This window comes from Bradyrhizobium arachidis (assembly GCF_015291705.1).
Taxonomy (GTDB): domain Bacteria; phylum Pseudomonadota; class Alphaproteobacteria; order Rhizobiales; family Xanthobacteraceae; genus Bradyrhizobium; species Bradyrhizobium arachidis.
In genome coordinates this window covers 563942-791182 of the sequence record NZ_CP030050.1, presented here as the reverse complement: position 1 = coordinate 791182, position 227241 = coordinate 563942, and the positions used below count along the sequence as shown (strand labels likewise).

Genomic DNA, 227241 nt, shown 5'->3' with positions numbered 1-227241 from the left:
GACCGCCGCCAGAAATGCCCTCGACCTCCACATTGCCGAGTTGTTCCTGCATCTCCTGCATCTTGGATTGCAGCTGGGCCGCCTGCTTCATCATGCCGAGAAAATCAGCCATGGGTGCTCGTCCTTCAAACTGGCCAAAGCGCGATGAAGCGCGCTTTTGCTTTATTGTTCGAGCATGATCTCTCGGAAAACCGCTGCACACTTTTCCGGATCATGCTCAAAGATCGTCGTCGGCGTCGGAACCGTCGGGCGGATCGTCACTGCCGTAGTCGGCGTTAATATTGGATTCCGGCGCCTCGGGGGCAAGCCTGCGGACCTCGACGACCTTCGCGCCGGGGAAACGCGATAGCACCTCCTGCACGCGCGGATCGGCTTCCGCGGTGCGGGCATGCTCCTGTTTGGCGGCCTGGTTCACCGAGCGCAGCGTCGGCTGGCCCTGCTCGTTGGAGACGATCACGGTCCAGCGGCGGCCGGTCCACATCTCGAACTTGCGTGCGAGCTCGGAGATCATGGTCTTTGACGCGTTCGGCTCGAGCGCGACTTCGAGCCGGCCCTCCTCGAAACGGACGAGGCGCATGTCGCCCTCGAGCGCGCTCTTGGTCATGATGTCGCGCTTCTGCCCGGCGAGCGCGACGAGCTGGGTGAAGCTGGTGATGCGCAGCTGGGGCGCCGCACCCTGGGTATCAGGCGCGGGCGTTGCCATCTGCGGCCGGGCAGCGCCTCCGCCGAAGGCGGTCGGCGATGAGGTCGGCATGCGGACCGGCGCCGCCGAGGCAACGGGCGCCGCGGAGGCAACGGGCGCCGCGGAGGCCATCGGTGCGGCCGGCGCGCTGCTGCGCGCGCTACTTCCGCCGTTCACGACCGGCGAGCCGCCGCCATTCTGCTCCAGCATCCGGATCGCTTCGTCCGGCGTCGGCAGGTCGGCGACATAGGCGATGCGCACCAGCACCATCTCGGCGGCCGCGGCGGGACGCGTCGCGGCCTGCACCTCGGTGATGCCCTTGAGCAGCATCTGCCACATCCGCGACAGCACCCGCATTGAGATCTTCGAGGCGAAATCCCTCGCACGGACGCGCTCGGTCTCGCCATAGGCGACGTTGTCGGCGGTCGCCGGCACGATCTTCACGCGGGTGACGAAGTTCACGAACTCGGCGAGATCGGACAGCACGACGATCGGATCGGCACCGACATCGTACTGGTCGCGGAACTCCTTAAAGGCGGCGGCGATGTCGCCGCGGACCAGCGAATCAAAGAGGTCGATGACGCGGGTGCGGTCGGCGAGGCCCAGCATCTGCCTGACCGCGTCGGCCTTCACCTGCCCCGCCGCATGCGCAATCGCCTGGTCGAGCAGCGACAGCGAGTCGCGTACCGAGCCTTCCGCCGCGCGCGCGATGATGCCGAGCGCTTCCGGCTCGATCTCGACGCTTTCCTTCGCGGCGATGTTGGCGAGGTGCTTCATCAGCACGTCGGCCTCGACGCGGCGCAGGTCAAAACGCTGGCAGCGCGACAGCACGGTGACCGGAACCTTGCGGATCTCGGTCGTCGCGAACACGAACTTGGCGTGCTCCGGCGGCTCCTCGAGCGTCTTCAGGAAGGCGTTGAACGCCGCCGTCGACAGCATGTGGACTTCGTCGATGATGTAGACCTTGTAGCGGGCGCTGGCCGGCGCGTAGCGCACGCTGTCATTGATCTGGCGCACGTCGTCGACACCGGTGTGCGAGGCCGCGTCCATCTCCAGCACGTCCATGTGCCGGCTTTCCATGATCGCCTGGCAATGCACGCCCAAGGTCGGCATGTGGATGGTCGGGCCCTTCACCGAGCCATCCGGCATCTCGTAGTTGAGTGCACGGGCCAGGATACGCGCAGTGGTGGTCTTGCCGACGCCGCGGACGCCGGTGAGGATCCAGGCCTGCGGAATGCGACCGGTCTCGAACGCGTTCGAGACCGTGCGGACCACGGCTTCCTGGCCGATCAAATCGTCGAATGAAGAGGGGCGGTATTTGCGCGCCAGCACCCGGTAGGGGGCGTTGGCCTGGCCGGCGCTATCGGGGTTCGGAGGGGCGCCAGCGTCGGTCATCGGTCGATCCGCAATGAAATGTCTCTCGGCCGGCTTTTGCGGAAAGGAGCGCGCTGGCGGGAGGCCCGCCGGCGCAATTCGCTCGGAAAAACAGGTAGGAGACTGACGAGCGACCCGATCCGGACCTCGTTAGGGCTGCTTCCTTCCGGACCTGACCCGGTTGGCGAGTGGCTCGTCCACCGCCAATCTCCCGGTCCCTATTTGGGGCCAAAGGAAGCGGAAAGCAAGCGGGTATCGGCTCGAACCGGCGGGGTTTGCCCAGCATCCGGGCAAATCCGGATCTGCTCAGCCGATAGGCTGTGCTTTCACTGATTGGACCACCTTGCTAAGAACGCTGCCGGAACTCCACCCAACCAGAAAAGCGATTGATCCCAATGGTTACACGTCGTGATGTTGCATCGATTGTCGGACTTGGCGCGGTGACCGCGGCCGCGCTGGCTGCCCCGGCCGTGGCCCAGACCGCGGCCGACCCGAACGAATCGACCTTCGCCCGCATCCGTCGCACCAAGAAGATGCGGATCGGCGCGGTCGGCGGCGGCGCGCCCTATTACATGAAGGACCTCGCCACCGGCCAGTGGAAGGGTTTCTACATCGACATCGCCAAGGGGCTCGCCGACGACATGGAGGCCGAGCTCGAGATCACCGAGACCACCTGGGGCAATTCGGTGCTCGATCTGCAGTCCAACAAGATCGACATCTTCTTCGGCCTCAACCCGACCCCGAAGCGCGCGCTGGTGGTCGATTTCTCGGTGCCGGTCTTCAACAACGCCTTCGGCATCCTCTGCAAGAAGGATTTCAAGCCGAAGACCTGGGCCGAGCTGAACTCGCCGGACGTCAAGATCGCCGTCGACCAGGGCTCCTCGCACGACCAGGTCGTCAGCCGCCTGACGCCGAAGGCGCAGATCTCGCGGCTGAAGACCGCCGACGATGCCACCGCCGCGCTGCAGACCGGACGCGTCGACGCGCAGTGCCTGATCACCATGCTCTCGCTGACCGTCCTGAAGAAGAACCCCTCGCTCGGCCAGTTCGTGCTGCCGACGCCGATCTTCGCGACCACGTCCAACGCCGGCTTCCGCCGCGAGAACGACAAGACCTTCCGCGACTACGTCAACACCTGGATCGACTTCAACAAGGGCCTCGGCTTCATCCGCAACGCGATCATCACGAATATGGAGCTGGTGGGCGTGACGGAAGCGGACATTCCGCCGGGCGTGTCGTTGTAAATTTTCACACTGTCATTCCGGGGCGATGCGCTGCATCGAACCCGGAATCTCGAGATTCCGGGTTCGCCCTTTCGGGCGCCCCGGAATGACGGCACCGACGACGAGTAATCGCACGCATGTATCAGTGGGACTTCGGCATCCTCTGGAGCTATCGCTGGCTCTTTCTCAACGGGCTCGGCGTCACCGTCGGCTTCACCATCGTCATCGTCGTGTGCGGGCTGCTGTTCGGCCTGCTCGGCGCGTTCGGCAGCCTGTCGCGGTTCAAGGCCGTGCGTCTCACAGCCCTCGCCTTCATCGAGGCGTTCCGCTGCACGCCGATCCTGGTGCAGCTGATCTGGTTCTATTACGCGCTGCCGATCCTCGCCGGCGTCGAGATGACACCGATCACCGCATCGGCGCTGGCGCTCTCGCTCTATGGCGGCTCGTTCTATTCGGAGATCATCCGCGGCGGCATCATCTCGATCGACAAGGGCCAGTCGGAAGCCGGCGCCGCGCTCGGCATGACGCCGGGCCAGAGCATGCGGCGCATCGTGCTGCCGCAGGCGATCAAGCGCATGATCCCGGCCCTGATGAACCAGTCGATCATCCAGTTCAAGAACACCTCGCTGGTCTCGGTGCTGGCGGTGCCTGATCTGGTCTATCAAAGCCAAGTCGCGGCCCATGACAGCTACCGGCCGCTGGAGACCTACACGGCGGTCGCGGTCGCCTATGCGGCGATCCTGATCCCGCTCACCATCATCGTCCGCCGCGGCGAGAAGCGACTGGCGGTGAGCGAATGAGCGAGCCATCCAAGAACACTTCGAAAATCGAGATCCGCAGCCTGCGCAAGAGCTTTGGCAGCAACGAGGTTTTGAAGAACATCAACCTCGACGTCGCCAAGGGCGGCGTCGTCGCGCTGATCGGCCCGTCCGGCTCCGGCAAATCGACACTGCTCCGCTGCATCAATCTCTTGGTCGCGCCCGACGGCGGCAGCGTCCGCGTCGGCGACACGCGCTTTGCGTTCGGTCAAGGCACCAAGCTGCCCGATGTGAAGACTCTCGCAAAGTTCCGCGCCACCACCGGCATGGTGTTCCAGCACTTCAACCTGTTTCCGCACATGACGACGCTGCAGAATGTGATGGAAGGGCCGGTCACCGTGCGCCGCATGGCCAAGGCGGACGCCGAGAAGCTCGCGCGGGCCCAGCTTGCAAAAGTCGGCCTTGCGGAGAAGGCGGATCAATATCCGGCGACACTCTCCGGCGGACAGAAGCAGCGCGTCGCGATCGCGCGGGCGCTGGCGATGGAGCCTGATGTCATGCTGTTCGACGAGGCCACCTCGGCGCTCGACCCTGAGCTCGTCGGCGAGGTGCTCAATGTGATGCAGCGCCTGGCGTCCGAAGGCATGACCATGGTGATCGTGACCCACGAGATTGCCTTCGCCCGCGAGGTCGCCGACCGCCTGATCTTCATGCGCGACGGCGTCGTCGTGGAGGAAGGCCCGGCGCGGCAGGTGATCGACAATCCGCAGCAGGCCGCGACGCGCGCCTTCCTCAGCCATTTCCACCGCACCGGCGCGTTGCCGCCGGCCAACGCGACATCGTGATGCCTGATATCGATCGCGCCTATCTCGTCACCGGTGCCGCCAGCGGCATCGGCCGCGCCACCGCAAAATTGCTCGCAAGCCCCGGCACCGCGCTGCTGCTGCACACGCGCTCGAACGCGGAAGGTCTCGACGCGACCGCAGCCGAAGCTGAAACGAAAGGCGCCGTGGTCGCGAAGTGCCTCGGCGATCTCGCCGAAGAGGCTGCTGCCGCCAACGCCATCGCCGCCGCGCAAACCGCCTTCGGCCGGCTCGACGGACTTGTTCTTGTCGGCGGCCACGCCCGCCGCGGCAGCGCCATCGGCACGCCGGCGGATCAATTCCGCCAGGCGATGGATGAATCCGCACTGGCCTTCACGCGCATGGTCGAGGCCGCGCTGCCGCTGCTGCGGGCCGGGCAGGACGCGCGGATCGTCGCGGTATCGTCCTTCGTGGCGCACGCGATCCGGCCCGAATTCGCGCCGTTTGCGGCCACCGCCGCGAGCCGCTCCGCGCTGGAGGCGCTGGTGCGGCTGACCGCGGTCGAGCTTGCGAAAAATGGCATCACCGTCAACGCGGTTTCGCCGGGCCTCATCATCAAGGACAAGCCGAGCGAAAGCCGGCTGTCGCCCGAGCAGATCGCCGCGACCGAAGCGCTGATTCCGATGCGCCGCCGCGGGCGGCCTGAGGAAGTCGCCGAGATCATCGCCTTCCTGGCGTCGCCGAAGGCGTCCTACGTCACCGGCCAGGTCTGGCACGTCAATGGAGGCCTGACATGACCGAAGCAACCATCGAACGCATCAGGCTGTTCCTGATCGAAAGCCCGATCAAGATGGCGCGCCTGCAGGGCGTCGGCAACGTCAAGGGCACGGTGAAGCGCGTGCTGCTCGAGCTGACGTCGAGCGAGGGCGTGGTCGGCTGGGGCGAGGCCGCGCCGTGGGAGGTGTTTACCGGTACGCCCGAGGCTGCGTTCTCCGCGCTCGACATTTACTTAAGGCCGATCCTGCTCGGCAAACCCGTGCGCCGCATCCGCGCGCTGATGACGGAGCTCGACCGCGCGCTGGTCGGACATGCCGAGGCGAAGGTCGCCATCGAGATGGCGCTACTCGACATCGTCGGCAAGTCGTCGGGCCTGTCGGTTGCCGACCTGCTCGGGGGCCGCGTGCGCGACACCATTCCCCTGTCATTCTCCATCGCTGATCCCGATTTCGCCGCTGACCTCGAGCGCATGCGAAAGATGGTTCCTGAAGGCAACGTCATCTACAAGGTCAAGACCGGTGTGAAGCCGCATCGCGAGGACCTCGATCATCTCGAAGCGATCCGCAAAGAGTTCGGCGACAAGGTCGATCTGCGCGTCGACTACAACCAGGCGCTGGCGCCATTCGGCGCGATCAAGATCCTGCGCGATGTCGAAGAGTTCGCGCCGACCTTCATCGAGCAGCCGGTGCCACGCAAATTTCTCGACGTGATGGCGCAGCTCACCGCGGCGCTGGAAACGCCTGTGCTCGCGGATGAGAGCTGTTTCGACCGCCGCGACATGATGGAGGTGGTGCGCCGCGAGGCGGCCGATGCCGTCTCGATCAAGCTGATGAAGGCCGGCGGCCTGTTCGAGGCGCAGGCGATCATGGCGATCGCCGACATCGCCGGCCTGCCCGGCTATGGCGGCACGCTGTGGGAGGGCGGCATTGGCCTTGCCGCCGGCACGCAGCTGATCGCGGCCACACCCGGCATCTCGCTCGGCTGTGAATTCTACATGCCGCATCACGTGCTGACCGAGGATGTGCTGGAAGAGCGCGTGGCGAACCGCGCCGGTCACGTCGTGGTGCCCGATGGTCCCGGCCTCGGCATCCGTGTCAGCGAAGCCTCGGTCCGCGCCAATGCGCGGGTGCTGGCGGAGGCGTAAGCCACCGGCGCGGCCACAAACTCGGTCGTCGTCCCGGGCAAGCGTCAGCGCAGACCCGGGACCCATAACCACAGGGAAAAGTTGCGGCGCGAGCTGGCAACCACGAGTCTTCGCCAAATTTCTTCCTGTGGTTATGGGTCCCTGTGTCTTGGAAGTCTGTCAGGATGGGTTGGGCGGGAAGCCGTTGGGTCCTTGGCGCTTGACGCCGTGAGCCGGCTCGGTCTCCCGCCCGTTCCATTACCAACCTGAACAGTTGCACGAGGCTGCGCCAACAGACCTCGCATCACAGGGACAGGCACCGTGATCATACCCCTTCGTTGCGTCGGAATCGACGTCTCCAAACAATATCTCGATATCTTCGATGAAGGCCTGGGCGTGCCGGAGCGCATCGCCAACGCGACGCAGGCCATCACCCAGATCGCGGCGCGTTGGCGATGCGATGTGCTGGTCGTCTTCGAGGCCACGGGTGTTTATGACCTCGAGCTTCGCGAAGCGCTGAGCGAGGCCGGCATCCGTTTCGCCCGGATCAACCCGGCCCGGGCTCGTGACTTCGCGCGCGCCAGCGGGCAGCTCGCCAAGACCGACCCGATCGACGCGCGAATGCTGGCAGCCTTTGCGCGGGCCATGCAGCCAGCAACCGAGCCGACTGCCAATCCCGCCCGCAACGCCTTGGCGGGACTTGCAAAACGGCGAGATCAGCTGGTTCGCATGCGCGCGCAGGAGAAGAACCGGCGCAGCGAGACCGACGACCGTGCCATGGCCGAGCGCATCGGTCGCCTCATTGAAGTCCTCGACGGCGAGATCGCCGAGATCGAGGCCGACATCAGGGGACTAATCAAAGCCGAGCGAGAGATTGCGGACGATGCGCGATTGATGCGCTCACTGCCTGGCGTGGGTCCCGTGGCTTGCATGCAACTCATCGCGAAGATGCCGAAACTCGGACATGTGGGAGCCAAGCAGATCGCGGCGCTCGCCGGCCTGGCTCCCTTCAACGTCGACAGCGGAGCCTTCCGCGGCAAACGCAAGATTGCCGGCGGCCGAAAGCGCGTCCGTGACGCCCTCTACATGGCTGCGCTCAACGCGGTTCGCAGGGCCGATCCGTTCAAGGCCTTCTACGCACGGCTGCGACGGGCCGGCAAACCAGCCAAGCTCGCCCTCATTGCCGTCGCCAGGAAGCTGCTAACGGTCCTCAATGCCATGATGCGTGACAGAAAGCCGTACCTGAAAGCCAACCCAACATAACAGTTGCCGGATCGGCGCTCCGCTTGTCCGGGACGACGACCGTCTATGCAATGGCAGCGGAGCCTTAACCTTCCCCTCGCTAACCCCGTATCGTATGGTCCGACCCAACCAGCCCGCCCCACGGGCCATCCGGAAACACATATGTCTGATCCCGCCTGGTCGCTGCACTCCCGCCTGAAAGAGGACACCATCGACATCGGCGATCTGCCGCTGTCCAAGGTGCTGGTCATCAAGGACGCGCATTATCCCTGGCTGCTGCTGGTGCCCCGGCGGCCTGACGCGGTCGAGATCATCGATCTCGACGAGGTGCAGCAGGCGCAACTGATGACCGAGATCTCTCGCGTCTCGCGCGCGCTGAAGGAGATCACCAAATGCGACAAGCTCAATGTCGCAGCGCTCGGCAACCTCGTGCCGCAGCTTCACGTTCACATCATCGCACGCCGCACCAGTGACGCCGCCTGGCCGCGGCCGGTCTGGGGCGTGATGCCGCCGCTGGCACACGATGCCGCAGAGGTTCAGAATTTCATCAGCGCGCTTCGCCGAAAAATCTGGTTGGGTTGAAAGAATAACAATGTCAGCATTCGACGCATTTCCGCTGGGGCAGCCGGCCTTCGTCACCAATGTCCTCGATCGCGCCGCGCATCTGCGCCGCGACGACGAAAAACTGTTCGCGCTGGAGCAGAAGTCCTCATCGCGCGCCTATGTGGTCTACCGCGACTCGCTGCTGGTGAAGCGCGACGGCGACAAGGCGCGCGCGCTGCTCGGAATCGACGAGGCGCTGAAATGCGGCGCCAATCCCGGCACGATCTTTCTGGGCCTGCGCGACGGTGCCGCGATGTTCGGCATGGGCCTGTCGCAGGCCGCCGCCGAAAAGCTGATCGGCCGCGAGGACTACACCGTCACCGAGCTGCGCGGCATGGCAATGCAGGGCGTGGTTCCGCCCGACGAGCTCTCGGCGATCGCGATGGCGAAGTCGATGGTCAGCTGGCACCAGCGCCATGGCTATTGCGCCAATTGCGGCGCGCGCAGCGCGATGAAGGAAGGCGGCTGGAAACGCGAATGTCCCGCTTGCAAGGCCGAGCACTTTCCGCGCACCGATCCGGTCGTGATCATGCACGTGGCATCAGGCGAGAAATGCCTGCTCGGCCGCCAGAAGCAATTTCCGCCGGGCATGTTTTCGTGCCTCGCCGGCTTCGTCGAGGCCGCCGAGACGATCGAGGACGCGGTGCGCCGCGAGATATTCGAAGAATCCGGCATCCGCTGCACCGACGTGCAATATTACATGACGCAGCCGTGGCCCTATCCGTCGTCGCTGATGATCGGCTGCAGCGCGCGGGCGCTGAACGAGGACATCGTCGTCGATCACTCGGAGCTCGAGGACGCGCGCTGGTTCACGCGTGAGGAGGCGGCGAAGATGCTGATGCGGACGCATCCCGACGGGCTCGCCGGTCCGCATCCCTTCGCCATCGCCCATCACCTGCTCGGCCGCTGGGTGCACGACAAGAGCTGACCGCCGATGGCGCTACCTGCGACCGCGCCGCGCATCCTCTGCATCGGCATTCCCGTGCGCGACCTGACGTTTCGCGTCGATTCCGTGCCTGCGCGCGGCAGCAAGGCCAATGCCAGCCATCTCGCGGAGATCTGCGGCGGCAATGCGCTCAATGCCGCGATCGCGATTGCGCGACTTGGCGGCCGCGTCTCTTTCGCCGGACCGATGGGCGACGCCGACGAAACATCGAGCGGCTTCATCCTCGCGCGGATGGCCGCCGAGGGCATCGAGACCACGCACATCGTGCGCATGCCGGGTCTCATGACGCCCGTCTCCGCGATCATGATCGATGCGAGCGGCGAACGGACGCTGACCATCTATCGCGATCCCGGCCTGTGGCACGTGACATTGCCCGACGCCGGCGAACTGCTCGCCGATTGCCAGGCGCTGCTGGTCGAGAGCCGCTGCGGCGCCTTTTGCATCGATCTCTGCACTGAAGCACGCCGACGCGGCATTCCCGTCATCGTCGGCGTCGATCGCGCCATGTCGTTGCAGGACGGCCTGCTCACCGCCGCCTCGCACCTGCTGTTTTCGAGCGAGCAAATGCAGGAGACCGCCGGCATCGCTGAGGACGGCGACGCCTTGAAACGCCTCGCCGCCCTGACACCGGCCTTCCTCGCCGCCACCCGCGGCCCCCGCGGCACGATCTGGCTGAACGAGGCGGGCGCGCTGGAGGAGACGGCGGCCTTCCCGGTCGAGGCGGTCGATACGCTGGGCGCCGGCGACGTGTTCCACGGCGCCTTCACCCTTCGCCTCGCCGAGCGGGGCGACGTGCGGGAGGCGCTGCGATTCGCCGCGGCCGCCGCAGCGCTGAAATGCAGCCGCCATGGCGGCGGCCTGGCCGCCCCGCAACGTATTGAAGTTGAAGAGTTTTTGCGCAGCCTGCCCTAGAGCAATTCCATGGATGCGCCGAGATTATGGGCTTGCTGTGGAAGGATTTTCTCTATATCAGGGAAATTAGCCCCTGAAATGGAACAAAGTTCTTCAAATGACTGACCTCGCTGTCCAGATCCCCGAGACCAGCCGCCGCCTCGACGCCATCGACCGCAAGATCCTGATGGTACTCCAGGAGGATGCCTCCCTCTCCGTAGCCGAGATCGGCGACCGTGTCGGCCTGTCCTCGACCCCCTGTTGGAAGCGCATCCAGCGCCTCGAGGCCGACGGCGTGATCCTGAAGCGGGTCGCTCTCGTCGACCAGAACAAGATCGGGCTCGGCATCTCCGTGTTCGTCTCGGTCGAGAGCGCCGATCATTCCGACGCCTGGCTGAAGAAGTTCGCCGAAGCCGTCAGCGCGATGCCCGAGGTGATGGAATTCTACCGCATGGCCGGCGACGTCGATTACATGCTGCGCGTCGTGGTCGCGGACATGCAGGCCTATGACGTGTTCTACAAGAAGCTGATCAGCGCCGTGCCGCTGAAGAACGTCACCTCGCGCTTCGCGATGGAGAAGATCAAGTCGGTGACCGCGCTGCCGATCCCGGCGGTGGTGGCGGCTTAGGCCTCAGAGTTCACCACGCGGAAGCTGTCATCGCCCGCGAAAGCGGGCGATCCAGTATTCCAGAGACAGTGCGTGGATACGGAGAAGCCGCGGCGTACTGGATGCCCCGGTCAAGCCGGGGCATGACGGCGGAGGATGAAGGTGGCCGTCCAGCTGACGTCGCACCTCAAATCGTCTGATTGTACGCGCCGACCTCGGGATGGGTGCGCAGCACGCTGTTCACCATCTCGAACATGTCGTGCATGCGCTGCTCGGAGACCGGGCTTTCGACCACGACGACGAGCTCGGGCTTGTTGGAGGAGGCGCGCACCAAACCCCAGCTGCCGTCCTCGACGGTGACGCGCACGCCGTTGACGGTGACGAGATCGCGGATCGACTGACCGCCGATCTTCGCGCCCTTGGCCTGCAGGTCCTCGAAGTGCTTCACCACCTTGTCGATCACACCGTATTTGACCTCGTCGGCGCAATGCGGCGACATCGTCGGCGACGACCAGGTTTTCGGCAGCGCATCCTTCAGGTCCGCCATCGACTTGCCGGGGGCGCGGTCGAGCATGTCGCAGATCGCGATCGCCGAGACCAGGCCGTCGTCGTAGCCGCGGCCATAGGGCTTGTTGAAGAAGAAATGGCCAGACTTCTCGAAGCCGGCGAGCGCGCCGGTCTCGTTGGTGCGGCGCTTCATGTAGGAATGGCCGGTCTTCCAATAGGCGGTCTTCGCGCCCTGCTTCTGCAGCACCGGATCGGTGACGAACAGGCCGGTCGACTTCACGTCGACGATGAACTGCGCGTCCTTGTGGATTGCCGACATGTCGCGCGCCAGCATCACCCCGACCTTGTCGGCGAAAATCTCCTCGCCGGTGTTGTCGACGACGCCGCAGCGGTCGCCGTCGCCGTCGAAGCCGAGGCCGACATCGGCCTTGTGATGCAGCACGGCGTCGCGGATCGCGTGCAGCATCTCCATGTCTTCGGGGTTCGGATTGTATTTCGGGAAGGTGTGGTCGAGCTCGGTGTCGAGCGGGATCACCTCGCAACCGATCGCTTCCAGCACCTGCGGCGCGAACGCGCCGGCGGTGCCATTGCCGCAAGCCGCGACGACCTTGAGCTTGCGCGTCAGCTTCGGGCGGCCAGTGAGATCGGCGATGTAGCGCGCCGGATAGTTTTCGTGGAACTGGTAGGAGCCGCCGGCCGTGTTCTTGAATTCGGCGTTGAGGACGATCTCCTTCAGCCGCGTCATCTCGTCGGGACCGAAGGTCAGCGGACGGTTGGCACCCATCTTCACGCCGGTCCAGCCATTGTCGTTGTGCGAGGCCGTGACCATGGCAACGCAGGGCACGTCGAGATCGAACTGCGCGAAATAGGCCATCGGGGTCACGGCGAGGCCGATGTCGTGCACCTTGCAGCCCGCCGCCATCAGGCCGGAGATCAGCGCATATTTGATCGAGGCCGAATAGCCGCGGAAATCATGGCCGGTGACGATCTCCTGCTTGACGCCGAGCTCGGCGATCAACGCGCCCAGCCCCATGCCAAGCGCCTGGATTCCCATCAGGTTGATTTCCTTCTGGAACAGCCAGCGCGCGTCGTATTCGCGAAAGCCGGTCGGCTTCACCATCGGCTCGGATTCGAAGCCGTAGGTATTGGGCAAAAGTACGGATTTCGGCTTGGGAAACATTGAGACAATCTCGCGAATGGCTGGGATTGCCGCAGCCTTAGCGAATGCCGGGCTGCAGCGGAAGGAGGGAATGGCAGCTTATGGCTGATAATTGCGGCAGTTTGGTAACGGGAAAACCTTACTGTTGCTTCGCGATGCGCGCATCGTGCGGACGAAGCGCGGCAGAAATCTCGGCCAGGATTTGATCCGTTTCAGGCGGATGCGCATATTGTGCTTCACAATCTCTGATCGAGAATTCGTGTTGCAACCAATCCGCCTCGGCGCCTTTATCCAATCAGGATTACTCCGTCTCGCCCGGTAAGCGATCCACAATCGCCATGGTGGGGGGACGCGGCCAGCTGATCATTAGAGAATTAAGTCAAGCCTCGTCTCGAGCTCTCTCCTCGACGTAACGCGTAGGAGACAAAGCATGCGCATGGCACCGATCCTGGCTGCGATGGCAGCCGGCGTGACCTTGTCGATCTGCCAAACGATGACCGCTCATTCGGCCAACGAGAGGTTGTCTGGGCCGCCGACCAGTGCCTCGCCGGCGCCCCTCCACCTCAGGTTCGGCGATCTGACGCTTCCGCCGATGGCATATACGAAGTTCTGCCTGAACTACCGGGACGAGTGTCGCCCTCGCCTGCTGTTTCGTGGCGGTCCGGTTCACTTGACCGAGGCACGATGGAAGGATCTGAAAGAGGTCAACGAGACCGTAAACAGCAGCATCGTCCCGGAGCCGAACGAACTGGGTCTCGCCGCAGAAACCTGGCTGATCGATCCCGCGCGCGGCGACTGCAACGACTACGCCGTCAGCAAGCGCCACCGGCTCCTGAGTCGAGGCTGGCCCCAGCGGGCGCTTCTGCTCGGCGAGGTCGTGACCGTCTGGGGCAAGCGTCACCTGGTGTTGGTCGTTCGAACCCAGAGCGGCGATCTGGTGCTGGATAATCTGACGGCGCAGATCAGACCTTGGCCGCGCGCACCCTACCGCTGGATTCGCATTCAATCGCCGAGCGACCCGCGATATTGGAACTTCGTCGCACCCCGCAGCGTGTAGGGCTTCGCTTCGCCGTCAGGCCGGTGGATGGAGGCGCGTGCCTACTGCTCCAGCACCATCTGGCCGTTGGCGTATTCGAAGCGCTTGAGGCGGGACAGGAAGGAGAGGCCGAGCAGGTTCTCCGACAGCGCCTCGTCGGGAAGCACCATGGCATCGACGTCGCGCACGACGAGGCCGCCGACATCAAGCATGGCGATGCGGGTGCGCGCGGCCTTGATGGTCCCGTTGGCGGTGGAGACGGTGGCGTTGTACTCGCTGCGCGACGGGCGCAGGCCGAAGCGGGCCGCAGAGGTCTCGTTCAGCGCGACGACGGAAGCGCCGGTGTCGACCATGAAGCCGATGCGCTGGCCCTCGATCCGGCCCTCGGTCTGGAAATGACCGCGGCCATCGCGCGGGATGTTGAGCGTGCGGCCGCCGGCCGGCGCCGTGGCCGCAAGAGCGACCGTCGTGCGCGGCGCGGAGGTCGCGGACGCCGAGCTCATCTTGTCCGCCATCTGCGCCATGAAGGTGCCAAGGCCGATCATGACGGCCGCGATGATCATAATGTTACGCATCACACCACTTCCGAGCCGGAAAGCCCGATTTCACCACGCCACACGCCCGCCCGCGAGCGACGCCGCGGGCAGAGCGGTGCCATTTTGACGAAAAGGATGAGCGAACGGTTAATGCGGAAGCTTGAACCTCTTCCCGCAGGCTACGCATCGTGCGCTCGGGGCGCCGACAGTCTCCACAACGTCATGGCCGGGCTTGTCCCGGCCATCCACGTCTTGCCATGCAGCACAAAGAACGTGGATGCCCGGGACAAGCCCGGGCATGACGAGAATGTTCAAACGCGATCGCCCTGCCGCCTGCGGGCGAGGGAGACCGCATCTCACGTCCCGCGCGGCTTCGCGCGTCTTGTCGGCACGGCGCTGGCGGGATCGTCCGGCCAGGGATGGCGCGGGTAGCGGCCGCGCAAGTCGGAGCGGACCGCGGCATAGCTGCCGCGCCAGAAGCCGGGCAGATCGCGCGTCACCTGGACCGGGCGCTGCGCCGGCGACAGCAGCTCCAGCACTAGCGGCACCTTGCCGGCGGCAATCGAGGGATGGGTGTTGAGGCCGAACAATTCCTGTAGCCGCACCGCGATGGTCGGCCCCTGCTCCGCCTCATAGTCGATCGCGAGCACGCTGCCGGTCGGCGCCTCAAAATGCGTCGGCGCTTCGCGGTCGAGCCGCGCGCGCATCTCCCATGGCAATAGCGCCATCAATGCGTCGGAGAGATCGCCCGGCGAGATGTCCTTGAGCGCGATCTTGTCGTAGAGCGCCGGCACCAGCCAATCGTCGCGCCGCGCGATCAGCCCGTCGCCCGACAGATCGGGCCAGCTTTCGCCTTCGGCCTTGCGCAGGAACATCACGCGGTCGCGCCATTGTTTGGCGGCCTTCGACCAGGGCAGCCGGTCGAGGCCCACCGCGATCAGCCCGTCGGCAAAAATGCGCGCGGTGTCCTCCGAGGGCGACACGGCGAGTGTCGCCTCGGAGAGCGTGATCGCATGCAGCGCGCGCTTGCGCCGCGCACGCAGCGCCATCGCGCCGCGGTCGAACGTGATCTCGTCGACGCTCTCGATATGCTCGGCGAAATGGCGCTCGATCTCGTCCTGCGTGATCTGCGCGGCGAGCAGGATGCGTCCGCTGGCGGCCGTGCCCGTCATCTCGCCGATCGCGATATAGGGCGCGCGGGCGAGCGAAGACGTCTGCTCCACGGCAGCGCCGCGGCCATTGGCGAGCACGAAACTGCCATTGCCGCGGTTGCGTGCGACACGGTCCGGGAAGGCATAGGCGAGCATCAGGCCGGTGGAGAGATCGTCCGGCTCACCCGCTTTCTCTGTGGCCGCCACCTGCGAGGCCCAGCGCCGCGCCAGATCACGCGCGCTGGCGGCACGCGGCGAGCGGTCGCGGCGAAACTGGTCGCGCCGGTGCTCGAGATCGACGCTGTCGCCGCCGAGGCCACGTTCGGTGATGATGGCCGCGATCTCGGCGGCGGCTTCGCCTTCGCCAGCGCGATGCGAATCCACGATCATGCGCGCCAGTCGCGGCGGCAGCGCCAGCGCGCGCAGGCTCTTGCCCTCCGCGGTGATGCGGCCATCGCCATCGAGCGCGTTGAGCTCGCTGAGCAGGCTTTTTGCTTCCTTCCAGGCCGGCTGCGGCGGCGGGTCGAGGAATGACAGCGCGGCAGGATCCGCGACGCCCCATTGCGCGAGGTCGAGCACCAGCGAGGACAGGTCGGCGCTGAGGATCTCCGGCTGGGTGTAGGGCGCAAGCGAAGCCGTCTGCGGCTCGTCCCAGAGCCGGTAGCAGACGCCGGGCTCGGTACGGCCGGCGCGGCCGCGGCGCTGGTCCACCGCCGCACGCGCGGCGCGCACGGTCTCGAGCCGGGTCAGGCCGATGTCGGGCTCGTAGCGCGGCACGCGGGCAAGACCGGAATCGACCACGATGCGGACGCCTTCGATGGTGAGCGAAGTCTCAGCGATCGAGGTCGCTAGCACGACCTTGCGCGTGCCCTTCGGCGCCGGTGCAATGGCGCGATCCTGCACGGCGGCGTCGAGCGCGCCGAACAGCGGCACGATCTCGATGCTGGCGTCCTGCACGCGCTCGCCGAGGAAATTCTGGGTGCGGCGGATTTCGGCGGCGCCCGGCAAGAACGCCAGCACCGAGCCGCTGTCGGCGCGGAGCGCGGAGGCAATCGCATCCGCCATCTGCCGCTCGATCGGCGCGTCCGCCTTGCGGCCGAGATAGCGCGTCTCGACCGGAAACGCCCGGCCCTCGCTCTCGACGACGGGCCCCTCGCCGAGCAGCTTTGCGACGCGGGCGCCGTCGAGCGTTGCCGACATCACGAGGATGCGCAAGTCTTCGCGCAAGCCGAGTTGCGCATCGCGGGCCAGCGCGAGGCCCATGTCGGCATCGAGCGAACGCTCGTGGAATTCGTCGAACAGGATCGCGGCAACGCCTGAGAGCTCGGGATCGTCGAGGATCTGGCGGGTGAAAATGCCTTCGGTCACGACCTCGATGCGCGTGGCGCGAGATATCTTCGAGCCGAAGCGGACGCGGTAGCCGACGGTCTCCCCAGTGCGCTCGCCGAGCGATTTGGCCATGCGGTCGGCGCTGGCGCGCGCGGCGATGCGGCGCGGCTCTAGCACGATGATCTTCTTATTCTGCGCCCAGGGTGCGTCGAGCAGCGCCAGCGGCACGCGCGTGGTCTTGCCGGCGCCGGGCGGCGCCACCAACACGGCGGCGTTATGCGCCTCCAGCGTGCGCGAGAGGTCGTCGAGCACGGCATCGATCGGGAGGGGGGTGTCGAAGGTGCGAGGCAAATAGCTTTATCCGTTCGTCATGCCCGGGCAAAAGCGCGAAGCGCGTCTTCGCACAAAAGTCCCGGGCGTCCACGTCTTGGATTAGAAAACAGACGTGAATGGCCGGGACAAGCCCGGCCATGACGGAATTATGCACTGTCGTGGGAGCGTCAGCCCTGCACCGGCGGACGCCCGACGCTCTCGTAGGTGAAGCCCGCGGCCTCCATCTCTTCCGGGCGATAGATATTGCGGAGGTCGACGACGATGGGCTGGGCCATGGCGCTCTTCAGCCGGTCGAGATCGAGCGCGCGGAACTGCACCCATTCGGTGACGATGACGACCGCGTCGGCGCCTTGCGCGCACGAATACGCGTCCTCGCAATAGGTGATGCTGGGCAGCTCGCCCTTGGCCTGCTCCATGCCGACCGGGTCGAACGCCTTGACCGTCGCGCCCATGTCGATCAGGCCGGTCACCAGCGGGATCGACGGCGCATCGCGCATGTCGTCGGTGTCGGGCTTGAAGGTGAGGCCGAGCACCGCGATGGTCTTGCCGCGTAAGCTACCGCCGAGCGCCTGGCTCACTTTGCGCGCCATCGCGCGCTTGCGGTTCTCGTTGACCGCCAGCACGGACTCGACGATGCGCAGCTGCACGTCATGGTCCTGCGCGATCTTGATCAGCGCCTTGGTGTCCTTCGGGAAGCACGAGCCGCCGAAGCCGGGACCGGCATGCAGGAATTTGGTGCCGATGCGGTTGTCCAGGCCAATGCCGCGCGCGACCTCCTGGACGTTGGCGCCGGCCTTTTCGGACAGGTCCGCGATCTCGTTGATGAAGGTGATCTTGGTCGCCAGGAACGCGTTCGCGGCGTATTTGATCATCTCCGCGGTGCGGCGCGCGGTGAACATCAGCGGCGCCTGGTTCAGCGACAGCGGGCGATAGATGTCGCCCATCACCTTGCGGCCGCGCTCGTCGTTGGTGCCGACCACGATGCGGTCGGGGAACTTGAAGTCGCGGATCGCCGCGCCCTCGCGCAGGAATTCGGGGTTGGAGGCGACGACGACGTCAGCGTTCGGATTGGCCGCGCGGATGATGCGCTCGACCTCGTCGCCGGTGCCGACCGGCACGGTCGACTTGGTCACCACCACGGTGAAGCCGGACAGCGCCTGCGCGATCTCCTTCGCGGCGGCATAGACATAGGACAGGTCGGCGTGGCCGTCGCCGCGGCGCGAGGGCGTGCCGACCGCGATGAACACGGCGTCGGCCTCGGCGACCGGCTTCGACAGATCGGTGGTGAAGTCCAGCCGCTTGGCCTTGACGTTGTTCGCAACGAGCTCGTCCAGCCCGGGCTCGTAGATCGGGATCTCGCCGCGATGAAGGCTAGCGATCTTCTTCTCATCCTTGTCGACGCAAGTGACGTCGTGACCGAAATCCGCAAAGCAGGCCCCGGATACCAGTCCCACATAACCCGTGCCGATCATCGCGATTCGCATGAAAAACCCTGTTCTGGCTGGTTAACGAAACCCCAACTCGGGGCGGTTTAGCACTTTCCGATGGGGAGGGAACAGTCCGCATGCAAAAACCGGCACGCGACTTGAACCGGTAAAGAAGTCGGAAACCACTGGGATCCAAACTGCCCCACGCCCACACAGAGCCGGGCGGAACACGCCTCGAAACGGGACATCATGGCATCATCAGGCACAATCGCCGCAACCGGGAGCCCGAAGGCCCCGACGGCCGGGCGTGTCGACTGGGTCGACTACGCCAAGGGCATCTGCATCATCATGGTCGTGATGATGCACTCGGTGCTGGGAGTGGAGCTCGCCGCCGGCGAGACCGGTTTCATGCATGTCCTGGTGGCCTTCGCAAAGCCGTTCCGGATGCCCGATTTCTTCCTGATCTCGGGCCTGTTCCTGCCACTGGTGATCGATCGGGACTGGCGAACCTATCTCGATCGCAAGGTGGTGCATTTCGCCTATTTCTATGTCGTCTGGGTGACAATCCAGTTCGGCTTCAAGGCGCCCGCCTTCGCCGCGGAATCGAGCTGGCGTGACGCCGGCCTGCTGTATCTGGAATCCTTCATCGAGCCGTTCGGCACGCTGTGGTTCATCTATCTGCTGCCGGTGTTCTTCGTCGTCACAAAACTGACACGGCGAATCCCGCCGCTCGCGGTCTGGATCATGGCCGCCGCGCTGGAGACGGCGCGCATCGCAACCGGCTGGACCGCGATCGACGAATTCTGCGCGCGCTTCGTCTACTTCTATTCGGGTTACCTGTTCGCGCCTTACGTGTTCGCGCTGTCGGATCGCGCGCGGAAACATCCCGCGCTGGCGCTCGCTGGACTTGCGACCTGGGTACTGGTCAATGCCGGCCTCGTCGCCGCTGGCGCCAGCGAGTGGAAGATCGTCTCGCTCGTGCTCGGGTTCGCCGGCGCCTGTGCCATCATCACGATGGGCACATTGCTGGCGCGCGCGCATTGGCTGAACTTCTTCCGCTTCTGCGGCGAGCATTCGATCGTGATCTATCTCGCCTTCTTCCTGCCGATGGCGGCGACCCGCACGCTGCTCCTGCGTACCGGCGTCATTCCCGACATCGGCACGGTGTCGCTGATTGTGACCATAGTCGGCGTGATCGGTTCGCTCGCGATCTGGCAGGTCGCGCTGCGGCTCAATGCGCACTTCCTGTTCGAGCGTCCGGATGCGTTCTGGATCGCGCCGAGGAAGGCGGGGCCGGTGTTGCAGGCGGCGGAGTAGCCACGCTGTCGTCCCTGCGCACGCAGGGACCCATACCGCGCGATTTATCGATGGATCGCGGTCTCCGTACGACGGCCTAGTCACAGTCAGCCTTCGCCAAACTCCTCCCTGTGGTTATCGCGACGAGCGCAAGCGCTCGCGCGGGGGTCCCCGCGTTCGCGGGGACGACGAGAGGTGTGGGAATCCGCCCAAAAATCCCAATTCCAAGGCTGTCAAAACCCGCAAAAATTCATACATTGCGGCCATGCCCAAAACATCCCCGAAGACCACCGCCAAAGCTGACACCAAGGCTGCGCCCAAGGCTAAGGAAGCCACGGCCACCGCCAACACCAAAGCCGCTGCGCCAGCTGCTGCCAAACCGGTTGCGGCGAAGGGGGTTGGCAAGGGCGACCACGTGTTCCTGGTCGACGGTTCCGGCTACATCTTCCGCGCCTATCACGCGCTGCCGCCGCTGAACCGCAAGTCGGACGGCTTGCAGGTCAATGCCGTGCTCGGCTTCTGCAACATGCTGTGGAAGCTCTTGCGCGACATGCCCGAGGACAACCGGCCGACGCATCTGGCGATCGTGTTCGACAAGTCGGAAGTCACATTCCGCAACAAGATCTACGCTGATTACAAGGCGCACCGGCCGCCGGCGCCTGACGACCTGATCCCGCAATTTGCGCTGATCCGCGAAGCCGTGCGCGCCTTCGACCTGCCCTGCCTGGAGCAGGCCGGCTTCGAGGCCGACGATCTGATCGCGACCTATGTGCGGCAGGCCTGCGAGCGCGGCGCGAGCGCGACCATCGTCTCCTCCGACAAGGACCTGATGCAGCTCGTCACCGACTGCGTCACCATGTACGACACCATGAAGGACCGCCGCATCGGCATCCCCGAGGTGATCGAGAAGTTCGGCGTGCCGCCCGAGAAGGTGGTCGAGGTGCAGGCGCTGGCCGGCGATTCCACCGACAACGTGCCGGGAGTCCCCGGCATCGGCATCAAGACCGCCGCGCAGCTGATCGTCGAATATGGCGACCTCGACCAGCTGCTGTTCCGTGCCGGCGAGATCAAGCAGCCGAAGCGGCGCGAGGCGCTGCTCGAGAATGCCGAGAAGGCGCGGATCTCGCGCAAGCTGGTGCTGCTCGACGACAAGGTCGATCTGGACGTGCCGCTGGACGATCTCGCGGTGCACGAGCCCGACGCGCGCAAGCTGATCGCCTTCCTGAAGGCGATGGAATTTTCCACGTTGACGCGCCGCGTCGCCGACTATTCCCAGATCGATCCCGCCAATGTCGACGCCGATGCCAGCAACAGCAGCGGCGCGCGGGCCGGCGAGAGCGCGAAAGCGAAATCGCCCGAGAGCTCCGGCGACCTGTTCGGCGGCCCTGCAAAGACGGCAACGGGCGGCGACAAGGGCGACAAGACGGCGAGCCTCAAGGGCGCGCCGATCTCGCTCGCGGCCGCGCGCGAGGAGGCCTTGCGCAAGCTTCCGGTCGACCGCAGCAAATACCAGGCGGTCAAGAGCCTCAAAGAGCTCAACGCCTTCATCGCGCGCATCCACGATGCCGGCCAGGTCTCGATCGAGATCAAGGCCAACTCCATCGACCCGATGCAGGCCGATCTCTGCGGCGTCGCGCTGGCGTTGGCGCCGAACGAGGCCTGTTACGTGCCGCTGGCGCACAAGCAGGCCGGCGGCGGTGCCGGCCTGTTCGACGCGGGACTAGCGCCCGACCAGGTCAAGCATGACGAGGCGATCGACGCGCTCCGCCCCGTGCTGGAATCACCGGGAATCCTCAAGATCGGCTTCGACGCGAAGTTCAGCGCCGTGATGCTGGCGCAGCACGGCATCACCTTGCGCAGCATCGACGATGCGCAGCTGATCTCCTATGTGCTCGACGCCGGCCGCGGCTCGCATGGGCTGGAATCGCTGTCCGAGCGCTGGTTCGGCCACGCCATGCTGAAGGAGAGCGAGCTGCTCGGCAGCGGCAAGGGCAAGATCACCTTCGACCAGGTGCCAATCGACAAGGCGGCGCCTCTGTCGGCGGAAGGCGCCGACATGGCGCTGCGCGTGTGGCGCGTGCTGAAGCCGCGCCTCGTTGCGGAGCGCATGACCGCCGTCTACGAGACGCTGGAACGGCCGCTGGTCTCGGTGCTCGCGCGCATGGAGCGGCGCGGCATCTCGATCGACCGCCAGGTGCTGTCGCGGCTGTCGGGCGAGTTCGCCCAGACCGCCGCGCGCGTCGAGGCCGAGATCCAGGAGATCGCGGGCGAGCCGGTCAATGTCGGCAGTCCCAAGCAGATCGGCGACATCCTGTTCGGCAAGATGGGATTGCCGGGCGGCAGCAAGACCAAGACCGGCGCGTGGTCGACCACCGCACAGGTGCTCGACGAGCTCGCCGAGCAGGGCTACGACTTCCCGAAGAAGATCTTGGAGTGGCGTCAGGTCTCGAAGCTGAAATCGACCTACACCGACGCGCTGCCGACCTACGTCCATCCGCAGACCCATCGCGTGCACACGACCTACGCGCTGGCCGCGACCACCACGGGCCGGCTGTCGTCGAACGAGCCGAACTTGCAGAACATCCCGGTGCGCACCGAGGACGGGCGAAAGATCCGCCGCGCCTTCATCGCGACGCCGGGCAACAAGCTCGTTTCCGCCGACTATTCGCAGATCGAGCTGCGGCTGCTCGCCGAGATCGCCGACATTCCCGTGCTGAAGCAGGCGTTTCGCGATGGGCTCGACATTCACGCCATGACGGCGTCCGAAATGTTCGGCGTGCCGATCGAGGGCATGCCGAGCGAGATCCGCCGCCGCGCCAAGGCGATCAATTTCGGCATCATCTACGGCATCTCGGCGTTCGGGCTAGCCAACCAGCTCGGCATCGCACGCGAAGAAGCCTCCGCCTACATCAAGAAGTACTTTGAGCGCTTCCCAGGTATCCGCGCCTATATGGACGAGACCAAGGAATTCTGCCGCAAGAACGGCTATGTGACGACGCTGTTCGGCCGCAAGATGTACTATCCCGACATCAAGGCCTCCAACGCCTCGGTGCGCGCCTTCAACGAACGCGCCTCGATCAATGCCCGCCTGCAAGGCACCGCGGCCGACATCATCCGCCGCGCCATGACGCGGGTGGAGGACGCTCTCGCGCAGAAGAAGCTCTCGGCGCAGATGCTCTTGCAGGTGCATGACGAGCTGATCTTCGAGGTGCCGGACGCCGAGGTCGAGAAGACGCTGCCGGTCGTGCAGCACGTCATGCAGGACGCGCCGTTCCCAGCGGTGCTGCTGTCGGTCCCGCTGCATGTCGACGCGCGCGCCGCGAACAATTGGGACGAGGCGCATTGAATCTCTTTACCTCTCCCCGCCTGCGGGGAGAGGTCGGATCACATCGCAGATGTGATCCGGGTGAGGGGGTACAGGTCTATCGACGACCGCCCGTGCGGAGAGAGGCCCCTCACCCCAACCCTCTCCCCGTAAGAACGGGGCGAGGGGGCGCACCGGCGCAAGAACGTCGTGCCGCGTCCGGGACACGAAAACTCAATTGTCCTCCGTGCAATTGCGCAATGGCCCCGCGCGCCCGCGCATATTAGAACCACTGCATCTCCCGCACCGGTTCACCCATGCCCCACACCTCCGCCCTGCTCGGCTTCGCTCTCGTCTGCCTTGGACTCGTGTTCACGCCCGGACCGAACATGATCTACCTGATCTCGCGCTCGATCACGCAGGGACCGGCCGCCGGCATCGTCTCGCTCGGCGGCGTGGCGCTCGGCTTCGTGTTCTACATGCTGTGCGCGGCGTTCGGCATCACGGCGCTCTTGCTCGCGATTCCCTTCGCCTATGACGCGCTGCGCTTTGCCGGTGCCGGCTATCTGTTGTGGCTGGCCTGGCAGGCGGTGAAGCCGGGCGGGCGCTCGCCGTTCCAGGTGAAGCAGCTTGCGATCGACAGCCCGCGCAAATTGTTCGCGATGGGCTTCGTCACCAATTTGCTCAATCCGAAGATCGCGATGCTGTATCTGGCGCTGCTGCCGCAGTTCATCGATCCCAGCGCCGGCAGCGTGCTGACGCAGTCGGTGGTGCTGGGCACGATCCAGATCGCGATCAGCGTCAGCGTCAATGCGATGATCGCGCTCGCCGCAGGTTCGATCGCGCAGTTTCTGGCGAACCGGCCGAGCTGGATGGTGGTGCAGCGCTGGCTGATGGGCACGGTGCTGGCCGGGCTCGCGGTACGGATGGCGGTGGAAGCGAAGAAAGTGTGAGGGTCTTTTCACCTCTCCCCGCTTGCGGGGAGAGGTCGAATTCGATTGCAGGTCGAATTCGGGTGAGGGGGTACAGGTCCCTCCTCGACCTCACGCGCGGAGAGAGGCCCTTCACCCCAACCCTCTCCCCGTAAGAACGCGGAGAGGGAGAAGATCAACCCTCAATCCAGCTTGGCGTCCATCCCGCGCTTCACCGCCGGGCGCGCCATCAGCGCCTCGTACCAGCGCTTGACGTTGGGGAAGTCGGCCAGCTCAACCTTGTGGCGAGGGTGACGCCAGGCCCAGCCCAGGATGGCGAAATCGGCAACCGAGAGGTCGCCGGCGACGAAGTCGCGGCCATCGAGCTGGCGGTCGAGCACGCCGTAGAGCCGGCGGGTCTCGGCCATGTACCGCTTCAGGCCGTAGGCGCGGTCCTGCTCGTTCTCGAGCGCGATGAAATGATGCACCTGGCCGGGCATCGGGCCGAAACCTCCCATCTGCCACATCAGCCATTCATAGACGGGGATACGCGCCGAAAGTGATTTCGGCAGGAATTTGCCGGTCTTTTCGCCGAGATAAAGCAGGATCGCGCCGGACTCGAAGATGCTGACCGGCTTGCCGTCGGGACCCTCGGGGTCGAGGATTGCGGGAATCTTGTTGTTGGGCGAGAGCTTCAGAAACCCGGGCGCCATCTGCTCGCCCTTGGTGATGTTCACCGGGACCACCCTGTAGGGCAGCCCCATTTCCTCCAGCGCGACCGAGATCTTGCGGCCGTTCGGCGTGTTCCAGGTGTGCAGCTCGATCGTCATGCCCTATTTCCTTGCTCGTTCCTTCCCCGGGATATCCGGCATCCAACTACCTCAGCGCCTGCACCCCCACAACCGGCGGACCGGGATGGCCGATCCCTGTTGACGGGGGATACCCCCTCTGGAATGTCGTGGCCGTCGCGGATAAATTCCGCCTCCTCCAAAAACCCTGTTCGAGGGACCGCCGTGTCGAAATCCGCCTCCCGCGCCCGCCTGTTCGAAATCATCCGCCGGCGCTCCTTCGGTCGCGGCGAGGTGACGCTCGCGTCGGGCCGCAAGAGCGATTTCTACTTCAACCTCAAGCCGACCATGCTCGACCCCGAGGGCGCGACCCTGCTCGCCGAGCTCACCTATGAGGCGCTGAAGGACGACCAGCTCGATTTCATCGGCGGGCTCGAGATGGGCGCAGTGCCGCTCGCGGGCGCGCTGGCGCAGATCTCCTGGATCAAGGGCCACCCGATCGCGGCGTTCTTCGTGCGCAAGAAGCCGAAGGAGCATGGCGCCAAGCTCGCGATCGAAGGCCTGCCCAAGGGCGAGACGCTGGCTGGCAAGCGCGTCGTCATCGTCGAGGACGTCACCACGACAGGCGGCTCGGCGATGAAGGCGGTGGAGTCCGTGCGCGAGACCGGCGCCGAAGTCGTGCTGGTGCTGACCATGGTCGACCGCGAGGAAGGCGCCACCGACACGTTCGGTGCGGCCGGCCTGCCGTTCCGCTCGCTGTACAAGGCGTCGGAATTTTTGAAGGCGTAAGCTCCGGAACATTCTTGGCCGCATGCCCGGGCGTGTCCCGGAAGCAACGATCGTTCGAAAGCTGCGCATGGCCTTGAAGAGGCCACCACCTCGTCTTGAAACCGCCTCTGCTCAACTGCTCATTTACCATCGCGCACTATGGTGAATCGCGTGCTGCGACCTCAAAGGTTTCGGCCGGTTCAGTAGCGTCGGGTGGAGTGAGCATTGCGTACACACTTGTCCCATACGCGGCGGCAGCGTCGCGCCATGCTGGTAGCCAGCCTCCTTGCGGCTCCAATGCTCGCGGCTCCCGCCCCGGTTTCGGCCGAAGGCCTGTTCGACTTCTTCTTCGGCGGCCTGCAGCAGCAGCGGCCGCAGCGTGACGTGCCGCAGCAGGCGAGCTCCTACTCCGACCCCTTCACCGGCCAGCAGAACGCCGCAAACCCGCAATATGTGCCGCCGACACGCTCGGCGGCGGCCGGCGGCTCCGGCCCTGCGTTCTGCGTGCGCAGCTGCGACGGCAAATATTTTCCGCTGATGCGCGGGCTCGCCTCGCCCGCGCAGATGTGTCAGGCATTCTGTCCCGCGACCGCGACCAAGGTCTATTTCGGCTCCTCGATCGACGGCGCATATTCGCAGACCGGCGAACGCTACGCCGACAGCGAGAACGCATTTGCCTATCGCAAGGCGCTGCGGTCGGACTGCACCTGCAACGGCCGCGAGCCGGTCGGCCTCGCGCCGGTCGATCTGGCGCTGGACTCCTCGCTGAAGGCCGGCGACGTGATCGCGACCAGTGACGGCCTCGTCGCCTATACCGGTATCCGCGTCGGCAACGACCAGGCCGCGGACTTCACGCCGGTCGCCTCCTATCCCGGTCTCACCGCGCAGGTCCGCGCCCGCCTCGGCGAGATGAAGGTGGCGCCGGTGCGCGCCGAAACGGTGTCGGCGGATGCGCCGGCCCCGGCCGAGATCGTGCGCGAGGCGCTGCCTGACGTGACGGTGCCGAAGACGCAGAAGCCGGCGAAGCGGGCGGGATTGGATTAGCAGAAAGAGTTGTCATTCCGGGGCGATGCGTCAGCGTCGAACCCGGAATCTCCAGCTTCTCAGGTGCGCAATTGCGCACCTTCATCGCGGCGCGATGCCCCGGAATGACGGGTCACCTCCCGATAATCACCCCGATCACATTCGGCGCGGCCAGATACTTCTCCTCGATCGCCGCGCGTGCGGCGGCGCGGTTCTCGGCCGTCAGCAATCCGCGCTGCTCGGCCAGGATCATCCAGCAGAAGCCCCACCAGTCCGTCAGCATGCCGGCCTCGTCCACGAGGTCGTAGCCCTGCTCGGCCGCGAAGATGCGCGCATGCGCTTCGTCGAGCGTATCGAGGAACAGATGATCCTCGGGCGAAAACAGATCGTCGCTGATGTCGTCGATGGTGTAGCCCCAGATCGACTGGCACACCGCGTTGAACTCGCGGTCAAACTGGTCGTCATCGACGGCAAAGCGCCGCGCCGTCTGATGCAGCCGCGACAGCGAGCGCGCGAAATCGGCGATCCGGGTGAGGGCAAACTGATCAAAGGCAATGTTGGACATGTAGTCCTCGCAGAGTCTGACAGACGCTAGATATTGTGTCGGCAACGTGCCGAATCACAATGATATATCAAAGACTTGCTAAAGTGTTCTTAATTTGTTCCAGAACAGCGGCGATGTTGTGTGTGGCCGCCCGAAATGCAGGTGCTCGAATCCCCGACTGCGGATGCGGGAATCGAAAGGGGCCGCCTTGCGACGACCCCTTGCCGGTTGCAATTCTTGTTCGGGATGCGAAATTCCAGCCCCGGCAGCAGCCAAGTTAGAGGTCGCAATCAACTTCGGCGACTCCGGATAAATACCGAATGTAGCGCTGTCCCAATTTCGGTTCGCGAAGGCGCGGGAACTCAATAACAGCGCGAGGCCGCGATCGCGTGGACGCGGCGGTCGCCGAGCAGATGGGCGACGAAACCGTTCTTCGGAAAAATCTTTGCGAACGCCGCGTCGCGGATGCTGAGGCCGCCGGCATAGGCGCCGAAGGCCGGCATCACGGCGCGCATCCCGTCGCTGGCAAAGCAGCGCCGCTCCATCGAACGGCCGCGCGCGGAGACGCGGGCCTTCGGATGCAGATGGCCGGCGATCTCGCCATGCGCTCCGGTCGGCTCGTGGCGGAACGTGATCGGGCCGATCGCGACTTCGTCGGCGACGGTGCCGCCGAGATCGCGCGGCAGCATGGGATCGTGATTGCCAGAAATCCAGATCCAGTCGCGGCCGGTCTGGAGCGCGGCGACGGCATCGCGGTCGTCAGCGGACAATCGTTCATGCGCGGTGCGATCGTGAAAGCTGTCGCCGAGCGCGATGACGGTGCGTGGGTTGTGGCAGGAGATGACAGCAGCGAGACGGCTCAGCGTTGCCAGCGTGTCGTAAGGAGGCAGCAACACGCCACGCGTGGCAAAGCTGGAGCCTTTCTCCAGATGCAGATCGGAGACGATCAGCAGGCGCTGCTCTTCCCAGAACAGCGCGCCGGAGAGATCGGTGTGGAGCGAGATGCCGGCCACGTCCAGGGTGCGGGTCAAAGAGATCGATAGCGCAACGTTCTCCGTCATGGCCGGGCTTGTCCCGGCCATCCACGTTCTTGCCGCTGCAAGGAAGACGTGGATGCCCGGGTCAAGCCCGGGCATGACGGTGTGGAGAGAGTTGTGCCCCGAAAATACATTCTTGCCGTCTACGACATCGCCTCTTTGACAAGCTCGTCGGCGGCCTCCGCCAACAGCTCGTCTGCAGCTTCGCCATAGACTGACTCGCGGCCGATTTCCAGCATCACGGGGACGGCGAGCGGGGAGACGTGGTCGAGTTCCCGGTGGGTGATGCGGCCCTGGATGCGAGCGAGCATGTCGCCGAGGCGGCGCAGGTCGAGCAGGCCGGTGGCGGCATCGGCGCGGGCGGCGCGCAGCAGGACGTGATCGGCCTGATGTTTCCGCAGGACGTCGTAGACGAGATCGGTCGAGAACAGCACCTGGCGGCGGCTCTTCTCTTCGCCGGTGTGGCGACGCGCGATCAGGCCGGAGATGATGGCGCAGTTGCGGAACGTGCGCTTCATCAGCGCGGATTCGGCGAGCCAGGCCTCGAGGTCATCGCCGAGCATGTCGGGGGCGAACAGCGCGTTGAGGTCGATCCGGCCGTCCCGGATCATGAAAGAGAGATCGCCGAGCCCCCAGATCGCCACCGCATATTCATTGGCGACGAAGCCAAGCGGCCGCGCGCGGGCGCGCTCAAGCCGCCGCGTCAGCAGCATGCCGAGCGTCTGATGCGCGAGGCGGCCTTCGAAGGGATAGCAGACGATGTAATGCTTGTTGGCGCGCGGAAAGCTCTCGACGAGGAGCTCGCGCACCGCTGGCACGCGCGAGACGTCCTTCTGCAGCGACAGCCAGTCGCGCACCTGCTCCGGCAAGCCCTTCCATGCGCGGCCATCGTCGAGCAGGCGGCGGACGCGTTCGGCAAGATAGGTCGAGAGCGGGAACTTGCCGCCCATATAGGACGGCACCTTGGGGTCCTTGTCATGCGCACGCGAGACATAGACCTGGTCCTCGACCAGGGTCTCGTAACGCACCACCTCGCCGCTGAACACGAAGGTGTCGCCGGGGCTGAGACCCTCGATGAAGGCCTCCTCGATCTCGCCGAGCAACCGGCCGCCGCGCGCGATCACGCCGGTCGACCCCGTTCCACCGCTGCGCGAGCGTACCAGCCGCACCTTCAGCATGTCGTCCTCGACGATAGTGCCGACATTCATCCGGTAGCTCTGCCGCACCTTGGGATTGGCGACGCGCCAGCGGCCCTCCTTGTCCTGCTTGATGCGGGCGAAGCGCTCATAGGTTTTCAGCGCGTAGCCGCCGGAGGCGACGAAATCGACGACGTCGTCGAAATCCTGCCGCGACAGGTTTGCGTAGGGCGCGGCGGTGCGGACTTCGCCATAAAGCTCGTCGCTGAAAAACGGCTCGCCGCAGGCGCAGCCGAGCACGTGCTGGGCGAGCACATCGAGCGCGCCGGTGCGCAAGGGTGGCGTGTCCTGCGCGTTCTCGGCGATGGCGTCGATGGCGACGCGGCACTCCAGCACCTCGAACCGGTTGGCCGGCACCAGCACCGCGCGCGAGGCCTCGTCGAGACGGTGATTGGCGCGGCCGATGCGCTGCATCAGGCGCGAGGATCCCTTGGGCGCACCGATATTGACGACGAGATCGACATCGCCCCAGTCGACTCCGAGGTCGAGCGAGGAGGTGCAGACCACGCCGCGCAGGCGTCCCGCCGACATCGCGTCCTCGACCTTGCGCCGCTGTGCGACGTCGAGCGAGCCGTGATGCAGCGCGATGGCAAGGCCGTCGTCATTCATGCTCCAGAGATTCTGGAACAGCATCTCGGCCTGGCTGCGGGTGTTGACGAAGACCAGCGTGGTCTTGTTCGCCTTGATCAGCTCGTAGATCTCGGGGAGCGCGTGGCGCGCGCTGTGGCCCGCCCAGGGCAGCCGCTCGCGGGTATCGAGCATCTCGACCTCTGGCGGCGCGGCGCCGCCGGCGACGACGATGTCGGCTGCGACCTCCTTGCCTTCGGGCTGCGGCACCAGGAAGCGCGCAAGCTGGTCCGGCTCGGCCACCGTCGCCGACAGGCCGATCGCGCGCATCTGCGGCGCGAGGCGCCAAAGGCGCGCAAGGCCCAGCGAGAGCAGATCGCCGCGCTTGGATGTCACCAGCGCGTGCAGCTCGTCGAGCACGATGCGCTTGAGTGAGCCGAACAGGAAGGGCGCGTCATCGGAGGAGAGCAAGAGTGCGAGCTGCTCCGGAGTCGTCAGCAGGACATCCGGCGGATAACGCCGCTGCCGCTGGCGCCGCGACACTGGCGTATCACCGGTGCGGGTCTCGACCTTGATCGGCAGCCCCATCTCGGCGATCGGCCTCTCGAGGTTGCGTGCGATGTCGACGGCAAGCGCCTTGAGCGGGGAGATGTAGAGCGTGTGCAGGCCGCCGGTGCGTTGCACGGTGCGGCCGGTGGAGACGAGGTTTTGCTTGGCGCCGGCGTTGCGTTCGACCGGCTGCGCCGAGAGCTCCACCAGCGTCGGCAAAAATCCAGCCAGCGTCTTGCCGGCGCCGGTAGGCGCGATCAAGAGCGCGGAACGGTCTTCGCGTGCCTTCTCCAGCAGCGCGAGCTGATGCTCACGCGGCGACCAGCCGCGGGCCGCGAACCACGCGTTGAAGCGGTCGGGCAGCAGCGTGGCCGGCTCGGCCGGGATTTTGAGGATGCGGGGCGGCACGGCATCACAGGTAAGCCGTGGGGCTGGGTTCGTCGAGGGGGTGGGCTTTCCTTCGCCTCTCCCCGCTTGCGGGGAGAGGCCGGAATTTGCGCGACAGCGCGAATTCCGGGTGAGGGGGAGTCTCCGCAAGGGCAGCTGCCTCCGTCCCCGCGGAGGCTCCCCCTCACCCTACCCTCTCCCCGCAAGCGGGGAGAGGGGAAGAGACAGCAGCGTACGCTGCCCTTTCCTACTCCGACATCGGCTTGTCGGAGATGTCCCAATCCTTGCCGCTGAAGGTCGAGATGAAGAGCGTCTTCATCGGCGTGTAGTCCTCGGGCGTGTAGTCATAGGTGACGCCGTCGAGGAAATAGGGCGAATGGAAGCCTTTGAGGTTGGAGGCCTGCTTCAGCACGTTGGCGCGGGTGAGGTCGTCGCCGCAGCGGCGCAGGATCTCGCCCATGGTGACGGCCTGGCCGTAGCCGGCAAACGCGATGGTGTTGTCGGGGTCGATGGTCGGCATGTACTTCTTGCGCAGCTCCTCGAACGCCATCACGTCGGGGTCCTTCTCCCATTTGGGCAGGCCGACCTCCTTGTTGTAGCGGATGGCGACGATGCCGGTGGCGTTCTCGAGGCCCGCGGCGTTGAGGATCGAGCGGCCGGTCGAGCCGGCCGACAGCAGCTGCAACGGCTTCCAGCCGAGCTCGGCGACTTTGCGGATCGACTGCGACGTCGCCTTGCCGGTGGTGATGTTGTAGAAGACGTCGGCGCCCGACTTCGAGAGATTGATGAGCTGGGAATCGACCGTGGGATCGGTGAGATCATAGGTCTGCTCCATGATCACCTGCGCGGTGCCGCCGGCGTCAGCCAGCACCTTCTTGAACGGCCCGAGGAAGTCGCGGCCGAAATCGTCGTTCTGGTAGAGGATGCCGATCTTGGCATTCGGCTTCACGGCAACGACGTGCCGGGCCAGGATGCGCGCCTCGGTCGGATAGAGCGGCAGGCCCGCCATCGTCCATTTGAACTCTTTCGGGTTATTCCACTTCGACGCGCCGGTGTTCAGCAACAGCTGCGGCACGCCCTTGGAGTTCAGGTATTTGTGCACGGAGGTCTGCGGCGCGGTGCCGAGCGAGCCGTAGAGCGCCAGCACTTCCTCCTGCTCGACCAGGCGCCGTGTCGCCTCGACGCATTTCGGTGCGCTATAGGCATCGTCCATGGTGAGGAATTTGATCTTGCGTCCGTTGATGCCACCTTCTCGTTCAGCATCTGGAAATAGGCTTCACCGATACGCCCGAGCACGCCGTAGAGCGAGCCGGGACCGGAATGCGGCACGGTCTGTCCGATCTTGATCTCGGTATCGCTGGCACCCGCATCGTATTTCTTCTCCGCGGCCCAGACATACGGCGCGGGCAAGGTGGAGGCGGCGATGGTGGCGAGCGCGCCGGCGCTGAAATCGCGCCGCGATGGATTCTTGGTCATTGTTGTTTTCTCCCTGGTGCGCGCATTGTGCTGGGAAGGCAGCATCGCTCGCAAGTAGGAAGTCGTCGCTTTGCGACGCAATGACGCTCAAATCACGCGAGTTGCAGCGCCTAGACTCAAGTTTTCTCGGCGACGACGACGAGGCCGCGCACCGGCTCGTTGTTCTCGTTGCGCGGCGAGGCCGGCTCCAGTGTGAGAAGCTTGAGCCCGGCTTTCGCAATGGCGCCGCGGACATATTCCGCCGAATGGGCATAGCGCAGACCTTCGCCGAGCACGATGCCGCTGCCGTCATGCGTCTCCAGCGTGAAGGCGAGCACGCCGCCGGATACGAGCGCGCGCCTCGCTTCAGTGAGAACAGCCGCGAGATCGGAGAGATAGACGAACGCGTCCGCGGCGACGACGAGGTTCGCGCTCGCGTCAGCCTTGGTGCGCAGGCCTTCGATCATGTCGGCGACTTCGAGCTCGGCATAGAGCCCGGTGGCGCGCGCCTCCTTGATCATGCCGGGCGAAAGATCGATGCCGATGAAATGGTCGACCTGTTTGGCGAAGGCCGCGGCCGCTAGGCCAGTGCCGCAACCGAGATCGATGGTGCGCTTGAAGAAGGCCGGCTTCTTCGCGGCGACGCGCGCGGCCAGCACCGCCTTGAAGATCAATGCAGGCGCGCGGTAGCCGAGGTCGTTGATCAGCGCGTGCTCGAAGCGCGGCGCGTACTGGTCGAACAGCGCCTGCACATAGGCTTTCGGCATCTCCGCCATCCCAGTGTCGCGGAGCCGCATCAAATGCAGGCCGGCGCCGTGCTGATCCTCCGGATCGGAGGCGCGCGCCTTGCGGAAGGCTTCGATCGCCTTGTCACGCTCGCCGAGCTGCTGGCGGATCTCGCCGAGCGTGAACCAGGCCGAGGTGAAATTGGGTGCAAGCTCGATCGCCTGCTCCAGCAGGTCGGCGGCGGCGGGCAGGTCGCCCTTGAGCTGGAGGTCGCGCGCAAACTCGAAACGGCGGTCGGCCATGAGATCGCCGGAGGTCAGGAAAAGGCGGAGGGGCATCGGGAACTTGGCTCGTCATTGCCGAGCTTCCCCGGCAATCCATCAAAAAAGCAACTCTTTAAGAGGATGGATGCGCGGGTCCCGCCTCCGCTAATTAGCTTCGGCGGGCTTTTACACTACTGGGCCGGCGAAGCCTAGCGGAGACGGCAAGCCCGCGCATGACGGGTGAATATCGGGGCACCGCTGCCTATATGACCTCCATGCGTCCGCAAGACATCCTGCTGCCAGCTGCTGCCGGCCTGTGCTGCAAGCCCGGCGGCTTCCACATCGATCCTGTCCGTCCGGTCGAGCGGGCCGTGATCACCCACGGCCATTCCGACCATGCCCGCGCCGGCCATGGCGCCGTGCTGGCGACGCAGGAAACGCTGGATATGATGCGGCTACGCTATGGCGAGAATTTCGCCGGCTCGACGCAAGTCATCCGCTATGGCGAGGAGATCAGGCTGGACGACGTCAAGGTCAAGTTTCACCCGGCCGGCCATGTGCTGGGCTCGGCGCAGATCGCGGTGACCTGCAAGGACACCTGCATCGTCGCCTCCGGCGACTACAAGGACGCGCCCGACCCGACCTGCACGCCGTTCGAGCTCGTGCCTTGCGACGTTTTCATCACCGAGGCGACGTTCGGCCTGCCGGTATTCCGGCACGGCAATGCGGCCGATGAGGTGAAGAAGCTGCTGGCCTCCGTCGCGCTGTTTCCGGAGCGGGCCCATCTCGTCGGCGCCTATTCGCTTGGCAAGGCGCAGCGCGTGATCGCGCTGCTGCGGCAGGCCGGCTTTGATGCGCCGATCTATCTGCATGGCGCGATGGAGAAGATCACCGAATATTATCAGAGCCGCGGCATCGACCTCGGCGAGCTCAGGCCGGTGAAGGGCGTGAAGAAGGCAGCGCTCGCCGGCACCATCACGCTGGCGCCGCCCTCGGCCACGTCGGATATCTGGACGCGGCGCTTCCCCGACCCTGTCACCGCCTTCGCCTCGGGCTGGATGCGCGTGCGCGCCCGGGCGCGGCAGGGTGGCGTCGAATTGCCGCTGGTGATCTCCGACCACGCCGACTGGGACGGTCTCACCGCGACAATCACGGCGACCGGCGCAGGCGAGATCTGGGTCACCCACGGCCAGGAAGATGCGCTGGTGCATTGGTGCAAGACGCAAGGACTTCGCGCACGGCCGCTCGATCTCGTCGGCTATGGCGACGAGGAGGAGAGCGAGACGCCGACTGCCGATGAGGCCGAGGCATGAACCGCTTCGCCGAGCTTCTCGACCGCCTCGCCTACGAGCCCGGCCGCAACAACAAGCTGCGGCTGATCACCGGCTATTTTCGCGAGGTCGGCGATCCCGACCGCGGCTTTGCACTGGCCGCACTCACCGGCGCGCTGAGCTTCAAGCATGCCAAGCCAGCGCTGATCCGCGACCTCATCGCCTCGCGGACAGATGAGGTGCTGTTCGGGTTGAGTTACGACTATGTCGGCGACCTCTCGGAGACAGTCGCGCTGATGTGGCCTCGGCGAGTGCTTGGTCATGGCGAGTCTTTTCCGGGCCACCCCTCTCCCCCGCCCTCCCCCGCAAGGGGGGAGGGAGCGCAGTTGCGTGCGCGGCAGCTATTGAACGCGACGACTGACAGTGAATCATCGCGTGATGGACGCACCGCTCTCACCGTTCCCTCCCCCCTTGCGGGGGAGGGTCAGGGAGAGGGGTACCGCGGGCGAGATGCCAGCGATGCGCTTCACCCAAGCAACCACAACAACCCTCCCCCACCGACGCTGACCGAAGTCGTCACCACGCTCCGCACACTCGGCAAGACCGAGCTGCCAAAGCAGCTCGAACGCTGGCTCGACGAGCTGGATGAAACCGGCCGCTGGGCGCTCTTGAAGCTCGTCACCGGCGCGCTGCGCATCGGCATCTCCGCGCGGCTGGCGAAGACTGCCGCCGCAGCGCTCGGCGACAAGGACCCGCATGAGGTCGAATTGATCTGGCCAGGCCTTGCGCCGCCCTATCTCGACCTGTTCGCCTGGCTGGAAGGACGCGCCGACAAGCCGGTCAATCGCGATCCCGCACCGTTCCGGCCCGTGATGCTGGCGCACGCGATCGAGGACGCGGATTTCCAAAGTCTCGATCCCGCCGACTACATCGCCGAATGGAAATGGGACGGCATCCGCGTGCAGGCGGTGGCCGGCCGCGACGACCGCGGCCACATCACCGCGCGGCTCTATTCGCGCACTGGCGAGGACATCACGGGAAGCTTTCCCGATCTCGTGCCGTCGCTGCGGCTGCCCGGCGCGATCGACGGCGAGCTCTTGATCCTGCGCGAAGGCCGCGTGCAGAGTTTCAACGTCCTGCAGCAGCGACTCAACCGCAAGGTCGTCTCGCCAAAACTGATCAAGGAGTTTCCAATCCATTTGCGCGCCTACGATCTGCTCGGCGACGACGAGAACGATCTGCGCGAATTGCCCTTCGCGGAGCGGCGCGAACGGCTGGAGACGTTCATCAGCAAGCTCGACGATCCCCGCATCGATCTCTCGCCGACCGTTCCTTTTGCAAGCTGGGAGGCACTGACCGCCGCGCGCGCCGATCCCGCGAGCGCTGGCGCCGGCGAGGATGCGGACGCGGTCGAAGGCGTGATGCTGAAGCGGCGCGATGCGCCTTATCTGCCGGGACGGCCGAAGGGCCAGTGGTGGAAGTGGAAGCGCGATCCGCACATCATCGACGCCGTGCTGATGTATGCGCAGCGCGGCCACGGCAAGCGCTCATCCTATTACTCCGATTACACGTTTGGCGTCTGGACCGAAGGCGAGAGCGGCGACGAGCTGGTGCCGGTCGGCAAGGCCTATTTCGGCTTCACCGACGAGGAGCTCTTGCAGATCGACCGCTTCGTCCGCCGCAACACCACGGAAAAATTCGGCCCCGTGCGCCATGTCGTGCACGAGGCGGACAAGGGGCTGGTGCTGGAGGTCGCGTTCGAGGGGCTGCAGCGCTCACCGCGGCACAAATCCGGCGTCGCGATGCGCTTTCCCCGCATCAGCCGCCTGCGCTGGGACAAGCCGCCGCGTGAGGCGGACAGGCTGGAAACGCTGGAGAGGATGTTGAAGGCGGAGGCGGCGGAGATTGAGGCGTGATGCCGCCACGAAGGTAGTGCGCTCCCTCTCCCGCTTGCGGGAGAGGGTTGGGGAGAGGGTGTCTCCGCAGTGGGATTCCCCCAGAGGAGAGAGCCCTCACCCGGTGCTGCACGCCGACCTCTCCCGCAAGCGGGAGAGGTTGCAGCCAGCCTGCGGCACGCGCTTGCCCGAATTAAACTCCCGTAACCCGATTGACGCCCCCTCACGGGTTCCCCATGTCCCCCGCCGTGCCCTATAATGGGATCGAATCCGCCCGAGGAGTTTGCGATGGTCCAAGACGTCAGAGATTTGCCGGCCGGCCGCAGCGACGGCCTGCACCGCTTTCTCGGCGGCTCGCCGCTGGCGGTCGCGTTTCGGCTGGTCCTGCTCTCGATCCTGGTCGGCGTCGTGCTCGCTGCAATCGGCTTCGATCCCTGGAATATCATCTACAGCATTCGCTTGCTGTTCCAGCGGCTCTGGGATCTCGGCTTCGATGCGGTGAACTGGCTGTGGCGCTACTTCCTGCTCGGCGCGGTCATCGTGATCCCGATCTGGCTGCTCTCGCGCATCTTCGGCGCGCCGCGCCGCTAAGTCCGGGTCGTACTCAGGGAGCCCGCAGCCGATGCAACTGCGTTTCGTCGGCTGCGGTGACGCCTTCGGTTCCAGCGGCAGGCTCAACACCTGCTTCCATATCTCGGGTCGCACGGCGAACTTCCTGATTGATTGCGGCGCGTCGGCTCTGCCGGCACTGAAGCGGCTCAAGATCGACCGTAACGAGATCGATCTCATCCTCATCACGCATTTCCACGGCGACCATTTCGCCGGCCTGCCGTTCTTTCTGCTCGACGCACAATTCTCGCGGCGGACGAGGCCGCTGACGATCGCGGGGCCTGAGGGTATCGAGGCACGGCTGGCGCAGGTGATGGAGGCACTGTTCGAGCATTCCTCGAAGACAAAACAGCGCTTCGAGCTCAACATCGTCGCGCTCGCACCGGAGCAAAGCCGAAGCTTTGGCGCGGTGACGGTGACGCCCTACCCCGTCGTGCACGGCGAATCCGGCGGTCCCTTCCTCGCCTACCGCGTCGAGGCCGAGGGCCGCACGCTCGCCTACAGCGCGGACACCGAATGGACGGGGGCGCTCATTCCGCTGGCGCATGGCGCGGACCTTTTCATTGCCGAGGCCTATATGTACGAGAAGGTGGTCAAGAACCATCTCAGCCTGAAGACCTTGGAACAGCACCTCCCCGCCATCGGCGCAAAACGCCTCGTCCTCACCCATATGAGCGACGACGTGCTGTCGCGCCTGGGCGACATCGAGCACCTCGCCGCTGAAGACGGCATGGTGCTCGTGCTCTGACATGCACGCGCCCGTCCCCCTCAAGATCGGCAGCCGCCAGGTGTTCGCCATCGCCGGTCCCGCGATGGTCGCGAACCTGACGACGCCGCTGATCGGCGTGGTCTCGACCACGGCGATCGGGCGGCTCGACGATGCCGCCCTGCTCGGCGGCGTCGCGATGGCCTCCGTGATCTTCGACTGCCTGTTCTGGCTGTTCGGCTTCCTGCGCATGAGCACGCTCGCCTTCACCGCGCAGGCGCTCGGCGCGGGCGAAACGCGCGAGCAGACCGTGATCCTGGTGCGCGGCTTCATCGTCGCAGGGCTGATCGGTGCGGCACTGATCGCGCTGCAATTGCCGCTGGCCGCCGTGCTGTTCGACCTGATGGGCGGCAGCGCGGGCGTCACGCACGCGGCAAAAACCTATTTCATGATTCGGATCTGGTCCTCGCCGTTCGCCTTCGCCAACTACGTCATCCTCGGCTGGCTGGTCGGGCAGGCCCGCGCCAATCCGGCGCTCGCGCTCCAGGTCGTCATCAACCTCATCAATATGGCGGCGACGATCCTGCTGGTGCTCGTCTACGACACCGGCATCGCCGGTGCGGCGATCGCCGCGCTGCTGTCGGAGGGCGTCGGTTTCGCGCTCGGCATCGTCGTTTGCCGGCGCTATGCGCATGGCGGCTTTGCCGTTCCCCGCGCGACGCTGTTCGACCGCGCCAAGCTGATGCGGATGCTGGCGGTGAATTCCGATATCCTGGTCCGCACCGCGGCGCTGATCACCGTGTTCCTGTTCTTCACCGCCAAGGGCGCGCGCGCCGGCGACGTCACGCTGGCGGCGAATTCCGTGCTCAACAATTTCCTGCTGGTCAGCGCCTTCTTCCTCGATGGCCTTGCCAATGCGGCCCAGCAGCTCTGCGGCCGCACCTTCGGTGCGCGCGACGCAAAGGGTTTTGCGGATTCGACCCGGCTGGTGCTCTCGTGGGGCCTCGGCTTTGCGATGGTCGTCGCGGTGGTATTCGCACTGTTCGGCCAGAACATCATCAACTTCATGACCGCGAGCGAGGACGTTCGCCGCGCCGCGCGCGATTTTCTGCCGTTCATTGTGCTCGCACCGATCCCCGGCGTGTTCGCCTTCGGCTTTGACGGCATCTATGTCGGCGCGACCTGGGCGCGCGAGATGCGCAACCTGATGCTGGCTTCGCTCGGGATCTTCCTCGGCACCTGGCTGGCGCTGCAATCTCTAGGCAACGCCGGGCTGTGGTGCGCGCTGATCGCGTTCTACATCGCGCGCGGCGGCTTGCAGGGCGCAAGGTATCCGGCGCTGTACAGGGCGACGTTTTCTTCCCCTTCTCCCCGCTTGCGGGGGCGAGACGAGCAGAGCTCGCTCTGAGAAGGTTGGGATGAGGGGGAGTCTCCGCAGGGACGGTGAGAGTGGGATTCGCGGAAGGTCCCCCTCACCCGGAATTTGCTCCCGCAAATTCCGGCCTCTCCCCGCAAGCGGGGAGAGGCGAAGAGCTTACATCCCCGGCCAGTCTTCCGCCGTGAGCGTCGCAGCATCGGCGCCGACGATCTCCGACAGCGAATCCCGTCCCGTGCGCAGCAGCGTCGAGGTAAGGTCGCGCTTGATCTCGTCGACGAGGCCGAGGCCCTTGTAGACCAGCGAGGAATAGAGCTGAATCAGGCTCGCGCCGGCGCGGATCTTCGTCAGCGCGGCGCCGCCGGAGTCGACACCGCCGACGCCGACGAGAGGAAATGCGCCCTCGACCCGCACATAGGTCTCCGCGACCATGCGCGTCGACAGGCGGAACAGCGGCCGGCCGGACAGGCCGCCCTGCTCCCTGGCGCGCATCTCCTCGCGCAGCGTGCTCGGCCGCGCGATGGTCGTGTTCGACACGATCATGCCGTCGACCTTGCGCGAGCGCGCGACCTGCACGACGTCGTCGAGTTGGGCGAGGCTGAGATCCGGCGCGATCTTGAGCAGAACCGGCGTATCGCCGGCCTTCTGGCGCACCCGCTCGCGGGCGTCGATCACCCGCGCGAGCAGATCGTCGAGCAGCGCGCCTTCCTGAAGATTGCGCAGGCCCGGCGTGTTCGGCGAGGAGACGTTGACGGTGAAGTAGCTCGCCACCGGCGCGAAGGTCTCGATCAGCTTGACGTAATCGCCGACGCGGTCAGGCGAATCCTTGTTGGCGCCGACATTGACGCCGACGATGCCGCCATGCTGCGCGCGCGCGGCGAGCCGGCGCAGAGCTGCCTCTGCGCCGTCATTGTTGAAACCCATGCGGTTGATCACGGCCTCGTCGCGCTCGAGCCGGAACAGCCGCGGTCGCGGGTTACCTGCCTGCGGCTTCGGCGTGACCGAGCCGATCTCGACGAAGCCGAAGCCGAGCCGCAGCAAGGCGTCGGGCACCTCGGCGCTCTTGTCGAAGCCTGCGGCCATGCCGACCGGATTGGGAAAGTTGAGGCCGAAGGCGCGCACCGCGAGCTTGGCATCGTCAGGGCGCGGCTTGACCGGCGGCAGGAAGCGCAGGCCCTGGATCGCCAGGCGATGCGCATCCTCCGGATCGAGCCAGCGCAGCACCGGCAGCGAGAAAGCGTCGAAGGCGCGGATCACGGGAGAAGCTCCGGTGTGTCGTGGCCGCCATCGGAGCGCATATTGAGGTTCATCACCGCGATCACGGCGCCGAGATCGAGCTCGCCATAGAGATGCGGAAACAGCTCGTCATTGCGCGAGCGCTCCCAGCGCAATTCGCTGCCGAGCGCATCACCGTCGACCTCGACCAGGAACAGCGCGCGCTGCCCGAAATAATGCTTGCGCAGGGTCTCGGGAACCTGGGAGGCCGTCGAGAAATGGATGAATCCGTCGCGCGCATCGTCCGCGCTACCCCGGTACACGCCCTGCCGTTCCGCCTCGCGCCAGGCCGAGGCCGGACAGATTTTGTAGATCTTGACCACCGCTTACGCAGCCCTGTTTGCTCTTTGAGTCTTTTGAGTTTTTTCGTCTCTTGGGGGCCTTCAAAACCCGGCGCGACCGTAAAGGCGGCCCCCGCCGAACTCAAGAGTTAGCCGCCGCCTCTTGCGCGAAAAGCGGAAAACCGGTTGATTTGCGGACAGTTTTCCTGAGTTGCGACGGGCTGGACCTTCGATGGTCAGACAGGCCAAAGCGCAGAGGATACTGACTCACGACCAGATCTGGGTCGCGCTGGATCGGCTGGCGGAGCGTGCCGGCCTGTCGCCGTCCGGCCTTGCCAAACGCGCCGGGCTCGACCCCACCACATTCAACAGATCCAAGCGCGTCACCTCCGACGGCCGTGAGCGCTGGCCCTCGACCGAATCGATCGCGAAGGCGCTGGCGGCGACGGGTGCTTCGATCGACAGCTTCGCCCGGCTGATCGGCGACGAGCCGAGCGAGGACCGCGTCGTCCCGCTGCTCGGCTTCGCACTGGCCGGCGCGAGCGGCGCCTTCGACGAATCAGGCTTTCCATCCGGCAAGGGCTGGACCGAGGCCGCGCTTCCCAATGCCGAAGACGGCCACAGTTTCGCGCTGGAGATGTCCGGCGATGCGCTTGCGCCTGTGTATCGTGACGGCGACATCATCCTGATCTCGCCCGGCGCGCCGATCCGCAAGGGTGACCGCGTGGTGGTGAAGACGAGGGCGGGCGAGGTGACGGTCGCAACGCTGACGCGCCGCACGGCGAAGGCGCTGGACTTGCGGCCGCTCGATGCGACGCAGGGCGAGCGCACACTCGCGACGAGCGATGTGGCGTGGATCGCGCGGATCGTGTGGGCGAGCCAGTGATGGCGTCGTGACCGCACCATGACACCGCCCTGCTCGGAGGTGGTGGAATGGCTGCTGCTCGCCGATCCGATTCAGGTGTCGGCTGCCGATGTCGCCGCGTTCGCAAAGCTCTATCCGATGAACGCGCGTCCCGTGCAGAAGGACAATCGGCGCTTCGTGCTAAGATCAATCTGAGCGGAGGCTCTAACGAATGCTGTCGTCCCGGCGAACGCCGGGACCCATACCGCGTGATCTGTCGGAGAGCGGCGGTCTTCGTACCAACGTAATGGCAATTACGAATCTTCGCCTAACTTCTCCCTGTGGTTATGGGTCCCCGCTTTCGCGGGGACGACGATGAAGCCTCACGCACTCCTTGCCAGCGCGCCGTCGATCATGTTGACCGCGTTCTGTACGCCGTAGACCGCGACGAAGGAGCCGAAGCGCGGGCCCTTCTCCTGGCCGAGCAGCACCTGGTAGAGCATGTTGAACCAGTCGAGCGTCACGCCCGGACGGCCATCCTTGCCCTTCTTGACCTGGTCGAGGAACGGCTCGCGGCGTCCGATCTCGTAGACGACGTTCTGGATGTCCTCGGCGGAAGCGTCCTGCGGCAGCTGCGAGAGCGCATCGCGCAGATCCTGCAGCGCGGCGCGCTCGGTATCAGTTGGCACGCGGAACTGCTTCGTCGGCGCAACGAAGTCGCGATAATAGTTGATGGCGTAGCCGACCATCGCGTCGAGCTTGGGATGCGTCTTGGGGCTCACGCCGGGACGATAGCGGCCGATGAAGCCCCACAACGTCTCGGCATTCTCCGCATTCGACGACGACACCAGCGTCAGCAGCAGCTGGAACGTGACGGGCATGTCACCCTGCGGCGGATGGCCATTGTGGATGTGCCACACGGGATTGCCGAGCTGCTGCTTGCCGTCCTGCTTGGGAAAGCCGTCGATGAATTGCTGATAGTCGTCGACCTGACGCGGGATGACGTCGAAGAACAGCCGCTTGGCCGCCTTCGGCTCGCGATACATGAACAGCGACAGCGATTCCGGCGAGGCGTAGCGCAGCCATTCGTCGATGGTAAGGCCGTTGCCCTTCGACTTCGAGATCTTCTGACCCTTCTCGTCGAGGAAGAGCTCGTAGTTGAAGCCTTCGGGCGGCGTGCCGCCGAGTGCTTTCGCGATCGCGCCTGAGAGCTTCACGGAGTCGATCAGGTCCTTGCCGGCCATCTCGTAGTCGACACCGAGCGCGACCCAGCGCATCGCCCAGTCGGCCTTCCACTGGCACTTGATGTTGCCGCCGGTGACGGGCGTCTCGACCTCCTGGTTGGTATCAGGATCGACATAGGTCACCGTGCCCGCTGCGACATCGCGGCGGATCATCGGCACCTGCAGCACCACGCCGGTGGTCCTGCTGATCGGCAGGAACGGCGAATAGGTCGCGCGACGATCGGGGCCGAGCGTCGGCAGGATGATCGCCATGATCTTGTCGTAGGCAGCGAGCATCTTGAGCAGCGTCGCGTCGAAGCGGCCGGACTTGTAATAGTCGGTCGAGCTCGCGAACTCGTAGTCGAAGCCGAAATGATCCAGAAACGCGCGCAAGCGCGCGTTATTCGCCGCGCCGAACGAGGGATATTCGTTCGAGAAGGGATCGGGCACGGCCGTGAGCGGGCGTCCGAGATATTGCGCGAGCAGATCCTTGTTCGGCACGTTGTCGGGCACCTTGCGCAGGCCGTCCATGTCGTCCGAGAAGGCGAGCAGGCGCGTCTTGATCTTGTCCTCGGTGAGCACGCGGAAGGCATGGCGCACCATCGAGGTACGCGCGACCTCGCCGAAGGTGCCGATATGCGGCAGGCCGGACGGGCCGTAGCCGGTCTCGAACAGCACCTCGTCCTTCGGGCTTTTCTTCAGCCGCGCGACAATGGCCTTCGCCTGCTCGAACGGCCAGGCGTTGGATTGTTCGGCGAGCGCACGCAGGTCGCTCGGGTTCGCGGCAAGATCGATAACGGACATCAGGGGCCTCCGGGCCGCGGAAAATAGCGATTTCCGGGCAGAATGCAAAAGTTGGTGCGACTGTCGCCGCTGTGACTCCCTCTCCCCGTTCTTACGGGGAGAGGGTTGGGGTGAGGGGCTGCTTCCGCGATCACGGTGAGAGTTGGACTCGCGGAGAGTCCCCCTCACCCGGATTGCATCTTCGATGCAATCCGGCCTCTCCCCGCACGCGGGGAGAGGCGAAGAAGAAGCTAAAACGGGCTCACCGAAAAATACCGCAGCCACAGATCGGTGTAGCGGCCTTTTTCCCAGACGCGGAACAGGGCCCAGTTCAGGGCCTGGCGCAGCACGTCGTTGCCCTTGCGGACGGCGATGCCGATGCCCTCGCCGAAGAAGCGGCTCTCGACGAAGGGGCCGCCGGAGAAGGCGCAGCAATCGCCGGAATCGGTGCCGTTAATCCAGAACGCCAGCGAGATGGCATCGCCGAAGATGAAGTCGACCTCGCCCTTGCGAAGTGCGGCGCGGAGCGCATCGTCGTTGGGATAGCCGTGCAGCTCGGCGTCGGTGAACATCGCCTTGAGATACGCCTCATGCGCGGAGCCGGCGATGACGCCGACCTTCTTGCCCTCGAGATATTCGGGGCGGATCTCCGGCATCACCGCGTCCTTGCGCGAGGCGAAGCGCGCCGGCACCCGGTAATAGGGATCGGTGAAGTCGACGCGGGCGCGCAGCTGCGGGCTCACCGCCATGGAGGCGATGATGGCATCGCCGCGGTTCGAGGAGAGCGCGTCGACCAGCGTCTCGAAGCGGCGCATCTGCACCGTGCAGGTGACCTTGATCTCCTCGCACAGCGCGCGGGCGAGATCGACGTTGAAGCCGGCCGGGTTGCCGTCGGCGCCGGTGTAGTTGAACGGTGGATAGTCGGTCTCGGTCAGAAAGCGGATCACGGTCAGGCGCGACAGGTCCGGCCGCTCCGGCCGGCGCCGCGGGTCCCAGAAGCCCGGCACGGCCTGCGGGGCCGCCTGGGGCGCGACCTGCGGCGTGGCCTGGGGCGCCGCCGGCGGCTGCTTGGCCGGGGCCTGGGCGTTCGCGCCGGACAGGCCCGCGAGCAGGCTGACGGCCGCGGCCAGTCCAAGCAGGGCGCGGCGCACGATTTTGGACGGTTTTGCCTGTCGCGACGGGGCCATCGGCGGGAAAGTAATGAATTTCATTGGGATCGGAGGGCCTTATAGACCATCCCGCCGGGAACGCGAGCGCGGAATGCAGGTGCGCTCCCTCCCCCGCTTGCGGAGGAGGGTCGGGGAGAGGGTGTCTCCTCTGGGCGAGACCCCCAAGAGGAGAGAGCCCTCACCCGGCGCTACGCGCCGATCTCTCCCGCAAGCGGGAGAGGTTAAACCGAGACCGGGGCCCGATCGGCCCGCCAAACTAAAGATACCGCTTCAAATCGGCCGCGGCCTCTTCCGGGGTCCGTTTCAGGTTGAACGGCGAGACGAAACGGCCGTCGCGGTCCATCAGGTAGATCAGCGCGGTGTGGTCCATGGTGTAGTCGCCGTCCTTGGTCGGGACCTTCTTGGCGTAGACCCGGTAGGAGGTGATCACCTTGGCGGTCTCGGCGGGGTCGCCGGACAGCCCTTCGAGGTGGGGATCGAAGCTCGACAGATAGTCCTTCATCGTCGCCGGCGTGTCGCGCTCGGGATCGACCGAGATGAAGACGGCATTGACCTTGTCGGCATCCTTGCCCATCGCGCGCAGCACTTCCGACATCTCGAACAGCGAGGTCGGGCAGACGTCGGGGCAATGGGTGTAGCCGAAGAAAATCAGGGTCGGCTTGCCCTTCAGGCTCTTGTCGGTGACGGCCTTGCCGTTCTGGTCGGTGAGCTGGAATGGGCCGCCGATTGCGGCCGGCTGCGCCACCTTGCTGACCCCGCCCATGGCCCAGAACATGATCAGCAGCCCGAGGACAAGGCTTGCGGCGAAGGCGGTCGCGATCACCAGCGGACGGGCGGTGGAGCTCATGAGCGGAAAACTTCCTGTCGCGGATCAGAAGCAGGCGGCAAAGCCGGTCCTGATCATTTCGAAGAACACCTGGCTGCCATAGTGGAACCAGAGCGCCAGCGCGCCGAGCACGATCAGCCCGCCGACACCAGCGCCTGCCAAAAGCAGCACGGTCGGCGCCCGGCCGGCAGTGGACGAATTGTCCTGTAACGGATGTCCCGGGTGCAGCGGTTGAGCCATGACAACGTTGGGGGCGAAGGCCCCGGTTCCCAGGCTTTCAGATAGGCTTTAGCCCGCCTGCGGGCAAGGCGCCGCCAAGCAGGTAAGACGCCGCTGGCGAGCCAAACGACCTATCAGGCCTGTGGTGTCAGTGAAGGAGCTGGCCCCGGGCAGTCTCGACCTGCTCTGGTTGCGGGAGAGGCCGGCGTGCCGGCTTGATCGCCGAAGCCTGGGCGTCCATGTAGCAGGGCTTGTACATGGCCTGGAGCTGCTTGCCCCTCAGGAACAGCATGTGCGGGGTCAGGCCGCCGCGCTGGCTGATCCAGCGCTTCACCTGCGAGGGATACATCGCATAGAGCATCTGGGTTGCTTCCGGATTGGTGACGGCGCGGCCGTTGCTGCCGAAATCCCAGGCGGCGTGGAAGCCGAGCGTCGCGCTCGAGGTTACGCAGATGCGGTCATGCGGGATGGCGCCGAGGACGATGGTGCAGGCCGAGGCGCAGAGGCCGTCGATGATGACCGTCTCCCCCGATTGCCTGAGGTCCTGGTATCTGTCGACGTAGGTTCCAATCCGGCCGCCCCGGTCATCCGCGATGCGGACCACCGCGTGAGAAGCTCCCATGCCCACGATCAAGAGAACCGCCGCAAGCAACCCCGTCAGAAACTTCATTTTCCCCCGCCCCGGTCGAATTCGAATCTGCGTGTCAGGTGGTGATGCAGTGCTAGCGTCCGTCGTAACCAAGGTTTTGTCTAGGCAGGCCGGCTTGATCAAAACAAATTCAAATCCAGTGTTGCGGCGGCGCTGCACCCCGGCCGGTCTCTATCCCAAAGTGGAACAGTTAACGAGGTCTTACGCGCCACGCCCTTGATCTCAGTTACAACCGTTGGCTTCAATCCGGACAATTACAGGGGGGAACTCATGGAGGGGGGAAAGCATGACTGAGGAAACGGACGTCATCGTGGTCGGCGCGGGACTATCGGGGCTCGTCGCCGCCACCGAGATTGCGGACGCGGGCAAGCGCGTGATCGTGGTCGACCAGGAAGGCGAGCAATCGCTCGGCGGCCAAGCGTTCTGGTCGTTCGGCGGATTGTTCCTGGTCGATTCGCCGGAGCAGCGCCGGCTCGGCATCAAGGACTCCTTCGAGCTCGCGATGCAGGACTGGCTCGGCACCGCCGGCTTCGACCGCGACGAGGATTTTTGGCCGCGCCAATGGGCAGAGGCCTATGTGGCGTTCGCGGCCGGCGAGAAGCGCGACTGGCTGCGCGCGATGGGCCATCGCATCTTCCCCGTGGTCGGCTGGGCCGAACGCGGCGGCTATGATGCGATGGGCCACGGCAATTCGGTGCCGCGGTTCCATGTCACCTGGGGAACCGGGCCAGGCATCGTCGAACCGTTCGAGCGCCGCGCGCGCGAAGCGGCGAAGAGCGGCCGCCTCAGCTTCAAGTTCCGCCATCGTGTCGACGCGCTCTCCATCACCAATGGCACCGTGGACGGCGTCAGCGGCGCGATCCTCGCGCCCGACAATGTCGAGCGCGGCAAGAGTTCCTCGCGCAACGTGGTCGGAGAGTTTTCGCTGAAAGCGCCGGCTGTGATCGTGGCGTCCGGCGGCATCGGCGGCAACCATGATCTGGTGCGCGCGAACTGGCCGCAGCGGCTGGGCGAGCCGCCGAAGTTCATGATCTCCGGCGTGCCCGAACACGTCGACGGCCGCATGATCGGCATCACCGAGAAATCGGGCGCGCGGCTGATCAACCGCGACCGCATGTGGCATTATGTCGAAGGCATCCAGAACTGGTCACCGATCTGGCCGCGGCACGGCATCCGCATCCTGCCCGGCCCCTCCTCGATGTGGTTCGACGCCACAGGCACGCGATTGCCGGCGCCGCTCTTCCCCGGCTCCGACACGCTCGGCCAGCTGAAATACATCATGTCGACCGGCTATGATTATTCCTGGTTCGTCCTGACCCAGAGCATCATCAAGAAGGAATTCGCGCTGTCGGGGTCGGAACAGAACCCTGACCTCACCGGCAAGAGCTGGCGCATGACCTTGCGCCGCGCCACCAACAAGGGCGCGCCGGCGCCGGTGGAAGCGTTCAAAAGCCACGGTGTCGACTTCATCGTGCGGGACAAGCTGGACGATCTCGTCGCCGCCATGAACAAGCTCGCGGGCAGCGATCTTCTCAAGCTCGAGCACATCAGGATGCAGATCGAGGCGCGTGACCGCGAGATTGCCAATCCTTACGTCAAGGATGCGCAGGTGATGAACATCCACAATGCGCGGCGCTATATCGGCGACAAGCTGATCCGCACCGCGTCGCCGCACCGCATCCTCGATCCCGCGCAGGGACCGCTGATCGCGGTCAAGCTCAACATCCTCACCCGCAAGACGCTCGGCGGCTTCGAGACCGATCTCGACTCCCGCGTGTTCGGCCAGGAGGGCAGCGTCATTCCCGGCCTCTATGCGGTCGGCGAGGCCGCCGGCTTCGGCGGCGGCGGCGTGCACGGCTATCGCTCGCTGGAGGGCACATTCCTCGGTGGCTGCCTGTTCTCCGGCCGCAATGCGGGCCGCGCAGCGGCGAAGGCGGTGGGGTAGATCATGCGGCGGTGGACGTTGATCGGGGCGCTTGTAGCGGGTCTCGCCGCTGCCCCGGCTGCGTCCGCCGACACCATCGACGTCAACGGCGCGATGCGGTCCTACACCGTGCAGCTGCCGGCCAAACGCAGTGTCCCACTCGTGGTCGTGCTGCACGGCAAGACCCAGCGCGGCGCCGACATGATCGCGCGGACAGCGTGGCCCCAGGTCGCAAAGCGTGAAGGTTTTGCCGTGGCGTTCCCTGACGGGCTCAACCATGCCTGGGCCGATGCGCGAACGAAGGCGGGACCCGCGCTGCGTGGTCCGCCGCCCGGCACCGACGACGTCGCCTTCATCGCGAAGCTGGTCGAGAAGCTGGTGGCGAACGGCACCGCCGATCCGAAACGCGTCTATATCACCGGTATCTCCAATGGCGGCGCCATGGCGATGACGCTCGCTTGCGCCCGCGCCGATCTGTTTGCGGCGGCCGCGAGTGTGGTCATGAACCTCACCGAGGAAACCGCGGTCACCTGTCATCCGTCGCGGCCACTGCCGATGCTGCTCATGAACGGGACCGCCGACCCGCTGGTGCCGTACGAAGGCGGACGCGGATCGAGCTATTTTGCCGCAGACGGGTTCTGGTCGACCGAAGAGACGCTCGCGTTCTGGCGCAAGCTCAATGGCTGCGAGATCGATGACGGCGAAGTAACAGACTTGCCCGACAAGGCGCCTGCAGAGCAGTCCACGGTGACGCGGATCACCTCGCGCTGTCCCAAGGGACACGACGTCGTGCTCTATCGCGTCAAGGGCGGCGGCCACCGCATGCCCGGCTTCGCTCCGGATGCGCGCTTCCCGAGGGTCGCGACCGGGCTGCTCGGACCGCAGAACGGCGACATCGATGGCGCCGAGACGATCTGGACTTTTTTCAGTCAGTTTCCGTGAACGACGCATGCATTGGCAGGCAACGCATGCGTGTCCGGCAACGCATGCGTGCCCGGGGTGGCACGCGGCAGGGCGCTGCGCTAGACAGAGCCGCCATTCCAGCAGGAGATCCCTAATGAGCATTCAGCGTTTCGAAACCGGTCCGCGCATGAGCCAGGTCGTCGTGCACGGCAACACCGTCTATCTCGCCGGCGTCGTCGCCACCAAGGCCGCCGGCGAAAGCGTCACGAAGCAGACCCAGGACATCCTGGCCACCATCGACGGCCATCTCGCCAAGGCCGGCACCGACAAGTCGAAACTGCTCTCGGCCACGATCTACATCACCGACATGAAGACGTTTGGTGAGATGAATGCGGTGTGGGACGCCTGGGTCTCGCCCGGCAACACCCCGGCCCGCGCCACGGTCGAGGCCAAGCTGGCCGCGCCGCAATACACCGTCGAGATCATGGTGACGGCGGCGAAGTAATTTTCGCGATTCAAATTGGCGCGCGCCGATGACCTCCCAGGTAATCGATCGGCGCGCGCAATCCTTCGATAGTCAGGTCAGCCGAACCTCACGGCGCCATCGAAGGAGAGCAACATGACCGACCACACCGCCATCGCCCACTGCTATATCGATCTCTGGAACGAGCGCACGACGAGCCGCCGGCGCGAGCTGCTGAGCGAGACCTGGACGGCGGATGCGAGCTATGTCGATCCGCTGATGAAGGGCGACGGCGCTGATGGCATCGACGCGCTGATATCAGGCGTGCAGCAGCGCTTTCCCGATTTCAGGTTCAAGCTGATCGGCGAGCCCAACGGCTATGGCGACCATCTACGCTTCTCGTGGGGTCTTGGCCCTGATGGTGTCGACAGCCCGATCAAGGGCACGGACTTCGCCGTACTGAAGGACGGGCGGATCAGGAGCGTCACGGGATTCCTGGATCAGGTGCCCGCGGGCGCGTGAGGGGCTGGGTGCCACCTCAAACTCAGCCGTCGTCCCGGCGAACGCCGGGACCCATACCGCGTGATCTCTCGATTGCGAGAGGCAGGAGTAACGAACGACCGATCTTCGCCAATATCTCCCTGGGGTTATGGGTCCCTGCTTTCGCAGGGACGACACCTTTGGTGGGCGCGAGCTTTGCGCCCACCAAATCATTCCACGGCCAACCGATACGCCGCCTTGGCATTCGCCCCGAACGCCTTCTCCCGCGCATTCGGCCCGAGCTTCGCGAGGCACGCCTCCAGCGCGCCCTTGATCTCGCCGTAGCTGCCCGCAAGCAGGCACACTGGCCAGTCCGAACCGAAGATCAACCGATCCTCGCCGAAACATGTGGCGGCATGCGCGACGAACGGGAACAGCCGCTCGGCATCCCAATCGTCCCAGGCCGCTTCGGTCGCGAGGCCCGAGATCTTGCACCAGACATTACCGCAGGCAGCCAACGCTTTGATACGGTCAGCCCATTCGTCGCTGCCGCCATCGGCGATCGGCGGCTTGGCGGCGTGGTCGAGCACGAAGCGCGCTTGCGGGAAGGCCTGCGCGGTTGCGATCGCGGCCGGCAGCTCGCGGGTACGGACGAGGAAATCGTAAGCGAGATCGCGGGCAAACACCGCGGTGAGACCGCGCTGGACGTCCTCGCGCAGTAGCCAGTCGGGATCGGCTTCATCGTGGACCTGGTGGCGGATGCCGATGAGCTTCTTCCCGCCGGGCGCCGCACGCAGCCGGTCCAGCGTCTCGCCGAGGATGACATCCGTCAGGTCGGCCCAGCCGACCACGCCGATCACCGAGGGCGTCGCATGCGCAATACGCAAGAACTCTTCGGTTTCCTCCAGCGCGGAGCGGCACTGCACCACGATACTCGCGTCGATGCCGTTCGCCTTCAATAACGGCGCGAGATCGGCGGGACCGAAAGCACGGCGGATCGGCGCGAGCTCGGGCGCATCCATCCAGGGATAGTCGGCGCGCGCGGGATCCCAAAAATGCTGGTGAGCGTCGATGATCATGGCTTACGCTCCGCCCGGCAGCGGCGCCCTTGCGTCGACGAGGTTTCGCGCGCGCAGCTCCTGCCAAAAGGCCTGCGGCACGACCTTCTCCGACATCGCGATGTTGTCGGCGACTTCGCCGGCATTGCGCGCGCCCATCACGGCCACCGTCACGGCCGGATGGGTCATGCAGAACTGAAGCGCGGCGGCCTTCAGCTCGGTGCCGTGCTTGCGGCAGAGTTCATCGAGCTCGACTGCCCGTGAGACCAGCGTCGCATCGGCGTCCTGATAGTTGAACTTCGCACCCGCATGCGGATTGGCCAGAATGCCGCTGTTGTAGATGCCGCCAAGCAAAATGCCGATGTTCTTCGCCTGACAGAGCGGAAACAGCGCATCCAGCGCGCCCTGGTCGAGCAGGGTGTAGCGGCCGGCGAGCAGGAAGCAGTCGACCGGCACGGCTTGCGCAAAGCGAACCAGCATTTCCGACTGGTTCATGCCGGCGCCGATCGCTTTGACCGTGCCATCCTCGCGCAGGCGCTGGAGCGCACGGAAGGCACCGGCGACGGCGGCGTCGTAGTGATCATCGGGATCGTGCACGAGCAGGACGTCGATACGGTCGAGCCCGAGGCGAGCAAGACTTTCCTCGACCGAGCGCAGCACGCCATCGTAACTGAAATCGAACACCGGCCGCTCGCGCGGCGTGCCCTTGTAGTGCTCGTCCTCGGCGGCGCCGCCATCGGGAGCGCGCAGCAGGCGGCCGACCTTGGTCGAGATGGCATAGGAGTCGCGCTTCTGCTGGCGCAGGAACCCGCCGAGCCGGCGCTCGGCGAGGCCAAAGCCGTAGAGCGGCGCGGTGTCGTAGAAGCGGATACCGGCCGACCAGGCGCGCGCGACCGTCGCCTCCGCATCGGCATCGCTTACGGGACTGAACAATCCGCCGAGCGGGGCGGAGCCGAGGCCGATTGAGGTGACGTCGAGAGGGCCGAGCCGCGAGCGTTTCATTCCAATTCTTCCAATTTTCTTCTGGCCGTCCAAAGATCATCTCCCCCGCCTGCGGAAACCGCAAGCGGGGGAGCACGCAGGAGCGCGGGGCTGGCGGCGCTCCTACTTCAGCATCTGCGCGACGTTGTCCTTGGTGACGAGATCGAGGCCGGTGTAGACGATCTCCGGCACCTTCTCGCCCTTCTTGATGGCGAGCAGCGTGTCCATCGCCTTCTCGCCCATCTCGAACGGACGCTGGCCGACCAGGGCATTGGCGTAACCATCGCGCAGCAGCTCGAGCTGCATCCTCAGCGTGTCGGCGACGACGAGCGTGAACTTGCCGCTGTCGATGTCCTTCTTGTTCCTGGAGGCGAAGGCCTTGAAGCCCTCGGGGGCGAACATCGGCCAGCCGCCGATCGGAACGATCGCGGCGAGGTCAGGCGTTGCGGTGCGCATGTCCGTCATCTGCTGGACCGCGAGCGCGGGATCGTCGTTGCAGAAGGTCGGAGAGCCCGCAACCTCGGTCCATTTCGAGCCCTTCAGCGCCTCGCGCACGCCGTCGACGCGCTCGGCGAGGTTCTTGGCGCCGGGACCGCCCGAGACCATCGCGTATTTGCCGCCATCGGGCCGCATCTTCAGCAGCTGCTTGCCGAGCGCGACGCCGAACTCCTTGTTGTTGGTGCCGATATAGGCGATGCGCTTCGAGCCGGGCGCGTCGGCATCGAAGGTGATGACGGGGATGCCCGCTGCGGTTGCCGCCTCGATCGACTTGGTCATGGCCGCGACGTCGGCGACCGAGATGGCGAGGCCGTCGACCTTCTGGGTGACGAAGTCCTGGATGATCTGCGCCTGCGTTGCCGGCTCGTGCTCGACCGGCCCCTTGTAGATGCATTCGATGTTGCCGAGCTCCTTGGCGCGCTTCAGGCAGCCGTCGCGCGCGAAGTCGAAGAACGGATTGTTCATCGCCTTGGGCACGATGACGAAGCGATAGTTCGCGGCGAACGCCGGCGTCGCCATCATCGCAACGGCGATGCCGGCAAGAAGAAGTTTCCTCATTGTCTCCTCCACCCTTGTTTGGTGCCCATCCTCTCGAAAGCGCCCGGGAAGCGGACAGGCGGCGTTTTCATTGCCTTCCCGGGACGACGTCACGTCAGGTCATCCGCGAGCGGATGCGGTCGACCAGCACGGCCAGGATGATGATCACGCCCACCAGCGTCTGCTGCCAGTAGGAGGATACCTGCGCCAGCACGAGGCCGTTGCGGATCACCTCGAGCAGCACACAGCCGACGATGGCCCCGAGCGGGCCGCCGATGCCGCCGGCGAGGTTGGCGCCGCCGATCACGGCGGCCGCGATCACGTTGAGCTCATAGGAGGTCGCCATGTTGGCGGGCGCGGATCCGAGCCAGCCGGAGATGATGATGCCCTGGAGGCCCGCGGCGAGCGCGCAGATCACGTAGACTTCGATCTTCACCCGTACCACCGGGATGCCGGTCAGTTCCGCCGCCTTCTCGTTGCCGCCGAGCGCGAAAACGTGGCGGCCGAACGCGCTGTGGTGCAGCACCACCGCCATCGCCAGCGCGAGGATCACGAGATAGATGAACGGCACGGGCACGCCGAGCACGTCGCCGGAGGTCAGCGCGTAGAAATAATCGGCGTCAGGCCCGCCCGGGAAGCTGCCGCGACCGTTGGAGACGACATAGCCGAGCCCGCGCACGATCGAGAGCATGCCGAGCGTGGTGACGAAAGGCGACAGGCCGAGCACGGCGATGCAGAAGCCGTTGACGAGCCCGGCGATCAGCGCGACGCCAAGGCCGGCGAGGATCGACACCAGCAGGATCAGGCCGGGCACGTTGGCCAGCACGGTCTTTCCATCGGCCGCCATGTGCACCAGCGGTGATCCCGGCGCCGACAGCTCTGTCATCACCATCGAGGTGATCATGGCGGAAAAACACATCATCGATCCCACCGACAGATCGATGCCGCCGGTGATGATGACGAAGGTGACGCCGAGGGTGGCGATGGCGATGAAGGAAAAGTTCTTCGCCACGTTCTGCATATTGCCTTCGGTGAAGAAGTACGGGCTGGCGAAATGCATGATCACCAGCAGCACCGCGAGCGCCAGCAGCACGTAGCCGGTCTGCGAGGCGAAGATGCCGCGCTGCCACCATCTGATCTTGCCGACGTTGGAGAAGGTGATCGGGGATTCCATGGGCATGGCCATCACGCCGCCTCCTTCGCGCCGGTGATGAGGGCGGTGACTTCCTCCGGCGAGGTCTCGTGGATCGGCTTGTCGGCGCGCTTCTCGCCGCGGCGCATGACGATGACGCGGTCGCACACGGCGAACACGTCGGGCATGCGGTGCGAGATCAGCATCACGGCAACGCCCTGCTCCTTCAGGCGGTGGATCAGGCCGAGCACCTGCTCGACCTGCCGCACCGAGATCGCAGCGGTCGGCTCGTCCATCATGACCAGCCGCGCATTGGACAGCCGCGTCCGCGCGATCGCGACGGCCTGACGCTGGCCGCCGGACATCTGCTTGACGAGGTCGTCGGGGCGCGTCTCCGAGCGCAGCTCGCCGAACAAGTCCAGCGCGCGCGCGGCCATCGCCTTGTGGTCGAGCAGGGCGATGGGTCCAAACTTGCGCTTCAACTCGCGGCCGAGAAACACGTTGGCGGCTGCGGACAAATTGTCTGCGAGCGCGAGGTCCTGATAGACGACCTCGATGCCGACCGCGCGGGCATCGACGGGCCGGTTGAAATGCACCGCACTGCCGGCAAAGCGCATCTCGCCATGAGTGGGGCGAAAATTGCCGGCGATGATCTTGACCAGCGTCGACTTGCCCGCGCCGTTGTCGCCCATCAGGCCGACCACCTCGCCCGGAAAGACCTGCATGTCGACATCGTGCAGCGCGCGGATCGCGCCGAACTCCTTGCCGATGCCGGAGAGCTCGAGGATCGGTGTCGTCGCGTCAGCCTTTGTCATCAGCGGCGTTCCTCAGACGTAGCGGTTGACCAGGGATTCCAGATATTCCTGCCGGCCCGAGCACGGCTGCGGGTCGAAGCCGGAGCTCATCGCGCGGTCAGCGAGATCGGTGAGCGAGCGCTGACCGCCGAGAATGGCGCGACCTTCTGGGCCGGCCCATCCGTCGTAGCGCTTCGCGATCGGCGTCGTGAGCACACCGCCATCGAGCATGTCGGCGGCGGCAAGGAAGGCGCGCGCGCAGGCATCCATCGAGCCGACATGGGCATGGATCAGATCGTCAGGATCGATCGACTGCCGGCGGATCTTGGCGTCGAAATTAAGCCCGCCCGAGGTGAAGCCGCCGCGGTTCAGGATCTCGTGGAACACCAGCGCCAATTCCGGCACGTTCATCGCGAACTGGTCGGTGTCCCAGCCGAGCAGATCGTCGCCGCGGTTGATGTCGAGCGAGCCGAACACGCCGAGCGCCTCGGCCAGCGCGACCTCGTGATGGAAGGAGTGGCCGGCGAGGATGGCGTGGTTCTGCTCGATGTTGAGCTTGACATCGTTGAGGAGGTCGTAGCGTTCGAGGAAGCCGTAGCAGGTGGCAACGTCGAAATCGTACTGATGCTTGGTCGGCTCCTTCGGCTTCGGCTCGATCAGGATCGGCCCCTTGAAACCGATCTTGTGCTTGTGCTCGACCACCAGCGAGACGAAGCGGCCGAGCTGGTCGAGCTCGCGCTTGAGATCGGTGTTGAGCAGCGTCTCGTAGCCCTCGCGCCCGCCCCACAGCACATAGTTCTGGCCGCCGAGCCGATGCGTCACCTCCAGTGCGGCGCGGACCTGGCCCGCCGCATAGGTGAAGATATCGGGGTCCGGATTGGTCGCCGCGCCCGCCATGTAGCGGCGATGCGTGAACAGATTGGCCGTGCCCCAGAGCAGGCGGACTTTTGCCGAGGCCATCTTTTCTTCGAACAGATCGGCGATGGCGTTGAGGTTGGCGACGGACTCGCGGAGCGAAGCGCCTTCCGGCGCGGCATCGACGTCGTGGAAGGTGAAGAACGGGACGTCGAGCAGGCGGAACAGCTCGAAGGCGACATCGGCCTTGGCGCGGGCCTGGGCCATTGCGTCGCTGCCGTGATGCCACGGCCGCAGGAACGTTTCGCTGCCGAAGGGATCGCCGCCGGGCCAGCACAGCGAATGCCAATAGCAGACCGCAAAGCGCAAATGATCCTCGAGCCTGCGCCCATGCACGATGCGGTCCTTGTCGTACCAGCGGAAGGCATGTGTGTTCGCCGCATCCTTGCCCGCAAAGGTAACGGGCGTGCTGGCATCGAAGAATCTGGCTGGCGCGTTCACTTAAATCGTCTCCTTCAATGCGGGATAAAGCGCGCGCCAGCGGCGATAGGCCTCGTCATAGGCGGCGGTCACGGATCGACGGGATGCGAAACTCGCAAGCCGCCTCGGGCGGGTGCAGACATCAGCCGGCTTCTCACCGGTGGCGGCGAGCCGTCCGAGCCGTGCGGCACCGAGCGCGGCACCCACCTCGCCCTCTTCAACGCGATGGACGGGAATGCCGAGCACGTCGGCGCAGATCTGCGCCCACAGCGGCGAGCGCGAGCCGCCGCCGACCAGATCGAGTTCAGTGATCGGCCCGCTGGCCGAGCTGAGCGCCGCCAGATTGTCGCGCGCGGCGAAGGCGACGCCTTCGAGCACGGCCTGCACGATCTGGCCGCGCCCGGTCGCCGCCCGCAGGCCGACGAAGGCGCCGCTCGCGGCGGCATCGTTGTGCGGCGTGCGCTCGCCGTCGAGATAGGGCAGGAATTTGATCGGGCTCGGCCCGTCGACGCGCTCGCCGAGCGGCGCCAAGAGCGCTGCGGCCGGCGTCTCCATCACGCCGGCGAGCCAGGCGAGCGAGGCCGCGGCCGACAGCATCACGCCCATCTGGTGCCAGAGGCCGGGCAGCGCGTGGCAGAAGGCGTGCACGGCCGAAGCCGGCGCCGGCGCGAAGCGATCGGTGACACGGAAGACGACGCCCGATGTGCCGAGCGACAGGAAGGCATCGCCCGGCGCGATCGCGCCAAGCCCGATCGCGCTCGCCGCGTTGTCGCCGGCCCCGCCGGCCACCACGACGTCCTTCGCCATGCCCCAACGCCGCGCGTGTTCCGGCGCGAGCGTCGCGCTGACCTCGCTGCCCTCGGCGAGGCGCGGCATGTGGTGAAGATCGAGGCCTGTCGCATGCAGCAGCAGGGCTGACCAGCGGCGCTCGCCGACATCGAGCCATAGCGTGCCGGCCGCATCCGACATGTCCTCGACCATCTCACCGGTCAGCCGATAGCGCACATAGGCCTTTGGCAGCAGCACCTTTGCGACGCGCGCGAAGATCTTCGGCTCATGCCGCGCGACCCAGAGCAGCTTTGGCGCGGTGAAACCGGGCATCGCCGGATTGCCGGCGATCATGTGCAGTGACGGACAGCGCCGCTCCAGCGCCACGCATTCGGCCTGCGAACGGCCGTCGTTCCAGAGAATCGCCGGGCGCAGCGGCCGTCCATCCTCGCCGAGCAACGTCGCGCCATGCATCTGCCCCGATAGCCCGATGCCGGCGACCCGCGCGACCTCGCGCGGATGATGGCGCGCGAGATCATCGACCGCGCCGATCGCCGCATCGACCCAGGCATCGGGGTCCTGCTCGGACCACAGCGGCGCCGGATGCGACAGCGCAAGCTCGCGCGTCGCCGTCGCGATAACCGCGCCGGCTGCATTCACGAGCACCGCCTTCACACCGGACGTGCCGATGTCCAGTCCGAGATACACGGCATCCTCCCTTTTGCCTGTCACCGGTGAGCGATCTTGAAGTCGCCTTGTCCGCCATGTGTCGTTCAAAGTCCGCTGCCGCTAAGGCAGATTGTCCCGCATCACGATGTCGATCCTGATCTTCTCCTGTTCGCGCAGGATCGGCTCGCCGCGCGCGAGCGCGAGCAGCACGCGCACCGCGGCACGCGCCTCATGTCCCGGATTCTGCGAGATCGCGGCATCCATCACGCCCTGGAGCAGCAGCCGGCGCGTCAGCGCGGTGACGTCGTGCCCGACAAACACGACCTTGTCGCGGCCGGCCTCGCTCAACGTCTTGTCGTTCAACGCCTTGGCAACGCCCTGTGTGCCCGCGCCGACGTTATAAAGCCCGACTATGTCAGCATGCCTGCCCAACAGCCGCGCCAGCAGCTGCTCGGAACGGTCGTCCTCGTCGCGCCCTTCCAGCACTGGCAGCACGCTGAGGTCAGGGAATTCCGAGGCCATGACCTGGTTGAAGCCGAAAATGCGCTCGGCGTGATCGCGCAGACCCTGCGAGCCCGCGACGATCGCGACCTTGCCGGAGCGCCCGCCGGCCAGCCGCCCGACCAATGCGCCGGCGGTGCGGCCCGCGGCGATATTGTCGATGCCGACATAATGGTGGCGGCGTGAGGACGGCACGTCCGAGACCAGGGTGACGACCTTGGTGCCGGCCTCGACGAGATCGTCGATCGCGGCGCGGACGCCGGGATGATCCAGCGCCACCACGGCGACGCCGTCATAATCGTCCGACAGCGCCTCCAGCGAGGCCGCCAGCACGGAGGGGTCGAACACGTCGGTCGCGACCATCTCGACATTGAGGCGGCGGGCCGAGAGCCAGGCCGACATCTCGCCGAGATAGGCCTCGATCTGCTGCATGAACGGGTTCGGCCCCGACGGCATCACGAAGGCGAAGCGGCGCGCGCGGCCGCGGGCGAGCTCGGCAGCCGCCACATGCGGCTGGAAGGAATTGCGCTCGATCGCCTCCCTGACGCGCCGGACCGTGTCCGGCCGCACGCCGGGCCGGTTGTGCAGCACTCGGTCCACGGTCGCGAGGCTCACGCCCGCCTGACGGGCGATGTCCTTCAGCGTCAGCGCAATGGCGGTGAGAGCGTCTTCAGCCATGGCTGAAGGCTAGCAGAGGCGTTTTGAGGTACGCAACTCATTTTGAGGGGCGACGAAATATTTTCGTGCCCTGGTTGCGTCCGGGCCGGGCTAGCCGCCGATCAGATCCAGCGTCAGGAACAGGCTGTTGGGATCTTCGACATAGCCCTCGAACGGGCCGCAAAGCACAAAGCCGTGCGCCTGGTAGAGCGCGTGCGCGGGCTTGAAATAATCCCACGAACCGGTCTCGAGGCTAAGCCGTTCCAGACGGCGCACGCGGGCCTCCGCGATAATGTGGCGGAGCATCTCGCCGCCAAAGCCGCGCCGCCGCGAGGCCTGAAGCGTGTGCATCGACTTCACCTCGCCATGGTCGGCGGAAAGCGTCTTCAGCGCCCCGGTGGCGACCAGCATCTCGCCGTCCCAGCCGGTCCAGAACGCGACGTCGCTCGCACGAAGGCCGGCCAGATCGAGCGCATGGGCGCTGCCTGGCGCGGTCTGCGCCCGGGCCGCCGTGACGTGATGATCGAGCAGCGCAATGACGCGCGGATCGAAGGTGTCGCCGGTGCGGATCTGCATCGTCACGGCCGCACGCTGCTTGCAAGCTGCTTCTGCATGAAGACGAGATCGAGCCAGCGGCCGAACTTGCAGCCGACCTCAGGCATGCGGGCAACTTCGGCGAAGCCGAGCGAGGCATGCAAGGCGATCGAGGCGGCGTTGGCGCCATCGATGCCGGCCACCATCGCATGCTTGTTCAACGCCGTGGCGCGTTCGATCAGCGTCGCCATCAGGCTGCGGCCCACGCCAAGCCGATGATGTCGCTCGCTGACATAGACCGAATTCTCCACGGTGTGGCGGTAGCCGGGAAACGGGCGGAAATCACCGAACGAGGCGAAGCCGACGACTTCCCTGCCCTTCATCGCGACCAGCACGGGATAGCCGGCTTCTTGTCGCGCGAAAATCCACGCGCGCCGCGAAGCCAGATCAGCCGGGCCGTCGGTCCAGACCGCCGTGGTGTTGAGCGCGGCATAATTGTAGATGGCGAGGATGTCCGCAGCATCCTCCAGCGTGGCGTCCCGCACGATCAGGGGCATCACATTTTCCCGTAAGACGTGCCGCGCCGCGTGATGATGACGTAGCGGGCATCCTGTTTGGTTTCGTTCTCGAAGGTCACCGCACGCATCACGTCGAAGTCGAGACAGTCGCCGTCGCGCAGGCGCACCGACTTGGCGTCGATATGCACGCAGACCGCCCCTTCCAGCATCAGGAGTTGCTGGGTGAAGGCGTTGCGGCCCCAGGGGCTGTAGGACACGCGCGCGCCGGCCGGCAGGTCGACGACGATGATCTCGATGCCGCTGGCCGCATCCGGCGGCGAGGCATGACGCCGCCGGTATCCGCTGTCGGGATCGCGCCAATGCGGCTGGTCGGCCAGGCGCATCAGCCGCTCCGGCGGCTTCTCCGCGAGCGCAACGACGTCGCTGAGGGTGACATCGAGCGCCGCGCAGAGCTTGTTGAGCAGCGCGGCCGTCGCACTGCTCTGCGCCCGCTCCACCCGCCCGATCATGGCCCGGCTGACGCCGGAGCGCACTGCCAGCTCGTTCAACGTCATGCCGCCTTGCGTCCTCAACGTCTTCAAGCGACGACCGATTGCACGGTCGAGTTTCTGCTGGTCCATCTCTTTGCAGGTCCTGGTCTTCATCCGAACTTTGCCCGGCAGGAGGACCGCGCCCATCGGGCGGGGAGAAGCTTAAGGCTGGCGAGGCGCGCGTGCCGGGGGCGGAGAGCTAATATATTAGAATCTTTGCGAGGCCTGTAGGGCCGACTAGGATGCGCCCCACCACGATGGACCCGGGAGGCGACGACATGGGCGAGCCGACGCAGCGGACGATCAAGGCCAATGGCATCAGCCTCAACGTCGCCGAGCAGGGCGAGGGGCCCATGGTGTTGCTGTGCCACGGCTTTCCGGAAGGCTGGTACTCCTGGCGCCACCAGCTCGAGGCGTTGGCGGCGGCCGGCTACCATGCAGTTGCGCCCGACATGCGCGGTTACGGCAAGAGCGATCGGCCCGAAGCGATCGACCAGTACACGATCCTCCATATGGTCGGCGATCTCGTCGGCGTGCTCGATGCCTTCGCGGCAAAGCACGCCGTCATCGTCGGGCATGACTGGGGCGCGACGATCGCCTGGCACACCGCACGCCTGCGGCCCGATCGCTTCCGCGCCGCCGCCATCCTCAGCGTGCCCTATCGGCCGCGCAGCGAGGTACGGCCGACCAGCGTCATGCCGCAGACGGCGGACGCACAGTTCTATCAGCTGTACTTCCAGGAGCCGGGGGTCGCCGAAGCCGAGTTCGAGCGCGACCCGCGCGCCACGCTCGCCGCCATGCTCTTCGGCGGTTCCGGCGAAGGCGTGGCGGCGATCCGCGCCAATGCCGAGCGTCAGGGGCGGACCGCTGGCGTCGGCATGGTCTCACGCAAGGACGGCATGTTGCCGAAGGTGCAGGTGCCGCTGCCGTCGTGGCTCAGCGCCGCCGATCTCGATTACTACGCCGCCGAGTTCGCCCGCAGCGGATTTCGCGGACCGCTCAACTACTACCGCAACATCGATCGCAACTGGGAGCTGATGGGCGCCTTCGAGGGCATGAAGGTGATCGTGCCCGCGCTCTACGTCGCCGGCGACCACGACGTGGTCATCGCCTTCCCCGGCGCCGCCGAGCACCTCGCCAACATGAAGCAATGGGTGCCGCAGCTGCGCGAGATCAGGATGCTGCCAGGCTGCGGACACTGGACGCAGCAGGAACGGCCGACGGAGGTGAACGCGGCGCTTGTCGAATTCCTGCAGAGCTTACCGAACTAAAGCTTGGAGCGGGCGAAGGGAATCGAACCCTCGTATGCAGCTTGGGAAGCTGCCGTTCTACCATTGAACTACGCCCGCTTATGCGCGTCTTGCGCCCGTCTTGATTAGCCGAGACGGCGCGCGCCGCCAAGCGGTTTGGCGCAGCCGGCCGGACGCTTCTTAATGTTTTGGCAAGATTTTGGGTGCGCCGGATTGTGGCGGTGTTATGATCGGCTGTCTGGGGAGAGACGTGCACTGAGTGGGGCGTGTGCATGGTGGGGCGTGCTTACGCGATATTCGACACGGCGATCGGGCGCTGCGGCATCATCTGGAGCAGCACCGGCATCGTGGCTGTGCAATTGCCGGAGGCGCGGGAGATCGACACCCGCCGCCGGATTTTCCAGGTCCATCCCGAAGCGCGCGAGCAGCGCCCATCCGAGAACGCCGAGCTGGCGATCGAGGGGATCGTGGGCCTGCTGCAAGGCGGCGATCCCGATTTCTCCGAGGTCAGCCTGGACGCCGGCGGCGTGCCCGGCTTCAACCGGCGGGTCTATGAATACACCTGCACGATCCCGCGCGGAGAGACGCGCACCTATCACGAGATCGCCAAGGCGCTGGGCGCCTCCGGCGCCGCGCATTCGGTGGCGCAGGCGATCGCGAAAAATCCCTACATGCTGATCGTGCCCTGCCACCGGGTGCTGGAGGCCGGCAATTACACCGACCGGATCTCGCCTTACGGCGGGGTGATCTCCAAGCGGCGGCTGCTGTCGCTGGAGGGCGCCCACCCGGTCGCCAGCAAGACGCTGTTCGAGGTGCTGTTGCCCGTTGCCCCTTCGAGACCGAGCTAAGGCGCGATCTCGATCGCGCCTTAGCTTTGTTTTTTGGTCATGATCTTGTCGGTCAACCGCTACACACTTGTCCGGATCATCCCTAGATAGGCGGGATGGACGCAACCACGCTGCTGACGACACGTTCGATGACGGTCTCCGAGTTTCGCTGCGATGCGGGACCGGACGACACGCCATTTGCGGAATGCCGCACCGGCCATTCCATCGGCTATGTCCGCTCCGGCAGCTTCGGTTGCCATTGCCGCGCCGGCTTCTTCGAGCTGGTGGCGGGATCGATGCTGGTCGGCGCGCCCGGCGAGGAATACACCTGCACGCATGAGCATGTCTCGGGCGACGTCTGCCTCGGCTTCTCATTCAGCGAGGACCTGGTCGATGCCCTCGGCGGGCGGCGCGAGGTCTGGCAGGTCGGCGCGACGCCGCCGCTGCCCGAGCTGATGGTGCTGGGCGAGCTCGCCCAGACCGCAGCAGATGGCAACAGCGACTTGGGCCTCGACGAGATCGGCCAGATTCTTGCGGGCCGCTTTGTCGAGATCGTCTCCGGCAAGGCGCGCAAGCAGGCCACACCGACCGCACGCGACCGACGCCGCGCGGTCGAGGCTGCGCTGTGGATCGATGACAATTCGCATACTGAGGTCGATCTCGAACAGGCCGCAAAGCAGGCGGGCCTCAGCCCGTTCCATTTCCTGCGGCTGTTCTCCGCCGTGCTTGGCGTCACCCCGCATCAATATCTGGTGCGCTCGCGGCTGCGGCATGCGGGGCGCCGGCTTACTGAGGACGACATCGCCGTCACCGACATCGCCTATGACGTCGGCTTCGGCGACCTCTCCAACTTCGTCCGCACGTTTCATCGCGCGGCCGGCGTATCGCCGACCAAGTTCCGGCAGGCCTCGAAGGGAAAGCGCAAGATTCTCCAAGAGCAGCTCGCCCTCAACTGACTAGTTTCGTCTCCGGCGCGCGCCAGTTGCGGCGCGCTTTGCAAATGGAGACGACTATGTATGACCACATCGGATTGCGCGTTGCCGACCTCGACGCCGCCACGCGCTTCTACACCGCGGTGCTGGCGCCGCTCGGCTATGGCCTGTGCTCCAGCGGCGACGGCTATGCCGGCTTCGGGCCGAAGGGCGAGCCCGCGCTGTGGCTGCACCAGAACAAGGGACGCAAGGCCGACGGCGCGCACATCGCGTTTCGCGCCGGGGATCACGACGCGGTCAAGACGTTTCACAGCGAGGGCCTGAAGAGCGGCGGCCGCGACAATGGCGGCGCCGGCCCGCGCAAGGATTACAGCCCGACCTATTACGCGGCGTTCTTGATCGATCCCGATGGCAACAATGTCGAGGCGGTTTGTGCGTGAGCGCTAGCCGCGCACGCGCTTTCGTAGGGTGGGCAAAGCGAAAGCGTGCCCACCAACCATCAATGGTGGGCACGGCGCTTCGCGCCTTTGCCCACCCTACGAACTCCATCTCATGAGAGAGACCATGGCCTCCATCCACAACGACATTCCCCTCTCCGCCTCCGCGAGCGACGTCTGGGACGCGGTGCGCGATTTCGGCGCGCTGCCTCAGCGGCTGGTGCCGGGCTTCGTCACCGCCTGCACGCTCGATGGCGAGGCGCGCATCGTCACCTTCGCCAACGGCTCCGTCGCGCGCGAGGTGCTGGTCGATTGTGACGATGCGCGGCAGCGGCTGGTGTATGCGATCGACAGCGAACGGCTGAAGCATTACAGCGCCTCGGTGCAGGTGATCGCCGAAGGCGACAAGAGCTGCCGCCTGGTCTGGATCATCGACATGCTGCCGAACGAGCTTGCGCCCTATGTGCAGGGGCAGACGAAGGAAGCCGTCGTCGCGATGCACAAGGCGTTTCCGCCCGCGGCCTGAACACGCTCTGTGACTTCAGGCACAGAGCCCTCTCTTCGGCGGCCGTAACCATGGCCGCGTGCGTCCGGTTGGCTCCGCTCTCCCGGCGGCGCCGCGCACGCGAGGAGCAGGCCATGAGAGGTGCGGACAAGGTGATCTGCCAGGCGGCCGCCGTGCTGCTGCTGTTTTCGATTTCGAGCGCGCCGGCAAAGGCGCAGTTCCTCGGCGGCGGCGCTGCCGGCGGCGAGGACATGATGACCCAGATGGCGCCGATGCTGGAGATGATGAAGGCGAAGATGGGCAAGCGCCGCTTCGCCATGCTGATGCGGACCATGGGCCCGATGATGAGCCGCATGATGGAGAATGGCGGCGGCGGGTTTGGTGGTGGTCTTGGCGGCCTCGCCGGCGGCAATCTCGGCGGGGGGTTCGGCGCGCCCAATTACGGCGGCTACATGCCGATGGGCGGCGGCACCATGCCGGCCGGATTCGGCGGCATGGGCGGCGGCGATATCATGGGCATGCTCGGCGGCGCCGGCGGCGGTGACATGATGGCGATGATCCCGCAATTGATGCGGCTCGCCAATGCCGGCGGTGGCGGCCATCGCCGCCACAAACATCGCTAGATCGCACGCGCGCAGTACCGCCGCTTGGCAGCTCCGGAAAACGAAGCAACCATCCTTCGGGGCACGAAGGATGGTTGCACCGGGTCAGGGGGCGTGATGCGTCGGGGGCTATCAGACCCGGTCGTTGAGAAGGACGCCGGACAACGAAGCGTTTGCAGTCGCCGCGTCGCTCGATCCCGCACTGTAGGTCTGATCGTCGAGCGAGTTCTTCAGCGATTGGAGAAATTGTTGCAGCAGCTCCGTCGCCGACGTGCTGCTTGACGAACTATCCGTGCTGTTCCCGGTCGTCGTATCGCCTGATCCCGTCGCGCTGGACGAGGTCGAATCCGTGAGCGAGCTTGTCAGCGACTGAAGGAATTGCTGAAGCAAGTCCACCAGCGGATTGCCACTCGATGAACTATCCGTGTCGCTGACGGAAGAGCCGTCCGACGGCGGCGGTCCGGGAGGCGGTCCGCCTGCGCCACCCGGCCCGCCGGGGCCTTGCGAGAACGCCGCCTTGAAGATGCCTTGCAGCTCGGTGGCCTGCTGATCGGTCAGCTTACCGCTCGAAACCTCCTGCTGGATGAGATCATCGATCTTCGAACCGAACGCGCCGGGCGACAGCCGGCTGCCGCTGGACTGATCGCCGGTCGTGCTCGATTGCAAGGCGGAATCGATATCGCCGAGCGCGGACGACAGCGCCGTTTGATCGGTCGAACTGATCGCGCCGGAACTGACTTCCGTTTGCAGCTCGTCTTGCAGCCGCTGCAATGGCGATGCGTGGTGATGGTGGGCGGAGAGCGACGAAATCGAGGTCATGTGGGCTTCCGTGCTTCTGGTGGACTCGCGGCGAAATTGTTCGCAGGAGCTGGCGCGGAGCCTTCGCAAGGCGTAGCCGTCGTTACCCGGTATTGCCAGGCGACGAATGGAAATATTCGGAAACAAAAATCCGGCTGACGCGCCTAATCCGCGGCCGACAGCGCCGGCCTGATCGCCGGCTTGCTGTCGCGCGGTCCCCAGCGCGTCAGCACCACGCTGGAGCATGACAGCAGGCCGAGCAGGACCATCGAGCTTGCGGCCAGCCAGAAGAAGCTCTGCGCGGTCGCCTCATGCGTCGACAGCCACCAGCCGGCGGCCGAGATGTAGATCAGCCGCGCGGTCTGCGCCAGCACCGGACCGATCACCTTCGCCGCCCCTTGCGAGGAGAAATACATCGTCGTGGCAAGGCCGAAGAAGGCGTAGAACGGCCCGACCGTCGAGAGATATTGATGGCTCGCCGCGCGCACGGCCGCGCTGTCAGTGAAGATGTTGACCCAGAGATCGGGGAATATCGCAACGAGACATGCCGGCGTCCCGACCGCCACGAAGGCGGCGGCACTGGCGATCCAGGCGATGCGCCGGGCCCGCACGATACGGCCCGCGCCGATCGCCATGCCGACCATCGGCACGCAAGCGATGCCGAACGAGAACGCGATCGAGGTCAGCAGAAATTCCAGCCGCGCGCCGATGCCGTAGCCGGCAAGGATCGCCGTGCCAAATTTCGCCAGCATGTGGGTGAAGATCGAGATCGTCAGCACCGATTGCAGCGGCGAGAAGCAGGCGATGGCGCCGACCTTCAGAATGTCGAAGAACATCGCCCATTGGATGCGAAGCCCGCGCAGCTTCGGTGCGATCCGCGCGCGGCCGGAGAACAGGTACCAGCCCATGATGCAGATGTTCATGGTGTAGGCGATCAGCGCGCCGGCCGCGACGCCGCGCATGCCGAGCTGCGGCACAGGGCCGAGCCCGAGGCCGAGCGTACCGCCGAGCACGATCTGCCAGGCCGCGGAGTTGAGGATGAGGAACGACGGCAGCTTCATGTTGCCGGTGCCGCGCAAAACGCCGGCCATGGTGTTGAGCAGCCAGGGCAGCACCGCGCCGCCGAAAAAAACCTGCGTGTAGGCGATCGCGTGCGTCAGCACATCGCCGCGGCCGCCGAGCATTTCGAGCACCCTGGGCCCGAAGATCAGCATGCCCAGCATGAAGACGAGGCCGAAGCTGATGCCGATCAGCATCGCATGCATGGCGAGCGTGCCGGCACGCTCGCGATCGCCGGCGCCGAGCGCGCGTGCGATGGCGGAAGCCACCGCGCCGCCCATGGCGCCGCCGGACATCGTCATGGTCAGGATCACTGTCGGAAACACCAGCGCCATCGCAGCCAGCGCCTCGACGCCGAGCCGGCCGATATAGGAGGTCTCCGCGATCACCGTGCAGGTGCCGGCCGACAGCGCGATCACGTTCGGCCAGGCGAGAGAGAGCAGCGTGCGCAGGATCGGCCCGTCGGTCAGCGCGCTCTTCACGGGAGGCGGAGGCGGTGGCAGCGGGCGCTCTTGCTCATCGACCGGGATTTCGGCGATGTCGGACATGTCCTCTCCCGGGCGCAGGCGCCATTTGCGGCGCGGCAATGAACAGGTGTGCCAATCAATGTCTTCGCGCGGAAGGCGCTGCGGTGGTTGTTAGCACGGCCATTGCCGATTCCTCCTGCGTCAGGTGCAGGCGTGCCCTGCGGCATCGCATTCCAGCCCGTGGAATTGCGGCTCCTCTCCCTCTCTTCTCCCTCTCCCCGTTCTTACGGGGAGAGGGTCGGGGTGAGGGGCCCATCCGCAAGGAAGGTGACAGCTAGACTCGCGGAGAGTCCCCCTCACCCGCCGCGCTACGCGCGTCGGCCTCTCCCCGCGCGCGGGGAGAGGCGAAGTTCGCGGCGACAGTATCGCCTATCCAATTGTCCAGACCAGCGGCGGACGTCCACCGGCGGCGGCTCGCGTCTGTACACCGATATGCCGGCCGCATCCCGCGGCGAGGCCCTCGAACAATCCTTCGAGCACCTTGGCGCAGGTCCGGTGATAATCGGCGACATCGTCCATCAGCTTCCAGCTCTGCTGGCGGATTTCGAAGCTGCCTTCGGATTGTGTGGTCTCTGTCGCATCATCCTGCGCGGCGAACAGCGCGTTCAGAAACGATGCGAAATCGCCCGCGCCACCGCGGCGCATCGACAGCGCAGCCGCGACCTCATCGAAATACTGCATGCCGATCAGCTTGCCCGTGAGATGCAGGAGATAGCCGGCATCCTCCGGCCCGAACAGCTGCACCATCACGGGAGCTGCGGTGCGCACATATTCCATCGCGTAGTTGCGATAGGCTTTTTCAAGCCGCGGCTTTGGCCAACTCGCGACAGGGAGCTCGGGCGCTGTCTTGGCATCGAACAACGGTGCCTCCAGATGCCGCGCGAAGACGAGGCGCTGGTCCAGCTCGAGGGGATGGTCGTATTGATGATAGTAGCCTTCGAGTCCGTCCTGGCCATCGACGCTCTGCTTGGTGCAGACGAAGCCGAGCCTGATATCGCCGAGCGCGACGCCGTTGTTGGCGTGCCAGCCGCGCAGCATCGCGCGGCTCACCTCGCCCGGCACGCCGCAGATCGCGGTGCCCTTCCAGATCCAGCGCGGCGGCGGATAGCGGATCCAGGCCTTGGTGTCGCTCTCGTACATGTATTCGACATGCACGCCGCCGATCCAGTTGGAGAGGTAGTGATATTGCGCGGCGGCCACTGCCGGCGGCAGATGATCGATCCCGAGCTTCTTGAGCCCGGGCAGGAAGCGCTCCTGCTGCTGGCGACGGAACACGCGGAAGACAAACTCCGCCGCATCCGCCGTGCCGCGTCGCGTGACGACCGTGAGGATGAGACCGGTGAAATAGGCGTGATAGAGGTCTGCGACCGCGCGCCAGCGCTTCCATTGTGCTGCTTGGGCGGCATCTACTGCTGCGGTCATGTTCACTCCCGATCGTGGTTTTGATCGAGTGTGTCACTGCGACTGGTAGCAGGCAACCTGACGCTTATGCAGGACGCCCTGCGCGGCGGCCCGTCAATTCCGCATCACGAATTTTGTGCAAGCCTCGCGGCGCGCTCTCGCTCGACGCGCTCGGTGACGTCGCGTGCCATCGCCACCGATCCCTGCACCGCGCCGCCGGTATCCCGCACCAGCGCGAAGGTCATCTCGATGTAAAGCTTGCGCCCGCTCTTGTGCAGCGCGCGGGTCAGCGTCGGCTTGCCCGCAAGCTTCATCGTCCCGCTCGCGAGCGCAGCCTCAAAACCCTTCCAGTGCGCGGCGCGCAGATGCTCGGGAATGATGAGGTCGAGGTTCTGGCCGAGCGCCTCATTGGCGCTGAAGCCGAACAGCGCGGTCGAAGCGCGATTCCAGCGCGTGATCGTACCGGAGCGATCGGAATAGATCAGCGCGTCCGCGGCGTCGTTGAGGATTCTTGCGTCGAGCTCGGATTGATCGGTCATGGTGAGACCTCGCATGTCGCTGGATTTCGTTGCGCATCCTGCCACACATTCGGTGTCATCGCCCGACTTGATGGGGCGATCCAGTACTCCGAGGCGGACGTGATCAAATCGAGAGGCCGCGGCGTACTGGATGCCCCGGTCAAGCCGGGGCATGACAGCGGAGTGTGCTGCTACACCCGAAAATGCTTGCTCAGCTTCAGTCCTTGCGCCTGGTAGTTGGAACCGATGCGCTGGCCGTACATCGCGTCGGGGCGCGCCAGCATCTTCTCGTAGACGAGACGACCGACGATCTGGCCGTGCTCGAGGATGAACGGCACCTCGCGCGATCGCACTTCCAGCACGGCGCGTGCGCCCTGCCCGCCAGCGCCGGCATAGCCGAAGCCGGGATCGAAGAAGCCGGCATAGTGCACGCGGAATTCGCCGACCAGCGGATCGAACGGCACCATCTCCGCGGCGTAATCCGGCGGCACCTGCACCGCTTCCTTGGAGGCGAGGATGTAGAACTCGCCGGGGTCGAGGATCAGGCTACCATCAGGACGGGCCGAGATCGGCTCCCAGAAATCTTCCACCGCATAGCCGGCGCGGCGATCGACATCGACGACGCCGGTGTGGCGCTTGGCACGATAGCCGACGAAGCCGTTGGCCTTCTCGCCAGAGAGATCGACCGAGACGGCGACGCCGCCGGAGAGATCGGCATCGTCGATGTCGACGAGGCGCTCGGCAGCATGCAAGCCGTCGAGCTCGTCGGCATTGAGGATGGCGTCACCTGTGCGGAAGCGCACCTGCGACAGGCGCGAGCCCTCGCGCACCAGCACCGGAAACGTCTTCGGGCTGATCTCGGCATAAAGCGGGCCGTGATAGCCGGCGCCGATCATGTCGAAGCGGCGGGTGCCGTCAGCGATGACGCGGGTGAAGACGTCGAGCCGGCCGGTCGAGCTCTTGGGGTTCGCGGCCGCGACGATCTCCGGCGGCAGCGCCAGGCTCTCGAGCAGCGGCACGATGTAGACGCAGTTGGTCTCCAGCACCGCACCGTCGGCGAGGCTGAACTCATGCAGCTTCAATTCGTCGATGCGCTCGGCGACGGTGGCGCCGGGGCCTGGCAGGAAGCTGGCGCGGACGCGATAGGCGATGTCCCCGAGGCGCAGATCGAGGCTTGCCGGCTGGATCTGGCTTTCGACGAAATCGTATTCGGGCAGGATGAGGCCTGCTTCCGCCATCGCCGCGATCATGCGGTCGGGCAGGATACCATTGGCGTCGGCGGCAACCGTAAAGCTCAACCGGGGGTCCTCATCAGGGGGCAAACGCATCCGGACATGCCGGAAATACTAGCCTTTTACGGCTATCCGATGGACGCCTTGACGGAAAGGGCATTGCGGAATATGAGCAACACTTATCCCGTGGTGATTTGAGCCGGCCGGCTTGCAGCCACGTTAAATAAGTCGCTAAACAGGCCGGGGACCTCTGTGATCCCGGCCCGTGGAGATATCCAGGCCGGTTTTTTTGTGACCGTTTTCGACGAGACGGTCATATCGGAGGGTCCTATGTCGAAGTCGCCTGCCAACTACCGTCCCGAAACCCGCCTGGTCCATTCCGGCACCCTGCGCTCGCAATATGGCGAGACGTCGGAGGCGCTGTTTTTGACGCAAGGCTACGTCTACAACAGCGCCGAGGAGTGCGAGGCGCGGTTCAAGGGCGAGGACCCCGGCTTCATCTATTCGCGCTACTCCAACCCGACGATCGCGATGTTCGAGCGCCGCATGATCGAGCTCGAAGGCGCCGAAGCCGCCCGCTCGGCGGCAACCGGCATGGCCGCGGTGACCACGGCGATCCTGGCGCCGCTGAAGGCCGGCGATCACGTGGTGGCCTCCCGCGCCCTGTTCGGCTCGTGTCTCTACGTCATCCAGGACCTCTTGCCGCGCTACGGCATCGAGACCACGCTGGTCGACGGAGCCAATCTCGACGAGTGGCAGCGGGCCGTAAGGCCCAACACCAAGACGTTCTTCCTGGAGAGTCCGACCAACCCGACGCTAGACGTGCTCGACATTCCCGGCATCGCTGAGATCGCGCACAAGGGCGGCGCGCGGCTCGTCGTCGACAACGTGTTCGCGACGCCGATCTGGCAGAGCCCACTCGCGCTGGGCGCCGACGTCGTCGTCTACTCCGCGACCAAGCACATCGACGGCCAGGGCCGCTGCCTTGGCGGCATCATCCTGTCGTCGGAAGCCTTCATCGCCGAGCACATCCACAATTTCATGCGCCAGACCGGCCCGTCGATCTCGCCCTTCAACGCGTGGGTTCTCCTGAAGGGCCTGGAGACGCTCGGCGTGCGCGTGCGCGCGCAGACCGATACGGCTGCGCGGATCGCAGAGGCACTGGCGAGCCATCCGAAGATTTCGCGGCTGGTCTATCCCGGTCGCGCCGATCATCCGCAGGCGGCGCTGGTGAAGAAGCAGATGCGCGGCGGCTCGACGCTGGTCGGCTTCGAGGTCAAGGGCGGCAAGGCGGCGGCGTTCCGCGTGCTCAACGAGCTCAAGCTTGCGAAGATCTCGAACAATCTCGGCGATGCCAAGAGCCTCGTCACGCATCCGGCGACCACGACGCATCAGCGCCTGAAGCCGGAAGACCGTGCCGCGCTCGGCATCAGCGAGGGATTCATCCGTTTCTCCGCAGGCCTCGAGCATGCGGACGATCTGATCGAGGATCTGACGGCGGCGCTGGAGAAGGCGTGACGGGCGAATGGCGAATAGTGAGTGGCGAATAGATCTCTATTCGCTACTCGCCATTCCCTATTCGCTTCTACATCGGCCGATACGTCCGCACGTCAGCGGGCACGTTCACGCCGATCTTGATCTGGCCGACCGAGCGGATGATGTCGTCGCCGAGCAGCTGGGCGAAGCAGGCGTAGCCCCAATCGTTCATGTGCAGGCCGTCGGCGATCACGAAGCTCTCGACAGGGATCGACTGCTTCTCGTGCCAGTCGCGCATCACCTCGAAGCGCGGGAAGATGCCGACGTGACGGAGCTCGGCGACCTTGCCGAGCAGCTTCACCATCTTGCCGGCGCTCTCGGCGCGCTGGTTCACGGCCGGCGAATATTGCGGATCGACCAGCACGATGTCGGCGCCGCCGGCGGCCTGGATGCGGCCGATGCCATCCTCGACCATCTTGGCGGTGTCGCCGGGATCGAGGTTGCGCAGCACGGCGTTGGTGCCGACCTGCCAGATCACCAGATCCGGATGCACGTCGATCACCTCCTTCTGGAGGCGCTTCATCATCTCGGGCGCGTCCTCGCCGCCGACGCCGGCATTGACGACCGTGATGTGCGCGGTCGGATATTGCCGGCGCAGCTGCGCGGCGAGACGGTTCGGATAGTTGAACTCCGGGGAGCTCGCACCAAATCCCGCGGTCGACGACGAGCCGAACGCGACGATGACGACGGGCTGGCCGGCGACGAGCTTGCTTGCGACATGCGGCAGCGAGCCCATCGCCTTCGAGCCGCCCTTGTTCGCGTCCTTGGGCGGCAGGCAAGGCACGCGGCTAAGGATGTCGCCGGCGGATTTCGCCACCTGCTTCACCTTGTCGATGGCACGCGATGTGATGCCGCGCTGCTCGGGTGACGTCGCGGCGACGGTGGTCTGGGCGGGCGATGCGGAATTAGCCGATGGCGCGGGCGCGGGTGTCGCCTGCGCGGCTTGCGCCTGCGCGCGCGACTGCGAGGCCGGCGTCAGCAACAGCAGCGCTGCCGCTGCGGGCACAGCCAGCGATGCCGTCAGGCAAAAAGGGCGGAAGGTACTCATTAACGCTAGTCCTCAATTCTGCTGCTGGGCCGGCCCCAGATGGGCAGCGTCGATCACGAACTGTGCCAACGCCCGGCCCAGGCAATCATGGACCTGTTTCGCCAGCTCTGGCCCGCGGGACGGGCTGAACAGGTCGAACTGCCCCTGATCATTCCACTGCCGCATGATTGCGAAACGATCGAACAGCGGGACGTCATGCTCCTGCGCCACCACCCGCATGTTGTCGAGATATGGCGGCACCGAGATCATGGTTTCGGTACGCGGGCTGTACTGCAAATTCATCAAGACGACGTCAGCCCCTGCATTTTGCAGCGCGGCAACCCCTGAGGTCACAGCGCCGCGGAAATCGTCGGGATCGATGGCTCGGATAGCATCCACGGTCCCGGTCTGCCAGATGACCAAAGTAGGCCTTTTTGCTTCCATCAGCTTAACGAAGGTCCCGGCCGCCTCCTCGGCCGTCTTCTTGCTCTGTATTTCTACGGAGACGTGCACGACCTCTGGCGGCGGCAACTTGTCCTTCAAAATGACCTGCATCCGCGCGGGATAGGAGCTGTCCTCCGAGGCCGGAATCCTGGTCGAACCGCTGCCGATGACGAGGATTTCGAGCGGTTTGCCCGCCTTAACCGCATCGGCGACCCTGGGAAGCTGGCTCTCGCTGGTGAGCAGATAGGACGGCAATTCGCAGGCTGCCGGCGCGGCAGCAGACGCAGCATCGCCCGCGCGCGCCTGGGGCGCGGCGAGACTACCGCATAGCAGGACCAGGCTCAGGAGAACCTTCGCCTTCATCAGCCCCCTCCCGCCAGATCGGCGTTGCCGACGGCGTTTTTGGTTTTCGCACCGCTCTTGTCAGCCACGCGCTTGTACCACGAAATGACAGAGGCCACGCCCCACATGATCAGGATTCCGCAGAGACTAATCAGCGCATGCATGACCGCGCCGCCGGAGACTTCGGCCAGGACGAAATGGCCGGCAAAGGCGAGGAAGACGCCGAGGCAGAAGATCTCGAGCGAGTGCTGGCCGCACAGGATCAGCGGGCGCAGCCAGGGCGATTTCAGGCCCGGCCATTCCCGCGGCAGGAAGCGCACGGTGAGCGCGGCCAGCGCCAGGAAATGCGTGAAGCGCAGCACATCGAGGTCCGTCTTGTCGATCGGATACATCCACTGCTCGAGCCGCTTCGGCATCAAATGCGAAAGCTGCGGCACGTACCAGGTCAGCGTCACGTAGAACGCCGCAACGATATAGGCGATCGCGATCCACATCGTCACCGGCGAGGCCAGGATACGCGACATGCGCCGCGCACCTCCGAGCGCGCACCATGCGCCGAACACGAACAGCAATTGCCAGGCGAGCGGATTGAACGCCCAGAAGCCGTTCGGATAGGCGGAGAAGTAGAGATCGAATTCCCAGGTCACCGCATAGAGCACGGCCGAGAGCGCCAGCGTGACGTCGGGCTTCCACTTCATCGACCACAGGATCAGCGGCAACGCCAGCATCAGCACGATGTAGAGCGGCAGCACGTCCATGTTGACGGGGCGGAAGCGCAGCAGCAACGCCTGCACGATAGTGATGTCGGGCTGCTTGAGGAAATCCATGATCCCCATCTCTTCGGTGTAGAGCGGGTTCTCGAAGCTGGTCGCCACATAGGAGATCTCGGCGAGGAAGATCGTGAACAGGAAGACGTGGGCGACGTAGATCTGCCAGACGCGCCGCAGGATGCGCGCGGTGGCAATGACGAAGCCGCTCTCCAGCATCGCCCGGCCGTAGACGAAGGCGGCGGTGTAGCCGGAGATGAAGATGAATATCTCGGTGGCGTCGCTGAAGCCGTAATTGCGGATCGTGAACCAGGTCAGAAGGCTCGGCGGCAGATGGTCGATGAAGATCAGCCACAGCGCGAGGCCGCGGAACAGGTCGAGCCGGAGCTCGCGCTCGCCGATGGCGGGCAGCGAGATGGCCGAGGCGGCCACGCGCGGTTTTGCGGTTCCCGCGATCGATCCCGTCACTTGGTCGGCAATGGTCATCGGGGCCTAGACACCCTTGCGCAAGTCGCGACGCATGAAGGAGTTTACAGCTCCGGCCATTATCTCGCAAAGCGGCCGGATCACATTTGGGGGTCTACTTCCTCGCGAATTCTGGCGGGACGATGTCGTGAAAACCGCCTCGGGCGTTTGGTTCCGGAGCCGGATTTCGTTATGATGGCGGTCATGTACCGCGCCGTGACCCGCCAGATCGAAGTGACCGTCGAGCCGAACTTTGTTCCGGAGCAATCGTCGGCCGACCGCTCGCGCTTTTTCTGGTCCTACACCATCGTCATCACCAATTCCGGCGAGGAAACCGTGCAGCTCAAGACGCGGCACTGGATCATCACCGACGCCTCCGGCCGCCAGCAGGAGGTGAAGGGCGAGGGCGTGGTCGGCGAGCAGCCGATCCTCGCCCCCGGTGAGCGCTTCGAGTACACCTCGGGCGTGCCGCTCTCGACCGCCTCCGGTTTCATGACCGGCCGCTACCAGATGGTCAGCGAAAGCGGCGAGCGTTTCGAGATCGAGGTGCCGACGTTCTCGCTGGACAGCCCGGACAGCAAGCGGGTGTTGAACTAGGGCGGTGCCGTAGGGTGGGCAAAGCGAAGCGTGCCCACCAATCAACATCGCGAGTGCGGAGGCATGGTGGGCACGGCGCTTTGCGCCTTTGCCCACCCTACGGCACCGAGCACTTGACCGGCAGTACGCTTACGCGTCCTCGACGCCCGCCTCATCCGGCGTGAACTGATACACCGAGCTGCAGAACTCGCAGGTCACGACGACCTTGTCGTCCTTGACCATCGCGGCGCGATCGTCGGACGAAAAACTCTTCAGCATGGACGCAACCGCATCGCGCGAGCAGGAGCATTGCGCCTTGAGAGACAACGGCTTGAACACGCGCACGCCGCGCTCATGGAAGAGGCGATAGAGCAGCCGCTCGCCGGACAGCTCGGGATCGATCAGCTCGACATCCTCGACGGTCTCGATCAGCGAGCGCGCCTCGACCCAGGCGTCGTCCTCGGCAATGCTGTGCACTTCGGCGCCTTCGGGCGCATCGCCGGGATGCAAGTCGGCCTGCCGCGCGCGCTCTGGCGCTTTCGGCAGAAACTGCATCAGCATGCCGCCGGCGCGCCAGCGATGCTTGCCGCCGTCGCTACTGCGCCACTCCTCGCCGACCGCAAGGCGCACCTTGGTCGGGATCTGCTCGGAGCGCAGGAAGTATTCGTGGGCGGCATCTTCCAAACTTCCGCCGTCGAGCGCGACCAAGCCCTGGTAGCGGCTCATGTCGGGACCCTGGTCGATGGTCATGGCGAGATGGCCGCGGCCGAGCAGCGCGCCGGAATCCCTGGCATCACCAAGGCGCGCGGCATCGAAGCGCGCATAGGCGCGCAGGCGATCCGGCGCCTGGTAGTCGACCACCAGGAACGACACCGGACCGTCGGTCTGGGCCTGGAGGATGAAGCGGCCCTCGAATTTCAGCGCCGAGCCGAGCAGCGTCGTCAGCACGATGGCCTCGCCGAGCAGCTTGCCGACCGGCGCCGGATAATCGTGCTTGGTCAGGATCTCGTCGAGCGCGGGACCAAGCCGCACCAGGCGACCGCGCACGTCGAGCGCGTCGACCTCGTAGGGCAGCACAGCGTCATCGATCGGAACCGCTGATGGCGCGCGAACCGGGCCTTCAGGCCCGGTTTTCATGTCAGGGGATTGGAAAACCATGGCGCTTTATCTGGGGTCGGAGGGCGAAAATGGAAGGGCTGCGAGGCGGCGTGTTCCTGATGCGGTTATGATCGCACACGATCCTGCAGATTCGATGTCGTCCCGGGGCGCGCAAAGCGCGAACCCGGGACCCATAACCACAGGCCTGGGTTTGACGAAGACTGTCAGCCTCTAGCCTCTGCCAGCCTGCCACAAGAGAGTGACCGCGGTATGGGTCCCTGCGTTCGCAGGGACGACGATAGTGTATGAGGCGGCCGCGGCGAATTCCAACGCGCCTACTTCACCGCGTCGAAGCACCAGGCCAGAATGCCCTTCTGCGCATGCAGGCGGTTTTCCGCCTCGTCGAACACGACCGATTGCGGGCCGTCGATCACCTCATCCGTGACCTCCTCGCCGCGATGAGCCGGCAGGCAGTGCATGAACAGCGCGTCGGGCTTGGCCAGCGACATCAGCTTGGCATTGACCTGGTAAGGCTTGAGTACGTTGTGACGGTGCTCGCCTTCCTTGTCGCCCATCGACACCCAGGTGTCGGTGACAACGCAATCGGCGCCCTTTACGGCGGCCTCCGGATCGGTGCCGAGCACGATCGGCGCGTTCGTCGCCTTGATCCAGTCGCGCATCACCTTCTTCGGCGCGAGCTCCGGCGGCGTTGCGACATTGAGCTTGAACTTGAAGCGCTCGGCGGCGTGCGCCCAAGAAGCGAGAACGTTGTTGTCGTCACCGGTCCAGGCCACCGTCCGGCCCTCGATCGGGCCGCGATGCTCCTCATAGGTCATGAGATCGGCCATCACCTGGCAGGGATGCGAGCGCCGGGTCAGGCCGTTGATCACGGGCACGGTCGCATGTTGCGCAAGCTCCAGCAGCGCCTCGTGGTTGAGGATGCGGATCATGATGGCATCGACATAGCGCGACAGCACGCGCGCGGTGTCGGCGATGGTCTCGCCGCGGCCGAGCTGCATCTCGGCGCCGGTGAGCATGATCGGCTCGCCGCCGAGCTGGCGCATGGCGACGTCGAACGACACGCGGGTGCGGGTCGAGGGACGCTCGAAGATCATCGCCAGCGTCTTGCCTTCGAGCGGCTTCACCGGCTGGTGCGCCTTCTGCTTCGCCTTCATCGCGGAGGATGCGGCGAGCATGCGCTTGAGCTCCGTCAGCGGCAGCTCGTTGATGTCGAGGAAATGCTTGGGTGAACTGCTCATCAGCTTGCCGCCCGCTTGTTGCCGGCAAGGGCCGTGCAGGCGCGCTCGAGCCGCGCGACGCTATCCTCGATCTCGGTTTCGGTGACGATGAGAGGCGGCAGGAAACGCACGACATTGTCGCCGGCGCCGACCGTGAGCAATTTTTCGTTGCGCAGCGCCGCGACCAGATCGCCGGAGGGCACCACGGCCTTGATGCCGATCAGGAGCCCCTCGCCGCGCACTTCGCTGACGACGTCGGGATGACGGTCGATCACGGAGGCGAGCTTCTGCTTGAGCAGCAGCGACATCTTCTGCACGTGATCGAAGAAGCCGGGCTTGAGCATGACGTCGAGAACGGCGTTCGCAGCCGAGATCGCGAGCGGATTGCCGCCGAAGGTCGAACCGTGCGAGCCGGGCCCCATGCCGGAGGCCGCCTCTGCGGTCGCCAGCACCGCGCCGATCGGGAAGCCGCCGCCGAGCGCTTTCGCCAGCGACATCACGTCAGGCGTCACGCCGGTGCGCCGATGCGCGAACAGATCGCCGGTGCGGCCCATGCCGGTCTGCACCTCGTCAAACGCGAGCAGCAGGCCCTTCTCGTTGCAGAGCTGGCGCAACGCCTTGAGGAAGGCGGGCGGCGACGAACGCACGCCGCCCTCACCCTGGATCGGCTCGATCAGGATGCCGGCGGTCTGCGGGCCGATCGCCTTCTTCACGGCCTCGATGTCGCCATGCGGCACCTGGTCGAAGCCGTCCATCGGCGGACCGAAACCTTCGAGATATTTTGCAGATCCCGTTGCAGCCAGTGTTGCCAGCGTGCGGCCGTGGAAGGCGCCTTCGAAGGTGATGATGCGGTAGCGCTCCGGATGCCCCTTGGAGAAGTGATGATGGCGGACCAGCTTGATCACGCCCTCCAGCGCTTCGGCGCCCGAATTGCAGAAGAACACGAAGTCCGCAAAGCTCTCGCTGCACAGGCGCGCGGCGAGCTTCTCGCCGTCGGGGCTCTGGAACAGGTTCGACATGTGCCACAGCTTCGTCGCCTGCTCCTGCAACGCCTTGACCAGCGCGGGATGGGCATGGCCGAGCGCGTTCACCGCGACGCCCGAAGTGAAGTCGAGATAGCGCTCGCCATTGGTCGCGATCAGCCAGCAGCCTTCGCCGCGCTCGAAACCGAGGTCGGCCCTGGCGAAAACGGGGAGCAAATGCGGCGCGGCGCTGTTGGTCATGACGATCACTTGGATGTTGCGGACGGCTTGAGTGCATTGCGCAACGCACCATTAACCGGCCCGGAAAACGAAACGTGCCGCCTTTTAAGGGCGGCACGTGCGACTATCTTATGCCTGGTGAGACGGGTGTCAATGCCGCCCGAAAGCCCCGGGAAACGCTGAATCCGTAGTCTTGCGGTGCCGATTTTGCGGGATTTTCACCACGGAACATGTGGAAGCGAGTCGGCGGACTCTTGCGCGCGAGTCACGCCATATTGTAGCGTTTGGACTGTCAGATACGACATCTCGTGCAGCAGTTCTGATCCCAAGAGTCCTCATGTACCGGCGTAAACGTTCGGGCGCATCCTGCGTGCCCGGCGAGCCTTAAGGGATTCTGGCGGCACGGGTTTTTCAAGGCTTAGGCATTCGCTGTGAGGCCCCAGGATGGCTGGCCGGCAGCGAGGGAAAGGGTGCAATGACGGTTTTGACCTGGTCCGATGATCGCGTCGAGCAGCTGAAGAAGCTCTGGGAGGCCGGACTTTCGGCCAGCCAGATCGCGGCCGAGCTCGGCAATGTGACCCGCAATGCCGTGATCGGCAAAGTGCACAGGCTCGGCCTGTCCGGCCGCGCCAAGAGCCCCTCATCGGCAGCGCCCCGGCCGCGCAAGGCCCGCCCCGCGCAGCACATGATGCGCGTGAGCCGTCCGATCTCGCGCGGCAACACCGCACTGGCGCAGGCCTTCGAGGTCGAGGTGGAGGCCGAGCCGGTCACCTACGATAACGTGGTGCCGATGAGCCAGCGGCTGTCGCTGCTGGAGCTGAACGAGGCGACCTGCCACTGGCCGGTCGGCGATCCCTCGAGTCCGGATTTCTTCTTCTGCGGCGGCAAGGCGCTTTCCGGCCTGCCCTATTGCGCGCAGCACTCGCGCGTCGCCTACCAGCCGGCGGCGGATCGTCGCCGTGCGCCGGCAAAGCCCGGCACGCGCTGAACGCTGCTTCAAACGACATCGTCCCGGCACGCGGCCGGGACGACCCGTGACATAAAAAAGCGCGCCACTTGGCGCGCTTTTATTTTGCTCGCTTGCAATCGTTCTTACGTCTGCTCCGCCTTCGCAAAGCGGTCGTCGAGCGCGTAGCCGGCGCCGCGGACAGTGCGGATCGGGTCCTGCTCACGACCGAGATTGAGCAGCTTGCGCAGGCGGCCGATATGCACGTCGACGGTGCGTTCGTCGATGTAGATGTCACGGCCCCAGACGCTGTCGAGCAGCTGCTCGCGCGAGAACACGCGGCCCGGATGCTCGAGGAAGAACTCCAGCAGGCGATATTCGGTCGGGCCGAGATCGATCGGCCGGCCCGAGCGCGCGACGCGGCGCTTGTCGCGGTCGAGCTCGATGTCGCCATAGGCGAGCACGGTGGCGAGCCGCTCCGGGCTTGCGCGCCTGAGCAGGCCCTTCACGCGCGCCAGCAGCTCCGGCACCGAGAACGGCTTGACGATGTAATCGTCGGCGCCAGTCGCAAGCCCCCGCACCCGCTCGCTCTCCTCGCCGCGCGCGGTGAGCATGATGATCGGCAGCTGCTTGGTCTCCGGGCGGGTGCGCAGCCGCCGGCACAGCTCGATGCCGGAGAGGCCCGGCAGCATCCAGTCGAGCACGATCAGGTCGGGGATGTGTTCTTTGAGACGGGTGTCGGCGTCGTCGCCGCGCATCACCGTCTCGACGTCATAGCCGTCGCCTTCGAGGTTGTAGCGAAGCAGCTCGGTGAGAGCTTCCTCGTCTTCAACCACCATAATGCGTGCGCCCATGGTGTCGTCGCTCCTTGACTCTTCAGCTATTCGGGACCGTTGTGGCAAAGGTCGTCATGTCACCCTTCGGCCGCTTGTCGGTGATCGCCTGGCCCTCGATCATGTAGAACACGGTCTCGGCGATGTTGGTGGCATGGTCACCGATGCGCTCGATGTTCTTGGCGCAGAACATCAGGTGGATGCAGAACGAGATGTTGCGCGGATCCTCCATCATGTAGGTGAGGAGCTCGCGGAACAGCGAGGTGCAGATGGCGTCGACTTCCTCGTCGCCCTTCCACACCGCCATCGCCGCCGGCAGGTCGTGCGCGGCGTAGGCGTCCAGCACCGACTTGACCTGCTGCTGCACGAGGTCGGTCATGTGCTCGAGGCCGCGGAACAGCTTGAGCGGATGGAAGTCCGTCTCCAGCGCCGCGACGCGCTTGCCCATGTTCTTGGCGAGGTCGCCGATGCGCTCGAGATCGGTCGCGACGCGCATCGCGCCGACGATTTCGCGCAGGTCCACCGCCATCGGCTGGCGACGGGCGATGGTGAGAACGGCGCGCTCCTCGATCTTCTTCTGGAGCGCGTCGATCTCGGCGTCGGTCGCGACCACGCGCTGGCCGAGCGCGACGTCGCGGCGGATCAGCGCGTCGACGGAATCGACTATCATGCGCTCAGCGAGGCCGCCCATCTCGGCGACCAGGCGCGTGAGCTCCTGGAGGTCGGTGTCGAAGGCCTTTGCGGTATGTTCAGAACCCATATCCCGTCTCCTCAGCCGAACCGGCCGGTGATGTAATCCTGCGTCCGCCGATCGCTCGGCGACGTGAAGATCTTGCTGGTGTCGTCGAACTCGATCAGCTCGCCAAGATACATGAAGGCGGTCTTGTCAGAGACGCGGGCCGCCTGCTGCATATTGTGGGTGACGATCGCGATGGTGTAGTTCTCGGACAGCTCCTGGATCAACTCCTCGACCTTGGCGGTCGAGATCGGGTCCAGTGCCGAGCAGGGCTCGTCGAACAGGATCACCTCGGGCCGCACCGCGACGGTGCGGGCGATGCAGAGGCGCTGCTGCTGGCCGCCCGAGAGCGACAGGCCGGACGCGTTGAGCTTGTCCTTGACCTCGTTCCAGAGGGCGCCACCGCGCAGCGCCTTCTCGACGCGGTCGTCCATCTCGGACTTCGATATCTTCTCGTAGAGGCGGATGCCGAACGCGATGTTCTCGTAGATCGTCATCGGGAACGGCGTCGGCTTCTGGAACACCATGCCAACGCGGGCGCGCAGCAGGTTGAGGTCCAGCTTGGGGTCGAGGATGTTGGTCTGGTCGAGCATCAACTGACCGGTGACGCGCTGGCCCGGATAGAGGTCGTACATCCGGTTGAAGATGCGCAGCAGGGTCGACTTGCCGCAGCCCGACGGGCCGATGAACGCCGTGACGCGGTTGGTGCCGAGCGTCAGGTTGATGTTCTTCAGCGCGTGATGCTCGCCGTAATAGAAGTTGAGGTTGCGCACCGTCACCTTGGCCGGGGCATCGGGTAGCGGCTGCGAGCCGTGCTGAACGGGCGTACTGACGGTAACTGACATATCGCTCATTTTGCGGTCCTCTCGGCGCTCAGGATGCGCGCGCCAATGTTCAGGGCAAGCACGGTCAACGTGATCAGCAGGGCGCCGCTCCAGGCGAGCTGCTTCCAGTAGGCGTAGGGGCTCTGCACGAAGTTGTTGATGGTCACCGGCAGGTTGGCCATCGTCTTGTTCAGGCTCAGGCTGAAGAACTGGTTCGACAGCGCGGTGAAGAGCAGCGGCGCGGTCTCGCCGGCGACGCGGGCGGTGGCCAGCATCACGCCGGTGATGAGGCCCGAGCGCGCGGCGCGATAGGCGATGCGCTTGATCACCAGCGAACGCGGCAGGCCGAGCGCGGAGGCCGCCTCGCGCAATGCGTTCGGCACCAGCAGCAGCATGTCCTCAGTCGTGCGCAGCACCACCGGAATGACGATCACGGCGAGCGCGAGGCAGCCGGCGATCGCCGAGAAGCCGCGCATCGGCACCACCACAGCGCCGTAGATGAACAGGCCGATGATGATCGAGGGCGCCGACAGCAGGATGTCGTTGATGAAGCGGATCACCGAGGTCAGCTTGTCGTTGCGGCCGTACTCGGCGAGATAGGTACCGGCGAACATGCCGAGCGGCGCGCCGATGCCGACGCCGAGCACGGTCATGATCACCGAGCCGACGATGGCGTTGAGTAGGCCGCCCTCGGTCGAGCCGGGCGGCGGGGTGTTTTCGGTGAAGACCTGGAGGTTGAGCCCGGTCAGGCCGTTGTAGAACAGCGTCAGCAGGATCAGCGCGAGCCAGGTGACGCCGAAGGCGGCGGCGGCGAGGCAGAGCGCGCGGATGACGATGTCCATGCGGCGGCGGCGTGCGTAAATCGGGTTCATGTTACTTCCCCGCCTTCTTTTCGAGACGCAGCAGCATCAGGCGCGCGGCTGCGAGCACGAAGAATGTCAGCACGAACAGCAGGAGGCCGAGCAGGATCAGGCCGGACTGGTGCAGGCCGTCGCTTTCGGCGAACTCGGACGCGATCGCCGCCGAGATCGTGGTGCCCGGGGCGAAGATCGACGAGGAGATGCGGAACGAGTTGCCGATGATGAAGGTCACCGCCATGGTCTCGCCGAGCGCGCGGCCGAGCGCCAGCATGACGCCGCCGATGACGCCGACGCGGGTGTAGGGGATCACGACGCTGCGGACGACTTCCCAGGTGGTGCAGCCGACGCCGTAGGCGGCTTCCTTGAGCACCGGCGGCACCGTCTTGAACACGTCGACCGAGATCGAGGTGATGAAGGGCAGCACCATGATGGCGAGGATCAGCGAGGCGTTGAACAGGCTGAGATAGGACGGGGGACCTGCGAAGATCGCGCCAAGCACGGGGATGCCGTCGAAGATCTTGATCATGAACGGCTGGAAGGTGTTGGCCAGGAACGGGCCCAGCACGAAGAAGCCCCACATGCCGTAGATGATCGAGGGGATGCCGGCGAGCAGCTCGATCGCCATGCCGATCGGGCGGCGCGCCCATTGCGGGCAGAGCTCGGTGAGGAAGATGGCGATGCCAAGTCCAACCGGAATGGCGATCAGCATCGCGATGAACGAGGTGACGAGCGTGCCGTAGATCGGGCCGAGCGCGCCGAGCACGGGGGGATCTGCCGACGGCGCCCAGCGCTGCGTCCACAGGAACGAGAGGCCGTATTCCTTCATCGCCGGGAAGGCACCGACGATCAGCGAAACAATGATGCCGCCGAGGATCAGCAGCACGGAGATCGCGCTGAGGCGCGTGATCCAGTAGAAGGTGAGGTCACCGAGCTTGAACGCGCTCAATGCCTTGGCGCGATCATACGGTCCGGCGGCATCTACTACATTGCTCTCGACAGCCATCTCTGCCACGCCGATCCCCTGTACTGACTATACGTTTTTTTAAGTTGCTGTCGCGTGCCCCGGATGGTTCGCCATTGCGGCACCGGCCCGGAGAACGATCGTTCGCGAGAGCTCCGGACCAGCGGCGCGGCTTTCGCAGCCGCGCCGCCTTCCGGAACAGGAGAGCTTAGCTCTTGATGTCGGCCGACCAGGTCTTCTCGATCAGCTTCACGACGCTCTCGGGCATCGGGATATAGTCGAGCTCCTCGGCCGCCTTGGCGCCGTTCTTGAACGCCCAGGTGAAGAACTTGATGGCTTCCTTCGACGCCACCTTATCAGCCGGCTCCTTGTGCATCAGGATGAAGGTCGCCGCGGTGATCGGCCAGGACTTGTCGCCGGGCTGGTCGGTCAGGATGACGTAGTAGCCGGGAGCCTTGGCCCAGTCGGCGTTCGAAGCGGCCGCCTGGAAGGCTTCGACAGTCGGCTGAACCGGCTTGCCGGACTTGTTGACGAGACCGGTGTAGGTCAGCTTGTTCTGCTTGGCATAGGCGTACTCGACATAGCCGATCGAGTTCTTGGTCTGGCTGATGTTGCCCGACACGCCTTCGTTGCCCTTGGCGCCGACGCCGACCGGCCATTCGACCGCGGTGCCCTCACCGACCTTGCTCTTCCAGTCCGCGCTGGCCTTGGAGAGGTAGTTGGTGAAGTTGAAGGTGGTGCCCGAGCCGTCCGAGCGGCGGACCACGGTGATCGCGTCCGACGGCAGCTTCACGTTCGGATTGAGCTTCTTGATCGCGGCGTCGTCCCACTTGGTGATCTTGCCGAGATAGATGTTGGCGAGGGTCTCGCCGTCGAACACGAGCTCGCCGGCCTTGACGCCCTCGAGGTTGACGACGGGGACGATCGCGCCCATCACCATCGGCCACTGAACGAGGCCGTCCTTCTCGAGCTGCTCGGCCTTGAGCGGCGCGTCGCTGGCGCCGAAGGTCACGGTTTTGGCCTGAATCTGCTTGATGCCGCCGCCGGAACCGATCGACTGATAGTTCAGACCGTTGCCGGTCTCCTTCTTGTAGGCGTCAGCCCACTTCGAATAGATCGGGAACGGGAAAGTCGCGCCGGCACCCGTGATATCGGCAGCGAACGCCGCCGTCGTCGTTGCGGCGACCAAGCCAGCAGCGACGATAGTTTTGATGAAATTCATGCTGGTCTCCATACAGGGGAGCGAAGCGCCATCCGCGCCCGATCGCGCTCCCCGCGCCGCCCCTTTAGGAGCAGTCGGCTGTGCTTTTACGAAGGTTTCGTGACAGTCGGATGACACAGTCAAACGATTGAAATCGTTTAGCTTTCAGCTCTGTGTCAGGGTCTTCACCTGGGGAAAACAGGCGGTGAAGGTGGCGCCCTGCCGGGGCACGCTTTCGATCAAAAGCCGGCCGCGGTGACGGTTAAGAATATGTTTCACCAGCGATAATCCGAGCCCGGTCCCGCCCTGCGAGCGGCTGTCGCCGACATCGACCCGGTAGAACCGCTCGGTCAGGCGCGGCAGGTGCTCGGGCGCGATGCCAGGGCCGAAATCGCGTACCAGGACCCGGATTTCCTGAGTTCCATCAGTGGCTGCCGGAACCGTCAGCGACACGATGACACGTCCGCCCGAGGCGCCGTATTTGAGCGCGTTCTCGATCAAGTTCTCGAACAGGCGCAGCAGCTCCTCCCGGTCGCCGGCGATCATCACCGGGGTCTCCGGCAGATGGGTCTCGACCTCGACCTGGCGCTCCCGCGCCAGCGGTTCCAGCCCGTCGGCGACCTGGAAGATGATCGGCAGCAGGTCGACCAGGGTGTCGGGCCGCACATGCGCCGACAATTCAACGCGCGACAGCGACAGCAGGTCGTCGATCAGGCGCGCCATGCGGGTGGCCTGGTTGTGCATGATGCCGAGGAAGCGCTCGCGCGCCTTCGGATCGTCCTTGGCCTGGCCTTGCAGCGTATCGATGAAGCCGGACAGCGCGGCGAGCGGCGTGCGCAGCTCGTGGCTGGCATTGGCGACGAAGTCGGCGCGCATCTCCTCGACCCGGCGCAGCGGCGTCTGGTCGTGGAAAGTCATTAGCATGCATTTGTCGGCGCCGCCGAAGCTGGTTGGAACCGGCACCGGGGTGATGATCAGCTCCATCCAGCGGTCGACCGGGACGTGGTCGAGATAGGTGGCGCGCCGCGGCTCGGTGGTCGCGATCGACTCGCGTAGCGCTGTGATGATCTCCGGCGAGCGCAGTGCGAACTGGGCGAGCTCGTTCTTGCGCAGCGCCGGCGCGAGCTGGGCGGCTGCGGCATTGAGATGGATGACGCGGCCGGCGCGGTCGAGCAGCACCGCCGGATCGGGCATGCCGGCGACCACTGCGGCGACCGCCGCGCTTTCGACCGGGTTGACGCGGCGGGTGTCGTCGCGCGAGGCGGCATTGTCGTGCAACCGCCAGGGGATCAGCGCCGCGGCGGCGATGCAGAGGAATACGGTCGCAGCGCGCATCACCGACAATTCGCCGAGCGAGACTACCACCGACAGCGCCAGCGCTGCGGCGATCAGGATGACGGTGGAATGGCGCAGCCGGTCGGACCAGGGCTGCGCTGAGGGAGACGATGGGGCGTCGATCGCCATCGGTGCGGGCTTCTCCTATGGGCTCGGCGCAGGTCAGGCGCCGCTGTCGCTGCGCTCTCTCACATAGGCGGCTTCACGCGCCGGGCCGGGGTCGAGCTTGAGCGCCGCCTGCTGCAAACGCTTCGATCGTGCGCCGATTATAACTTCGCGAAACGTCAGCAAGATTACAGATATGACGAAGGGGGACAGATAATAGAGGACGCGGAACAGGAGCATGCCGCCGAGGAGTTCCTCGCGGTCCATCTGCCAGAGGCCGACCAGCATGGCGGCATCGAACACGCCGAGACCACCGGGCGAGTGGCTGGCAAAGCCGAGCAGGGTCGCCGAGACGAAGATCACCGCGACCACAACGAAGCCGAGATTGGGCTCGTCCGGAACCAGCACGTACATCGCGAGCGCACAGAAACCGAGATCGACGATGCCGATCGCGATCTGGAGCAGCGTCAGCGGGCCGCCGGGCAGCACCACGGTCCAGGGTCCGCGGCCGACCACGCGCGGCTGGGTCCAGACCCAGACCACATAGGCGACAAGGGCCACGATGATCATCATCGCCAGCGTGCGGTTCAGCCAGGCCGGGAGCTGGTCGATCGAGGCGGCAGCCTCCGGATGATAGGAGATGCCGAGGCCGAGCACGGCGGCATTACCGAGCCAGAAGGTCAGGCCGGCGAGGAAGCAGATTTTTGCGACGTCGATCGCGTTCAGGCCATAGGCCGAATAGATGCGATAGCGCACCGCGCCGCCGGTGAAGACGCTGGCGCCGACATTGTGCCCGATCGAATAGCTGGTGAAGGCGGCGAGCGCGTTGACGCGATAGGGCACGTGGGAATGGCCGATCGCGCGCACGGCGAACAGGTCGTAGAAGGTCAGGGTGAAATAGCCAGCGGCGACGAACAGCGCCGCCATCGCAATCTGGCGCGGCTCGGTGCTCTTGATCGCCTCGAGGACTTCGTTGAAGTCGATGCCGCGCAGCATGTGATAGAGCACATAGCAAGCGATGCCGATGACCGCGACGCTGATCACAACTCCAAGTTTGTGCAGGATTTGCTTCTGGCGCAGAAACGACATCGCCCTGCGTATGGCTTCCAGCATCTAGACCTCGAACAACGCTTCAACGGCCGGGGTGGCCGGCGAACAGGCGGACGACGCACTGGCACTCAACGAACCCTCGCCGCCGGCTCCGGCATCGCGCATGCCCCCCGCCCCTCCACTAGCGCGTTTTGGGGCCGAGTGGAATTCAGCAATTCGAACAAAAACTCGTGCCTTCAATGTTTTAGGCACGTTGCGGACTCCGGATGCACGGTTTGGCGCTTTCGGCGGCAAGGCTCGAGGCGAATCTCCATGGCAATCCTGCGCAAGCGCCATGAAGTTTTGATGATTTCGGCCGCACAATGTTCCGTCACGCCTTAAGCCGAAATCAATCTATGGGGCGCGCCTGCCGGTTGAAAGAGGGCGAAAGGCGTACACAGATTTTCCGGCGCGCCGACAGGCTGCGGAGATCGCGGGCGTGCACCGCAGCGCAACACTCTGATCCCAGGCACGCCACGACGGAGGTATGCTCCCTCCCCCGCTTGCGGGGGAGGGTTGGGGAGAGGGTATCTCCGTAATCGAGGGCCCCCAGAGGAGAAAACCCTCACCTGACGCTTCGCCACGCCAAGGCATTGCCTTGGGGCCTCTTGGAGCGGCCACCAAGGGCGGCCTGCGCCTCTCAGGCCGCGAGCTGCGGACGCATCGCCTCGATGCCGGCGATCCAGCCTGCGACGGAGCGGCCGATCGCCTCAGGATGATCTTCCTGGAGAAAGTGCAATCCCGCGCCCAGCCGGACCAGCGCGCAGTGCTTCAGCCAGGCCGCGAACCGCTCGGCGAATTCCGGCGCAACCAGCGCGCCGGGAGTGCCCGAAAACAGCAACTTTGGATAGGATGATGCGGCCAGCGCCGCATGCGCGGATTGCAGCGTCGCGTAGACATCGGCAGGCTCGCCTGCGATCGGCAGCTCGCGCGGGAAGGCGAGAACGGGCCGGCGGCTTTCCGGCGTCGGGAACGGCGCGCGATAGGGCGCCATTTCGTCCTCGGCGAGCTTGCGCACGATGCCGCCGGGCAAGACGCGCTCGACGAAGGCGTTCGCCTCGAGGATCATGGCCTCGCCCTCGCCCGGCGTCCTGAACTTGCGAAACACGGCCCGCGCCGCCTCGGCGTGATCCTGCTCCTCCGGGACATCGGTGTGGTGGAAATCCTGCCAGGTCGGCATCGGCCGGATGAACTCCATGAAGGCAAGTCCGCGCACGAGCTCAGGCCTGCGCGCGGCGAGATGGAATGCGAGCGCGGTGCCCCAGTCCTGCGCGACGAGATAGGCCGAGGAGATGCCGAGCTCGTCGATCAACGCGTCGAGATAGCGGACATGATCGAAGAAGCGGTAGGCGATGTCGGGCTTGCCGGACTGGCCGAAGCCGATGAGGTCTGGCGCGATGCAATGCGCGACCGGCGACACCAGCGGCAAAATGTTGCGCCAGATGTGCGACGAGGTCGGATTGCCGTGCAGGAACAGCGCGACCGGCGCGCCTTCCGCGCCCGCCTCGCGATAGGCCATGTTGCTTCCCAGGACGGACGCTGTGCGGATCTCGATCTGCTTGGTCATGTCAGCTCCTTGAACACGGTTTGGAATGCGATGGTCTTGAATCGCTCGAGCGCTTTGGGATTGCGGTCGACCTTCATGCGCAGGATGGCGCCCTGCCAGGATGCGAGCAGGAAATCGGCGAGCTCCTCGGGCGCGAAATCGGAGGCGATCTCACCGCTGGTCTGGGCATCCCTGATGCAGGCGGCGAACGGCACGCGCCATTCGGCAAAAATCTCGGCAAGGCGCGCGCGCAGCAGCTCGCTGCTGCCGGTGGCCTCCAGGCTGAGGTCGCCGATCAGGCAGCCGCGGCCGTAGCCGTCGGCCTCGAGCCGGCCGCTGATGATGTCGAGATAGCGCTTCAGCCGCGCCCGCGGCGTCAGTGAGGTGTCCTCCAGCGCCTCGGCGACCAATCCCCTGGTGACGCCGAAATAGCGGTCGAGCACCTCGGAGGCGAACGCCTCCTTGGAGCGGAAATGGTTGGTGAACGACCCCTGCGGCGCGCCCGCCGCAGCGGTGACGTCGCGCACGCTGGTGCCATGATAGCCGGTCCGGAACATGACCTTCAGGCCGGCATCGAGGATGGCGTCTTTGAGCGAGGGTTTTGGCATGAACTGAATAATACGTACGTACGTATTGATGTCAAGCGTGCTCTAAGCGCATCGTAACTTCACATCCCGATCTGACCGTTATTGTTGGATCTGGGAATTAGCCCTCGTCTGTCGCCCGATGAAGGTACGTTCCCTCCCCCCTTGCGGGAGAGGGTTAGGGAGAGGGGTAGCCCAGGAACAGGTACCGATTATTGCATCGAGTGTGAGTGCGCCACGGAAAGAGTCCCCCGTGTGGTACCCCTCTCCCCGACCCTCCCCCGCAAGGGGGGAGGGAGCGAGAGAGCGGTGGCTACCTCACTCAAATGACTCGAACCAGGGTCTCAAGCCACAGGCTGGCTCCGCGACACCACGCGGTCGCGCAGCAAGGCACCGATGGTGCAGCCGACGAGATAGCAGGCGAACATGATCAGGCCGAGGTCGAGCCAGTAGCCGAAGCGACCGGGGACGACATGCGCGAACGAGACCGCGACGAGGCCTGCGACGAGCACGGCGAGCCAGCGCGCGGTCACTTTCGAAGTGCCGTTGCCGCGCTGGACCACCGAGATCCAGCCCATGCAAAAGCCGAGCAGCAGCGAACCGATCAGCCAGCCCATGTGGAATGAGACGAGATAGGGCATCGTCACCTCACCAGAAATTCGATGCGGCGGTTCTGCGCCTTGCCGTCGTCGGTGTCGTTGCCGGCAAGGGGCTGCGTGGCGCCGTAGCCGACCGCGGTGAAGCGGGTGGCGGGCAGGCCGGCCTTGACCAGATAGTCGATCACCGCCTGCGCGCGCTTCTCCGAGAGGGCCTGGTTGAAGGAATCCTCGCCGTCGGCATCGGTGTGGCCGGCGACCTCGATATTGGTGGTGGGGCAGCGTAGCGCGGTCTCGATGAGGTGATCGAGAATGCCGGCGGAATCCGGATCGATGTCGGCGCGCTTGGTCGCGAAGCGGATCTTGCCCTTGTTCAGGAGCTCGGTGAACAATTGCTGGCAGACGGTGCCGTCGACTGGGCCGGCGGCAGGCTTCACGGTGATCTCGGGCTTGTATTGCCAGTTCTTCGGAAAGTCCTTGCCGAGCCCTGCACGGATGTCGTTGGCGGCGCCCTCATAGAGCGCATCGCCCGACAGCTTCACCTCGCGATCGGAGACGACGAGCGTGCCGGTCGACAGCCGCGACAGCGCGCCGAGCGCCGCGACCACGGCGGTGTTGAACGAGCCGGGCGCGCCGATGCTGGCCTTGAGATTGTCGACGACCTTCTCGCCGAAGAATTTGCGCGACGCGCTGGTCGCGATCGCCGCATGCACGTTGTTGTCGGGCACGTAGCCGGTCAGTGTCACGGTCGCGGCGACCGGGTCCTTGTAGGCCTGGAAGATGTAGGGCGGCGCCTTGATGTCGTTGGCGGCGACCGAGAAGCCCTCGGGCAGGTTCTTGAGCGCGGCGGCGATCGCCTCGCGGCCGCCGAGCTCGCGCGCCATGCCCGACAGATTGACCTTGGTATCAGTGATCGTGATCTTGCCGTCCTTGAGCTTGCCGATCTGGTCGAGCAGCAGCATCGCGGCCGCCTCGAACCGCGGCGGCGCCCCGCGCGCCAGGCCCATCTGATCGGCGACCTCGACCCCATTGACCTCCTTGCGGGCGGCCTCGGTCAGCCGCTGCTTCATCGAGGGCAACGGCGCGGAGCCCGACAGCGTCACCCGCACCACGTCGCGTTCGGCATTCCAGACGAAAGGTTTTGCTTCAGGAACAAGGCGGGTGAGGTCGTCGACCAGACGCACGCCGGGAACCATCTCGACCGCCATCACGGCGTCGCGGCGCCCTTCCTCGGAAAAGGCCTCCGCGGCCAGGCTGACGTCGCGACCGTCCACCGTGATCCGGGTCTTGTCCAAGACGGTGTCCTTGAGCGCTGCCGTGCTGCGGGCGGAGAGGTCCGCCTCGACCGGCAAGGTATTATTCCAGGCCGCAAATCCCCACATGACGGCCAGGGGGATGAGCCCCGGCCACCATTTGCTGGCCCACAAGAAAAGCTTCTGCATTCGACGACCCGAACTCTGGAACCGGAGACAAAACAAACCCTTGGCGGGCTGTCAAACCGGAAATGGCGTCCTTCCGAAGGCCCTGCCTGGACAATTGGAATAACTTTTTCTTCAAGGGTCCCACCCTAAGTTGAGGGCGGAATGCCTGGGGTCTGCCAGCCTGCAATGAAACAACTCCGCAATAACGTCATCCGCGCCGGGCTGGGAGCACTCTATTTCAGCGGGGCGCACCACCTGTTGCGCCCGCTTCTGTCGGGCGTCGGCGCCATTTTCATGCTGCACCACGTGCGGCCGGCCCGCGAGGGCGCGTTCCAGCCGAACCGGCATCTCGAAGTCACCCCCGAATTCCTCCGCGCCACGCTGTGCCATCTGCGCTCACGCGACATCGACATCGTCGGCATGGACGAGCTGCACGAGCGGCTGGTCCAAGGCCGGTTCGACCGCCGCTTCGCCGCCTTCACGCTCGACGACGGCTATCGCGACAATGTGGACTACGCGCTGCCGGTGCTGCGCGAATTTGACGCGCCATTGGCGGTCTATGTCGCGAGCGATTTCGCGGAAGGATCCGGACGGCTGTGGTGGGCGGCGCTGGAGGCCGTCATCGCCAAGGCCGAGCAGATCGACGTTCAGATCGGCAATTCCGCTCTGCGCCTCGATGCGAGCACGCCGGCCGCAAAGCAGGCCGCGTTCGACCGCCTGCACGACTGGCTGCGCGCGCTGCCGGGCGAGCACGACCTCAAGCGCGAGATCGAGCAGCTCTGCACCACATACGGCGTCGACATGGAAGCGCTGTGCCGCAGCCTGTGCCTCACCTGGGACGAGGTGAAGGCGTTTGCGACCGATCCGCTGGTTACGATCGGCGCCCACACCATCAGCCATTGCAATCTCGCCAAGCAGGCCGAGGACATCGCCGCGCAGGAGATGGCGGTGAGCCGCGCACGGATCGAGCAGGCCTTAGGGCGCCCCGTGCTGCATTTCGCCTATCCCTACGGCGATCGTGAAGCCGCGGGCGACCGCGAATTCGCCCTTGCCGCATCCGCCGGCTTCAAGACCGCGGTGACGACGCGGCCCGGCATGCTGTTCGCCGAGAATGCCGGCCACATGACCGCGCTGCCGCGCGTCTCGCTCAACGGCAATTACCAGGACACGCGCATCCTGCCGGTGCTGACCTCTGGCGCTGCGACTGCGATGTGGAACGGCTTTCGCCGGATCGCGGCGGCGTAGCTGCTCCAATCTCCGCTGTCGTCCCTGCCTAGTGCGCAATTGCGCACGTGGCGCAGGGACCCATACCGCGGAATCCATCGAGTGGGGTTGGTCGAAATGCCGAACGACTAGTCTTCGCCAAACTGCTCCCTGTGGTTATGGGTCCCTGCGTTCGCAGGGACGACACCGAGTGAGTTGGATCGCCACTGCGCCACACTCCCATCCCGGCGCGTTCCTTGACTCTCATTTGCCAGCGGCTCACACAGCCTCCCAACCCCCAGGGAGGCAACCATGTTCAACGACCTGTTCTCGCTCAAAGGCCGCATCGCGCTCGTCACCGGCGGCTCGCGCGGCATCGGCAAGATGATTGCGGCTGGATACTTGAGCGCCGGCGCGGCGAAGGTCTACATCACCGCGCGCAAGGCCGGACCATGCGAGGAGACCGCAAAGGAGCTCTCCGCACGCTATGACGGCGAATGCATCGCGCTGCCGATCGACATCTCGACGCTGGCCGGCGCCGAGCTGCTCGCCGGCGAATTCAAGAAGCGCGAGGCCAAGCTCGACATCCTCGTCAACAATGCCGGTGCGGCCTGGGGCGCGGAGTTCGACGAATTTCCGGAGAGCGGCTGGGACAAGGTGATGAACCTCAACGTCAAGGCGCCGTTCTTCCTGACCAAGGCGCTCGCCGCGCCGCTGCGCGCAGCAGCTTCCGCCGAGCGGCCGGCGAAGGTGATCAACATCGCCTCGATCGACGGCATCTTCGTCAATCCGATGGAGACCTATTCCTACGCCGCGAGCAAGGCCGGGCTGATCCATCTGACCCGGCGCATGGCGGTGAAGCTGATCTCCGACCACGTCGTGGTCACGGCGATCGCGCCGGGCCCGTTCCAGTCCGACATGAACCGCGCCGCCCGCGACCATGGCGACGAGGTCGCCACCCGCGTGCCCGCCGGGCGCATCGGCACCGACGAGGATATGGCGGGCGCCGCGATCTATCTCGCCTCGCGCGCAGGCGATTACGTCGTGGGCGCGACCATCGCGGTCGATGGCGGCATCGTCTATGCCAACCCCGGGATCAAGGGGAGCGGGTGGGACAGCTGAGGGGCTCGAGGCTCTCACGTCACACTCAGTGTCGTCCCGGACAAGCGAAGCGAAGCGGAGCGCCGATCCGGCAACTGTTATGTTGGGTTGGCTTTCAGGTACGGCTTTCTGTCACGCATCATGGCATTGAGGACCGTTAGCAGCTTCCTGGCGACGGCAATGAGGGCGAGCTTGGCTGGTTTGCCGGCCCGTCGCAGCCGTGCGTAGAAGGCCTTGAACGGATCGGCCCTGCGAACCGCGTTGAGCGCAGCCATGTAGAGGGCCTCACGGACGCGCTTTCGGCCGCCGGCAATCTTGCGTTTGCCGCGGAAGGCTCCGCTGTCGACGTTGAAGGGAGCCAGGCCGGCGAGCGCCGCGATCTGCTTGGCTCCCACATGTCCGAGTTCCGGCATCTTCGCGATGAGTTGCATGCAAGCCACGGGACCCACGCCAGGCAGTGAGCGCATCAATCGCGCATCGTCCGCAATCTCTCGCTCGGCTTTGATTAGTCCCCTGATGTCGGCCTCGATCTCGGCGATCTCGCCGTCGAGGACTTCAATGAGGCGACCGATGCGCTCGGCCATGGCACGGTCGTCGGTCTCGCTGCGCCGGTTCTTCTCCTGCGCGCGCATGCGAACCAGCTGATCTCGCCGTTTTGCAAGTCCCGCCAAGGCGTTGCGGGCGGGATTGGCAGTCGGCTCGGTTGCTGGCTGCATGGCCCGCGCAAAGGCTGCCAGCATTCGCGCGTCGATCGGGTCGGTCTTGGCGAGCTGCCCGCTGGCGCGCGCGAAGTCACGAGCCCGGGCCGGGTTGATCCGGGCGAAACGGATGCCGGCCTCGCTCAGCGCTTCGCGAAGCTCGAGGTCATAAACACCCGTGGCCTCGAAGACGACCAGCACATCGCATCGCCAACGCGCCGCGATCTGGGTGATGGCCTGCGTCGCGTTGGCGATGCGCTCCGGCACGCCCAGGCCTTCATCGAAGATATCGAGATATTGTTTGGAGACGTCGATTCCGACGCAACGAAGGGGTATGATCACGGTGCCTGTCCCTGTGATGCGAGGTCTGTTGGCGCAGCCTCGTGCAACTGTTCAGGTTGGTAATGGAACGGGCGGGAGACCGAGCCGGCTCACGGCGTCAAGCGCCAAGGACCCAACGGCTTCCCGCCCAACCCATCCTGACAGACTTCCAAGACACAGGGACCCATAACCACGGGGAGGAGTTGCGGCGCGAAAGCGATAACCCCGAGTCCCCGTAACCACATCTTCCTGGGGTTATGGGTCCCGGATCGGCGCTTCGCTTGTCCGGGACGACAGCTGCGCCCTGCACGCTACTTCCGCCCCACAACGAGCGCATCGACGATGGTCACGCCGTGCCCTTCGGCGTGCACCAGCACCGGGTTGAGCTCGATCTCCGCGATCTCCTGCGCATGCCGTGCGGCGAGCACGGAGATATCGGCGATCAACTGCGATAGCGCCGGCACATCCGCTCTTGCCGCTCCGCGAAAACCATTCAACAGCGGCGTGGCTTTCAGGCCCGCCAGCATTGCGCCCGCCTCCTCCGCGCTGACAGGCGCCGGGCGATAGACGACGTCGCGGAACAACTCCGTGGTGATGCCGCCGAGGCCGACCATGACCATCGGGCCAAAGGTCGCGTCCGTCATGGTGCCGACGATGATCTCGACGCCGCGCTTGGCCATCGGGCCAACGAGCACGCCCTGGAGCGTCGCCTCCGGCTTGTGCTTGCGCGCATTGGCCAGCAACGCCTCGAACGCCAGAAACACCTCGCCCTTGGTGGTGATGTTGACGCGCACGCCGCCGACTTCGCTCTTGTGCGCGATATCGGGCGACTGGATCTTCATCACCAGCGGAAAGCCGATTCTAGCGACCGCATCGTCGAGCCCGGTTTTTTCCTGCACCAGCACCTCGTCCGGCAGCGCGATGCCGGCGGCGCGGAGCAGCGCCTTGCTGTCGGCCTCGGACAGAGCCTTTGAGATCAGATGCGCGGAGAGATCGCGCGCCGGCAGCCGCGTCTCGTCCGCGGGCTTCGGCAGGCTGAATTTTGCGTAATCGACGAGCTGCCGCATCGCGACGCCGACATGGGTGAGCCCCGAGAGCACGACGACGCCGGATTTGGCGAGCTCGCGGCGCGCGAAGTCGGACGGCACCGTGTAGGAATAGAACACCACCGGCTTCTTCTGCGCCGCCAGCACCGGCGTCAGCTCCTCCTCCTTGAAGGGCTTGCGCACCTCGCTCGACAGCGACAGCACGACCAGGATCGCATCGACCTCGTTGGAGGCAGTCAGCAGATCGACGCTCTTTTGCAAGCCGCCGGAGGTGACGCCTTGCGCGGTGACATCGATAGGGTTGCGCGCGGTGCCGTAGGACGGCATCAGCGTCTTAATCTCCGTCTGGATCCGTTCGGACAATTCGGGGACCTGCAGGCCGCGCAGCGCCACCGCGTCGGCGCCCCAGATACCGGCGCCGCCGGAGACGGTGACCACCGCGACGCGATCGCCTTGCGGCAGCGGATTGCTCGCCAGCACCGCCGCGATCGTCAGCGCCTCGTCGAGATCGTTCGAGACGATGAACCCGTACCTCGCGAACACGGCGTCGTAAGCCGCTGACCATCCCGCCATGCTTGCGGTGTGCGAGGCCGCGGCGCGCATCCCGGCGCCGGAGCGGCCGACTTTCGTGACGATGACGGGCTTCTTCATCTCCCCGGCGCGCCGCGCGGCCGCGAGGAATTTTTCGACGTCGCGGATGCCCTCGATGAACAACAGGATCACGTCGGTCGCGGCGTCCTGCACCAGGTAGTCCAGGAACTCGCCGGCGCCGAGATCGGATTCGTTACCGGCGCTGACGACGTAGCTCACGGCGATGCCGAGCGCCTTGGCACGATGATAATACGCAAAGCCGATGCCGCCGCTCTGCGCGACGATGCCGATCCGCTTCGTCGTGGCGACCAGCGGCACCACATCAGGCTTGACGTCCACCGCGGGGCTGAAGGTCGCGGCGACGCGCTGCACCTGGCTGAAAAAGCCCTCGGCGTTGGGGCCTGATATCCGCATGCCGGTGCGCCTCGCCAGCGCCGCGATCGCATCCTGCATCGCCGCGCTGTCGCCGCCTTCTTCCGCAAAACCGGAGGAGATGATGACGGCGTTCTTCACGCCGGCGGCGGCGCATTGCTCGAGCGCGGGCAGGACCGCGCGGGCGGGAATGATGATGACGGCGAGATCGATCGGCGCGCCGATCTCCGCGATCGATTTGTAGCAGGCGAGCCCGTCGATCTCGGTATAGTTCGGGTTCACCGGATAGATTTTGCCGGGATACTCGTTCTTGCGCAGCATCGACAGGAGCCGCCCCGGGATCTTCTCGTGATCGCGCGAGGCGCCGATCAGCGCGATGCTTGCGGGGGCAAAGAAGCTGTCGAGCGGATGCGGCATGGCGTGACCCCTTCTTGTTCTTCTTTGCATCCGCAGCACCGTTATCCGTCATCCTGAGGTGCGAGCCGCGCGGTGCAACGCACCGTGCGGGGAGCCTCGCAGGATGAACGGCCCCGCCGGTGGCCGTCGCCCTTCGAGGCTCGCCGAAGAGGCGAGCACCTCAGGGTGACGGATCACTACGAAGGAATCAACTCACGCGGAACGTCACGCCGCCCAGCAAAAACTCATTGCCCGCCACTGCCAGCCCCTTCGCCTTGGCCGCATGCAGCACGCTTGCAACGTCGACTACCCGGAACTCCAGCGCGCTCATGATCTCGCTGGCGCCCTTGACGAAGCGGAAGGTGGCGTTGGGCAGCTTCAATTCGGCCTCGCCACTCGGCGCAACGCCGATGATCTTGCCCCAGTGCTCCGCCAGCCCCTGCGGATCAGGGCTCTGCATCTCCACCGCAGTCAGCGCCTCGGTGACATCCTTGCGGATGAACTTTTGCCAGCCGGGCCCGGCCGGCGGGTACGGACCTAAGATGTCATCGCTGCCTTCGGTGTGGTTGAACTCGATGAAGGCGGCGCGGCAGTCGCGGGGGTGGAGCTGGACGCCGTGATAGGGCGCATGATCGATCACGTTCGCCGTACGCGCGCCAAGCGCATTGGCGTTGCGTCCACGCTCATCCGGATCGTCGCAGCAGAAGATCGCCATGTAGCCGCCGCGGCCGCCGGTCTTCTCGATGAAGCGGCCGGCCGCGGTGCCGCCCTTGAACGGCGCCACCACCTCCAGCAGGATCGTGTCGACCGGGAGCAGCGCGTTCTCCAGGCCGTATTTGGCGACGTTGCCGTCGCGATAGCAGACGGAAAGGCCCATGATCTCCGCGATATCCGAGATCACGGGCGCAAGCTGCGGCGCGACGAGGCAGATCTGCCGCAGCCGCATATAGGGCGCCATCGTCATGCGCCCTTGAAGGTCGGCTTGCGCTTCTCGACGAAGGCCTTTGCGGCCTCCTTGTGGTCCTCGGTGTCGCCGCAGCGGGTGTGGTGGATCGCCTCGCCATCGAAGCAATCTTCCAGCGCCAGATGCTCGGCATTGTTGATGTTGCGCTTGATGAAGCCGAGCGCGATCGAGGGACCCTGCGCCAGCGACAGCGCGAGCTCGTGCGCGGCGGTATCGATCTCGGCATCGGGCACGACCTTCGTCACCATGCCGATCGCGTGCGCTTCCTTCGCGGTGAGAACCGGCGACATCAGATAGAGCTCGCGCGCCCGCGCGCTGCCGAGCAACTGGGTCAGGAAATAGGTGCCGCCGTAATCGCCGGAGAAGCCAACTTTTGCGAAGGCGGTCGTGATCTTGCAGGACTCGCTGGCGATGCGCAGGTCGCAGGACAACGCCATCGACAGGCCGGCGCCGGCCGCGGCGCCGTCGAGCTGCGCCACCACGGGCTTCGGCATCTGGTGCAGGATGCGCGAGACTTCCATGCCGCGGCGCAGGTTCGCAAGCTTCTGCTCGAACGGCAGCGGCGCGCGGCCGGCCGCCATCGACTTGACGTCGCCGCCGACACAGAACGAGCCGCCCGCGCCCTTGAACAGCACCGCGCGCACCTCGGGATCGTCAGCCGCGCGCCGCGCCGCCTCGACGAGGCCGGCCACCATCTCGGGGTTGAGTGCGTTCTTCCGCTCCGGGCGATTCATGGTGATGGTGAGCAGCCCGCCTTCGAGCTTTTGCAGGACCATGTCGTTCATGGGTGTTTGCCTTTTTTCTGTGGCGCCACTCTCTCACTTCGTCATTCCGGGCGCGCAAAGCGCGAGCCCGGAATCCATTTCTCGACCGTCATTGCCGCCCGATGGATCCCGGGCTCTCGCTTCGTGAGCCCCGGGATGACGGCGTGACTTGCGTCACGCCGTCACTTCTTCACCAGCGGGCAGCGCGACTGCTCCAGCGACTGGAACGCTTCGCTGCCGGGCACGGTGGCGAGTAGCTTGTAATCGTCCCAGCGGCCCTTGGATTCCGACGGCTTCTTCACCTCGAACAGGTACATGTCGTGGACCATGCGGCCGTCCTCGCGGATCTTGCCGTTATGAGCGAAGAAGTCGTTGATCGGCGTCTCCTTCATCACCTTCATGACCGCGGCGGCGTCGGTCGTACCCGCCGCCTTCACCGCCTTCAGATAGTGCGTGACGGAGGAATAGACGCCGGCCTGTGCCGAGGTCGGCGGCCGCTTGACGCGCTCTTGAAAGCGCTTCGAGAACGCGCGCGTCTCGTCGTTCATGTCCCAGTAGAAGGCTTCGGCCAACAGTAGGCCCTGTGCGGTCTCGAGCCCGATCGAATCGATGTCGGTGACGAAAGCGAGCAACGGCGACAGCTTCTGACCGCCCTTGGTGATGCCGAACTCGGCGGCCTGCTTGATCGCGTTGACGGTGTCGCCACCGGCATTGGCGAGGCCGATCACCTTGGCCTTGGAGGACTGCGCCTGGAGGAGGAACGACGAGAAGTCCGACGTGTTGAGCGGATGGCGCACGCTGCCGAGCACCTTGCCGCCGGTCTTGGTCACGACGGCGCTGGTGTCCTTCTCCAGATCCTGACCGAAGGCGTAGTCGGCGGTGAGGAAGAACCAGGTGTCGAGGCCTGACTTCACGGCCGCGAGGCCGGTCACGTTGGCCTGGCCGAACGTGTCGAACACGTAATGGATGGTGTAGGGACCGCAGGCCTCGTTGGTGAGACGGATCGAGCCCGGGCCGTTGAACATGATGATCTTGTTGCGCGCTTTCGCGATCTCGCCGGCGGCAAGCGCGGTCGCGGAGGCCGCGACGTCGTAGATCATCTCGACGCCCTGATTGTCGATCATGTCGCGCGCGATGTTGGCGGACAGGTCGGCCTTGTTGAGATGGTCGGCGGCGAGCACCTGGATCTTGCGTCCCAGCACCTCGCCGCCGAAATCCTCCACCGCCATCTTGGCCGCGGTCTCGCTGCCGGGGCCGGTGATGTCGGCATAGAGGCTCGACATGTCGAGGATGCCGCCGATCTTCAGCGGCGGCTTGTCCTGGGCCTGGGCCGCAGCGCTCGCGCTCAGGGCAAACGCGGCGGCAAAAATGCCGGACAAAATATGCTTCATGGAAAATGACCTCCCGTTATCGCGCCGTTGCTCTGATGGCGGCTTGGTTATTTGCTGTTGCCGCGATCATGCCGCATGCGCGACAGCGCAGCAAGCACGGGGACGTTGCGCGCGCATGATTGACGCCCATGTTTTCCGCAAAGCGGAATGGCTGGAAGACGCAAGATGTTTCCGCGTTGTCATTGCGAGCGAAGCAAGGCGATGCGTGAGGCCATTACGTAGCATCACGCGAACTGCCGTAGGGTGGGCTCGCACTCTTCGCGCCGTGCCCACGAGCCGGCGCCACGAACCACAGACGTGGGCACGCTTCGCTTTGCCCACCCTACGAGTGCCCCTTCGTCGTTCGCTACGTTTGAGTTAAGATGATCGCGTAACGCAACCTCTCCGGGTCACGTGACGCGACTGCTTCATCCCATCGTCGCATTTTTTCTCGTCGCGGTGACACGGCGCTCGCCGCGCCGTGCCAATTCGATACGCTGGGCGAGGGCCGCGTCACGGGAATCGTCGATGCGCGCAGCGTGCGTCTTGACGACGGACGCGAGGTCCGCCTCTCCGGGATCGAGGCGACGGCGAAGACCAAGCAGGCGCTGACATCGCTGCTCGCCGGACGCGACGTGGTCCTGCGCGGCAATGACGACACGCCCGACCGCTACGGCCGGCAGGGCGCACTCATGTTCATCGGCGAAAACGACATCTCCGTGCAGGCCATGTTGCTTGCCCAGGGCGACGCCATCGTCTCCGGCGAGATCACGGACAAGGACTGCGCCGCGGCCCTGATGGCGTCGGAGGCCGGGGCGCGGCGCCAAAAAATGGGCAGCTGGGCTGACCCGTCGGCCATAAAAAACGCGGAAAGTTCGGACGATATTTTGGCCGGGATCGGGCGCTTTATGGTGGTCGAGGGCAAAGTCCTGTCGGTCCGGCAAGCTGGGGCAACGACCTACCTCAACTTCGGACGGAACTGGACACGCGGCTTTGCCGTGACTATTTCAAAGCGCGCGTTACCGACCTTCGAGGGCGCGGGGATCGCCCTTAAGTCCCTGGAGAATAAACGGATTCGAGTCCGGGGCTGGATTGAGGGAACGACGGGGCCGCGTATCGACGTGCGTCTCTTGGGACAGGTTGAATTGCTGGGCGCAAACGAGCCTACTGGGGTAAGGCCTTAAGGGCCGGGCACGGGTTAATCGACGTGAATGGGGTGCTAGAACGGCACGGACGAGGTGATTGCCGCCGCCTGCGGGCTGCGCCGGCCGCGCTTTGCCTTGCGCTGGGCGGCCTTCTCGCCGGTTGCGGCGACATGAACCGGTTCCAGACCGCGGCCGCCCCGCCGACCGTTGCGCTACCCAAGCCGAAGCCGGCCGTCGCGCAGACCCCCGCCACCGAAAAGGAGCACGAGCGCATCCTTGCGAGCTATGGCGGCACCTATGACGATCCCAAGCTCGAGGCGCTCGTCAGCAAGACCGTCGACCGGCTGGTTGCGGCGTCCGACCGCCCCGACCAGGGCTACAAGGTCACCATCCTCAATTCCGGCGCGGTGAACGCCTTCGCGCTGCCGAACGGCCAGCTCTATGTCACGCGCGGCCTGCTTGCGCTCGCGAGCGACACCTCGGAATTGTCCTCCGTGCTCAGCCACGAGATGGCGCATGTGCTGTCCAAGCACGCCGCGATGCGCGAAGACCAGGCGCGCCAGGCCGCGGTCGTCACCCGCGTCGTCACCGACATGAGCAACGATCCCGATCTCACCGCGCTCGCGCTCGCCAAAACCAAGCTCACCATGGCGAGCTTCTCGCGCAATCAGGAGTTCGAGGCCGACGGCATCGGCGTCGGCATTTCCGCCAAGGCGCATTTCGACCCCTATGGTGCGGCACGCTTCCTCTCGGCGATGGAGCGCAATGCCGAGCTGAAGGCCGGCAAGACCTCGCTCGATCCGCGCGCGCAGGATTTCACCTCGTCGCATCCGGCAACGCCGGAGCGCGTGCAGAATGCGCAGACCATCGCGCGGCAATATTCTGCGCCCGAGGGCGCTGAGCGCGACCGCGAGAGCTATCTCGCCGCCATCGACAACCTCGTTTATGGCGAAGATCCCAGCGAAGGTTTCGTCCGCGGCCGCAGATTCCTGCATCCGAAACTCGGCTTCACCTTCCAGGCGCCTGACAATTTCACACTCGACAACACCGCGCAGGCGGTGATCGGCGTGCGCGACGGCGGCTCGCAGGCGATGCGCTTCGACGTCGTGCGTGTGCCGGCCGAGCAGTCGCTCGGCGATTACCTCAATTCGGGCTGGATGGAGGGCGTCGAGAAGGCTTCGACCGAGGACATCACGATTAACGGTTTTCCGGCCGCCTCCGTCACCGCCAAGGGCGACCAGTGGCAGTTCAAGGTCTACGCGCTGCGGTTCGGCAGCGACGTCTACCGCTTCATCTTCGCGGCCCGGCAGAAATCGACCGAGAGCGAGCGCAACGCCCGCGAGACCGTCAACTCATTCCGCCGCCTGACGCTCGACGAGATCCAGGCCGCGCGTCCGCTGCGCATCAAGGTCATCACGGTGCAGCCGGGCGACACCGTGGAATCGCTGTCCCACCGCATGGCCGGCGTCGATCATCCCGCCGAGCGGTTCCGCGTGCTGAACGGGCTCGATCGCACCGCGCAGGTGAAGGTGCGCGACCGCGTGAAGATCGTGGCGGATTGACGCGCGCTAAGCGCGGACCCGGGATCTCGAGCTACATATCTCGCTGCCGTAGGGTGGGCAAAGCGAAGCGTGCCCACCATCCTTGCGCGCAATCATTGAGAGATGGTGGGCACGGCGCTGCGCGCCTTTGCCCACCCTACCAGGCTCGAGCTTACGAGCTGGAGCCCGCGTCCATATCGCCGGCCTCGCGCTGGCCGCTGAGCCAGAGCGCAAGCAAGGTCCAGAACGCGCCGGAGAGCAAGTACGCACCCGAGGCGATGACGCCGAGATTGGTGGCGAGCAGCAGCGCGACCAGCGGCGCAAAGCCGGCGCCGAACAGCCAGGCCATGTCGGAGGTCAGCGCCGAGGCGGTGTAGCGATAGGCCTGCCTGAAATTCGAGGCGATCGCGCCCGAAGACTGGCCGAAGGAGAGACCCAGCAGGATGAAGCCGATCACCATGTAGATGGTCTCGCCGAACGCGCCGGCGTCGAGCAGCTGCGGAGCAAAGCCGCTGTAGATCGCGATTGCGATCGCCGATCCCATCAAGAGCGACTTGCGGCCGACGCGGTCAGCGATGATGCCGGAGGCCACGATCGCAGCGACGCCGAACACGGCGGCGACGATCTCGATGATCAGGAAGCGCACCGGGCTCTCGCGGGTGAACAGGAACACCCAGGACAGCGGAAACACCGTGACCATGTGGAAAAGTGCGAAGCTCGCCAGCGGCGCGAAGGCGCCGAGCATGATGTTCTGGCCTTCGCGCGCGACCGTCTCGGAGATTCGCGAGGGCTGGAGCTCGCGGGTCTCGAACAGCGAGGCGTATTCCTCGGTCGTCACCATGCGCAGGCGGGCGAACAGCGCCACGACGTTGATGGCGAAGGCGACGAAGAACGGATAGCGCCAGCCCCAGTCGAAGAAATCGTCGGCCGACAGGTTACCCGCGAAATAGGCGAACAGCGCGCTCGCCACGATCAGCCCGAGCGGGGCGCCGAGCTGCGGCACCATCGCGTACCAGCCGCGCTTGGAGGGCGGCGCGTTCAGCGCCAGCAGCGAGGCCATGCCGTCCCAGGCGCCGCCCCAGGCCAGACCCTGCGCGATGCGCGCCAGTGCCAGCAGCCAGATCGCGGCGACGCCGATGTCGTGATAGCCGGGCAGGAACGCGAGCGCGACGGTCGCGGTGCCGAGCAGGAACAGCGCCGAGACCAGCTTGGCGGTTTTGCCGTAGCTGCGGTCGACGGTCATGAAAATCACGGTGCCGATCGGCCGGGCCATGAAGGCCAGCGCGAAGATCATGAAGGAATAGAGCGTGCCGGTCAGCTCGCTCGTGAACGGGAAGACCAGGCGCGGGAACACGATCACCGAGGCGATCGCGAACACGAAGAAGTCGAAGAATTCCGAGGTGCGGCCGATGATGACGCCGATGGCGATCTCGCCGGGACTGGCCTGGTCGTGGCCGTGCTCGCCCGAGTGGAGGTCTGCCATTGCGGGGGTCTGTGCCGTCGCCATTCGTGCGCCCTTAACGTCCTGAAAACCAAAGCCGACCGCCCGGCGAACGCCAGGCAATCTGGACCTGTCTGACCCAACATCCCGCACTGCAACATTGGACAAATTGTCCAATGTCCGGATTGTTGCGCCGCAGCTACCCGTTGGCCCCGCAAAGGAAACTCATTCTCAAAGGCTCGGCCCGTGTCTCGTCTCAAGATCCTGGCGCTACTACCCCTGGCAGTCGCGCTCAGCGGCTGCAACTACGTCGTGCTGGCGCCAGCCGGCGACATCGCTGCCCAGCAGCGCGACCTCGTCATCATCTCCACCGTCCTGATGCTCCTGATCGTCGTCCCCGTGATGGCGCTGACGGTGCTGTTCGCCTGGCGCTACCGCCAGTCCAACGCCTCGGCCCGCTACGAGCCGGAATGGGACCACTCGACCAAGCTCGAGCTGGTGATCTGGTCGGCGCCACTTCTGATCATCGTTTGCCTTGGCGCGCTGACCTGGATGGGCACGCATCTGCTCGACCCCTATCGCACGCTCGGCCGCATCAAGGCGGAGCAGGCCATCGACCAGTCCAAGGCTCCGCTCGAGGTCGACGTCGTCGCGCTCGATTGGAAGTGGCTCTTCATCTATCCGGACTATGGCATCGCCACCGTCAACGATCTGGCCGCGCCGGTCGATCGTCCGATCAACTTCCGCATCACCGCCTCCTCGGTGATGAACTCGTTCTACATCCCCGCGCTCGCCGGCCAGATCTACGCGATGCCGGGCATGGAGACCAAGCTCCACGCTGTGGTGAACCACGCCGGCACCTACAAGGGCTTTTCGGCGAACTACAGCGGCGCCGGCTTCTCCGGCATGCACTTCAACTTCCAGGGCCTCGACGACAAGGGCTTCGATGCCTGGGTCGCGCAGGCCAAATCGGCCGGCGGCTCGCTCGGCCGCGCTGAATATCTTCAGCTCGAGAAGCCCAGCGAGAACGAGCCGGTGCGCCGCTACGGCACCGTCGATGCCGATCTCTATCGCCTGATCCTCAACATGTGCGTCGAGACCGGCAAGATGTGCCAGAGCGAGATGATGGCAATCGACGCCAAGGGCGGCAACGGCCATGAGGGCCTGAACAACACCCTGCCGCTCACCTACGACAAGTACGCCCGCCGCGGCACTCCGTTCGGACCCGAGCCGACCTTCGTCGCCGGCACCTGCACGCCGGAAGCGCCGCAGGGCCAGAGCACCGCGTCGATCAAGGCCCCCCTCGACACCGCGCCGCTGCTTGGCGCCGGCCTGAAGCGGCCGACCTTCGCGCCGCTGAAGTCCTCGTCCTTCTTCCTCGGACAGCGTCCGAAGTCAGACTCCTAAAGAGATCCAGCATGTCTCCTGATCTTCTCAAGCTCATCTTCGGCCGGCTCGGCATCGATTCGCTGCCGTTCCACGAGCCGATCCTGGTCGGCACCTTCGCCGTGGTCGCGCTCGGCGGCATCACGCTGTTTGCCGGCGTGACCTATTTCCGCCTCTGGGGCTATCTCTGGCGCGAATGGTTCACCACGGTCGACCACAAGCGCATCGGCATCATGTACATGATCCTCGGCATCGTGATGCTGCTGCGCGGTTTCGCCGACGCCCTCATGATGCGCGCGCAGCAGGCGCTCGCGTTCGGCGGCTCCGAAGGGTTCCTCCCCGCCCATCACTACGACCAGGTCTTCACCGCCCACGGCGTGATCATGATCTTCTTCGTGGCGATGCCGCTGGTCACTGGCCTGATGAACTACGTCGTGCCGCTCCAGATCGGCGCGCGCGACGTGTCGTTCCCGTTCCTGAACAATTTCAGCTTCTGGATGACGGTCGGCGGCGCGGTGCTGGTGATGGCATCGCTGTTCATCGGCGAGTTCGCCCGTACCGGCTGGCTGGCTTATCCGCCGCTGTCCAACATCGGCTACAGTCCTGACGTCGGCGTCGACTATTACATCTGGGCGCTACAGGTCGCCGGCGTCGGCACGACGTTATCGGGCATCAACCTGATCTGCACCATCGTCAAGCTGCGCTGCCCCGGCATGACCATGATGAAGATGCCGGTGTTCACCTGGACCTCGCTCTGCACCAACGTCCTGATCGTCGCCTCCTTTCCCGTCCTGACCGTCGTGCTCGCGTTGCTCTCGCTCGACCGCTACGTCGGCACCAACTTCTTCACGAACGATTTCGGCGGCAGCGCCATGATGTACGTGAACCTGATCTGGATCTGGGGTCATCCCGAGGTCTACATCCTGGTTCTCCCCGCCTTCGGCATCTTCTCCGAGGTGACCTCGACCTTCTCCGGCAAGCGCCTGTTCGGCTACACCTCGATGGTCTACGCCACGGTCGTCATCACCATCCTGTCGTACCTAGTCTGGCTGCACCACTTCTTCACGATGGGCTCGGGCGCCAGCGTCAACTCGTTCTTCGGCATCACCACGATGATCATCTCGATCCCGACGGGCGCGAAGATGTTCAACTGGCTGTTCACGATGTATCGCGGCCGCATCCGCTACGAGCTGCCGATGCTGTGGACGATCGCCTTCATGCTGACCTTCGTGCTCGGCGGCATGACCGGCGTGCTGCTCGCGGTGCCGCCGGCCGACTTCGTGCTGCACAACAGCCTGTTCCTGATCGCGCATTTCCACAACGTGATCATCGGCGGCGTGGTGTTCGGCGCGTTCGCCGGCATCAACTACTGGTTCCCGAAAGCGTTCGGCTTCAAGCTCGATCCGTTCTGGGGCAAGCTGTCGTTCTGGTTCTGGGTCACCGGCTTCTATCTCGCCTTCATGCCGCTCTATGTGCTCGGCCTGATGGGCGTGACCCGACGCCTGCGCGTGTTCGACGATCCGAGCTTGCAGATCTGGTTCGTCGTCGCCGCGATCGGCGCCGGCCTCGTCTTCCTCGGCATCATGTGCATGCTGATGCAGTTCGCGGTCTCCTTCCTCAAGCGCGAGCAGCTCAAGGACGTCACCGGCGATCCCTGGGACGCGCGCACGCTGGAATGGGCGACCTCCTCGCCTCCGCCGGACTACAACTTCGCCTTCACCCCCGTCGTTCACGACAATGACGCGTGGTGGGACATGAAGAAGCGCGGCTACCAGCGTCCGCTCTCCGGCTTCAGGCCGATCCATATGCCTAGCAGCACCGGCACCGGCATCATCCTCGCCGGCCTCGCCACCGCAATGGGCTTCGGCCTGATCTGGTACATCTGGTGGCTCGCGGCCGTGAGCTTCATCGCGATGCTCGCCGTCGGCATCGGCCACACCTTCAACTATCACCGCGACTTCGACATTCCGGCTGAAGACGTCATCCGGACTGAAGACGCGCGCACCAAACTGCTCGCCGGAGCCAAGTAAATGACGATCGCTGTCAATCCCACCCAAACCGGCGAGCCGATGTTCTACCTCGCCGACGAACACCCGCATCCGGAAGGCTACAGCACCTCGCTCGGCTTCTGGATCTACCTGATGAGCGACTGCCTCATCTTCGCGATCCTGTTCGCCACCTTCGGCGTGCTCGGCGGCAACTACGCCGCCGGCCCCGCGCCGAAAGACCTGTTCGACCTCAACCTGGTCGCGGTGAACACCTCGATGCTGTTGCTGTCGTCGATCACCTACGGCTTTGCCATGCTGACGATGCAGCAGAACAAGGTCGCCCAGACCCAGATGTGGCTGGCGATCACCGGCCTGTTCGGTCTCGCCTTCATCGGCATCGAGCTCACCGAGTTCGCCCACATGATCCACGAAGGCGCTACCCCTCAGCGCAGCGCCTTCCTGTCCGCCTTCTTCACCCTGGTCGGCACCCACGGCCTGCACGTCTCCTGCGGCCTGATCTGGCTGGTGACGCTGATGGTGCAGGTCTGGAAGTTCGGCCTGATCGAGGCCAACCGCCGCCGCCTGATGTGCCTGTCGATGTTCTGGCACTTCCTCGACGTGGTCTGGATCGGCGTCTTCACCTTCGTCTATCTCCTGGGAGTCCTGCGATGAACACCGATACCCACGCAGCCGGCGCGCACGACCATCACCACGGCGATAGCCACGCCCACGGCACGTTCTCGACTTATATGCTCGGCTTCGTGCTCTCGGTCGTGCTGACCGCGATCCCGTTCTGGCTGGTGATGAGCGGGGCACTGCCGAGCAAGCAGATCACCGCACTGGTCATCATGGCGTTCGCGGTCGTGCAGATCGTCGTGCACATGATCTACTTCCTGCACATGAACACGACGTCGGAGAACGGCTGGAGCATGATGGCGCTGATCTTCACCATCGTCATGGTGGTGATCGCGCTGTCCGGGTCGCTGTGGGTGATGAACCACCTCAACAGCAACATGATGCCGATCCACCAGATGACGGGAATGAAGTGAGCGACACCGGGACCTTGACGGGCAAGGCAGAGGGGACGCGCGGCAAGACTGCGCGCCCCTCTTTGTGGCTCACGGTCCTCTCGCTCACCGCCATTGTCCTTCTGATCGCGCTCGGCATCTGGCAGGTCGAGCGCCGCGCCTGGAAGCTGGCGCTGATCGACCGCGTCGAGCAGCGCGTCCATGCCCCGGCCGAGCCGATTCCCGCGCCGGCGTCATGGCCTGCGGTCACCACCGCGAACGACGAATACAGGCACGTCCGCCTCGCCGGTCGCTTCCTGCACGATCGCGAGACGCTGGTTCAGGCCGTCACCGAGGAGGGTCCCGGCTATTGGGTGCTGACGCCGCTTCAGCGCGATAACGGCACGCAGGTCCTGATCAACCGCGGTTTCGTGCCGTCCGAGCGGCGCGACGCATCGACGCGCCAGAGCGGCAATCCCGACGGCAAGGTCGAGATCACCGGCCTGTTGCGCATGACCGAGCCGAAAGGCGGATTCCTCCGGAACAATGTGCCCCAGCACAACCGCTGGTATTCGCGCGATGTCGCCGCGATTGCGGCGGCACGCAGCCTCACCCACGCCGCGCCGTTCTTCGTCGATGCTGACGCCGGATCACAAACCGCCGGCGGGCCGATCGGCGGATTGACCGTGATCCGCTTTCCCAATAACCACCTGATCTACGCGCTGACGTGGTTTTCCCTGGCTTTCATGCTGGCCGGCAAGCTTTTCGTCACATTCGGCGGCGGGCTGTTCCGCCGCACGCGCTTCGTCCACGAACCGGAAGGCGGGCCCGATGCCGCCGCCCGCAGGACGGGATCAGATGCTGGAACGATCGTCGAACAGGCCTGACGACGGAAGAACGCAGACGCTTGCGGGTAGCGCCGTCACGCTGCAATCGCAGGCGGACGCGCGCGGCGAGTTGATCGGCGCTGCGCCGACCGACGACGAGACCAACCGCAAGAACATGGCGCTGCTGATCCAGCTGCGCTGGACCGCGGTGGTCGGCCAGATCGTGACCATCGGCGGCGTGCATTTCTGGCTCGGCATTCCCCTGCCCCTGGAGCGGATGGGCGCGGTGATCGGCGCGCTGGTGCTGCTCAATGTCTCCAGCCTGATCTGGGTGCGCCATCGCGCCGCGATCTCCAGCAATGAGCTGCTTGTCGCCTTGATGCTCGACGTCGCAGCGCTCACCGCGCAGCTTTACCTCAGCGGCGGGGCCACCAATCCCTTCACCTCGCTGTTCCTGCTTCAGGTGACGCTCGGTGCGGTGCTGCTCGATGCCCGCTCGACCTGGTCGCTGGTCGCGCTGACCTGCGCCAGCTTCGTCTGGCTGACGATCGCCTATCGCCCGCTCGACCTGCCGCCGAACCCGCTGAGCGAGACCTATACGCTCACGGTCGCCGGCATGCTGCTGGGCTTCGTGCTCAATGCGGTGCTGCTGGTCGTATTCGTCACCCGCATCAACAGGAATCTGCGCCAACGCGATGCGCATCTGGCGGCGCTGCGCCAGCATGCCGCCGAGCAGGACCACATCGTGCGCATGGGGCTGCTCGCCTCCGGCGCCGCGCATGAGCTTGGTACGCCGCTGGCCTCGCTCTCGGTCATCCTCAGTGACTGGCGCCGCATGCCGGATCTCGCCGCCGATCAGGAGCTCGCCGAGGATCTCTCGGAAATGGAAACCTCGCTGCAGCGCTGCAAGACCATCGTCACGGGCATCCTCGTATCGGCCGGCGAAGCGCGCGGCGAAGGCTCCTCGCCGACCACGGTAACGGCGTTCGTCACCGCGCTGGTCGAAGAATGGCGCGACGCGCGCTCGGCGCGCACCCTCTATTTCGTCAACACCTTCGGCGAGGATGTCGCGATCGTCTCCGACATCGCGCTGAAACAGGTCATCTTCAACGTGCTCGACAACGCCTATGAGGTCTCGCGCGACTGGGTCGAGCTCGTGGCCGAGCGCGAGGGCGACAATCTCGTGCTGGCGATAAGCGACCGCGGCCCGGGCTTCGCGCCGGAGATGCTGGCGCAGCTCGGAAAACCCTATCAGTCGAGCAAGGGCCGCGCCGGCGGCGGGCTCGGCCTGTTCCTGGTGGTCAACGTCGTGCGCAAGCTTGGCGGCAGCGTGACCGCCGAGAACCACAGGAAGCGCGGCGCCACCGTCCGCCTGACGCTGCCGCTCGCAACGCTCGCGATCGGAGACAAGTTTGACACCTGACCGCTCGCTCATTGTCGTCGAGGACGATGCCGGCTTCGCGCGCACGCTGAAGCGCTCGTTCGAGCGCCGCGGCTACGAGGTCGTGCTGGCGGCCTCGATCGAAGAGGTGCGCAAGGTGCTGGAGGAGCGCTCCTTCGGCCATGCCGTGGTCGACCTCAAGCTCGGCGGTGCCTCCGGACTCGCCTGCGTCGAGCTACTGCACACCCACGATCCGGAGATGCTGATCGTGGTGCTGACAGGCTTTGCCAGCATCTCTACCGCCGTCGAAGCGATCAAGCTCGGCGCCTGCCACTATCTCGCCAAGCCGTCCAACACCGACGACATCGAGGCCGCCTTCAACAGGGCCGAAGGCAACGCCGAAGTCGCGCTCGACACGAGGCCGACCTCGATCAAGACGCTGGAATGGGAGCGCATCCACCAGACGCTGATCGAAACGGACTTCAATATCTCGGAAGCGGCCAGGCGATTGGGGATGCATCGGCGCACATTGGCGAGAAAGCTCGAGAAGCGGCCGGTGAAATGAGCCGTCGTCCCGGGCTCGCGCTTCGCGCGCCCCGGGACGACGCCGAATATGTCGCGGGTCCCTGCGGCTTCACGAACCCGCCGCCCCCGCGAGCGAGCCAACCTTGGAGAGAAGCAGCTTCAGGATCGGAGACTTGTTCGCCTTGTGATAGGCGACAACGAGGTCGAGCGTGGGCGCCTCTCCCCGCACCGGCCGGGTCGTGATGGTCTCGGGCAGATATCGCCTGGTATAGGCCGGCAGCATCATGACGCCGCGAGTCGATGCAATCATCGAGATCGCGTGGACGACGTTGTGCACTTCGCGGTCGGGCTTGAGGTCGATACCGGCCCGGCCAAGATAGTCGAGCACGATGCGGCGCACCGCGGGCGCGGATTTGGAAGGCAGGTAGAAGGTCTCGCCCTTGATCTCCTCAGGCGCCACTGCGGATTGTGAAGCTAGCCGGTGATCGCTGGGAAAGACGAAGACCAGCGGATCGGTGCGCACGCGCCGGCAGGCCAGATCCCCCATGTTCTCTTCGGGCCGGATGAAGGCGGCATCGAGCTTTCGCCGCATCAGTGCCCTGGCGAGTGAAGGCGAGTAGTCGCTCGACAGGCGGATGTCGATGCCGGGAAATGCATCGCGCAAGACGCGATTCACCTCCGGCAGCAGGTCGATCTCGGCGCCCGACAGAAAGCCAAGCGAGAAAGCCGGCTTCGGCGGTTGCGCGGCATGGAGCGCGGCTTCCTTTGCGGCGTCCGCCTGCAGCAGCGCCATTCTGGCGTGATCGAGAAAGGCCCTGCCCGCCGCCGTCAGCGCGATGCCCTGGGCACTGCGGCTCATCAAGGGAACGCCGACCTCCTGCTCGAGGTCACGGATCTGACGGCTGAGCGACGGCTGTGACGTGTGCAGCTTCTGCTCGGCCGCAACAGTCAGGCTGCCTGCGTCGGCCACGGCAACGAAGTATCGGAGATGCCGAAGCTCCATCGCGATCTCCCATGCTCATCGGGCATGGGCCCAGCTTACAAAGTCTTTTTCAGCACAGCCAGCCGACCGTATAGCCACCGTCAGCGAGGTCTGCCTCGCAGGCAGGACGCGCCTCAGGCACCGTACGGGAGCGAGCTCCGCATGTTCAAAGGCATTCAAACGGCGCTGCTGATCCTCGCGCTGGCGGGAGCTGGCGAAGCCGCCGCGCAATCCCCCAACGATCAATCGAAGGCAAACGGCATGGAAACGGATGTGGCAGGGTTGAAGCAGGCGATGCTCGGCGAGTGGGAGAGCATCGCACCGGAAGTGCGGCCGAGCGCGGCCAAGAATTCTGACGGCTCACTCAAGCCGTTCTATCTCAAGCGCACCTTCAAATATCAGCCGTCCGACCGGTTCGAGCTCGAGATCGTCAACTCGGCCGATCCGTTCGGGGCGGTGCCGCTCGCCCGCATCAGGATCGGCGGGCACATGCTGTGGCGGGGCGCGCATCCGATCGCCCCCGGTGCGCAAAAGGTCGACTTCGTCGCCGACGAAGCCTACGAGGTCACGCCGCTGGCGATAGGGTTTGCCGATCTCCTCAACAAGGTCGCCTCAGCCGGATACGCGCCGTGGACGGTCGATACACCCCAAAGCATCTTCGGCAAGACATTCGCGCCCTTCGGTCTCCAGCAAGGCACGAACTTCATGGAGTACGACCTCGTCTATCTCCGTGGCAGCCTGCTGTTCTGGGGCGCCCGCAATATCGACGGCCGCGGCTTCGATACCGAGCAGAACCGGCCGACCAATTTGCAGATTCCGCTGATCAGGAAGTAACGGAGGAGCACAGTCATGAGCGGGGCCGGCCAGGATCACCGCGTCAAATTCGTCCTCGACGCATTCGACACGCTCTTCAACAAGCGCGACTACGCCGCGGCCGAGCGCCTCTGGTCCGCGCAATATATCCAGCACAGCGCTCATATCCCGCCGGGCCGCGACGGGCTGTTTGACCTCGTCAAGGGTCTACCCGCCACGTTGCGCTACGAGAACCACGTCGCGGCAGCGAGCGGCGATTTCGTCATTCTCCATGGACGCTTCAGCGGGATTGGCGCGCCGGCCGCATGGGTCGTTGCCGATATCGTGCGGCTGGAGGATGGCATGCTCGCGGAGCATTGGGACGTCATCCAGGACGAAGCAACGCAGGCGCAATCGCGCAGCGGCCTGCCGATGTTCGGCGATCGTTTCCCGGCCTGACCACGGTCACACCAAAGCTGATCGCCACCGCGTTCTCAAACAAAAAGCCCGGCCGAGCGGCCGGGCTTTTGATCTCTTGCGATCGACGAGGGCTTACGCGGCCTCGTCGGCGACGGTGGTGTCGTCGCCATCCGTATCGTCGGCATCGCCCTCGGCATCGCTCTCGCCTTCGCCGTCGGCAGCTTCCGCCTTGGCGTTGGTGCGGCGCGGGCTCTTCGCGAGCTGGGCCTCGATCTCCTTGACCGCTTCGGTCTCGGTCGAGTGCTGCACCACCGCGATCTCGCGGGACAGACGGTCGAGCGCCGCTTCATAGAGCTGACGTTCGCTGTAGGACTGCTCCGGCTGCGACTCCGAGCGATAGAGGTCGCGCACGACTTCCGCGATCGCGACGATGTCGCCCGAATTGATCTTCGCTTCGTATTCCTGGGCGCGGCGCGACCACATGGTGCGCTTGACGCGGGCGCGGCCCTTGAGCGTCTCCAGCGCCTTCTTGACCAGCGCGGGCTCGGACAGCTTGCGCATGCCGACGTTGGCGACCTTGGCGGTCGGAACGCGGAGCGTCATCTTGTCCTTGATGAAGTTGATGACGAACAGCTCGAGCTTCGCACCGGCGATCTCCTGCTCCTCGATGGCCAGGATCTGGCCGACGCCGTGAGCGGGATAGACCACGAATTCGTTGGCCTTGAAGCCCTGACGCTGGGTCACGACCTTCTTTTCCTCGACCTTCGGCGCAGCAGCGGGCTTCGCGGCCGGCTTGGCGGCAGCAGCAGCGACGGGAGCCTTGGCAGGCGCAGCAGCAACGGGAGCCTTCGGCGCGGCGGGCTTGGCAGCGTGAGCCTTAACAGCAGCGGGCTTGGCAGCAGCAGGCTTGGCAACGGTCGCTTTCGCGGCCGGTTTGGCAGACTTGTTAGGCATTGCGCTTCTTTTGTTCTTCGAGGACTTTGCAGCCGGCGCCTTCGTCGCGGTCCGACCCTTGGATGCGCTACGGCTGGCCGCGGCGACTTTTTTGGCCTCCTTATGGGAAGCCCTCGCTGAAGTACTCTTTTTACGCGTTTTCTGTGACACAGCCTGCGCGCGGAAACTGCCACGCCCCTGTTCGACATTTTGGTTTCACGGGAACCCAGAGGGGCCAACGGGGCTGACGGGGTTCGGCTCAATGTGCCCAATATAGCACATTTCCCGCAAAAATCAATGATTTAGGGGCTTTTGTGACTGGTTTTCGGCGCCGACGAAGGTATTAGGGTTAAGTTTGGACCCGATTCAGTCTCCGGAACCGGGGTTCGGAGAAAAATATTTCTCGAACTTGCCGTCCATCCCGTCGAATTCCTTGGCGTCGGCGGGTGATTCTTTCTTCTGGGTGATGTTCGGCCAGCTCTTGGCGTAGTCGGCGTTGACCTGGAGCCACTTCTCCAGGCCCGGTTCCGTGTCCGGCTTGATGGCGTCGGCGGGGCATTCCGGCTCGCACACGCCGCAATCGATGCACTCGTCCGGATGGATGACGAGCATGTTGTCACCCTCGTAGAAACAATCGACCGGGCAGACCTCGACGCAGTCGGTGTACTTGCACTTGATGCAGTTTTCAGTGACGACGTAAGTCATCCAACGCTCCGAAAAGCTCTCTTAAAAGTCGCGGCTTGCGTAGCGCGGATGGCCCGGCGCCGCAAGGTCGGGAAGCCCCGATCATGACGGCTTTATGTGGTTGATCGACCAAGAAATGAATTCGAAGCGCAATTAATTGCCCCGAGAACCTGGATTGCCTTCGCTCAGCTCCTCGTAGAGCACACGGGCCGAGGCAGCATCGCCGCGGCGTTCGTTGAAGGCGGTGACTTTCAACACACGCACGGTGCGATCGAGCGCGATGGTAAGGACATCACCGAGCTTGATCGCATGGCCCGGCGATGTCTCGCGGGCGCCGTTGACGCGGACGTGGCCGGACTCGACGAGCTCGGCCGCGGAGGTGCGCGCCTTCACCACCCGCGCGTGCCACAGCCATTTGTCGATGCGCTGCCGCTCGGTCGTGGGATCACTCCTTCCGACCGGACAGTTGCTCCTTCAGCGCGGCGAGCTTGGCGAAGGGCGAGTTCGGATCGATGGGACGATCGCGCTCGCGCGGGTTGGCGCTCGAGGCGTAGGGACGGAGCGAGGGACCGGACTCGCGGTCGCGACGATCGCGGCCCTTGTCGCGGTCGCGACCGCCACGGTGCTCGCGCTCGCCCGGCTTGCCCTTGTTGCGATCGCGGTCACGATCGCGATCCTTGCCCTCGAAGCGGCGGTTGTTGTCGCTGCGCTGCTCGCGGCGCTCGCCACCACCCTCTTCGCGACCCTTGCGGAAATCCCTGCCATCCCTGCGATGACCGCCGCCGTGACGATGTCCCGGCTTCGCGCCTTCAGCAGCTTCGCCGGGCGCGGCGCTCGCTGCACCGGGCGCGGCGCCCGCTTCAGCACCGGCCTGCGGACGCGGCTGGTTGTGATGGCGCTGGTGGCGATGGCGCTCGTGGCGCGGCTTGCGATCCTCGTGACGGCCGCCGGGACGCCAGACCTCGACCAGCTCGGGTTCGGCGGGCGCAGCCGCGGCCTCGACAGGCGCGGCGGCATCCGCCGATGCGGCGGCTTCCGTTGCAGCGGTCTCGGCAGGAGCGGCTTCAAGACCGGCAGCCTCCGTGGGCGCAGCGGTTTCTTCCGCTGGCGGAGCGGTGCCCGGAGCGTCCTCGGGCGTGACGGGAGCCTCGGGCGAGGCTTCCAGCGCCGGCTCCTCATGCGCGGGCTCGTCGTGCTGCTCCATGCCGGGCGCGTCTTCGACAGTGACGGCTTCAGCAACTGGCGTATCAGAAGCGGCGGCCTCGGCCGGCAGACCGGCGACGGCTTCAGCGGCAGTCTCGGTCGAGGTCTCCGCGCTGGCTTCAGTGGGCGGCGTCTCGGCCGCAACGGTCTCCGCAGCAGGCGCTGCCGGCTTCACCGGCAGCGGCGGACGCTTCTCCATGCGATAGCCGAGCGCACGCAGCACCGAGGCAAAATCCTCACCTGCCGAGCCGGTGAGCGAGGTCATCGCCTGCGTCACCACGAAGCTACGGCCATCGAATGCGCCGGCGGGCTTTTCGCCGGGCGAGTTCTCGCGCCAGGCCAGCGCCGGGCGGATCAGATCGGCAAGACGCTCCAGGATGTCGACGCGCACGGCGCGTTCGCCGGCCTGCTTGTAGCCGAGCACGCGATAGGCATCGCGCGGTAGCTGCTTGTCGACCGGGAACGAGGTGCGGCCGGACGAGGCCAGATGCTGCGCGCCCGAAAGCGAGGACAGATCGACATTGTCCTGCTTCAGCGCCCACAAGAGCGCAGCGAGCGCACGCGCGGCGGGCTTCAGGAGGCCGGGGAAATAGATGTGATAGGCGCCGAAGCGCACGCCGTATTTGCGCAAGGTCGCGCGCGAGGGCTGGTCGAGATCCTTCAGCTCGTTCGCGATCTTCGGACGCTCCAAAACGCCGAGCGCCTCGACCAGCTGATAGGCGATGCCGCGGGCAATGCCGGTGACGTCCTCGGCCTTCGACAGCTCGAACATCGGCCCGAGCAGCTTTTCGATATGCGTTTTGAGCCAGAGCTCGAGGCGCGCCTGCACCTTCTCGCGGGGGCCGCCGGTGAGGCGCTCGTCGGAGATGATCCGGATGCGCGGATGCAGCGCGTCGTCTGCGGCCGACAGCCGCGCCACGGCATCGCCGGTCCAGCGGATCATGCCCTCCGAGGTCAGCACGAACTGGTCGTCCGGCGCGTTGCCCAGTTTTTCGGCGCGCGCATTGATCTCGCCGGCGAGCACCGCTTGCGCTGCAGCCTGCAAGGCTTTCGCATCGGAGCCGGCCTCCGCCGCATCCGGTGCAAAGGTGAAGCCATCGAGGCGGCCGATGACATGGCCTTCGACGATGACTTCGCCGGTCTTGCCGATTTCAGTATTCAAGCTCGTGTTCTCCCGCAGGCGGCGCATCAATACACTGGTCCGACGATCAACGAAACGCTCAGTCAAGCGTTCATGGAGCGCATCCGATAATTTATTTTCGACCTCCCGCGCGATCCCCTGCCAGCGTTCGGGGTCTTTCAGCCAGTCCGGGCGGTTGGCGACGAAGGTCCAGGTGCGGATCTGCGCGATCCGGGCCGACAGCGTGTCGATGTCGCCGTCGATGCGGTCGGCCTGGTCGACCTGGGCCGCGAACCAGGAATCGGGGATGCAGCCCTTCTGCATCAGGAAGCCGTAGAGCGTGGTCACGAGCTCCGCATGGGCGGCCGGCGACAGCTTTCGGTAATCCGGGACCTGGCAGGTCTCCCAGAGCCGCTCCACGGCGGCCTTGCCATGCGCGATATCGCGCACCTCGACGTCGCGGGCGGCGTGGTCGAGCACGCGCATGTCCTCGGCGATCGGCGCACGCGTCAGCACCTCGTGGCCGGGGGCCAAGTTCAGCGACACCTGGAGCGCGCCGAGCGAGGAGAAATCCAGTTTCGAGTTGCGCCATTGCAACATCTTCACGGCATCGAAGGTGTGGTTCTGCAGCGCGTTGACGAGCTCGGGCTCGAACGGCGCGCAGCGCCCTGTCGTACCAAAAGTGCCGTTGCGCGTGGCGCGTCCGGCGCGGCCGGCGATCTGCGCGAATTCGGCCGGCGTCAGGCGGCGGAACTGGTAGCCGTCGAACTTTCGGTCGGAGGCGAAGGCGACGTGGTCGACGTCGAGATTGAGGCCCATGCCGACGGCGTCGGTGGCGACGAGGTAATCGACGTCGCCATTCTGGAACATCGCCACCTGCGCATTGCGTGTGCGCGGCGACAGCGAGCCCAGAACAACGGCGGCACCGCCATGCTGGCGGCGGATCAGCTCGGCGATGGCGTAGACCTCATCCGCCGAGAAGGCGACGATGGCGGTGCGGCGCGGCTGGCGCGTGATCTTGCGGTCGCCGGCAAATTCGAGGCTGGACAGGCGCGGCCGCGTGATCATGGAGACGCCAGGCAACAGCCGCTCGATGATCGGGCGCATGGTCGCTGCGCCCAGCAGCAGCGTCTCGTCGCGGCCGCGGCGGTTGAGGATGCGGTCGGTGAAGACGTGGCCGCGTTCGAGATCGGAGGCGATCTGGACCTCGTCGACGGCGAGGAAGGAGACGTCGATGTCGCGCGGCATCGCCTCGACGGTCGAGACCCAATAGCGCGGGTTCTTCGGCTTGATCTTCTCCTCGCCCGTGACCAGCGCGACGCTCTCGATGCCCGCGCGGTCGGCGATCTTGTTGTAGACCTCGCGCGCAAGCAGGCGCAGCGGCAGGCCGATCATGCCCGAGGGATGCGCCAGCATCCGCTCGATGGCGAGATGGGTCTTGCCGGTGTTGGTCGGCCCGAGCACCGCAGTGACGCCCGCGCCGGGTGCGCGCTCGGAAGCGAAGGGGGAGGAAGAGAAGGGCATGTCTGGGGGATTAGGTAATGGCGATTTGGGCGAATGTCAGTGCTGGATGGGGCGTGTTGGAGGCTCGTGCCCAATCCCGTCATCCTGAGGTGCGAGCCGTGCGGCGCATCGCGCCGTGCGGGAAGCCTCAAAGGATGAACGGCCCGGATGCCAGCCGAGTGGCACCAGCCGGGCCCGTCGTCCTTCGAGGGCCGCTGAAGAAGCGGCCACCTCAGGATGACGGGACGCACCACCGATCGCGTGGGAGCGCGCTCCCCAAACCTCGCGCAACTGTCTCACTTTGCGACGCTTTTCCCGTTCTCTTTAAGCTTCGGAACGACTCTAGAACGAATCGCGGCCGAATCGCTGACTCCCCATTGAGTCCTGTTACGTTCACGCAACATGTCGCGGGACTCGTTTTGCGTGTGCACTAGATGGAGTTTTGGGGTGGCGCACAAGCGACGATTTGAGGACGGAAATGCTTAAGTTGGGGACGGCGGCGAGTCGAATCAGAATCGGGGAGGAGTCAAATGGATTCCTGTTCCAGGCGCCCAAACCCATTTCGCGAAAACAACCCCATGCACAGTAGAACCGGCCCGCCGCCGGAAGGGCGGGGTAACGGCGGGTAAGGCGTTGATATAGCGTGAAAAATCCTGTCGATCCGTCATCCTGAGGTGCGAGTGGCGCGGTGCGCAGCATCGCGCCGGGAGCCTCGAAGGATGGACGGCCCGGATCGGGCGGCAGGCAGGGCTATTCGCGCGGGAACAGCGGGGCTGTCGCCCTTCGGGGGCCGCTGAAGAGGCGGCCACCTCAGGGTGACGGTCTGAGAGGTGAGTGCGCGGATAAAGACCTACTGCGTCTTCGCCACGCGCGGGGGCTGGGGCGAGGTGATAAAGCTGGTGGCTTCCAGCATCGCGGGACCGAGCGGCGTCGGGACCTTCAGCCAGAACGGGACCAGGATGCGCGTGCCGGCGACCGGGGCAAACGCGATCTCGATGTTGCGCTGGGCGGCGAGGTATTTGATCACCGGGCGGTCGGGGATGTAGCCGGCCACGGGGACGAAATAGAGCGCGCAGACCACGACCGGGCCCCTGTAGCCCTTCTCCGCTTTCACCGTCTCCATGCGCTTGAAATCGAGCTTGAGGTCGTAGCGCATGCGGCCGTCGAACACGGGCGCGGCGTTGTGGCAGGCATCGGGCGTCACGGGATCGCCGGTGCCGGGCACGCGCAGCAGCGAGGCCGTCATCGGGTCCCAGACGCCGCGGCGATGCGCGTCGGTGACGACGATGCGGTCCGGATCGACCGGCGGCTCCGGCACGATGCCGAACTCCTTCACATTGCCCTTGTCGAGGGTGATGCGGATCTCTTCGGTCTTCTTCGAGGTGGTGGTGGAGGCCTGGTAGCCGGTCGCAACCAGCGCGCCGTTGACGACGCGGCCCTGCGAGGCGCCGGTGCCGGACCCGCCCGCGAACGATTTCAAAAGCCCCGTGGTGCCGCCGGAGGCGGCGGCCGCGAACACGTCGTCGCCGATATCGATGTTCCAGGCGCCCTTGCCGACGGGAATGCCCGCCAGCGTCGCCTCATATTGCGCCTCGAGCTTGCCCTGCGCGGCCACCGGCTCGGCGCCCCACGCGAGCGCGAGCCCGCAAAGGGTCGCGAAGGCCAGCCGGCGAGCCGAGCGCGGCCGGGACGCAAGTCGGGAAGGTCTGGGCACGAAACGATCCAATCGGGGCGCGACGGTTGTTACTTAAGCAAAAAACGCGGCGGGCAATGTGTCCGGGCATCCAGCCTGGAACTTGAGCGGACTTTTCAAGCCCGATTGCGCCCTTTATGTGATGGTAAGGGGTTTCAATCATTGCCGTTTTGGTGATCGGGGCGCATCAGGGGCGCGCACCCTCTCACCACCCATTCCGTCGTCATGCCCCGCCTAGTGCGCAATTGCGCACGGGGGCGGGGCATCCAGTACGCCGCAGCTTCTCGGTTCCAGCCGCGCGGCCGGTGGAATACTGGATCGCCCGGTCAAGCCGGGCGATGACACCGTGGTGGGGCAGAGCGCGGCCCCACAACCCCGCCCAAATCCTTGACTACCCGCCCCTTCCCCCCTATACGTCCGCCCGCTCCCTGCAAGGACAGAGAATTTGCCCCTGTGGCGCCCCGAATGGCGGCCGCAACTCATTGGGGGCTCGAACCAAGGAACTATGCCATGTCTCGCCGCTGCGAACTGACGGCCAAGGGCCCCCTCGTCGGCCACAAGGTCAGCCACTCCAACATCAAGACCAAGCGCCGCTTCCTGCCGAACCTCGTCAACGTGACGTTCATCTCGGAAGCCCTGGAGCGCAACGTGCGCCTGCGCGTCTCCACCAACGCGGTGAAGAGCGTCGACCACAATGGCGGCCTCGATGCCTTCCTGCTCAAGGCCAATGCCGACGCCCTGTCGCCGCGCGCCCTGGAGCTGAAGCGCGCCATCCAGAAGAAGGTCGGCGACACCGCGCCGGCGAAGAAGGCCAGCTAAGATTTCCTTTTCGGGCGGAGGCTAAGTTGCGTCGCGTGGCGTAGGCTTAGCCAGTCGAGTTTTGCGTGACGGCCGGATCGAAAGATCCGGCCGTTTTTGTTTTTGGAAATCGATAGCTGCGCGGAAAGTTCAATTGCAGATTGAACGATAGATGTCCAAGATGATCGGCAGGGGCTTACGGGCAGAGTTGTTATCGCGCATCGCGATATAAGACAAAGATGCCAAATCTCGATTGCTTCCTGAGCAATCGTAATGCGACGAGTGTTTGACCAGTGAATGCTCGGTGATCGCATAGGAGTGCCTGTAAGCCCCTTCTTATTGGGGGCCGAGTGTCATTACTGCTCAAGCTTAAAACAGCGAAATCATTGGACGATATCGCGAGCCTGTTGGGGTACCAACCGCAGGGGCTCGCCTACATCCTTTACAAGATTCCCGAGTCTGTGAAGTACACGACTTTCACCATAGCCAAGCGCAGCGGAGAGCTGCGCGAGATCAAGGCTCCCATTCCGCATCTGAAGATTTTGCAGCGAAGATTGGCCAACCTGCTCAACAGCTGCCTGGGCGAAATAGAGAATGCGGGAGAGCGACGTCGGCCGATTTCGCATGGCTTCGTTCCCTCTCTATCCATCATTACCAATGCCTCGGTTCACAAGCGACGACGCTATGTATTGAACCTTGACCTCGAACACTTCTTCCCGAGCATAAATTTTGGACGCGTCCGTGGCGTGCTGATACGGGATAGGCGATTTGAACTCGATTCAAAGGTTGCAACTGTTGTCGCTCAGATAGCATGTCACGAAAACAGCCTGCCCCAAGGGAGTCCGTGTTCACCGGTTTTGTCTAACATTGTCGGCCATTTGTTGGACATTCGCTTGGTTCGGTTCGCTCGCCAGCACAAATGCACTTACTCGCGTTACGTTGACGACATCACCTTCTCAACAAATCGCACGGCCTTCCCAACAGAGCTTGCGGCGCAGCAAGAATCCGGCAGTTGGGGCCTTAGCCAATCTCTCGTCTCAGAAATAGAACGAGCCGGCTTTCGTGTGCACGCCCGAAAGACCAGAATGCAGGTGCGCGGCTCACGCCAGCTGACCACTGGCCTGTTGGTCAACGAAAAGGTCAATGTCCGGCCAGAATATTATCGAACAACTCGATCTATGTGCGCCGCTCTGTTCAACAAAGGAACTTATTACGAAATGAAGCCTGCCACACTGGCGGGAGGGAACGTAGGCGACGCAGCAGTCAAGGAGGTTGCAAACTCCCTCGATCTTCTCGAGGGCCGCCTCGGCTACATTTATCACATCCGCAATACCGTCGATCGACGAGAAAGCGCAGAAAAGAAGAAGAACTCCACGGCTACGCGAAAGCTTTTTCACAAGTTCTTGTTCTACAAAAACTTCGTCGCTCTCGAACGGCCGCTCATAATCACCGAAGGGAAGACCGACTCGATTTACTTGAGATGCGCGATACGAAGTCTCTCGTCTTTTCATGGAAAGCTTACAATCGATCGAGGCAGCAAGCCCCGGCTAAGCGTCAGCTTCCTTAACTTCACAAGCACCGTTCACGACGTTCTTCAGCTTGGAGGGGGTACCGGTGATTTCAAATTTCTAATGCTTCGATACAAGCAATTGCTTGATGAGTTCAAACACGCGCCACTCATTCATCCAGTAATACTCCTGATCGACAACGACGACGGCGCAAGAGAAATCTTTGGCGTTGCGAAGCAACTCGGGGTCGCGGACGTATCCTTGGTATCCCGGGCAGCGTTCTACCGTATTTGTGCAAATCTCTATTTGATCAAGACACCGGAAGGGACCAGCCAAAATCCAAAAACCTGCATTGAAGACCTCTTTGATTCATCCGTTCGCAACACCCTACTCGGCGGAAAGAGCTTCGACCCGGACAAGAAGCACAATGAGGAAGGGAAATACGGCAAGGCTCACTTTGCGGAGAGAGTGATCCGGCCACAATCAACCGATATCGACTTTTCAAAATTCGAAATGCTCTTAGACCGCATAGTCGCGGTGATCGAGGACTACGCGCCCGCGAAAGGCATTTGATGCCCAAGGTTTCTTACGTCGCTTACATCGATGAATCAGGAGATGATGGCGTCGCTAGCGTTCGTCCTATTGACCCGACAGGGGCAAGCGAGTGGTTCGTCTTGTCTGCACTAGTCGTTCGAGCAGAAGCACAGCGGGAGACCGTCTGGGTTCGCGATATTCTCAAGCAGATTCGCCTAGAGCAGCGCCGAACTCTACATTTCCAACCGCTTGACGATTGGAGACGTACCTTGGTTTGCGCCAACATCGCGACCTTGCCTGTTCGCTGCTTTGCAGTGATCTCGAATAAGGCCAATATGCATGGCTATCGAAACAAGAAGGCTGAAGCTGCCTCGGCCATTGCTGGCAGAACTTGGTTTTATTGGTGGGTAACGAGGCTGCTGCTCGAGCGCGTAAGCGACTATTGCGAGCGCCGCGCACTGAGAGATTATGGCGAGCCTCGGACCGTTAGGCTCGAGTTCGCCAGACGAAGGGGCTTAAGATACGCTCATCTACGAGCTTATCTTTATTGGCTACGGACGCAGTCCCAAGCAGGAGAGCTTTACCTACAACGTGGCGATCTTAAATGGTCGGTTATCGATCCGATCAACCAAGTTGCCGCCTACGACAGCAGCGAACGCGCAGGCTTGCAATTGAGCGATTCAATCGCCTCAGCATTCTATCAATCGGTAAATGGGCCCTCTCCGGATATTTCATACGCACTTGCGCTAAAGCCGCGCATGGCGCGTAGACCGGACGGTCAAATATTCGACTATGGGCTCAAGCTAATGCCCAGCGGTTACCTGCAGCGAGCAGGCTTGCAACAACGCAAGATATTCGAACTGTACAAATAGAGAGGCAGGCCCCCGGCCCCTGAGGACACCGCTGGAGTTGCAGACTCACCAGCGTGGTGAGACATCCATGCGGCTGTCACGCAAAGCGTGACTCGGGGTTATTCCGGCGTTGCCTGCCAACTTCTTTTTAGTCGATTCTCTACGCTTTTTCAAGCACTTAATATCTCCTTGATAAGAACCGTCTTTTGCGCACAAACTAGTCCGAACTTCCCCGCCATACCCGCCCCGGTAGCATCACACGGAGGCGCATCCGATGGACCACGCGCACAACACCGACCGCAACTCCTCACCGAGAACCTCGTCATCTGCGGTGACGGCACCGGCAACGAGATTTCCGAGAACATCTCCAACGTCCTGAAGCTCTATCGCTGCCTGCGCAAGACCGACAGGACGCAGCCGCGGCAGTTCGTGTTCTGCGATCCCGGGGTCGGCTCGGTGACGGGCACCCGTAAACACCACCGCGCGCCCGTTAACGGTCCATTAACCAACGCAGCCTAGCCTGCGGTAATCGTCCAGCCATCATTAGCTCGAAATGCCTTCCCGGTTTGCTCCAGGAGAAGCGCCGATGTGCGTTGCGTTGTTGACGTATGCTGATCTCAGTGCCCGCCTCAATATCTCGCGCGAGGCCGCGCGTTCGCTGGCGAGACGTCGCCGGTGGCCGCGCTCGCGGTCGGATGACGGCAAGGCCCTGATCACCGTTGATTTATCCGAGCTTCGCTACACGCCCCGCCCGCGACGTGCCCGCGAGGCAAGCCACACCGATGCCGCCGCGGCAAGGATGGAGGCGTTAGAGCCATTTCCGTTCGGACCGAGTCCGAACGGGGCTCCAGATTCTTATTCTGACGCGTTTTCCTTGCGCGAACCGGTAGCCACTTCGCTCGAAAACACTTCAGATTCTTATCCTGACGCGTTTTCTTCACGCGAACCGGCGTCCACTTCGCTCGAAAACGCTTCTGAGATCGAGGCACTCAAGGCGGAGGTCGCGCGGCTCGAAGATGTCGCAACCGCCTACAGGGCCGTGTTCGAGCGCGAGCGCGAGCGCGCCGATCGGCTGGCCGCCGAGTTGATGCAGGCGGCCGCCGAGACGGCGGCAGCCAATGCGTGGGCGGCACGACTGGAAGACGAAGTGGCGGACTTACGGACCGGTCGCCGCCCTGGCGGCGGGGTCGCGGGACAGGGCGCGCTTCGATTGGGACAACTGGCCGCTTCGATCGTGCAAGCAGACCGCGCGGCTCGCAGGTAGCACTTGAACCTTTCCCCATTCCCGGCCGCCGGAGCAACCGCGAGGACAGAATGACTGACATCACCGACATTCGCGAGATGAAGGCCCGCATCGTCGTGTTCGGCGTCGGCGGCGCCGGCGGCAACGCCGTCAACAACATGATCACGGCCGGGCTGGAAGGGGTCGAGTTCGTCGTCGCCAACACCGACGCGCAGGCGCTTGCCATGTCGAAGGCGACGCGCCTGATCCAGCTCGGCACCAACGTCACCGCAGGCCTCGGCGCCGGCTCGCAGCCCGAACTCGGACGCGCAGCGGCCGAGGAGGTCATCGATACGATCCGCGAGCATCTGACCGGCGCACACATGGTGTTCGTGACGGCCGGCATGGGCGGCGGCACCGGCACCGGGGCTGCACCGATCGTCGCCAGGACCGCGCGCGAGCTCGGCATCCTCACCATCGGCGTCGTCACCAAGCCGTTCTACTTCGAGGGCCAGCGCCGCATGCGCTTTGCCGAAGCCGGCATCGAGGAGCTGCTGAAGACGGTCGACACCCTCCTGATCATCCCGAACCAGAACCTGTTCCGCGTCGCCAGCGCGAAGACCACGTTCGCCGATGCCTTTGCCCTTGCCGACCAGGTGCTCTATTCGGGCGTCGCCTGCATCAGCGACCTCATCGTCAAGGAAGGCCTGATCAACCTCGATTTTGCCGACGTTCTCTCCGTGATGCGCGAGAAGGGCAAGGCCATGATGGGACGGGGCGAGGCGTCCGGCGAGAAACGCGTGCTCGCGGCCGCCGTGGCGGCGATTTCCAATCCGTTGATCGAGAACCCCTCGATCAAGCGCGCCAGTGGCCTCATCATCTCCATCACCGGCGGCAAGGATCTCATGCTGTACGAGGTCGACGAAGCCGCCACCCGCATTCGCGACGAGGCCGATCCGGACGCCAACATCATCGTCGGCGCCTCGTTCGATGAAAGCCTCGAAGGCATCGTCCGCGTCTCGGTGGTGGCGACCGGGATCGACAATGTCGACCCGGCGCTCCAGGCGCCGGCGGTGGAAACCGCGCTCACGCAGCTCGCCGGTCGGCTGCGCAACGACAGCCGCCGCATCGCCGATCGCATCGAGCGCGGTGCAGCGCTGCCGCAAGTGGAAAGCCCGCCGCTCCGCCCGCAGCCGCATCACCCCGTGGGGCCACCGGCAAGGCCGAATCAGGACCATGCGCGCCAGGCGGCTCTGCAGACGCTCGATCTCTACGGCCGATCATCCCCGCGCAACATGGCCGACGAAAGCGTTCTCGATATCCCGGCCTTCCTGCGCCGCGCCGCCAACTGAGCGGTGGGTCAACGACAGGTCGTCATCCCGGGGCGCGACAACGTCGCGAGCTATGATGCGCAATTGCGCATCTGAGGATCCATAACCACCATCGTGAGTATGGATTCTCAGGTGCGCAATTGCGCACCGTAGCTCGCGCCAAGAGGCGCGCCCCGGAATGACGGAGCAAAACAACAACTCTCCCGCTTCGGCGGGCTCCTCACCATGAGGGTCTGATATCACGCCGCAAGACGCGACCTCATCCTGAGGGCCCGCCATAGGCGGGCGTCTCGAAGGATGCGCCACGAGGAAGCCACCCGCTACGTTCACGCTGCGGTGCTGCGCGGGCTCTCCGCTGCTTCCCGTTTTTCCGTCTCCTTGTCGCGAGACAGCCATGCCGGAAAGCGAAGCAGGCGATCGCCCGCCTCTTTCGGCGGCTCGATGGGCGCTTCGCTGGCCGAGCTCGGCAGGTCCAGCACGGCGTGTCCCGTTCGCACGGCGTCCGCGCGCTGGTCCAGTTCACGCAACAGGGGATCGAGCACGGTGTCGATTTCGGTCGCCACCGACACCAGGAAACTCTTGAGCTCGCGCGCCTCGGGCACGACGGCCGAAGCCTGCGCGATCGCCTTGGAGAGACCATCGACGACAGGGGCAAACGCGCCGGCGGCTTGCATGATTCGCGTTTTGATCGCTTCGATTTCGGCCAGGACGCGATCACGCTCCCGCCTGTTCTTCTCCTCCGAAAGGCGGGCTTCGATCTCGGCGATCTGGGCCGTCAGGGTGGTGGCTTCGGATGCGAGTGCATCGCGTCTTGCGCGAGCGCGATCGAGATCGCGGCTGAGATTGTCCACTAGATCGTCCTTCCCGAACATTGCTTTGCTCCGTAGGACAGCCGTGGCGCGAACCGCCAGCCGGTTGAGCGAGCCAAAGGCTCGATCGGCCGAAACAGGCATGAATTGCGGTCGCGTCACATGGGCCGACATGGTGACCCCCAGTCGTCCCCATTAGGCGCCGGCATGGTTAACGAGTGGTTAATGTCAACAGATGATGCGATGCAGCCGCGATAGCCGTCTCCCCTAGCTCCGAAAATCGATGCTCCGCAGCACGATGCCCGGCGGGGTGCCTTCGAACTCGCAGGCGCGGTATTTGCTGGCGGCGCAGGCTTCGATGCGGTCGCGCAGGCGGCTGAACTGGGCTTCGCGCTGCTCGGGGGCGACCTTCGGGCCGCGTTCGAGATCGTCCATCGCCGAAGTCGAGATCGCGCAACCGATCTCCTGCGGGCCGTCCTGCATGGAGAACAGCACGATCATCCGGTCGTATTCGAGGCCGATGTAGCGGCCGCTGGTGAGGGTCATGGAGGAATCCTTTCGCTGGTTGCCCGGCAACGCGATGATCGCGCGACGCGCACAAACCCACCTCGACGTCGTCCATCACCCCGGCCAGCTCCTGGCCGCGCACGCCGTGGCACAAATATCCACAACAACTCATTTCGGTGGTTATGGGTCCTGCCTCCCGTGCGCAATTGCGCACCAGGCCAGGACGGCAGCTGCTTTCCACGCCCGTACCCTAGTTGCCGCAGAGCGCGGCGGGTGAGGGCTCTTTCCTCTTGGGGATTATGATGCCGCCGCATCATGCAAGCCACATGCGATAGCCCCTGCCCTCCTGGGAGGGTAAGAGCACCACCGTCTCCTCTCCGTCGCGCAGTTCCGCTATACTCGCCGGGGTAGCATTTCCCGGAGGGGCAGACCTGTGGAGCACGCACACAACACCGAGCCGAAAAACCTCGTCATCTGCTGTGACGGGACCGGCAACGAGATCTCGGAGAACATCTCCAATGTCCTGAAGCTCTATCGCTGCCTGCGCAAGACCGACAAGACGCAGCCGCGGCAGATGGTGTTTTACGATCCCGGGGTCGGCACGGTGACGGAGCCGACGACGTGGCACCGCTGGAAGGCCAACATCAATCTGGTGCTGGGGCTCGCTACCGGCTACGGGCTCGATGACAACGTGCTGTCGGCCTATTGCTTTTTGATCGAGCACTACGCGCCGGGCGACCGCATCTATCTGTTTGGTTTTTCACGCGGTGCCTACACGGTTCGCGTGCTGGCGGGGCTGATCCACAAGATCGGCCTGATCTCGCCGGAGCAGGCGAACCTCGCAGGCTCGGGGCTCGTCGCCTACAAGCAATATTCCGGCACCGGGCGCGGCAACTCCATCTCCGACCTCCAGGACGTCGCGGTCGACGACCAGGGGCCGCTGCCGAAGGACACGTTCGACCTCGCCGCCCAGTTCGCGCGCATCACCTCGACGCGCTGGCCGACCATCCACTTCATCGGCGTCTGGGACACGGTGGCGAGCGTGATTGTGCCGCGGCGCGACAATTTCTTCTTCGTGTTCAGCCTGGAGGAGCTCGCCTTCACGCTGCGCAATCCGAGCGTAAAAATCTTCCGGCAGGCGATCGCGATCGACGAGCGGCGCTGCATGTTCCGCCTCAAGCAGTACGAGGAGCCGCAGGAATACTGGCGCAACCGCTATGTGCCCGACGAGAAGAAGGAGCCGCAGGACATCTTGCAGGTGTGGTTCGCCGGCGTGCATTGCGACGTCGGCGGCGGCTATCCGGAAGCCGAGAGCGCGGAGTCCAAATATCCGCTGATCTGGATGATCGAGGAAGCGGCGAAGGCCGGGCTGAACTTCAACCCGCGCACCGTGAACCAGCTCGCCTGGGGCGTGCAGCGCAAGAACTCGCCGTTCAAATATGTCGCGCCGGCCTACACCGGCAAGGCGGGCGCGCTGCACAATTCGATGACGACGGCCTGGCGCGTGCTGGAATATCTGCCGAAGAGCGCGAAGTACAAGGAATGGCCTGACAGGACGGTGGTGCTCGGCTTCTACATCCCCGATTGCGAGCCGCGCGTCATTCCCGAAGGCGCGCATGTGCATGAGAGCGTGCTGAAGCGGATGGCGGTGGAGCCGGACTACCGGCCGGTGAACCTGCCGAAAGAATATGTCACCGTGCCGATGCCGGTGCCGCCGCATGCGGACGCGCCGGTGGAGGAGCACGTGGCGTGAGGGGGGTGATGGCGACGATGATGGAGGCAGTGGCGTGCAACATCACCGGTGTCGTCCCTGCGAACGCAGGGACCCATACCGCGTGATCTCTCGGTCGCAGGAGGCAGGAGTACCGAACGACGAATCTTCGCCAAACCTCTCCCTGGGGTTATGGGTCCCTGCGTTCGCAGGGACGACAGGGGAGTTTGGGGTGGACGGCGGAGCACCTCGCTACCGCCGGTTTCTCCATTCGCCGCCACTTTTCGTTAAAATTCTCCGGCCCGCCTTAGCATCATCGCATCAACTCCTCTGCATCATCCTGCACAGAGCCCGCCGTAAGCAGCGGAATTGGAGGAGATGTGCCAATGCATCCGCGAAAATTTGTCCGCGTCAAACCCGCAGGCCTGGTGTCCCGCCAGGCCAAGATCATCACCGACCCGCGCGCGCCGGTGATCCCCTGCACGCTGATCGACTACTCGCCCGGCGGGGCCTGCGTCGATCTCGGCGGGCAGGTGAAGATCCCCGACCGGTTCGAGCTGTTGCATGTGAACACGAAGAAGCGCTGCCGCATCGCCTGGAAGCGCGGCACGCGCGTGGGCGTGGTGTTCTAGCTGTCGGCTTCGTAGCCCTCCCAATGGGTCGTCATGCCCGGGCTTGTCCCGGGCATCCACGTTTCTTGGGCACGGATGCAAAGACGTGGATGGCCGGGTCATAGGCGAGCGGAAGCGACGCCGTCCTTCAGACGGCTATGCCCGGCCATGACGGTGCGGGAGGGTCAGAAAACTACTTCCGCATCCGCGCCTTCGTTCCCGCGACGATCTGCATGGCGACGCCGGCGATCCAGCCAAGCAGGACGAGCCAGGTCCAGGCGATGTGCGGGTCCAGCCGCAGCACGATCACGGCGACGGAGGCGAGCGCGGTGAAGGTGGCGCAGAGCGTGCCGGCGGCGCTCAAGAATTCCGCGGCGTCGATCTGGCTGTGCGCGTCGTCGAAGGGAAGCTGCGGCGTGTCGATGCCGAGATAGAAGCCGATGAAGCCCAGCACCATCATCGTCAGCAGGAAACCCTGCGTGGTGAGGTGCGCGATCGACGAGCCGACATAGGCGCCGACGAACAGCCCGCATGCCGCGCCTGCCATCGCAAGGCCCACGCGCTCGAACACATGGGCAGTCTTCCGGACACGAAACCGCATGGGCCGGCCTCCGTGATGCCCCGGGATGCAAGGTTAGGCCAGTTTTGCGGACCGCGAAAGCTGAGGAGTTTTACGGATACGTGAGGTCGCGTGATGAGAGGCGTGAGGGAGGTGAGGTGGACACCACATCCTCCGCTGTCGTCCCGGACAAGCGAAGCGAAGCGGAGCGCCGATCCGGCAACTGTTATGTTGGGTTGGCTTTCAGGTACGGCTTTCTGTCACGCATCATGGCATTGAGGACCGTTAGCAGCTTCCTGGCGACGGCAATGAGGGCGAGCTTGGCTGGTTTGCCGGCCCGTCGCAGCCGTGCGTAGAAGGCCTTGAACGGATCGGCCCTGCGAACCGCGTTGAGCGCAGCCATGTAGAGGGCGTCACGGACGCGCTTTCGGCCGCCGGCAATCTTGCGTTTGCCGCGGAAGGCTCCGCTGTCGACGTTGAAGGGAGCCAGGCCGGCGAGCGCCGCGATCTGCTTGGCTCCCACATGTCCGAGTTCCGGCATCTTCGCGATGAGTTGCATGCAAGCCACGGGACCCACGCCAGGCAGTGAGCGCATCAATCGCGCATCGTCCGCAATCTCTCGCTCGGCTTTGATTAGTCCCCTGATGTCGGCCTCGATCTCGGCGATCTCGCCGTCGAGGACTTCAATGAGGCGACCGATGCGCTCGGCCATGGCACGGTCGTCGGTCTCGCTGCGCCGGTTCTTCTCCTGCGCGCGCATGCGAACCAGCTGATCTCGCCGTTTTGCAAGTCCCGCCAAGGCGTTGCGGGCGGGATTGGCAGTCGGCTCGGTTGCTGGCTGCATGGCCCGCGCAAAGGCTGCCAGCATTCGCGCGTCGATCGGGTCGGTCTTGGCGAGCTGCCCGCTGGCGCGCGCGAAGTCACGAGCCCGGGCCGGGTTGATCCGGGCGAAACGGATGCCGGCCTCGCTCAGCGCTTCGCGAAGCTCGAGGTCATAAACACCCGTGGCCTCGAAGACGACCAGCACATCGCATCGCCAACGCGCCGCGATCTGGGTGATGGCCTGCGTCGCGTTGGCGATGCGCTCCGGCACGCCCAGGCCTTCATCGAAGATATCGAGATATTGTTTGGAGACGTCGATTCCGACGCAACGAAGGGGTATGATCACGGTGCCTGTCCCTGTGATGCGAGGTCTGTTGGCGCAGCCTCGTGCAACTGTTCAGGTTGGTAATGGAACGGGCGGGAGACCGAGCCGGCTCACGGCGTCAAGCGCCAAGGACCCAACGGCTTCCCGCCCAACCCATCCTGACAGACTTCCAAGACACAGGGACCCATAACCCCAGGGAGGAGTTTGGCGAAGACTCTTAGTTAAGTTGTCAACGCACACAGCGCGCTATCGTGAGATCACGCGGTATGGGTCCCTGCTCCCCGTGCGCAATTGCGCACTAGGCGGGGACGACAGGGGCGGTGTGGCGCGGTCATCTCGCCACAGACATACATCACGCGCGCAGCGCCCTCACCTCGCCCCGAACGTGGTCTTGCCGAACAGCGCCTTCTGCGTCGAGGGCTGCGAGCGCCAATATTGCGGCGGGGCTTCGACTTCGCCGCCGAGCTCGGCGGCGGCGTGCCAGGCCCAGCGCGGGTCGTAGAGCAGGCCGCGGGCGAGCGCGACCATGTCGGCCTTGCCGCTGGCGACGATCTCTTCCGCCTGCTTCGGCTCGGTGATGAGGCCGACCGCGATGGTTGGCAATCCGGTCTCGCGCTTGATGGCCTCGGCAAACTGCACCTGATAGCCGGGGCCGAGCGGAATCTTCTGCAGCGGCGAGACGCCGCCGGAGGACGCATCGATCCAGTCGACGCCGCGCGCCTTCAACGCGCTCGCGAACTCGATGGTTTGACCCAGGTCCCAGCCGCCCTCGACCCAGTCGGTCGACGACACCCGCATGCCCACCGGCTTGTCGTGCGGGACGACGGCGCGCACCGCGTCATAGACCTCGAGCGGGAAGCGCATGCGGTTCTGCAGGCTGCCGCCATATTCGTCGGTGCGCTTGTTGGAGACCGGCGAGAGGAACTGATGCAGCAGATAGCCGTGCGCGCCGTGCAGCTCGATCGCGTCGATGCCGATCCGCATCGCGCGCTTGGCGCTGTCGACGAAGGCGTCGCGGATGCGCTTGAGGCCGCTCGCATCCAGCGCCAGCGGCGCGGCCTCGCCCTCCTTGTGCGGCACCGCGCTTGGTGCCACCGTCTGCCAGCCGCCGTGCTCGACCGGGATCAGCTGGCCGCCGTCCCAGGGCCGCGCGCTCGATGCTTTCCGGCCGGCATGGGCGAGCTGCATCGCCACCGCGGTGGAGGAATGCTTGCGCACGGAAGAGAGGATCTGCTTCAGCGCGGCCTCGCAGGCATCGCTGTAGAGCCCGAGGCAGCCCGGCGTGATGCGGCCGATCGCCTCGACATGGGTCGCCTCGATGCAGAACATCGCCGCGCCCGACAGGCTGAGATTGTTGATGTGGGTGAAGTGCCAGTCAGTGGCGACGCCGTCGTCGGCCGAATATTGGCACATCGGCGACACCACGACGCGGTTCTTCAACGTCAGGCCGCGCAGCTTGATCGGGGAAAACAGGGCGCTCATGCGGGAAGGTTCCGGGGATGGAGGGATGGAAGCGATTGCATGGAGTTTAGTGGCCCGACGGCGAATTGCCAGTTGCGCGGGCGGCATGGCCGACCGGGACGGCATGCATTGCGGCTGCCCTACTCCAGCTCCTCGAACCTCCCCGGCACGGGTTTGCCCATACGCACGCTGCCATCGGGCAAGATCTCGCCATCCGCCTCCGCCGAAAACTGGATCGTGTTGCCGCCGCCCTCGCGTTTCGTCGCCTTGCCGAACACCCCCAGCTTGTCCGCGAGCGCCAGGTCGTCGAGCACGAACACGCGGTACTCCGTGAGGTGAAAACGGCGCGGCGACTGCCAGGTCAGCGCCGGCACGGAGGTGCGCATGTCGCCGTCGGTCTTGATGTCGATGCTGCGGCCGGTGACGTCGCGGAACAGCTCCGGCCCCTTGAGCAGGCGCGCGCGGGCGCCGTCGACGGCGTAGAGGTTCAAGGTGACGATATGGCGCTCGCTGCGGAAGCTCACCACGACAGTGCGCGCATCGGCCGACCAGGCGGCGTGGAAGGCGTCCGGCGCGGTGTCGAGGATGTTGTCGTCATCGACGTTGTCGAGCGTCATCAGCCGGCGATGGCTCGGCTCCGCCATGAGATAGAGCCGAAAACCCTCGCGGCCAGCCTCGCCGCCGGCATGGGCGGCGACCGAGAGCTTCCCATTCGGCGCACGGCCGCCCTGGATGATGGCGTATTCGCCCTTCTTGTACTGGTGCTCGGCCGTGGCGTGCGCCTGAGGCAGCGCGGCAAGCATGAGGATGAGGGCGAGGATGGCGCGAAGGGGCATGGATGTATGTAGCGGACTCGTACGCGCGAGTTCAATCTCCGCTGCTAGCGCCCACCTCCGCTGTCGTCCCGGGTTCGCGCTTCGCACGCCCCGGGACGACAGCGGAGAATTACTCCACCAGCGTGAACTGCAGCAGCAGCGTCCGTTGCAGCAGCGAGAAATTGTCGTCCGACACCAGCGTCAGCACGGTCTCGCCCTCGGCGGTGACGTGGGCGTCGATGCCTTCCATGTTGTCGATCTCGTGGCCGAGATCGGCGGCGAACAGCGCGGGGCCGTCGACCACCGCGCCCGGCGCGATGGACTTCAACGGAATTGAGCGGATGCGGATGTTGACGCCGGTGAACCAAGAGAATTTGCGTTCGAGGATGAGCAGCTCGCCGCTGGGCAGCAGCACGGCATCGCTGATGTCGAACTTGTCGGTGCGGCGCACGCTGAACTGGCCGGGCCTGGGACCGCCGATCAGGAACGCCATCAGATTGCCGTCGGCATCGAGCCCGCGCTCGGAGAACGCGATCAGGGTGCCGGCCAGCGGCTGGCCTTTCGGCACGAAGATCAGCGCCTCCAGCCCCTTGTTGCTCGGCAGCTTGCGGATCGCGGCCGGCGTCGGCACCACCTCGCCGCGCGCCCCGATGCCGCCCTTGGCGAAATCGAAGCGCATGATCTGGTTGACGCGCTCGAGCCCGACATAGAAGACATTGCCGTCACGCGCGAGCGACTCGGTGTCGTACCAGTAGCGCGTCTCGGTGATCGGCCTGCCCTCGCCATTGAGCATCGGCGCCGCCTCGACATCGTCGAGCGCGACCATCTTGCCGCTGGCGTAACGGATGCTGCCGGTGAACCAGCTGCCCTGATCGGACAGCGCGAGGAAGCGCTCGCCCTTCGTGTCGAGAAAACGGAGCGCGGACAGGCCGCCGAAACCGCGATGCGGCGAGGTCAGCACGAGGCCGCTGCGATATTCCAGCGAGCCGAAGCGCACGTGCGAACGATCGCGCGGCTCGAACGAGGGGATCTGCCGCGCGTTGACCTCGATGCTGACGGGCGCGGTGACGGCGTGCTCGACCTGCGCCGGACGCGGCGCCGGCTCGCTCGCAGGCTGCGCCCGCGCAAGTCGCGGGATTGCTAGAATGGAAAATCCCGCCGCCGCATGGCCGAGAAAGCTGCGGCGGGATGGTTGCGTGCTCACGAATGCAATTTGCGTCGCGGGCGACCGGCCGGCTGAGTTGGTGCGGTGTTGGTCTCGCTGAAGAGCTCGGCGAGCTTCTCGGTGATGGCCCCGCCGAGTTCTTCCGCGTCCACGATCGTCACCGCGCGGCGATAGTAGCGCGTGACGTCATGGCCGATGCCGATCGCGATCAGCTCGACCGGCGAGCGGGTCTCGATCTCCTCGATGATGTGGCGCAGGTGCCGCTCGAGATAGTTGCCGGGATTGACCGACAGCGTGGAATCGTCGACCGGCGCGCCGTCCGAGATCATCATCAGGATCTTGCGCTGCTCGGGCCGGCCGAGCAGGCGCTTGTGCGCCCAATCCAGCGCCTCGCCGTCGATGTTCTCCTTGAGGAGACCCTCGCGCATCATCAGGCCGAGATTCTTCCGCGCACGGCGCCAGGGGGCATCCGCCGACTTGTAAATGATGTGGCGGAGATCGTTGAGGCGGCCGGGATTGGCCGGCTTGCCGGCGGCAAGCCACGCCTCGCGCGATTGCCCGCCCTTCCAGGCGCGCGTGGTGAAGCCCAAAATCTCGACCTTGACGCCGCAACGCTCCAGCGTGCGCGCGAGGATGTCGGCGCAGGTGGCGGCGACCGTGATCGGGCGTCCGCGCATCGAGCCGGAATTGTCGAGCAGCAGCGTCACCACGGTGTCGCGGAACGTCGCCTCCTTCTCGTGCATGAAGGATAGCGGGTGATAGGGATCGGTGACCACGCGCGACAGGCGCGCGGGATCGAGGATGCCCTCTTCGAGATCGAACTCCCAGGCGCGGTTCTGCTGCGCCATCAGCCGGCGCTGCAGCCGGTTGGCGAGGCGGGCGACGATACCTTGCAGATGCGCGAGCTGCTTGTCGAGATAGGCGCGCAGGCGCTCTAGCTCGTCATGGTCGCAGAGGTCTTCGGCGGAGATGACCTCGTCGAATTTCGGCGCGAAGGCGTGATATTCCGGCCCGCGCGGCTCGTTCTTGCCGTGCGCGTTCGGACGCGTCGCCTCGCCCGGCGTCTCGTCGTCGCCGAGCTCGCCGTCGTCGAAGGTGTCGGAGGTCGACGCCTGCGCGCTTTCCATGGCGCTCTCGCTCATCTCCTCGGATGAGGCCTGCGCCTGGTCTGCGCTCATCTCCTGCGCGGCATCGGAATCGGGCGAGCCCTCGGCGCCGGACTGATCGTTGTCGCCGTCCTGGTTCTCGTCGTTCTCGTCATTGTCCTCGCTATCGGCGTTGCGCTCGTCGCCGAGCTCGAGCGCCGACAAGAGATCATGCACGGCATCGCCGAACCGGGTCTGGTCCTCGACCACGCCGTCGAGCCGGTCGAGCCGCCTGCCGATCTTGTCTTCCAGGATGGGACGCCAGAGATCGACCATCTTCTTGGCGGCCGCAGGCGGCGCCATGCCGGTCAGGCGCTCGCGCACCAGCATTGCCAGCGCGTCGGCCAGCGGCGCATCGGCGCGGTCGGTGATCTCGTCGAACTTGCCGCGGTGGAAATGGTCGTCGAGCATCGCGGTGAGGTTTTTGGCAACGCCGGCCATGCGGCGCGCGCCGATCGCCTCGACGCGGGCTTGCTCGACCGCCTCGAACACGCCGCGCGCCTGCGGATTGCCGGGCATCAGCTTGCGGTGCACCTTGGGATCATGACAGGCGAGCTTGAGCGCGATGGAATCGGCGTGGCCGCGCACGATCGCCGCATCGCGCTTGGTCATTTTCCGCGCCGGCTCCGGCAACCGCGCCTTGCCGGGGGCAAGGCCCGGGCGCTCGGCCGCGAACGAGACATCGAGCTCGGGCGCCTTGGCGATCGCCTTGAGACAGGAGGCAACCGAGCGCTTGAACGGCTCGGTCGGCGCTTCCTTGGTGTTACGGAATTTGGAGTTGGATGATGATGTGCTCATAGCGACTTCGTAAACGAATGGCGCGTCACGCCGCCGGGATAGCCGTCAAGAGTGCCGAATTCCTCGTACCCGCAGGAACGATAGAAGCCCGGCGCCTGGAAACTCATCGTATCGACATGGACCCGGATCGCGCCGAGCCGTCGTGCCTCGTCCTCGATCGCCGCGATCAGCTTCGTGCCATGGCCCTTGCCGCGCTGCTTCCGCTCGATCCAGAAATACTGGATGAACAGAACCGTGGACCAGAGGTGCCCGACGATGCCGCCGACGATCTTGCGGCCGTCCTTCAAGGCGACCGCGATGCTCTTGACCTTCTGCTTGCCAAACTTCTCGTCGTTGTAGGCGCCGAGCCCGGCGAGCACAGCCTTCTTGGTGGTCCCAATGGTGCGCTCGACGGAGATGGTCGGCATGGTCTAGCTGAGCGCCACGTTGACTGCCGATTCCGGCAGCTCCGCATTGAAGCAGCGCTGATAGAACTCGGCGACCAGGGGACGCTCGAGCTCGTCGCACTTGTTGAGGAAGGTGACCCGGAACGCGAAGCCGATATCGCCGAAGATGTCGGAGTTTTCGGCCCAGGTGATCACCGTGCGCGGGCTCATCACCGTCGACAGATCGCCATTGGCGAAGGCGTTACGGGTGAGATCGGCAAGGCGCACCATCTTGTTGACGATGTCGCGGCCTTCCTGGGTGCGATAGTGCTTGGCCTTGGCCAGCACGATCTCCACTTCCTCGTCGTGGCTGAGATAGTTCAGCGTAGTGACGATCGACCAGCGGTCCATCTGGCCCTGGTTGATCTGCTGGGTGCCGTGATAGAGGCCCGAAGTATCGCCGAGACCGACGGTGTTGGCGGTCGCGAACAGGCGGAACGCCGGATGCGGCTTGATCACCTTGTTCTGGTCGAGCAGCGTCAGGCGGCCCGAGACTTCCAGCACGCGCTGGATCACGAACATCACGTCCGGACGGCCGGCGTCGTATTCGTCAAACACCAGCGCGACGTTGTTCTGGAGCGCCCAGGGCAGGATGCCGTCGCGGAATTCGGTGACCTGCTTGCCGTCGCGGACCACGATGGAGTCCTTGCCGACGAGGTCGATACGGCTGATGTGGCTGTCGAGGTTGACGCGCACGCACGGCCAGTTCAGCCGGGCGGCGACCTGCTCGATATGGGTGGATTTGCCGGTGCCGTGATAGCCGGTCACCATCACGCGGCGATTGCGCGCAAAGCCGGCGAGAATGGCGAGCGTGGTGGCGCGGTCGAAGCGATAGTCGGAATCGACTTCGGGCACATGAGGATCGACTTCGGAATAAGCCGGCACTTCGAGATCGCTGTCGATCCCGAACACCTGGCGCACCGACACCTTCATGTCGGGCAGACCGGAAACTTCCTCAACTTTGGACATGGCGGCGGTCGTCATCAATCCTCCGAGGCCCCGGGCGGTCCCGAGACCAGTTATTTGCACGTTGGCTGCGGCTGGGTGCGGCTGCGAACCTATCAGAGACAACGTGCCGGCAGAAGCCCGCGTGCCAATCAAAGTTCCGTTGTCTTTTCATTTAGATAGGTCAGGAACGCAGTTTTTGGAGGGCTGCCTTGCGAATCACGCTCGAATTTCGAACCTGAACGGCCATCCTGCCCGCGCAAATGGCACTTTTGCCGCCTGCCCTTACTTATGTAGGGTCCGAACCCCCGGGATAAACCCAAGGGTGAACCGAAGTCCACCCGACCGCCACAGAGACGACGTGACGTCCTTTCTCGATCCCCTCATCTCCTTCGTGTCAGTCCATACGTGGCTGGCCTATCTGACCCTGTTCCTGGCGGCGCTGCTGGAAGCCGTGCCTGTGGTGGGATCGGTCATTCCCGGCTCGACCATCATCCTGGCCTTGAGCGCCCTGGTTCCGGGCGGCGAGCTGAAGCTGCAATGGGTGCTGCTGGCGGCCGCGCTCGGCGCCGTGCTGGGCGACGGCTCGGCCTACTGGATCGGGCACCGGCGCCAGCGCGAGATCCTCACCGCCTGGCCGCTGACCAATTACCCGCGCGTGGTCGCCGAGAGCGAAAGCTTCTTCAAGCGCTTCGGCACCTGGGCCGTGTTCTTCGCTCGCTTCGTGCCCCCGATCCGCGCCTTCGTGCCGGTGACGGCCGGCGCGCTGGGCATGGCGCCGGCACGGTTTTATGCAGTGAATATCCCGGCGATCCTGGTCTGGGCCCCCGCGCATGTGCTGCCGGGCGTGCTGGCGGTGTCGGCCTTCCACCAATATTTCGGCGTGCCGCATCATGGGCATCCGTTCAAGCACATGTGGATTTTGACGGTGGTGGCGGTGGCGATCGTGGTGGGCGTGGCGCTGTGGATCTATCGCCGGCGGAGGGGTGGCGATGTGGCTGCGGCGGCCAAGCCGCCGGCGTAGCCGCCACATAACAGGTGTCGTCCCTGCGAACGCAGGGACCCATACCGCGTGATCTATCGATTGTGACCGGCTGGAGTACCGAACGACGAGTCTTCGCCAAACCGCTTCCTGGGATTATGGGTCCCTGCGTTCGCAGGGACGACAGCGGAGAGCGACGCGCTCACAGAGATTCTAGCTGCCTGCCCTCCTCCCCGGCGCCGGCCCGACATACCTCGCCCGCGGCCGGATCAACTTCCCGAACTGCAACTGCTCGCTGGCATGGGCGATCCAGCCGACGCTGCGGGCCATCGCGAACAAGGCGAGCTCGCTGCCAGCAGGGAGCCGCAGCGCGTGCACGAGCACCGCGAGCGCGTAGTCGATATTCACGAGCTCGCCGGTCGCCTCGATGATCCGCTCCGGCACTTCGCGGGTGAATTTTCGCGGTGCGCCGGCGCGGGCGAGCGCGTTCAGCAGCGATTGCGCGCGGGGATCGCCGCGCTTGTAGACGCCGTGGCCGAAGCCGGCAAAGCGCTCGCCGAGCGCGACGCGCTCGCGCACCATGGGCTCGACATCACGGTCGATCAGCGTCTTGACGAGCTGCGAGGCCAGCACGCCGGCGCCGCCATGCTTGGGGCCTTTCAGCGCAGCAAGGCCGGCAATCACGGAGTCATAGAGGTTGAGGCCGGTGGACGCCGCACAGCGCGCGGTGAAGGTCGAGGCGTTCAGCTCGTGATCGGCCAGCAGCACCAGCGCGCGGCGGATCAGATCGGGCGCGTGCTTATTGTCCGCCGCCCAGGCTTTCGCGACCTGCTGATGCAGCGGCTCGGCTGACGGCTCGGCGTTGAGCATGGTCGCAACCAGCAGCCGGACGATGCGCGCGCCGACCATGGCGCGGCCATCGGGCGCGCGGGTGAAGGCGCGGGGATCGGCACTGGCGGCAAGCGCCAGCACGGCGATGGCGCGGTCGATCGGCGCCGCCCGGCGCGCGGCTTCCGCGATCGCGCGCATCTCGTCGGACGTCGCAGGCTGATTGTCCGGCGCGAAGGGATCGACGTCGGAGACGTCCCAGAGCAGCGTTGCGGTGTGCTCCAGCGTGTCGTTCTCGGCGAGATCGACGCAGTTCACGCCGCGGTAGATCGCGCCCTCCTCGGTGATGGTCGAGATTTCCGTGTCCATCACCGGCAGGTCGGCATCGAAGCTGCGCAGGCCGCGCGGCTCCGGCGACGGCACCCGGCGCTCCTTCAGGGCACGGACGTCCTCGGCGCGGTAGCGGTTCTTGCGCGAGTCCGGCGTCGGCTCGGAGCGGATCAGGCCACGGCTGACATAGGCGTAGAGCGTGGCCGGCGAGATCGCGAGCTCGGCGGCGGCCTCCCGGGCGGAGAGGTAGAGCTCTTCGGAATTATTCATATTGATTTATGTAATCAAGATTGATCAATCTGTCGAGAGGGCCGATTTTCTCCGGGTGCAGTGCAAAGGAGATTGGGCCATGAACATCCACCTCACCAAAAGCCAGATCGGACTGGACGGCGTTCCTGCGGCCGAGACCGCGCTGAGCCATGTTGACGGCGAGCGCGGCGAACTGATCATCGCCGGCGAGCATGTCGGCCGCCTCGCCGCCAAATCGAGCTTTGAGGGGGTCACCGCCCGGCTCTGGAACGGCGCCAGCAAGACCGCGCTCACCGAAGCCAATGTCCGGGCGAGCCTGGGCGCAGCGCGCGACCGCGCGTTCGCGCGGCTGGACGAGCTTTTGCCGGCGACGCGCGGCATGGGCATCATCGACGGGTTCCGCGCGGCCGTCGCGGGGCTTCGCGCCGAGCACGGGCTGGAGCATGAAGCCACCATCGTCGGCGCGTTTCCGGTGATCGCCGGTGCGCTGGTGCGGCGCGCGAAAGGGCTCGATCCCATCGCGCCCGATGCGACCGTGAGCCACGCCGCCGATACGCTGCGCATGCTGCATGGGCGCGCGCCCGCATCGCGCGAGGTGACCGCGCTGGATGCCTATCTCGTCACGGCCAGCGACCACGGCATGAACGCCTCGACTTTCACCGCGCGTGTCGTCGCTTCGACGCAAGCCGATCTGTTCGCGGCCGTCACCGCCGGCTATTGCGCGCTCACCGGCCCGCTGCATGGCGGCGCGCCGGAGCCGGTGCTGGAAATGCTGGACGCGATCGGCTCGCGCGAGCGCATCCAGCCCTGGGTCGATGCGGCGCTGGCGCGCGGCGAGCGGATGATGGGTTTCGGTCACCGCGTCTATCGCGTGCGCGATCCGCGCGCCGACGTGCTCAAGACCGCGGTCGAGGCGCTGGCATCCAACGGCACCGATCTGCCGTTTGCCGGCGAGGTCGAGGCCTATATCCGCGAAGCCCTGCGCAAGAAAAATCCGGAGCGGCCGCTGGAGACGAATGTGGAGTTCTTCACCGCGATCCTGCTCGATGCGCTGGCGATCCCGCGGCAGGCGTTCACGCCGATCTTCGCGGTGGCGCGCAGCGCAGGCTGGACCGCACATGCGCGCGAGCAGCAGCGGACCGGGCGGCTGATCCGGCCGAGCTCGTCCTATGTAGGGGCGATGCCGGAGGCGTGAGGCGAGTAACGAGCGCAAGAGGCGGCGGCGGAGCCAAATACTCCGCTGTCGTCCCTGCGAATGCAGGGACCCATACCGCGTGATCTATCGGCGAGAGGCGGTGTGAATACCACGGGAAGACTATTTCACTACGAGTCTTCGCCAAACCTCTCCCTGGGGTTATGGGTCCCGGATCTGCGCTTCGCTTGTCCGGGACGACACCGAGAGTTTGGCTACGACTGTGGCCGCGAAGCCCTACGCCTCGCGCACCACCGTCTTCAGATAATTATACGCCTTGATGATCTCGATCAGGCGATCCTCGGTGGAGCGGTCGCCGCCGTTGGCGTCGGGGTGGTGCTGCTTGACCAGCGCCTTGTACTTGGTCTTGACGTCGGCGAGCGTGGCGTCGGGGCCGAGGCCCATGACCTGGAGCGCCTTGCGCTCGGCGTTCATCACCTTGCGCGTCTCGGCCTTGGGCTGGGCATCCGGGCCCTTGCGCCAGTTGGCGCGGCCGTTGATCTCGCTGAACATGCTGAACGGATCGAACGCACCGTCGATCTCGGCTTCCGATCCCTTCTTGACGCCGCCATTGGCGCCCATCTTCCAGGTCGGACGGTGACCGGTCAGCGCATCCTTCTGATAGCGCGCGACGGCGTCGGCATTCATGCCGGAGAAGAAATTGTAGTTCTGGTTGTACTCGCGCACATGGTCGAGGCAGAAGTGCCAGTACTCGCGCTGGTTCTCGCGCCCCTTCGGCGCGCGGTGCGAGCCCTTGTTCTGGCATCCGGCCCATTCGCAAGCGACCACGGTCTCGCGCGGCTTCGCTTCCGGCTGCTTGCCGCGCGGCTTGACGCGGATGGAGTCGAAGAACTTTGATGAATCGATCGGCATGGCTGACTTTGACTACGCAATGCAAAAACCTTCAAGTCTTGACATTGCAATTAGCTGACCACCCCGGCAATTGACGGGGCGCTTGCGCACGCTTTAATGGCACTCATGGTTATGAAAGATACTATCAGCAACAAGTTGCAGGAAGCTTTCACGCCGGAAAGCCTGCAAGTCGTCGACGAGTCACATTTGCATGAGGGTCACGCCGGCCATCGGCCGAGCGGCGAGACGCACTTCCGGGTGTATATCGTATCTGAAGCCTTCAAAGGGAAGAGCCGGGTCGACCGCCACCGCATGATAAATTCGGCGCTGGCCGCGGAACTTTCCGGCAGCGTGCACGCGCTCGCGATACACGCGCAGGCGCCGGGGGAAGGCTGAGGCTCTTCACCCTCCCCGGAAGGCCTCACACACAATCGAAAATGGTCGTCATGCCCGGGCTTGTCCCGGGCATCCACGTTCTTCGTTCGGTTATTAAGGCGTGGATGGCCGGGTCAAGCCCGGCCATGACGATGTGGAAGTTGCAGTGCTTACGACTGCCGCGTCAAAACGACGTCCCGGCCCGTCTCGGCTTTGCCTCTTCCAGCTCGGCCTCGCGCGGCACCGGTGAAATACGGAGCGCGGTGATGCGGTTGCGTTCGCGGCGGAGGACGCGGAAGCGGAAGCCGTGGAACGTAAAGCTCTGGCCGCGGTCGGGGATCGAGCGCGCCTCGTGAATGACGAGGCCGGCGACCGTGGTTGCCTCTTCGTCGGGCAGATGCCAGTCCATGGCGCGGTTGAGATCGCGGATCGGCACCGAACCGTCGACCACCACCGAGCCGTCAGGCTGGGCGCGCACGCCGGCGACGACGACGTCGTGCTCGTCCGAGATGTCGCCGACGATCTCTTCCAGAATGTCTTCCAGCGTCACGAGACCTTCAACCTCGCCATACTCGTCGACGACCAGCGCGAAATGGGTCTTGCGGCGGCGGAACGCCTTGAGCTGCTCGGACACGGGCCGCATCTCCGGCACGAACCAGGGCGGCAGCGCGATGGTGGAGACGTCGATGCGCGAGGTGTCGCCGTCGGAGGCGCGGATCGCGCGCAAGAGGTCCTTGGCGTGGAGCACGCCGATGATGTTCTCCGGCTTCTCGCGCCAGAGCGGGATGCGGGTGTATTCGGTCGCCAGCACCTCACGCACCAGCTCTTCCGGCGGCAGATCGGCGTTGATCATCATCATCTCGGTGCGATGGATCATGACGTCGGAGACCTGGAGCTCGCGCAGGTCCAGGAGGCCGCCGAGCATGTCGCGGTCCTGCTTCTCGACCTTGCCCTCGTGGTGCAGAAGGTCGACCGCGCCGCGCAGGCGCTCGGTCGGCGACAGGATGGCCTGGTGCTCGCCAGCGAGGCCGAAGAGGCGCATCAACACGCGCACGATGACTTCGACGATTCTGAGCAGCGGCCCCAGCACGTACATCGTCAGCCGCATCGGGCGCGCGACTGCGAGCGCCATGCGGTCGGGCGCGTTGATCGCGATGGTCTTCGGCAGCACTTCCGCAAAAATCACGACCAGCGCGGTCATCACGCCGGTGGCATAGAGCACGCCGACGTCGCCGAACCAGGCCGTAAAGATCGAGGTTGCGAGCGCGGAGGCGCTGATATTGGCGATGTTGTTGCCGAGCAGCAGCGCGCCGATCAGGCGCTCGCGCATGTCGAGCAGCTCAGAGACGACGTCGGCGTCGCGGTTACCCTGCTTGGAGAGCCTCAGCATGCTGGCGCGCGAGGCGCCGGTCAGCGCGGTCTCGCTCGCGGCGAAGAAGCCCGAGACGAGCAGGCAGATAATGACGATGGTGAAGCCGAGCCAGTCCATGCACCACTCAACAGAAGTTCAATCGCGCACTATGCCTTCTGCGCGAGCTTCTCTTTCAGGAAATCGCGCACCGGGGCCGGCTCGACATCCTTCGCGATCACCGCACGGCCTACGGCCTCGAGCAGGATGAAGGTGAGCTTGCCGCGCTTGACCTTCTTGTCCTGCGCCATCAGCGCCATCAGCGCGTCGGCGTCCGCGAGCCCTTCCTGCGCGAAACCCGCGATGTCCTGCAAGCGCGTCGGCAGGCCTGCCTCGATCAGGTGCCGCTCGACCCGTGCCGCCTCAGTCTCGCCGATCATGCCGAGCTTCGCCGAGAACTGCGCCGCCAGCGTCATGCCGATGGCGACGCCCTCGCCGTGGAACAGGCGATCGGAGAAGCCGGTCGCGGCTTCCAGCGCGTGACCGAAAGTGTGGCCGAGATTGAGCCGCGCACGCTCGCCGGTCTCGCGCTCGTCGCGCGAGACGACGCCGGCCTTGGCCCGGCAGGAGGTCGCGATCGCATGCTCGCGCGCGGAGCCGCCCTTGAAGATGTCGGAATGGTTCTTTTCCAGCCAGGAGAAGAAGGCCTCATCCCCGAGCACGCCGTATTTGGCGACCTCGGCATAACCGGCGCGGAACTGCCGCGGCGACAGCGTGTCGAGCACGGCGGTGTCGGCAATCACAAGCACCGGCTGGTGGAAGGCGCCGAGCAGGTTCTTGCCCTGCGGCGAATTGATGCCGGTCTTGCCGCCGACGCTGGAATCGACCTGCGCCAGGAGCGAGGTCGGCACCTGCACGAAATCGACGCCGCGGCGCAGGATCGCCGCGGCAAAGCCGGCGAGATCGCCGACCACGCCGCCGCCGAGCGCGATAACGAGATCGTTGCGCTCGATTTTTGCGGCGATCAGGGCTTCGCTGACCTTTTCCAGGCCCGCGTACGTTTTCGAGATCTCGCCTTCCTCGACCACGATGCGCGAGGTCGGGATGCCGCTCGCCGCGAGCGATGCTTCCGTCGGCTCGAGCCAGTACTTTGCGACGGTGCGGTCGGTGACAACAGCCGTGCGCACGCCGGGGCGCAAGGCGGCGACGCGCTCGCCGAGCGAGGCCAGCACGCCGCGGCCGATGACGATGTCATAGGCACGGTCGCCGAGCGCGACGTCGACGTTCACAGGATCGGAATGCTTCAGGGGCGCGGTCATCGTACGGCACTCGCGACGTCGGCAGCTGGCGGGGCGGACTGCGCGCCGCAGAGATGGGCGTGCAGCGTCTCGATGGTCTCCTCGACGATCTTGTCGTGCGGCACGTCGCGCGAGGCGATGGTGAGGTCGGCTTTGCCATAGACCGGCTCGCGCTCGGTGAGCAGGCGCGTCACGGTTCCTTCCGGATCGGGTGTCTGGAGCAGCGGACGGTCGGCGCGGCGGCGGACGCGGCGCATGATGACGTCGTGGTCGGCCTTGAGCCAGATCGAGACCGCCTTGGCCGCGATGCGCTTGCGCGTCTCCTCGCGCATGAAGGCGCCGCCGCCGGTCGCGAGCACCAGCGGTCCGCCCTCGAGCAGCCGTGCGATCACGCGGGCCTCGCCGTCGCGGAAATGCGGCTCGCCATGGCGCTCGAAAATCTCAGGTATGGTCATGCCGGCCGCCGCCTCGATCTCGGTGTCGGCGTCGACGAAGGGCAGCTTGAGCCTGGCCGCCATGCGGCGGCCGATGGTGGACTTGCCTACCCCCATCATGCCGACGAGCACGATCGAGCGCGCGCCGAGCGCCGACAGGATGTCGGCCTCGGGGGACGCGGGAATCGGCAGGACGGCGTCGGACATGAATTTCGCTCAGGATCTCGCTCAATCTGCCGCCAAAGACGGCATGGTTTGGCCACCTATACGACCCCGCAGGGGGCCTCGCCAGAGGACTCTTGCCACGAAACGGCGAACATGTTGGATGATTTCATTGGTTAATTCGCCACGCCTCGAGACCCTAGCCCGATGCCCAGCCTGTTCCGCTTCCTGACGGTCGTCGCCGTGCTTGCCGGCATCGTCTATGGCGTGGTGTTCGCGCTGGCGAACTTCGTCAGCCCCAAGTCGCGGGAAATGACGGTGACGATCCCGCCGGATAAGTTTCTCAAGAAATAGGAGCTAGCCTCACGGGCATGCGCGCCAAATCTTCTGCCAGCAAGCCCTCAGATGCCAAGCTCACCGGCCTGTTCCTCGACATGCTCGCGGCGGAACAGGGCGCCGGCCCCAATACGCTCGATGCCTACCGCCGCGACCTCACCGATTTCTCCGAGTTTTTGGGCCGGGTCGGCCACAGTTTCGCGGATGCGGAGACGCAAACGCTGCGCGACTATCTCGCCGACCTCGACACCCGCGGCTTCAAGTCCACCAGCGTCGCCCGGCGGCTGTCGGCGATGCGGCATCTCTATCGATTCCTGCTGAACGAGCGGATCCGGAGCGACGATCCCGCTGCGATCCTGTCCGGGCCCAAGCGCGGCCGCGGCCTGCCGAAGGTGCTGTCGATATCGGATGTCGACCGCATGCTCCGCCGCGCCAAGGAATTGAGCGAGTCGGCGGAGGCATCGCCCTCGAAACGGCTGCGCGCTTTAAGGCTCTATTGCCTGCTCGAGGTGCTCTATGCCACGGGCCTGCGCGTCTCCGAGCTGGTGGCGCTGCCGCGCACAGCGGCCAAGCGCGATGCCCGCATGATCGTGGTGCGCGGCAAGGGCAACAAGGAACGGCTGGTGCCGCTCAACGAGGCCTCGCGCCAGGCGATGGCGGATTATCTCGCGGCGACGGAGGCGGCCAAGGAAAACAACAAGGGCGAGAAGAAGAAAGACGGCCTCGCCGCCGCGAAATGGCTATTCCCCTCCTTCGGCGAGAGCGGGCATCTGACGCGCCAGCATTTTGCCCGCGACCTCAAGGAGCTCGCGGTCGCCTCAGGCTTGCAGGCCCGGCTGGTCTCCCCGCACGTGCTGCGCCATGCCTTCGCCAGCCACCTGCTCCACAACGGCGCCGATTTGCGTATCGTGCAGACGCTGCTCGGCCATACCGACATCTCGACCACGCAGATCTACACCCATGTGGTCGAGGAGCGGCTGAAGAGCCTGGTGCGCGATCTGCATCCGCTGGCGGAGAGGTGACTGTCGTCCCTGCGAAAGCAGGGACCCATACCGCGTGATCTATCTGTAACGGGCGGTGTTGGTACCGCGGGAAGATCAGTTCACTGCCAATCTTCGCCAAATTTCTCCCTGTGGTTATGGGTCCCCGCGTTCGCGGGGACGACAACGGAGGGAGCGAAACCGCCTTGACTTCGGCCACATCTCCGCAGAAAGAGCCGGGGCCTTTCGAGTGAACTGCCGCGCTTCCGACAGCGCACAGGTCAAGCCCTTGAAGAAGCTACACTTCTCTCATCGAGCCGAAATCCGCTTCGCCGCCTCGCCCGATCCTTCCTATATTGAGTTGATGCCAGACCAGATGCGCAGCTATCTCGACTTCGAAAAGCCCGTCGCCGAGCTCGACTCCAAGGTCGACGAGCTCCGGACGCTGGCGGCCTCCGGCACCGATATCGCCGAGGAGATCGGGCGGATCGAGGACAAGGCGGCGCAGGCGCTGGCCGACCTCTATCTGAACCTGACGCCGTGGCAGAAGACGCTGGTCGCGCGGCATCCGCAGCGGCCGCATTTCAACGACTTCATCAAGGGCCTGATCACCGAATTCACTCCGCTCGCCGGCGACCGCAAGTTCGGCGAGGACGAGGCGCTGGTCGCCGGCTTCGGCCGTTTCCGCGGCGAGCCGATCTGCGTCATGGGCCAGGAAAAGGGCGATTCCACCGACAGCCGCATCCGGCACAATTTCGGCATGGCGCGGCCCGAGGGCTATCGCAAATGCGTGCGGCTGATGGAGATGGCCGAGCGGTTCGGCCTGCCCGTGCTGTCGCTCGCCGATTCCGCCGGCGCCTATCCCGGCATCGGCGCCGAAGAGCGGGGACAGGCCGAGGCGATCGCACGCTCGACCGATGCGTGCCTCGCGCTGACCGTGCCGAACGTCGCCATCATCACCGGCGAGGGCATGTCGGGCGGCGCCATCGCCATCACCACCGCCAACAAGGTGTTGATGCTGGAGCACGCGATCTACAGCGTGATCTCGCCGGAGGCCGCCTCCTCCATCCTCTGGCGTGACGGCACCAAGGCGCAGGAAGCCGCCAACAACATGAAGATCACCGCCCAGGACATGCTCCGCTTCGGGGTGATCGACCAGATCCTGAAGGAGCCGGTCGGCGGCGCCCATCGCGACGCCGCCGCCATGATCGCCACCACGGGCGAGGCCATCGCCAAGGCGTTCGACGAACTGCGCAGCATGGACGGCGATGCCATCCGCAAGCAGCGGCGGCAGAAATTCCTCGATATCGGCCGGAAACTGGGCTGATTCGGGTTAGATTCGGTGCCGTAGGGTGGGCAAAGCGAAGCGTGCCCCACCATTCCCCATCGTACGAACAGCTCGTGGGCACGGCGCTTCGCGCCTTTGCCCACCCTACGGGACCTCCCCAGCCGCCCCCGGTAACCCCGCGTTAACCCTTTTTTTGCCCAAATCGGCGATCTCTGTACCGTTTTGGCCGAAAGGCCCAAGTACGGCCCAAAGTTGCGTCCATTTAGTCTCTGTTGACCATGCCACTGGGCCAACGCCCTCGTGATCCCTGCTCGGGTTGCGACCACATGACCCAGAGGTTAGAATTTTAATCAATGGCTTCAGGGCATAAGCGCTGGAGCGTGGTCTGAACGAGCCCGTCACGGCGGGTCGGTTTCCGGTCAGGTCACGCGCCAAACGTAGTGGGGTTCGCGCTCTCTGCCCGGCACGGTGTGGGGTCCATCTTGATTTCTCGTTCGCTTGCTCGCGCGCTCTTGGCTTCGGTTGCGCTGATGACGGCTAGTGTCCTGCTGGCCGGCTGCGATACCGACCAGGTCTCGCTCGCGACCAATGCCAAGGCCAATCAGCCGGTGCCGCCAAAGCTTCTCGCCGCGATGGTCGAGAAGAACATGGATCTGCAATCGCCGATCCTGGTGCGCCTGTTCAAGCAGGAGGCCGAGCTCGAGGTCTGGAAGCAGACCCGCAACGGCCAGTTCGCGCTGCTCAAGACCTATCCGATCTGCCGCTGGTCGGGCGATCTCGGCCCCAAGGTGCGCGAAGGCGACCGCCAAGCGCCGGAAGGATTCTATTCGATCAATCCGAGCCAGATGAATCCGCAATCGGCGTACTACCTGTCGTTCAACACGGGTTACCCGAATGCGTTCGACAAGGCTTTGGGCCGCAGCGGCTCGCAGCTGATGGTGCATGGCGATTGCTCCTCGCGCGGCTGCTACGCGATGACCGACGAGCAGATCGCCGAGATCTATTCGCTCGGCCGCGAATCCTTCTTCGGCGGCCAGAAGGCGTTCCAGCTGCAGGCCTATCCGTTCAAGATGACGCCGGTGAACATGGCCAAGCACCGGAACAATCCGAACATGGCCTTCTGGAAGATGATCAAGGAAGGCTATGATCATTTCGAGGTGACGCGGCAGGAGCCGAAGGTCGATTTCTGCGAGAAGAGGTACGTGTTCGACGCGGCCAAGCCGGCCGACGCCAAGCGCGATCCGGTGTTCGACGCCTCGGCAAAATGCCCGGCCTATGTGATCCCCGAGGACATCGCCAGCGCTGTGCGCGAGAAGCAGCAGCAGGACGAGGCCGCCTACGCGAAACTCGTCGCCAAGGGCACGCCGGTGGCGCGCATGAACACCGGCATCGACGGCGGCATGAACAAGATCTTCGCCTCCAAGATTCCGGAGGGATCGACCGGCCTGTCCGAAAGCGCCGAAGGCTCGACCCTGGAAATGCTGGCGATGGCCAAGGCGCCGGGCACGATCCCCGGGCACGTCAATCCGCCCAAGCCCAATCTCGATGCCGTCGCCACCGCGCCCGCGAGCCAGGAGCCGGTCGTCGCCGTCAGCGCACCTGCGACCAACACCCGCGTTGCTGCAGCTCAGCCTGCCGAAAAGTCCCAGGAGAAATCCCAAGGCGGCTTCTTCTCGAATCTCGGCCGCAAGATGGGCCTCGGCACCGCCGACACCACGGCGACGACGACGCCTCCGCCGCAAGCCACCGCGTCCGCCGCTCCGGCTACCACGTCCACGACGCCGCCGACCGCAGCATCCCGGCTGAAGGCCGCAGTGACCCGTTTCGTGCCGGGCCACGACAAATCCAAGGACGCCGCGAAGGACGTGCCGAAGCCGGCGGTCGCCGCCGCCAAGCCCACTGAGGCTCCGAAGCCCGACACGCGCCTCGCCCAGACGCGCCCGACGCTGAAGCCGTCGGTGAGCGATGGCGCGAGCGAGCAGATGGCCGGCGCAGCGCCCGTGGTGTCATCGAACTCATTCGACAGCCGCTTTGGGGCGGTGAAGTAAGGGCGCTCGTTCTTCCGGTCTTGGTCGACCGACGATCTCTCACCGTCACGCTGAGGCACTCGCGCAGCGAGCCTCGAAGGGCGACGGCCCGGCTGCGGCAGCGGGGGCCGCCCATCCTTCGAGGCTCGCTCCGCTCGCACCTCAGGATGACGACGGGACCGGCAAGGTGCCGCGGCGAGATGCGGCTGCGGAACGGGCGACGCGTCCCCTACGGCGCCAGATACCGCATCAGCTCCGGATTGCTCCTCACCTCACCTGCCTCGCCTTGCAGGGCGACCCGTCCGCGGTCCAGCACGTACGCGTAGTCGGCAACGCGCAGCGCGAGGTCGAGGTGCTGTTCGACGATGATGACGGCGATGTCTTTCGCGAGCGCGATCAGGCGCTCGGTGATCTCCTCGATCACGCCGATCCAGACGCCTTCGGTCGGCTCGTCGAGCAGCAACAGCTTTGGATCACCCAACATCGCGCGGCCGATGGCGAGCATCTTGCGTTCGCCGCCGGAGAGCGTGCCGGCGGGCTGGTCGAGGCGCTGGCCGAGCTTGGGGAAGATGGTCAGCACGCGGTCGACCGCGCTGGCATCCTTCTTCGCGAGCGAGCCGACGGCGAGATTGTCGCGCACCGACAGGCGCGCGAACACCGAATGCTCCTGCGGCACATAGCCGATGCCGGCGCGCACGCGTTCCTGGGTCGCGCGACGGCTGATGTCGCGGCCGTCGAAAGCGACCTCGCCCTTCCATGCCGGCAGCTCGCCGACGATGGTCTTCATCAACGTGGTCTTGCCGGCGCCGTTGCGGCCGAGCACGGCGACGCCGCCGCGCCAGGGGATGCCGAGGGTGACGTCGAACAGGACCTGGCTGCGGCCGTAGCCGGCATCGAGATGCTTGATGTCCAAAAATTCAGGCACGGCGCAGATAGATCTCCTGGACGGATTGGTTGGCCTGGATCTCGGACACGGTGCCCGACGCCAGCACCTTGCCCTGGTCGAGCACGGTCAGCCGATCGCAGATGTCGCGGATGAAATCGAGATCGTGCTCGACGATGACGAGCGAGCAATGCCTCTTGATCGGCTGGAGCAGTTCGCCGGTCACACGGCGCTCCTCGAGGCTCATGCCGCCGGTCGGCTCGTCGAGCAGCAGCAGCTTTGGCTTGCCCGCGAGCGCCATCGCGATCTCCAGCCATTGCTGCTGGCCGTGCGACAGGGCCGCTGCCGCATCGAAAGCGCGGTTCGCAAGCCGAAACTGCGTCAGCATGGTCATGACCTGGTCGTGCAGCGCGCCGCGGGTGCGCGAGAACACGAGGTCGAACAGCGAGGACTGCGCCTGCAACGCGAGCAGAATGTTGTCGTAAAGGGTCAGCGAGGGCAGCACGCTGGTAATCTGGAATTTCAGGCTCATGCCAGCGCGGGCGCGCTCAGTCGGCGTGAACGCGGTGATGTCGGTGTTGACGAAGGAGACTTTTCCCTGGGTCGGCACCTCCGCGCCGGCGATGCACTTCATCAGCGTGCTCTTGCCGGAACCGTTCGGGCCGATCAGACCATGAAACTCGTTCTCCCCCACGGTGAGCGCGGCGCCGTCGAGCGCCGTGAGCTTGCCAAAGACCTTCTTGATGCCGGCAGCTTCAAGGAGCATTGCGCTTCTCCTTGGCGCGGGCCCTGGGTTTGGCACCAAAGCTGCCGACCCGCTCGCGCTCGCCGAGCACAAAGCTGATCAGACCGAGCGGCCGGAACAGGATCACCAGCAGCAACAACACGCCCAGAATGATCGGCCAGATGTCGCGATAATTGTCCGAGAGCCAGAAGCTGACGCCCTCGACGATGATAGTGCCGATGACGGCGCCGATCAGCGTGCCGGAGCCGCCGAACAGGACGTAGAGCACCACTTGCGTGGAGACGACGACGCCGACCATGTTAGGCCAGACAAAGCCCTCGTGGAAAGCATAGAGGCTGCCGGCGAGGCCTGCGATGGCGCCGCCGATCGCAAAGATGATGGCCTTCAGGTGCTGCGCCTTGTAGCCGAAGAAGGCAATGCGCTGCTCGTTCTCGCGCAGGCCAGCGAGCGCGAGGCCAAACTGCGAGCGCACCAGGAAGCGGCAGAACAGGTAGACGACGACGAGGATGCCGAGCACGAGATAATAGAACGCCGGTCCCTCCGTGAACTCGTAGCCACCGAGCGACATCGGCGCGATCGAGGGGATGCCGTTCTGGCCGCCGAGATAGTACCAGCCGCGCGCAAGGCGATCGGCGGCGTAGGAGCCGGTGAGCGTGCCCAGCGACACGAAGATCACGCTGGAGGGGTGCCTGCCCAGCAGCAGGAAGCCGCCGAGCAGCAGTGCGAAGGTGAGGCCGATCAACGTCCCCGCGGGCAGCACCAGGAAGATGTTGGTGATGTCGAGGTCGCGCGCCAGCAGCGCCACGCCATAGCCGGCCGAGCCGAAGAACAGGGCCTGGCCGAAGCTCATGATGCCGGCATAGCCCCAGACCAGATCGAACGACAGCGCGAACAGTGCAAGGATGATCACGCGCGTCGCGAACACCGTGAGGTAGTCCTGCAGCACCAGCGGCGCGATCAGCGCGGCGACGAGCACCACGCCCTCCACGATCGGCAGCACTTTTCGCCCCGATACGGCCTCAACCGCCGCTCCGCTGCTACCCATTGCGACGTCCATATACCCGCCGATCTCGGCGGGGATGGCCTGTTTCACTGCGCCCATCGACTTCGACATGCGATCTTAGCATTCCTTGGGATCGACCAGACCCTCGCTGCGCGCGACGATCTCGTAGTTCCCGCCCTTGGCGACCGCGGTGTACATCTTCATCTTGCAGTGCCGCTTGCCCGGCACCATTTCGGCCGGCCCCCCGGGGCCTTCGGCGATCTTGGCGTGATCGAGCGCGGCGGCGACCGACTCGCGGTCGATCTTGCCGGCTTCCTTCACCGCGGCTTCCCACAGCTTCAGGCCACGATAGGTGCCGGTCGCAGCGCTGCCGGCCGCGAACAGGAAGTTGCCCGGAAAATCCTTCTCATAGGCCGCCTGGATCTTGGCGTCGAACGGGTTCTCCTTGGTCAGCACCTTGAAATAGTCGAGACAGCTCGCGAGGCCCTCGATCTCGCTGGCCTGATTGATGTTGAGCGTGTTCTCGTCATAATAGACGCAGGCGAGGCGCCCGCCGTTCTTGAGGAAGCCGGCCTCATAGAGCTGCTTGAAGAAGGGGCCGACACCCGGCGGAATCACGGTGTTGAAGACGACATCGACCTTGTTGGAGATGATGCGGTTGACCGTCGCGGAGAAATCGACCTGGTCGAGCGGATAGTATTCCTCGAACACCACCTCGCCGCCGTTCGATTCAATCACCTTGCGGGCATAAACGTTCAGCGTGTGCGGCCAGACATAATTGGCGCTCGGCAGCGCGAATTTCTTGCCGCCGTTCTTGATCAGCCAGGGGATGAACTCGTCGCATTGCTGCGCCGGCGTCGGCCCGGTGCAGAACAGGTACGGGGTGCACTCCTTGCCCTCGTAGAGCTGCGGATAGATGTAGAGCGTCTTGCCGCGTGCCACGATCGGGTCCTTGATCGCGTTACGCATCGACGAGGTGATGCCCCCCAGCACCATGTCGACCTTGTCGCGCTGGATCAGCTTGCGGACGTTGCCGACGGCGACGGATTCGTTGGAGGCGGTGTCCTCGATGTAGAGCTCAAGCGGACGGCCGAGCAGGCCGCCGGCCGCGTTGATCTCCTTGATCACCATTTTCGCGACGTTGGCGTCGGCGTTGCCCGCATAGGCGATCGGGCCGGTGAGATCGGTCGCAATACCGACCTTGATCGGGGCTTCCGCGGCATTGGCCCAGGGCGCCGGGATCACCCAGCTCCCGACACCGGTTGCGACCGCACCGGTCGTAAAGGCGAGATTGGAGAGAAAGCGTCGGCGCGTAAGATTGCGATCTGCAAACATGACTAAACCCCTTTTCCAGCGATGAGGCCCTGTGGCCGGAATTTGATGAAGACAATGGCGAGAACGAAGACGAGGACGTCGGCGACGACGGGCGCCATGATCCATGGCAGCGCGGCGCTGAGCGTGCCGATGACACCGGCACCCGCAACCGGCCCGATGAAGGAGCCGACGCCGCCGACCATCACCGCGACAAAGCCCTGGATCAGGAAGCGCAGGCCGAGATCGGCATAGAGGCTGAACACCGGTACGATCAGCGCGCCGGCGAGGCCGGCGAGCGCGGAGCCGAAGGCAAACGTGGCGCCGTACATCAGCGGCGTGGAAATGCCGGAGGCCCGCGCCAGCGACGGATTTTCCAGCGTCGCGCGCATGCGCAAGCCAAAGCTGGTGCGCGACAGCAGGAGATAGCAGCCCGCCATCACCAGCAGCGTGATGACGATGATGGTGAAGCGCCAGGCCGAGATATGGATCGTGCCGAAATCGATCGAGCCGCCGATCGGCTCGGGGACGGTGAGGTAGAAGCCGCCGATCAGGCCGCGCACGGCCTCGCGGATGATCAGGCCGAGCGCGTAGGTGCCAAGCATCGCCACGATCGGCGCGGCGTAGAAGCGGCGGATGATCAGCGCCTCCAGCACGAAACCGAGCGCGCCGACCACAAAGGGCGCCGCGACCATGCCCGCCCAGATCGGCAGGCCCTTGGCATAGGCGAGATAGGTGATGTAGGCCCCGAGCAGGACGAACTCGCCCTGCGCGAAGTTGAAGATGCCCATCATGCTGGCGATGATCCCAAGCCCCAGCACGATCAGAACGATGATCGCGCCGAAGCTCAGGATTTCGAACGCCGCGACGAACACGTTAGCCATGCCGTGCCGTTCCGTCCGCCAGTGTCAACGTCTTGCTCACATCTTCTTCCAGTCGCCGATCTGCTCGAAGGCATGGGCGGCGCGGTAGATGGTGGATTCCTCGAACATGCGGCCGACCAGCATCAACCCGACCGGCAGGCCGTCGACCATGCCGCAGGGCAGCGACATCGCGGGATGGTGGGTGATGTCGAACGGCGCGGTGTTGGAGATCATCTCCAGCGCGCGCGCGACGTAGTCCTCGCGGCTGGCATTGGGCTCCGGCAGCTTGGTCGCCTTCATCGGCGTGGTCGGCATCAGCAGCAGATCGTAGTCGCCGAACGCCTTGTCGTAGGCGGCGGTCAGCCGGCGGGAGATGTTGAGCGCCTTGCCGTAGAAGCGCGGGCCGAAATTGTTGTTGATGTAGGTGCCGAGCATCATGAACAGCTTCGTCGTCTCCGACAGCGAGTCCGCCTGCCGGCGCCAGCCGCGATGAAAATCCATCAGCGAGGTCGAATAGAGATCGCCGCGACTGAGGCCGTAGCCGTCGCCGAACATCATGGTCTGGGTCAGGCCCTCGGTGCCGATGGGGGTCCAGATCGCGCCGCCCAACAGATGCATCGGGATCGACACCGTCTCCACGCTGGCGCCAAGATCCTTGAAGCGTTTTGCCGCCTCGCGCACGCTTTCATTCACCGCGGCCTCTGCGACCGGCTGCTCGAAGCCTTCCTTGACGATGCCGATCTTCATGCCCTTGACGCCCTGGCCGAGTGCTTTGGTGTATTCCTCGACCTTCGGCGCCTTGATGCGGGGATCGTAGCCGTCGTCGCCGGCGAGCACTTCGAGGAGCAGCGCGTTGTCCGCGACTGTTGCGGTCATCGGGCCGGTATGATCGACATAGATCTCGATCGGCATGATCCCGGTATAGGGCACGAGACCCCAGGTCGGTTTCATGCCGTAGATGCCGCAGAACGAGGACGGCATGCGGATCGAACCGCCCTGGTCGCCGCCGATCGCCATGTCGACCTCGCCGAGCGCGACCACGACGCCCGAACCCGACGACGAGCCGCCGGCCGAGTAACCCATCTTGTGCGGATTATGCACCGGCCCGTAGGAGCCGGTGTGGCTGCCGCCAGACAGGCAGAAGTGCTCGCAATGCACCTTGCCCTTGATCTCGGCGCCGGCATCCAGCATGCGCGTGACGATGGTGGCGTCGAAATCGGGCACATAGCCCTCCAGCGTCGACGAGCCGTTGGTCATGGGAACGCCGGCCAGCATGATGTTGTCCTTCAGGGCAACGGTCTTGCCCTTGAGCTTGCCGCTGGCGGCACCCTTCACGGTCGACTTGCGATACCAGGCATTGCGAGGGTTCTCCTCGGCTGAGGGCCTGTATCCGGGCGTGCGCGGGTACTTCACCTCCGGCAATTCGTCGGGCATCGCGGCAACGAGATTGTAGGCCTCGATCGAGCCCTGCATCAGGCCGCGAAACGAGGCAACGTCGTCGTCGGTCAGCGAAAGGCCGCACTGCTCGGCGACGCTGCGAAGCTGGGCTGGCGTGGGAAGGACAACTGTCATGGCGCTCTCCTGAAGTTTCTTGCAACGAACGTTGGGGCGCGGTCGCCCCCGGCGCGACGCACGCACCACCGGCCTCGCCAAAACATTCAAAACGGAAATATTTTCCTTTTCAAGTATTATTTTGCCGGTGTGTGCCCCGCGGATTGTCGCGCGAGTCAGATCGGCTTGATCAGCTTGAAGTCGAGACCATCGGCCTCGGCGAGATGCATCGGCATCCGCACGTGCCCGTTGCGGACGGTGACCTGCCCGCGGGCGCCGCCGTAGACGATATTGCGGCCGGCTGCCAGCATCGGACCCATCGCCAATGAGCCGGCCTTGTTGGCGACCGCTTCGAGAAAGCGCAGGCCCTCGTACCCGGACTGCCCGACCGAACCGATCGGCGGCGCATTCGGCCCGAACATCGCGCGATAGCGGCTCTGGAAGTCGTCATTGGCGCGCGCGCCGGTGCCGGTGAAATAGCCCGAGGCGCAGAACATGTTCTCGCTGTTGTCGGCGCCGATGCCGAGCAGCACCGTCTCGTCCATGGCTCCCGCAAGCCGCAGCGTGGTGGCGCCCAGGCCGCATTCGCCGAAGGCGCGATTGAAGGTGCTGCTGTCGGTGCCGATCAGCGAGATCAGCACCACGTCAGGCCGCGCGGCGCGAATGCGCGCCAGATGCGGCTCGTGATTGTCCTCGCCGAGTGGAACGAACTCCTCGCCGACGACGTGGCCGCCGGTTTCCCTGATGTAGTTCTTCACCGCACGGTGCGATTGCCAGGGCCAGACATAATCGCTGCCGATCAGGTACCAGCGCTTTGCTTTCTTGACATCCGCCAGCCAGTGGATCGATGGCCGGCTCTGCCAGCGCGGCGTCTCGCCGATCGCCATCACGCCCGGCGTGCGCTCGCCGCCTTCATAGACCGGCGTGTAGATGTAGGGGATGCGATGCCGCGTGGTGATGTCGCGCAAGGCGACGCGGACCGCGCTGGTGTGCAAGCCCACGATGAGATCGATCTCGTCGAACGCGATCGCCTGCTCGGCCCGGTTCAGGACCTCGTCGAGCGGCCCGCCGGCGTCATAGATCGACAGCTCGAGCTCGCGGCCGAGAATGCCGCCGCGCTTGTTGATCTCGGCGACGGCGAGCTGCGCGCTGTTGGTCGCACAAGGCCCCCACACTCCGGGCGAGCCGGTGCAGCAGAGGAAGCCGCCGATGCGCAGCTTGTTGGCGCGGCGTCGCCTGAGAAACGCGTGATCGCTGGGCGACAACGCACCCTCGGCCGCCGATGACGACAGATTCCTGAACAGCAAGGACGGCGGCAACGCCGGGCCGCCGTGAGCCGGGAAGTTTACCGTCGCGCGCACGCCAACTCCTGTCTGGGACCAGACCTGAAAGCACGTTCTTCGGGCGGCCGCGGCTTCCGCCCTTTTGTTGGGCAATCATCCTATTTTGAAAATATTGAATATTCAACAATTGAAGTGCATATAGATGCAGCATTGATTGCAAGACATTCACTCATTTGGGTCAAGACGAAGTCTTAGCCGTGGCAAAACCGTCGAAAGAAAACTCCCCGATCACCGAACACCTCGCTTACCTGCTCGCGCAAGCCAACCGGGAGATCAACCGGCAGCTCGAACTGCGGTTGAGCAAGGAAGGCGTGCCAGTGGAGCAGTGGCGCATCCTGAAAGTGCTGTCGGATGGCAACGGCCATTCGATGGGCGAGCTCGCCGATGCCGTGCTGCTCAACCATCCGACGCTGACCAAGATGATCGACCGCATGGTCTCCGACACGCTGGTCTATCGCGTGCAGGACCCGAACGATCGCCGCAAGGTGCTGATGTTCATCTCCGACCGCGGCAAGGTGCTGTGCAAGAAGCTCAACTCGCTCGCGGTTGATCAGGAGGAGCACATCCTCGAGAGCTACGGCGACAAGTCGACGAGCGAATTGAAGCGGCTGCTGGAGAGCTTGATCGATAGTTCGAATTGAAGGGCGCGTATCGCCAAGTTGCGACGTAGCCAACCAAGCGAAGACTGTTGTCCCGGCGAACGCCGGGACCCATAACCACAGGACGTGGTTGTTTCAAAGATTAGTAGTTACGCTTCCTCGCGCGGTACGACGACTGCGCACCTTCGATAGATTCCGCGGTATGGATCCCGGCGTTCGCCGGGACGACGGCGGAATGTGCAGCAGCGCAATCGCACATAGCTGACGCCGCCGCGTACCGGGTCGCCCGGTCAAGCCGGGCGACGACAGCGGGAATTGAGGCGCGAACTTCGCGCCTCATGCGCGCTCGATAACGCAGCTAGCAGCTACGCATACCGCCCGTGGCAGTGCTTGTACTTCTTGCCACTGCCGCAGGGGCAATCCTCGTTGCGGCCGACCTTGCCCCAGCTGGCCGGATTCTTGGGATCGCGGAGCGCGGCGTCGGTGGCCTGCGGGGCGAGGGTGACGCTGGCGAGGGCCATCTCGTCTTCGCCGGTGTTCGGGTCGAACTTGTGCGCTTCCATCGCCGGCAGCACCGGGGCTTCCTGCTCCGGCGGGACGATCTCGACGCGCATCAGCTGCGCCGTGACGGCCTCGCGCAGATGCGCGCTCATCTCCTGGAAGAGATTGAAGGCCTCGGTCTTGTACTCCTGCAACGGATCGCGCTGGCCGTAGCCGCGCAGGCCGATGACCTGGCGCAGATGGTCGAGCATGATCAGATGCTCGCGCCAGAGATGGTCGAGGGTCTGCAAGAGGATGGTCTTCTCGACGTAACGCATCACGTCGGGGCCCCATTGCGCGACCTTGGCGGCCATGTGCTCGTCGGCCTTGGTCTCGATGCGGGTCAGCAGCTCCTCGTCGGCGATGCCTTCTTCCTTGGCCCAGTCGTCGACCGGCAGGTCGAGATCGAGCACGCGCTTCAATTCTTCCTTCAGGCCGGCGACGTCCCACTGCTCGGCATAGGCATGCTCGGGCACGTGCTTGGCGACGAGGTCGTCGATGAAGGCGTGACGCATGTCGGTGACGGTCTCGGCGACGCTCTCGTCCTTCATCAGGTCGACGCGCTGGTCGAAGATCACCTTGCGCTGGTCGTTCTGGACGTTGTCGAACTTGAGCAGGTTCTTGCGGATGTCGAAGTTGCGCGCCTCGACCTTCTGCTGCGCCTTCTCCAGCGCCTTGTTGATCCAGGGATGGATGATCGCCTCGCCCTCCTGCAGGCCGAGACGCTGCAGCATGCTGTCGAGACGGTCCGAGCCGAAGATGCGCATCAGATCGTCTTCCAGCGACAGGAAGAACTTCGAGCGGCCGGGATCGCCCTGACGGCCGGAACGGCCGCGCAGCTGGTTGTCGATGCGGCGGGATTCATGGCGTTCGGAGCCGATGATGTAGAGGCCGCCCGGCTTCTTCACGGTCTTGGCGGGCTTTGAACCCTTCGCCGGCTCGAGCTCGACGGTCTCCTCGGCCTTCAGCACGATGTCGCGGAAGTGCTCGATGTCGGCCTTGATCTGCTCGATCTTCTTGGCCTTCTCGGCCTCATCGGTGATCCCGGCAGTCTCCTGCTGGAGGCGCATCTCGAGCGAGCCGCCGAGCTTGATGTCGGTACCGCGGCCGGCCATGTTGGTCGCGATCGTGATCGCGCCGGGCACGCCGGCTTCCGCGACGATGTAGGCTTCCTGCTCGTGGAAGCGCGCGTTCAGCACCGCGAACAGCTTTGCCTGCTTGCCGGCGCGGGCGGCGGCATAGAGCTTGTCGAGCGCGTGCTCCTTGCCGAAGTCGATCTGCTTGTAGCCGTTCTGCTTCAGGAATTCGGCGAGCACTTCCGACTTCTCGATCGAGGCGGTACCAACCAGCACCGGCTGAAGCCGCGAGTTCGCCCGCTCGATCTCGGCAAGGATCGCCTGGTACTTTTCCTTCTGCGTGCGGTAGACCTCGTCGTCCTCGTCGAGGCGCGCGATCGACAGATTGGTCGGGATCTCCACGACCTCGAGCTTGTAGATGTCGAACAATTCGTCCGCTTCGGTCGCGGCCGTGCCGGTCATGCCGGCCAGCTTCTCGTACATGCGGAAGTAGTTCTGGAACGTGATCGAGGCCAGCGTCTGGTTCTCGGGCTGGACCTGGACGTGCTCCTTCGCCTCCAGCGCCTGGTGCAGGCCTTCCGAATAGCGGCGACCCGGCATCATGCGGCCGGTGAACTCGTCGATGATGACGACCTCGTTGTCGCGGACGATGTAGTCCTTGTCGCGGGTGAACAGCGTGTGGGCACGCAGCGCCTGGTTGATGTGGTGCACGACGGAGACGTTCTCGACGTCGTAGAGCGACTCGCCCTTGAGCTGGCCGGCATCGCGCAGCAGCGTCTCGATCTTCTCCATGCCGGCTTCGGTCAGCGTCACCGTGCGCTGCTTCTCGTCGACCTCATAGTCGGTCTTGTCGAGCCGGGGCAGGAAGCCGTCGATGGTGTTGTAGAAATCGGAGCGGTCGTCGAGCGGGCCGGAGATGATCAGCGGCGTGCGCGCTTCGTCGATCAGGATGGAGTCGACCTCGTCGACGATGGCGAAGAAGTGCGGCCGCTGGACCATGTCCTCGAGCCGGTACTTCATGTTGTCGCGCAGATAGTCGAAGCCGTACTCGTTGTTGGTGCCGTAGGTGATGTCGCAGGCATAGGCCGCCTTGCGCTCGGCATCGTCGAGGCCGTGCACGATCACGCCGGTGGTCAGGCCGAGGAAGCCGTAGATCTGGCCCATCCAGCCGGAGTCGCGGCGGGCGAGGTAGTCGTTGACGGTGACGACGTGGACGCCCTTGCCGGCGAGCGCGTTGAGGTAGACCGCGAGCGTTGCCACCAGCGTCTTGCCTTCGCCGGTCTTCATCTCGGCGATGTCGCCCTCGTGCAGCACCATGCCGCCGATCAGCTGGACGTCGAAATGGCGCTGGCCGAGCGTGCGCTTGGCCGCCTCGCGCACGGTGGCGAAGGCGGGGACCAGGAGGTCGTCGAGCGTCTTGCCCTCGGCGAGCTGCTTCTTGAACTCGGCGGTGCGGGCCTTGAGGGCCTCGTCGGAAAGCTTCGAGACTTCGGGCTCCAGCGCGTTGATCGCGTTGACGCGGGACTGGTATCCCTTCACCCGCCTATCGTTGGAGGAGCCGAAAAACTTGCGGGCGAGCGCGCCGATCATGACCAGTTCCTGTGTTCGCGATTTAACCGCGTGGCAGCCAAAAGGTTGTCACCCGCCTGCCTATCAACTCACCGTGACGCCTGATGGCGCCAGAGCCCGGACTGCGGGGGTCGTCCGCCATATGGGTGGGAATTGGGCAAGTCAGGGTTCAACGGCCAAAAACGCAGCAAAATAAACGCCATCGCCATGGACGCGACCGGGCAGAGATATGGCCGGGTCCGAGCCTTGTCAACGGCGGCCGCATTGCGGCTAATTCATCAAATTGACAGACTTTTCGCGTTGCAAAGGCCCCCTGAATTGGGCGAGTGTCCGCCCCGCTCGAGCAGCCCCCTGCTTCAACAAAAGGATTTTCCATGACCACCTCGTTCCCGGTAACCACCGGCCAGCGTTTCCGCCTTGCTTCCGCCCTGGCTGGCAGCCTCGCTCTGGCGCTGACCCTGGCGTTCGCAGGCCCGCTCCGGGCCGCCGACGATCCGGTGCTGGCGAAGGTCAATGGCGCCGAGATCAAGAAGAGCGACGTCGCCATGGCCGAGGAGGAACTCGGACCGAGCCTCGCGCAGATGGACCCAGCAACCAAGGACGAAAACGTCCTTTCGTTCCTGATCGACATGAAGATCGTCTCCAAGGCCGCCGAGGACAAGAAGATCGCGGACAGCGAGGAGTTCAAGAAGCGCCTGGCGTTCGCCCGCAACCGCCTGCTGATGGACAGCCTGCTCGCGGGCGAGGGCAAGGCCGCAACCACCCCGGACGCCATGAAGAAGGTTTATGAGGAGGCCTCCAAGCAGATCACCGGAGAGCAGGAGGTGCGCGCCCGCCACATCCTGGTCGAGACCGAGGACGAGGCCAAGGCGGTGAAGGCCGAGCTCGACAAGGGCGCCGATTTCGCCGAGCTCGCCAAGAAGAAGTCCAAGGATCCGGGCTCCGCCGACGGCGGCGACCTCGGCTTCTTCACCAAGGAGCAGATGGTGCCGGAATTCTCGGCCGTGGCATTCGCGCTGGAGCCGGGCAAGATCTCCGACCCCGTCAAGTCGCAGTTCGGCTGGCACATCATCAAGGTCGAGGAAAAGCGTAACCGCAAGGCGCCGGACTTCGAGCAGGTCAAGGCCCAGATCGAGAACTACGTCACCCGCAAGGCTCAGGCCGATTACGTCGCCAAGCTGCGCGCTGAGGCCAAGGTCGAGCGGATGGACCAGGCCGACGCCTCCAAGGATGCCAAGCCGGACGCCAAGCCGGCCGACGCGGCGAAGCCCTCCGACAGCAAGATGGCTCCGCCCGCCAAGAAGTAAGAATTCGCTGTCACTTCGGTGACGTGAAGAGTATCTAAGCCTTCGTGATGCCCGGCCTCGTGCCGGGCATCTGCATATCCAGACCTCACCAAGGCGCCCCGATGTCCTCAACCGTCTCCCCGCTCGCCCCGAAGAACGTTCCCGACATGCCCGTGATCGCGGGGGTCCGTCTCGCGACGGCCGAGGCCGGCATCCGCTACAAGAACCGCACCGACGTGCTGCTGGCGGTGATGGACAAGGGCACCGCGGTCGCGGGCGTCTTCACCAAGTCGAAGTGCCCGTCGGCGCCGGTGGAATGGTGCCGCGCCAAACTCAAGGGCGGCAAGGCCCGCGCGCTGGTCGTCAATTCCGGCAATGCCAACGCCTTCACCGGCAAGACCGGCCGCGCCTCCACCGCGCTGACCGCCAAGATCGCGGCCAAGGCGGTCGGGTGCAGCGAGGGTGAGATCTTCCTGGCCTCGACCGGCGTGATCGGCGAGCCGCTCGACGCGACCAAGTTCGACGGCGTGCTGGGACGCCTGGCCGAGACCGCCGAGCCCGGCGACTACCTCGCCGCGGCCAAGGCGATCATGACCACCGACACCTTCCCCAAGGTCGCGACCGCGACCGTCAAGCTCGGCAAGGCCAAGGTCACCATCAACGGCATGGCCAAGGGCGCCGGCATGATCGCGCCCGACATGGCGACGATGCTGTCCTTTATCTTCACCGATGCGCCGATCGCGCCGACCGCGCTCCAGGCGCTGCTCAAGGCCGGTGTCGAGGACACGTTCAACGCCGTGACGATCGACGGCGACACCTCGACCTCAGACACGCTGCTGGCGTTCGCCACCGGCGCTGCCGCCGCGCACGGCGCGCCAAAGATCAGCCGCGCCAGCGATCCGCGCCTGAGGGCGTTCGTCAAGGCGTTCAACCAGATCCTCGCCAACCTGTCCGAACAGGTCGCCCGCGACGGCGAAGGCGCGCGCAAGCTGGTCGAGATCACCGTCGAAGGCGCCAAGACCAAGGCGTCCGCGCGCAAGATCGCGATGTCGATCGCCAACTCGCCGCTGGTCAAGACCGCGATCGCCGGCGAGGACGCCAATTGGGGCCGCGTGGTGATGGCAGTCGGCAAGGCCGGCGAGCCCGCCGACCGCGACAAGCTCTCGATCTCTTTCAACGGCATCCGCGTCGCCAAGAGCGGCGCACGCGATCCCGACTATGACGAGGCCCAGGTGTCGGAAGCGATGAAGGCGCCGGAGATCGCGATCAAGGTCTCGCTCGGCCTCGGCAAGGGCCGCGACCGCGTCATGACCTGCGATCTCACGAAGGAGTATGTGGCGATCAACGGGGATTACAGGTCTTGAGTCTTCTCCCTCTCCCCGTGCTTACGCGGAGAGGGTTGGGGTGAGGGGCCTCTCTCCACACGTGAGATCGTCGAGGGACCTGTACCCCCTCACCCGGAATCCGCGCTACGCGCGAATTCCGACCTCTCCCCGCAAGCGGGGAGAGGTGAACAAGTCTCACCCCGAAATCCGCGCGTCGGCGACGGCCTTCTTGAACAGCGCGTTCATCGCATCCGAGATGCCTTGGGTCGGGCTCACCTCGAAATAGAGGCCCGGCGAGGCGCAGGCCTGCATGTTCTGCGCGATCTTGCTGTTCGGAGACGGCCCCCACGTCCCGGCGTTGAAGGGGGCGATCCATGTGCTGTACCAACTGTCGGTCGGGGGTTGATATGTTGTGTACAGCACCGCGATCTTGATACCCCGGTCCTTGAGAGTCTTGCAGAGCGCCGGATTGATCGGCGACTGACAGCGGTTTGTTGGGGTGTAAAGTGGATACGCAGCGGATGAGACGCTACACATCGTCTTGCCCGAGTTGGTCTCGTCGGCGACGCCATCCGATACAAGGAACAGATATTTCAGCGGTGAGGCGGATGTGCCGGGTCCCGGCGAGGCGATTTCGTTATTGATCGCAGGAAAAATGGTGGTGAAGGGCGTATCCTTGTCGGCAGTATACGCGTCATTCTGACCGGCCACCGCCATCAGGTCGATGCCTCCCGCCGCGGTCTTGGCGGATGTCAGGCTCGACGAGAGCGAAAACAGATTTCTCAATCCGATCGTCGCTGACGCACCGCCGAAATCGTAGATCGCCATTCTGAACTGGTTCGTGTAAGTCTGCGTGTTCCTGGCTGTGTCCATCAAGTTCGCGCTCGCCTGGCGCACCACGTCGATTCGGGTCGTGATGCCATTTGCTTTGGCAATGTCGTAGTTGCTTGTGCCGGCCGCCTTGGTGGTGTCGTGACACGCGAATGCGCATCCACCTGTCCTTGCCTGCATATTCGTGATGTCCGCCGGCGTCGCCGCCACGCCCATCGAGGGCGAATTGTCCAGCAGGAGGTAGAAGTCGACATAGAGCGGCATGGTGGCCGTCGAGGTCGACGTGCCGGTGAGGGCCAGCGAGGTCTTGCCGATCACACCGAGGAACATGGTGTTGACGGTGGCGCTGAACGTGACAGTCGAGGTGACGGTCGAGCCGCTCTTGACCACGGTCGGCGTGACGGTGCCGGGCGTATAGCCGGTCAGATTGGCAACGTTGGCATTGAAGATGTTCTGCGCGTCGGTGACGCCCACCGCGATCGAGCCATCCGAGGTCATCGTGCCCGCGGCGGCAAACGCCGGCGAGGCCTTGGCGATCGAGCCGACGCTGGCGGCATCGGCCGCAGCCTGAAGCTTGGACCGGATCTGCGTCGCGCGCGAGTAATCGACCGCGCAGCCGACCACCGTGATCAGGGGAACGCAGGCCAGCGCGAAGATCACCGCGATGTTGCCACGCCGGTCGCGGACGAAATGGCATAAGAGAGTGGGAAACGCAGCGCGCATAGCTCGGGTCCAGAGTGGTTTTAGGAGTTCCCACCCTAGGAACCGACGATTAAATATGACTTATGGGGTTCCCGGAAATGCGGCCGCGACGCAGTTAACGAACCGTTACGGATCATCTTCAACGAGCAATATTTTTGGCATGGCCGATCTCAAACTGACACTGGTGGTGGCCTGCGCGCTGGTCGACACGGACAAGCGCGTGCTGATCGCACAGCGTCCCGAGGGCAAGGCGCTGGCGGGCCTCTGGGAATTCCCCGGCGGCAAGCTCGAGCCCGGCGAACGGCCGGAGCAGAGCCTGATCCGCGAGCTCCATGAGGAGCTCGGCATCACCGTCGCCGAACCGTGCCTGGCCCCGCTGACGTTTGCGAGCTACGGCTACGAGACGTTTCACCTCCTCATGCCGCTCTACATCTGCCGGCGCTGGGAAGGGCTGGTCACCGCACGCGAAGGCCAGAACCTCGCCTGGGTCCGCGCCAACAGACTGCGCGACTACCCGATGCCGCCCGCGGACATTCCGCTGATCCCGCATTTGATCGATTTGCTGATGTGAGTTGAAGTGCGAGCCACTTGCTCGGCGTCATGCCCGGCTTGTCCCGGGCATCCACGATCTTTGTGTCGAGTTGAAAGGCGTGGATGGCCGGGTCAAGCCCGGCCATGACGAAGGAGAGAGCTTACGTCTCCCCCGCCTTCTTCACCGCCTCCGCCAGACTCGCTTTCGCCGATCCCGGCTTGAGCGGCTGCTGCTGGCTCGCATGCGGGGCCCAGCCGGACAGCCAGATGATGTCGAATGTCGCGCGAATGCGGCCGTCGGCATCGGCGAAGCGCTCGGCGTAGATTTCGGCCATCCGCAGCAGCGTGGCGCGACGGCTCGGCGCGCGGCGGCGCTCGATCAGCACATTGGCCGCGCCCATGCGGCGCAGGTCCTGCATCAGCGCGAACGCATTGCCATAGCGCACCACGACGCGGTCGACATCGGTCACCGGCAGCGCAAAGCCGGCCCGCTGCAACAGCGCGCCGATGTCGCGAAGATCAGCGAACGGCGCCACGCGCGGGGAGACACCGCCCTCGCATTCGGCTTCCGCCGCGGCAAAGGCTTGGCGCAGCTCGGTCAGGCTGTCGCCGCCGATCATCGCGGCGAGCAGCAACCCGTCCGGCTTCAGCGCGCGGCGGATTTGCGCCAGCACGCCCGGCAGATCGTTGACGAATTGCAGCGCCAGTGCAGAGACGACGAGATCGAGACTTTCCGGCGCGAAGGGCAATTTCTCTGCGCCCGCCGCATCGAGCGCGATCCGCTCGATGGAAGGAAGCCGCGCCCGCAGCCCCGCGAGTCCCTCCCCGGGTGTCCAGAGATCGACCGGCGCATGAAACTCCCGCATCACCGCGGCCAACCGGTCGGACATATCCTCGGCAACACGATCGAGCAGGAATGTGACCCCGCCCTGCGCCTGCGCGCGCCGTTGCCGTGCATGCAGCAAGGCGCGATCGAACAAGGCGGGCGGGATTTGCGGGGTCTGGGCCATGCCGCTGGTTACGCCGATCATGCTGGGCATTGCAATCGCTCTCGTGTCCCGGACGCGGTGCGGCACGAAGTGACGCTCCGCAGAACCGGGACCCATGCTTCTGCGCACACAGCTCCTGGGCCCCGGCTCAGCAGCGCACCACTGCGCGATGCGCTGCGTCCGGGGCACGAGACCGAATTCCGCCGCTTGAGCCGAATATCGCTCGGCGCTAGCCTTCCCTCATGGAAGCCGAAAGTGCCCCTGCCCGTTCCATCGCCGCACCACTGCGTGCCGCATGGACCGCCAGCCGCCACGTGCTGGCGCGGGCGGCCCGGCTTGCGCTCGACATCGCGCTGCCAACGCTGTGCGTCTCCTGCCGCGAACCGGTCGATGGCGAAGGCGTTTGCGCTTCGTGCTGGGCCAAGCTGTCGTTCATCGAGCGGCCCTATTGTCCGCGGCTCGGCATTCCCTTCGTCTATGATCCCGGCCCCGACATGCTGTCGATGGAGGCGATCGCGAGCCCGCCGGCGTACCAGCGGGCGCGAGCCGCCGTGCGCTATGACGACGTCGCCCGCACGCTGGTGCATGCGCTGAAATACCAGGACCGCACTGATCTGGCGCCGGCCATGGGCCGCTGGATGGCGCGCGCGGGCGGCGAGCTGCTGGCCGGCGCCGACATGCTGGTGCCGGTGCCCCTGCATTGGCGGCGGGCCTGGCGCCGCCGCTACAACCAGTCCGGGGCGCTGGCGCGCATCATCGAGCGGCAGAGCGGGGTGAAAGTAAGGGCTGAGGTGCTGCGCCGGGTGCGCGCCACCGAGCAGCAGATCGGGCTGTCGCGAGCCCAGCGCGCCACCAATGTGCAGGGCGCATTCCAGGTATCCCGCGACCATCAGGCCGAGATTCAGGGCCGCCGCATCATCCTGATCGACGACGTCCTGACCACGGGTGCGACGCTGGACGCCTGCGCGCGGGCCCTGCTCCGCGCCAAAGCGGCCCAGGTCGACGTGCTGGTCTTTGCCCGGGTTGTCGAGAGCGGCCCCCGTCCCATATAATTCAATGAATTCATGACATGAAAGCGCTGGACGAGATGACCGCTGCTGTCGAGATCTACACGAGGCCGGGTTGCGGCTATTGTTCCGCCGCGAGGTCCCTTCTGACCCGGAAGAAGGCGACCTTCGCGGAGTTCGACGTCGCCAAGAACCCGTCCTGGCGTCAGGAGATGTACGACCGCGCCGGCGAGGGCTCGACCTTCCCGCAAATCTGGATCGGCGGAACCCATGTCGGCGGCTGCGACGAGCTTTATGCGCTCGATCGCGAGGGCAAGCTCGACGGTCTGCTCGAAAGCGTGAAGGCCGTCTCATGAGCGACAACAGGACCTTCACCGCCGCGATGGTGCAGATGCGCACCGGCCTGATGCCCGGCCCGAGCCTCGAACAGGCCACCAGGCTGATCCGGCAGGCGGCGGCCAATGGCGCCGATTACGTGCAGACGCCCGAAGTCAGCAACATGATGCAGCTGAACCGCAAGGCGCTGTTCGAGCATCTGCAGAGCGAGGAGGATGACGCCTCGCTCAAGGCCTACCGCGCGCTCGCAGCTGAGCTGAAGATCCACATCCATGTCGGCTCGCTGGCGCTACGCTTCTCGCCTGACAAGGCGGTCAACCGCTCCTTCCTGATCGGGCCCGAGGGCAACGTGCTCGCGAGCTACGACAAGATCCACATGTTCGACATCGAGCTGCCGGACGGCGAGAGCTATCGCGAATCCGCCAATTACCAGCCGGGCGAGACCGCCGTGATCTCCGACCTGCCCTGGGGCCGCGTCGGCTTGACGATCTGCTACGACGTGCGCTTCCCCGCGCTTTACCGCGCGCTGGCCGAGAGCGGCGCCTATTTCATCACGGTGCCGTCGGCCTTCACCCGCAAGACCGGGGAAGCTCATTGGCACGTGCTGCTGCGCTCGCGCGCGATCGAGACCGGCTGCTTCATCTTTGCCGCCGCCCAGGCCGGCCTGCATGAGAACAAGCGCGAGACCTATGGTCATTCGCTGATCATCGATCCCTGGGGCGAGATCCTCGCCGAGGGCGATGTCGAGCCCGGCATCATCATGGCGAAGATCGACCCGGCGAAGGTCGAGACCGCCCGCCGCGCGATCCCCTCGCTCCAACACGGCCGCCGCTTTGGCGTCGCCGATCCCAAGGCGGGGCCGGATCACCTGCACCTCGTGCGGGGATCAGCATGATCCGCTACGCACTGCACTGCGACCGCGGCCACGACTTCGAAAGCTGGTTCCAGAGTTCGTCCGCCTACGATTCGCAGGTGAAGCGAAAGCTCGTGACCTGCCCGATCTGCGGCTCGGCCAAGGTCGCCAAGGCGATCATGGCCCCGCGCATCGTCGGCAAGAAGGGGCGCGGCCGCGCGACGCCGCCGCCGGAGCCTGCGGCTGCGACCACGCCCGAGGCTGCGCCGTCAGGGCCGACCTCGCTGCTGATGGCGCAGGAGCGCGAGCTGCGCACCAAGCTGAAGGAGCTGCGCGACCACATCGTCAAGAACGCCGACAATGTCGGCGAGCGCTTCGCCAACGAAGCCCGCGCGATGCATTACGGCGACAAGGAGCACCGTCCGATCTACGGCGAGGCCTCACCGGAAGAGGCGAAGTCGCTGATCGACGAAGGTATCGAGGTCTCGCCGCTGCCGACCCTACCGGAAGACAGGAACTGAGGCGTCCCTTCTTCGTCATGGCCGGGCTTGACCCGGCCATCCACGTCTTTCTTTCCTACAGCACGAAGAACGTGGATGCCCGGGACAAGCCCCGGGCATGACGGCGGCTGAGAAGTCAGGCCCCCACCAGCAGCGCGACGCCCGCCACGATCAGCACAATTCCAAAAATCTCGCGCGGCGCGATCGGCTGCTTGAACGAGTAGTAGGCGACGCCTTGCGCGAACAGCACCTCGATCAGCGCGAGGGTGCGGACATTGGCGGCGGCCGTCAGCGCGAAGGCCAGGAACCAGAACTGCGAGGCGAAGGCGCCCGTGAAGCCCGCCAGCATCGACGGCCGCCACATCCCGAGGATGCCCCGCAACACGTCCGGCGCACGCCAGAGCAGATAGATCGTCAGCACCAGCGTCTGCACGAACAGGCCAAGCACCAGGGTGAAGGACGAGGCCGTCACGAACGACACGTTCGGCACGGTGATGATGGCGCCACGGAAGCCGACTGCGGAGAGTGCGAACGCGGCGGCCGCGACGAGGCCGGTGATGGTCGGCTTCAGCTCGGCAAAGCTCTTCTCGCCGCCGGGCCGCAGCGCGGTGATGACGACGCCGATTGTCGCGATCAGGATCGCCAGCACCTTCAGCCAGGTCAGGTGATCGCCGAGGAAGACGAAGCCGAAGATCGCGGTCTGGATCGCCTCGGTCTTGAGATACGCCGTCGTCACCACGAAGGAGCGGTCGTTCATTGCGAGCAGCATCAGGCCGGTTGCGACGATCTGGCTGAGCGCCCCGAGCAGCAGCCACGGCCAGAACGCGGTCGGCGGCATGCCGATATGATCGCCGGTTGCGACCACCACCACGCTTAAGAACAGCAGCGAGAACGGAAAGCCGAACAAAAAGCGGATGTTGGTCGCGCCCCAGGTCCCGAGCGGCTTGGTCAGCGACCGCTGCATCGCATTGCGCGCGACCTGCCCGAGCGCGGCGATGACGGTAAAGGGAATCCAGAGGCTGGTGACGGTGAGCATGAGGGGGTGGCTAATGCAGGAAGGGCGGGGCCAACCTGCAAGCTGAGGCGCATGCGGTCAACCGCGGGGATGTCATGGGAGCGATGCTCTCGCAACAAATACCGTCGTCGTCCCTGCGAACGCAGGGACCCCTAACCCCAGGGAGCAATTTGGCGACCGCTGCCAACCCACGCATCCAACACCGCGCCCCACCGATGGATTCCGCGGTATGGGTCCCTGCGTTCGCAGGGACGACACCATTTGTGGAGATACAGCTCGCGCCTTACTCGCCCCCTCACACCATCCCTTCCGCCACCACCATGTAGTTCACGTCCATGTCCGACGAGAGCGACCATTTGTCGGCGAAGGGGGAGTAGACGACGCCGGTCTGCTCCGTGATGACGAGGCGGTTGTCGAGGAGGTATTTGGTCAGTTCGTCCGGGGTGACGAACTTGTTCCATTCGTGGGTGCCGCGCGGCAGCCAGCGCAGGACATATTCGGCGCCGACGATGGCGAGCGCAAAGCTCTTCCAGTTCCGGTTCAGCGTCGAGACCACCATCAGCCCGTTCGGCTTCAGCATTGCGGCGCAGCGCTTGAGGAAAACGCCGACATCGACGACGTGCTCGACCACTTCCATCGCCAGCACGATGTCGAAGCGCTCGCGCGGGTCGATTTCCTCGACCGTGGTGCAGCGGTAGTCGATCGCAAGATGGCTCTTGTCGGCATGCAGCTTCGCCGCGGCGATGTTGCTGGCCGACGGATCGACGCCGATGACTTGCGCGCCGAGACGCGCCAGCGGCTCGCACAAAAGGCCGGCGCCGCAGCCGATGTCGAGCACGCGCAAGGACCCGAGACAATTGAGGCTGCGCACATTGCGCTCGAACTTGCGGCAGGCGGCGTCGCGGATATAGCCGAGCCGCAGCGGGTTGATCCGGTGCAGCGGCGCCATCTTGCCCTTGGGGTCCCACCACTCCGCGGAGAGTTTCGAGAATTTCGCGATCTCGGCGGCGTCGACGGTCGAGCCCGGCTGGGCGGTTGCGGTGGCGGAGGTGTTTTGCTGCATGCTCATGGTTACGCGCGGTCCTACCGCGTGGTGATCGAACTACGGAAGGCGAGCGGCGAGGCGATGGTCCGGATGGTTTCGCGGCCTTCGCCGACGCCGTTGATGGTCACGTCGCCGTAGTTGAGAATACGTCCAAGAATCGACTGGTTGACGTCGACACTCTCGACCTTGTCGAGCGCCATTTCAAAGGTGCGGCGCTTGATGAACCCGGTCTTGTGCACAACCCTGAGGTTGGTGACGTCGGTCTCGGTGGTGAAGCGGTGGAACCAGCCCTTCAAGGTCCAGAACAGGGCCGCCAGAGCCACCACGCCCGCGGCGATGAGACAGAGAATCACGAGCCCGTCGACCGCGGTCTGCCGCGACAGAAGCAGAAGGCCTAGGGCCACGATCCAAGCCACGATCGCCGGAAAATAGAAGATCCAGTGCGCATTGGTCGAATACAGCACCCGCTCGCCGGGCTGCAGGATTTCGTCAATATAGCGCGCCATGACCTCGGTTAACCCATTGTCCGGATTGGGCCCCACAGGAACCCGCTTGCCCCCGGCCCCGCCCCTCTGTATACGCGCGGTCGGTATCCCCTGGCATCCGTCCAGCGCGGGTCACCATACTGATCCTTATGAAGGAATGCACGCGTCGTCATGAGCCGCCTCGTGATGAAATTCGGCGGCACGTCCGTCGCCAACATCGAACGTATCCGCAACGTCGCACGCCATGTGAAGCGTGAGGTCGATGCCGGCCATGAGGTGGCCGTGGTCGTCTCGGCGATGTCCGGCAAGACCAACGAGCTGGTGGCCTGGTGCACCGAGGCCTCGCCGATGCATGACGCGCGCGAATACGACGCCGTGGTCGCCTCGGGCGAGCAGGTCACGTCCGGCCTGCTTGCCATCGTACTCCAGGGCATGGGCATCCAGGCCCGCTCCTGGCAGGGCTGGCAGATCCCGATCAAGACCAGCGACGCCCATGCCTCGGCCCGGATCGAGGACATCGACGGCCGCGAGATCATCAAGCGCTTCCAGGAGCGCAAGGAGGTCGCGGTCATCGCCGGCTTCCAGGGTATCAACCCCGAGACCAATCGAATCACCACGCTCGGCCGCGGCGGCTCCGACACCTCGGCCGTCGCGGTTGCCGCGGCCGTCAAGGCCGACCGCTGCGACATCTACACCGACGTCGACGGCGTCTACACCACCGACCCGCGAATCGTGCCGAAGGCGAAAAGGCTCGACAAGATCGCATTCGAGGACATGCTGGAACTGGCCTCCCAGGGCGCCAAAGTGCTCCAGGTCCGCTCGGTGGAACTCGGCATGGTCCACAACATGCCGATCTTCGTCCGCTCGAGCTTCGACAAGCCCGAGGATATCGACCCGCATGCCAACCAGCCGCCCGGCACGCTGATCTGCAGCGAGGAGGAGATCATGGAAAGCCACGTCGTCACCGGCATCGCCTTTTCGAAGGACGAGGCCCAGATCTCGGTGCGCCAGATCGAGGACAAGCCGGGCGTTGCCGCCTCCATCTTCGGCCCGCTGGCGGATGCCAACATCAACGTCGACATGATCGTGCAGAACGTGTCCGAGGACGGCAAGACCACCGATCTCACCTTCACCGTGCCCGCCGCCGACTACACCCGCGCCAGGGACACGATCACCGCCGCCAAGGACAAGATCGGTTATGCACGGCTGGATACAGCCACCGACGTCGCAAAGATCTCGGTGATCGGCAGCGGCATGCGCAGCCATGCCGGCGTCGCCGCCCAGGCGTTCTCGGCCCTCGCGGGACGGAATATCAACATCCGGGCCATCACAACCTCCGAGATCAAATTCTCGGTCTTGATCGACACGGCTTACACCGAGCTTGCGGTGCGCACCCTGCACACGCTCTACGGCCTCGATCAGGGCTGAAGCCCCCCCGTCATCGCGCTTCAGATTGTCGTTTGAGCATGGTCTTTCCGGAAAACCGCTTCGCACTTTTCCGGACCATGCCTGGGCTAATTTTCTCTTAGCGGTCGCAGCAAACGTGAAGGTGTACACACCTTCGCGTTTGGCAGGCGTTTTGCTTGGCAAAACAAGCCTCAATTCGCTATACGGCGAACAGGGTGGGCTGCCGCAGACTGTGTCCCAGTTCAGGCCGCTGATTCGGTGCAAGCGAAGGTTTGCGCCTGCGCCGGACAAACAATTTGGTTGTTTTTCTGGAATTTTAGGCCAGCCGCCGGCCGATACCGCCGGGCCCGGCAGACGGAGGAGATTGACGGTTCATGCGGAGCGCGTCGGGAGGTCCCCGCGTCTTGTTGAGACGGCTCCGCGAAACCATGGCGGAGCAGGTCTCGGCCCAGGAGCGGCTGGACAAGATCGTGGTGCTGATCGCCGCCAACATGGTGGCCGAGGTATGCTCGGTCTATGTGCTGCGCATCGACAACACGCTCGAGCTCTACGCCACCGAAGGCCTCAACCGCGAGGCGGTGCACCACACCGTGCTCAGCGCCCATGAGGGCCTCGTCGGCCTCGTCGCCAGCGAGGCGACCCCGCTCAACCTGAGCGATGCGCAGAGCCATCCGGCCTTCTCGTTCCGCCCCGAGACCGGCGAAGAGATCTATCACTCCTTCCTCGGCGTGCCGATCCTGCGGGCCGGCAATACGCTCGGCGTGCTGGTCGTTCAGAATCGCGCCAAGCGCAACTATGTCGAGGAGGAGCTCGAGGCGCTTCAGACCACCGCGATGGTGCTGGCGGAGCTGATCGCCTCCGGCGAGCTGTCCGCACTGGCCCCGCCGGGCATGGAGCCCGCCGCGCGCCATTCCGCGCAGAAGGTCGGCGCCATCCTGTCGGAAGGCATCGCGCTCGGCCATGTCGTGCTGCACGAGCCGCGCGTCGTCATCAAGGATTACATCGCCGAGGACCTGCCGAAGGAGGTCAAGCGGCTCGACACCGCGCTTGCCAAGCTGCGCGCCGATCTCGACCGCATGCTGGAGCGCGGCGACGTCGCGGAGGGCGGCGAGCATCGCGAGGTGCTGGAAGCCTACCGCATGTTCGCCAACGACCAGGGCTGGTCGCACAAGCTGCACGAGGCGGTCGCGACCGGCCTCACGGCGGAAGCCGCCGTCGAGCGCGTGCAGTCAGACACCCGCGCGCGCATGCTGCGCTCGACCGATCCGTATCTGCGTGACCGGCTGCACGATCTCGAGGATCTCGGCTACCGCCTGATGCGGCAGCTGGTCGGCCAGGACCACGCGCCCTCGCGCGAGCAATTGCCCGACAACGCCATCGTCATCGCGCGCGCGATGGGCCCCGCGGCGCTGCTCGACTACGACCGCAAGCGCCTGCGCGGCATCGTGCTGGAGGAAGGCACCGCCAACTCCCACGTCTCGATCGTGGCACGCGCGCTCGGCATTCCCGCCGTCGGCGAGGTGCCGAACGCGCCGGGTATCGCCGATCCCGGCGACGCCATCATCGTCGACGGTACGTCGGGATCGATCTATGTGCGTCCGTCGCAGGAGATCGAGGCGGCTTTCGCCGAGCGCGTGCGCTTCCGCGCCCGCCGCCAGGCGCAGTACCTGGCGCTGCGCGATCGTCCCTGCGTCACCAGGGACGGCCAGAAGGTCGAGCTGATGATCAACGCGGGTCTTGCGATCGACCTGCCGCATATCGAGGACACCGGCAGCGCCGGCATCGGCCTGTTCCGCACCGAGCTGCAATTCATGGTCGGCCAGAGCCTGCCGCGCACCAGCGACCAGCTCGCGCTGTATCGCACCGTGCTGGATGCGGCCGGCACCAAACCCGTCACCTTCCGCACCCTCGACATCGGCGGCGACAAGGCGCTGCCCTATATGGAAGCCGTGATCGAGGAGAATCCCGCGCTCGGCTGGCGCGCGATCCGGCTTGGGCTCGATCGTCCCGGTCTGCTCCGCGGCCAGATCCGCGCACTGCTGCGCGCCGGCGGCGGCCGTGCGCTGCGCATCATGTTCCCGATGATCTCGGAGGTCGCTGAATTCGACTCCGCCAAGGCGCTGGTCGAGCGCGAGCTCACTTACCTGCGCCAGCATGGCCACACGCTGCCTGAAAGGATCGACATCGGCACCATGGTCGAGGTGCCGGCGCTGCTGTACCAGCTCGACGAGCTCCTGAAGAAGGTGGACTTCATCTCGGTCGGCTCTAACGACCTGTTCCAGTTCCTGTTCGCGGTCGACCGCGGCAATGCCAAGGTGTCCGAGCGCTTCGACACCATGTCGGCGCCGATCCTGCGCGTGCTGCGCGAGATCGCGCGCAAGTCGAACGCGGCGAAGAAGTCGCTGTCGCTCTGCGGCGAGATGGCCTCCAAGCCGATCGGCGCATTGGCGCTGATCGCGATGGGCTATCGCTCGTTGTCGCTGTCGGCGACCGCGCTCGGCCCGGTCAAGGCGATGGTGATCGACCTCGACGCGAAAAAGGCCGAAGCGATGCTCAATCCGCTACTGGATGCGCCCTCCGGCAGCATCTCGATCCGGCAGAAGCTGACGGAATTTGCCGAGGCCGAAGGCTTGGCGTTGTAGCGGGCCTGCCGCCCCTTCCCGCCGCCGCGCCGCTTTCCGCACTTTGAGACTGAACCGATGTCGTCACTCCCCGAAGCCAAACTGGACGTCCTGCTCGCGCATCATGCTTCGCTCGAGGCTGAATCGCTGGGCCAGCTCGCCTCCGAGCGCTATGTGCAGATCACCCGCGAGCTCGCCGAGATCACCCCGCTGATCGAGGCGGTGAAGGCCTATCGTTCTGCGGTCAAGGAGCTCGCCGACACCGAGGCACTGATCGCCGATCCCGCGACCGATGCCGAGATGCGCAGCATGGCGGAGAGCGAGCGCGACGAGCTGACGCCGAGGATCGAGGAGCTGGTCCAGAAGATCCGCGTCGCGCTCTTGCCCAAGGACGCCATGGACGACCGCAACGTGATGCTGGAAATCCGCGCCGGCACCGGTGGCGACGAGGCCTCGCTGTTCGCCGGCGACCTGTTCCGCATGTACGAGCGCTTCGCCAGCTTGCAGGGCTGGAAGGTCGAGGTGATCTCGGCGAGCGAAGGCACCGTCGGCGGCTACAAGGAAATCATCGCGGAGGTGCAGGGCCGCGGCGCGTTCTCCAAGCTCAAATTCGAATCCGGCGTGCACCGGGTGCAGCGCGTGCCCGACACCGAAACGCAGGGGCGCATCCATACCTCCGCCGCCACCGTCGCGGTGCTGCCGGAGGTCGAGGACGTCGACGTCGACATCAAGAACGACGACCTGCGCATCGAGACCATGCGCGCGCAGGGCGCGGGCGGCCAGCACGTCAACAAGACGGAATCGGCGATCCGCATCACCCACATCCCGACCGGCATCGTGGTGATGATGCAGGACTCGCGCTCGCAGCACAAGAATCGCGCCTCGGCCATGAACATCCTGCGCTCGCGCATCTACGACGCCGAACGCCAGCGCGTCGATGCGGCGCGCTCGGCCGAGCGCAAGGAGAAGGTCGGCTCCGGCGATCGCTCCGAGCGCATCCGCACCTACAATTTCCCGCAAGGTCGCGTCACCGACCACCGCATCAACCTGACGCTCTACAAGCTGCCGCAGGTGATCGCGGGTGAAGCGCTGGGCGAATTGATCGACGCGCTGACCACCGAGCATCAGGCCGCGCAGCTCGCGGCGCAAGGCGCTGCGGCCTGAGCTCGCGTTTAAGCGTCGCTGGGCGCCCGGAAAGACTTCAAGAGTCGATTCAACGCCGGGCTGGCGGCGCGGCGAAGCTCCTCGAGATTCTTCCGCGAGAGTGCCTGGAGCTTCTGCTCGCCCTTCTTCGTCAACTTGAGATGAACTCGCCTGGCGTCTTCCGGGTCGGCGACGCGGCTGACCAGCCCGAGCTTCGCGAGGCGGTTGATCAGCTCGACAGCGGAGTGATGCCGGATCAGCAGGAACCGCGCGACGTCACCGACTGTTGCGGGGCCTGGACGGACAAAGCCCTTGATGCCGAGCAGCGCCTGGTGCTGCGTGGGGGTCAATCCCTGCTGTGCTGCCGCCGCCTCGCTGAACGCCAGAAAGCTCCGGATCTGATAGCGGAATTGCGCCAGCGCCGCGTAGTCGGAGTCGCGCATGGTCCGGTTGCTTGAAGACCGTGCAGGCATCGCCGCCGTGGAGCGTTGCGCCTTCTTCGCCTGAACCATGCCGTGCCGCCTCCGCGCCTTGCCGCCCGGCAATGCGGGCAGCTTAACCAAAAGTAGCAAGCAGCGGCCGCCGTACAACCGGCGGGCAGCGGAGATGCACAAATATCGGCGCTTGCAGCCGCCTATTCGAAGCTGGACAGCAGGATCTTGACCAGGATGACCTGAAACGCGATCGGGATGCGGACGCTCTTGCGCCGGATCGAGCGCTGGAGCGCGCTGACGATCTCCGCACTGGTCAGGGCGCCCGTCGACGCATTGGTGATCAGCTCCGCCCACATCTCCGACAACGAGCCGCCGGACCGGATCACGGGTTTGATGGTCACGCCACAGCCCTGCGCCCAGTCGACGATCTCCCGCACGGTGTGAGGCCCGCAATTGCGCGCGGTCGCGAGGCGCTCGGCCGTCAGCGCGCGCAGCAGCTCGCGCGAGGGCGACCAGTTTCCTTTCGGCGGCTGCTCGCCGGTGAGCTCGACCGCGAGCTCCTTGAGGACGTTCTGGGCGCGCACGCTCAGTCGCTTCATCGGCGCCGGCGCACGCTTGGCCTGAACGGAGCCGACGGCCGGACCTCGCTCGCCGGCGGGCCGGTTGCGCGGCTCGGGCAGGCGGGAGGCATCGCCGGACTGCGGCGCCGCGCGCTGGTCGCCTGCCTCTCCGCTTGGCCACGCAGCCTCCTGCCGCTCCGCCTCCTGCGACCAGGATCGTTGCTTCCGGACACCCGCCACTGTCGTCTGCCGCGCCATTTCGCTCGCCGAACCCGCTCGCCTCGTACTCACAAAGACTAATATATATCGTGATCCGATATGTTTTCACGACATAATTTTCGTCGTTCGACCAAAGGCGAAATTGACAGAAGGTGTTCACAAGCAATGCTTACGGCCAAGAACTACACGCGGATGTGACGTGCCCGGCGGGGGCAGGCCAAGCGAGGCCGGTTGCCGCCGGACAGGTCGTGTTTGGCCTGCAACCAAGAACGATGTTCGGAGGAAACGATCATGACTGACAAACTCATCCGCCGTGGCCTCTCGCGCCGCGGCCTGCTGCAGACGACCGCAGGCCTGATCGGCGGCTCGATGCTGCCGGCGCTGCCGGCCTTCGCCGAGGACAAGCCGGCGATCGGTTCCTATCCGGCTGGCGTGTCGGGTTCCACCGCCTTCATCGGCATCTCGGTGCCGCGCACCGGCACCTATGCCGTGCAGGGCGAGGACGAGCTCAAGGGCTATCAGCTCGCGATCGAGCACATCAACAGCGGCCACGATCTGATCAAGAAGATCTCGCCGAAGACCAGCAAGGGCGTGCTCGGCAAGGAGCTCAAGTTCGGCGTCGCCGATTCCGCGGCCAAGCCCAACGAGGCGGTGCAGGCGCAGCAGCGCTTCATCAGCGAGAACAAGGCGATCATGATCACCGGCGGCACGTCGAGTGCGGTGGCGGTCGCGCTCAACAAGCTCGCCCAGCGCGAGCACGTGCTGTTCGTGTGCGGCATCTCCGGCTCGAACGACACCACCGGCAAGGACTGCGTCCGCTATGGTTTCCGTCAGAACTTCTTCGGCCAGACCGCGGCCGCGGCAATCGGACCGGTGATGGTGAAGGAGTTCGGCAAGGGCAAGAAGGCGGCCTATCTCACGCCCGACTACACCTACGGCCACACCGTCACCAAATCGATGCAGGACTTCCTCGCCACCGCCGGCTGGACCACCGTGACCAACCAGGTCGCCCCGCTCGGCGCGCCCGACTATTCCTCCTATCTGCTGAACGTCGCGAACTCCGGCGCCGACGTCCTCATCAACGTCAACTGGGGCCACGACGCGGTGCTGTCGACCCAGCAGGCAAAACAGTTCGGCGTGCTCGACAAGATGAAGCTGGTGGTGCCCTACCAGGTGCCCTTCATCGCGCGCGAGACCGGCGGCCTGATGCAGGGCGTCTACGCCGCCACCGACTATTGGTGGACGATCGAGGACAAGTTCCCGCTGGCCAAGATGTTCAACGAGGCCTTCGAGAAGAAGTACGGCTACAAGCCGGAATGGGGCGCGGAGAACGCCTATGTCAGCTTCGCGCACTGGGCCCGCATGTGCGAGGAAGCCGGCAGCTTCAATCCGCCCGACGTGATCAAGGCCTATGAGAAGGGCGAGACGCTGCCCTCGCTGGTCGGCGACGTGCATTACCGCCCCGAGGATCACCAGTGCGTCCGCCCGGTGATCATCGTCAAAGGCAAGCAGCAGAAGGACATGAAGAGCAAGGAAGACTGGTACGACGTGGTCGAGATCGTCCCGGGCGAAGGCCTGATGCAGAAGCCGGACGCGTTCGGCTGCCATCCCGGCGACTACACTTGAAGCCGGACTAACCCCTGTGACGCCGCGGGACGCACTCTGGTCTTGCGGCGTCACCTTTTTTGACGCGCGCTGCTCTCGCGTCTCAACGGCGATCATTGCATGATTAGTTGGCCCAATCTCGTTTCGCAGCTCTTCAACGGGCTCGCGCTCGGCGCGCTGCTGGCGCTGATCAGCTCCGGCCTGACCATCATCTACGGCACGCTCGGCGTGCTCAACCTCGCGCATGGCGCGATGTTCATGATCGGCGGCTATGCCGGCTTCGTCACCTACCAGTACACGGAATCCTTTGTCCTCGCCGTCATCGCGGGCTCGCTGTTCGTGATGCTGCTCGGCGTCGTGATGGAACGCGTCATCATCCGCCACTTCTATCACCGCCCGCACGAGGACCAATTGCTGGTGACTTTCGGGCTCGGCATCTGCTTCGTCGAGCTCGTGCGCCTGATCTTCTCAAGCCAGTCGCAGATCGTGCCACCGCCGGCGCTGTTCCAGGGCATCACCAATCTCGGCTTCATGTTCTATCCGACCTACCGCCTCGCCGTGGTCGGCATCGTCGCGATCGCGCTCGGCGCGCTGTTCCTCGTGCTGTACCGGACCCGGCTCGGCATGATCGTGCGCGCCGGCATCGAGGATTCGGTGATGGTCGATTCGCTCGGCATCAACGTCTACCGCGTCTTCATGGTGGTGTTCGGCATCGGCGCGATGGCCGCCGGCTTTGCCGGCATCGTCAACGCGCCGGTGGTGTCGCTGACCCCCGGCATTGGCGACGACATCCTGGTCCAGACCTTCGTGGTGGTGGTGATCGGCGGCGTCGGCTCGTTCCCCGGCGCGATCCTCGGCGGCCTGATCGCCGGCGAGATCATCAGCGTCACCTCCATGTTCAACCCCGGCTATGCCTATGTGATGCTGTTTGCGGCAATGACGCTCGTGCTCGTGGTGCGACCGCATGGCCTGCTCGGCGTCCAGGGCCGCGAGTAAGCGATTTCCCGATGCTCAAGCAACGCCCGTTCCTGATCGAGACCCTGACCGCGATCGGGTTGATCGCAGCGCCCTTCGTGCTGCCTCATCTCGGCTTCGCCCCCAACACCGTGAACCGGATCCTGGTCTGGGGCCTGTTCGGCCTCGGCTTCGACATCCTGTTCGGCTTCACCGGCTTGCTCTCGTTCGGCCAGTCCGCCTTCTACGGCACCGGCGGCTTCGTCGCGGCGTACCTATTGACCCGCGCCGGCTTCGGCAACGTGCTGGGCGCGCTGATCATCGGCATGATCGCGGCGGCAGCGACCGGCTATCTGATCGGCCTGATCGCGCTGCGGCGGACCGGCATCTACTTCGCGATGATCACCGTGGCGATCGCGGAAGTATTCTTCTTCGTCGAGTTCAATCCGCTGTCGGATTTCACCGGCGGCGAGAACGGCCTGCCGGGCGTGCCGACGCCGAGCTTCAATCTCGGCTTCACCACCGTGCACTTCACCAATGGCTGGTCGCTCTATCAGTTCATCGCGCTGTGCTATTTCGTCGGCGTCATCATCGCGCTCCGGATCGTGCGCTCGCCGGTCGGGGCGATTCTGAGCGCGATCCGCGACAATCCGCTGCGCGCCACCGCCGTCGGCCACAACATCCACGGCTACAAGCTGACTGCCTTCGTGATCGCAGCCGCTTATGCCGGCTTCGCCGGTGGCCTGCTCGGCGTGCTCCAGGCCTTCATGCCGCCCGATGCTTTCACGTTCGACACTTCCGGCCAGCTCGTGATGCAAACTGCGATCGGCGGCCGCGGCACGCTGTTCGGACCGCTGGTCGGCGCAACCGTCTGGCTGTTCCTTCAGGATTTCCTTCAATCCGCGCTCGGCCTGGGGGCCGCGTGGAAGCTGGTGCTGGGCGTCGTGTTCGTGCTGCTGGTCTGCTTCCTGCGCGGCGGCATCATCGGCGGGCTGGCCGATCTCTATCGCCTCGTCTCGGGCAAGCGTCGGCGGTCGGACACGGAGATGGAGCAGGACGCCGCTGACGCCGCGATTCCCCAGCACCTCGCGCCGGCGCCGATGTTGGCCAAAGAGGTTGCGCACCCCGCTTATTCCGGACCTATCCTGAAGGCGACCGGCCTCACCAAGCGCTATGGCGGCCTCGTCGCCAACAGCGACATCGATTTCAGCGTCAATCAGGGCGAGCTGCGTGGCATCATCGGGCCCAACGGCGCGGGCAAATCGACCTTCTTCAAAATGCTGACCTGTGAGGTCGCGCCGACCTCCGGCCAGATCGTGTTCGAGGGACGCGACATCACGGGATTGAAAGTCACCGAGGTGTGCCAGCTCGGGCTGACCAAGAGCTACCAGGTCAACCAGCTTTTCACCGGCCTCACGGTGCGGCAGAACCTGACCATCGCCGCCCTCGCCGAGCTGCGCGGAAAATTCCGGCTCGACCTGTTCAAGAAGCTCTCGAGCGTGAAGGGCCTGACCGAGCAGGTGGAGCACACGCTGGCGCTGGTCAACCTCACCCGCCGCGCCGACACGCCGGTGTCCGAGCTTGCCTATGGCGAGAAACGCAGGCTGGAGATCGGGCTTGCGCTCGCGACCTCGCCGCGCCTGCTGCTGCTCGACGAGCCGCTCGCCGGCATGAGCCCGCGCGAGCGCGTCGAGACCGTCAAGCTGCTCAAGTCGATCGCACGCGGCCGCACCATGATCATCATCGACCACGACATGGATTCGCTGTTCGAGCTGGTCGAACGTGTGACGGTGCTCCAGGAGGGCAAGGTGCTGATCTCGGGGACGCCCGAGGAAATCAAGACCAACGCCGCGGTGCAGGAGGCCTATCTCGGCGGCGTGCATGGGGAGATCGCCGCATGAGCCTGATCGAGGTCAACGGCCTGAACAGCTATTACGGCGATTCCCATATCCTGTTCGACGTCGCCATGCATGTCGAGCGTCACGAGGTGGTGGCGCTGCTCGGCCGCAACGGCGCCGGCAAGAGCACGACGCTGAAGAGTCTGATGGGCGTGGTGACGCCGCGCAGCGGCAGCATCAAGTTCGACGGCATCGACGTTGCCGGTCGGCGGAGCCACAAGATCGCGCAGGCGGGCATGCAGCTCGTGCACGAGGAGCGCCGCATCTTTGGCAGCCTGTCAGTGGAGGAGAACATCGTCCTCGCCGGCATCACTGCGCCGAAGCGTTGGCCGCTCGGGCGCATCTACGAGATGTTTCCGCGGCTGAAGGAGCGGCGCAGCAACCGCGGCACCGAGCTCTCCGGCGGCGAGCAGCAGATGCTGGCGATCGCACGGGCACTCGTGCGCGATCCCAAGATCGTGCTGCTGGACGAGCCGTTCGAGGGGCTTGCGCCGGTGATCGTCCACGATCTCGTCAAGGCCTGCCGCGAGCTCGCGGCCGCCGGCCAGACCATCGTGCTGGTCGAACAGAATCTGGCGGCAACGCTGGCGCTGGCGACGCGGATCTACATCATCAATAACGGCCACATCGTGCACGAAGGTCCGGCGCAGGAACTCAAGGCCCAGCCGGAACTGCTGCAACGCTATCTTGGCGTCTAGGGCGTCTACCCATAAACTCGGGGTGTCTGCTTTCGAGGAGCGAGCGGACACGCGGCCCCACCCCGGAATGTCGACTGGTGCCCAAGGCGGACACCGGGTCGCCCGTAGAGGTGAGGTCTTGCCCAAGTCGGGAGAAGACACCATGAGCACGATCTGGCCGGAGATCCCCTTCGAGGCATGGCGCGAAAGCTGTTCTGCGCTTCATTTGTATTGCCAGGTTGTCGGCAAGTATCGGCTCGCGAGAACGCCGTGGGTCAACCATTCCTGGCACGCGACTTTCTACGTGAATGCACGCGGGCTCACGACTTCACTGGTTCCGGACGGATCTGGCATCGAGATCGTCTTCGATCTCTGCCGTCATGTCCTGATCGGAGAGGCGGCCGACGGCTGCAGGGCTGAAATGCCGCTCGGGCGAATGTCCGTCGCCGAATTTCACACCCGGTTCTGCGAACTGATAGGACATCTCGGCGGAATACCGGAATTCGACGGTCGGCCCAGCGAGGTCCCGAATCCGATCCCGTTCCGGGATGACCGCCAAATCAGGCCCTACGATGCGGACGCCGTGACGCGGTTCTTTCGAGCCCTCGTGGCGATCAACGGAGTCTTTCATCGGTTTCGGACAGGATTCACGGGGAAGGTCAGTCCGGTCCATCTCTTCTGGGGCAGCTTCGATCTCGCGGTGACGCGCTTCTCCGGTCGTCCCGCCCCGCTTCATCCGGGCGGCGTTCCGGGTTTGCCTGATGTCGTGACCCGCGAGGCCTATAGCGATGAGGTCTCCTCCGCCGGCTTCTGGCCGGGCGGAGGTGGTGCGGAGTTCGCGGCCTTCTATTCCTATGCCTATCCCACCCCGAACGGCTTCGCTGACGGACAGGTCATGCCGGAAGGCGCATACTTCGATAACAAGCTCGGCGAATATCTCCTGCCCTACGACCTCGTGCGAAAATCCAGCGAGCCTGAGGAGACGCTTATGGCGTTTCTGCAGAGCACCTATCGGGCGGCGGCTGATACTGGAAGCTGGGATCGTGCCGCGCTCGAATGTCCGATTGGCTCCCCCCTTCGACCCCGCCCGCTGAACAAACGATGATGAAGGTCGAGGAAAGTTCGCTGGTAGGTTGGTGGAGCGAAGCTGATCACGTCAGACGCCAAATCAGCCAGCAAGCGCCGCGATCATCCGCTTGGTATGCTCGGCGAGCACGGCCATGTCCTCCTTGCGCGTCTGCGCCGGCAGCAGCTCGATGCCGGCCCGGACCGGCATGACATGCATGTGCAGGTGAAGCACCACCTGCCCGCTGGCGGGCTCGCTGAACTGCTGGAGGATGATCCCTTCCGCGTCGAAGGCCTTCATCGCCGCGATCGCGATCCGCTTGGCGGTGCGGGCAACCGCGGCGAGATCGTCATCGGCGATGTCGAGAATGCCGCGCGCTGGAGCCCTCGGGATCACCAGCGTGTGCCCCGGTGAGCGCGGCATGATGTCGAGGAAGGCGAAGCTGCGGTCGTCCCTGAACACCTCGAAGCAGGGAATTTCGCCGCGCAGGATCTTTGCGAAGACGTTCTGATCGTCATAGGCCGTCATGGATGCCTCCCTTCGCCACGCGGCGCGATCAAACGCGCTCCTTTCCGTTGACGCAAGCAAGTCCGCCGATCTATCCACGATGCCAAGGCAGGATGGTTCCATTGGCGACAGATTCCAGACACAGCATCGAGAGCGCGCGACGCGCGCTTGCGGCACGGCTGCAAGCGGCGGGCATCGAGGAGCCCGGCCTCGATGCACGCCTGCTCGTCGGCGCGGCCGTGGAGCTCGATCTCACCGCCATGGTGACGCAGGCGGCGCGACGACTGACACCTGACGAGGCTGCGCGGCTGGAAGGCTATGCGCAGCGCAGGCTCGCGCATGAGCCGGTCGCCCGCATTTTGGGAGCACGGGAATTCTGGGGCTTGCCGTTCCGGCTGTCCGAGGCAACGCTGGTGCCGCGGCCGGACACTGAAACCGTGGTCGAGCTGGCGCTCGAGATTTTTCGCGAGTTCAGGGTTTCGGGGCGGCGCCCGCGAATCGCCGATATCGGCACCGGATCCGGCGCCATCCTGCTCGCTTTGCTGCACGAGATTCCCGAGGCGTTCGGCGTCGGCACCGATGTCAGCCTGACCGCGCTCAACACCGCACGCGATAATGCGGCCACACTCGGCCTGTCCGGCCGCGCCGCCTTCGTCGCCTGCTCTTATGCGGCGGCGCTTCAAGGCCCGTTCGACCTCATCGTGTCGAACCCGCCCTATATTCCCTCAGCTGAAATTCCGAAATTGAACATCGAGGTGCGCGAGCACGATCCGCATCTGGCGCTCGATGGCGGCAATGACGGCTATGATGCCTACCGCATCCTGATCCCGCAGGCGGCCGAGCTTCTCGCCGCAGGCGGGGCGCTGATCGTCGAGGCCGGCCAGGGCCAGGCCCGGAATATTGAAACCTTGATGGGGGCTGCCGCGTTATCGGTGGACAGGCCAGCCAAGGCCGACCTTGGAGGCATTCTCCGAGCCGTATCGGCCCGAAAAATGCCCCCATAAAAGCCCGATTGGCCTGTAAAAAGCTCTTGGAATATCCCTTCGGAACGACTACGTTCCGCTCAACACATCGGTGCCGGCCCCGTACACCTACGGGCGAAAGCCGGGGCTCTCGGGCGAGAGCGTTACTGATTATAGGTTCCAAGCCGCAGGTCCTGTTGAGCGCGATGGCCAGTGGAGCTGCGCTGCTCTCCGACCGCAACGTGAACGAAAGCCAGATATTGCGCTTGAAGACTTACGCAACAAAGCTGGGCTTGTTTCGGCAGGCGATATGAATGGGTTCGCTGGCGATGGATGCTGGCGAGTGGGGAACGCGTCTTTGTTGAACGCGACGGTCGACGAACATCGGCAGGGTTCGATCCGCTCTTGCGCGCGGTGCGCGCGAGACATGTGAACCGCTGTCAGCAAGTCACTCCTAGCAATCAGTAATGCGTGCAACCTTTAGGGCTGGAATTAAAGGCAGGACATGAGAAACGGTCAGAACAAGCAGCGGATGCGCAACCGCAACAACAATAACAACAACAACAACCGGCGCGGCCAGAACCCGATGACCCGGGTCTACGAGTCCAACGGACCCGACATCAAGATCCGCGGCACGGCCTCGCACATCGCCGAGAAATATCTCCAGCTCGCGCGCGACGCGCGGTCCTCCGGCGACCCCGTTGCAGCCGAGAACTACTACCAGCATGCCGAGCATTATTTCCGCCTGATCGCGGCGGCCCAGGAACAGTTCCGCCAGAACCAGCAGCAGCCGCGCGGCGACGAGCCGATCAGCACCAGCGACGATAGCGAGGACGACGGCGAGAATTTCTCGAATTTCGGCCAGGAGCCGGGCTTCGTCCCGCAGCCGCAACAGCAGCAGCCTTACATGCGCGAGGGCCAGCGCGATCATCACCAGCGTGATCACCAGAGCCGCGACGGCCAGCAGCCCTATCAGCGCGACAACCAGCAGCCGCGCGAGCACCGCGAACGCGACCATCGTCCGCAGCCGCAATATCAACCGCAGCCGCAACCTGCGAACCAGCCGCAGCCCGTCATCGCCGATGCCGGCAGCGTCGACCGCCTGCCCTCCTTCATCACCGGCGCACAGCCGCAAGCGAATGTCGGCGCCAATGCCGGCCAGGGCGGCTTTGAGGGCGGCGGTGGCGAACGCTATCCGCGCCGCCGGCGCCGGCCGCACGGCCCGCGCCCCGAGCGCGAGGCAGCGCCCGCCGGTTCGAGCGACGATCTCGCGCCCGGCGAGTAAGCCTTTTCTGATTTTCTGATCTGCAATCGTCCCGGCCTCGCGCCGGGACGTTTGTTTGAGAACAGTCGGTGGCGGTGTTGCACCTCTCCCGCTTGCGGGAGAGGCGTAGGCCGCCTCCGGCGGCCGTTCTCAGAAACGCCGAGGCAGAGCCTCGGCTATGGCAAAGCGCCGGGTGAGGGCTCTCTCCTCTCGGGGAATCTCTCTGCGGAGGCACCCTCTCCCCAGCCCTCTCCCGCAAGCGGGAGAGGGAGCGCACCGTGGTCCCGGCGACGCTTGTGCCTTAGCTCCGCGTGACCGTGGTCGAGGACGGCACCAGCACCGGCTTGGTCAGTGCGGGAATGAGGCGCGCGCGTTCGTGCTTGGCGGGGATCGCGCGGTAGACCTGCTTGGTGGCCTCGACGATGTGCACCCCGGCAAAGGGCAGCGACAGCGCCGCGCCGGCACGCTCCCACATCTGCGCCGATTTCAGCACCCAGCCGCCGGCATAGGGCGGCATGAACAGCGCCTCGCCCCAGGCGGTCGGCGTGAACCAGGTCTGGCGCAGCAGCTCGGTGATCTGCGAGCGCGAATAGGGCCGGCCGTGGCCGAACGGCGTGTTGTCGGTGCGGGTCCACACTCCCCGCCGGTTCGGGATCACCGCGATGACGCGCCCCGAAGGCGACAGCACCCGCCACACCTCGCGCAGCAGCGCAGCCGGATCGTCCGACATCTCCAGCGCGTGGATCAGCAGGATGCGGTCGACCGCGGCGTCGGGAAGCGGCAGCGTGAATTCATCCACCAGCGAGGCCAGCGCCGGCCGTCCCGTCGGCCATTTCAGCACGCCCTGGGCCGCCGGCATGAAGGCGATGCAGCGCTCGGCATCCTCGCGAAACAACCCGAGATAGGGCGTCGGATAGCCGATGCCAAGCACGCGCTGGCCGTCGGCATTCGGCCAGCGCTCCCTGATGCCGCGATTGATCATTTGCCGCGCCACGATCCCGAGGCGGCGGGAATAGAACTCGCGAAGATCGACGACATCGATGCTCATGACGGCAATGTAACATGCACGAGGGCACTGCTGCGCGCGGAATATTGCATTGCCTGCGCAACGTTAACGCCATATTTGTCTGGCGGGGCTGAGCGCGATGGAGATGTCATGGCCGCCGAAATTCGTACTTTCAACTGTTTAAACGACAATTTCGGTTATTTGATCCACGATGTGGAAACCAAGGCAACCGCGTCGATCGATGCGCCGGAGGCCGGTCCCATCCTTGCGGCGCTGGAGCGCGAGGGCTGGCAGCTCACCGACATCCTGATCACCCATCATCATGGCGATCATGTCGGCGGCGTCGCCGAACTCAAGCAGAAATACAATTGCCGCGTCGTCGCGCCGCACGACAAGACGACGAAGATTGCGAACGTCGATCTGCGCGTTGCCAATGCCGACGTGGTCAAGGTCGGTAATCTGCTCGCGCGCGTCGTCGAGACGCCGGGCCACACGCTCGACCACATCTCCTACGTGTTCGACAATGAGAAGACGGTGTTCGCCGCCGACACGCTGTTCTCGATCGGCTGCGGCCGCGTGTTCGAGGGCACCTATCCGATGATGTGGGACTCGCTGTTGAAGCTCCGCGCCCTGCCCGACGACTTCAAGCTCTATTGCGGCCACGAATACACGGCGTCCAACGTCAAATTCGCACTCACCGTCGAGCCTGATAACGCGGCGCTCCAGGCGCGCGCGGCGGAGGTAGCGAAGCTGCGGGCCGAGAACAAGCCGACGATTCCCTCACTGCTTGGTGACGAGAAGCGAGCAAACGTGTTCCTGCGGGCTGATGCGCCCGAGGTCGCAGCCAAGCTACACATGAAGGGCGCGGATGCCGCCGCGGTGTTCGGCGAGCTGCGCGAGCGCAAAAACAAGTCCTGAACAAACAAGTCCTGACGGGGATCGATGCCGACCGCAGCCGAGATCATCGCACGCCTCGAACTCCGCCCGCACCCCGAGGGCGGGCACTATCGCGAGACCTTTCGCGACCAGAGCACGGATGCCAACGGCCGTTCGCGCTCGACGCTCATCTATTTCCTGCTCGCGCGCGGCGAACGCTCGCACTGGCACCGCATCGATGCGGTCGAGACCTGGCATTACTACGCCGGCGGCCCCTTGATGCTGCGCATCGCCCATGACGGCTGTTCCCAGCACGAGGTACGGCTCGGCACCGACCTGCTCGGCGGCGAGCGTCCGCAGGCGATCGTGCCGGCGAATGCCTGGCAGATGGCGGAGACCACGGGCGAGTGGACGCTGGTCGGCTGCACTGTTGCGCCCGCATTCGAGTTCGCCAAGTTCGAGCTGGCGCCGAAGGGCTGGGAGCCGTAGCTCGACGCTGTCGTTCCGAGGCGGCGCGCAAGCGGCGAACTCGAAATGACAATCACCTTTTCCGCAGCACCATGTCCTTCGCAGCGATCAACCCGCCGCCGGCGATCAGGATCGCAGCGATGGCGATGTTGGCGCTGGCCTTTGCAAACCCGGCGGCGATGAGGAAGCCGGTCGAGAGCAGCGGCGTCGCGTAGGAGGCGGCGCCGAGCACGCGGATGTCGCCGCGCTTCATGCCGATGTCCCAGGCGTAGAAGGCGGCGCCGACGGGGCCGATGCCGAGCCCGATCACGGCGAGCCATTGCAGCGCGGTCTCCGGCCACACCGTGGTTTCCAGCACACCATGCATCAGCGCGGCGAGCCCGGATGTGGCGAGGCAGAAGCCGGCGACCGCATCGGTCGGCACCGCCTTGAGCCGGCGCGACAGCACCGAATAGGTCGCCCAGACGAAGGCGGCGATGAAGGCCGCAATCAATCCCGGCACCGCCCCCGGCGCAAAACCGCTGGTGTTGCCGGCGAACAGCAGCACGGTGCCGACGAGGCCGAGCACGGCGCCGATGATGTGGTGTAAGGCGAGCCGCTCGCCGGGCAGGAAGGACGAGAACAGCACGATCAAGAGCGGCCACATGTAGTTCAGAAGGCCAGCTTCTGCGGGCGGCGCAAAGCGCAGCGCGAGGAAATACAGCGCGTGATAGCCGAACAGGCCGCCAACGCCGACAACCCACACGACCAGCGGCTGGCGCAGGCTTTTTGCGGCATCGCCGCGGCCGATCCAGGTCAAGAGACCGACGAGACCGCCGATCGCAAAGGTCATCGCGGCGAGCTGGAACGCCGGGATCTTTCCGGTCGCGACCGTCATCACGGACAGCAGCGACCACATCAGGATCGCGGTCAGTCCGATCAGTGTGGCTGTGCGGGGGCTCATCGATCAAAAGGCTCTGAGGACGTTTATGCCCGGCACGAGGCCGGGCATTTTCGTCTTCACTATCGCCTTGTCGGGCCCGAAGCTACAGGCTTTTGGATCAAAGGGCTGCGGCCAAATCAGGCCTGATACTGGCCGCCATTGATGGTCATGGTCGATCCCGTGATGAAGCCCGCATCGTCCGCGGCGAGGAACACGACCGCGCGCGCGATCTCCTCGGGCTCGCCGAGCCGGCTGACCGGGATCTGCGGAATCACGTTCTTCTCCAGAACGTCCTTCGGCACCGCCTGCACCATTTCGGTGTTGATATAGCCGGGGCAGATCGCATTCACGGTGATGCCACCCTTGGCGTTCTCCAGCGCCAGCGCCTTGGTGAAGCCGATGTCGCCGGCCTTCGCCGCGGAATAGTTGACCTGACCGAACTGTCCCTTCTGGCCGTTGATCGACGAGATCGAGATGATGCGGCCGAACTTGCGCGAACGCATGCCCTCGATCACCTGGCGCGTCATGTTGAACAGCGAGCCGAGATTGGTGTTGATGACGGCGTTCCACTGCTCGAGCGTCATCTTGTGGAAGGCGGTGTCGCGGGTGATGCCGGCATTGTTGACGAGCACCTCGATCGGCCCGAGATCGGCCTCGACCTTCTTCACGCCTTCGGCGCAAGCGTCGAAGCTGCTGACGTCCCATTTGTAGACGGCAATGCCGGTCTCGGCCTTGAACTTCTCCGCCGCGGCATCGTTGCCGGCGTAGCTCGCCGCGACCTTGTAGCCGGCCGCCTTCAGCGCCTTGCTGATCGCAGCTCCGATGCCCCGTGTACCACCCGTCACCAATGCAACACGTGCCATATCGTATTCCTTCCCTTGGACTCTTCGGACGTTTCTGAGTGATCGTTTTTAACGGTGGATTATGCGGCTGGTTTGACGGACATCAAGAACAAAACGCCCGGCGTTGAGCCGGGCGTTTGTATTTAGTCGAGGCTTGCGCAGTTGCGAAGAATATTTGATTTGCAACCGCTGCCTTTTTAGTCGCGTGCAACGCACTCAATCAGGTGTGCGGCGCACGCGTCAGTTTCACGCCGGCGACGTTCAGTCGCGCGCCAGACACATCGCGATACCCATGCCGCCGCCGATGCACAACGTGGCGAGGCCCTTCTTCGCATCGCGCTTCTGCATCTCGTGCAGCAAGGTCACCAGCACGCGCGCGCCCGAGGCGCCGACGGGATGGCCGATCGCGATCGCGCCGCCGTTGACGTTGACCTTCGAGGTATCCCAGCCGAGGTCCTTATTCACGGCGCAGGCCTGCGCCGCGAAGGCCTCGTTGGCCTCGATCAGGTCGAGATCGCCGACGTTCCAGCCGGCCTTCTTCAGTGCGGCGCGCGAAGCCGGGATCGGGCCCGAGCCCATGATCTTCGGATCGACGCCGGCCTGCGCCCACGACACGATGCGCGCGAGCGGCTTCTTGCCTTCCTTGGCCGCCTGCTTGGCGGTCATCAGCACCACGGCGGCAGCGCCGTCATTGATGCCGGAGGCCGAGCCTGCGGTAACCGTGCCGTCCTTCTCGAAGGCGGGCTTGAGCTTGGCCATCGCATCGATCGTTGCGCCATGACGCGGATATTCGTCGTCGCTGACGACGACGTCGCCCTTGCGGGTCTTGATGGTGACGGGAACGATCTCGTCCTTGAACTTGCCGGCCTTCTGCGCGGCCTCGGCCTTCTGCTGCGAGGCGACGGCGAACTCGTCCTGCTGGGCGCGGGTGATCTGCCACTGCCGCGCGACGTTCTCGGCGGTGTTGCCCATGTGGTAGCCGTTGAAGGCATCCCACAGGCCGTCCTTGATCATGGTGTCGACCAATTCGAGGCCGCCCATCTTGACGCCGCCGCGCAGGTGCTGGGCGTGCGGAGCCATGCTCATGGATTCCTGGCCGCCGGCGACCACGATCTCCGAATCGCCGTTGAGCAGCGCCTGGTAGCCGAGCGCAACGGTGCGCAGGCCGGAGCCGCAAAGCTGGTTCACGCCCCAGGCCGGGCTTTCGACCGGAATGCCGGCTATGATCGAGGCTTGGCGGGCGGGGTTCTGGCCCTGGGCCGCGGTCAGGATCTGGCCCATGATGACTTCCGAGACCCGGCCGGGCTCGATGCCACCACGCTCCAGCGCGGCCTTGATGGCGACGGCGCCGAGGTCATGGGCGGGAAGGGTCGCGAACGCTCCGTTGAAGCTTCCGACCGGGGTGCGGGCGGCGCTGACGATGACGACATCGTCTGACATGGGCATCTCCTGGGGCTTGAGGTTTTCTAAAAAGGGGCAGGCGGGCGGTTGGGAAAAGGCCCGTCAGTCTCGTCAGGCATCCTGTTAACGTCGTTGAGGCATGTCAATCGGCCGACGACCGAATCCATGCCGCAGCGCATTCAAAATAGCGTTCTTGGCGCTTTCGCAAGCATGTTTTTGCTGCCCGATTAACCGTGGCGCACAAAACGGTAGCGTGACCCCTTTGAAAATGCTTATTTTGTTGCGTTGCGTACTCTTCCCGCCCTGCGGCATAGCCGCCGGGTTCCCGTTCTCAGCGTTTGCAAGTGAGAGCCCATGGCGAAATCAGACCAACCCACCACGATCAAGAAATACGCGAACCGCCGGCTCTATAACACCGGAACGAGCACCTACGTGACGCTGGAAGACCTCGCCGCCATGGTCAAGGACGGCGAAGATTTCCTGGTCTACGACGCCAAGACCGGCGACGACATCACCCGCTCCGTGCTGGCCCAGATCATCTTCGAGCAGGAGAACAAGGCCGGCCAGAACCTGTTGCCGACCACCTTCCTGCGCCAGCTGATCCGCTTCTACGGCGACAGCATGCAGATGGTGGTGCCGAAATATCTGGAGCAGTCGATCGCGACGCTGACCCAGGAGCAGGAGAAATTCCGCAAGCAGATCGCCAACACGCTGTCCGGCACGCCGTTCGCGCCGCTGGAGGAGCAGGTCCGCCGCAACATGGAGCTGTTCCAACAGACCTTCTCGATGTTCAAGCCGTTCGCCGCGCCCCGCCCGGCAGCGAGCCCCGAGCCGGAGCCCGATGCGAGCGCCGAGGCGCCCAAGGACAGCAACATCGACGACCTGCGCCAGCAGATGAAGGAAATGCAGGAGCGCCTCGAACAGATGTCGAAGAAGGACGAGTAGCCCTTCGTTCGCGCCGGCGCGTCCGCCTCCGGCGGACGCGCGAATTGCCACTTGATCCCGGCAGCGCCGCTTACGCGCTGCTGTCCCCCGGCCGAGGCCGGAGCCGCCATGTCTGACCGCACCACGCACTGGCAGAGCGTCTACGCCACCAAGGGCGAGACCGAGGTCAGCTGGTTTCAGGCCAGCCCAACGATCTCCCTCGAAATGATTCGCGCGGCCGCTCCGGACCATGACGCGGCCATCATCGATATCGGCGGCGGGGCCTCGCGGCTGGTCGATGCGCTGCTGCGGGACGGATATCGCGATCTCGCTGTGCTGGATCTTTCCGCCGACGCGCTTGATGCGACCAAGAAGCGGATCGGCGCCGCCGCTTCAACGGTCGACTGGATCGTCGCCGATGCCACGACGTGGCGGCCAATGAAGACCTACGATGTCTGGCACGATCGCGCGGCGTTTCACTTCCTGACCGACCCGCACGACAGGGCTGCTTATGTCGAGCGTCTGCGGACGGCGGTCAAACCAGAAGGGCATGTCATCATCGCGACGTTTGCGCCTGATGGTCCGGAGAAATGCAGCGGCCTGCCGGTGCAGCGGCACGACAGCGCGAGCCTTGCCGCAGAGCTCGGGCCGGAATTCGCGCTGGTCGAGACGCGCCGCGAGACGCATCACACGCCGTGGGATTCGACGCAGGCGTTTCAGTTCAGCCGGTTTAAACGGCGCGGCTAAGAAGTAGCCGTCATGCCCCGCGAAGGCGGGACATCCAGTACGCCGCGGCCTATCGAGGAATCACAGCAGCCTCTGGGATACTGGATCGCCCGATCAAGTCGGGCGATGACAGTGGAGTATTTGGCGAGAGAGTGCGCGCAATGACCGCGGCCTATGCCGCCAGCTTCACCGCATGCGCAAAGTCCCAATAGAGTTTTCGCGCCTTGGTATACAGCGGGCCCGGCTTCAGCTCGCGCTCGTCAATGCGGATCACCGGTGCGACCTTGGCGAAATTGCCGGTGGAGAAGATCTCGTCGGCGGCGAGGAAGTCGGCATAGCGCAGCGTCTTCTCCACCACGGTGATGCCGTCGCCGCGGAGCAGGCTGATGACGCGCTGGCGCGTGATGCCGTTGAGGAAGGTGCCGTTCGGCACCGGCGTGAACACCACGCCGTCTTTGGCCATGAACACGTTGGAATTGCCGAACTCCGCGACGTTGCCGAGCATGTCGAGCATCAGTGCGTTCTGGAAGCCGCGCGCGGCGGCCTCTGCGAGCGCGCGCGAATTGTTCGGATAGAGACAGGCGGCCTTGGCTTCGACCGGCGCACATTCGGCGGTGGGCCTGCGGAACGGCGACAGCGTGATGGCGTTGCCGGCAGGCTTCGGCATCGGCGCTTCGTAGATGCACAGGCACCAATTGGTGGTCTCGGGGTCGAACAGCACGCCGCCGCCCGAGCCGTTCTGCGCCCAGTACATCGGACGCACATAGAGCTCGGCATTCGGTGCAAAGCGCGCGATGCCCTCGTTCGCGAGCGTGAGCCAGGTTCCGGCATCGACCACCGGCTTCAGGCCAAAGTTGATCGCGGATTGATTGGCGCGGGCGACGTGGCGGTCGAGATCGGGCGCGACGCCCTCGAAAGCGCGCGCGCCGTCGAACACGACCGAGCCGAGCCAGGCCGCATGCGTGCGCGGGCCCATGATCGGCACATTGCCGTCGTGCCATTTGCCCTCGAAGAAGGTCCAGCTCGGCGAATATTCGATCGGCTTCTTGATCTCGGCCATGACCGGCCTCCCCTGGAAATGTTCCGGCACTATTGTCCCAATTTCTAAACGATTTGCTGCGGGATTTGGATACCCTCCAGGGGAGGGTAAGACTGAGCAAATCCGCTATACTGTGCGCACGTCACGGAGTGTCCCATGCCGCTCGATCCGCTCGCAAAGCGTTTGTTGACCATGATGGCTGCGGCCGGATCCCAAGCGCGGAGCCGGCCGAGCGTCGAGGCGCGGCGGCAGTCGCTGGCGAAGCTGATGCAATTCGTGCGCGCTGACGCGCCTGACGTGACGACGTCAGACGGTGTACTGCCCGGTCCCGCCGGAGCGCTGCCCTATCGGCTCTATTCACCCGCGAGCGCGGGCGAGCACGCGCCGGGCTTCGTGTTCTTTCATGGCGGCGGCCTTGTCGCCGGCAGCATTGCGACACACGACCGCATCGCCGCGGCGCTGGCGCATGCGACCGGCTGCCGCCTCGTCTCGGTCGACTACCGGCTCGCGCCCGAACATCAATTCCCGGCCGCCGTGGACGATGCGATCGCCGCAACCGAATGGGTCGCGCGCGAAGCGGCTTCGCTCGGCATCGACGCCGAACGGCTGGTGGTCGGCGGCGATTCCGCCGGCGCCACGTTGGCTGCGATCGTGTGCCAGGAAGCCGCGCAAAGCGCCGGCCTTTCCATCGTCGCGCAATGCCTGATCTGCCCGGTGCTGGATTTCGAGGAGACCTCACCTTCGCGCGAGGAATTCGCCGAGGGCCATCTGATCGACCGCGTCACGATCGAGGCCGATCTCGCCGACTATCTGCCCGAGGGCCTGGACGCCGCCGATCCCCGCATCTCGCCGCTGCGCGCGACACGGCTCGCGGGCCTGCCGACGGCGATCATCCACACCGCCGAGTTCGATCCGATGCGCGACGAGGGCAATGCCTATGCCCGCAAGCTGCTCGCCGCGGGCGTCGCGGTCGAGCACGTCTGCCATGACGGCATGGTCCACAACTTCCACGCCATGGGCGCGATCCTGCCGCAGGCCCAGCTCGTGCTGTCGCAGATCGGCGAGCAGGTCAGGCGGGCAGTGGAGAAATAAAAGCGCGACTCACACGCGCGCGCCAATCACCGCCCTGGCTGCCACTACATATTCCGGCCAGTGCGCGTCCGCATACCGTTCCGCCTGCCGCGCGCAGTTGATATCGGGCGCATGGGCGGCGGCGATCGTGCGAGCAAAGCGCTCTTCGGCGACCGTCACGTCCCCGGGCTCGGACGACGGGGCGGCGGCGACCGCGGCCGGAGCAACAGCAAGCCCCGCCAGACCCGTGAGCAAAATGCGGCGTGACGTGTTCATGTCTGTCGTCCTTCCATTGTCCGGCCGCACTCTGGCCGGCGAGTGTGTCAATGCGATCACGGCAGGGTAACCGCGCACATCCGCCTCGTCCACCGCTTGCGGATAGCGCTTGACCGCGCGAATGATCACGTTCCATCTAGAACACGATTCCGTCATCAGAGCGCCACGCGCCGGATTGTCACGTGTCCCACCCGAGCCGATCATACCGTCCGGCCTTGCCCGTCGTGATCGGGTTGCTTGGCCTGACGATCTCGGCAGGCGCCGCCTTCGCCGCCGATGACGACGAGGACAAACCCGCAAAGCCCGCCATCCCGAACATCTACCTCGATCTCCGCACCATCTATGCGGCGATCCCCGCAGGCACGCTCGGGCTCGGCTTCGGCAACACGTCCTTGTCGGCCGCGTTCGAAGCGCTGGCAGCACAACGCGGCACGACGCTGCCGAACGGCTTGCCGGCGGCGAAAGCCATTGCCGTCGACCTGCCGCTGACCGTCGACGTGACCGACCGCGTCTCGCTCTATGGCGGCGTGTCGGGCTCGACCACCGACATCGGCGGCGGCTGGTCGTCGTTCGACATCACGAGCTGGAACATCGGCGTGCAGGCCGACCTCTATCAGCAGAACGGCGGGAAGATCCCGACCATCACGCTGCAATCGACCCTGACGCAGTCGGTGCCGAACGAGCAGGGCATGACGAACTCGTTCAACAACATCCTGGAATTCGACTACGCGCTCGACGAGGACGAGACGCGAGGCTGGCTCGCGGGCGTGCAGTACACTCACACCGACATCGCCAGCCAGTTGGCCAGGATCAAGCCGAACACGATCCTCTATGCCGGTGGCTATTACCAATGGCCGAGCAACTGGAAGTTCACCGGGCGGCTCGGCGTGCAGTCGTTCGGCGGCGCGCAGCTCGCTGGCCGGACCTTGGCGGAGTCCTTCACCCAGCCGATCCTGCGCCTCGACCTCGACCGCATGGACGACAACGACAACCGCCTGTTCGGCATCACCGCGCAGATCGCGTGGATGCCAAAGCCGGCCTATCAGCTGACCTTGCGCACGCCACTCTACGCCGTGCGAAACTGACTGCGGCCATGGCGGATTTTGGATAAAGCGCGCCGCCCGTCAACCGATCGTTAATCCTCATCCCAAAACTTCTATTCCGTTACATCGCCGCAAGGAACCTTGCGCGACACTAGGCCGGCTTGTCGCATCGTATTCGCGTTGGAGGCTGCGAATGTCCCGCTTGGTCTCGGAACGGACGTTCCTTGCCGGGAAGATTTTCTTCAATTTCGGCCAGTCCTCGATCGATTGCGTCGTGCGCCGGCTGACCGAGGAGGCCGCAACGCTCGAGATGGAGAGCGGCCTCGGCGTGCCCGAGCGTTTCCAACTCAGGCTCGCGGGCCGCGAGATCCTGGCCTGCCGCGTGATCTGGCGATCCGACCGCCAGGTCGGAGTCGCATTCGAGCGGCCTGGCAGCGAGCACCCGACCGGCGAGGAGCGGGAGCGCTCGTCCGACGCGCTGATGCGCGGCCAGATGCTGGCACTGCGCGCCGCGCTCGATCATGTGCCGACCGGCATCGTGCTGCTCGACTCCCATCTCCGGGCGCGCCTGATCAACCAGTCGTTTCGCCAGATGTGGCGCCTGCCCGACGAGGTCGCCGACAGCAATCCCTCCATCCTCACGCTGCTTCATCACGGCCGCGACACCGGCGCCTATGAGGTGCCCGACCCTGAGCTCGATGCCCTGGTGGCGGAGCGCGTCCGGGTGATCGAGGCGGGCGATCCGACGCCGATCGATCTGCGCCGCACCAACGGCGATGTGGTGCGCGTCCAGGTCACGCCGTTGCCCGATGGGGGACGTATGCTGACCTATACGCCCGTCACCGACATCGTGCGCGCCTCGGACGAACTGAAGCTGCTGCGGGATGCGCTGGAGAACGTCCAGGACGGCGTCCTCCTTCTCGACTCCGACCTGCACGCCACCTTCATGAACCGGCGCATGCGGCGATTCTGGGAGGTCAGCGAAGACGAGGCCGCAAGCCGGCCTGCCTATTCGTCGCTGGTGCGACGCCTGCACCGCGCCAGCGCACCCAATCTGCCAACGAACGAGCTTGCGAAATTTCCGGCAAGACGCGTCGAGGAGGTCAAGGCCGGCGATCACGTGCGCGACCTGCAGACGCCTGACGGAAGGCGCATTAGGGCCCATTGCACCACGATGTTGAACGGCGGGCGCATGCTGACCTATGTCGACATCACCGATCTGACGCAAAAAGCCGCGATGCTGGAGACGCTCGCCACCACCGATCCGCTCACCGGCCTCTACAACCGCCGTCACTTCCTCGACAACCTCGATGCGGAATGGAGCCGCTTCCAGCGCTACTATCGCGCCGTCTCGGTGCTGATGCTCGATATCGACCACTTCAAATCGGTCAACGATCGCTACGGCCATGCGGTGGGCGATGCCGCGATCAAGGCGGTCGCGGCCGCTTGCCTCGACGGCAAGCGGAAGTCGGACATCGTCGGACGCCTCGGCGGCGAGGAATTCGCCGTGCTGCTGCCCGAGACCAGCCTGTCTCGGGCGAGGACTGTCGCCGAGCGTATCCGCAAGCGGGTGATGAGCACGCAGGTTCTCGCCGGCGAGATTCAATTCGGTCTCACCATGAGCATCGGCATCGCGGAGGCCACCGTCAGCATGTCCGGCATCGACGCCCTGATGGGCGCCGCGGATCATGCGCTCTATCAGGCCAAGGCCGAAGGCCGCAATCGCTGCATCGCCTTCGCACCGCCGCCGCCTGCGAGCAAGGCGGCGGAGTGATCGAACGAAGCGGCTTTTAGTCCGGCACCGGCACGTCGAAGGTGTTGAGCGTGACCGAGACCATGCAATAGACGCCGACGAGATAGGACAGCTCGGCCGCGCCGTGCTCGCCGAACTCTTTCACCGCCGCCCGGTAGGTCAGCTCCGGCAATACGCCGCCGCTGACCAGCGCCGAGGCCATGTCATAGGCGACCGCTTCCTGCTTGGTGAGATCGACCGGCCGCTGGCCAGCGACGATGGTCGCGAGCTTCTCGTCGGAGAGGCCGCGCTGCTCGGCGACCAGCACATGGGCGTAGAGCTCGTAGCCGGAGCGGAAATGCGAGCCGGTGACGAGGATAGCGACCTCGCGCACCGGCGCCGGCAGCAGCGGGTTCGACGCAACCGCCTTGACCAGCTCCCACACCGGCCCACCAAAGCGCGGCTCGCGAATCCAGGGATTCCATGGCCCGAGCAGCGCGCCGTCGTCGCGCATGTTCACGAAGCCCTTGAAGTGGTCCTTGATGCCCGCTCGCATGTCGTCATAGAGCGGCTTCTGTTCGGCGGTCAGATCCTTCGGATCGAGAATGGGAAGGCGCACGGCAGGATCTCCTCGTTGAGAAGCGCCGAGGCTCGCGCGCGTGCGCCTGCATGGCAAGTGAAGTTGCCGTGACGACCGTGCGATTCGAAAAGTGGCGTTGAAGCACCGGCGCGTGCTCAAAACTCCAGCGGCGCGTTGTCGACGACCTCCTTCATCACGAAGAAGGTGCGGGTCTGGCGCACGCCGGGCAGCGCGATGAGCTGCTCGCCATGGATGCGGTTGAAGTCCTCCATGTCGCCGACGCGAATCTTGAGGAAGTAGTCGAAGTCGCCGGCGACGAGATGGCAGTCGAGCACGAATTTCAGCTTGGCGATCGCCTGCTCGAAAGTCGCAAAGCTCTCCGGCGTCGAGCGGTCGAGCACGACGCCGACCATCACCAGCGTGCCCTTCGCCACCTTCTTCGGCGCCACCATGGCCCGGACGGTCGCGATGAAGCCGCCCTCGAACAGCCGCTGGGTGCGGCGATGGCAGGTGGCGGGGCTGATCGCGACGGTTTCGGCCAGCTCCGCGTTGCTGAGCCGGCCGTTATTCTGAAGCAATCTCAAGATCTTAAGGTCAGTGCGATCGAGCCGGGCGGCCATGGAAGAAGCTTCCGCATCTAGGCTATAATTCGGAAGGAATATGCCGTGAAGCCGCCATCCTCGCAAGATAGCGCGCAATATGGGCGCAATATTCGAGAGCACATTTTCCCGGGTTGATGCTAGCGACGTCCCCAGACCTCAACGCCAATCGGGATATCCCATGAAGCTCGACAAATTTCCGCGCTACCCGCTGACCTTCGGCCCGACGCCCATCGAGAAGCTGGAGCGGCTGTCAAAGCATCTGGGCGGCAAGGTCGAGATCTATGCCAAGCGTGAGGACTGCAATTCCGGTCTCGCCTATGGCGGCAACAAGCTGCGCAAGCTCGAGTACATCATCCCCGATGCGATCGCCTCCAACGCCGACACGCTGGTGTCGATCGGCGGCGTGCAGTCCAACCATACCCGCATGATCGCGGCGGTCGCCGCCAAGATCGGCATGAAGTGCCGCCTGGTGCAGGAGGCCTGGGTGCCGCACGAGGATGCGGTCTATGACCGCGTCGGCAACATCATGCTCTCCCGCATCATGGGCGCCGATGTGCGCCTCGTCGACGACGGCTTCGACATCGGCATCCGCAAGAGCTGGGAGCAGGCGATCGAGGAAGTGAAGGCGGCGGGCGGCAAGCCCTATGCGATTCCCGCCGGCGCCTCCGTGCACAAATTCGGCGGGCTCGGCTATGTCGGCTTCGCCGAGGAGGTGCGCAAGCAGGAGAAGGAGCTCGGCTTCAAGTTCGACTACGTCATCGTCTGCACCGTCACGGGCTCCACCCATGCCGGCATGCTGGTCGGCTTCGCGGCGGACGGACGGGCGCGAAAGGTGATCGGCATCGACGCCTCCTTCACGCCGGCACAGACCAAAGCGCAGGTGCTCGAGATCGCCCAGAACACCGCCAAGCTCGTCGAACTCGGCCAGGACCTCGTCGCCGACGACGTCGTGCTGATCGAGGACTACGCCTATCCCGCCTATGGCGTGCCGTCGGACGAGACCAAGGACGCGATCCGCCTCACCGCGCGTCTGGAAGGCATGATCACCGACCCCGTCTATGAGGGCAAGTCGATGCAGGGCCTGATCGACCTGGTGCAGAAGGACCATTTCGAGAAGGGCGCGAAGATCCTGTACGCGCATCTCGGCGGCGCACCGGCGCTGAACGGCTATGCTTATGCGTTCCGGAACGGGTGAGTAGACCGGCGTCTCGCCTCCCCCTCCGCTGTCGTCCCCGCGAACGCGGGGACCCATAGCCACAGGGAGATGTGTGGCGTGAGCTGGCAACCGCGAGTCATCGTCAAACCGCTTCCTGTGGTTATGGGTCCCGGATCTGCGCTTCGCTTGTCCGGGACGACGGCGGAGATAACGGCGGCGCCCCTACCGCGTCCTGATGATCTGCAACAGCTCTTCGCCATAATGCTCGAGCTTCTTGTCGCCGATACCAGGCACATTGCGCAATTCGTCGAGCGTCGTCGGCCAGGCGCGGACGATGCCGTCGATGGTGGCATCGTGTAGCACGACATAGGCCGGCACACCGCGCTCGCGCGCGACGTCTGAGCGCCAGGAGCGCAGCCGCGCGCGCAATTCGGGATCGACGTCGCCTTGCGGCGCGTTTGCGGCCGGGGCGAGATCGCCGCGGCGGGATTTGGAGCGGCTGGCGCGGACACGCGTGCCGGGCGCTTCCTCGCGCAGCCAGACCTCGGTCTCACCACGCAGCACGCCGCGCGAAGAGTCCGTCAGCTTCAGCGCGCCATAGGCTTCGCTGTCGCTCTGCAAATGGCCCATCGCCACCAGCTGCCGCAACACTGTGCGCCACTGCTTCTCGTTGAGCTCGCGCCCGATGCCGAACACCGACAATTTGTCGTGGCCGAACTGCGTCACCTTCTCGGTCAAGCGGCCGATCAGCACGTCGATCAGGTGCATCGCGCCGAAACGCTGGCCGGTGCGATAGGCGCAGGACAGCAGCTTCTGCGCCAGCACCTTGCCGTCGCGCATCTTCGGCGGCGTCAGGCAGTTGTCGCAGTTGCCGCAAGTCTCGCCCATGACGATCTCGCCGAAATAGCCGAGCAGCCGTTTGCGGCGGCAGTGTGCGGTCTCGGCGAGACCGACCAGTGCGTCGAGCTTGCGGATCGAGACCCGCTTGAAATCGTCGGAGCCGCTGGACTCGTCGATCATGCGGCGCTGCTGCACGATGTCCGAGAGCCCATAGGCCATCCACGCGGCCGACGGCTTGCCGTCGCGGCCGGCACGACCGGTTTCCTGGTAATAGGCCTCGATGCTCTTGGGCAGGTCGAGATGGGCGACGAAACGCACGTCGGGCTTGTCGATGCCCATGCCGAAGGCGACGGTCGCGACGATGACGATGCCGTCCTCGTTGAGGAAGCGGTCCTGGTTGCGCGAGCGCACGCTTCCGTCGAGACCGGCATGATAGGGCAGCGCGGGAATGCCGGCATCGTCGAGTGCGGCGGCGACCTCCTCGACGCGGTTGCGCGACAGGCAATAGACCACGCCGGCATCGCCGGCATGTCGCTCCCGGATGAAGTCCTTGAGCTGCGACACCGCGTTGCGCTTGTCGACGATCTCGTAGCGGATGTTCGGCCGGTCGAAGCTCGAGACGAATTGCGGCGCGTCCGTGAGCTGAAGCCGCTCGACGATCTCCTTGCGCGTCAGCTCATCGGCGGTCGCAGTCAGCGCGATCCGCGGCACCTCGGGAAAGCGCTCGGCGATGATGGAGAGGCCGACATATTCGGGGCGGAAGTCGTGCCCCCATTGCGAGACGCAATGCGCCTCATCGATCGCGAACAGCGCCACCTTCGCCTGCGCCAGCAGCGACAGGCAGCGCGGCGTCACCAGCCGTTCCGGCGCGACATAGAGCAGGTCGAGATCGCCCGCGATCAGCCGCCGCTCGATGTCGGACGCCTCCTGGAACGACAGCGACGAATTCAGCGCCGCAGCGTTGACGCCGGCTTCGATCAGGCCGGCGACCTGGTCGCGCATCAGCGCAATCAACGGCGAGACCACGATGCCGCAGCCCTCGCGTAGCAGTGATGGGAGCTGGTAGCACAGCGACTTGCCGCCGCCGGTCGGCATCAGCACGAGGCAATTGCCGCCGTCGGTAACGTGCCGAATGATCTCGCCCTGTGCGCCGCGGAACCCCGGCAGGCCGAACACCGAATGCAGCACCGACAGCGCGTCACGGCCGTTGGCCGGCGCAGGCAGCGGAGCGGTGGAGGATGTGGACATGGTGCTGGAGCGATGCTTTGGAATTTGTCACAAGGCCAGTCGCATGCTGGCGCGGGCGTGGCAAGACTGTTTGCGGGGCTTGCACCGTTGCGCGCGAGCTTCGCCCGCGCTGAGGGGGTTGAGCTGAGGTGAAAAACTACGCCCCGATCCTTCGCAATGCCTCCGCGACGGTCACGATCGGCATGTTGCGCTTTCCCGCCGCCTCCAGCGCGTGGCGCATCAGGTGCGGCGTGCAGCCATAGGGGCTGGGGGCATCGACGACGTCATGGCTGTAGAAGATCAGCCATCCGCCGCTCGCGATGGCTTCGTCAAAATAGCGATCTACTCCGGCCGCATCGATCTCGTAGTTGACCAAGGGCGAAGCGCGCAGGAACTGGAGGTCGATGACGTCGCTATTGACGCCGGGCAGGATGCCGCGCGCCGAGCGGAACGCTTTGGCGAGCTGGGGCTTCCGCCAAATCGAGGCGATGCCATAAGGGTAGGCAAAGTTCTCCAACACGATCGAAGAATCGATGCCGCGGAAATGACTGCGGTTGCGCTCGATCTCGCGGGCCATCGCGGCCTCGTCGAGATCGGCCGAGCTCTGGTGCGAGAAGGTGTGGCAGGCGATCTCGTGGCCGGCGCGGTGCAGCCGCACGATGGCGTCATTCGACAGGCCATGCCAATGGTCCGACGGACGGTCGATCAGGCTGCCGGCGATGTAATATGTGCCGCGGCCGCCATGCGCTTCGAGGAGCGAAGCGCCCTCGCCTGCGGCGCTGTCGGGAGCGTCATCGAAGGTGAAGCTCACCATCGGCGCATGCGCGGGCAGGCGGTGCGGCGCGGCGCGGAAATGCCGGGCCAGCCGATTGCTCACGCGTCCCTGGAGTGCCGACCACACGACCGCATTTCCCGTTTGCCCCGATTCGCTCAATCAAACATTCGTGCGCAGCCCGAGGCAAGCTTCACACTTCGTTAGTCCTAACGGAACCCGCCGCCCCGATCTAGCGCGGCACGACCGACGCGTCGGCATCCGCGCCGAGATATTGCAGCCAGTTGCGGAAAAGCACCGCCGCCGCGCTGCCGGCCGCGATATCCGTGCGCAGATTCAGCGCGGGCAGCTCGTTGGTCAGCGCCGGATGACGCTGGTGCTTCGCCTGCTTCTCGAAGCGGAGGAGCTTCTCCTCCGTGGCTGCGTCAAAATAGCTCACCGGCAGGTGCGGATAGGTCTCGCGCTCACGGGCGAGATAGCGGCCGATGTCGCGCAGATATTCGCGCTGGAGCGACAACGCATCGTACTCCGGATGGCCCTGGAAGAACACGAAGCGGCTGGCATATTGCCGGACGAAGACGTCGACGCCGGCCTGAAGCGAACGTGTCAGCACCTGATAGCCGGCCTCGTCGAGATCGCTCTCGGCGATCTCGTTCAGGCGCGAATGCGAGACTTTCAGCGGCGCGGGCGCCGCGCGGGTCAGGGCATCGTCCGTCACGGCTTCGCAGTCGAAGATGCCGTGACATTTGGCCGGCAGGCGCCGCCGTTCGATACGGTCGAGATGCAGCACCGCCGCATGCGCGGCGAGGCACGACCAGATCGTGGAGCGCGTGTTGAGCTTGGCCCAGTCGATCAGGTCGGTGAGATCCCGCCAATACGGCTCCTGGTCGAGCTCGGGTGCGACCGGCTCGGCTCCGGTCACGATCAGGCCGTCGAATCTGTGCCGCCTGAGATCCGCGAGATCGGAATATTCGCTCTCGACATGCCACTTCGCTTCCGGCGAGCGTTTTACGGACGGCAGCGAAAAGCAGTGGAAGCGGATGCGGTGCGCGCCGGCCGCGGCCTGAAGCAGCTTCATGAACTGCCGCTCGGTCGCCTTCAGCGCCGTATCAGGCATGTTGTTGATCAGACCGATGGTGAGCTCGCCATGGTCGCGCGCGAGATCACGCTCCGCCGGCACCAGCGCCGGACTCGTTATACCTTGATCCCTGTCGATCAAGATCGTCATCGGAGCCGTCCGCCTACTCCGCAGCCTGGAGGCGCGCCGACGGACAGGCCTTTGCCAGCGCCTGGTCGATATCCTCGATGATGTCGGCGGAATGCTCGATGCCGATCGAGAGGCGGATCGTCTCCGGCAGCACGCCGGCGGCGCGCTGCTGCTCGGCCGACATCTGCCGGTGCGTGGTCGAGGCCGGATGGCAGGCCAGCGACTTGGCATCGCCGATATTGACGAGGCGCGTGATCAGCCTCAAGGCATCGTAGAAGGTCTTGCCGGCTTCCATGCCGCCCTTGATGCCGAAGGTGAACAGCGACGAAGCCTGACCGCTGAGGTACCTCTCGACGAGCGGAAAATACGGGCTGTCCGGGAAGCCGGTGTAATTCACCCAGGCCACGCGCGAGTCACCGCGCAGGAATTCGGCGACCTTGCGGGCGTTCTCGACATGGCGCTCCATGCGCAGCGCCACGGTCTCGATGCCCTGGAGCAGCAGGAAGGCGTTGAACGGCGACAGCACCGAGCCCATGGTGCGCTGATAGACGCTGCGCGCGCGCTCGATATAGGCGGTCCGGCCGAAGCGCTCGGCATAGACGAGGCCGTGATAGGACGCGTCCGGCTTGTTGTAGGCCGGGAAGCGGTCGGCGTGCTTGGCCCAGGGAAAGTTTCCGGAATCGACTATGGCGCCGCCAAGCGTGGTGCCGTGGCCGCCCAGAAACTTGGTCAGCGAATGCACGGCAATGTCGGCGCCGTAATCGAACGGCTTGAGCAGGATCGGGGTGGCGACCGTGTTGTCGACGATCAGCGGCACGCCGTGGTCATGCGCAATCCTGGCCAGCGCCTCGATGTCGCAGACGTTGCCAGCGGGGTTGCCGATGGTCTCGGCGAACACGGCGCGGGTGTTCTCGTCGATCAGCTTTGCGATCGCATCGGGTTTGTCGCTCTCGGCGAAACGGCCGGCGATGCCCTGCCGCGGCAGGATGTGCGAGAGCAGCGTGTGCGTGGTGCCGTAGAGCTGCGGCACGGAAACAATATTGCCGCCATGATCGGCGACATTGACGAAGGCGAAATGCAGCGCGGCCTGGCCGGTCGCAACAGCAAGCGCGCCGACGCCGCCTTCGAGTTGGGCGATGCGCTTCTCCAGCACTGCGCTGGTCGGATTGGCGATACGGCTGTAACGGAAACCTTCGGCCTCGAGATTGAAGAGCGCAGCGCCATGATCGGCGCTGTCGAAGGCATAGGCTGCGGTCTGGTAGATCGGCACCGCAACTGCGTGCGTGGTGGCTTCGGGCTCGTAACCGGCGTGAATAGCGATCGTCTCGTTTCGCATCGTGCCACCTCCGCGTGGAGCGGGCCGCACTTATTGGCCTGTATGAGGCAGGTGCGTTGTCCGCCGTCCCTCTGTTAGAGGCGGGTGGTAAAGCGGACAATAATTCGCATAGAGATCGAGGAAGTAACCCTAACAGCTGTTGGTGAATTGGCTAAAATTCGAGTTAATTTGGATTAATGAATCGCAGCGCGCCGCAGCAGCTTGCCCAGCGCCGCTCCTCTTTCTCGTTGCGGGCCGAGATGCGTCATCCTGTGCAGCCGAGCGCTTCGAACGCTCTCACAGATCTCAACGCCTGTGCTTCGTCCGAGATCGAATCGCTGCCTCTCGAAGCGATTCGGAATGATCGAATCACCAAACAAATCTCGTCTCTTTCGCAGTACTACAGGTTGACGCTCTCACGCACGACGCGGTGTCCGTGCAAATTGAGACGCGCGAAGACGCATCATGCGCCTCCCCCGTGTTACTACGGAACTCAACGATACAGACGCGCGCTGAGCCCATTTTTATAGGGACTCTCGCGCATCGCAGAAACGATCTGCAACGCGCGGACATGCATGTTCGCGTCGCGATCAACCGTTGCGTAAGTTTCGATGGCCTAGGTTGGCGCATCGTTTTTCGTTCGAGGATGCGTTTGCTTGACCTTTGCTACCGGGAATGCTCGTCGCCTGTTATCCCGCTTTGCTTCTGACCGCCGCGGCAACATCGCCATCATCTTTGCGCTAGCGCTGTTGCCACTGTTGTCCTTCGTCGGCGCCGCCGTCGACTACTCCCTCGCCGCGCGAGCCAAGGTGAAGCTGGCGGCTGCGCTCGACACCGCCGTGCTGGTCGCCACCGCCAAGAGCGAGATCACGAAGAGCACATCGACCGCGAAGAACGACGCCTTGAACGTCTTCAACGGGCAAATGTCCGCACTCGGCATGACCGCGAGCTCGGTGACCATCGATGTGACCGACAGCGTCACCAAACGCACCGCCTCGGGCACCGCAACGACCAACCTGACGACCTATTTCATGGGCATCGTGGGCTACAAGACCCTCGTCGTCTCGGCGACTTCGACCGCGGCGGCTTCGCTGCCTGCCTACATCGACTTCTACGTGCTGCTCGACAACTCGCCGTCGCAGGGGCTGGGCGCCACCACGAGCGACATGACGGCCCTGCAGAACGCGACCTCCGACAGCTGCGCCTTCGCCTGCCATGACATTTATACATCGAGCTCGAAGAAGACGCTCCAGACCTCGAGCTATTACTCGATCGCGAAGAAGCTCGGAATCAAGATGCGGATCGACCTGGTGCGCGACGCGACGCAGTCGCTGACCGACACCGCCACCGCCAGCCAGCTCGTCAGCAACCAGTACCGGATGGCGGTCTACACCATGGGCAGCGACTGCAGCTCCATCGGCCTGACCACGATCTCGGCGCTCACCTCGAGCCTCTCGTCGGTCAAGACGGCGGTTTCCGGCGTCGACCTGATGACGATCCCCTACACCAACTACAACAACGACATGTGCACCGATTTCGACGGGACCCTGTCGTCGATGAACGGCGCGATTCCGACGCCCGGCGACGGCTCTTCATCCTCGCCGCAGAAATGGCTGTTCTTCGTCTCCGACGGCGTGGCCGATTACTATTATCCGTCGAATTGCAGCCAGACCGTGATCTCATCGTCGGGCCGATGCCAGGAGCCGCTGACGACGACGATCTGCGACACCATCAAGGCGCGCGGCGTCAAGATCGCCGTGCTCTACACCACCTATCTCGCGATCACCAACAACAGCTGGTACAACACCTACATTGCGCCATGGCGCAGCTCGATCGCGACCAAGATGCAGTCCTGCGCGACGTCGGGCTATTATTACGAAGTCTCCAGCGATTCGAGCATCACCGACGCGCTGAATGCGCTGTTTCAGAAGGCGATTGCCGTCTCGCATCTGACGAACTAGCCGCGCGCTTTCCCGATCACGCCCGCGACGTCGCGGCGTCCGGTGGCGCGCGGGCTGCGCGGCGCCAGGCCGGCGCGGTTGATCGCGGAGATCAAGCGGATTACCCGCTCGCGCTGCGCTCAGCGATGCCCTCTTAGGTCCTCTCTCCTGACCCATATTGTGGTTGAACATAACAGTGAATTACCGCTAAGATTGCGGCATTGCGACCGGCTTTTTTTGACGCAGCCATTTTGCCAGCGACATTATCGGAGCAATTGCCATGCTCACGGGATTCGACAGCGGATACGACCAACAACCATTTCGCGATCTATGCGCCGACTACCCTGGCGCCGAGGCCTACGATCCGCATGATTTCCGGATCGAGTGGGGCCCGATCTTTCACCGCGGCCGCCTCGACGGATCGGCGCGCGTGCTCGTCGTCGGTCAGGATCCGGCCCAGCACGAAACCATCGTACGCAGGATCCTGGTCGGCACTGCAGGCCGCCGGACCCAGGGTTTCCTCGCGAAGCTCGGCATCACGCAGAGCTACGTGATGGTGAACACCTTCCTGTACAGCGTCTACGGACAGAGCGGCGGCAGCAAGCACAAGAACGAGCCGGGCATTGTCGGCTATCGCAACAAATGGCTGAAAGCCGTGCTGGCGTCCGGCAACATCGAGGCCGCAGTCTCGCTCGGTGGCCTCGCGGACGAAGCCTGGAAAGCCTGGCTCAAGACGTCCGATGGCGCGGCCTACAAGACCCTCGCCTATCAGCACATTCCGCACCCGACCTGGCCGGAAAGCTCGGCGCACGATGCCGCCACCCAGGCCGCGAACACCAAGATCATGCTGACCAAGTGGAACGCTGCGCTCGCGGCCCTCGCGCCGCAGGTCAAGCATCCCGATGTGCCGACGACGCTCGTGCCCTATGGCGATGCCTTCAAGTCGGCCGAGCTCGTCGACATCATCGCGAAGGATCTTCCCGCCGGCCTGCCGGCCTGGATGCGCGGCGATGCGGCATGGGCGGTGCGCCAGGGCACTGACGCGGCGACCAAGCGACGCACCATCACCATCACCATCCCCGACGGGGTGATCCCATGAGCCCGGCCGCAAATCCGAAGCGATGGGCCTTGACCGGACGGATCGTGACGATGGCGGCCGACGGCGACGTCATCAAGAGCGGGACGATCTTCATCGAGGACAGCCGCATCGCCGCGGTCGTGCCCAAGGACAGCCGGCCCCGGCGGGCTTCGAGACGGTCGCTCCGGTCGCGACCGGCGGCACCATCTATCCCGGCCTGATCGAGCTGCACAATCATCTGAGCTACAACATCCTGCCGCTGTGGCGGGTGCCGCAGCTCTACGGCAATCGCGACCAGTGGCAGAACGCAAAATCCTACAAGACCTCCGTGACCGGCCCCATGAGCGCAATCGCGCTGGCCGATGACGGCTCGCTGCTGCCGGCTCTGGTCCGCTACGTCGAAGCCAAATGCCTGGTCGCGGGCACCACGACGAGCCAGGGGATCACGCTGTCGAACTGGAGCGGCACGATCCACAAATACTACAAGGGCGCGCTGCGCGCCGCCGAGATCGGCAGTCCTCCGGACCTTCCACGGGCGCACTCGAAGATACCCGATATCGACGCCGACGATTGGGCGAAGTTCGACAACGAGCTGAAATCGTCGGCCTGCTTCCTGCTGCATCTCAGCGAAGGCATCGATGCCAAGGCCCACAGCCACTTCCTGGCCTTGCGCAACGGTTCGGGCGATTGGGCGATCGAACCGTCGCTGGCCGGCATTCATTGCACCGCGCTCGATGCGACCGATTTCGGAACGATGGCACATCACGAGGCCAAGGTGGTCTGGTCTCCGCTGAGCAATCTGCTGCTGTACGGGAAGACGACCGATGTCGCCGCCGCACGCGCAGCCGGCCTCACCATTGCGCTCGGCTCGGACTGGTCGCCATCCGGCAGCAAGAACCTTTTGGGTGAGCTGAAAGCGGCGAAGGTCGTCTCGGCGCATTTCAATCTCGGCTTCAGCGATTACGACATCGTCTCGATGGCGACGCGCAATCCGGCAACGATCCTGAAATGGGATGCCAAGCTCGGGACGATCGCCCAGGGCAAGTTCGCCGATCTGCTGGTCGTCAAGGGCGTCACCGGCGATCCCTACGGCCATCTGATCAAGTCGCGCGAGCAGGATGTCGTGCTGGTGGTGATCGGCGGACGGCCGCACTATGGAACGAAGAGCGTCATGCAAAAGGCGGGCGGAAGCGGCGAAGCGATCAAGATCGGCAGCAGCGCGCGGGTGATCGACTTCACCTCGCCCGACCAGGATCCGGGGATCGAGAACATCACGCTGGCGGAGGCGACGAACCGCCTGACCGCCGCGCTCGGCAATCTCGGCACGCTGCAACCGCACAGCCTTGCGATGTCGGCGGCGATCGCCGGCGGAACGGTGACGCGCACCAGATGGCGTCTCGCGCTGGACGAGCAGTTCGGCAACAATGTCCAGCTGCGGCCGCGGCTCGTCTATAACGGCATCCGGACCGGTCCCGATCTGTTGGCCTCCGCTGCGGCGGCGCCCGAGCCGCTGCATCCGATCAAGCTGGATGGCCTCACGGTGGCGGGCGATCCCGCCTTCCTGGACACGCTGACGAGCGAGTCGAATCTCCCGCCGGGAATCGCAACGGCAATCGCGGCATTCTACTAGGCCGCGATCGCCGCCTTTTATTTGCGACCTTTACACCGGTGGTGGATTGAGCCGCGCAAAGCCCTCCTGGATCCGATAGGGGTAATAGGGATAGGGCGGCATTACGGCGCTGACCTCGTCGAGCCGCTTGATCTGATCCGCGCTCAGCGACCAGCCGACCGCCCCCAGATTGTCGCGCAGCTGCGCCTCGTCGCGCGCGCCGATGATCACGGAGGAGACCGTGGGGCGCGAGAGCAACCAGGCGATCGCGACCTGCGGAACGGTCCGGCCAGTCTCTGCGGCAATCGCGTCCAGCACGTCGACGACGGCATACAGACGCTCCTCGTCCACGGGCGGCCCGAACTGTGCGGTGGCGTGCAGGCGGCTCGCTTCCGGCAGCGGCTGGCCGCGCCGGATCTTTCCGGTGAGCCGGCCCCAGCCGAGCGGGCTCCAGACCAGCGCGCCAACACCCTGGTCGCGCGCGAGCGGCATCAGCTCCCACTCATAGTCGCGGCCGAGCAGCGAGTAATAGACCTGATGCGCGACATAGCGCGGCCAGCCGTGGCGGTCGGCGATGGCGAGCGACTTCATCAGCTGCCAGCCCGCGAAATTCGAGACGCCGACATAGCGCAGCTTGCCGGCGCGCGCGAGCATGTCGAGCGTGGACAGCACCTCCTCGATCGGCGTGAACGCATCGAAGGCGTGGAGCTGAAGCAAATCGATATGGTCGGTGCCAAGCCGACGCAATGCCGCGTCGACCGAGGCGAGCAGCCGCTGCCGCGACGAGCCGGCATCGAGCGGACCCTCGCCCATCGGCAGGCTCATCTTGGTCGAGATCAGCACCTTGTCGCGACGGCCCTTGATCGCGGCACCGAGGATCTCCTCGGAGGCACCATTCGAATAGACGTCGGCACTGTCGAACAGATTGACGCCGGCATCGAGGCAGATGTCGACCAGCCTGCGGGCTTCCTCCACGCCACTGCGGCCCCAGGCCGAGAACAGCGGTCCCTGGCCACCGAACGTGCCGGTGCCGAAGCTGAGGACGGGGACCTTGAGCCCGGACGCGCCGAGATTGCGGTATTCCATGATCGCTCTCCTATTCCGCCGGGCACGCCGCGACGGCGCCCTGCCGGCGGTCGAACTGGAGGCTCCACAGCGCGAGCACGAGGCCGATCGCGGTGATGCCGGCCGCGACCAGCGGCAGGGCGGAGAGGCCGAGCCCGCGATCAATGGTGACACCGCCGGCCCAGGCGCCGAGCGCGTTGCCGAGATTGAACGCGGCGATGTTGAGGCTGGAGGCCAGCGTGCGGCCGCTGGGCCCAGCCGCCTCCAGCACGCGCAGCTGCAGCGGCGCGACGGTTGCGAAGGCTGCAATGCCGAGCAGCAGGATCAGCGCGATGGCAGCGATCTTGACCGACAGCACGGCGGCCAAACCGAGCAACACGATCGCGAGCGCGGCGATCGTGCCGATCAGGGCGCGTGCGAGACCGCGATCGGCAAGCTTGCCGCCGGCGACATTGCCGATCGCAAGGCCAACACCGAACACCAGCAAGATCGGCGAGACTGCGGCCTCCGAGAAGCCGGTGAAGCGCGTCAGGATCGGCTGGATATAGGTGAAGACGACGAACAGCCCGGCGAAGCCGAACACGGTCATGGCAAGGCCAAGCAGCACCTGCGGACGGCCGAGCACCGCGACCTCTTCCGCGAGCGAGATCGGCTTGGCGCCCTTGCCGACATGACCGGGCACCAGCGCAGCCACCACGGCAAACGCAATCACGCCGATCACCGTCACCGCCCAGAACGCCGCGCGCCAGCCGAGCATCAGGCCGAACCAGGCGCCGAAGGGCACGCCCAGCAGGGTCGCGACTGTCAGGCCGATGAACATGGTCGCGATGGCGGAGGCGCGCTTGTCCTCGGCCACCAGGCCAGTCGCCACCACCGAGCCGACGCCAAAGAACGTGCCGTGCGCGAGCGAGGTCAGCACACGCGCTGCCATCAACAGCTCGTAGTTCGGCGCCAGCGCGCAGGCCGCGTTGCCGAGCGTGAAGATCGCCATCAGCGCAAGCAGCACGGTTTTCCGCGGCAATTTGCGCGTCGCCAGGGTGAGGACTGGCGCCCCCACGAATACGCCGAGCGCATAGCCGGAGATCAGGAGGCCCGCGACCGGCACAGAGACATGCATGTCGGCGGCAACCTGCAGCAAGAGACCCATGATGATGAATTCGGTGGTGCCGATACCGAAGGCACCGGCGGTGAGCGCGAGGACGGCGGGAGGCATGCGTGGCTCCAATGGATGAGACGAGCCACGCAGATAGCGGCACCGCGGCAAAACCATTAGAATGTCCACAATCCAATCATTTGTGACGTGAATTCAACATGGCCCGTTTCGACACCAACCGCTCCGCCGAGATGGAGGTCTTCGTCCGCGTGGTCGATCTCGGCGGATTCACCCAGGCCGCACGAAAACTGCGCCTGACGCCCTCGGGCGTCAGCAAGCTGATCTCTCGGCTGGAAACACGACTCGGCTCGCGGCTCGTCAACCGCACGACGCGCAAGCTCACGCTGACGGAAGAAGGCCGGGCCTTTTACGAGCGCGCCGTGCGCATCCTCGCCGAGATGGAGGAGGCGGAGCGCGAGGCGGCTTCGGGCGCTGCGCCGCGCGGCCGGTTGACGGTCAACTGCAACATCCCGTTCGGCATGCTGCATGTGATGCCGCTGCTCCCGCGCTTCCTCGAGCAGCACCCCGAGGTCACGCTCGATCTCGTGCTGACCGATACGCTAATCGACCTGATGCAGGAGCGCGCCGACGTCGCCATCCGCGCCGGGCCGCTGCGGGCCTCGCGCCTCGTCGCGCGAAAGCTCGGCACCAGCCGCATGGTCGTGGTCGGCGCGCCGAATTATCTCGCACGCGCAGGCACGCCGAAGACGCCGGCCGATCTTGCCGATCACCGCGGCATCGGCTGGACCTTCCCGCGCTCGATCCGCGCCTGGCCATTCAAGCGCGGCGACCACACCGAGGAAATCGTGCCGCCGCCAGTCGCGCGCGCCAGCGACGGCGAAGCGGCCCGCCGCCTCTGCCTCGGCGGCGTGGGACTGGCCCGCCTCGCCCTCTTCCACATCGGCCCCGACATCGAAGCCGGACGTCTTGTCCCAGTTCTCCAAAACTACAATCCCGGCGATCGCGAAGACATCCACGCCGTCTATGTCGGCCACACCGCCCCCCTGCCCGCCCGCGTGCGCGCGTTCATCGATTATCTGGCCGCGCATGTGCGGGTGCCGGATCCCGCGCTGAAGCGCGCGGGAGACGGGAGGTGGAAGGTGGCCTAAGGACGCCGGGCTGGTCGCGAGGCAGCCGTACGACCTGGCTATTCGCCTTCCGGCATTGCGATGACCGAGACCGCCTGAAGGACATTCTCCGGGCCACCCTTCGGAGGCCAGACGCTGGTGGAAAAGGCGGCGCTGCGCAGCGACGCGCGCTGCGCGAGGCTTTCGAAACCCCAGATATGGGTGATCCGGGGTGGTCCATCGAGCGCGTACATGTTGATCACCAAATGCGCCGTGTAGTCCCGCGCCGGCGCGATCGCAGCCTCCCATCCCGCAAGCGTCGGCGGCAGTCCGCCCGGCTTCAGCTTGTAAGTGCGGAATTCGTAGACATCGCCGTAAGCCCCCGGCTGCACCGGCGGCAGGAAGGGAAAGCGCTGGTAGCTATCCATCTCCAACGCCGTGATCAGCCGCCCGGCGTTGAACGGATTGGCGCTCAACAACGCGCGGCGCCGTTCTTGATCCAGCGCATCTCGCGCTTCGAAGCTGCGCAGGATCAACAGGCGCCCAAGCGTAGCGAATTCCGTTCGCCAGCAGCCCAACAGCGTGCCGCTGGCGTCGGGCGCCGTGACCCAATCCCGTGCGGCCTTGGCGACTTCCGATGTCCCGAGCATCGGGCAGGCAAGGGATGTGAGTTCGTAGAATTCGCTCATGTTTCAATGCTCCTATCGAAGGGGGCGGGAAGACCCGCCCCCTGCAGCGTTAGATCGCAGGATGAAGATTGCGGACGGGGCTCACGTCTTCAAGGACCGAGGCAACCTCGAGCACCGTCGATTCCGCCAGCCACGACGAGACGATCTGCACGCCGATCGGAAGACCGTCACGGCTCGTTCCAAATCGCATCGAGAGAGCGGGCATTCCTGTCAGGCTGAACGGTGATGTGGCGCTCATCACGTGGAACGGCGAGACTGTCACGCCATCGACCACGACGTCGTTGAGACCATGCTTGGTCGCCGGGAACGGTGTCACCGGACATAGCAGCACATCGTAGCGCTGGAAGTATTCGGCAAAGGTGTCGCGAAGGCGCTCTATGGCCTGCTCGGCGGCGACGAAATCGGCGATCGGCGTATCAGGTGCATCAAGGACCAATTTGGCGTGCCTGAAGATCTCGGCCTCGTGGCCGGCGGTGACCTTCTCGAACTCGGCTTGGCTTTCCATCTGCTGGAGCTGCCAGAGGACGCTGTTGGCATCGGTCTGCTCCACCACTGGCAACCGGACCTGTTCGACCTGGTAGCCGGCATTGGTCAGTGCACGCGCCGCTGCCTTCACCGTCGCCACGACCTCGGGATCGATTGGCCCGAAGAAGCCTGGAGAGGCCATCCAGCCCACGCGAAGCTTACGGGTCGATGTTGTGCCCACCCCTGTGTCGAGGCTGGGCGAGCTGATGGAGAAGCCGTCGGCGCCGTCGGGCCCGGCCATCAAGGAATAAGCCAGCGCAACATCGCGAACCGACCGCGCCATCGGACCGATGTGCCAAAAGCGTCGCGGCACCCGTGGCCAGTGACCTGTCATCGGCATTCGGCCATGCGTGGCCTTAAAACCAACGATACCGGTATGTGCTGCCGGGCCACGCAATGAGATCGAGAGATCGCTGCCCACACCGAGTGGCGACATGCCCGCTGCGATGGCGGCCGATTCACCGCCGCTCGATCCGCCCGGCGTGTAGTCGAGGTTCCAGGGGTTGTTGGTCTGGCCCGTCAGGAGATTGTCGGTTTCGATCGAATAGGAAAATTCGGGAGGGTTCGTCTTTGCGATGAGGATGGCGCCGGCGGCCTTTAACCTGGCCACAACGGTGGCATCGGTGTCAGGCACGCGCCCTCTAAAAATCGGCGAAGCGCGCTGTGTCAGCACACCCGCCGTGTCGATTCCGTCCTTGACGGTGAACGGAACACCATGGAGGGGGCCGAGCTGAGCGCCTGACATCACTGCCGCCTCAGCCTTTCCAGCGCTGTCCATCGCGCCGTCGGCCAGCGTCACGATTGCGTTCAGCTTGGGATTGACCGCCGCGATGCGGTCGAGGTGCGCCTGCATGACCTCGACGGGCGAAAGCTCCCGTTGAGCGATCAGCTGGGCGATGCGCGTGGCGTCCATTTTCACGATATTGTTGGTCATGTTATCCTACCTGTCATTTGGTAGGCTGGACATGTCCCTCGCATTTTCGGACTTCAATCCCTACCTGTCATTTGGTAGGGACACGATGAGGTGATCGAGATGAGCGAAAATGCGAGGGAGGCGATCCTGGCCGCAGCGCGCAGGACGGCCCAGGCCCACGGATATGGCGGGTTGAACTTCCGCGACATCGGAGCCGAGGTCGGCATCAAGGCTGCGAGCATCTACCACCACTTCCCGGGCAAGGCCGAGCTGGGTGCGGCGGTGGCGAGACGCTACTGGGAGGATACGGCGGCGAACCTCGAAGCTCTTTCAAAAGCGAACGGAGATCCAAGAAAGGCGCTCCGGGCCTATCCGGGACTTTTTCGTCGATCGCTGGAGCAGGACAATCGCATGTGCCTCTGTAGCTTCATGGCGGCCGAATATGACGATCTGCCGGACGCGGTGAAAACCGAGGTGCAGGCTTTTGCCGATGTCAACGTGGCGTGGCTGACCAGGATGCTCGCCGCGGCCGCAGTTCCCGCCAGCAAGCGTGAAGCAAGGGCGCGCGCGATCTACGCGGCCGTTGCCGGCGCGCAGCTGATGGCGCGGAGCCGCGCAGATCTGAAGTTGTTCGATGCGCTGATCGAAAGCTATCGCGGATCCGGCTTGATCCCGACTTGAAAGCCATTGGCGGAGAGAGTGTCAGTCACCCCCTTGAATTGGAGAACGTGCTCGCCTTTCGGACGAGCAGTTCATCGCCCTTTCGGCTGATTTCGAGCGCGGGTGCCTGGTATGGCGTTGAGACAACGACGCGCTGACCGGGCGCCAGTACTGTCACAAAGCGGATCGGCGTTCCCGCTTCACCCTGTGCGAGAGTCGTGACGACGCGGAATCCATCGGGCTCGACCGTGTAGTAGGCGACGCCGGATACATCGCCGAGATTGATGCTCAGGCCCTCGATCGGCCGCAGGCCGTTAGCGTGTGCGGCCGCGAGTGAGAAGGTGACGGCGGCTGCGAGAAGTGAGCTGCGCACTGACATAGGAACCTCCGTTGGCTTCGGCGGCGGGCGGGGCGCCCGTCTGGCTGATCGCGGCGGAAACGCGGTTTCCGCAAAGCTCTCGCAATCTGGTCTTCAGGACTTTTCCGGTCGCCCCGTGCGGAAGCTCGTCGACGAACAGAACATCGTCCGGCATCCACCACTTCGCGATCTTGCCCTCGTAAAAGGTCAGGAGATCTTGCGCCTTGAGCCTCGATCCCTGGCGTCGGACCGCAAGCACGAGCGGGCGTTCGTCCCATTTTGGATGCGCAATACCAATCACCGCCGCTTCGACGATTTCGGGGTGGGCCATCGTCAGGTTTTCGAGTTCGATCGACGATATCCGTTCGCCTCCGGACTTGATGACGCCCTTCGAACGATCCGCAATCTGTGTGTAACCGTCGCTGTCGATCGTGGCGACATCACCTGTGAAAAACCAGCCGTCGGCACGCTCGCTTTCCGGCATCCTGTAGTAAGCGCGGGCAATCCAGGGCCCCCGAACCACGTGGTCGCCAACTGTGTTGCCATCGCGGGGGAGTTTTCTGTTTTTGCCGTCGCGAATGCCGATTTCGACACCGAAGAGCGCACGTCCTTGTTTGACCTGGCGAGACCGCCGTTCAGCTCTCGACGAGGTTATGTGCTTGCGCAGCGGCTTCGAGATCGTCGCAAGCGGGCTGGTTTCCATCATGCCCCAGCCATGCACAACTTCTACTCCGTATTCGTCCTGCAGCGTTTCCATCAGGGAGGGCGGACATGCCGTGCCACCGATCAGCGCGCGATTGAGCGTCGTCGGCTTCACGCCGGCGCTTTGCAGGTATCGAACATAGCCCAGCCAAACCGTCGGCACGCCGCCGGCGAAAGTCACCCCGTGGTCCTCGAACAACCTGTGCAGGCTCTCACCGTCGACGTTTTGTCCGGCCATCACCAGCTTCGAACCCGTCGCCGCTGCACAATACGGCATTCCCCAAGACATGACGTCGAACATCGGCGAGACAAGCGCGACCGTGTCATGCAGAGAAATGCGGCAAGCGTCCGGGAGCGCCGCGGCGCAGGAATGCAGCACGGCGCTGCGATGGCTATACAGCATACCCTTTGGGTTTCCTGTCGTTCCCGACGTATAGCAAAGTCCGCATGCCGTGTTCTCGTCGAATTCCGGCCATGCATAAACTTCCGAGCACCCGGAGAGAAATCCTTCATAGGAGGGGAAGCCTTTGGCTCCCACGATCTTCGCGTCGCCAGCCTCGCCCAGATATATCCACGCTTCAACAGTCGGACATTGCGGTATCAGCGACTGTACGAGATCGATGAATGCCAGATCGAAGAATACAACCACGTCTTCGGCATGGTTGATGATGTATATGATCTGCTCCACGAACAGCCTTGGATTGATCGTGTGGCAAACGGCTCCCATTCCGGAAATGCCGAAGGATAGCTCCAGATGCCGATAGCTATTCCAGGCCAGGGTCGCCACGCGATCGCCCGGCTTGATGCCGATCGAGTCCAATGCATTTGCGAGCCGGGAGCTGCGCTCGAGAAGGCCGCCGTAGCTCGTGACGTGATCGGGCTTGTCGGGAGTTCGGGAGACGATCTCGACGTCGGGAAAGGAACGCGCCGCGTGCATGAGAATGGACGACAGGAGCAAAGGAGTTTGCATCATCAAGCCAGGCATGGCGAATGGTCCTCGGTTTCAACGCTTTCGTTTCAGCCGCAAGCGGCCGTTCATGCGGGCAGGATATTGTCCGCACGGGCACCCATTCAGCGGGAGGTCTTCATCAGCCAGGACGACGTCTCGCCTGCCCTCTCGGGCGCCCGGCCTCCGAAAACTCGCCTTCGCGCGAGACTTGGAAGGATGACGAGCTTGAAGTGAACGACGAGCAGCCTGATCGCAAAGGACGTGAGGAGCCATATGACTGACAGGGGCATTTGTCTTCCAAACACGATTTGAATTCGATGCTGTGAATGAAGCTAGAGGCCCTGGAAGCCGGATGTCGTGAGCCGCCGGCGCCCTTTCGCCGGTACTGGCACGCACCGTTCACGGCCACATCGCGCCGCCAACTCGGTCATCAGCTACTGGAACGAAAAAATGTTCTTCCAGTCGTTCTTCACGCTGATGATGGTCCAGCTTTTCTTCCTGGCCTCGCGTAGAGCGTCGGGGTCGCCGTGCTCAACTCGCTGAAGGTTGCGCCGACATTCAGGTATAGGCTGACGGGCGGTCCTCTTGGACCCAGAGCTTTTCAGCCTCGGAATAGGGGTCAGGCGGCTTCATTCCCTGGATGGTCCAGAAATCGATTGGCGTTTCGTCAATGTGGATCTCCCAGCGATAACCCCGCTCGCGTGTGAAGGAATTGAGCGCAGTGTTGACGCGCTCCAGCCACCACGCTCGCCGCTCGGGAGCAGTTGCTCGAGCAATCTGATCAATCCAGATCCTGACAAAATCGTTCGTTGCCTTTCCGCCGATAAAGAACGAGTTCCTTGGCAATTCGTGAAAGACAACGCTTGCATAGAACCGGGGCAGGCCGACATCCGCGTAGAGGTCCGTGATACGCGTCGCAAGCGCGCACTTGTCCTTGGCCGAGTACGCATTTTCCGGACAGTAGATATGCCACAGAGGCATTTGAGTTCTCCTCGCTAAGCTTTGGCGATATTCGTCCTGGCTTCTTCATTCCCTCGCGGGCCTATTCCCGGCACGGCGCGCCCGTCATCGTGCCGCCGCATGAGGACGGGTCGACGGCAGTCGCCGACCCGGAACGCTCCATCATGCGAGTGCTTCGAGATGCCCGAGGCCCAGACCGTCGACGACGGCCTTCTGGACGGGGGCGATGTCGGCATTGATCTTGTCGGCACCGAACGATGTGCCCACCACCGTCCGAGCGGCACGACTGCCCTTCGCCTGGCCGACGAGCCTGGCGACGGCCTCGGCAATGTCGTGAGGCTTCGGAGCGTCCTTTCCCTGCAACATTGACGTGAAGGTCTTGTAAATGGCGTCGGGAATCTGGCCGACCTCGCCGTAGGACTTCGTGATGTCGCCGTCGGCAGGCCTCTGGATGCTCGCGTACAGGCTTGTCGGATAAGCGCCAGGCTGAACTTCCACCACGTCTACGCCGAGTTGGGAGACCTCCAACCGAATACTGTCGGTCAAAGCTTCGATCGCCATCTTGCTCGCGCCGTAGATGCCGACGAAGGGGAACGTCACCCGGCCGAGGACAAAGCCGCTCGATGTGCCGGTGATGAGAATAGTGCTGGTCATGGTTTGCCTCCGGTGACGAGGGTTGCGGGTCAATGCGAGATGATCAGCCGGTATGGCTGGTCAGGAACTGGCGGAGTACCGCGACCGGGATGTCCGGGAACGAGCTTGAACAGACCTCGGGAGCGGCGCGTTGGGGTGGTGAAGCCCTGGATGCGAGTCAGAAGGCGAATTCCAGGCTGGCGTGTGCAACCAACCTTCCCGTGGACGCAAACGAAACGCGGGTTTCCGTGAAGGCCGAAGCTTTGCCGAAGCGCAATACTTCCGCTCTTACCTGATAGTCGTCGTTGACGGCTGGACGCAGGAAGTGAGTGTGCTGATACACGGTGCCTTTGGTGATGCGCCCCGTCGTGCCCACAGACAGTGACGCAACCGAGTCAATGGCCGCCATGATTGCCTGACCACACACCGCACCGCTTGACAATTTGAGCGCATCATTTTGCGGAAGCATCGCGGACACGATGCCCGGGTAGACCTTGAACTGACGAAGGCCGAGCAGTTTCACCCAAGGCGCAAAGACATACTCGTACAGTTCGAGAACTGTGGCATCCGTCACTGGCAAACAATGAAGCGGAACCGGAATCCCGGGCCGCGCAACTCCCAAGGCAGGATCGGACTCGTTTTGCGTTGCCTGCTCGGTCACAAGCGCCCGGTCTCCCGTTAGCGTCTTTGTATTCTCAACCAATGTAATCATTGTTGTCTCCGATTCTCGTCAAGGCATGACTACGAGGATCGGAATCTAGGCGGCTGGACCTCAGGTGTCGTGAGGCGATCGCGCCCAATCGTCCGTACTGGCGCGCACCGCCTGGCGTGCCTCGCGGCAATGCCGACGCGATCTCGCGGGCGTGATTTGGCGTGACGCAGAGTTGAGCAGGAGGCGTCTTGGGCCACACTAGCTTGATCAACGTCTGCCCATGGTTTCGGCGCAGGCCGTTACAAAGCGTGCGATTAGGCTTAGCCAGACCCGCGGAGGCGATGATGCACCCGAACGACGATTTTCTCAGCGCTCCAGAATTGGATTATGACGGTTTCCGAGCTGCAATGCGCGACGATTGGGGATGGTTTACTCCTGCTCACGAAACCAACATCTTCGCCAGCAAGGTGCGCACGCGGCGCGTCTTCGGATTTGCTGCAGTGGATCTCATCTGCAACGCTAGCCGTCTAGAGCGGACGGAATTGGACATTCGCCGCGATAATATGGAGTACTATTTCGTCACGGTTCAGGATACCGGCGAATCGACCATCATTCACAACGACCGGGTCGTAAATATCACTGCTGGCGATGTCATCCTGCTCGATTCCACAAGACCCGTGACATTCATCTCGCCGGCCCAGGACAGCGCGCAATGGCTTGGTTTGCAAGTGCCGCGCCAGAGCCTGGCGTCGCATCTCGGCTTCGAACCGCAAGGTGGCGCGTGCGGTCCTCGGCAGGCCCAAGCGTCGCGTCTACTCTGTCAACTCGCTCTTGACCTGGTCGGCAATGCAGAACCAGCGTTCGCGTCGACCGATAAATTTATGCATCTGGTGGTCTACGATCTCCTCGGCGCACTGTTTGCACCGCCCGCCCCGCTTGGCTCGCGCCACAACGACAAGCTGTTTATGCGCGTCTGCAGCATCATCAAGGACCGCTTTGCCGATCCGGACATTTCTCCGCGCGAGGTGGCTGCCGAGGCGGGAATTTCACTGCGCTATTTGCAGAAGCTGTTCACGGCCCGCGGGTCGACATGCGGTCACCACATCTGTTCGGCCCGTCTGGATCATGCAGCGCGTCTGATCGAACGCCGCGCGTTGATGAAGACAGGTCAGCCTCTCAGCGATATTGCCTACGCCTGCGGCTTTCGCGACTACACGCACTTTGCGCGCGGCTTTCGCCGGCGTTTCGGCACCGCGCCGGGCGCTGTCGGAGCAGGCGCCACCGGTAACGACAGCGCACCGGTCCGCGCTGGATGCACGCCGCACTCGCTTCGGAGCCACACTCACCCCCCGGACGGCCCGTAAACTCAGCATTTAGCTGCTCAACACCGACCCGCGGTTGCAGGCTCGAGTTCTGCCAGCGAACGCAGTCAAGCGCGGATCTCGACCGAATTCGGAAAGGATCTCGCTTTCCAACCCCTGTCGCACCCGGAAGCAATCGGGGGGTCGACCGTCGAAAACAGAGATCCACCTTACATTTCGATGGGGACTGGCGGAGAGAGTGGGATTCGAACCCACGGTACGGTTTCCC

At 64.9% G+C, this 227241-nt stretch carries 212 protein-coding genes, 2 tRNA genes, 1 other RNA gene, 3 pseudogenes and 1 riboswitch (2 of these 219 only partly in view); of the genes and pseudogenes, 97 read left to right on the top strand and 121 right to left on the bottom strand.

Annotated elements, in window-relative coordinates:
* The 3 genes from WN72_RS03715 to ffs form a co-directional block, all read right to left on the bottom strand.
* Positions 1-112, bottom strand: partial view of a YbaB/EbfC family nucleoid-associated protein gene (locus WN72_RS03715; RefSeq protein WP_027561563.1) — the beginning only. The gene continues 209 nt to the left of window position 1, outside the view; only the first 112 of its 321 coding nucleotides appear in the window; the start codon lies at positions 110-112; the stop codon falls past the left edge of the window.
* Between the two features lie 105 nt (positions 113-217).
* Complete coding sequence (locus tag WN72_RS03710) at positions 218-2077, bottom strand: DNA polymerase III subunit gamma/tau (RefSeq protein WP_092219043.1); 1860 nt, start codon at positions 2075-2077, stop codon at positions 218-220.
* A 94-nt stretch (positions 2078-2171) separates the two neighbouring features.
* Positions 2172-2268: signal recognition particle sRNA small type (ffs, locus tag WN72_RS03705), an RNA gene on the bottom strand.
* Between the two features lie 183 nt (positions 2269-2451).
* Between ffs and WN72_RS03700 the strand changes: the two genes are divergently transcribed.
* From WN72_RS03700 to WN72_RS03655, 10 genes are all read left to right on the top strand, one after another.
* Positions 2452-3300: a transporter substrate-binding domain-containing protein gene (locus WN72_RS03700; RefSeq protein ID WP_027561565.1), complete on the top strand. Its 849-nt coding sequence runs from the start codon at positions 2452-2454 to the stop codon at positions 3298-3300.
* A 116-nt stretch (positions 3301-3416) separates the two neighbouring features.
* On the top strand, positions 3417-4079 hold the full coding sequence (locus WN72_RS03695; protein ID WP_092219045.1) for an amino acid ABC transporter permease: 663 nt from the start codon (positions 3417-3419) through the stop codon (positions 4077-4079).
* Positions 4076-4882 carry an amino acid ABC transporter ATP-binding protein gene (locus WN72_RS03690; RefSeq protein WP_092219048.1) on the top strand — a complete coding sequence of 269 codons (807 nt, stop codon included), beginning with the start codon at positions 4076-4078 and terminating at the stop codon, positions 4880-4882. Before WN72_RS03695 ends, WN72_RS03690 begins: the two co-directional genes overlap by 4 nt.
* Positions 4882-5637 carry an SDR family NAD(P)-dependent oxidoreductase gene (locus WN72_RS03685; RefSeq protein ID WP_092219051.1) on the top strand — a complete coding sequence of 252 codons (756 nt, stop codon included), beginning with the start codon at positions 4882-4884 and terminating at the stop codon, positions 5635-5637. Before WN72_RS03690 ends, WN72_RS03685 begins: the two co-directional genes overlap by 1 nt.
* A complete protein-coding gene (locus tag WN72_RS03680; RefSeq protein WP_092219053.1) occupies positions 5634-6761 on the top strand; it encodes a muconate cycloisomerase family protein in 1128 nt (375 codons plus the stop codon). The genes WN72_RS03685 and WN72_RS03680 overlap by 4 nt, the downstream gene beginning before the upstream one ends.
* Positions 6762-7061: 300 nt before the next feature.
* Positions 7062-8003 carry an IS110 family RNA-guided transposase gene (locus tag WN72_RS03675; protein ID WP_194482978.1) on the top strand — a complete coding sequence of 314 codons (942 nt, stop codon included), beginning with the start codon at positions 7062-7064 and terminating at the stop codon, positions 8001-8003.
* Between the two features lie 141 nt (positions 8004-8144).
* Positions 8145-8564, top strand: coding sequence for an HIT domain-containing protein (locus WN72_RS03670; protein WP_092220890.1), 420 nt, complete (start codon positions 8145-8147; stop codon positions 8562-8564).
* 10 nt (positions 8565-8574) lie between these two features.
* Positions 8575-9513 (top strand): NAD(+) diphosphatase, encoded by a 939-nt coding sequence (nudC, locus tag WN72_RS03665; RefSeq protein WP_027561571.1) that lies wholly within the window; start codon positions 8575-8577, stop codon positions 9511-9513.
* A gap of 6 nt (positions 9514-9519) precedes the next feature.
* Positions 9520-10443: a sugar kinase gene (locus WN72_RS03660; RefSeq protein WP_092220893.1), complete on the top strand. Its 924-nt coding sequence runs from the start codon at positions 9520-9522 to the stop codon at positions 10441-10443.
* 97 nt (positions 10444-10540) lie between these two features.
* Positions 10541-11050: an Lrp/AsnC family transcriptional regulator gene (locus tag WN72_RS03655; protein ID WP_027547489.1), complete on the top strand. Its 510-nt coding sequence runs from the start codon at positions 10541-10543 to the stop codon at positions 11048-11050.
* A 166-nt stretch (positions 11051-11216) separates the two neighbouring features.
* Here the strand turns inward: WN72_RS03655 and WN72_RS03650 are convergent, their stop codons facing one another.
* Together WN72_RS03650 and WN72_RS03645 are read right to left on the bottom strand one after the other, a co-directional pair.
* Positions 11217-12716 carry a phosphomannomutase/phosphoglucomutase gene (locus WN72_RS03650; protein ID WP_092220895.1) on the bottom strand — a complete coding sequence of 500 codons (1500 nt, stop codon included), beginning with the start codon at positions 12714-12716 and terminating at the stop codon, positions 11217-11219.
* A gap of 118 nt (positions 12717-12834) precedes the next feature.
* Positions 12835-12990 carry a hypothetical protein gene (locus WN72_RS03645; RefSeq protein ID WP_156950901.1) on the bottom strand — a complete coding sequence of 52 codons (156 nt, stop codon included), beginning with the start codon at positions 12988-12990 and terminating at the stop codon, positions 12835-12837.
* 135 nt (positions 12991-13125) lie between these two features.
* On the opposite strand from WN72_RS03645, the gene WN72_RS03640 reads away from it, so the two are divergent.
* Positions 13126-13752: a transglutaminase-like cysteine peptidase gene (locus WN72_RS03640; protein WP_027561574.1), complete on the top strand. Its 627-nt coding sequence runs from the start codon at positions 13126-13128 to the stop codon at positions 13750-13752.
* Between the two features lie 41 nt (positions 13753-13793).
* On the opposite strand, the gene WN72_RS03635 is transcribed toward WN72_RS03640, so the two are convergent.
* The 3 genes from WN72_RS03635 to WN72_RS03625 all read right to left on the bottom strand — a co-directional run bounded on the left by WN72_RS03635 (position 13794) and on the right by WN72_RS03625 (position 18564).
* Positions 13794-14306: a TIGR02281 family clan AA aspartic protease gene (locus tag WN72_RS03635; RefSeq protein WP_027561575.1), complete on the bottom strand. Its 513-nt coding sequence runs from the start codon at positions 14304-14306 to the stop codon at positions 13794-13796.
* 317 nt (positions 14307-14623) lie between these two features.
* The gene (hrpB, locus tag WN72_RS03630) at positions 14624-17098 is read right to left on the bottom strand and encodes an ATP-dependent helicase HrpB (RefSeq protein WP_167381211.1); all 2475 of its coding nucleotides are present in this window, start codon (positions 17096-17098) and stop codon (positions 14624-14626) included.
* A gap of 149 nt (positions 17099-17247) precedes the next feature.
* Positions 17248-18564 carry a UDP-glucose dehydrogenase family protein gene (locus WN72_RS03625; RefSeq protein WP_028146477.1) on the bottom strand — a complete coding sequence of 439 codons (1317 nt, stop codon included), beginning with the start codon at positions 18562-18564 and terminating at the stop codon, positions 17248-17250.
* A 192-nt stretch (positions 18565-18756) separates the two neighbouring features.
* Here WN72_RS03625 and WN72_RS03620 point away from each other — a divergent pair, with 192 nt between their 5' ends.
* The 3 genes from WN72_RS03620 (at position 18757) to WN72_RS03610 (ending at position 24060) form a co-directional block, all read left to right on the top strand.
* Positions 18757-19824: an acyltransferase family protein gene (locus WN72_RS03620; protein WP_092219235.1), complete on the top strand. Its 1068-nt coding sequence runs from the start codon at positions 18757-18759 to the stop codon at positions 19822-19824.
* Between the two features lie 244 nt (positions 19825-20068).
* The gene (gene polA / locus WN72_RS03615; RefSeq protein WP_092219237.1) at positions 20069-23149 is read left to right on the top strand and encodes a DNA polymerase I; all 3081 of its coding nucleotides are present in this window, start codon (positions 20069-20071) and stop codon (positions 23147-23149) included.
* A gap of 275 nt (positions 23150-23424) precedes the next feature.
* Entirely contained in the window at positions 23425-24060 is a 636-nt protein-coding gene (locus WN72_RS03610) for a LysE family translocator (protein ID WP_092219239.1), read from the top strand.
* Between the two features lie 161 nt (positions 24061-24221).
* Here WN72_RS03610 and WN72_RS03605 read toward each other — a convergent pair whose 3' ends face one another.
* A complete protein-coding gene (locus WN72_RS03605) occupies positions 24222-24848 on the bottom strand; it encodes a glutathione S-transferase family protein (RefSeq protein ID WP_092219241.1) in 627 nt (208 codons plus the stop codon).
* Positions 24849-25031: 183 nt separating this feature from the next.
* Here WN72_RS03605 and pyrE point away from each other — a divergent pair, with 183 nt between their 5' ends.
* Positions 25032-25595 carry an orotate phosphoribosyltransferase gene (gene pyrE / locus WN72_RS03600; RefSeq protein WP_018647906.1) on the top strand — a complete coding sequence of 188 codons (564 nt, stop codon included), beginning with the start codon at positions 25032-25034 and terminating at the stop codon, positions 25593-25595.
* A 246-nt stretch (positions 25596-25841) separates the two neighbouring features.
* Positions 25842-26618 carry a DUF2865 domain-containing protein gene (locus tag WN72_RS03595; protein WP_035730473.1) on the top strand — a complete coding sequence of 259 codons (777 nt, stop codon included), beginning with the start codon at positions 25842-25844 and terminating at the stop codon, positions 26616-26618.
* A gap of 112 nt (positions 26619-26730) precedes the next feature.
* Here WN72_RS03595 and WN72_RS03590 read toward each other — a convergent pair whose 3' ends face one another.
* From WN72_RS03590 to WN72_RS03575, 4 genes and pseudogenes are all read right to left on the bottom strand, one after another.
* Positions 26731-27162 (bottom strand): hypothetical protein, encoded by a 432-nt coding sequence (locus tag WN72_RS03590; RefSeq protein WP_027564768.1) that lies wholly within the window; start codon positions 27160-27162, stop codon positions 26731-26733.
* A gap of 341 nt (positions 27163-27503) precedes the next feature.
* Positions 27504-28202: a ligase-associated DNA damage response endonuclease PdeM gene (gene pdeM, locus WN72_RS03585; protein ID WP_027564769.1), complete on the bottom strand. Its 699-nt coding sequence runs from the start codon at positions 28200-28202 to the stop codon at positions 27504-27506.
* A 119-nt stretch (positions 28203-28321) separates the two neighbouring features.
* Positions 28322-30898, bottom strand: a complete 2577-nt coding sequence (locus tag WN72_RS03580) for a ligase-associated DNA damage response DEXH box helicase (RefSeq protein ID WP_092219243.1) — start codon at positions 30896-30898, stop codon at positions 28322-28324.
* A 226-nt stretch (positions 30899-31124) separates the two neighbouring features.
* A pseudogene (locus WN72_RS03575) lies at positions 31125-32287 on the bottom strand (ABC transporter substrate-binding protein).
* Here WN72_RS03575 and WN72_RS46560 point away from each other — a divergent pair.
* A complete protein-coding gene (locus tag WN72_RS46560; RefSeq protein WP_244553941.1) occupies positions 32220-32411 on the top strand; it encodes a hypothetical protein in 192 nt (63 codons plus the stop codon). The pseudogene WN72_RS03575 and the gene WN72_RS46560 overlap by 68 nt on opposite strands.
* A gap of 58 nt (positions 32412-32469) precedes the next feature.
* Here the strand turns inward: WN72_RS46560 and WN72_RS03570 are convergent, their stop codons facing one another.
* On the bottom strand, positions 32470-33396 hold the full coding sequence (locus WN72_RS03570) for a class I SAM-dependent DNA methyltransferase (protein ID WP_092219245.1): 927 nt from the start codon (positions 33394-33396) through the stop codon (positions 32470-32472).
* Between the two features lie 200 nt (positions 33397-33596).
* Between WN72_RS03570 and WN72_RS03565 the strand changes: the two genes are divergently transcribed.
* The 5 genes from WN72_RS03565 (at position 33597) to WN72_RS03545 (ending at position 39210) form a co-directional block, all read left to right on the top strand.
* On the top strand, positions 33597-34634 hold the full coding sequence (locus tag WN72_RS03565) for a ligase-associated DNA damage response exonuclease (protein WP_092219322.1): 1038 nt from the start codon (positions 33597-33599) through the stop codon (positions 34632-34634).
* The gene (locus WN72_RS03560; RefSeq protein ID WP_092219247.1) at positions 34631-36508 is read left to right on the top strand and encodes an ATP-dependent DNA ligase; all 1878 of its coding nucleotides are present in this window, start codon (positions 34631-34633) and stop codon (positions 36506-36508) included. The genes WN72_RS03565 and WN72_RS03560 overlap by 4 nt, the downstream gene beginning before the upstream one ends.
* 267 nt (positions 36509-36775) lie before the next feature.
* Positions 36776-37078 (top strand): DUF6460 domain-containing protein, encoded by a 303-nt coding sequence (locus WN72_RS03555; RefSeq protein WP_027564775.1) that lies wholly within the window; start codon positions 36776-36778, stop codon positions 37076-37078.
* Between the two features lie 31 nt (positions 37079-37109).
* Positions 37110-37844 (top strand): MBL fold metallo-hydrolase, encoded by a 735-nt coding sequence (locus WN72_RS03550; protein WP_092219249.1) that lies wholly within the window; start codon positions 37110-37112, stop codon positions 37842-37844.
* Position 37845: 1 nt separating this feature from the next.
* Positions 37846-39210, top strand: a complete 1365-nt coding sequence (locus tag WN72_RS03545) for an MATE family efflux transporter (RefSeq protein ID WP_092219251.1) — start codon at positions 37846-37848, stop codon at positions 39208-39210.
* Positions 39211-39336: 126 nt separating this feature from the next.
* Here the strand turns inward: WN72_RS03545 and WN72_RS03540 are convergent, their stop codons facing one another.
* Together WN72_RS03540 and WN72_RS03535 are read right to left on the bottom strand one after the other, a co-directional pair.
* Positions 39337-40434, bottom strand: coding sequence for a quinone-dependent dihydroorotate dehydrogenase (locus tag WN72_RS03540; protein WP_027564778.1), 1098 nt, complete (start codon positions 40432-40434; stop codon positions 39337-39339).
* Positions 40431-40775, bottom strand: a complete 345-nt coding sequence (locus WN72_RS03535; RefSeq protein WP_027564779.1) for a DUF952 domain-containing protein — start codon at positions 40773-40775, stop codon at positions 40431-40433. The genes WN72_RS03540 and WN72_RS03535 overlap by 4 nt, the downstream gene beginning before the upstream one ends.
* A gap of 190 nt (positions 40776-40965) precedes the next feature.
* Here WN72_RS03535 and WN72_RS03530 point away from each other — a divergent pair, with 190 nt between their 5' ends.
* Positions 40966-41619: a S24 family peptidase gene (locus tag WN72_RS03530; RefSeq protein ID WP_027564780.1), complete on the top strand. Its 654-nt coding sequence runs from the start codon at positions 40966-40968 to the stop codon at positions 41617-41619.
* A 21-nt stretch (positions 41620-41640) separates the two neighbouring features.
* Positions 41641-41793, top strand: a pseudogene (locus WN72_RS03525) (carbonic anhydrase family protein); the annotation flags it as partial.
* Positions 41794-41960: 167 nt separating this feature from the next.
* On the opposite strand, the gene WN72_RS03520 reads toward WN72_RS03525, so the two are convergent.
* The 5 genes from WN72_RS03520 to WN72_RS03500 all read right to left on the bottom strand — a co-directional run bounded on the left by WN72_RS03520 (position 41961) and on the right by WN72_RS03500 (position 46467).
* Positions 41961-43604, bottom strand: a complete 1644-nt coding sequence (locus WN72_RS03520) for a lysine--tRNA ligase (RefSeq protein ID WP_092219253.1) — start codon at positions 43602-43604, stop codon at positions 41961-41963.
* Between the two features lie 230 nt (positions 43605-43834).
* A complete protein-coding gene (locus tag WN72_RS03515; protein WP_027564782.1) occupies positions 43835-44770 on the bottom strand; it encodes an ABC transporter substrate-binding protein in 936 nt (311 codons plus the stop codon).
* 238 nt (positions 44771-45008) lie between these two features.
* A complete protein-coding gene (locus WN72_RS03510) occupies positions 45009-45599 on the bottom strand; it encodes an SCO family protein (RefSeq protein ID WP_027564783.1) in 591 nt (196 codons plus the stop codon).
* Between the two features lie 24 nt (positions 45600-45623).
* Positions 45624-45818: a hypothetical protein gene (locus WN72_RS03505; protein ID WP_027564784.1), complete on the bottom strand. Its 195-nt coding sequence runs from the start codon at positions 45816-45818 to the stop codon at positions 45624-45626.
* Between the two features lie 127 nt (positions 45819-45945).
* Positions 45946-46467, bottom strand: coding sequence for a hypothetical protein (locus WN72_RS03500; RefSeq protein WP_027564785.1), 522 nt, complete (start codon positions 46465-46467; stop codon positions 45946-45948).
* A gap of 265 nt (positions 46468-46732) precedes the next feature.
* Between WN72_RS03500 and WN72_RS03495 the strand changes: the two genes are divergently transcribed.
* From WN72_RS03495 to WN72_RS03480, 4 genes are all read left to right on the top strand, one after another.
* Positions 46733-48391 carry an FAD-binding dehydrogenase gene (locus WN72_RS03495; protein ID WP_092219257.1) on the top strand — a complete coding sequence of 553 codons (1659 nt, stop codon included), beginning with the start codon at positions 46733-46735 and terminating at the stop codon, positions 48389-48391.
* 3 nt (positions 48392-48394) lie between these two features.
* Positions 48395-49312 (top strand): CE1 family esterase, encoded by a 918-nt coding sequence (locus tag WN72_RS03490; RefSeq protein ID WP_092219259.1) that lies wholly within the window; start codon positions 48395-48397, stop codon positions 49310-49312.
* Positions 49313-49427: 115 nt separating this feature from the next.
* Positions 49428-49778 (top strand): RidA family protein, encoded by a 351-nt coding sequence (locus WN72_RS03485; protein WP_027564788.1) that lies wholly within the window; start codon positions 49428-49430, stop codon positions 49776-49778.
* Positions 49779-49892: 114 nt separating this feature from the next.
* Positions 49893-50258, top strand: a complete 366-nt coding sequence (locus WN72_RS03480; RefSeq protein WP_027564789.1) for a nuclear transport factor 2 family protein — start codon at positions 49893-49895, stop codon at positions 50256-50258.
* Between the two features lie 188 nt (positions 50259-50446).
* On the opposite strand, the gene WN72_RS03475 is transcribed toward WN72_RS03480, so the two are convergent.
* From WN72_RS03475 to WN72_RS03425, 11 genes are all read right to left on the bottom strand, one after another.
* The gene (locus tag WN72_RS03475) at positions 50447-51295 is read right to left on the bottom strand and encodes an amidohydrolase family protein (protein WP_092219261.1); all 849 of its coding nucleotides are present in this window, start codon (positions 51293-51295) and stop codon (positions 50447-50449) included.
* Positions 51296-51298: 3 nt separating this feature from the next.
* A complete protein-coding gene (locus WN72_RS03470) occupies positions 51299-52276 on the bottom strand; it encodes an aldo/keto reductase (protein WP_092219263.1) in 978 nt (325 codons plus the stop codon).
* A 102-nt stretch (positions 52277-52378) separates the two neighbouring features.
* On the bottom strand, positions 52379-53311 hold the full coding sequence (locus WN72_RS03465; protein WP_027564792.1) for a sugar-binding protein: 933 nt from the start codon (positions 53309-53311) through the stop codon (positions 52379-52381).
* Between the two features lie 94 nt (positions 53312-53405).
* Positions 53406-54476 (bottom strand): ABC transporter permease, encoded by a 1071-nt coding sequence (locus WN72_RS03460; RefSeq protein ID WP_027564793.1) that lies wholly within the window; start codon positions 54474-54476, stop codon positions 53406-53408.
* A complete protein-coding gene (locus WN72_RS03455) occupies positions 54476-55237 on the bottom strand; it encodes an ATP-binding cassette domain-containing protein (protein ID WP_027564794.1) in 762 nt (253 codons plus the stop codon). The genes WN72_RS03460 and WN72_RS03455 overlap by 1 nt, the downstream gene beginning before the upstream one ends.
* 12 nt (positions 55238-55249) lie before the next feature.
* Positions 55250-56572 (bottom strand): xylose isomerase, encoded by a 1323-nt coding sequence (gene xylA, locus WN72_RS03450; RefSeq protein ID WP_092219269.1) that lies wholly within the window; start codon positions 56570-56572, stop codon positions 55250-55252.
* The gene (xylB, locus tag WN72_RS03445) at positions 56573-58027 is read right to left on the bottom strand and encodes a xylulokinase (RefSeq protein ID WP_092219271.1); all 1455 of its coding nucleotides are present in this window, start codon (positions 58025-58027) and stop codon (positions 56573-56575) included.
* A gap of 81 nt (positions 58028-58108) precedes the next feature.
* Positions 58109-59167, bottom strand: a complete 1059-nt coding sequence (locus tag WN72_RS03440) for a LacI family DNA-binding transcriptional regulator (protein ID WP_092219273.1) — start codon at positions 59165-59167, stop codon at positions 58109-58111.
* Between the two features lie 90 nt (positions 59168-59257).
* The gene (locus tag WN72_RS03435) at positions 59258-59722 is read right to left on the bottom strand and encodes a GNAT family N-acetyltransferase (RefSeq protein ID WP_167381105.1); all 465 of its coding nucleotides are present in this window, start codon (positions 59720-59722) and stop codon (positions 59258-59260) included.
* A 2-nt stretch (positions 59723-59724) separates the two neighbouring features.
* Positions 59725-60237: a GNAT family N-acetyltransferase gene (locus WN72_RS03430; protein WP_167381100.1), complete on the bottom strand. Its 513-nt coding sequence runs from the start codon at positions 60235-60237 to the stop codon at positions 59725-59727.
* The gene (locus WN72_RS03425) at positions 60237-60818 is read right to left on the bottom strand and encodes a helix-turn-helix domain-containing protein (protein WP_027564800.1); all 582 of its coding nucleotides are present in this window, start codon (positions 60816-60818) and stop codon (positions 60237-60239) included. The genes WN72_RS03430 and WN72_RS03425 overlap by 1 nt, the downstream gene beginning before the upstream one ends.
* Positions 60819-61006: 188 nt before the next feature.
* On the opposite strand from WN72_RS03425, the gene WN72_RS03420 reads away from it, so the two are divergent.
* Complete coding sequence (locus tag WN72_RS03420) at positions 61007-61999, top strand: alpha/beta fold hydrolase (RefSeq protein WP_092219324.1); 993 nt, start codon at positions 61007-61009, stop codon at positions 61997-61999.
* 4 nt (positions 62000-62003) lie between these two features.
* Here the strand turns inward: WN72_RS03420 and WN72_RS03415 are convergent.
* Positions 62004-62077: transfer RNA gene (locus WN72_RS03415), tRNA-Gly, on the bottom strand.
* A 173-nt stretch (positions 62078-62250) separates the two neighbouring features.
* Between WN72_RS03415 and WN72_RS03410 the strand changes: the two genes are divergently transcribed.
* The 5 genes from WN72_RS03410 (at position 62251) to WN72_RS03390 (ending at position 65302) form a co-directional block, all read left to right on the top strand.
* Positions 62251-62826: a methylated-DNA--[protein]-cysteine S-methyltransferase gene (locus WN72_RS03410; protein WP_092219326.1), complete on the top strand. Its 576-nt coding sequence runs from the start codon at positions 62251-62253 to the stop codon at positions 62824-62826.
* A gap of 95 nt (positions 62827-62921) precedes the next feature.
* On the top strand, positions 62922-63761 hold the full coding sequence (locus WN72_RS03405; RefSeq protein ID WP_092219279.1) for a helix-turn-helix transcriptional regulator: 840 nt from the start codon (positions 62922-62924) through the stop codon (positions 63759-63761).
* A gap of 56 nt (positions 63762-63817) precedes the next feature.
* Positions 63818-64177, top strand: a complete 360-nt coding sequence (locus WN72_RS03400) for a VOC family protein (RefSeq protein ID WP_167381101.1) — start codon at positions 63818-63820, stop codon at positions 64175-64177.
* Between the two features lie 124 nt (positions 64178-64301).
* Positions 64302-64700 carry an SRPBCC family protein gene (locus tag WN72_RS03395; protein ID WP_092219283.1) on the top strand — a complete coding sequence of 133 codons (399 nt, stop codon included), beginning with the start codon at positions 64302-64304 and terminating at the stop codon, positions 64698-64700.
* Between the two features lie 113 nt (positions 64701-64813).
* Positions 64814-65302 carry a hypothetical protein gene (locus WN72_RS03390; protein WP_167381102.1) on the top strand — a complete coding sequence of 163 codons (489 nt, stop codon included), beginning with the start codon at positions 64814-64816 and terminating at the stop codon, positions 65300-65302.
* Positions 65303-65413: 111 nt separating this feature from the next.
* Here WN72_RS03390 and WN72_RS03385 read toward each other — a convergent pair whose 3' ends face one another.
* The 5 genes from WN72_RS03385 to WN72_RS03365 all read right to left on the bottom strand — a co-directional run bounded on the left by WN72_RS03385 (position 65414) and on the right by WN72_RS03365 (position 70912).
* Positions 65414-66100 (bottom strand): hypothetical protein, encoded by a 687-nt coding sequence (locus WN72_RS03385; RefSeq protein WP_092219287.1) that lies wholly within the window; start codon positions 66098-66100, stop codon positions 65414-65416.
* A 143-nt stretch (positions 66101-66243) separates the two neighbouring features.
* Complete coding sequence (locus tag WN72_RS03380; protein WP_092219328.1) at positions 66244-67686, bottom strand: MATE family efflux transporter; 1443 nt, start codon at positions 67684-67686, stop codon at positions 66244-66246.
* Positions 67687-68034: 348 nt separating this feature from the next.
* Complete coding sequence (locus WN72_RS03375; RefSeq protein WP_092219289.1) at positions 68035-69087, bottom strand: hypothetical protein; 1053 nt, start codon at positions 69085-69087, stop codon at positions 68035-68037.
* 104 nt (positions 69088-69191) lie between these two features.
* Positions 69192-69605, bottom strand: a complete 414-nt coding sequence (locus WN72_RS03370) for a PAS domain-containing protein (protein WP_092219291.1) — start codon at positions 69603-69605, stop codon at positions 69192-69194.
* Between the two features lie 170 nt (positions 69606-69775).
* Positions 69776-70912 carry a 2'-deoxycytidine 5'-triphosphate deaminase gene (locus WN72_RS03365; protein ID WP_092219293.1) on the bottom strand — a complete coding sequence of 379 codons (1137 nt, stop codon included), beginning with the start codon at positions 70910-70912 and terminating at the stop codon, positions 69776-69778.
* 80 nt (positions 70913-70992) lie between these two features.
* Positions 70993-71072: riboswitch (SAM riboswitch) on the top strand.
* A 74-nt stretch (positions 71073-71146) separates the two neighbouring features.
* Here WN72_RS03365 and WN72_RS03360 point away from each other — a divergent pair.
* Entirely contained in the window at positions 71147-72334 is a 1188-nt protein-coding gene (locus tag WN72_RS03360) for an O-succinylhomoserine sulfhydrylase (protein WP_027564812.1), read from the top strand.
* Positions 72335-72401: 67 nt separating this feature from the next.
* On the opposite strand, the gene WN72_RS03355 is transcribed toward WN72_RS03360, so the two are convergent.
* Genes WN72_RS03355 through WN72_RS03345 form a run of 3 tightly spaced genes read right to left on the bottom strand, consistent with a single transcriptional unit; the run spans position 72402 to position 75418 of the window.
* Complete coding sequence (locus tag WN72_RS03355) at positions 72402-73400, bottom strand: SGNH/GDSL hydrolase family protein (RefSeq protein ID WP_092219295.1); 999 nt, start codon at positions 73398-73400, stop codon at positions 72402-72404.
* Between the two features lie 12 nt (positions 73401-73412).
* Complete coding sequence (locus WN72_RS03350) at positions 73413-74186, bottom strand: SGNH/GDSL hydrolase family protein (protein ID WP_092219297.1); 774 nt, start codon at positions 74184-74186, stop codon at positions 73413-73415.
* On the bottom strand, positions 74186-75418 hold the full coding sequence (locus WN72_RS03345) for an OpgC domain-containing protein (RefSeq protein ID WP_092219299.1): 1233 nt from the start codon (positions 75416-75418) through the stop codon (positions 74186-74188). Before WN72_RS03345 ends, WN72_RS03350 begins: the two co-directional genes overlap by 1 nt.
* A 183-nt stretch (positions 75419-75601) precedes the next feature.
* Here WN72_RS03345 and apaG point away from each other — a divergent pair, with 183 nt between their 5' ends.
* Positions 75602-75994, top strand: coding sequence for a Co2+/Mg2+ efflux protein ApaG (gene apaG, locus WN72_RS03340; protein ID WP_027564816.1), 393 nt, complete (start codon positions 75602-75604; stop codon positions 75992-75994).
* Positions 75995-76123: 129 nt separating this feature from the next.
* On the opposite strand, the gene WN72_RS03335 is transcribed toward apaG, so the two are convergent.
* The 3 genes from WN72_RS03335 to WN72_RS03325 all read right to left on the bottom strand — a co-directional run bounded on the left by WN72_RS03335 (position 76124) and on the right by WN72_RS03325 (position 79532).
* Positions 76124-77131 carry an Hsp33 family molecular chaperone gene (locus WN72_RS03335; RefSeq protein WP_092219303.1) on the bottom strand — a complete coding sequence of 336 codons (1008 nt, stop codon included), beginning with the start codon at positions 77129-77131 and terminating at the stop codon, positions 76124-76126.
* A 275-nt stretch (positions 77132-77406) separates the two neighbouring features.
* Positions 77407-78330 (bottom strand): ornithine carbamoyltransferase, encoded by a 924-nt coding sequence (gene argF, locus WN72_RS03330; protein ID WP_027564818.1) that lies wholly within the window; start codon positions 78328-78330, stop codon positions 77407-77409.
* On the bottom strand, positions 78330-79532 hold the full coding sequence (locus tag WN72_RS03325) for an aspartate aminotransferase family protein (RefSeq protein WP_027564819.1): 1203 nt from the start codon (positions 79530-79532) through the stop codon (positions 78330-78332). Before WN72_RS03325 ends, argF begins: the two co-directional genes overlap by 1 nt.
* 454 nt (positions 79533-79986) lie before the next feature.
* Between WN72_RS03325 and WN72_RS03320 the strand changes: the two genes are divergently transcribed.
* Positions 79987-80499 carry a GcrA family cell cycle regulator gene (locus tag WN72_RS03320; RefSeq protein ID WP_027564820.1) on the top strand — a complete coding sequence of 171 codons (513 nt, stop codon included), beginning with the start codon at positions 79987-79989 and terminating at the stop codon, positions 80497-80499.
* A 104-nt stretch (positions 80500-80603) separates the two neighbouring features.
* Here the strand turns inward: WN72_RS03320 and phoB are convergent, their stop codons facing one another.
* The 12 genes from phoB to WN72_RS03260 form a co-directional block, all read right to left on the bottom strand.
* Complete coding sequence (gene phoB, locus WN72_RS03315) at positions 80604-81311, bottom strand: phosphate regulon transcriptional regulator PhoB (RefSeq protein ID WP_008143479.1); 708 nt, start codon at positions 81309-81311, stop codon at positions 80604-80606.
* 22 nt (positions 81312-81333) lie between these two features.
* The gene (gene phoU, locus WN72_RS03310) at positions 81334-82050 is read right to left on the bottom strand and encodes a phosphate signaling complex protein PhoU (protein ID WP_027564821.1); all 717 of its coding nucleotides are present in this window, start codon (positions 82048-82050) and stop codon (positions 81334-81336) included.
* Between the two features lie 11 nt (positions 82051-82061).
* On the bottom strand, positions 82062-82880 hold the full coding sequence (gene pstB, locus WN72_RS03305; RefSeq protein ID WP_092219308.1) for a phosphate ABC transporter ATP-binding protein PstB: 819 nt from the start codon (positions 82878-82880) through the stop codon (positions 82062-82064).
* Positions 82877-83722, bottom strand: a complete 846-nt coding sequence (pstA, locus tag WN72_RS03300) for a phosphate ABC transporter permease PstA (protein WP_035730482.1) — start codon at positions 83720-83722, stop codon at positions 82877-82879. Before pstA ends, pstB begins: the two co-directional genes overlap by 4 nt.
* Before the next feature lies 1 nt (position 83723).
* The gene (gene pstC / locus WN72_RS03295; protein WP_167381106.1) at positions 83724-84713 is read right to left on the bottom strand and encodes a phosphate ABC transporter permease subunit PstC; all 990 of its coding nucleotides are present in this window, start codon (positions 84711-84713) and stop codon (positions 83724-83726) included.
* 166 nt (positions 84714-84879) lie between these two features.
* Positions 84880-85893 (bottom strand): phosphate ABC transporter substrate-binding protein PstS, encoded by a 1014-nt coding sequence (gene pstS, locus WN72_RS03290; protein WP_092219332.1) that lies wholly within the window; start codon positions 85891-85893, stop codon positions 84880-84882.
* A gap of 144 nt (positions 85894-86037) precedes the next feature.
* Positions 86038-87336 (bottom strand): ATP-binding protein, encoded by a 1299-nt coding sequence (locus tag WN72_RS03285; RefSeq protein ID WP_092219312.1) that lies wholly within the window; start codon positions 87334-87336, stop codon positions 86038-86040.
* 33 nt (positions 87337-87369) lie between these two features.
* A complete protein-coding gene (locus tag WN72_RS03280) occupies positions 87370-88425 on the bottom strand; it encodes a putative bifunctional lysylphosphatidylglycerol flippase/synthetase (RefSeq protein WP_027564826.1) in 1056 nt (351 codons plus the stop codon).
* Positions 88426-89041: 616 nt separating this feature from the next.
* Complete coding sequence (locus WN72_RS03275; protein ID WP_092219314.1) at positions 89042-89968, bottom strand: haloalkane dehalogenase; 927 nt, start codon at positions 89966-89968, stop codon at positions 89042-89044.
* On the bottom strand, positions 89965-90555 hold the full coding sequence (locus WN72_RS03270; RefSeq protein ID WP_027564828.1) for a TetR/AcrR family transcriptional regulator: 591 nt from the start codon (positions 90553-90555) through the stop codon (positions 89965-89967). The genes WN72_RS03275 and WN72_RS03270 overlap by 4 nt, the downstream gene beginning before the upstream one ends.
* 320 nt (positions 90556-90875) lie before the next feature.
* On the bottom strand, positions 90876-91172 hold the full coding sequence (locus WN72_RS03265) for a hypothetical protein (RefSeq protein WP_027564829.1): 297 nt from the start codon (positions 91170-91172) through the stop codon (positions 90876-90878).
* A gap of 2 nt (positions 91173-91174) precedes the next feature.
* On the bottom strand, positions 91175-92569 hold the full coding sequence (locus WN72_RS03260; RefSeq protein WP_027564830.1) for an OmpA family protein: 1395 nt from the start codon (positions 92567-92569) through the stop codon (positions 91175-91177).
* 165 nt (positions 92570-92734) lie between these two features.
* Here WN72_RS03260 and WN72_RS03255 point away from each other — a divergent pair, with 165 nt between their 5' ends.
* Both WN72_RS03255 and WN72_RS03250 read left to right on the top strand, forming a co-directional pair.
* The gene (locus WN72_RS03255) at positions 92735-93793 is read left to right on the top strand and encodes a polysaccharide deacetylase family protein (RefSeq protein ID WP_092219320.1); all 1059 of its coding nucleotides are present in this window, start codon (positions 92735-92737) and stop codon (positions 93791-93793) included.
* 270 nt (positions 93794-94063) lie between these two features.
* Complete coding sequence (locus WN72_RS03250) at positions 94064-94873, top strand: SDR family NAD(P)-dependent oxidoreductase (protein ID WP_027564832.1); 810 nt, start codon at positions 94064-94066, stop codon at positions 94871-94873.
* 77 nt (positions 94874-94950) lie between these two features.
* Here WN72_RS03250 and WN72_RS03245 read toward each other — a convergent pair whose 3' ends face one another.
* From WN72_RS03245 to WN72_RS03225, 5 genes are all read right to left on the bottom strand, one after another.
* Positions 94951-95892, bottom strand: a complete 942-nt coding sequence (locus tag WN72_RS03245; RefSeq protein WP_194482977.1) for an IS110 family RNA-guided transposase — start codon at positions 95890-95892, stop codon at positions 94951-94953.
* A gap of 290 nt (positions 95893-96182) precedes the next feature.
* Positions 96183-98297 carry an acetate--CoA ligase family protein gene (locus WN72_RS03240; protein WP_092220440.1) on the bottom strand — a complete coding sequence of 705 codons (2115 nt, stop codon included), beginning with the start codon at positions 98295-98297 and terminating at the stop codon, positions 96183-96185.
* 187 nt (positions 98298-98484) lie between these two features.
* A complete protein-coding gene (locus tag WN72_RS03235) occupies positions 98485-99234 on the bottom strand; it encodes a VOC family protein (RefSeq protein ID WP_167381180.1) in 750 nt (249 codons plus the stop codon).
* A gap of 2 nt (positions 99235-99236) precedes the next feature.
* The gene (locus WN72_RS03230) at positions 99237-100025 is read right to left on the bottom strand and encodes an enoyl-CoA hydratase (RefSeq protein ID WP_092220437.1); all 789 of its coding nucleotides are present in this window, start codon (positions 100023-100025) and stop codon (positions 99237-99239) included.
* A gap of 161 nt (positions 100026-100186) precedes the next feature.
* Complete coding sequence (locus WN72_RS03225) at positions 100187-101395, bottom strand: ABC transporter substrate-binding protein (protein ID WP_027565008.1); 1209 nt, start codon at positions 101393-101395, stop codon at positions 100187-100189.
* A 402-nt stretch (positions 101396-101797) separates the two neighbouring features.
* Here WN72_RS03225 and WN72_RS03220 point away from each other — a divergent pair.
* Both WN72_RS03220 and WN72_RS03215 read left to right on the top strand, forming a co-directional pair.
* Positions 101798-102558: pseudogene (locus tag WN72_RS03220) on the top strand (thermonuclease family protein).
* Positions 102559-102689: 131 nt separating this feature from the next.
* Positions 102690-104081, top strand: coding sequence for a M48 family metalloprotease (locus tag WN72_RS03215; protein WP_244554007.1), 1392 nt, complete (start codon positions 102690-102692; stop codon positions 104079-104081).
* A 151-nt stretch (positions 104082-104232) separates the two neighbouring features.
* Here the strand turns inward: WN72_RS03215 and WN72_RS03210 are convergent, their stop codons facing one another.
* On the bottom strand, positions 104233-105567 hold the full coding sequence (locus tag WN72_RS03210; protein ID WP_092220435.1) for an MFS transporter: 1335 nt from the start codon (positions 105565-105567) through the stop codon (positions 104233-104235).
* 180 nt (positions 105568-105747) lie between these two features.
* Between WN72_RS03210 and cyoA the strand changes: the two genes are divergently transcribed.
* From cyoA to WN72_RS03175, 7 genes are read left to right on the top strand one after another with little or no spacing between them, the layout of a single operon-like run.
* Positions 105748-106908, top strand: coding sequence for a ubiquinol oxidase subunit II (gene cyoA / locus WN72_RS03205; protein ID WP_092220433.1), 1161 nt, complete (start codon positions 105748-105750; stop codon positions 106906-106908).
* 11 nt (positions 106909-106919) lie between these two features.
* Positions 106920-108917, top strand: a complete 1998-nt coding sequence (cyoB, locus tag WN72_RS03200; protein ID WP_092220431.1) for a cytochrome o ubiquinol oxidase subunit I — start codon at positions 106920-106922, stop codon at positions 108915-108917.
* Positions 108918-109547, top strand: a complete 630-nt coding sequence (gene cyoC / locus WN72_RS03195; protein ID WP_027565013.1) for a cytochrome o ubiquinol oxidase subunit III — start codon at positions 108918-108920, stop codon at positions 109545-109547.
* On the top strand, positions 109544-109924 hold the full coding sequence (gene cyoD, locus WN72_RS03190; protein ID WP_027565014.1) for a cytochrome o ubiquinol oxidase subunit IV: 381 nt from the start codon (positions 109544-109546) through the stop codon (positions 109922-109924). Before cyoC ends, cyoD begins: the two co-directional genes overlap by 4 nt.
* Positions 109921-110769 (top strand): SURF1 family protein, encoded by an 849-nt coding sequence (locus WN72_RS03185; protein WP_092220429.1) that lies wholly within the window; start codon positions 109921-109923, stop codon positions 110767-110769. The genes cyoD and WN72_RS03185 overlap by 4 nt, the downstream gene beginning before the upstream one ends.
* The gene (locus WN72_RS03180) at positions 110741-112132 is read left to right on the top strand and encodes an ATP-binding protein (RefSeq protein WP_167381179.1); all 1392 of its coding nucleotides are present in this window, start codon (positions 110741-110743) and stop codon (positions 112130-112132) included. The genes WN72_RS03185 and WN72_RS03180 overlap by 29 nt, the downstream gene beginning before the upstream one ends.
* A complete protein-coding gene (locus tag WN72_RS03175) occupies positions 112122-112655 on the top strand; it encodes a response regulator transcription factor (protein ID WP_027565016.1) in 534 nt (177 codons plus the stop codon). Before WN72_RS03180 ends, WN72_RS03175 begins: the two co-directional genes overlap by 11 nt.
* A gap of 69 nt (positions 112656-112724) precedes the next feature.
* On the opposite strand, the gene WN72_RS03170 is transcribed toward WN72_RS03175, so the two are convergent.
* Complete coding sequence (locus WN72_RS03170) at positions 112725-113618, bottom strand: LysR substrate-binding domain-containing protein (RefSeq protein WP_092220425.1); 894 nt, start codon at positions 113616-113618, stop codon at positions 112725-112727.
* Positions 113619-113759: 141 nt separating this feature from the next.
* Here WN72_RS03170 and WN72_RS03165 point away from each other — a divergent pair, with 141 nt between their 5' ends.
* Both WN72_RS03165 and WN72_RS03160 read left to right on the top strand, forming a co-directional pair.
* On the top strand, positions 113760-114431 hold the full coding sequence (locus tag WN72_RS03165) for a hypothetical protein (RefSeq protein ID WP_027565018.1): 672 nt from the start codon (positions 113760-113762) through the stop codon (positions 114429-114431).
* Positions 114432-114446: 15 nt separating this feature from the next.
* The gene (locus WN72_RS03160) at positions 114447-114848 is read left to right on the top strand and encodes a nuclear transport factor 2 family protein (protein ID WP_027565019.1); all 402 of its coding nucleotides are present in this window, start codon (positions 114447-114449) and stop codon (positions 114846-114848) included.
* Between the two features lie 93 nt (positions 114849-114941).
* On the opposite strand, the gene WN72_RS03155 is transcribed toward WN72_RS03160, so the two are convergent.
* The 5 genes from WN72_RS03155 to WN72_RS03135 all read right to left on the bottom strand — a co-directional run bounded on the left by WN72_RS03155 (position 114942) and on the right by WN72_RS03135 (position 121966).
* A complete protein-coding gene (locus WN72_RS03155) occupies positions 114942-115763 on the bottom strand; it encodes a CarD family transcriptional regulator (protein WP_167381178.1) in 822 nt (273 codons plus the stop codon).
* Positions 115764-116108: 345 nt separating this feature from the next.
* Entirely contained in the window at positions 116109-116447 is a 339-nt protein-coding gene (gene fdxA / locus WN72_RS03150; RefSeq protein ID WP_025033361.1) for a ferredoxin FdxA, read from the bottom strand.
* A gap of 132 nt (positions 116448-116579) precedes the next feature.
* The gene (locus WN72_RS03145) at positions 116580-116822 is read right to left on the bottom strand and encodes a S4 domain-containing protein (protein WP_027565021.1); all 243 of its coding nucleotides are present in this window, start codon (positions 116820-116822) and stop codon (positions 116580-116582) included.
* A 49-nt stretch (positions 116823-116871) separates the two neighbouring features.
* A complete protein-coding gene (locus tag WN72_RS03140; protein WP_092220421.1) occupies positions 116872-120273 on the bottom strand; it encodes a helicase-related protein in 3402 nt (1133 codons plus the stop codon).
* A gap of 829 nt (positions 120274-121102) precedes the next feature.
* Entirely contained in the window at positions 121103-121966 is an 864-nt protein-coding gene (locus WN72_RS03135; protein ID WP_430640413.1) for a DUF3108 domain-containing protein, read from the bottom strand.
* Positions 121967-122455: 489 nt separating this feature from the next.
* On the opposite strand from WN72_RS03135, the gene rpmB reads away from it, so the two are divergent.
* The 6 genes from rpmB to ftsZ all read left to right on the top strand — a co-directional run bounded on the left by rpmB (position 122456) and on the right by ftsZ (position 128210).
* A complete protein-coding gene (rpmB, locus tag WN72_RS03130) occupies positions 122456-122764 on the top strand; it encodes a 50S ribosomal protein L28 (protein WP_092220416.1) in 309 nt (102 codons plus the stop codon).
* 329 nt (positions 122765-123093) lie between these two features.
* The gene (locus WN72_RS03125) at positions 123094-124824 is read left to right on the top strand and encodes a retron Ec67 family RNA-directed DNA polymerase/endonuclease (protein WP_167381177.1); all 1731 of its coding nucleotides are present in this window, start codon (positions 123094-123096) and stop codon (positions 124822-124824) included.
* On the top strand, positions 124824-125657 hold the full coding sequence (locus tag WN72_RS03120) for a DUF3800 domain-containing protein (protein ID WP_092220412.1): 834 nt from the start codon (positions 124824-124826) through the stop codon (positions 125655-125657). The genes WN72_RS03125 and WN72_RS03120 overlap by 1 nt, the downstream gene beginning before the upstream one ends.
* Before the next feature lie 87 nt (positions 125658-125744).
* The gene (locus WN72_RS47685) at positions 125745-126155 is read left to right on the top strand and encodes a phospholipase effector Tle1 domain-containing protein (RefSeq protein ID WP_430640412.1); all 411 of its coding nucleotides are present in this window, start codon (positions 125745-125747) and stop codon (positions 126153-126155) included.
* 67 nt (positions 126156-126222) lie between these two features.
* On the top strand, positions 126223-126900 hold the full coding sequence (locus tag WN72_RS03110; protein ID WP_167381176.1) for a hypothetical protein: 678 nt from the start codon (positions 126223-126225) through the stop codon (positions 126898-126900).
* Between the two features lie 50 nt (positions 126901-126950).
* Positions 126951-128210, top strand: a complete 1260-nt coding sequence (gene ftsZ / locus WN72_RS03105) for a cell division protein FtsZ (protein WP_027565026.1) — start codon at positions 126951-126953, stop codon at positions 128208-128210.
* A gap of 305 nt (positions 128211-128515) precedes the next feature.
* Here ftsZ and WN72_RS03100 read toward each other — a convergent pair whose 3' ends face one another.
* Both WN72_RS03100 and WN72_RS03095 read right to left on the bottom strand, forming a co-directional pair.
* Positions 128516-129040 (bottom strand): hypothetical protein, encoded by a 525-nt coding sequence (locus tag WN72_RS03100; RefSeq protein ID WP_245003224.1) that lies wholly within the window; start codon positions 129038-129040, stop codon positions 128516-128518.
* Positions 129041-129265: 225 nt separating this feature from the next.
* A complete protein-coding gene (locus tag WN72_RS03095; RefSeq protein ID WP_027565028.1) occupies positions 129266-129544 on the bottom strand; it encodes a DUF1488 family protein in 279 nt (92 codons plus the stop codon).
* A 394-nt stretch (positions 129545-129938) separates the two neighbouring features.
* On the opposite strand from WN72_RS03095, the gene WN72_RS03090 reads away from it, so the two are divergent.
* Entirely contained in the window at positions 129939-131258 is a 1320-nt protein-coding gene (locus WN72_RS03090; protein WP_035730488.1) for a T6SS phospholipase effector Tle1-like catalytic domain-containing protein, read from the top strand.
* Positions 131259-131602: 344 nt separating this feature from the next.
* The gene (locus WN72_RS03085; protein ID WP_027565029.1) at positions 131603-131848 is read left to right on the top strand and encodes a PilZ domain-containing protein; all 246 of its coding nucleotides are present in this window, start codon (positions 131603-131605) and stop codon (positions 131846-131848) included.
* Positions 131849-132020: 172 nt separating this feature from the next.
* On the opposite strand, the gene WN72_RS03080 is transcribed toward WN72_RS03085, so the two are convergent.
* From WN72_RS03080 to cobS, 8 genes are all read right to left on the bottom strand, one after another.
* Complete coding sequence (locus WN72_RS03080; RefSeq protein ID WP_027565030.1) at positions 132021-132428, bottom strand: hypothetical protein; 408 nt, start codon at positions 132426-132428, stop codon at positions 132021-132023.
* A 184-nt stretch (positions 132429-132612) separates the two neighbouring features.
* Positions 132613-133554: an IS110 family RNA-guided transposase gene (locus tag WN72_RS03075; protein WP_028146463.1), complete on the bottom strand. Its 942-nt coding sequence runs from the start codon at positions 133552-133554 to the stop codon at positions 132613-132615.
* Positions 133555-133902: 348 nt separating this feature from the next.
* Positions 133903-135015: an NADH:flavin oxidoreductase/NADH oxidase gene (locus WN72_RS03070; protein ID WP_092218519.1), complete on the bottom strand. Its 1113-nt coding sequence runs from the start codon at positions 135013-135015 to the stop codon at positions 133903-133905.
* Positions 135016-135134: 119 nt separating this feature from the next.
* Positions 135135-135830 carry a hypothetical protein gene (locus tag WN72_RS03065; protein ID WP_092218518.1) on the bottom strand — a complete coding sequence of 232 codons (696 nt, stop codon included), beginning with the start codon at positions 135828-135830 and terminating at the stop codon, positions 135135-135137.
* Positions 135831-135939: 109 nt separating this feature from the next.
* Complete coding sequence (locus WN72_RS03060; RefSeq protein WP_092218517.1) at positions 135940-137013, bottom strand: esterase-like activity of phytase family protein; 1074 nt, start codon at positions 137011-137013, stop codon at positions 135940-135942.
* Complete coding sequence (cobT, locus tag WN72_RS03055) at positions 137010-138917, bottom strand: cobaltochelatase subunit CobT (RefSeq protein ID WP_027565034.1); 1908 nt, start codon at positions 138915-138917, stop codon at positions 137010-137012. Before cobT ends, WN72_RS03060 begins: the two co-directional genes overlap by 4 nt.
* Positions 138914-139324, bottom strand: a complete 411-nt coding sequence (locus WN72_RS03050) for a GNAT family N-acetyltransferase (RefSeq protein WP_092218516.1) — start codon at positions 139322-139324, stop codon at positions 138914-138916. The genes cobT and WN72_RS03050 overlap by 4 nt, the downstream gene beginning before the upstream one ends.
* A 3-nt stretch (positions 139325-139327) precedes the next feature.
* Complete coding sequence (gene cobS, locus WN72_RS03045; RefSeq protein ID WP_018643488.1) at positions 139328-140326, bottom strand: cobaltochelatase subunit CobS; 999 nt, start codon at positions 140324-140326, stop codon at positions 139328-139330.
* 322 nt (positions 140327-140648) lie between these two features.
* Here cobS and WN72_RS03040 point away from each other — a divergent pair, with 322 nt between their 5' ends.
* A complete protein-coding gene (locus WN72_RS03040) occupies positions 140649-141311 on the top strand; it encodes a DedA family protein (protein ID WP_027565037.1) in 663 nt (220 codons plus the stop codon).
* Positions 141312-141482: 171 nt separating this feature from the next.
* Here the strand turns inward: WN72_RS03040 and WN72_RS03035 are convergent, their stop codons facing one another.
* Positions 141483-142697, bottom strand: coding sequence for a citrate synthase family protein (locus WN72_RS03035; RefSeq protein WP_027565038.1), 1215 nt, complete (start codon positions 142695-142697; stop codon positions 141483-141485).
* A gap of 79 nt (positions 142698-142776) precedes the next feature.
* Here WN72_RS03035 and WN72_RS03030 point away from each other — a divergent pair, with 79 nt between their 5' ends.
* Positions 142777-143871 (top strand): citrate synthase/methylcitrate synthase, encoded by a 1095-nt coding sequence (locus WN72_RS03030; RefSeq protein WP_027565039.1) that lies wholly within the window; start codon positions 142777-142779, stop codon positions 143869-143871.
* A gap of 234 nt (positions 143872-144105) precedes the next feature.
* On the opposite strand, the gene WN72_RS03025 is transcribed toward WN72_RS03030, so the two are convergent.
* Positions 144106-144741, bottom strand: a complete 636-nt coding sequence (locus WN72_RS03025) for a J domain-containing protein (RefSeq protein WP_092218515.1) — start codon at positions 144739-144741, stop codon at positions 144106-144108.
* Positions 144742-144846: 105 nt separating this feature from the next.
* Here WN72_RS03025 and WN72_RS03020 point away from each other — a divergent pair, with 105 nt between their 5' ends.
* A complete protein-coding gene (locus tag WN72_RS03020) occupies positions 144847-145116 on the top strand; it encodes a BolA family protein (RefSeq protein WP_027563446.1) in 270 nt (89 codons plus the stop codon).
* Between the two features lie 163 nt (positions 145117-145279).
* On the opposite strand, the gene WN72_RS03015 is transcribed toward WN72_RS03020, so the two are convergent.
* From WN72_RS03015 to WN72_RS03005, 3 genes are read right to left on the bottom strand one after another with little or no spacing between them, the layout of a single operon-like run.
* The gene (locus WN72_RS03015; protein WP_027563447.1) at positions 145280-146584 is read right to left on the bottom strand and encodes an HlyC/CorC family transporter; all 1305 of its coding nucleotides are present in this window, start codon (positions 146582-146584) and stop codon (positions 145280-145282) included.
* 29 nt (positions 146585-146613) lie between these two features.
* Entirely contained in the window at positions 146614-147762 is a 1149-nt protein-coding gene (aroB, locus tag WN72_RS03010; protein ID WP_092218514.1) for a 3-dehydroquinate synthase, read from the bottom strand.
* Complete coding sequence (locus WN72_RS03005) at positions 147759-148382, bottom strand: shikimate kinase (RefSeq protein ID WP_092218513.1); 624 nt, start codon at positions 148380-148382, stop codon at positions 147759-147761. The genes aroB and WN72_RS03005 overlap by 4 nt, the downstream gene beginning before the upstream one ends.
* Before the next feature lie 162 nt (positions 148383-148544).
* Here WN72_RS03005 and WN72_RS03000 point away from each other — a divergent pair, with 162 nt between their 5' ends.
* The 4 genes from WN72_RS03000 (at position 148545) to WN72_RS02985 (ending at position 152989) form a co-directional block, all read left to right on the top strand.
* On the top strand, positions 148545-148691 hold the full coding sequence (locus WN72_RS03000; protein ID WP_035730492.1) for a hypothetical protein: 147 nt from the start codon (positions 148545-148547) through the stop codon (positions 148689-148691).
* A 17-nt stretch (positions 148692-148708) separates the two neighbouring features.
* Positions 148709-149695 carry a site-specific tyrosine recombinase XerD gene (xerD, locus tag WN72_RS02995; protein ID WP_092218512.1) on the top strand — a complete coding sequence of 329 codons (987 nt, stop codon included), beginning with the start codon at positions 148709-148711 and terminating at the stop codon, positions 149693-149695.
* 322 nt (positions 149696-150017) lie between these two features.
* A complete protein-coding gene (locus tag WN72_RS02990) occupies positions 150018-150980 on the top strand; it encodes an acetyl-CoA carboxylase carboxyltransferase subunit alpha (protein WP_027563451.1) in 963 nt (320 codons plus the stop codon).
* A 491-nt stretch (positions 150981-151471) separates the two neighbouring features.
* Positions 151472-152989, top strand: a complete 1518-nt coding sequence (locus tag WN72_RS02985; protein ID WP_051378590.1) for a L,D-transpeptidase family protein — start codon at positions 151472-151474, stop codon at positions 152987-152989.
* A gap of 208 nt (positions 152990-153197) precedes the next feature.
* Here WN72_RS02985 and WN72_RS02980 read toward each other — a convergent pair whose 3' ends face one another.
* The 7 genes from WN72_RS02980 to WN72_RS02950 all read right to left on the bottom strand — a co-directional run bounded on the left by WN72_RS02980 (position 153198) and on the right by WN72_RS02950 (position 160685).
* On the bottom strand, positions 153198-153893 hold the full coding sequence (locus WN72_RS02980; RefSeq protein ID WP_027563453.1) for a branched-chain amino acid ABC transporter ATP-binding protein: 696 nt from the start codon (positions 153891-153893) through the stop codon (positions 153198-153200).
* Positions 153886-154617: an ABC transporter ATP-binding protein gene (locus WN72_RS02975; RefSeq protein WP_027563454.1), complete on the bottom strand. Its 732-nt coding sequence runs from the start codon at positions 154615-154617 to the stop codon at positions 153886-153888. The genes WN72_RS02980 and WN72_RS02975 overlap by 8 nt, the downstream gene beginning before the upstream one ends.
* Positions 154607-155710: a branched-chain amino acid ABC transporter permease gene (locus WN72_RS02970; RefSeq protein ID WP_027563455.1), complete on the bottom strand. Its 1104-nt coding sequence runs from the start codon at positions 155708-155710 to the stop codon at positions 154607-154609. The genes WN72_RS02975 and WN72_RS02970 overlap by 11 nt, the downstream gene beginning before the upstream one ends.
* 6 nt (positions 155711-155716) lie before the next feature.
* The gene (locus WN72_RS02965; protein WP_027563456.1) at positions 155717-156934 is read right to left on the bottom strand and encodes a substrate-binding protein; all 1218 of its coding nucleotides are present in this window, start codon (positions 156932-156934) and stop codon (positions 155717-155719) included.
* A gap of 2 nt (positions 156935-156936) precedes the next feature.
* Positions 156937-157794, bottom strand: coding sequence for a branched-chain amino acid ABC transporter permease (locus WN72_RS02960; RefSeq protein WP_092218511.1), 858 nt, complete (start codon positions 157792-157794; stop codon positions 156937-156939).
* Positions 157795-157830: 36 nt separating this feature from the next.
* On the bottom strand, positions 157831-159345 hold the full coding sequence (locus WN72_RS02955) for an amidase (RefSeq protein WP_027563458.1): 1515 nt from the start codon (positions 159343-159345) through the stop codon (positions 157831-157833).
* Between the two features lie 155 nt (positions 159346-159500).
* Complete coding sequence (locus tag WN72_RS02950; RefSeq protein ID WP_027563459.1) at positions 159501-160685, bottom strand: substrate-binding domain-containing protein; 1185 nt, start codon at positions 160683-160685, stop codon at positions 159501-159503.
* 179 nt (positions 160686-160864) lie between these two features.
* Between WN72_RS02950 and WN72_RS02945 the strand changes: the two genes are divergently transcribed.
* Entirely contained in the window at positions 160865-161308 is a 444-nt protein-coding gene (locus WN72_RS02945; protein ID WP_025576502.1) for a MarR family winged helix-turn-helix transcriptional regulator, read from the top strand.
* Positions 161309-161631: 323 nt separating this feature from the next.
* Here WN72_RS02945 and secA read toward each other — a convergent pair whose 3' ends face one another.
* On the bottom strand, positions 161632-164472 hold the full coding sequence (gene secA / locus WN72_RS02940; RefSeq protein WP_027563460.1) for a preprotein translocase subunit SecA: 2841 nt from the start codon (positions 164470-164472) through the stop codon (positions 161632-161634).
* 353 nt (positions 164473-164825) lie between these two features.
* On the opposite strand from secA, the gene WN72_RS02935 reads away from it, so the two are divergent.
* Together WN72_RS02935 and argJ are read left to right on the top strand one after the other, a co-directional pair.
* The gene (locus tag WN72_RS02935; RefSeq protein WP_027563461.1) at positions 164826-165758 is read left to right on the top strand and encodes a peptidylprolyl isomerase; all 933 of its coding nucleotides are present in this window, start codon (positions 164826-164828) and stop codon (positions 165756-165758) included.
* A gap of 101 nt (positions 165759-165859) precedes the next feature.
* The gene (gene argJ / locus WN72_RS02930) at positions 165860-167101 is read left to right on the top strand and encodes a bifunctional glutamate N-acetyltransferase/amino-acid acetyltransferase ArgJ (protein WP_092218509.1); all 1242 of its coding nucleotides are present in this window, start codon (positions 165860-165862) and stop codon (positions 167099-167101) included.
* 156 nt (positions 167102-167257) lie between these two features.
* On the opposite strand, the gene WN72_RS02925 is transcribed toward argJ, so the two are convergent.
* Entirely contained in the window at positions 167258-168616 is a 1359-nt protein-coding gene (locus WN72_RS02925; protein WP_027563463.1) for a TadE/TadG family type IV pilus assembly protein, read from the bottom strand.
* Positions 168617-168755: 139 nt separating this feature from the next.
* Here WN72_RS02925 and WN72_RS02920 point away from each other — a divergent pair, with 139 nt between their 5' ends.
* The gene (locus WN72_RS02920) at positions 168756-169166 is read left to right on the top strand and encodes a (deoxy)nucleoside triphosphate pyrophosphohydrolase (protein WP_092218507.1); all 411 of its coding nucleotides are present in this window, start codon (positions 168756-168758) and stop codon (positions 169164-169166) included.
* 121 nt (positions 169167-169287) lie between these two features.
* Here WN72_RS02920 and WN72_RS02915 read toward each other — a convergent pair whose 3' ends face one another.
* Positions 169288-170157, bottom strand: coding sequence for a methyltransferase domain-containing protein (locus WN72_RS02915; protein WP_194483035.1), 870 nt, complete (start codon positions 170155-170157; stop codon positions 169288-169290).
* A 200-nt stretch (positions 170158-170357) separates the two neighbouring features.
* On the opposite strand from WN72_RS02915, the gene WN72_RS02910 reads away from it, so the two are divergent.
* Genes WN72_RS02910 through WN72_RS02895 form a run of 4 tightly spaced genes read left to right on the top strand, consistent with a single transcriptional unit; the run spans position 170358 to position 172832 of the window.
* Positions 170358-171167 carry a ComF family protein gene (locus WN72_RS02910; protein ID WP_092218505.1) on the top strand — a complete coding sequence of 270 codons (810 nt, stop codon included), beginning with the start codon at positions 170358-170360 and terminating at the stop codon, positions 171165-171167.
* A gap of 35 nt (positions 171168-171202) precedes the next feature.
* Entirely contained in the window at positions 171203-171478 is a 276-nt protein-coding gene (gene grxC, locus WN72_RS02905; RefSeq protein ID WP_027563467.1) for a glutaredoxin 3, read from the top strand.
* On the top strand, positions 171475-172353 hold the full coding sequence (locus tag WN72_RS02900; protein WP_027563468.1) for a carbon-nitrogen hydrolase family protein: 879 nt from the start codon (positions 171475-171477) through the stop codon (positions 172351-172353). Before grxC ends, WN72_RS02900 begins: the two co-directional genes overlap by 4 nt.
* On the top strand, positions 172350-172832 hold the full coding sequence (locus WN72_RS02895; protein WP_092218504.1) for a DUF1178 family protein: 483 nt from the start codon (positions 172350-172352) through the stop codon (positions 172830-172832). The genes WN72_RS02900 and WN72_RS02895 overlap by 4 nt, the downstream gene beginning before the upstream one ends.
* Positions 172833-172947: 115 nt before the next feature.
* On the opposite strand, the gene WN72_RS02890 is transcribed toward WN72_RS02895, so the two are convergent.
* The 3 genes from WN72_RS02890 to WN72_RS02880 all read right to left on the bottom strand — a co-directional run bounded on the left by WN72_RS02890 (position 172948) and on the right by WN72_RS02880 (position 175377).
* Positions 172948-173847 carry an EamA family transporter gene (locus WN72_RS02890; protein WP_092218503.1) on the bottom strand — a complete coding sequence of 300 codons (900 nt, stop codon included), beginning with the start codon at positions 173845-173847 and terminating at the stop codon, positions 172948-172950.
* Positions 173848-174121: 274 nt separating this feature from the next.
* Positions 174122-174895: a bifunctional 2-polyprenyl-6-hydroxyphenol methylase/3-demethylubiquinol 3-O-methyltransferase UbiG gene (gene ubiG, locus WN72_RS02885; RefSeq protein ID WP_167381064.1), complete on the bottom strand. Its 774-nt coding sequence runs from the start codon at positions 174893-174895 to the stop codon at positions 174122-174124.
* Positions 174896-174909: 14 nt separating this feature from the next.
* Positions 174910-175377 carry a PH domain-containing protein gene (locus WN72_RS02880; protein ID WP_027563472.1) on the bottom strand — a complete coding sequence of 156 codons (468 nt, stop codon included), beginning with the start codon at positions 175375-175377 and terminating at the stop codon, positions 174910-174912.
* A 150-nt stretch (positions 175378-175527) separates the two neighbouring features.
* Here WN72_RS02880 and WN72_RS02875 point away from each other — a divergent pair, with 150 nt between their 5' ends.
* From WN72_RS02875 to prfA, 3 genes are all read left to right on the top strand, one after another.
* The gene (locus WN72_RS02875) at positions 175528-176784 is read left to right on the top strand and encodes an aspartate kinase (RefSeq protein WP_027563473.1); all 1257 of its coding nucleotides are present in this window, start codon (positions 175528-175530) and stop codon (positions 176782-176784) included.
* 353 nt (positions 176785-177137) lie between these two features.
* The gene (gene ptsP, locus WN72_RS02870) at positions 177138-179405 is read left to right on the top strand and encodes a phosphoenolpyruvate--protein phosphotransferase (RefSeq protein ID WP_027563474.1); all 2268 of its coding nucleotides are present in this window, start codon (positions 177138-177140) and stop codon (positions 179403-179405) included.
* A 57-nt stretch (positions 179406-179462) separates the two neighbouring features.
* Positions 179463-180548, top strand: coding sequence for a peptide chain release factor 1 (gene prfA, locus WN72_RS02865; RefSeq protein ID WP_027563475.1), 1086 nt, complete (start codon positions 179463-179465; stop codon positions 180546-180548).
* An 8-nt stretch (positions 180549-180556) separates the two neighbouring features.
* Here prfA and WN72_RS02860 read toward each other — a convergent pair whose 3' ends face one another.
* On the bottom strand, positions 180557-181039 hold the full coding sequence (locus WN72_RS02860) for a MarR family winged helix-turn-helix transcriptional regulator (RefSeq protein WP_027563476.1): 483 nt from the start codon (positions 181037-181039) through the stop codon (positions 180557-180559).
* A gap of 122 nt (positions 181040-181161) precedes the next feature.
* Positions 181162-181779, bottom strand: a complete 618-nt coding sequence (locus tag WN72_RS02855) for a hypothetical protein (RefSeq protein WP_027563477.1) — start codon at positions 181777-181779, stop codon at positions 181162-181164.
* Between the two features lie 252 nt (positions 181780-182031).
* On the opposite strand from WN72_RS02855, the gene WN72_RS02850 reads away from it, so the two are divergent.
* The 5 genes from WN72_RS02850 to WN72_RS02830 all read left to right on the top strand — a co-directional run bounded on the left by WN72_RS02850 (position 182032) and on the right by WN72_RS02830 (position 187979).
* Positions 182032-183366, top strand: coding sequence for a substrate-binding protein (locus WN72_RS02850; protein WP_092218502.1), 1335 nt, complete (start codon positions 182032-182034; stop codon positions 183364-183366).
* Between the two features lie 99 nt (positions 183367-183465).
* Complete coding sequence (locus tag WN72_RS02845) at positions 183466-184341, top strand: branched-chain amino acid ABC transporter permease (RefSeq protein WP_027563479.1); 876 nt, start codon at positions 183466-183468, stop codon at positions 184339-184341.
* An 11-nt stretch (positions 184342-184352) separates the two neighbouring features.
* Positions 184353-186200 carry a branched-chain amino acid ABC transporter ATP-binding protein/permease gene (locus WN72_RS02840; RefSeq protein WP_092218501.1) on the top strand — a complete coding sequence of 616 codons (1848 nt, stop codon included), beginning with the start codon at positions 184353-184355 and terminating at the stop codon, positions 186198-186200.
* A complete protein-coding gene (locus tag WN72_RS02835; RefSeq protein ID WP_027563481.1) occupies positions 186197-186895 on the top strand; it encodes an ABC transporter ATP-binding protein in 699 nt (232 codons plus the stop codon). Before WN72_RS02840 ends, WN72_RS02835 begins: the two co-directional genes overlap by 4 nt.
* Before the next feature lie 142 nt (positions 186896-187037).
* Positions 187038-187979, top strand: a complete 942-nt coding sequence (locus WN72_RS02830) for a DUF5996 family protein (protein WP_092218500.1) — start codon at positions 187038-187040, stop codon at positions 187977-187979.
* A gap of 63 nt (positions 187980-188042) precedes the next feature.
* On the opposite strand, the gene WN72_RS02825 is transcribed toward WN72_RS02830, so the two are convergent.
* The gene (locus WN72_RS02825) at positions 188043-188468 is read right to left on the bottom strand and encodes an HIT family protein (protein WP_092218499.1); all 426 of its coding nucleotides are present in this window, start codon (positions 188466-188468) and stop codon (positions 188043-188045) included.
* A gap of 92 nt (positions 188469-188560) precedes the next feature.
* Between WN72_RS02825 and prmC the strand changes: the two genes are divergently transcribed.
* On the top strand, positions 188561-189451 hold the full coding sequence (prmC, locus tag WN72_RS02820) for a peptide chain release factor N(5)-glutamine methyltransferase (RefSeq protein ID WP_092218523.1): 891 nt from the start codon (positions 188561-188563) through the stop codon (positions 189449-189451).
* A 463-nt stretch (positions 189452-189914) separates the two neighbouring features.
* The gene (locus WN72_RS02815) at positions 189915-190694 is read left to right on the top strand and encodes a DUF4167 domain-containing protein (RefSeq protein ID WP_092218498.1); all 780 of its coding nucleotides are present in this window, start codon (positions 189915-189917) and stop codon (positions 190692-190694) included.
* A gap of 280 nt (positions 190695-190974) precedes the next feature.
* On the opposite strand, the gene WN72_RS02810 is transcribed toward WN72_RS02815, so the two are convergent.
* On the bottom strand, positions 190975-191721 hold the full coding sequence (locus WN72_RS02810) for a methyltransferase domain-containing protein (RefSeq protein ID WP_027563486.1): 747 nt from the start codon (positions 191719-191721) through the stop codon (positions 190975-190977).
* Positions 191722-191829: 108 nt separating this feature from the next.
* Between WN72_RS02810 and gloB the strand changes: the two genes are divergently transcribed.
* Together gloB and WN72_RS02800 are read left to right on the top strand one after the other, a co-directional pair.
* Positions 191830-192597, top strand: coding sequence for a hydroxyacylglutathione hydrolase (gene gloB / locus WN72_RS02805; protein WP_027563487.1), 768 nt, complete (start codon positions 191830-191832; stop codon positions 192595-192597).
* A gap of 24 nt (positions 192598-192621) precedes the next feature.
* Complete coding sequence (locus WN72_RS02800) at positions 192622-193044, top strand: cupin domain-containing protein (RefSeq protein ID WP_027563488.1); 423 nt, start codon at positions 192622-192624, stop codon at positions 193042-193044.
* 52 nt (positions 193045-193096) lie between these two features.
* Here WN72_RS02800 and yddG read toward each other — a convergent pair whose 3' ends face one another.
* The 3 genes from yddG to WN72_RS02785 form a co-directional block, all read right to left on the bottom strand.
* Positions 193097-193966 (bottom strand): aromatic amino acid exporter YddG, encoded by an 870-nt coding sequence (gene yddG, locus WN72_RS02795; RefSeq protein WP_027563489.1) that lies wholly within the window; start codon positions 193964-193966, stop codon positions 193097-193099.
* Between the two features lie 116 nt (positions 193967-194082).
* Positions 194083-194808 (bottom strand): acetoacetyl-CoA reductase, encoded by a 726-nt coding sequence (gene phbB, locus WN72_RS02790; RefSeq protein ID WP_092218497.1) that lies wholly within the window; start codon positions 194806-194808, stop codon positions 194083-194085.
* A 240-nt stretch (positions 194809-195048) separates the two neighbouring features.
* Positions 195049-196227 (bottom strand): acetyl-CoA C-acetyltransferase, encoded by a 1179-nt coding sequence (locus WN72_RS02785; RefSeq protein ID WP_092218496.1) that lies wholly within the window; start codon positions 196225-196227, stop codon positions 195049-195051.
* A 315-nt stretch (positions 196228-196542) separates the two neighbouring features.
* Between WN72_RS02785 and phaR the strand changes: the two genes are divergently transcribed.
* Both phaR and WN72_RS02775 read left to right on the top strand, forming a co-directional pair.
* Positions 196543-197133 (top strand): polyhydroxyalkanoate synthesis repressor PhaR, encoded by a 591-nt coding sequence (phaR, locus tag WN72_RS02780; protein WP_027563492.1) that lies wholly within the window; start codon positions 196543-196545, stop codon positions 197131-197133.
* Positions 197134-197241: 108 nt separating this feature from the next.
* Positions 197242-197859, top strand: coding sequence for a class I SAM-dependent methyltransferase (locus WN72_RS02775; RefSeq protein WP_092218495.1), 618 nt, complete (start codon positions 197242-197244; stop codon positions 197857-197859).
* A gap of 151 nt (positions 197860-198010) precedes the next feature.
* Here WN72_RS02775 and WN72_RS02770 read toward each other — a convergent pair whose 3' ends face one another.
* Positions 198011-198898: a branched-chain amino acid aminotransferase gene (locus WN72_RS02770; protein ID WP_092218494.1), complete on the bottom strand. Its 888-nt coding sequence runs from the start codon at positions 198896-198898 to the stop codon at positions 198011-198013.
* Positions 198899-199033: 135 nt separating this feature from the next.
* On the opposite strand from WN72_RS02770, the gene WN72_RS02765 reads away from it, so the two are divergent.
* Entirely contained in the window at positions 199034-199969 is a 936-nt protein-coding gene (locus WN72_RS02765; protein WP_092218493.1) for an alpha/beta hydrolase, read from the top strand.
* 9 nt (positions 199970-199978) lie between these two features.
* On the opposite strand, the gene WN72_RS02760 is transcribed toward WN72_RS02765, so the two are convergent.
* Positions 199979-200224 carry a hypothetical protein gene (locus WN72_RS02760; protein ID WP_027563496.1) on the bottom strand — a complete coding sequence of 82 codons (246 nt, stop codon included), beginning with the start codon at positions 200222-200224 and terminating at the stop codon, positions 199979-199981.
* A 182-nt stretch (positions 200225-200406) separates the two neighbouring features.
* Here WN72_RS02760 and WN72_RS02755 point away from each other — a divergent pair, with 182 nt between their 5' ends.
* On the top strand, positions 200407-201309 hold the full coding sequence (locus WN72_RS02755) for a hypothetical protein (RefSeq protein WP_244553918.1): 903 nt from the start codon (positions 200407-200409) through the stop codon (positions 201307-201309).
* 151 nt (positions 201310-201460) lie between these two features.
* Positions 201461-203041, top strand: coding sequence for a sensor domain-containing diguanylate cyclase (locus tag WN72_RS02750; protein ID WP_092218492.1), 1581 nt, complete (start codon positions 201461-201463; stop codon positions 203039-203041).
* 16 nt (positions 203042-203057) lie between these two features.
* Here the strand turns inward: WN72_RS02750 and WN72_RS02745 are convergent, their stop codons facing one another.
* Both WN72_RS02745 and WN72_RS02740 read right to left on the bottom strand, forming a co-directional pair.
* Positions 203058-203618 carry a carboxymuconolactone decarboxylase family protein gene (locus WN72_RS02745; protein WP_027563499.1) on the bottom strand — a complete coding sequence of 187 codons (561 nt, stop codon included), beginning with the start codon at positions 203616-203618 and terminating at the stop codon, positions 203058-203060.
* A 116-nt stretch (positions 203619-203734) separates the two neighbouring features.
* The gene (locus WN72_RS02740; RefSeq protein WP_027563500.1) at positions 203735-204199 is read right to left on the bottom strand and encodes an Lrp/AsnC family transcriptional regulator; all 465 of its coding nucleotides are present in this window, start codon (positions 204197-204199) and stop codon (positions 203735-203737) included.
* Positions 204200-204359: 160 nt separating this feature from the next.
* Between WN72_RS02740 and WN72_RS02735 the strand changes: the two genes are divergently transcribed.
* Positions 204360-205376, top strand: a complete 1017-nt coding sequence (locus WN72_RS02735; protein ID WP_092218491.1) for a 1-aminocyclopropane-1-carboxylate deaminase — start codon at positions 204360-204362, stop codon at positions 205374-205376.
* A 183-nt stretch (positions 205377-205559) separates the two neighbouring features.
* On the opposite strand, the gene recQ is transcribed toward WN72_RS02735, so the two are convergent.
* The 4 genes from recQ to WN72_RS02715 all read right to left on the bottom strand — a co-directional run bounded on the left by recQ (position 205560) and on the right by WN72_RS02715 (position 210719).
* The gene (gene recQ, locus WN72_RS02730) at positions 205560-207425 is read right to left on the bottom strand and encodes a DNA helicase RecQ (RefSeq protein WP_092218490.1); all 1866 of its coding nucleotides are present in this window, start codon (positions 207423-207425) and stop codon (positions 205560-205562) included.
* A gap of 136 nt (positions 207426-207561) precedes the next feature.
* A complete protein-coding gene (locus tag WN72_RS02725; protein WP_092218489.1) occupies positions 207562-208305 on the bottom strand; it encodes a polysaccharide deacetylase family protein in 744 nt (247 codons plus the stop codon).
* A gap of 103 nt (positions 208306-208408) precedes the next feature.
* Complete coding sequence (gene metA / locus WN72_RS02720; RefSeq protein WP_027563504.1) at positions 208409-209404, bottom strand: homoserine O-succinyltransferase MetA; 996 nt, start codon at positions 209402-209404, stop codon at positions 208409-208411.
* A 13-nt stretch (positions 209405-209417) separates the two neighbouring features.
* On the bottom strand, positions 209418-210719 hold the full coding sequence (locus WN72_RS02715) for an O-acetylhomoserine aminocarboxypropyltransferase/cysteine synthase family protein (protein WP_092218488.1): 1302 nt from the start codon (positions 210717-210719) through the stop codon (positions 209418-209420).
* Between the two features lie 635 nt (positions 210720-211354).
* Here WN72_RS02715 and WN72_RS02710 point away from each other — a divergent pair.
* The 3 genes from WN72_RS02710 to WN72_RS02700 all read left to right on the top strand — a co-directional run bounded on the left by WN72_RS02710 (position 211355) and on the right by WN72_RS02700 (position 215346).
* Positions 211355-212659, top strand: a complete 1305-nt coding sequence (locus WN72_RS02710) for a TadE/TadG family type IV pilus assembly protein (RefSeq protein ID WP_092218487.1) — start codon at positions 211355-211357, stop codon at positions 212657-212659.
* A gap of 259 nt (positions 212660-212918) precedes the next feature.
* Positions 212919-213737 carry a uracil-DNA glycosylase family protein gene (locus tag WN72_RS02705; protein WP_092218486.1) on the top strand — a complete coding sequence of 273 codons (819 nt, stop codon included), beginning with the start codon at positions 212919-212921 and terminating at the stop codon, positions 213735-213737.
* Between the two features lie 22 nt (positions 213738-213759).
* Positions 213760-215346, top strand: coding sequence for an amidohydrolase family protein (locus WN72_RS02700; protein WP_244553916.1), 1587 nt, complete (start codon positions 213760-213762; stop codon positions 215344-215346).
* 30 nt (positions 215347-215376) lie between these two features.
* Here the strand turns inward: WN72_RS02700 and WN72_RS02695 are convergent, their stop codons facing one another.
* Positions 215377-216411 carry an aldo/keto reductase gene (locus tag WN72_RS02695; protein WP_092218485.1) on the bottom strand — a complete coding sequence of 345 codons (1035 nt, stop codon included), beginning with the start codon at positions 216409-216411 and terminating at the stop codon, positions 215377-215379.
* A 10-nt stretch (positions 216412-216421) separates the two neighbouring features.
* The gene (locus tag WN72_RS02690) at positions 216422-217603 is read right to left on the bottom strand and encodes an MFS transporter (protein WP_167381062.1); all 1182 of its coding nucleotides are present in this window, start codon (positions 217601-217603) and stop codon (positions 216422-216424) included.
* Positions 217604-217701: 98 nt separating this feature from the next.
* Between WN72_RS02690 and WN72_RS02685 the strand changes: the two genes are divergently transcribed.
* Positions 217702-218652, top strand: coding sequence for a LysR family transcriptional regulator (locus WN72_RS02685; RefSeq protein ID WP_092218483.1), 951 nt, complete (start codon positions 217702-217704; stop codon positions 218650-218652).
* Between the two features lie 38 nt (positions 218653-218690).
* Here WN72_RS02685 and WN72_RS02680 read toward each other — a convergent pair whose 3' ends face one another.
* Complete coding sequence (locus WN72_RS02680; RefSeq protein WP_027563512.1) at positions 218691-219299, bottom strand: NIPSNAP family protein; 609 nt, start codon at positions 219297-219299, stop codon at positions 218691-218693.
* Between the two features lie 49 nt (positions 219300-219348).
* A complete protein-coding gene (locus WN72_RS02675) occupies positions 219349-220758 on the bottom strand; it encodes an amidase (RefSeq protein WP_092218482.1) in 1410 nt (469 codons plus the stop codon).
* A 99-nt stretch (positions 220759-220857) separates the two neighbouring features.
* Between WN72_RS02675 and WN72_RS02670 the strand changes: the two genes are divergently transcribed.
* On the top strand, positions 220858-221418 hold the full coding sequence (locus tag WN72_RS02670; protein WP_092218521.1) for a TetR/AcrR family transcriptional regulator: 561 nt from the start codon (positions 220858-220860) through the stop codon (positions 221416-221418).
* 25 nt (positions 221419-221443) lie between these two features.
* Here WN72_RS02670 and WN72_RS02665 read toward each other — a convergent pair whose 3' ends face one another.
* The 5 genes from WN72_RS02665 to WN72_RS02645 all read right to left on the bottom strand — a co-directional run bounded on the left by WN72_RS02665 (position 221444) and on the right by WN72_RS02645 (position 225711).
* The gene (locus WN72_RS02665; protein WP_092218481.1) at positions 221444-221776 is read right to left on the bottom strand and encodes a hypothetical protein; all 333 of its coding nucleotides are present in this window, start codon (positions 221774-221776) and stop codon (positions 221444-221446) included.
* A complete protein-coding gene (locus tag WN72_RS02660; protein ID WP_092218480.1) occupies positions 221712-223442 on the bottom strand; it encodes a long-chain-fatty-acid--CoA ligase in 1731 nt (576 codons plus the stop codon). The genes WN72_RS02665 and WN72_RS02660 overlap by 65 nt, the downstream gene beginning before the upstream one ends.
* Before the next feature lie 522 nt (positions 223443-223964).
* Positions 223965-224387, bottom strand: a complete 423-nt coding sequence (locus WN72_RS02655; RefSeq protein WP_027563515.1) for a tautomerase family protein — start codon at positions 224385-224387, stop codon at positions 223965-223967.
* A gap of 141 nt (positions 224388-224528) precedes the next feature.
* Positions 224529-225020, bottom strand: a complete 492-nt coding sequence (locus tag WN72_RS02650) for an SDR family NAD(P)-dependent oxidoreductase (RefSeq protein WP_092218479.1) — start codon at positions 225018-225020, stop codon at positions 224529-224531.
* A 157-nt stretch (positions 225021-225177) separates the two neighbouring features.
* Entirely contained in the window at positions 225178-225711 is a 534-nt protein-coding gene (locus tag WN72_RS02645) for a PaaI family thioesterase (protein WP_092218478.1), read from the bottom strand.
* Positions 225712-225995: 284 nt separating this feature from the next.
* On the opposite strand from WN72_RS02645, the gene WN72_RS02640 reads away from it, so the two are divergent.
* Positions 225996-227015: a helix-turn-helix domain-containing protein gene (locus WN72_RS02640; RefSeq protein WP_167381061.1), complete on the top strand. Its 1020-nt coding sequence runs from the start codon at positions 225996-225998 to the stop codon at positions 227013-227015.
* A 185-nt stretch (positions 227016-227200) separates the two neighbouring features.
* Here the strand turns inward: WN72_RS02640 and WN72_RS02635 are convergent.
* Positions 227201-227241 (bottom strand) — tRNA-Ser (locus WN72_RS02635) (it continues 49 nt past the right edge of the window).

Coding starts and splice junctions, on each gene's coding strand:
- WN72_RS02875 (WP_027563473.1), top strand. CDS start 175,528: ATGAGCCGCCTCGTGATGAAATTCGGCGGCACGTCCGTCGCCAACATC.
- WN72_RS03170 (WP_092220425.1), bottom strand. CDS start 113,618: ATGGAGCTTCGGCATCTCCGATACTTCGTTGCCGTGGCCGACGCAGGC.
- WN72_RS03255 (WP_092219320.1), top strand. CDS start 92,735: ATGAAACAACTCCGCAATAACGTCATCCGCGCCGGGCTGGGAGCACTC.
- rpmB (WP_092220416.1), top strand. CDS start 122,456: ATGTCTCGCCGCTGCGAACTGACGGCCAAGGGCCCCCTCGTCGGCCAC.
- cobS (WP_018643488.1), bottom strand. CDS start 140,326: ATGACGACCGCCGCCATGTCCAAAGTTGAGGAAGTTTCCGGTCTGCCC.
- WN72_RS03070 (WP_092218519.1), bottom strand. CDS start 135,015: ATGAGCGCCCTGTTTTCCCCGATCAAGCTGCGCGGCCTGACGTTGAAG.
- WN72_RS02785 (WP_092218496.1), bottom strand. CDS start 196,227: ATGTCAGACGATGTCGTCATCGTCAGCGCCGCCCGCACCCCGGTCGGA.
- WN72_RS03505 (WP_027564784.1), bottom strand. CDS start 45,818: ATGGCTCAACCGCTGCACCCGGGACATCCGTTACAGGACAATTCGTCC.
- WN72_RS03710 (WP_092219043.1), bottom strand. CDS start 2,077: ATGACCGACGCTGGCGCCCCTCCGAACCCCGATAGCGCCGGCCAGGCC.
- WN72_RS03260 (WP_027564830.1), bottom strand. CDS start 92,569: ATGCAGAAGCTTTTCTTGTGGGCCAGCAAATGGTGGCCGGGGCTCATC.
- WN72_RS02935 (WP_027563461.1), top strand. CDS start 164,826: ATGACCACCTCGTTCCCGGTAACCACCGGCCAGCGTTTCCGCCTTGCT.
- WN72_RS03025 (WP_092218515.1), bottom strand. CDS start 144,741: ATGCCGATCGATTCATCAAAGTTCTTCGACTCCATCCGCGTCAAGCCG.
- WN72_RS02910 (WP_092218505.1), top strand. CDS start 170,358: ATGGAAGCCGAAAGTGCCCCTGCCCGTTCCATCGCCGCACCACTGCGT.
- WN72_RS03475 (WP_092219261.1), bottom strand. CDS start 51,295: ATGATCATCGACGCTCACCAGCATTTTTGGGATCCCGCGCGCGCCGAC.
- WN72_RS03080 (WP_027565030.1), bottom strand. CDS start 132,428: ATGCGGTTTCGTGTCCGGAAGACTGCCCATGTGTTCGAGCGCGTGGGC.
- recQ (WP_092218490.1), bottom strand. CDS start 207,425: ATGTCCACATCCTCCACCGCTCCGCTGCCTGCGCCGGCCAACGGCCGT.
- WN72_RS02760 (WP_027563496.1), bottom strand. CDS start 200,224: ATGAACACGTCACGCCGCATTTTGCTCACGGGTCTGGCGGGGCTTGCT.
- WN72_RS02770 (WP_092218494.1), bottom strand. CDS start 198,898: ATGGCCGAGATCAAGAAGCCGATCGAATATTCGCCGAGCTGGACCTTC.
- WN72_RS02850 (WP_092218502.1), top strand. CDS start 182,032: ATGACTGACAAACTCATCCGCCGTGGCCTCTCGCGCCGCGGCCTGCTG.
- WN72_RS03405 (WP_092219279.1), top strand. CDS start 62,922: ATGGACGCAACCACGCTGCTGACGACACGTTCGATGACGGTCTCCGAG.
- WN72_RS03485 (WP_027564788.1), top strand. CDS start 49,428: ATGAGCATTCAGCGTTTCGAAACCGGTCCGCGCATGAGCCAGGTCGTC.
- WN72_RS03470 (WP_092219263.1), bottom strand. CDS start 52,276: ATGAAACGCTCGCGGCTCGGCCCTCTCGACGTCACCTCAATCGGCCTC.
- WN72_RS03285 (WP_092219312.1), bottom strand. CDS start 87,336: ATGGCGATCGACGCCCCATCGTCTCCCTCAGCGCAGCCCTGGTCCGAC.
- WN72_RS02695 (WP_092218485.1), bottom strand. CDS start 216,411: ATGGAATACCGCAATCTCGGCGCGTCCGGGCTCAAGGTCCCCGTCCTC.
- argJ (WP_092218509.1), top strand. CDS start 165,860: ATGTCCTCAACCGTCTCCCCGCTCGCCCCGAAGAACGTTCCCGACATG.
- apaG (WP_027564816.1), top strand. CDS start 75,602: ATGTACCGCGCCGTGACCCGCCAGATCGAAGTGACCGTCGAGCCGAAC.
- prfA (WP_027563475.1), top strand. CDS start 179,463: ATGTCGTCACTCCCCGAAGCCAAACTGGACGTCCTGCTCGCGCATCAT.
- WN72_RS03065 (WP_092218518.1), bottom strand. CDS start 135,830: ATGCCCCTTCGCGCCATCCTCGCCCTCATCCTCATGCTTGCCGCGCTG.
- WN72_RS03570 (WP_092219245.1), bottom strand. CDS start 33,396: ATGCCCCTCCGCCTTTTCCTGACCTCCGGCGATCTCATGGCCGACCGC.
- WN72_RS03610 (WP_092219239.1), top strand. CDS start 23,425: ATGCCCCACACCTCCGCCCTGCTCGGCTTCGCTCTCGTCTGCCTTGGA.
- WN72_RS03695 (WP_092219045.1), top strand. CDS start 3,417: ATGTATCAGTGGGACTTCGGCATCCTCTGGAGCTATCGCTGGCTCTTT.
- WN72_RS03440 (WP_092219273.1), bottom strand. CDS start 59,167: ATGGCTGAAGACGCTCTCACCGCCATTGCGCTGACGCTGAAGGACATC.
- WN72_RS03155 (WP_167381178.1), bottom strand. CDS start 115,763: ATGCCTAACAAGTCTGCCAAACCGGCCGCGAAAGCGACCGTTGCCAAG.
- xerD (WP_092218512.1), top strand. CDS start 148,709: ATGCGCGCCAAATCTTCTGCCAGCAAGCCCTCAGATGCCAAGCTCACC.
- WN72_RS03625 (WP_028146477.1), bottom strand. CDS start 18,564: ATGCGAATCGCGATGATCGGCACGGGTTATGTGGGACTGGTATCCGGG.
- WN72_RS03005 (WP_092218513.1), bottom strand. CDS start 148,382: ATGTCCGACGCCGTCCTGCCGATTCCCGCGTCCCCCGAGGCCGACATC.
- WN72_RS02860 (WP_027563476.1), bottom strand. CDS start 181,039: ATGGTTCAGGCGAAGAAGGCGCAACGCTCCACGGCGGCGATGCCTGCA.
- WN72_RS03335 (WP_092219303.1), bottom strand. CDS start 77,131: ATGGTTTTCCAATCCCCTGACATGAAAACCGGGCCTGAAGGCCCGGTT.
- WN72_RS03000 (WP_035730492.1), top strand. CDS start 148,545: ATGCCCAGCCTGTTCCGCTTCCTGACGGTCGTCGCCGTGCTTGCCGGC.
- WN72_RS03480 (WP_027564789.1), top strand. CDS start 49,893: ATGACCGACCACACCGCCATCGCCCACTGCTATATCGATCTCTGGAAC.
- WN72_RS03690 (WP_092219048.1), top strand. CDS start 4,076: ATGAGCGAGCCATCCAAGAACACTTCGAAAATCGAGATCCGCAGCCTG.
- WN72_RS02915 (WP_194483035.1), bottom strand. CDS start 170,157: ATGATCGGCGTAACCAGCGGCATGGCCCAGACCCCGCAAATCCCGCCC.
- argF (WP_027564818.1), bottom strand. CDS start 78,330: ATGAGCAGTTCACCCAAGCATTTCCTCGACATCAACGAGCTGCCGCTG.
- pstC (WP_167381106.1), bottom strand. CDS start 84,713: ATGGCTGTCGAGAGCAATGTAGTAGATGCCGCCGGACCGTATGATCGC.
- WN72_RS03050 (WP_092218516.1), bottom strand. CDS start 139,324: ATGCCGACCATCTCCGTCGAGCGCACCATTGGGACCACCAAGAAGGCT.
- WN72_RS03210 (WP_092220435.1), bottom strand. CDS start 105,567: ATGGCGACGGCACAGACCCCCGCAATGGCAGACCTCCACTCGGGCGAG.
- WN72_RS02665 (WP_092218481.1), bottom strand. CDS start 221,776: ATGTCAGTGCGCAGCTCACTTCTCGCAGCCGCCGTCACCTTCTCACTC.
- WN72_RS03495 (WP_092219257.1), top strand. CDS start 46,733: ATGACTGAGGAAACGGACGTCATCGTGGTCGGCGCGGGACTATCGGGG.
- WN72_RS02650 (WP_092218479.1), bottom strand. CDS start 225,020: ATGACCAGCACTATTCTCATCACCGGCACATCGAGCGGCTTTGTCCTC.
- pstS (WP_092219332.1), bottom strand. CDS start 85,893: ATGAATTTCATCAAAACTATCGTCGCTGCTGGCTTGGTCGCCGCAACG.
- WN72_RS03235 (WP_167381180.1), bottom strand. CDS start 99,234: ATGGCGCCCTATATGCGGCTGCGGCAGATCTGCCTCGTCGCGCCGCAG.
- WN72_RS02855 (WP_027563477.1), bottom strand. CDS start 181,779: ATGGCGCGGCAGACGACAGTGGCGGGTGTCCGGAAGCAACGATCCTGG.
- WN72_RS03530 (WP_027564780.1), top strand. CDS start 40,966: ATGGTCAGACAGGCCAAAGCGCAGAGGATACTGACTCACGACCAGATC.
- WN72_RS03015 (WP_027563447.1), bottom strand. CDS start 146,584: ATGGACTGGCTCGGCTTCACCATCGTCATTATCTGCCTGCTCGTCTCG.
- WN72_RS03650 (WP_092220895.1), bottom strand. CDS start 12,716: ATGTTTCCCAAGCCGAAATCCGTACTTTTGCCCAATACCTACGGCTTC.
- WN72_RS03365 (WP_092219293.1), bottom strand. CDS start 70,912: ATGCGTTTGCCCCCTGATGAGGACCCCCGGTTGAGCTTTACGGTTGCC.
- WN72_RS02800 (WP_027563488.1), top strand. CDS start 192,622: ATGCCGACCGCAGCCGAGATCATCGCACGCCTCGAACTCCGCCCGCAC.
- WN72_RS03035 (WP_027565038.1), bottom strand. CDS start 142,697: ATGAATAATTCCGAAGAGCTCTACCTCTCCGCCCGGGAGGCCGCCGCC.
- WN72_RS03620 (WP_092219235.1), top strand. CDS start 18,757: ATGGCATCATCAGGCACAATCGCCGCAACCGGGAGCCCGAAGGCCCCG.
- WN72_RS03655 (WP_027547489.1), top strand. CDS start 10,541: ATGACTGACCTCGCTGTCCAGATCCCCGAGACCAGCCGCCGCCTCGAC.
- WN72_RS02640 (WP_167381061.1), top strand. CDS start 225,996: ATGCACCCGAACGACGATTTTCTCAGCGCTCCAGAATTGGATTATGAC.
- WN72_RS02990 (WP_027563451.1), top strand. CDS start 150,018: ATGCCAGACCAGATGCGCAGCTATCTCGACTTCGAAAAGCCCGTCGCC.
- yddG (WP_027563489.1), bottom strand. CDS start 193,966: ATGAGCCCCCGCACAGCCACACTGATCGGACTGACCGCGATCCTGATG.
- WN72_RS03250 (WP_027564832.1), top strand. CDS start 94,064: ATGTTCAACGACCTGTTCTCGCTCAAAGGCCGCATCGCGCTCGTCACC.
- WN72_RS02830 (WP_092218500.1), top strand. CDS start 187,038: ATGAGCACGATCTGGCCGGAGATCCCCTTCGAGGCATGGCGCGAAAGC.
- WN72_RS03345 (WP_092219299.1), bottom strand. CDS start 75,418: ATGACCATTGCCGACCAAGTGACGGGATCGATCGCGGGAACCGCAAAA.
- WN72_RS03390 (WP_167381102.1), top strand. CDS start 64,814: ATGAGAGGTGCGGACAAGGTGATCTGCCAGGCGGCCGCCGTGCTGCTG.
- WN72_RS02740 (WP_027563500.1), bottom strand. CDS start 204,199: ATGGCCGCCCGGCTCGATCGCACTGACCTTAAGATCTTGAGATTGCTT.
- WN72_RS02810 (WP_027563486.1), bottom strand. CDS start 191,721: ATGAGCATCGATGTCGTCGATCTTCGCGAGTTCTATTCCCGCCGCCTC.
- ptsP (WP_027563474.1), top strand. CDS start 177,138: ATGCGGAGCGCGTCGGGAGGTCCCCGCGTCTTGTTGAGACGGCTCCGC.
- gloB (WP_027563487.1), top strand. CDS start 191,830: ATGGCCGCCGAAATTCGTACTTTCAACTGTTTAAACGACAATTTCGGT.
- WN72_RS03160 (WP_027565019.1), top strand. CDS start 114,447: ATGAGCGGGGCCGGCCAGGATCACCGCGTCAAATTCGTCCTCGACGCA.
- WN72_RS02765 (WP_092218493.1), top strand. CDS start 199,034: ATGCCGCTCGATCCGCTCGCAAAGCGTTTGTTGACCATGATGGCTGCG.
- WN72_RS03140 (WP_092220421.1), bottom strand. CDS start 120,273: ATGCCCTTCTCTTCCTCCCCCTTCGCTTCCGAGCGCGCACCCGGCGCG.
- WN72_RS02700 (WP_244553916.1), top strand. CDS start 213,760: ATGGGCCTTGACCGGACGGATCGTGACGATGGCGGCCGACGGCGACGT.
- WN72_RS03425 (WP_027564800.1), bottom strand. CDS start 60,818: ATGGACCAGCAGAAACTCGACCGTGCAATCGGTCGTCGCTTGAAGACG.
- WN72_RS02900 (WP_027563468.1), top strand. CDS start 171,475: ATGAGCGACAACAGGACCTTCACCGCCGCGATGGTGCAGATGCGCACC.
- WN72_RS03510 (WP_027564783.1), bottom strand. CDS start 45,599: ATGAGCTCCACCGCCCGTCCGCTGGTGATCGCGACCGCCTTCGCCGCA.
- cyoC (WP_027565013.1), top strand. CDS start 108,918: ATGACGATCGCTGTCAATCCCACCCAAACCGGCGAGCCGATGTTCTAC.
- WN72_RS03355 (WP_092219295.1), bottom strand. CDS start 73,400: ATGAGTACCTTCCGCCCTTTTTGCCTGACGGCATCGCTGGCTGTGCCC.
- cyoB (WP_092220431.1), top strand. CDS start 106,920: ATGTCTCCTGATCTTCTCAAGCTCATCTTCGGCCGGCTCGGCATCGAT.
- aroB (WP_092218514.1), bottom strand. CDS start 147,762: ATGACCGCGCCCCTGAAGCATTCCGATCCTGTGAACGTCGACGTCGCG.
- WN72_RS02685 (WP_092218483.1), top strand. CDS start 217,702: ATGGCCCGTTTCGACACCAACCGCTCCGCCGAGATGGAGGTCTTCGTC.
- WN72_RS03380 (WP_092219328.1), bottom strand. CDS start 67,686: ATGTCCGACATCGCCGAAATCCCGGTCGATGAGCAAGAGCGCCCGCTG.
- WN72_RS02835 (WP_027563481.1), top strand. CDS start 186,197: ATGAGCCTGATCGAGGTCAACGGCCTGAACAGCTATTACGGCGATTCC.
- WN72_RS03590 (WP_027564768.1), bottom strand. CDS start 27,162: ATGTCCAACATTGCCTTTGATCAGTTTGCCCTCACCCGGATCGCCGAT.
- phoB (WP_008143479.1), bottom strand. CDS start 81,311: ATGGGCGCACGCATTATGGTGGTTGAAGACGAGGAAGCTCTCACCGAG.
- WN72_RS03435 (WP_167381105.1), bottom strand. CDS start 59,722: ATGCAGATCCGCACCGGCGACACCTTCGATCCGCGCGTCATTGCGCTG.
- WN72_RS03180 (WP_167381179.1), top strand. CDS start 110,741: ATGCTGGAACGATCGTCGAACAGGCCTGACGACGGAAGAACGCAGACG.
- WN72_RS03120 (WP_092220412.1), top strand. CDS start 124,824: ATGCCCAAGGTTTCTTACGTCGCTTACATCGATGAATCAGGAGATGAT.
- WN72_RS02705 (WP_092218486.1), top strand. CDS start 212,919: ATGCTCACGGGATTCGACAGCGGATACGACCAACAACCATTTCGCGAT.
- WN72_RS02675 (WP_092218482.1), bottom strand. CDS start 220,758: ATGACCAACAATATCGTGAAAATGGACGCCACGCGCATCGCCCAGCTG.
- WN72_RS03490 (WP_092219259.1), top strand. CDS start 48,395: ATGCGGCGGTGGACGTTGATCGGGGCGCTTGTAGCGGGTCTCGCCGCT.
- WN72_RS03455 (WP_027564794.1), bottom strand. CDS start 55,237: ATGACAAAGGCTGACGCGACGACACCGATCCTCGAGCTCTCCGGCATC.
- WN72_RS03465 (WP_027564792.1), bottom strand. CDS start 53,311: ATGAGGAAACTTCTTCTTGCCGGCATCGCCGTTGCGATGATGGCGACG.
- WN72_RS03565 (WP_092219322.1), top strand. CDS start 33,597: ATGCGTCCGCAAGACATCCTGCTGCCAGCTGCTGCCGGCCTGTGCTGC.
- WN72_RS02655 (WP_027563515.1), bottom strand. CDS start 224,387: ATGCCTCTGTGGCATATCTACTGTCCGGAAAATGCGTACTCGGCCAAG.
- WN72_RS03400 (WP_167381101.1), top strand. CDS start 63,818: ATGTATGACCACATCGGATTGCGCGTTGCCGACCTCGACGCCGCCACG.
- cyoD (WP_027565014.1), top strand. CDS start 109,544: ATGAACACCGATACCCACGCAGCCGGCGCGCACGACCATCACCACGGC.
- WN72_RS03700 (WP_027561565.1), top strand. CDS start 2,452: ATGGTTACACGTCGTGATGTTGCATCGATTGTCGGACTTGGCGCGGTG.
- secA (WP_027563460.1), bottom strand. CDS start 164,472: ATGATCGGCGCGCTCGCCCGCAAGTTTTTCGGCTCCTCCAACGATAGG.
- WN72_RS03230 (WP_092220437.1), bottom strand. CDS start 100,025: ATGAACGACATGGTCCTGCAAAAGCTCGAAGGCGGGCTGCTCACCATC.
- pstA (WP_035730482.1), bottom strand. CDS start 83,722: ATGAACCCGATTTACGCACGCCGCCGCCGCATGGACATCGTCATCCGC.
- WN72_RS03640 (WP_027561574.1), top strand. CDS start 13,126: ATGCGCATGGCACCGATCCTGGCTGCGATGGCAGCCGGCGTGACCTTG.
- WN72_RS02985 (WP_051378590.1), top strand. CDS start 151,472: ATGACGGCTAGTGTCCTGCTGGCCGGCTGCGATACCGACCAGGTCTCG.
- WN72_RS03395 (WP_092219283.1), top strand. CDS start 64,302: ATGGCCTCCATCCACAACGACATTCCCCTCTCCGCCTCCGCGAGCGAC.
- WN72_RS03500 (WP_027564785.1), bottom strand. CDS start 46,467: ATGAAGTTTCTGACGGGGTTGCTTGCGGCGGTTCTCTTGATCGTGGGC.
- WN72_RS03430 (WP_167381100.1), bottom strand. CDS start 60,237: ATGCCCCTGATCGTGCGGGACGCCACGCTGGAGGATGCTGCGGACATC.
- WN72_RS03520 (WP_092219253.1), bottom strand. CDS start 43,604: ATGTCCGTTATCGATCTTGCCGCGAACCCGAGCGACCTGCGTGCGCTC.
- WN72_RS02880 (WP_027563472.1), bottom strand. CDS start 175,377: ATGGCGCGCTATATTGACGAAATCCTGCAGCCCGGCGAGCGGGTGCTG.
- prmC (WP_092218523.1), top strand. CDS start 188,561: ATGGTTCCATTGGCGACAGATTCCAGACACAGCATCGAGAGCGCGCGA.
- WN72_RS03325 (WP_027564819.1), bottom strand. CDS start 79,532: ATGACCAACAGCGCCGCGCCGCATTTGCTCCCCGTTTTCGCCAGGGCC.
- WN72_RS03635 (WP_027561575.1), bottom strand. CDS start 14,306: ATGCGTAACATTATGATCATCGCGGCCGTCATGATCGGCCTTGGCACC.
- WN72_RS03410 (WP_092219326.1), top strand. CDS start 62,251: ATGGTGGGGCGTGCTTACGCGATATTCGACACGGCGATCGGGCGCTGC.
- phaR (WP_027563492.1), top strand. CDS start 196,543: ATGGCGAAATCAGACCAACCCACCACGATCAAGAAATACGCGAACCGC.
- ubiG (WP_167381064.1), bottom strand. CDS start 174,895: ATGAGCATGCAGCAAAACACCTCCGCCACCGCAACCGCCCAGCCGGGC.
- WN72_RS03165 (WP_027565018.1), top strand. CDS start 113,760: ATGTTCAAAGGCATTCAAACGGCGCTGCTGATCCTCGCGCTGGCGGGA.
- WN72_RS03030 (WP_027565039.1), top strand. CDS start 142,777: ATGAACATCCACCTCACCAAAAGCCAGATCGGACTGGACGGCGTTCCT.
- WN72_RS02645 (WP_092218478.1), bottom strand. CDS start 225,711: ATGATTACATTGGTTGAGAATACAAAGACGCTAACGGGAGACCGGGCG.
- WN72_RS02715 (WP_092218488.1), bottom strand. CDS start 210,719: ATGCGAAACGAGACGATCGCTATTCACGCCGGTTACGAGCCCGAAGCC.
- WN72_RS02965 (WP_027563456.1), bottom strand. CDS start 156,934: ATGTTTGCAGATCGCAATCTTACGCGCCGACGCTTTCTCTCCAATCTC.
- phoU (WP_027564821.1), bottom strand. CDS start 82,050: ATGGGTTCTGAACATACCGCAAAGGCCTTCGACACCGACCTCCAGGAG.
- WN72_RS02680 (WP_027563512.1), bottom strand. CDS start 219,299: ATGAGCGAATTCTACGAACTCACATCCCTTGCCTGCCCGATGCTCGGG.
- WN72_RS03545 (WP_092219251.1), top strand. CDS start 37,846: ATGCACGCGCCCGTCCCCCTCAAGATCGGCAGCCGCCAGGTGTTCGCC.
- fdxA (WP_025033361.1), bottom strand. CDS start 116,447: ATGACTTACGTCGTCACTGAAAACTGCATCAAGTGCAAGTACACCGAC.
- WN72_RS03265 (WP_027564829.1), bottom strand. CDS start 91,172: ATGCCCTATCTCGTCTCATTCCACATGGGCTGGCTGATCGGTTCGCTG.
- WN72_RS03225 (WP_027565008.1), bottom strand. CDS start 101,395: ATGAAGCATATTTTGTCCGGCATTTTTGCCGCCGCGTTTGCCCTGAGC.
- WN72_RS03360 (WP_027564812.1), top strand. CDS start 71,147: ATGTCGAAGTCGCCTGCCAACTACCGTCCCGAAACCCGCCTGGTCCAT.
- WN72_RS03110 (WP_167381176.1), top strand. CDS start 126,223: ATGTGCGTTGCGTTGTTGACGTATGCTGATCTCAGTGCCCGCCTCAAT.
- WN72_RS02735 (WP_092218491.1), top strand. CDS start 204,360: ATGAAGCTCGACAAATTTCCGCGCTACCCGCTGACCTTCGGCCCGACG.
- WN72_RS03240 (WP_092220440.1), bottom strand. CDS start 98,297: ATGCCGCATCCGCTCGACAGCTTCTTTGCCCCCGCAAGCATCGCGCTG.
- WN72_RS03270 (WP_027564828.1), bottom strand. CDS start 90,555: ATGCCAAAACCCTCGCTCAAAGACGCCATCCTCGATGCCGGCCTGAAG.
- WN72_RS03275 (WP_092219314.1), bottom strand. CDS start 89,968: ATGACCAAGCAGATCGAGATCCGCACAGCGTCCGTCCTGGGAAGCAAC.
- WN72_RS03020 (WP_027563446.1), top strand. CDS start 144,847: ATGGTTATGAAAGATACTATCAGCAACAAGTTGCAGGAAGCTTTCACG.
- ftsZ (WP_027565026.1), top strand. CDS start 126,951: ATGACTGACATCACCGACATTCGCGAGATGAAGGCCCGCATCGTCGTG.
- WN72_RS03555 (WP_027564775.1), top strand. CDS start 36,776: ATGGTCCAAGACGTCAGAGATTTGCCGGCCGGCCGCAGCGACGGCCTG.
- WN72_RS03085 (WP_027565029.1), top strand. CDS start 131,603: ATGCATCCGCGAAAATTTGTCCGCGTCAAACCCGCAGGCCTGGTGTCC.
- WN72_RS03560 (WP_092219247.1), top strand. CDS start 34,631: ATGAACCGCTTCGCCGAGCTTCTCGACCGCCTCGCCTACGAGCCCGGC.
- grxC (WP_027563467.1), top strand. CDS start 171,203: ATGACCGCTGCTGTCGAGATCTACACGAGGCCGGGTTGCGGCTATTGT.
- WN72_RS02845 (WP_027563479.1), top strand. CDS start 183,466: ATGATTAGTTGGCCCAATCTCGTTTCGCAGCTCTTCAACGGGCTCGCG.
- WN72_RS02775 (WP_092218495.1), top strand. CDS start 197,242: ATGTCTGACCGCACCACGCACTGGCAGAGCGTCTACGCCACCAAGGGC.
- cobT (WP_027565034.1), bottom strand. CDS start 138,917: ATGAGCACATCATCATCCAACTCCAAATTCCGTAACACCAAGGAAGCG.
- nudC (WP_027561571.1), top strand. CDS start 8,575: ATGTCAGCATTCGACGCATTTCCGCTGGGGCAGCCGGCCTTCGTCACC.
- WN72_RS03515 (WP_027564782.1), bottom strand. CDS start 44,770: ATGGCCCCGTCGCGACAGGCAAAACCGTCCAAAATCGTGCGCCGCGCC.
- WN72_RS02690 (WP_167381062.1), bottom strand. CDS start 217,603: ATGCCTCCCGCCGTCCTCGCGCTCACCGCCGGTGCCTTCGGTATCGGC.
- WN72_RS02920 (WP_092218507.1), top strand. CDS start 168,756: ATGGCCGATCTCAAACTGACACTGGTGGTGGCCTGCGCGCTGGTCGAC.
- WN72_RS02970 (WP_027563455.1), bottom strand. CDS start 155,710: ATGTCGAAGTCGATGGGCGCAGTGAAACAGGCCATCCCCGCCGAGATC.
- WN72_RS02925 (WP_027563463.1), bottom strand. CDS start 168,616: ATGCGCGCTGCGTTTCCCACTCTCTTATGCCATTTCGTCCGCGACCGG.
- WN72_RS03670 (WP_092220890.1), top strand. CDS start 8,145: ATGTCTGATCCCGCCTGGTCGCTGCACTCCCGCCTGAAAGAGGACACC.
- WN72_RS02895 (WP_092218504.1), top strand. CDS start 172,350: ATGATCCGCTACGCACTGCACTGCGACCGCGGCCACGACTTCGAAAGC.
- WN72_RS02750 (WP_092218492.1), top strand. CDS start 201,461: ATGTCCCGCTTGGTCTCGGAACGGACGTTCCTTGCCGGGAAGATTTTC.
- WN72_RS02890 (WP_092218503.1), bottom strand. CDS start 173,847: ATGCTCACCGTCACCAGCCTCTGGATTCCCTTTACCGTCATCGCCGCG.
- WN72_RS02815 (WP_092218498.1), top strand. CDS start 189,915: ATGAGAAACGGTCAGAACAAGCAGCGGATGCGCAACCGCAACAACAAT.
- pstB (WP_092219308.1), bottom strand. CDS start 82,880: ATGAGCGATATGTCAGTTACCGTCAGTACGCCCGTTCAGCACGGCTCG.
- WN72_RS02840 (WP_092218501.1), top strand. CDS start 184,353: ATGCTCAAGCAACGCCCGTTCCTGATCGAGACCCTGACCGCGATCGGG.
- WN72_RS02660 (WP_092218480.1), bottom strand. CDS start 223,442: ATGCCTGGCTTGATGATGCAAACTCCTTTGCTCCTGTCGTCCATTCTC.
- WN72_RS03420 (WP_092219324.1), top strand. CDS start 61,007: ATGGGCGAGCCGACGCAGCGGACGATCAAGGCCAATGGCATCAGCCTC.
- WN72_RS03350 (WP_092219297.1), bottom strand. CDS start 74,186: ATGAAGGCGAAGGTTCTCCTGAGCCTGGTCCTGCTATGCGGTAGTCTC.
- WN72_RS02955 (WP_027563458.1), bottom strand. CDS start 159,345: ATGACAGTTGTCCTTCCCACGCCAGCCCAGCTTCGCAGCGTCGCCGAG.
- WN72_RS03660 (WP_092220893.1), top strand. CDS start 9,520: ATGGCGCTACCTGCGACCGCGCCGCGCATCCTCTGCATCGGCATTCCC.
- WN72_RS03605 (WP_092219241.1), bottom strand. CDS start 24,848: ATGACGATCGAGCTGCACACCTGGAACACGCCGAACGGCCGCAAGATC.
- WN72_RS03320 (WP_027564820.1), top strand. CDS start 79,987: ATGACGGTTTTGACCTGGTCCGATGATCGCGTCGAGCAGCTGAAGAAG.
- WN72_RS02670 (WP_092218521.1), top strand. CDS start 220,858: ATGAGCGAAAATGCGAGGGAGGCGATCCTGGCCGCAGCGCGCAGGACG.
- WN72_RS03280 (WP_027564826.1), bottom strand. CDS start 88,425: ATGCTGGAAGCCATACGCAGGGCGATGTCGTTTCTGCGCCAGAAGCAA.
- WN72_RS02960 (WP_092218511.1), bottom strand. CDS start 157,794: ATGGCTAACGTGTTCGTCGCGGCGTTCGAAATCCTGAGCTTCGGCGCG.
- WN72_RS03215 (WP_244554007.1), top strand. CDS start 102,690: ATGAACCGGTTCCAGACCGCGGCCGCCCCGCCGACCGTTGCGCTACCC.
- phbB (WP_092218497.1), bottom strand. CDS start 194,808: ATGGCACGTGTTGCATTGGTGACGGGTGGTACACGGGGCATCGGAGCT.
- polA (WP_092219237.1), top strand. CDS start 20,069: ATGCCCAAAACATCCCCGAAGACCACCGCCAAAGCTGACACCAAGGCT.
- WN72_RS03685 (WP_092219051.1), top strand. CDS start 4,882: ATGCCTGATATCGATCGCGCCTATCTCGTCACCGGTGCCGCCAGCGGC.
- WN72_RS02975 (WP_027563454.1), bottom strand. CDS start 154,617: ATGCTCCTTGAAGCTGCCGGCATCAAGAAGGTCTTTGGCAAGCTCACG.
- WN72_RS03385 (WP_092219287.1), bottom strand. CDS start 66,100: ATGACCTCGATTTCGTCGCTCTCCGCCCACCATCACCACGCATCGCCA.
- WN72_RS03595 (WP_035730473.1), top strand. CDS start 25,842: ATGCTGGTAGCCAGCCTCCTTGCGGCTCCAATGCTCGCGGCTCCCGCC.
- pdeM (WP_027564769.1), bottom strand. CDS start 28,202: ATGACGGAGAACGTTGCGCTATCGATCTCTTTGACCCGCACCCTGGAC.
- WN72_RS03095 (WP_027565028.1), bottom strand. CDS start 129,544: ATGACCCTCACCAGCGGCCGCTACATCGGCCTCGAATACGACCGGATG.
- WN72_RS03460 (WP_027564793.1), bottom strand. CDS start 54,476: ATGGCCATGCCCATGGAATCCCCGATCACCTTCTCCAACGTCGGCAAG.
- WN72_RS03370 (WP_092219291.1), bottom strand. CDS start 69,605: ATGACCGATCAATCCGAGCTCGACGCAAGAATCCTCAACGACGCCGCG.
- metA (WP_027563504.1), bottom strand. CDS start 209,404: ATGACGATCTTGATCGACAGGGATCAAGGTATAACGAGTCCGGCGCTG.
- WN72_RS03550 (WP_092219249.1), top strand. CDS start 37,110: ATGCAACTGCGTTTCGTCGGCTGCGGTGACGCCTTCGGTTCCAGCGGC.
- WN72_RS02825 (WP_092218499.1), bottom strand. CDS start 188,468: ATGACGGCCTATGACGATCAGAACGTCTTCGCAAAGATCCTGCGCGGC.
- WN72_RS03680 (WP_092219053.1), top strand. CDS start 5,634: ATGACCGAAGCAACCATCGAACGCATCAGGCTGTTCCTGATCGAAAGC.
- WN72_RS03375 (WP_092219289.1), bottom strand. CDS start 69,087: ATGACCGCAGCAGTAGATGCCGCCCAAGCAGCACAATGGAAGCGCTGG.